General features: G+C 51.6%; 218 protein-coding genes, 2 tRNA genes and 1 other RNA gene (2 of these 221 only partly in view). 106 read left to right on the forward strand and 115 right to left on the reverse strand.

Features of this window, described 5'->3' with window-relative positions; all coding sequences use genetic code 11:
- From EDD53_RS09590 to EDD53_RS09610, 5 genes are all read left to right on the forward strand, one after another.
- On the forward strand, positions 1-214 hold the 3' portion of the coding sequence (locus EDD53_RS09590; protein ID WP_123793041.1) for an aspartate carbamoyltransferase catalytic subunit. 749 nt of this gene lie to the left of the window's left edge; the window shows 214 of its 963 coding nt (coding positions 750-963); the start codon falls outside the window, past its left edge; its stop codon occupies positions 212-214.
- The gene (locus EDD53_RS09595; RefSeq protein WP_123793042.1) at positions 211-759 is read left to right on the forward strand and encodes a hypothetical protein; all 549 of its coding nucleotides are present in this window, start codon (positions 211-213) and stop codon (positions 757-759) included. The genes EDD53_RS09590 and EDD53_RS09595 overlap by 4 nt, the downstream gene beginning before the upstream one ends.
- 64 nt (positions 760-823) lie before the next feature.
- Positions 824-2,122, forward strand: a complete 1,299-nt coding sequence (gene pyrC, locus EDD53_RS09600) for a dihydroorotase (RefSeq protein ID WP_123793043.1) — start codon at positions 824-826, stop codon at positions 2,120-2,122.
- Positions 2,119-2,709, forward strand: coding sequence for a glycerol-3-phosphate 1-O-acyltransferase PlsY (gene plsY / locus EDD53_RS09605; protein WP_123793044.1), 591 nt, complete (start codon positions 2,119-2,121; stop codon positions 2,707-2,709). Before pyrC ends, plsY begins: the two co-directional genes overlap by 4 nt.
- Before the next feature lie 10 nt (positions 2,710-2,719).
- Complete coding sequence (locus EDD53_RS09610; protein ID WP_123793045.1) at positions 2,720-3,079, forward strand: DUF805 domain-containing protein; 360 nt, start codon at positions 2,720-2,722, stop codon at positions 3,077-3,079.
- Between the two features lie 71 nt (positions 3,080-3,150).
- Here EDD53_RS09610 and EDD53_RS09615 read toward each other — a convergent pair whose 3' ends face one another.
- From EDD53_RS09615 to EDD53_RS09625, 3 genes are read right to left on the reverse strand one after another with little or no spacing between them, the layout of a single operon-like run.
- Complete coding sequence (locus EDD53_RS09615; RefSeq protein WP_123793046.1) at positions 3,151-4,521, reverse strand: glutamate--cysteine ligase; 1,371 nt, start codon at positions 4,519-4,521, stop codon at positions 3,151-3,153.
- Positions 4,522-4,580: 59 nt separating this feature from the next.
- Entirely contained in the window at positions 4,581-5,090 is a 510-nt protein-coding gene (locus tag EDD53_RS09620; protein ID WP_123793047.1) for a hypothetical protein, read from the reverse strand.
- Entirely contained in the window at positions 5,087-5,824 is a 738-nt protein-coding gene (locus tag EDD53_RS09625) for a 16S rRNA (uracil(1498)-N(3))-methyltransferase (protein WP_123793048.1), read from the reverse strand. The genes EDD53_RS09620 and EDD53_RS09625 overlap by 4 nt, the downstream gene beginning before the upstream one ends.
- A gap of 11 nt (positions 5,825-5,835) precedes the next feature.
- Here EDD53_RS09625 and ubiA point away from each other — a divergent pair, with 11 nt between their 5' ends.
- The 3 genes from ubiA (at position 5,836) to EDD53_RS09640 (ending at position 9,069) form a co-directional block, all read left to right on the forward strand.
- Positions 5,836-6,816: a 4-hydroxybenzoate octaprenyltransferase gene (gene ubiA, locus EDD53_RS09630; RefSeq protein ID WP_123793049.1), complete on the forward strand. Its 981-nt coding sequence runs from the start codon at positions 5,836-5,838 to the stop codon at positions 6,814-6,816.
- A gap of 65 nt (positions 6,817-6,881) precedes the next feature.
- On the forward strand, positions 6,882-8,750 hold the full coding sequence (locus EDD53_RS09635) for an OmpA family protein (RefSeq protein WP_123793050.1): 1,869 nt from the start codon (positions 6,882-6,884) through the stop codon (positions 8,748-8,750).
- The gene (locus tag EDD53_RS09640; protein ID WP_123793051.1) at positions 8,743-9,069 is read left to right on the forward strand and encodes a hypothetical protein; all 327 of its coding nucleotides are present in this window, start codon (positions 8,743-8,745) and stop codon (positions 9,067-9,069) included. The genes EDD53_RS09635 and EDD53_RS09640 overlap by 8 nt, the downstream gene beginning before the upstream one ends.
- Before the next feature lie 31 nt (positions 9,070-9,100).
- Here the strand turns inward: EDD53_RS09640 and EDD53_RS09645 are convergent, their stop codons facing one another.
- The 8 genes from EDD53_RS09645 to EDD53_RS09680 form a co-directional block, all read right to left on the reverse strand.
- Positions 9,101-9,544, reverse strand: coding sequence for a molybdenum cofactor biosynthesis protein MoaE (locus tag EDD53_RS09645; RefSeq protein ID WP_123793052.1), 444 nt, complete (start codon positions 9,542-9,544; stop codon positions 9,101-9,103).
- Positions 9,545-9,793, reverse strand: a complete 249-nt coding sequence (gene moaD, locus EDD53_RS09650; protein ID WP_211331609.1) for a molybdopterin converting factor subunit 1 — start codon at positions 9,791-9,793, stop codon at positions 9,545-9,547.
- Positions 9,793-10,458, reverse strand: coding sequence for a CDP-diacylglycerol--glycerol-3-phosphate 3-phosphatidyltransferase (gene pgsA / locus EDD53_RS09655; protein WP_123793053.1), 666 nt, complete (start codon positions 10,456-10,458; stop codon positions 9,793-9,795). Before pgsA ends, moaD begins: the two co-directional genes overlap by 1 nt.
- 18 nt (positions 10,459-10,476) lie before the next feature.
- On the reverse strand, positions 10,477-12,369 hold the full coding sequence (uvrC, locus tag EDD53_RS09660; RefSeq protein WP_123793054.1) for an excinuclease ABC subunit UvrC: 1,893 nt from the start codon (positions 12,367-12,369) through the stop codon (positions 10,477-10,479).
- A 332-nt stretch (positions 12,370-12,701) separates the two neighbouring features.
- Positions 12,702-13,457, reverse strand: a complete 756-nt coding sequence (locus EDD53_RS09665; RefSeq protein WP_123793055.1) for an SDR family oxidoreductase — start codon at positions 13,455-13,457, stop codon at positions 12,702-12,704.
- Between the two features lie 9 nt (positions 13,458-13,466).
- Positions 13,467-14,435: a calcium/sodium antiporter gene (locus EDD53_RS09670; protein WP_123793056.1), complete on the reverse strand. Its 969-nt coding sequence runs from the start codon at positions 14,433-14,435 to the stop codon at positions 13,467-13,469.
- A gap of 168 nt (positions 14,436-14,603) precedes the next feature.
- Positions 14,604-15,398: a S49 family peptidase gene (locus tag EDD53_RS09675; protein WP_123793057.1), complete on the reverse strand. Its 795-nt coding sequence runs from the start codon at positions 15,396-15,398 to the stop codon at positions 14,604-14,606.
- Between the two features lie 60 nt (positions 15,399-15,458).
- A complete protein-coding gene (locus EDD53_RS09680; RefSeq protein WP_123793058.1) occupies positions 15,459-16,538 on the reverse strand; it encodes a zinc ABC transporter substrate-binding protein in 1,080 nt (359 codons plus the stop codon).
- A 91-nt stretch (positions 16,539-16,629) separates the two neighbouring features.
- Between EDD53_RS09680 and EDD53_RS09685 the strand changes: the two genes are divergently transcribed.
- Genes EDD53_RS09685 through EDD53_RS09695 form a run of 3 tightly spaced genes read left to right on the forward strand, consistent with a single transcriptional unit; the run spans position 16,630 to position 18,701 of the window.
- Positions 16,630-17,115: a Fur family transcriptional regulator gene (locus tag EDD53_RS09685; RefSeq protein WP_123793059.1), complete on the forward strand. Its 486-nt coding sequence runs from the start codon at positions 16,630-16,632 to the stop codon at positions 17,113-17,115.
- A 3-nt stretch (positions 17,116-17,118) separates the two neighbouring features.
- The gene (locus tag EDD53_RS09690) at positions 17,119-17,904 is read left to right on the forward strand and encodes an ATP-binding cassette domain-containing protein (RefSeq protein WP_123793060.1); all 786 of its coding nucleotides are present in this window, start codon (positions 17,119-17,121) and stop codon (positions 17,902-17,904) included.
- Positions 17,901-18,701 (forward strand): metal ABC transporter permease, encoded by an 801-nt coding sequence (locus EDD53_RS09695; RefSeq protein WP_123793061.1) that lies wholly within the window; start codon positions 17,901-17,903, stop codon positions 18,699-18,701. The genes EDD53_RS09690 and EDD53_RS09695 overlap by 4 nt, the downstream gene beginning before the upstream one ends.
- Positions 18,702-18,716: 15 nt before the next feature.
- Here EDD53_RS09695 and modC read toward each other — a convergent pair whose 3' ends face one another.
- The 4 genes from modC to EDD53_RS09715 form a co-directional block, all read right to left on the reverse strand.
- Positions 18,717-19,817, reverse strand: coding sequence for a molybdenum ABC transporter ATP-binding protein (gene modC / locus EDD53_RS09700; protein WP_123793062.1), 1,101 nt, complete (start codon positions 19,815-19,817; stop codon positions 18,717-18,719).
- The gene (modB, locus tag EDD53_RS09705) at positions 19,814-20,533 is read right to left on the reverse strand and encodes a molybdate ABC transporter permease subunit (protein WP_123793063.1); all 720 of its coding nucleotides are present in this window, start codon (positions 20,531-20,533) and stop codon (positions 19,814-19,816) included. The genes modC and modB overlap by 4 nt, the downstream gene beginning before the upstream one ends.
- Positions 20,530-21,339, reverse strand: coding sequence for a molybdate ABC transporter substrate-binding protein (modA, locus tag EDD53_RS09710; protein WP_123793064.1), 810 nt, complete (start codon positions 21,337-21,339; stop codon positions 20,530-20,532). Before modA ends, modB begins: the two co-directional genes overlap by 4 nt.
- An 88-nt stretch (positions 21,340-21,427) precedes the next feature.
- Positions 21,428-21,901 (reverse strand): Lrp/AsnC family transcriptional regulator, encoded by a 474-nt coding sequence (locus tag EDD53_RS09715; protein WP_123793065.1) that lies wholly within the window; start codon positions 21,899-21,901, stop codon positions 21,428-21,430.
- A gap of 121 nt (positions 21,902-22,022) precedes the next feature.
- Between EDD53_RS09715 and putA the strand changes: the two genes are divergently transcribed.
- Both putA and EDD53_RS09725 read left to right on the forward strand, forming a co-directional pair.
- On the forward strand, positions 22,023-25,475 hold the full coding sequence (putA, locus tag EDD53_RS09720) for a bifunctional proline dehydrogenase/L-glutamate gamma-semialdehyde dehydrogenase PutA (RefSeq protein WP_123793066.1): 3,453 nt from the start codon (positions 22,023-22,025) through the stop codon (positions 25,473-25,475).
- 138 nt (positions 25,476-25,613) lie between these two features.
- Positions 25,614-25,811, forward strand: a complete 198-nt coding sequence (locus EDD53_RS09725; RefSeq protein ID WP_123793067.1) for a hypothetical protein — start codon at positions 25,614-25,616, stop codon at positions 25,809-25,811.
- A gap of 79 nt (positions 25,812-25,890) precedes the next feature.
- Here EDD53_RS09725 and EDD53_RS09730 read toward each other — a convergent pair whose 3' ends face one another.
- Positions 25,891-27,084 (reverse strand): winged helix-turn-helix domain-containing protein, encoded by a 1,194-nt coding sequence (locus EDD53_RS09730; protein WP_123793068.1) that lies wholly within the window; start codon positions 27,082-27,084, stop codon positions 25,891-25,893.
- A 167-nt stretch (positions 27,085-27,251) separates the two neighbouring features.
- Between EDD53_RS09730 and EDD53_RS09735 the strand changes: the two genes are divergently transcribed.
- The 8 genes from EDD53_RS09735 (at position 27,252) to EDD53_RS09770 (ending at position 35,158) form a co-directional block, all read left to right on the forward strand.
- A complete protein-coding gene (locus EDD53_RS09735) occupies positions 27,252-27,980 on the forward strand; it encodes a hypothetical protein (protein ID WP_123793069.1) in 729 nt (242 codons plus the stop codon).
- Between the two features lie 9 nt (positions 27,981-27,989).
- Entirely contained in the window at positions 27,990-29,153 is a 1,164-nt protein-coding gene (locus EDD53_RS09740; protein ID WP_123793070.1) for a surface lipoprotein assembly modifier, read from the forward strand.
- Between the two features lie 355 nt (positions 29,154-29,508).
- Entirely contained in the window at positions 29,509-30,591 is a 1,083-nt protein-coding gene (locus EDD53_RS09745; RefSeq protein ID WP_123793071.1) for an ABC transporter ATP-binding protein, read from the forward strand.
- A gap of 108 nt (positions 30,592-30,699) precedes the next feature.
- Positions 30,700-32,010, forward strand: a complete 1,311-nt coding sequence (locus EDD53_RS09750) for an extracellular solute-binding protein (protein WP_123793072.1) — start codon at positions 30,700-30,702, stop codon at positions 32,008-32,010.
- On the forward strand, positions 32,007-32,963 hold the full coding sequence (locus EDD53_RS09755; RefSeq protein WP_123793073.1) for a carbohydrate ABC transporter permease: 957 nt from the start codon (positions 32,007-32,009) through the stop codon (positions 32,961-32,963). The genes EDD53_RS09750 and EDD53_RS09755 overlap by 4 nt, the downstream gene beginning before the upstream one ends.
- A 1-nt stretch (position 32,964) precedes the next feature.
- A complete protein-coding gene (locus EDD53_RS09760) occupies positions 32,965-33,882 on the forward strand; it encodes a carbohydrate ABC transporter permease (protein WP_123793074.1) in 918 nt (305 codons plus the stop codon).
- 79 nt (positions 33,883-33,961) lie between these two features.
- Positions 33,962-34,765 carry a sugar phosphate isomerase/epimerase family protein gene (locus tag EDD53_RS09765; protein WP_123793075.1) on the forward strand — a complete coding sequence of 268 codons (804 nt, stop codon included), beginning with the start codon at positions 33,962-33,964 and terminating at the stop codon, positions 34,763-34,765.
- A 123-nt stretch (positions 34,766-34,888) separates the two neighbouring features.
- Positions 34,889-35,158 carry a hypothetical protein gene (locus EDD53_RS09770; protein ID WP_123793076.1) on the forward strand — a complete coding sequence of 90 codons (270 nt, stop codon included), beginning with the start codon at positions 34,889-34,891 and terminating at the stop codon, positions 35,156-35,158.
- Positions 35,159-35,208: 50 nt separating this feature from the next.
- Here the strand turns inward: EDD53_RS09770 and EDD53_RS09775 are convergent, their stop codons facing one another.
- Together EDD53_RS09775 and EDD53_RS09780 are read right to left on the reverse strand one after the other, a co-directional pair.
- Positions 35,209-36,039 carry a sterol desaturase family protein gene (locus EDD53_RS09775; RefSeq protein ID WP_123793077.1) on the reverse strand — a complete coding sequence of 277 codons (831 nt, stop codon included), beginning with the start codon at positions 36,037-36,039 and terminating at the stop codon, positions 35,209-35,211.
- Positions 36,040-36,202: 163 nt separating this feature from the next.
- Positions 36,203-38,542: a Tex family protein gene (locus tag EDD53_RS09780; RefSeq protein ID WP_123793078.1), complete on the reverse strand. Its 2,340-nt coding sequence runs from the start codon at positions 38,540-38,542 to the stop codon at positions 36,203-36,205.
- Between the two features lie 235 nt (positions 38,543-38,777).
- Here EDD53_RS09780 and EDD53_RS09785 point away from each other — a divergent pair, with 235 nt between their 5' ends.
- Complete coding sequence (locus EDD53_RS09785) at positions 38,778-40,229, forward strand: UbiA family prenyltransferase (RefSeq protein ID WP_246002351.1); 1,452 nt, start codon at positions 38,778-38,780, stop codon at positions 40,227-40,229.
- 91 nt (positions 40,230-40,320) lie between these two features.
- A tRNA-Gly gene (locus EDD53_RS09790) sits at positions 40,321-40,394 on the forward strand.
- A 72-nt stretch (positions 40,395-40,466) separates the two neighbouring features.
- Here the strand turns inward: EDD53_RS09790 and EDD53_RS09795 are convergent.
- On the reverse strand, positions 40,467-40,775 hold the full coding sequence (locus EDD53_RS09795) for a DnaJ family domain-containing protein (RefSeq protein ID WP_123793079.1): 309 nt from the start codon (positions 40,773-40,775) through the stop codon (positions 40,467-40,469).
- Between the two features lie 471 nt (positions 40,776-41,246).
- Positions 41,247-42,824 carry a bifunctional metallophosphatase/5'-nucleotidase gene (locus EDD53_RS09800; protein WP_123793080.1) on the reverse strand — a complete coding sequence of 526 codons (1,578 nt, stop codon included), beginning with the start codon at positions 42,822-42,824 and terminating at the stop codon, positions 41,247-41,249.
- 197 nt (positions 42,825-43,021) lie between these two features.
- Between EDD53_RS09800 and EDD53_RS09805 the strand changes: the two genes are divergently transcribed.
- Together EDD53_RS09805 and EDD53_RS09810 are read left to right on the forward strand one after the other, a co-directional pair.
- A complete protein-coding gene (locus EDD53_RS09805; protein ID WP_123793392.1) occupies positions 43,022-43,360 on the forward strand; it encodes a DUF952 domain-containing protein in 339 nt (112 codons plus the stop codon).
- Complete coding sequence (locus tag EDD53_RS09810; RefSeq protein WP_123793081.1) at positions 43,357-44,430, forward strand: quinone-dependent dihydroorotate dehydrogenase; 1,074 nt, start codon at positions 43,357-43,359, stop codon at positions 44,428-44,430. The genes EDD53_RS09805 and EDD53_RS09810 overlap by 4 nt, the downstream gene beginning before the upstream one ends.
- On the opposite strand, the gene EDD53_RS09815 is transcribed toward EDD53_RS09810, so the two are convergent.
- Complete coding sequence (locus tag EDD53_RS09815) at positions 44,427-45,782, reverse strand: MATE family efflux transporter (RefSeq protein ID WP_123793082.1); 1,356 nt, start codon at positions 45,780-45,782, stop codon at positions 44,427-44,429. The two genes, EDD53_RS09810 and EDD53_RS09815, sit on opposite strands and share 4 nt — an antisense overlap.
- Before the next feature lie 277 nt (positions 45,783-46,059).
- On the opposite strand from EDD53_RS09815, the gene EDD53_RS09820 reads away from it, so the two are divergent.
- The 8 genes from EDD53_RS09820 (at position 46,060) to EDD53_RS09855 (ending at position 53,999) form a co-directional block, all read left to right on the forward strand.
- Positions 46,060-46,422: a MerR family transcriptional regulator gene (locus EDD53_RS09820; protein ID WP_123793083.1), complete on the forward strand. Its 363-nt coding sequence runs from the start codon at positions 46,060-46,062 to the stop codon at positions 46,420-46,422.
- Between the two features lie 383 nt (positions 46,423-46,805).
- Positions 46,806-47,204, forward strand: coding sequence for a MerR family transcriptional regulator (locus EDD53_RS09825; protein WP_123793084.1), 399 nt, complete (start codon positions 46,806-46,808; stop codon positions 47,202-47,204).
- A gap of 32 nt (positions 47,205-47,236) precedes the next feature.
- A complete protein-coding gene (locus EDD53_RS09830) occupies positions 47,237-49,009 on the forward strand; it encodes an acyl-CoA dehydrogenase C-terminal domain-containing protein (RefSeq protein ID WP_123793085.1) in 1,773 nt (590 codons plus the stop codon).
- Positions 49,010-49,105: 96 nt separating this feature from the next.
- Complete coding sequence (locus EDD53_RS09835; protein WP_123793086.1) at positions 49,106-49,318, forward strand: hypothetical protein; 213 nt, start codon at positions 49,106-49,108, stop codon at positions 49,316-49,318.
- Positions 49,319-49,435: 117 nt separating this feature from the next.
- Positions 49,436-50,071 (forward strand): glutathione S-transferase family protein, encoded by a 636-nt coding sequence (locus EDD53_RS09840; protein WP_123793087.1) that lies wholly within the window; start codon positions 49,436-49,438, stop codon positions 50,069-50,071.
- Positions 50,072-50,081: 10 nt separating this feature from the next.
- A complete protein-coding gene (locus EDD53_RS09845; protein WP_123793088.1) occupies positions 50,082-51,293 on the forward strand; it encodes an acetyl-CoA C-acetyltransferase in 1,212 nt (403 codons plus the stop codon).
- Between the two features lie 19 nt (positions 51,294-51,312).
- A complete protein-coding gene (locus EDD53_RS09850) occupies positions 51,313-51,783 on the forward strand; it encodes a hypothetical protein (protein ID WP_123793089.1) in 471 nt (156 codons plus the stop codon).
- Positions 51,780-53,999, forward strand: a complete 2,220-nt coding sequence (locus EDD53_RS09855; protein WP_123793090.1) for a 3-hydroxyacyl-CoA dehydrogenase NAD-binding domain-containing protein — start codon at positions 51,780-51,782, stop codon at positions 53,997-53,999. The genes EDD53_RS09850 and EDD53_RS09855 overlap by 4 nt, the downstream gene beginning before the upstream one ends.
- 258 nt (positions 54,000-54,257) lie before the next feature.
- Here EDD53_RS09855 and EDD53_RS09860 read toward each other — a convergent pair whose 3' ends face one another.
- Positions 54,258-54,920 carry a sulfotransferase family 2 domain-containing protein gene (locus EDD53_RS09860; protein ID WP_123793393.1) on the reverse strand — a complete coding sequence of 221 codons (663 nt, stop codon included), beginning with the start codon at positions 54,918-54,920 and terminating at the stop codon, positions 54,258-54,260.
- 137 nt (positions 54,921-55,057) lie between these two features.
- On the opposite strand from EDD53_RS09860, the gene EDD53_RS09865 reads away from it, so the two are divergent.
- The gene (locus tag EDD53_RS09865) at positions 55,058-56,077 is read left to right on the forward strand and encodes a hypothetical protein (RefSeq protein ID WP_123793091.1); all 1,020 of its coding nucleotides are present in this window, start codon (positions 55,058-55,060) and stop codon (positions 56,075-56,077) included.
- 61 nt (positions 56,078-56,138) lie between these two features.
- Here the strand turns inward: EDD53_RS09865 and EDD53_RS09870 are convergent, their stop codons facing one another.
- The 6 genes from EDD53_RS09870 to cdd all read right to left on the reverse strand — a co-directional run bounded on the left by EDD53_RS09870 (position 56,139) and on the right by cdd (position 62,322).
- Positions 56,139-57,728 (reverse strand): SPOR domain-containing protein, encoded by a 1,590-nt coding sequence (locus EDD53_RS09870; protein WP_123793092.1) that lies wholly within the window; start codon positions 57,726-57,728, stop codon positions 56,139-56,141.
- 69 nt (positions 57,729-57,797) lie between these two features.
- Positions 57,798-58,430: a uracil phosphoribosyltransferase gene (gene upp, locus EDD53_RS09875; RefSeq protein WP_123793093.1), complete on the reverse strand. Its 633-nt coding sequence runs from the start codon at positions 58,428-58,430 to the stop codon at positions 57,798-57,800.
- Positions 58,423-59,415 (reverse strand): adenosine deaminase, encoded by a 993-nt coding sequence (locus EDD53_RS09880; protein WP_123793094.1) that lies wholly within the window; start codon positions 59,413-59,415, stop codon positions 58,423-58,425. Before EDD53_RS09880 ends, upp begins: the two co-directional genes overlap by 8 nt.
- Complete coding sequence (locus tag EDD53_RS09885; protein WP_123793095.1) at positions 59,412-60,623, reverse strand: phosphopentomutase; 1,212 nt, start codon at positions 60,621-60,623, stop codon at positions 59,412-59,414. Before EDD53_RS09885 ends, EDD53_RS09880 begins: the two co-directional genes overlap by 4 nt.
- Positions 60,620-61,930: a thymidine phosphorylase gene (locus EDD53_RS09890; RefSeq protein ID WP_123793096.1), complete on the reverse strand. Its 1,311-nt coding sequence runs from the start codon at positions 61,928-61,930 to the stop codon at positions 60,620-60,622. Before EDD53_RS09890 ends, EDD53_RS09885 begins: the two co-directional genes overlap by 4 nt.
- Positions 61,931-61,932: 2 nt before the next feature.
- Positions 61,933-62,322: a cytidine deaminase gene (cdd, locus tag EDD53_RS09895; protein WP_123793097.1), complete on the reverse strand. Its 390-nt coding sequence runs from the start codon at positions 62,320-62,322 to the stop codon at positions 61,933-61,935.
- 265 nt (positions 62,323-62,587) lie between these two features.
- Between cdd and EDD53_RS09900 the strand changes: the two genes are divergently transcribed.
- The 4 genes from EDD53_RS09900 to EDD53_RS09915 all read left to right on the forward strand — a co-directional run bounded on the left by EDD53_RS09900 (position 62,588) and on the right by EDD53_RS09915 (position 70,189).
- A complete protein-coding gene (locus tag EDD53_RS09900; RefSeq protein ID WP_123793098.1) occupies positions 62,588-64,870 on the forward strand; it encodes an NADP-dependent malic enzyme in 2,283 nt (760 codons plus the stop codon).
- Positions 64,871-65,211: 341 nt separating this feature from the next.
- The gene (locus tag EDD53_RS09905) at positions 65,212-67,116 is read left to right on the forward strand and encodes a propionyl-CoA synthetase (protein WP_123793099.1); all 1,905 of its coding nucleotides are present in this window, start codon (positions 65,212-65,214) and stop codon (positions 67,114-67,116) included.
- A 262-nt stretch (positions 67,117-67,378) separates the two neighbouring features.
- Positions 67,379-68,794 (forward strand): response regulator, encoded by a 1,416-nt coding sequence (locus EDD53_RS09910; RefSeq protein ID WP_170162737.1) that lies wholly within the window; start codon positions 67,379-67,381, stop codon positions 68,792-68,794.
- Between the two features lie 6 nt (positions 68,795-68,800).
- Complete coding sequence (locus EDD53_RS09915; RefSeq protein WP_123793101.1) at positions 68,801-70,189, forward strand: sigma-54-dependent transcriptional regulator; 1,389 nt, start codon at positions 68,801-68,803, stop codon at positions 70,187-70,189.
- A 49-nt stretch (positions 70,190-70,238) separates the two neighbouring features.
- On the opposite strand, the gene EDD53_RS09920 is transcribed toward EDD53_RS09915, so the two are convergent.
- On the reverse strand, positions 70,239-70,997 hold the full coding sequence (locus tag EDD53_RS09920) for an NAD kinase (RefSeq protein WP_123793102.1): 759 nt from the start codon (positions 70,995-70,997) through the stop codon (positions 70,239-70,241).
- 287 nt (positions 70,998-71,284) lie between these two features.
- Between EDD53_RS09920 and glyA the strand changes: the two genes are divergently transcribed.
- Together glyA and EDD53_RS09930 are read left to right on the forward strand one after the other, a co-directional pair.
- Complete coding sequence (gene glyA, locus EDD53_RS09925) at positions 71,285-72,580, forward strand: serine hydroxymethyltransferase (protein WP_123793103.1); 1,296 nt, start codon at positions 71,285-71,287, stop codon at positions 72,578-72,580.
- Between the two features lie 297 nt (positions 72,581-72,877).
- Complete coding sequence (locus EDD53_RS09930) at positions 72,878-73,702, forward strand: DUF481 domain-containing protein (RefSeq protein ID WP_123793104.1); 825 nt, start codon at positions 72,878-72,880, stop codon at positions 73,700-73,702.
- Positions 73,703-73,754: 52 nt separating this feature from the next.
- Here the strand turns inward: EDD53_RS09930 and EDD53_RS09935 are convergent, their stop codons facing one another.
- Positions 73,755-74,126 (reverse strand): hypothetical protein, encoded by a 372-nt coding sequence (locus EDD53_RS09935; protein ID WP_123793105.1) that lies wholly within the window; start codon positions 74,124-74,126, stop codon positions 73,755-73,757.
- Positions 74,127-74,178: 52 nt separating this feature from the next.
- Here EDD53_RS09935 and EDD53_RS09940 point away from each other — a divergent pair, with 52 nt between their 5' ends.
- The 3 genes from EDD53_RS09940 (at position 74,179) to EDD53_RS09950 (ending at position 76,761) form a co-directional block, all read left to right on the forward strand.
- Positions 74,179-74,964: an alpha/beta fold hydrolase gene (locus EDD53_RS09940; RefSeq protein WP_123793394.1), complete on the forward strand. Its 786-nt coding sequence runs from the start codon at positions 74,179-74,181 to the stop codon at positions 74,962-74,964.
- 150 nt (positions 74,965-75,114) lie between these two features.
- Positions 75,115-75,459, forward strand: coding sequence for a type II toxin-antitoxin system Phd/YefM family antitoxin (locus EDD53_RS09945; RefSeq protein WP_123793106.1), 345 nt, complete (start codon positions 75,115-75,117; stop codon positions 75,457-75,459).
- Positions 75,460-75,873: 414 nt separating this feature from the next.
- Complete coding sequence (locus EDD53_RS09950; RefSeq protein ID WP_123793107.1) at positions 75,874-76,761, forward strand: FRG domain-containing protein; 888 nt, start codon at positions 75,874-75,876, stop codon at positions 76,759-76,761.
- Between the two features lie 206 nt (positions 76,762-76,967).
- On the opposite strand, the gene lepA is transcribed toward EDD53_RS09950, so the two are convergent.
- Entirely contained in the window at positions 76,968-78,767 is a 1,800-nt protein-coding gene (gene lepA / locus EDD53_RS09955; protein ID WP_123793108.1) for a translation elongation factor 4, read from the reverse strand.
- A 145-nt stretch (positions 78,768-78,912) separates the two neighbouring features.
- Between lepA and EDD53_RS09960 the strand changes: the two genes are divergently transcribed.
- The 4 genes from EDD53_RS09960 (at position 78,913) to EDD53_RS09975 (ending at position 81,322) form a co-directional block, all read left to right on the forward strand.
- Positions 78,913-79,116 (forward strand): hypothetical protein, encoded by a 204-nt coding sequence (locus EDD53_RS09960; protein WP_123793109.1) that lies wholly within the window; start codon positions 78,913-78,915, stop codon positions 79,114-79,116.
- Positions 79,117-79,556: 440 nt separating this feature from the next.
- Positions 79,557-79,874 (forward strand): hypothetical protein, encoded by a 318-nt coding sequence (locus EDD53_RS09965; RefSeq protein ID WP_123793110.1) that lies wholly within the window; start codon positions 79,557-79,559, stop codon positions 79,872-79,874.
- A complete protein-coding gene (locus EDD53_RS09970) occupies positions 79,875-80,630 on the forward strand; it encodes a DUF4336 domain-containing protein (RefSeq protein WP_123793111.1) in 756 nt (251 codons plus the stop codon).
- Positions 80,627-81,322, forward strand: a complete 696-nt coding sequence (locus EDD53_RS09975; RefSeq protein ID WP_123793112.1) for an NAD-dependent deacylase — start codon at positions 80,627-80,629, stop codon at positions 81,320-81,322. Before EDD53_RS09970 ends, EDD53_RS09975 begins: the two co-directional genes overlap by 4 nt.
- A gap of 55 nt (positions 81,323-81,377) precedes the next feature.
- Here the strand turns inward: EDD53_RS09975 and EDD53_RS09980 are convergent, their stop codons facing one another.
- The 5 genes from EDD53_RS09980 to meaB form a co-directional block, all read right to left on the reverse strand.
- Positions 81,378-81,872: a copper chaperone PCu(A)C gene (locus tag EDD53_RS09980; RefSeq protein ID WP_123793113.1), complete on the reverse strand. Its 495-nt coding sequence runs from the start codon at positions 81,870-81,872 to the stop codon at positions 81,378-81,380.
- Between the two features lie 49 nt (positions 81,873-81,921).
- Positions 81,922-82,269: a hypothetical protein gene (locus EDD53_RS09985; RefSeq protein ID WP_123793114.1), complete on the reverse strand. Its 348-nt coding sequence runs from the start codon at positions 82,267-82,269 to the stop codon at positions 81,922-81,924.
- A gap of 76 nt (positions 82,270-82,345) precedes the next feature.
- On the reverse strand, positions 82,346-83,611 hold the full coding sequence (locus EDD53_RS09990; RefSeq protein ID WP_123793115.1) for a hypothetical protein: 1,266 nt from the start codon (positions 83,609-83,611) through the stop codon (positions 82,346-82,348).
- Between the two features lie 161 nt (positions 83,612-83,772).
- The gene (rpmB, locus tag EDD53_RS09995) at positions 83,773-84,060 is read right to left on the reverse strand and encodes a 50S ribosomal protein L28 (protein ID WP_123793116.1); all 288 of its coding nucleotides are present in this window, start codon (positions 84,058-84,060) and stop codon (positions 83,773-83,775) included.
- Positions 84,061-84,480: 420 nt separating this feature from the next.
- Positions 84,481-85,491, reverse strand: coding sequence for a methylmalonyl Co-A mutase-associated GTPase MeaB (gene meaB, locus EDD53_RS10000; RefSeq protein ID WP_123793117.1), 1,011 nt, complete (start codon positions 85,489-85,491; stop codon positions 84,481-84,483).
- Between the two features lie 120 nt (positions 85,492-85,611).
- Here meaB and hrpB point away from each other — a divergent pair, with 120 nt between their 5' ends.
- Positions 85,612-88,041 carry an ATP-dependent helicase HrpB gene (gene hrpB / locus EDD53_RS10005; protein ID WP_123793118.1) on the forward strand — a complete coding sequence of 810 codons (2,430 nt, stop codon included), beginning with the start codon at positions 85,612-85,614 and terminating at the stop codon, positions 88,039-88,041.
- Positions 88,042-88,202: 161 nt separating this feature from the next.
- On the opposite strand, the gene gndA is transcribed toward hrpB, so the two are convergent.
- The gene (gene gndA / locus EDD53_RS10010; protein ID WP_123793119.1) at positions 88,203-89,630 is read right to left on the reverse strand and encodes an NADP-dependent phosphogluconate dehydrogenase; all 1,428 of its coding nucleotides are present in this window, start codon (positions 89,628-89,630) and stop codon (positions 88,203-88,205) included.
- A 300-nt stretch (positions 89,631-89,930) separates the two neighbouring features.
- Between gndA and EDD53_RS10015 the strand changes: the two genes are divergently transcribed.
- Together EDD53_RS10015 and EDD53_RS10020 are read left to right on the forward strand one after the other, a co-directional pair.
- Complete coding sequence (locus tag EDD53_RS10015) at positions 89,931-90,344, forward strand: NUDIX hydrolase (protein ID WP_342772312.1); 414 nt, start codon at positions 89,931-89,933, stop codon at positions 90,342-90,344.
- Positions 90,345-90,614: 270 nt separating this feature from the next.
- Complete coding sequence (locus tag EDD53_RS10020) at positions 90,615-92,093, forward strand: inorganic phosphate transporter (protein ID WP_123793121.1); 1,479 nt, start codon at positions 90,615-90,617, stop codon at positions 92,091-92,093.
- 78 nt (positions 92,094-92,171) lie between these two features.
- Here the strand turns inward: EDD53_RS10020 and argF are convergent, their stop codons facing one another.
- From argF to EDD53_RS10045, 5 genes are all read right to left on the reverse strand, one after another.
- Complete coding sequence (argF, locus tag EDD53_RS10025) at positions 92,172-93,095, reverse strand: ornithine carbamoyltransferase (protein WP_123793122.1); 924 nt, start codon at positions 93,093-93,095, stop codon at positions 92,172-92,174.
- A gap of 43 nt (positions 93,096-93,138) precedes the next feature.
- The gene (locus EDD53_RS10030) at positions 93,139-93,624 is read right to left on the reverse strand and encodes a GNAT family N-acetyltransferase (protein ID WP_170162738.1); all 486 of its coding nucleotides are present in this window, start codon (positions 93,622-93,624) and stop codon (positions 93,139-93,141) included.
- Entirely contained in the window at positions 93,617-94,795 is a 1,179-nt protein-coding gene (locus EDD53_RS10035) for an aspartate aminotransferase family protein (RefSeq protein ID WP_123793124.1), read from the reverse strand. Before EDD53_RS10035 ends, EDD53_RS10030 begins: the two co-directional genes overlap by 8 nt.
- 297 nt (positions 94,796-95,092) lie before the next feature.
- Positions 95,093-95,953, reverse strand: coding sequence for a trypsin-like serine peptidase (locus EDD53_RS10040; protein WP_123793125.1), 861 nt, complete (start codon positions 95,951-95,953; stop codon positions 95,093-95,095).
- Positions 95,954-96,076: 123 nt separating this feature from the next.
- The gene (locus EDD53_RS10045) at positions 96,077-96,922 is read right to left on the reverse strand and encodes an ABC transporter permease (RefSeq protein WP_425464059.1); all 846 of its coding nucleotides are present in this window, start codon (positions 96,920-96,922) and stop codon (positions 96,077-96,079) included.
- Positions 96,923-97,218: 296 nt separating this feature from the next.
- On the opposite strand from EDD53_RS10045, the gene EDD53_RS10050 reads away from it, so the two are divergent.
- The 4 genes from EDD53_RS10050 to EDD53_RS10065 all read left to right on the forward strand — a co-directional run bounded on the left by EDD53_RS10050 (position 97,219) and on the right by EDD53_RS10065 (position 100,485).
- Positions 97,219-97,800 carry a GcrA family cell cycle regulator gene (locus EDD53_RS10050; RefSeq protein WP_123793126.1) on the forward strand — a complete coding sequence of 194 codons (582 nt, stop codon included), beginning with the start codon at positions 97,219-97,221 and terminating at the stop codon, positions 97,798-97,800.
- Positions 97,801-97,982: 182 nt separating this feature from the next.
- Complete coding sequence (locus EDD53_RS10055; RefSeq protein WP_123793127.1) at positions 97,983-98,909, forward strand: ABC transporter ATP-binding protein; 927 nt, start codon at positions 97,983-97,985, stop codon at positions 98,907-98,909.
- Positions 98,906-99,667, forward strand: a complete 762-nt coding sequence (locus EDD53_RS10060; protein WP_123793128.1) for an ABC transporter permease — start codon at positions 98,906-98,908, stop codon at positions 99,665-99,667. The genes EDD53_RS10055 and EDD53_RS10060 overlap by 4 nt, the downstream gene beginning before the upstream one ends.
- Positions 99,668-99,909: 242 nt before the next feature.
- Positions 99,910-100,485, forward strand: a complete 576-nt coding sequence (locus tag EDD53_RS10065; RefSeq protein ID WP_123793129.1) for a YceI family protein — start codon at positions 99,910-99,912, stop codon at positions 100,483-100,485.
- Between the two features lie 224 nt (positions 100,486-100,709).
- Here EDD53_RS10065 and EDD53_RS10070 read toward each other — a convergent pair whose 3' ends face one another.
- Positions 100,710-101,927 (reverse strand): cytochrome b/b6 domain-containing protein, encoded by a 1,218-nt coding sequence (locus EDD53_RS10070; protein ID WP_123793130.1) that lies wholly within the window; start codon positions 101,925-101,927, stop codon positions 100,710-100,712.
- A gap of 212 nt (positions 101,928-102,139) precedes the next feature.
- Here EDD53_RS10070 and rimO point away from each other — a divergent pair, with 212 nt between their 5' ends.
- The 3 genes from rimO to EDD53_RS10085 all read left to right on the forward strand — a co-directional run bounded on the left by rimO (position 102,140) and on the right by EDD53_RS10085 (position 105,551).
- On the forward strand, positions 102,140-103,555 hold the full coding sequence (gene rimO, locus EDD53_RS10075; protein WP_123793131.1) for a 30S ribosomal protein S12 methylthiotransferase RimO: 1,416 nt from the start codon (positions 102,140-102,142) through the stop codon (positions 103,553-103,555).
- Positions 103,556-104,129: 574 nt separating this feature from the next.
- Positions 104,130-104,513 (forward strand): thiol-disulfide oxidoreductase DCC family protein, encoded by a 384-nt coding sequence (locus tag EDD53_RS10080; RefSeq protein ID WP_123793132.1) that lies wholly within the window; start codon positions 104,130-104,132, stop codon positions 104,511-104,513.
- A gap of 105 nt (positions 104,514-104,618) precedes the next feature.
- Entirely contained in the window at positions 104,619-105,551 is a 933-nt protein-coding gene (locus EDD53_RS10085; protein WP_123793133.1) for a tripartite tricarboxylate transporter substrate-binding protein, read from the forward strand.
- A gap of 54 nt (positions 105,552-105,605) precedes the next feature.
- On the opposite strand, the gene EDD53_RS10090 is transcribed toward EDD53_RS10085, so the two are convergent.
- The 3 genes from EDD53_RS10090 to EDD53_RS10100 all read right to left on the reverse strand — a co-directional run bounded on the left by EDD53_RS10090 (position 105,606) and on the right by EDD53_RS10100 (position 107,209).
- Positions 105,606-105,956: a YigZ family protein gene (locus tag EDD53_RS10090; protein WP_123793134.1), complete on the reverse strand. Its 351-nt coding sequence runs from the start codon at positions 105,954-105,956 to the stop codon at positions 105,606-105,608.
- 57 nt (positions 105,957-106,013) lie between these two features.
- Entirely contained in the window at positions 106,014-106,496 is a 483-nt protein-coding gene (locus EDD53_RS10095; RefSeq protein ID WP_123793135.1) for a hypothetical protein, read from the reverse strand.
- 164 nt (positions 106,497-106,660) lie between these two features.
- Positions 106,661-107,209 (reverse strand): M48 family metalloprotease, encoded by a 549-nt coding sequence (locus EDD53_RS10100; RefSeq protein WP_342772315.1) that lies wholly within the window; start codon positions 107,207-107,209, stop codon positions 106,661-106,663.
- Here EDD53_RS10100 and EDD53_RS14990 point away from each other — a divergent pair.
- From EDD53_RS14990 to EDD53_RS10115, 4 genes are all read left to right on the forward strand, one after another.
- Positions 107,199-107,444, forward strand: a complete 246-nt coding sequence (locus EDD53_RS14990; protein WP_246002373.1) for a hypothetical protein — start codon at positions 107,199-107,201, stop codon at positions 107,442-107,444. The genes EDD53_RS10100 and EDD53_RS14990 overlap by 11 nt on opposite strands.
- 104 nt (positions 107,445-107,548) lie before the next feature.
- On the forward strand, positions 107,549-107,800 hold the full coding sequence (locus EDD53_RS10105; protein ID WP_123793136.1) for a hypothetical protein: 252 nt from the start codon (positions 107,549-107,551) through the stop codon (positions 107,798-107,800).
- Between the two features lie 171 nt (positions 107,801-107,971).
- Positions 107,972-108,550 carry a nitroreductase family protein gene (locus EDD53_RS10110; protein WP_123793137.1) on the forward strand — a complete coding sequence of 193 codons (579 nt, stop codon included), beginning with the start codon at positions 107,972-107,974 and terminating at the stop codon, positions 108,548-108,550.
- A complete protein-coding gene (locus EDD53_RS10115; RefSeq protein WP_123793397.1) occupies positions 108,550-109,284 on the forward strand; it encodes an EI24 domain-containing protein in 735 nt (244 codons plus the stop codon). Before EDD53_RS10110 ends, EDD53_RS10115 begins: the two co-directional genes overlap by 1 nt.
- Positions 109,285-109,295: 11 nt before the next feature.
- On the opposite strand, the gene EDD53_RS10120 is transcribed toward EDD53_RS10115, so the two are convergent.
- Positions 109,296-109,574 (reverse strand): DUF1467 family protein, encoded by a 279-nt coding sequence (locus EDD53_RS10120; protein WP_123793138.1) that lies wholly within the window; start codon positions 109,572-109,574, stop codon positions 109,296-109,298.
- Between the two features lie 47 nt (positions 109,575-109,621).
- Positions 109,622-110,026 (reverse strand): methylmalonyl-CoA epimerase, encoded by a 405-nt coding sequence (mce, locus tag EDD53_RS10125; protein WP_123793139.1) that lies wholly within the window; start codon positions 110,024-110,026, stop codon positions 109,622-109,624.
- A gap of 184 nt (positions 110,027-110,210) precedes the next feature.
- Between mce and EDD53_RS10130 the strand changes: the two genes are divergently transcribed.
- The gene (locus EDD53_RS10130) at positions 110,211-110,930 is read left to right on the forward strand and encodes a response regulator (protein ID WP_123793140.1); all 720 of its coding nucleotides are present in this window, start codon (positions 110,211-110,213) and stop codon (positions 110,928-110,930) included.
- A gap of 92 nt (positions 110,931-111,022) precedes the next feature.
- Here the strand turns inward: EDD53_RS10130 and aspS are convergent, their stop codons facing one another.
- Entirely contained in the window at positions 111,023-112,801 is a 1,779-nt protein-coding gene (gene aspS, locus EDD53_RS10135; protein WP_123793141.1) for an aspartate--tRNA ligase, read from the reverse strand.
- 248 nt (positions 112,802-113,049) lie between these two features.
- Here aspS and EDD53_RS10140 point away from each other — a divergent pair, with 248 nt between their 5' ends.
- The 3 genes from EDD53_RS10140 to EDD53_RS10150 all read left to right on the forward strand — a co-directional run bounded on the left by EDD53_RS10140 (position 113,050) and on the right by EDD53_RS10150 (position 119,486).
- Positions 113,050-114,351: a glycosyltransferase 87 family protein gene (locus EDD53_RS10140; protein ID WP_123793142.1), complete on the forward strand. Its 1,302-nt coding sequence runs from the start codon at positions 113,050-113,052 to the stop codon at positions 114,349-114,351.
- Positions 114,352-114,537: 186 nt separating this feature from the next.
- Positions 114,538-117,816 (forward strand): carbamoyl-phosphate synthase large subunit, encoded by a 3,279-nt coding sequence (gene carB / locus EDD53_RS10145; protein ID WP_123793143.1) that lies wholly within the window; start codon positions 114,538-114,540, stop codon positions 117,814-117,816.
- Positions 117,817-118,166: 350 nt separating this feature from the next.
- Positions 118,167-119,486, forward strand: a complete 1,320-nt coding sequence (locus tag EDD53_RS10150) for a DEAD/DEAH box helicase (protein ID WP_123793144.1) — start codon at positions 118,167-118,169, stop codon at positions 119,484-119,486.
- A 60-nt stretch (positions 119,487-119,546) separates the two neighbouring features.
- Here EDD53_RS10150 and EDD53_RS10155 read toward each other — a convergent pair whose 3' ends face one another.
- Positions 119,547-120,008 carry a hypothetical protein gene (locus tag EDD53_RS10155; protein ID WP_123793145.1) on the reverse strand — a complete coding sequence of 154 codons (462 nt, stop codon included), beginning with the start codon at positions 120,006-120,008 and terminating at the stop codon, positions 119,547-119,549.
- Between the two features lie 345 nt (positions 120,009-120,353).
- Between EDD53_RS10155 and EDD53_RS10160 the strand changes: the two genes are divergently transcribed.
- Complete coding sequence (locus tag EDD53_RS10160; protein ID WP_123793398.1) at positions 120,354-120,956, forward strand: thymidine kinase; 603 nt, start codon at positions 120,354-120,356, stop codon at positions 120,954-120,956.
- A 54-nt stretch (positions 120,957-121,010) separates the two neighbouring features.
- Here the strand turns inward: EDD53_RS10160 and EDD53_RS10165 are convergent, their stop codons facing one another.
- From EDD53_RS10165 to EDD53_RS10185, 5 genes are all read right to left on the reverse strand, one after another.
- Positions 121,011-121,955, reverse strand: a complete 945-nt coding sequence (locus EDD53_RS10165) for a 2-hydroxyacid dehydrogenase (RefSeq protein WP_123793146.1) — start codon at positions 121,953-121,955, stop codon at positions 121,011-121,013.
- Entirely contained in the window at positions 121,952-122,293 is a 342-nt protein-coding gene (locus EDD53_RS10170) for a tRNA-binding protein (protein ID WP_123793147.1), read from the reverse strand. Before EDD53_RS10170 ends, EDD53_RS10165 begins: the two co-directional genes overlap by 4 nt.
- A complete protein-coding gene (gene proC / locus EDD53_RS10175; protein WP_123793148.1) occupies positions 122,293-123,096 on the reverse strand; it encodes a pyrroline-5-carboxylate reductase in 804 nt (267 codons plus the stop codon). The genes EDD53_RS10170 and proC overlap by 1 nt, the downstream gene beginning before the upstream one ends.
- A gap of 122 nt (positions 123,097-123,218) precedes the next feature.
- The gene (locus tag EDD53_RS10180; protein WP_123793149.1) at positions 123,219-123,719 is read right to left on the reverse strand and encodes a type III secretion system chaperone family protein; all 501 of its coding nucleotides are present in this window, start codon (positions 123,717-123,719) and stop codon (positions 123,219-123,221) included.
- 296 nt (positions 123,720-124,015) lie between these two features.
- Complete coding sequence (locus EDD53_RS10185; RefSeq protein ID WP_123793150.1) at positions 124,016-124,285, reverse strand: accessory factor UbiK family protein; 270 nt, start codon at positions 124,283-124,285, stop codon at positions 124,016-124,018.
- Positions 124,286-124,425: 140 nt separating this feature from the next.
- Here EDD53_RS10185 and lgt point away from each other — a divergent pair, with 140 nt between their 5' ends.
- From lgt to EDD53_RS10205, 5 genes are all read left to right on the forward strand, one after another.
- The gene (gene lgt, locus EDD53_RS10190; protein WP_246002353.1) at positions 124,426-125,304 is read left to right on the forward strand and encodes a prolipoprotein diacylglyceryl transferase; all 879 of its coding nucleotides are present in this window, start codon (positions 124,426-124,428) and stop codon (positions 125,302-125,304) included.
- The gene (locus EDD53_RS10195; protein ID WP_123793151.1) at positions 125,301-126,386 is read left to right on the forward strand and encodes a class I SAM-dependent methyltransferase; all 1,086 of its coding nucleotides are present in this window, start codon (positions 125,301-125,303) and stop codon (positions 126,384-126,386) included. Before lgt ends, EDD53_RS10195 begins: the two co-directional genes overlap by 4 nt.
- A gap of 26 nt (positions 126,387-126,412) precedes the next feature.
- Complete coding sequence (gene pgeF, locus EDD53_RS10200) at positions 126,413-127,171, forward strand: peptidoglycan editing factor PgeF (protein ID WP_123793400.1); 759 nt, start codon at positions 126,413-126,415, stop codon at positions 127,169-127,171.
- Positions 127,172-127,442: 271 nt separating this feature from the next.
- Positions 127,443-127,595 carry a hypothetical protein gene (locus EDD53_RS14855; protein ID WP_170162739.1) on the forward strand — a complete coding sequence of 51 codons (153 nt, stop codon included), beginning with the start codon at positions 127,443-127,445 and terminating at the stop codon, positions 127,593-127,595.
- 294 nt (positions 127,596-127,889) lie between these two features.
- Positions 127,890-128,714 carry a Hint domain-containing protein gene (locus EDD53_RS10205; protein WP_123793152.1) on the forward strand — a complete coding sequence of 275 codons (825 nt, stop codon included), beginning with the start codon at positions 127,890-127,892 and terminating at the stop codon, positions 128,712-128,714.
- Between the two features lie 43 nt (positions 128,715-128,757).
- Here EDD53_RS10205 and EDD53_RS10210 read toward each other — a convergent pair whose 3' ends face one another.
- Complete coding sequence (locus tag EDD53_RS10210) at positions 128,758-129,258, reverse strand: Lrp/AsnC family transcriptional regulator (protein WP_123793153.1); 501 nt, start codon at positions 129,256-129,258, stop codon at positions 128,758-128,760.
- 255 nt (positions 129,259-129,513) lie between these two features.
- On the opposite strand from EDD53_RS10210, the gene trxB reads away from it, so the two are divergent.
- Positions 129,514-130,464 (forward strand): thioredoxin-disulfide reductase, encoded by a 951-nt coding sequence (gene trxB, locus EDD53_RS10215; RefSeq protein WP_123793154.1) that lies wholly within the window; start codon positions 129,514-129,516, stop codon positions 130,462-130,464.
- A gap of 158 nt (positions 130,465-130,622) precedes the next feature.
- On the opposite strand, the gene EDD53_RS10220 is transcribed toward trxB, so the two are convergent.
- Positions 130,623-130,850: a DUF1150 family protein gene (locus tag EDD53_RS10220; protein ID WP_123793155.1), complete on the reverse strand. Its 228-nt coding sequence runs from the start codon at positions 130,848-130,850 to the stop codon at positions 130,623-130,625.
- 5 nt (positions 130,851-130,855) lie between these two features.
- A complete protein-coding gene (locus tag EDD53_RS10225; RefSeq protein WP_123793156.1) occupies positions 130,856-131,269 on the reverse strand; it encodes an Hsp20 family protein in 414 nt (137 codons plus the stop codon).
- 172 nt (positions 131,270-131,441) lie between these two features.
- On the opposite strand from EDD53_RS10225, the gene EDD53_RS10230 reads away from it, so the two are divergent.
- From EDD53_RS10230 to EDD53_RS10240, 3 genes are all read left to right on the forward strand, one after another.
- Positions 131,442-131,660, forward strand: a complete 219-nt coding sequence (locus tag EDD53_RS10230) for a YdcH family protein (protein ID WP_123793157.1) — start codon at positions 131,442-131,444, stop codon at positions 131,658-131,660.
- A gap of 95 nt (positions 131,661-131,755) precedes the next feature.
- Entirely contained in the window at positions 131,756-132,244 is a 489-nt protein-coding gene (gene purE, locus EDD53_RS10235) for a 5-(carboxyamino)imidazole ribonucleotide mutase (RefSeq protein ID WP_123793158.1), read from the forward strand.
- Positions 132,237-133,310: a 5-(carboxyamino)imidazole ribonucleotide synthase gene (locus EDD53_RS10240; RefSeq protein WP_123793159.1), complete on the forward strand. Its 1,074-nt coding sequence runs from the start codon at positions 132,237-132,239 to the stop codon at positions 133,308-133,310. The genes purE and EDD53_RS10240 overlap by 8 nt, the downstream gene beginning before the upstream one ends.
- Here the strand turns inward: EDD53_RS10240 and EDD53_RS10245 are convergent.
- Entirely contained in the window at positions 133,307-134,143 is an 837-nt protein-coding gene (locus tag EDD53_RS10245) for a DMT family transporter (RefSeq protein WP_123793160.1), read from the reverse strand. The genes EDD53_RS10240 and EDD53_RS10245 overlap by 4 nt on opposite strands.
- A 229-nt stretch (positions 134,144-134,372) precedes the next feature.
- On the opposite strand from EDD53_RS10245, the gene EDD53_RS10250 reads away from it, so the two are divergent.
- Complete coding sequence (locus tag EDD53_RS10250) at positions 134,373-134,831, forward strand: NUDIX domain-containing protein (protein ID WP_123793161.1); 459 nt, start codon at positions 134,373-134,375, stop codon at positions 134,829-134,831.
- Here the strand turns inward: EDD53_RS10250 and EDD53_RS10255 are convergent.
- The 5 genes from EDD53_RS10255 to EDD53_RS10275 form a co-directional block, all read right to left on the reverse strand.
- Positions 134,824-135,339, reverse strand: a complete 516-nt coding sequence (locus EDD53_RS10255) for a GNAT family N-acetyltransferase (RefSeq protein WP_123793162.1) — start codon at positions 135,337-135,339, stop codon at positions 134,824-134,826. The genes EDD53_RS10250 and EDD53_RS10255 overlap by 8 nt on opposite strands.
- A gap of 198 nt (positions 135,340-135,537) precedes the next feature.
- The gene (groL, locus tag EDD53_RS10260; RefSeq protein WP_123793163.1) at positions 135,538-137,187 is read right to left on the reverse strand and encodes a chaperonin GroEL; all 1,650 of its coding nucleotides are present in this window, start codon (positions 137,185-137,187) and stop codon (positions 135,538-135,540) included.
- An 82-nt stretch (positions 137,188-137,269) separates the two neighbouring features.
- On the reverse strand, positions 137,270-137,557 hold the full coding sequence (locus EDD53_RS10265; protein ID WP_123793164.1) for a co-chaperone GroES: 288 nt from the start codon (positions 137,555-137,557) through the stop codon (positions 137,270-137,272).
- Between the two features lie 335 nt (positions 137,558-137,892).
- Entirely contained in the window at positions 137,893-138,771 is an 879-nt protein-coding gene (locus tag EDD53_RS10270; RefSeq protein WP_123793165.1) for a hypothetical protein, read from the reverse strand.
- Positions 138,768-139,418 carry a DUF2161 domain-containing phosphodiesterase gene (locus tag EDD53_RS10275; RefSeq protein ID WP_211331610.1) on the reverse strand — a complete coding sequence of 217 codons (651 nt, stop codon included), beginning with the start codon at positions 139,416-139,418 and terminating at the stop codon, positions 138,768-138,770. Before EDD53_RS10275 ends, EDD53_RS10270 begins: the two co-directional genes overlap by 4 nt.
- Before the next feature lie 127 nt (positions 139,419-139,545).
- On the opposite strand from EDD53_RS10275, the gene EDD53_RS10280 reads away from it, so the two are divergent.
- The 5 genes from EDD53_RS10280 (at position 139,546) to EDD53_RS10300 (ending at position 144,000) form a co-directional block, all read left to right on the forward strand.
- On the forward strand, positions 139,546-140,466 hold the full coding sequence (locus tag EDD53_RS10280) for a manganese-dependent inorganic pyrophosphatase (RefSeq protein ID WP_123793166.1): 921 nt from the start codon (positions 139,546-139,548) through the stop codon (positions 140,464-140,466).
- Positions 140,467-140,626: 160 nt separating this feature from the next.
- Positions 140,627-141,502, forward strand: a complete 876-nt coding sequence (locus EDD53_RS10285; RefSeq protein ID WP_123793167.1) for a TIGR01459 family HAD-type hydrolase — start codon at positions 140,627-140,629, stop codon at positions 141,500-141,502.
- Between the two features lie 88 nt (positions 141,503-141,590).
- Positions 141,591-142,517 (forward strand): bifunctional riboflavin kinase/FAD synthetase, encoded by a 927-nt coding sequence (locus EDD53_RS10290; RefSeq protein WP_123793168.1) that lies wholly within the window; start codon positions 141,591-141,593, stop codon positions 142,515-142,517.
- Entirely contained in the window at positions 142,514-142,963 is a 450-nt protein-coding gene (locus EDD53_RS10295; RefSeq protein ID WP_123793169.1) for a YcgN family cysteine cluster protein, read from the forward strand. Before EDD53_RS10290 ends, EDD53_RS10295 begins: the two co-directional genes overlap by 4 nt.
- Positions 142,963-144,000 (forward strand): threonine aldolase family protein, encoded by a 1,038-nt coding sequence (locus EDD53_RS10300; protein WP_123793170.1) that lies wholly within the window; start codon positions 142,963-142,965, stop codon positions 143,998-144,000. Before EDD53_RS10295 ends, EDD53_RS10300 begins: the two co-directional genes overlap by 1 nt.
- On the opposite strand, the gene EDD53_RS10305 is transcribed toward EDD53_RS10300, so the two are convergent.
- Positions 143,997-144,611: a 2-hydroxychromene-2-carboxylate isomerase gene (locus EDD53_RS10305; protein WP_123793171.1), complete on the reverse strand. Its 615-nt coding sequence runs from the start codon at positions 144,609-144,611 to the stop codon at positions 143,997-143,999. The two genes, EDD53_RS10300 and EDD53_RS10305, sit on opposite strands and share 4 nt — an antisense overlap.
- A 109-nt stretch (positions 144,612-144,720) precedes the next feature.
- Between EDD53_RS10305 and EDD53_RS10310 the strand changes: the two genes are divergently transcribed.
- Complete coding sequence (locus EDD53_RS10310) at positions 144,721-145,737, forward strand: ribose-phosphate pyrophosphokinase (protein WP_123793172.1); 1,017 nt, start codon at positions 144,721-144,723, stop codon at positions 145,735-145,737.
- Between the two features lie 72 nt (positions 145,738-145,809).
- Here EDD53_RS10310 and EDD53_RS10315 read toward each other — a convergent pair whose 3' ends face one another.
- Positions 145,810-146,157, reverse strand: a complete 348-nt coding sequence (locus EDD53_RS10315) for an H-type lectin domain-containing protein (RefSeq protein WP_123793173.1) — start codon at positions 146,155-146,157, stop codon at positions 145,810-145,812.
- Positions 146,158-146,584: 427 nt separating this feature from the next.
- On the opposite strand from EDD53_RS10315, the gene EDD53_RS10320 reads away from it, so the two are divergent.
- The 4 genes from EDD53_RS10320 (at position 146,585) to EDD53_RS10335 (ending at position 151,425) form a co-directional block, all read left to right on the forward strand.
- Complete coding sequence (locus EDD53_RS10320) at positions 146,585-148,486, forward strand: DUF4422 domain-containing protein (protein ID WP_123793174.1); 1,902 nt, start codon at positions 146,585-146,587, stop codon at positions 148,484-148,486.
- Between the two features lie 9 nt (positions 148,487-148,495).
- Complete coding sequence (gene glf / locus EDD53_RS10325) at positions 148,496-149,677, forward strand: UDP-galactopyranose mutase (RefSeq protein WP_123793175.1); 1,182 nt, start codon at positions 148,496-148,498, stop codon at positions 149,675-149,677.
- A 29-nt stretch (positions 149,678-149,706) separates the two neighbouring features.
- Positions 149,707-150,639 carry an NAD-dependent epimerase/dehydratase family protein gene (locus EDD53_RS10330; protein ID WP_123793176.1) on the forward strand — a complete coding sequence of 311 codons (933 nt, stop codon included), beginning with the start codon at positions 149,707-149,709 and terminating at the stop codon, positions 150,637-150,639.
- An 87-nt stretch (positions 150,640-150,726) separates the two neighbouring features.
- The gene (locus tag EDD53_RS10335; RefSeq protein WP_123793177.1) at positions 150,727-151,425 is read left to right on the forward strand and encodes a sulfotransferase family 2 domain-containing protein; all 699 of its coding nucleotides are present in this window, start codon (positions 150,727-150,729) and stop codon (positions 151,423-151,425) included.
- Positions 151,426-151,753: 328 nt separating this feature from the next.
- Here the strand turns inward: EDD53_RS10335 and EDD53_RS10340 are convergent, their stop codons facing one another.
- Both EDD53_RS10340 and EDD53_RS10345 read right to left on the reverse strand, forming a co-directional pair.
- Entirely contained in the window at positions 151,754-152,503 is a 750-nt protein-coding gene (locus EDD53_RS10340; protein ID WP_123793178.1) for a hypothetical protein, read from the reverse strand.
- Positions 152,504-152,777: 274 nt separating this feature from the next.
- Positions 152,778-153,434, reverse strand: coding sequence for a sensor histidine kinase (locus tag EDD53_RS10345; RefSeq protein WP_170162740.1), 657 nt, complete (start codon positions 153,432-153,434; stop codon positions 152,778-152,780).
- Between the two features lie 201 nt (positions 153,435-153,635).
- On the opposite strand from EDD53_RS10345, the gene EDD53_RS10350 reads away from it, so the two are divergent.
- The 3 genes from EDD53_RS10350 to EDD53_RS10360 are packed head-to-tail and all read left to right on the forward strand — an operon-like array spanning position 153,636 to position 156,620.
- On the forward strand, positions 153,636-154,319 hold the full coding sequence (locus tag EDD53_RS10350) for a response regulator (RefSeq protein ID WP_170162741.1): 684 nt from the start codon (positions 153,636-153,638) through the stop codon (positions 154,317-154,319).
- Between the two features lie 7 nt (positions 154,320-154,326).
- Positions 154,327-156,144, forward strand: coding sequence for a CHASE domain-containing protein (locus EDD53_RS10355; protein WP_123793181.1), 1,818 nt, complete (start codon positions 154,327-154,329; stop codon positions 156,142-156,144).
- A gap of 26 nt (positions 156,145-156,170) precedes the next feature.
- On the forward strand, positions 156,171-156,620 hold the full coding sequence (locus EDD53_RS10360; RefSeq protein WP_123793182.1) for a response regulator: 450 nt from the start codon (positions 156,171-156,173) through the stop codon (positions 156,618-156,620).
- 54 nt (positions 156,621-156,674) lie between these two features.
- On the opposite strand, the gene EDD53_RS10365 is transcribed toward EDD53_RS10360, so the two are convergent.
- From EDD53_RS10365 to EDD53_RS10425, 13 genes are all read right to left on the reverse strand, one after another.
- A complete protein-coding gene (locus tag EDD53_RS10365) occupies positions 156,675-157,040 on the reverse strand; it encodes a DoxX family protein (protein ID WP_123793183.1) in 366 nt (121 codons plus the stop codon).
- A 28-nt stretch (positions 157,041-157,068) separates the two neighbouring features.
- Entirely contained in the window at positions 157,069-157,533 is a 465-nt protein-coding gene (msrB, locus tag EDD53_RS10370) for a peptide-methionine (R)-S-oxide reductase MsrB (protein ID WP_123793184.1), read from the reverse strand.
- An 85-nt stretch (positions 157,534-157,618) separates the two neighbouring features.
- Positions 157,619-158,188 carry a fasciclin domain-containing protein gene (locus EDD53_RS10375; RefSeq protein WP_123793185.1) on the reverse strand — a complete coding sequence of 190 codons (570 nt, stop codon included), beginning with the start codon at positions 158,186-158,188 and terminating at the stop codon, positions 157,619-157,621.
- Between the two features lie 191 nt (positions 158,189-158,379).
- The gene (locus EDD53_RS10380) at positions 158,380-158,937 is read right to left on the reverse strand and encodes a fasciclin domain-containing protein (RefSeq protein ID WP_123793186.1); all 558 of its coding nucleotides are present in this window, start codon (positions 158,935-158,937) and stop codon (positions 158,380-158,382) included.
- Between the two features lie 132 nt (positions 158,938-159,069).
- Positions 159,070-159,762 carry an anti-sigma factor gene (locus tag EDD53_RS10385; RefSeq protein ID WP_123793187.1) on the reverse strand — a complete coding sequence of 231 codons (693 nt, stop codon included), beginning with the start codon at positions 159,760-159,762 and terminating at the stop codon, positions 159,070-159,072.
- Positions 159,759-160,301, reverse strand: a complete 543-nt coding sequence (locus tag EDD53_RS10390) for a sigma-70 family RNA polymerase sigma factor (RefSeq protein WP_123793188.1) — start codon at positions 160,299-160,301, stop codon at positions 159,759-159,761. Before EDD53_RS10390 ends, EDD53_RS10385 begins: the two co-directional genes overlap by 4 nt.
- Positions 160,302-160,395: 94 nt before the next feature.
- Positions 160,396-161,316: an MYG1 family protein gene (locus EDD53_RS10395; protein ID WP_123793189.1), complete on the reverse strand. Its 921-nt coding sequence runs from the start codon at positions 161,314-161,316 to the stop codon at positions 160,396-160,398.
- Positions 161,317-161,452: 136 nt separating this feature from the next.
- Positions 161,453-163,078 (reverse strand): alpha-D-glucose phosphate-specific phosphoglucomutase, encoded by a 1,626-nt coding sequence (locus EDD53_RS10400; protein ID WP_123793190.1) that lies wholly within the window; start codon positions 163,076-163,078, stop codon positions 161,453-161,455.
- Between the two features lie 28 nt (positions 163,079-163,106).
- Positions 163,107-165,236, reverse strand: coding sequence for a glycogen debranching protein GlgX (gene glgX, locus EDD53_RS10405; protein WP_425464060.1), 2,130 nt, complete (start codon positions 165,234-165,236; stop codon positions 163,107-163,109).
- A complete protein-coding gene (glgA, locus tag EDD53_RS10410; protein WP_123793191.1) occupies positions 165,233-166,663 on the reverse strand; it encodes a glycogen synthase GlgA in 1,431 nt (476 codons plus the stop codon). The genes glgX and glgA overlap by 4 nt, the downstream gene beginning before the upstream one ends.
- Before the next feature lie 4 nt (positions 166,664-166,667).
- Positions 166,668-167,939, reverse strand: coding sequence for a glucose-1-phosphate adenylyltransferase (gene glgC, locus EDD53_RS10415; RefSeq protein WP_123793192.1), 1,272 nt, complete (start codon positions 167,937-167,939; stop codon positions 166,668-166,670).
- Positions 167,936-170,143 carry a 1,4-alpha-glucan branching protein GlgB gene (gene glgB, locus EDD53_RS10420; RefSeq protein WP_123793193.1) on the reverse strand — a complete coding sequence of 736 codons (2,208 nt, stop codon included), beginning with the start codon at positions 170,141-170,143 and terminating at the stop codon, positions 167,936-167,938. The genes glgC and glgB overlap by 4 nt, the downstream gene beginning before the upstream one ends.
- Positions 170,144-170,278: 135 nt before the next feature.
- Positions 170,279-171,892, reverse strand: a complete 1,614-nt coding sequence (locus EDD53_RS10425) for an alpha-amylase family glycosyl hydrolase (protein WP_123793194.1) — start codon at positions 171,890-171,892, stop codon at positions 170,279-170,281.
- Positions 171,893-172,135: 243 nt separating this feature from the next.
- On the opposite strand from EDD53_RS10425, the gene EDD53_RS10430 reads away from it, so the two are divergent.
- Positions 172,136-172,981, forward strand: coding sequence for a 3-oxoadipate:acetyl-CoA acetyltransferase (locus EDD53_RS10430; protein WP_123793195.1), 846 nt, complete (start codon positions 172,136-172,138; stop codon positions 172,979-172,981).
- 14 nt (positions 172,982-172,995) lie between these two features.
- On the opposite strand, the gene EDD53_RS10435 is transcribed toward EDD53_RS10430, so the two are convergent.
- From EDD53_RS10435 to EDD53_RS10455, 5 genes are all read right to left on the reverse strand, one after another.
- Positions 172,996-173,619, reverse strand: a complete 624-nt coding sequence (locus tag EDD53_RS10435; RefSeq protein ID WP_123793196.1) for an NUDIX hydrolase — start codon at positions 173,617-173,619, stop codon at positions 172,996-172,998.
- Positions 173,620-173,639: 20 nt separating this feature from the next.
- Positions 173,640-174,776, reverse strand: a complete 1,137-nt coding sequence (locus EDD53_RS10440; RefSeq protein WP_123793403.1) for a beta-barrel domain-containing protein — start codon at positions 174,774-174,776, stop codon at positions 173,640-173,642.
- 32 nt (positions 174,777-174,808) lie between these two features.
- Complete coding sequence (locus EDD53_RS10445) at positions 174,809-177,217, reverse strand: ATP-binding cassette domain-containing protein (protein ID WP_425464063.1); 2,409 nt, start codon at positions 177,215-177,217, stop codon at positions 174,809-174,811.
- 401 nt (positions 177,218-177,618) lie between these two features.
- The gene (locus tag EDD53_RS10450; RefSeq protein WP_170162742.1) at positions 177,619-178,977 is read right to left on the reverse strand and encodes a TolC family protein; all 1,359 of its coding nucleotides are present in this window, start codon (positions 178,975-178,977) and stop codon (positions 177,619-177,621) included.
- A gap of 64 nt (positions 178,978-179,041) precedes the next feature.
- Positions 179,042-182,191 carry an Ig-like domain-containing protein gene (locus EDD53_RS10455; protein WP_123793198.1) on the reverse strand — a complete coding sequence of 1,050 codons (3,150 nt, stop codon included), beginning with the start codon at positions 182,189-182,191 and terminating at the stop codon, positions 179,042-179,044.
- Positions 182,192-182,669: 478 nt separating this feature from the next.
- On the opposite strand from EDD53_RS10455, the gene EDD53_RS10460 reads away from it, so the two are divergent.
- The 5 genes from EDD53_RS10460 (at position 182,670) to EDD53_RS10480 (ending at position 189,114) form a co-directional block, all read left to right on the forward strand.
- Positions 182,670-183,545, forward strand: a complete 876-nt coding sequence (locus EDD53_RS10460) for a 2-dehydro-3-deoxygalactonokinase (protein ID WP_123793199.1) — start codon at positions 182,670-182,672, stop codon at positions 183,543-183,545.
- A 14-nt stretch (positions 183,546-183,559) separates the two neighbouring features.
- Complete coding sequence (locus EDD53_RS10465) at positions 183,560-184,411, forward strand: SMP-30/gluconolactonase/LRE family protein (protein WP_123793200.1); 852 nt, start codon at positions 183,560-183,562, stop codon at positions 184,409-184,411.
- A 129-nt stretch (positions 184,412-184,540) separates the two neighbouring features.
- Positions 184,541-184,617: transfer RNA gene (locus EDD53_RS10470), tRNA-Met, on the forward strand.
- Between the two features lie 1,225 nt (positions 184,618-185,842).
- The gene (locus EDD53_RS10475; protein WP_123793201.1) at positions 185,843-188,035 is read left to right on the forward strand and encodes a sensor histidine kinase; all 2,193 of its coding nucleotides are present in this window, start codon (positions 185,843-185,845) and stop codon (positions 188,033-188,035) included.
- On the forward strand, positions 188,032-189,114 hold the full coding sequence (locus EDD53_RS10480; protein WP_123793202.1) for a response regulator: 1,083 nt from the start codon (positions 188,032-188,034) through the stop codon (positions 189,112-189,114). Before EDD53_RS10475 ends, EDD53_RS10480 begins: the two co-directional genes overlap by 4 nt.
- A 122-nt stretch (positions 189,115-189,236) precedes the next feature.
- On the opposite strand, the gene EDD53_RS10485 is transcribed toward EDD53_RS10480, so the two are convergent.
- The 8 genes from EDD53_RS10485 to EDD53_RS10520 form a co-directional block, all read right to left on the reverse strand.
- Positions 189,237-190,025, reverse strand: a complete 789-nt coding sequence (locus tag EDD53_RS10485; RefSeq protein ID WP_123793203.1) for an HNH endonuclease — start codon at positions 190,023-190,025, stop codon at positions 189,237-189,239.
- A gap of 42 nt (positions 190,026-190,067) precedes the next feature.
- On the reverse strand, positions 190,068-191,609 hold the full coding sequence (locus EDD53_RS10490) for a DNA cytosine methyltransferase (RefSeq protein WP_246002355.1): 1,542 nt from the start codon (positions 191,607-191,609) through the stop codon (positions 190,068-190,070).
- Between the two features lie 493 nt (positions 191,610-192,102).
- Positions 192,103-192,639, reverse strand: coding sequence for a helix-turn-helix domain-containing protein (locus EDD53_RS10495; protein ID WP_123793204.1), 537 nt, complete (start codon positions 192,637-192,639; stop codon positions 192,103-192,105).
- A 356-nt stretch (positions 192,640-192,995) separates the two neighbouring features.
- Positions 192,996-193,361, reverse strand: coding sequence for a helix-turn-helix transcriptional regulator (locus EDD53_RS15135; RefSeq protein WP_425464061.1), 366 nt, complete (start codon positions 193,359-193,361; stop codon positions 192,996-192,998).
- A complete protein-coding gene (locus EDD53_RS10505; RefSeq protein ID WP_123793205.1) occupies positions 193,297-193,989 on the reverse strand; it encodes a hypothetical protein in 693 nt (230 codons plus the stop codon). The genes EDD53_RS15135 and EDD53_RS10505 overlap by 65 nt, the downstream gene beginning before the upstream one ends.
- Positions 193,986-195,161, reverse strand: coding sequence for a tyrosine-type recombinase/integrase (locus EDD53_RS10510; protein WP_123793206.1), 1,176 nt, complete (start codon positions 195,159-195,161; stop codon positions 193,986-193,988). Before EDD53_RS10510 ends, EDD53_RS10505 begins: the two co-directional genes overlap by 4 nt.
- Before the next feature lie 331 nt (positions 195,162-195,492).
- Complete coding sequence (locus EDD53_RS10515) at positions 195,493-198,015, reverse strand: ABC transporter permease (protein ID WP_123793207.1); 2,523 nt, start codon at positions 198,013-198,015, stop codon at positions 195,493-195,495.
- On the reverse strand, positions 198,012-198,716 hold the full coding sequence (locus EDD53_RS10520) for an ABC transporter ATP-binding protein (protein ID WP_123793208.1): 705 nt from the start codon (positions 198,714-198,716) through the stop codon (positions 198,012-198,014). Before EDD53_RS10520 ends, EDD53_RS10515 begins: the two co-directional genes overlap by 4 nt.
- On the opposite strand from EDD53_RS10520, the gene EDD53_RS10525 reads away from it, so the two are divergent.
- Positions 198,715-199,419, forward strand: coding sequence for an arylesterase (locus EDD53_RS10525; RefSeq protein ID WP_123793209.1), 705 nt, complete (start codon positions 198,715-198,717; stop codon positions 199,417-199,419). The two genes, EDD53_RS10520 and EDD53_RS10525, sit on opposite strands and share 2 nt — an antisense overlap.
- A 7-nt stretch (positions 199,420-199,426) precedes the next feature.
- Here the strand turns inward: EDD53_RS10525 and ccoS are convergent, their stop codons facing one another.
- From ccoS to ccoN, 8 genes are all read right to left on the reverse strand, one after another.
- Positions 199,427-199,588: a cbb3-type cytochrome oxidase assembly protein CcoS gene (gene ccoS / locus EDD53_RS10530; RefSeq protein ID WP_123793210.1), complete on the reverse strand. Its 162-nt coding sequence runs from the start codon at positions 199,586-199,588 to the stop codon at positions 199,427-199,429.
- The gene (locus tag EDD53_RS10535) at positions 199,585-201,762 is read right to left on the reverse strand and encodes a heavy metal translocating P-type ATPase (RefSeq protein WP_123793211.1); all 2,178 of its coding nucleotides are present in this window, start codon (positions 201,760-201,762) and stop codon (positions 199,585-199,587) included. The genes ccoS and EDD53_RS10535 overlap by 4 nt, the downstream gene beginning before the upstream one ends.
- 9 nt (positions 201,763-201,771) lie before the next feature.
- Positions 201,772-202,230: a FixH family protein gene (locus EDD53_RS10540; RefSeq protein WP_123793212.1), complete on the reverse strand. Its 459-nt coding sequence runs from the start codon at positions 202,228-202,230 to the stop codon at positions 201,772-201,774.
- Positions 202,231-203,661, reverse strand: coding sequence for a cytochrome c oxidase accessory protein CcoG (gene ccoG, locus EDD53_RS10545; RefSeq protein ID WP_123793213.1), 1,431 nt, complete (start codon positions 203,659-203,661; stop codon positions 202,231-202,233). It abuts the gene before it with no gap.
- Positions 203,662-203,820: 159 nt separating this feature from the next.
- Positions 203,821-204,702: a cytochrome-c oxidase, cbb3-type subunit III gene (gene ccoP / locus EDD53_RS10550; protein ID WP_123793214.1), complete on the reverse strand. Its 882-nt coding sequence runs from the start codon at positions 204,700-204,702 to the stop codon at positions 203,821-203,823.
- Positions 204,699-204,881, reverse strand: coding sequence for a cbb3-type cytochrome oxidase subunit 3 (locus EDD53_RS10555; protein WP_123793215.1), 183 nt, complete (start codon positions 204,879-204,881; stop codon positions 204,699-204,701). The genes ccoP and EDD53_RS10555 overlap by 4 nt, the downstream gene beginning before the upstream one ends.
- Before the next feature lie 12 nt (positions 204,882-204,893).
- A complete protein-coding gene (ccoO, locus tag EDD53_RS10560) occupies positions 204,894-205,619 on the reverse strand; it encodes a cytochrome-c oxidase, cbb3-type subunit II (RefSeq protein ID WP_123793216.1) in 726 nt (241 codons plus the stop codon).
- Positions 205,620-205,631: 12 nt separating this feature from the next.
- On the reverse strand, positions 205,632-207,227 hold the full coding sequence (ccoN, locus tag EDD53_RS10565) for a cytochrome-c oxidase, cbb3-type subunit I (RefSeq protein WP_123793217.1): 1,596 nt from the start codon (positions 207,225-207,227) through the stop codon (positions 205,632-205,634).
- Between the two features lie 255 nt (positions 207,228-207,482).
- Here ccoN and EDD53_RS10570 point away from each other — a divergent pair, with 255 nt between their 5' ends.
- Positions 207,483-208,322: a universal stress protein gene (locus EDD53_RS10570; RefSeq protein WP_123793218.1), complete on the forward strand. Its 840-nt coding sequence runs from the start codon at positions 207,483-207,485 to the stop codon at positions 208,320-208,322.
- A 19-nt stretch (positions 208,323-208,341) separates the two neighbouring features.
- On the opposite strand, the gene fnrL is transcribed toward EDD53_RS10570, so the two are convergent.
- Positions 208,342-209,073 carry a transcriptional regulator FnrL gene (fnrL, locus tag EDD53_RS10575; protein WP_123793219.1) on the reverse strand — a complete coding sequence of 244 codons (732 nt, stop codon included), beginning with the start codon at positions 209,071-209,073 and terminating at the stop codon, positions 208,342-208,344.
- 70 nt (positions 209,074-209,143) lie between these two features.
- Between fnrL and hemN the strand changes: the two genes are divergently transcribed.
- Positions 209,144-210,499: an oxygen-independent coproporphyrinogen III oxidase gene (hemN, locus tag EDD53_RS10580; protein WP_123793220.1), complete on the forward strand. Its 1,356-nt coding sequence runs from the start codon at positions 209,144-209,146 to the stop codon at positions 210,497-210,499.
- Positions 210,500-210,525: 26 nt separating this feature from the next.
- Here the strand turns inward: hemN and hemC are convergent, their stop codons facing one another.
- Positions 210,526-211,470, reverse strand: a complete 945-nt coding sequence (gene hemC / locus EDD53_RS10585; protein WP_123793221.1) for a hydroxymethylbilane synthase — start codon at positions 211,468-211,470, stop codon at positions 210,526-210,528.
- A 106-nt stretch (positions 211,471-211,576) separates the two neighbouring features.
- Between hemC and hemE the strand changes: the two genes are divergently transcribed.
- Positions 211,577-212,611, forward strand: a complete 1,035-nt coding sequence (gene hemE, locus EDD53_RS10590; protein ID WP_123793222.1) for a uroporphyrinogen decarboxylase — start codon at positions 211,577-211,579, stop codon at positions 212,609-212,611.
- Between the two features lie 80 nt (positions 212,612-212,691).
- Here hemE and hemF read toward each other — a convergent pair whose 3' ends face one another.
- On the reverse strand, positions 212,692-213,585 hold the full coding sequence (hemF, locus tag EDD53_RS10595) for an oxygen-dependent coproporphyrinogen oxidase (RefSeq protein ID WP_123793223.1): 894 nt from the start codon (positions 213,583-213,585) through the stop codon (positions 212,692-212,694).
- Positions 213,586-213,703: 118 nt separating this feature from the next.
- On the opposite strand from hemF, the gene EDD53_RS10600 reads away from it, so the two are divergent.
- The gene (locus EDD53_RS10600; RefSeq protein WP_123793224.1) at positions 213,704-214,081 is read left to right on the forward strand and encodes a hypothetical protein; all 378 of its coding nucleotides are present in this window, start codon (positions 213,704-213,706) and stop codon (positions 214,079-214,081) included.
- On the opposite strand, the gene EDD53_RS10605 is transcribed toward EDD53_RS10600, so the two are convergent.
- Genes EDD53_RS10605 through clpS form a run of 3 tightly spaced genes read right to left on the reverse strand, consistent with a single transcriptional unit; the run spans position 214,082 to position 216,274 of the window.
- Positions 214,082-214,894 carry an SDR family NAD(P)-dependent oxidoreductase gene (locus EDD53_RS10605; RefSeq protein WP_123793225.1) on the reverse strand — a complete coding sequence of 271 codons (813 nt, stop codon included), beginning with the start codon at positions 214,892-214,894 and terminating at the stop codon, positions 214,082-214,084.
- 30 nt (positions 214,895-214,924) lie between these two features.
- Positions 214,925-215,917, reverse strand: a complete 993-nt coding sequence (locus EDD53_RS10610) for a class I SAM-dependent methyltransferase (RefSeq protein WP_123793226.1) — start codon at positions 215,915-215,917, stop codon at positions 214,925-214,927.
- A gap of 21 nt (positions 215,918-215,938) precedes the next feature.
- Positions 215,939-216,274 (reverse strand): ATP-dependent Clp protease adapter ClpS, encoded by a 336-nt coding sequence (gene clpS, locus EDD53_RS10615; protein ID WP_425464064.1) that lies wholly within the window; start codon positions 216,272-216,274, stop codon positions 215,939-215,941.
- A 124-nt stretch (positions 216,275-216,398) separates the two neighbouring features.
- On the opposite strand from clpS, the gene EDD53_RS10620 reads away from it, so the two are divergent.
- Positions 216,399-217,103: an HAD family hydrolase gene (locus EDD53_RS10620; RefSeq protein ID WP_123793227.1), complete on the forward strand. Its 705-nt coding sequence runs from the start codon at positions 216,399-216,401 to the stop codon at positions 217,101-217,103.
- 227 nt (positions 217,104-217,330) lie between these two features.
- Entirely contained in the window at positions 217,331-218,929 is a 1,599-nt protein-coding gene (locus tag EDD53_RS10625; protein WP_123793228.1) for a D-alanyl-D-alanine carboxypeptidase family protein, read from the forward strand.
- Between the two features lie 59 nt (positions 218,930-218,988).
- On the opposite strand, the gene EDD53_RS10630 is transcribed toward EDD53_RS10625, so the two are convergent.
- From EDD53_RS10630 to EDD53_RS10650, 5 genes are all read right to left on the reverse strand, one after another.
- A complete protein-coding gene (locus tag EDD53_RS10630) occupies positions 218,989-220,596 on the reverse strand; it encodes an ABC transporter ATP-binding protein (RefSeq protein ID WP_123793229.1) in 1,608 nt (535 codons plus the stop codon).
- The gene (locus tag EDD53_RS10635; protein ID WP_123793230.1) at positions 220,593-221,699 is read right to left on the reverse strand and encodes an ABC transporter permease; all 1,107 of its coding nucleotides are present in this window, start codon (positions 221,697-221,699) and stop codon (positions 220,593-220,595) included. Before EDD53_RS10635 ends, EDD53_RS10630 begins: the two co-directional genes overlap by 4 nt.
- Complete coding sequence (locus EDD53_RS10640) at positions 221,696-222,787, reverse strand: microcin C ABC transporter permease YejB (protein WP_123793231.1); 1,092 nt, start codon at positions 222,785-222,787, stop codon at positions 221,696-221,698. Before EDD53_RS10640 ends, EDD53_RS10635 begins: the two co-directional genes overlap by 4 nt.
- A gap of 52 nt (positions 222,788-222,839) precedes the next feature.
- A complete protein-coding gene (locus tag EDD53_RS10645) occupies positions 222,840-224,708 on the reverse strand; it encodes an extracellular solute-binding protein (RefSeq protein WP_123793232.1) in 1,869 nt (622 codons plus the stop codon).
- A 216-nt stretch (positions 224,709-224,924) separates the two neighbouring features.
- Positions 224,925-225,437, reverse strand: a complete 513-nt coding sequence (locus EDD53_RS10650; RefSeq protein ID WP_123793233.1) for a c-type cytochrome — start codon at positions 225,435-225,437, stop codon at positions 224,925-224,927.
- A 119-nt stretch (positions 225,438-225,556) separates the two neighbouring features.
- Between EDD53_RS10650 and EDD53_RS10655 the strand changes: the two genes are divergently transcribed.
- Positions 225,557-226,387 (forward strand): prephenate dehydratase, encoded by an 831-nt coding sequence (locus EDD53_RS10655; protein WP_123793234.1) that lies wholly within the window; start codon positions 225,557-225,559, stop codon positions 226,385-226,387.
- A 39-nt stretch (positions 226,388-226,426) separates the two neighbouring features.
- Here EDD53_RS10655 and EDD53_RS10660 read toward each other — a convergent pair whose 3' ends face one another.
- Together EDD53_RS10660 and nudC are read right to left on the reverse strand one after the other, a co-directional pair.
- A complete protein-coding gene (locus EDD53_RS10660) occupies positions 226,427-226,900 on the reverse strand; it encodes an SRPBCC family protein (RefSeq protein WP_123793235.1) in 474 nt (157 codons plus the stop codon).
- 45 nt (positions 226,901-226,945) lie between these two features.
- Positions 226,946-227,884, reverse strand: a complete 939-nt coding sequence (nudC, locus tag EDD53_RS10665; RefSeq protein WP_170162743.1) for an NAD(+) diphosphatase — start codon at positions 227,882-227,884, stop codon at positions 226,946-226,948.
- A gap of 246 nt (positions 227,885-228,130) precedes the next feature.
- On the opposite strand from nudC, the gene EDD53_RS10670 reads away from it, so the two are divergent.
- From EDD53_RS10670 to rsgA, 3 genes are all read left to right on the forward strand, one after another.
- Positions 228,131-230,041: a bifunctional 2',3'-cyclic-nucleotide 2'-phosphodiesterase/3'-nucleotidase gene (locus EDD53_RS10670; RefSeq protein ID WP_281277952.1), complete on the forward strand. Its 1,911-nt coding sequence runs from the start codon at positions 228,131-228,133 to the stop codon at positions 230,039-230,041.
- A gap of 109 nt (positions 230,042-230,150) precedes the next feature.
- Positions 230,151-230,247, forward strand: an RNA gene (gene ffs / locus EDD53_RS10675) — signal recognition particle sRNA small type.
- Positions 230,248-230,392: 145 nt separating this feature from the next.
- On the forward strand, positions 230,393-230,686 hold the 5' portion of the coding sequence (gene rsgA / locus EDD53_RS10680) for a ribosome small subunit-dependent GTPase A (protein ID WP_123793238.1). It continues 753 nt past the right edge of the window; the window shows 294 of its 1,047 coding nt (coding positions 1-294); its start codon is at positions 230,393-230,395; the stop codon falls past the right edge of the window.

Below are 230,686 nucleotides of genomic sequence, written 5' to 3' on the forward strand. Positions count from 1 at the left end.
GCTGGCGCATGCCAAGCCTGATGCGATTGTTATGCATCCTGGCCCGATGAACCGCGGTGTCGAAATTGATGGCACGATTGCCGATGACATCAATCGTTCTGTGATCCAAGAACAGGTTGAAATGGGTGTGGCTGTGCGTATGGCCGCGATGGATTTGCTCGCGCGCAACCTGCGGGCCAGCAAGAACTCCGCGGATCAAGGCATTATGGTATGACTGCCGCGCTCGCCATAAAAAACGCGCCCTATCGGTCGGTTTGGATTTTCAAAATAGATTTGAACGACGACGAAATCGATACATTTTCTCATGAAGTCATTGAGGAAGATAATCACATTTGGCCGTTAGGCACAGCTTTAGGCATCAACCCGTTTCCAGACCACGATTTCGTTGAAGTGCTCGATTTAGACGCCTTGCGGTCCTATGGCTTTGCCAATTACTTGATCGAGGCCAATGGGTTAGACCTTGGCGAAGATGCTCAAAAACTAGATGATTTGTCGGGCCATATCTTGTTGGTCTTCTCGCAAGCCGTTGAAAGCGGCCAAACTGAATTTGCCCCCACAGCACCTTTGTCATTTGTCGGTCGGTATCACCAAGCCATCGATACGCGCCAAGTCGAACCCATGGTCAGCCTTGCCGCTAAAGGTCAATTGCCTCAAGGAAAGCCCGTGAAATCCGATGCGCGCATCGGCGGTATGGTCGCGACTTTCGTGCTGATTTTTTTGGCTATTTTTGTAACAGTTTTCGTGTGGATTGGCGGCTAATGCCCTACCAATTCTCAGCCCTTTCGACCTGCACGCCACGCAGCATTCCCCTAAGAGGCCGCCTATGACAGTCTTTATCAATGCCCGTTTGATTGACCCAGAAACATTGACCGATACCTTGGGGTGGTTGCGCATCGAACAGGGTGTGATCGCGCAACAGGGAACAGGTACGCCGCCTGCTGGCGACCAGATTGAGTGTCACGGCAAATGTTTGGCACCTGGCATTGTGGATCTGGGTGTGAAAGTTTCTGAACCTGGCGAGCGGCATAAAGAAAGCTTTGCTTCAGCTGGGCGCGCTGCGGCCGCAGGCGGCGTCACAACGATTGTCACCCGCCCTGACACATTGAATGCCATCGATACCCCAGAGGTGTTGGAATTTGTTGAACGGCGCGCGGCCATGGATTCCATCGTGAACGTCAAACATATGTCTGCCCTCACCAAAGATCGTGCTGGAAGTGAAATGGTTGAAATCGGTTTCATGAAAGATGCAGGCGCTGTTGCTTTTACCGATTGCGATCATGTCGTTGAAAACACCAAGGTTTTGCAGCGCTGTATGACCTATGCGCGCTCCTTGGGCGTTCTGGTCATTGGCCACCCACAAGAACCCACGCTCAGCAAAGGCGCTGCGGTTACATCGGGAAAATTTGCATCGCTCAGAGGTCTGCCCGCCGTGTCGCCAATGGCAGAACGCATGGGGGTTGATCGCGATATTGCTCTGATCGAAATGACGGGCGTGAAATACCACTTTGACCAACTGTCAACAGCGCGTGCCTTGCCTGCTTTGGAGCGCGCCAAAAAGAACGGCTTGGATGTTACTGCTGGCGTCTCCATTCATCACCTGACGTTGAACGAATATGATGTGGGCGATTACCGCACGTTTTTCAAAGTCAAACCGCCCCTTCGGTCCGAAGATGATCGTTTGGCCATGGTTGAAGCGGTTGCCAATGGCACCATCGATATCATCGCCTCGATGCACACGCCACAAGACGAAGAAAGCAAACGCCTCCCCTTTGAGGAAGCGGCATCAGGTTCTGTGGCATTGGAAACTTTGCTGCCTGCCGCGATGCGCTTGATCCATTCCGATCAGCTGACACTGCCTGAATTGTTTCGCGCTATGGCCCTTAACCCAGCCGATAGATTGGGATTGACCTGCGGCCGTTTAAGCATCGGCGCGCCTGCGGATCTTGTGCTGTTCGATCCTGACGCCCCTTTTGTGATGGATCGTTTCAAGCTGAAATCAAAATCTAAAAACACGCCCTTTGATGGTGCAAGAATGCAAGGCAAAGTGCTTGGAACATGGGTTTCTGGTCAGCAAGTCTTTGAGCAAGCCCAAAACGCGACCGCGACAGGATTAAACCAATGATGCTCTTTTTGATCGGCGCGACAGCCATATTTTCCTATTTGCTTGGCTCTATTCCTTTTGGGATCGTCATGGCGAAACTGTTTGGTTTGGGCGATTTGCGCAGCATCGGGTCTGGCAACATCGGCGCGACCAATGTTTTGCGCACGGGCAATAAACTGGCCGCTTTTTTGACGCTGATCGGCGATAGCGGCAAAGGCGCTGCGGCGGTCTTGATCGCGCGCGCATTGGTAGGCGAAGACGGTGCTGGGATTGCCGCATTATTCGCAATGCTCGGCCATCTCTACCCCGTGTTTTTGAAATTCAAAGGCGGCAAAGGCGTGGCGACATTCCTTGGCACATTGCTGGCCCTGTCGTTTCCTGTGGGCTTAGCAGCCTGCGCCACTTGGCTATTGGTCGCAGTTGTGTCCCGCTATTCCAGCCTGTCGGCTTTGGTGGCGGCCCTGTTGGCCCCAATCTACACTGTTTGGCTTTATCATCTACATGGTGCGATTTTAGTGGCCATTCTTTCAGCGCTCATATTTTATAAGCACCGCGACAACATCGCACGTCTTCGGGAAGGGTCCGAGACGAAAATTGGTAAAAAATAACGAGGGCACTATGGATTTTCAAACAGCGGTTAAAACTTGTTTTCAAAAATACGCCACTTTCACAGGACGCGCGCGTCGGTCTGAATTTTGGTGGTTTGTCTTGGCAATCACGATTGCAAGCGTTCTTATTTCAGCAATCAGCGACTTTGCATCAATCATTTTTAGCCTTGCGACGATTGTTCCGTCCATCGCGGTGGCTGCACGCCGTTTGCACGACATCGACAAATCGGGTTGGTGGCAATTGATCGGATTTATCCCCGTGGTCGGCTGGATCATCGTGATCATTTGGTACGCGAAAGAAGGCAGCACAGTTGCGAACCGCTTTGGCGCGCCAGAAAAAACAGTCAGCGAATTTATCACACCTGAATAATTTTAGGTCAGCTTAAATGCAAAAAGCCCCGCCAAAACAGCGGGGCTTTTTTATGTCGATCTTATCTCGGATCAATATGAGTATTGATCAAAGACTTTTGTAACATCTGCGCCCCAGTCACCGTTGAACTTTTCGATCAACTCGTCTGCGGGTGATTGGCCTGATGAAATACTGTCTTTGAGCGCGTTCAAGAAATGTGTTTCATTTGGCACCAAGCCGCCCGCGCCCTCGCGGCCACGCGCAGTCAAGCCATTTTCAGAAATCGCAATCGTTTCACGGGCAAGGTCCATCATTTTGACACCTTGAACTTCGGCTTGAAGACCATCGATTGAGGATGCGACACGCAGCTCCTCGCGGAATTCTGGTGTCCAATCTTTGGCGATATCCCATGCTGCATCCAGCGCAGTTTGATCGTACATCATGCCGACCCAATAAGCCGGCAAAGCGCATAGACGACGCCAAGGGCCACCATCCGCGCCGCGCATTTCCATGTATTGCTTGATGCGCGCCTCAGGGAAAATCGTGGTCAAGTGATCGGCCCAATCCGACAGGGTCGGTTTTTCGCCGGGCAAGGCTGGCAATTCGCCTTTTAGGAAATCGCGGAATGACATGCCAAGTGCATCAATATATTTGCCATCACGGTAGACAAAATACATCGGCACATCGAGAGCGTAATCAACATAGCGTTCAAAGCCCATGCCCTCTTCGAATACGAAAGGCAGCATCCCAGTGCGGCTGTCATCTAAATGACGCCAAATACGTGAGCGCCACGATTTATGGCCGTTCAATTTGCCGTCGAAGAAAGGTGAGTTGGCGAACAAAGCAGTGGCTACAGGTTGCAGAGCCAAAGCCACGCGGAATTTTTGCACCATATCGGATTCTGAGGCAAAATCCAAATTGACCTGAACCGTACAGGTACGGCGCATCATCTGGGTGCCCGAAGTACCAACGGTGCCCATATAGGCATCCATCAACTTGTAGCGACCCTTTGGCATCAATGGCATATCTTCATGCGACCAATGCGGCGCTGCGCCTAGGCCGATGAATTTCACACCGATCTCGTCCGCCACGCTTTGTACTTCACGCAAGTGAACATTCACTTCGTCACAGGTTTGGTGAATATTGTCCAAGGGCGCGCCTGACAGTTCAAGTTGGCCACCAGGTTCTAGCGAAACATTCGCCCCCTCTTTGGTCAATCCAATCAGGTATTCGCCCTCAAAGACGGGGTCCCATTTATATCGGTTTTGCAACCCTTCAAGGATAGACTTCACCGAACGCTCACCCTCGTAGGGGATGGGGTTTAGCGTATCTTTGCAATAGCCGAATTTTTCATGCTCTGTCCCGATTTTCCAGTCCTTTGCAGGCTTATTGCCTTTTGCAAAGTATTGGATCAAATCATCAAAGCTGTCGATCAGGCCGCCGCCGGATTGAGGAATGGACATGTCGGTTCTCCGGTGGAGTTAAATCAGGGGTTCACAGTTGTGCCAATGCGCTTGTGAAGTCAATGCAGAGCTAATGTGCGTTTTCGCCAAACCACCACTGGAGATTTGGGCATTTGTTTAATCTGTTTTAACATGCGTTCGGTTTCGATCCCATCTAAAGACACAAAAACATCGAACAACTTTTCGGCATCCACAGCATCAAGCGGGATGTTCAAAGTCGTCTGCCCCGCCGCTTCGAGTTGCCAATGGGCGGACCCTTTTGTGGCAGGCAATAAGATCACAGAAGTCAGGGTGTCGATTTCCACCTGCCCGCCCGTGAAAGCGGTAAAATAGCTCACGACCCCTTCATCAACTTCGACAACACCGACACCCTGCCCTGCTTTCGCAAATCTCGCGCGTTGGAATGCCGCGAAGGCGATAAAAAGGGATGCGCAGATTAAGGCAAGCGCGACCCAGCGCATGAAGCCATAGCTTGAAATAAAGAACCAAACAAAGAGAAAGGCCAGCGCCACCGCTCCGATAACTTCGCGAAAGTGCCAAATCTGGGCACGCACTTCAGGGCGGATCATGACCAATCCCCCAAATGCTGCTGCCAAACCGTCATCGCGGCGACGGCTGCCGTATCTGCGCGTAAAATACGCGGCCCCAATGAAACCGCATGCGCATAGGGTAAAGCCTGCAAGCGCGCGCGTTCTGCGGGCGAAAATCCGCCCTCAGGCCCGATTAAAATTGCCCATTTGTCGCCAGATGTTGCGCCTGAGGCCAATTTCAAGGTTTGTGCAGCGCCCACCAAAGATTCATCGCAAAACATGATTTGGCGGCTTTCATCCCAATCGGCCAAAAGCCGATCCAGTTTTTGCAAATCCGTAACCTCGGGGACATAGGTGCCGCCGCATTGTTCGGCCGCTTCCAAAGCATGCGCTTGCAAACGGTCTTGGCGAATACGATCGGAATTGGTGTAATCTGTATTCACAGGTAGAATTTTCGCCGCACCCATTTCAGCCGCTTTTTCAACGATAAAATCCGTACGCGCCTTTTTGATCGGCGCGAAAATCAGCCAAAGATCAGGCGGCAGTTGCAAAGGCTTGCTTTGCCCGTGACACAATAAAGCGCCACCGCGTTTGTTGGCGGTGGTGACTTCGGCTTGGAATTCACCATCCACACCATTGAAGAGCGCGACAAATGCGCCCTCTTTCAGCCGCATAACGGCAAAAAGGTAATTTGACTGGTCTTTATCAAGGGGAACAGTTTGCCCTTGGGCCAGTGGGTGATCTACAAAGAGTCTGACTTTAGCTTGAACCATGGACAATACATATGACCGACAAAGCCCAAGCGCCAGACCCTCATGGCGAAGAATTATCAGGTCAGGTCTCTGATGCTGTGATAGATAATTGGGTGGACACTAAAGCCCCTGCTTGGACGCGTCCCTATTTGCGCCTATCGCGCGCGGATCGCCCCATTGGCACATGGTTATTGTTGCTGCCCTGCTGGTGGGGCGCGTTGCTTGCCGCATCGGCGCAGGGCACGCTGAGCCTGCGCACGGTTTGGATCATGATTGGATGTGCTTTGGGCGCATGGTTGATGCGTGGCGCTGGTTGCACATGGAATGATATTACAGATCGCGATTTCGATGCAAAAGTCGCCCGCACCAAAAGCCGCCCTCTGCCGTCAGGGCAAGTGACCACCAAACAAGCGTTGGTCTGGATGGCAGTGCAATGCCTGATAGCGCTGGTTATTTTACTCAGCTTCGGCCCATTTGCGACCCTTTTGGGCGTGGCGTCTTTGGCGCTTGTTGCGATCTACCCCTTCGCCAAACGATTTACATGGTGGCCGCAGGTTTTCTTGGGTCTGGCGTTCAACTGGGGCGCTTTGCTGGCCTATGCAGCCGTGGCAGGCACACTGACGGCAGCCCCTGTGTTTTTGTATCTTTCAGGTATCGCATGGACGCTGTTTTACGATACGATTTATGCCCATCAAGACAAAGAAGACGATGCCCTGATCGGAATCAAATCCACCGCACGACTCTTTGGTACCAATACAGCACAATGGCTGAAGCGCTTTTTGATCGTCTGCGTGATTCTATTTGCGGCAGCCGTGATTGAAGCCCTGATCAATGGGTCGGTGTTATCGCTGATTGTGGCCATTGGTGGCGCTTGGGCGATGGGCTGGCATATGACTTGGCAACTCAGTCGCCTCGACATTGATGACCCGAAAATTTGCATGAAATTGTTCCGCGCCAATCGCGATACTGGCCTTTTGGCTGCGCTGTTTCTTGCCATTTCAATCTTCCTTTGATTGCAGCGCGCGCCAAGACCCCCTAAACATCACTGCACACGCGACAAAAGTTGGACATAAGCACGATGCGCTTTTCTTCGATACTGCCAGTCACCGGCGCTTTCGGTGCCGCTGCCATTCTATCCCTTGGGGCTGCCGCGATTGGTGCGAGCGCCATTCAAAACACATCCAAAAGCGCGGTTGCAGCGCAGTTGGAATTAGAGGGGTTTGATTGGGCCGAAGTTGAAGCAGACGGTCTGCAAGTGATCTTAACTGGCAATGCACCAAACGAAGCCGCACAGCTTGCAGCCCAACGTGCAGCGGGTCACGTTGTGGATGCCGCGCGTGTGATCAATGTCATGGCCATCGCAGAACAAGATGAAGTGCCAGCCCCACGTTTTTCCATTGAAATTCTGCGCAACGACCAAGGGATTTCCCTGATCGGTTTGGTGCCAAGCAATTGGGATCGGGAAAATTTTATCGCCACTTTGGAAAAGGCGACAAAGGTTTCTGTCACAGATTTGCTAGAACACGCTGATTACGACACCCCAGAAACATGGGGTGCTGTGATGGGTTTTGGTGCGGATGCGATAGAACAATTGCCCCGTTCTAAAATATCACTGTCTGCCGATAAAGTGACCATAACCGCGCTTGCTGACAGTAAAGAACAAAAAGCCAGATTGGAGCGCATCCTACAGTCTGACACGCCCTTGGGCGTCACGTCAGAGATCGATATTTCATCGCCTCGCCCTGTTATCACGCCCTTTACAGCCCGATTTTTGATCGACGAAGAGGGCGCGCGGTTTGACGCCTGTACAGCAGAAACACCACAAGGCCACGCGCGCTTGCTGGCCGCTGCCAAAGCCTTGGGCGAAGAAGACCCGACATGTGTTGTGGGCCTCGGCGCACCCTCGACATCATGGGCCAGTGCAGTTGAAGCTGGCATGCGTGCCGTAAAAGAATTGGGTGGCGGATCAGTGACATTTACAGATGCAGATGTATCTTTGATCGCACCCGAGGGCACGACAACATCCGTCATCGACCGCATTGCTGGCGATCTTGAAGCTTCGATGCCAGAAGAATTTTCTTTGCACACGTCTGTTCCAGCCAGCGCTGAGGCCACGGATGCAGAAGACGAACTTGAATTCATTGCGCTTCGATCCCCAGAAGGACAAGTACAGCTGCGCGGTCGCGTTGTCGACGAGCGCAATCGTAGCGCGACAGAAGCGCTGGCTGGCGCTGCCTTTGGCGCACAAGCAGTCTATTCTGCCGTGCGTGTTGATGAAAATCTACCGCGCAATTGGTCACTGCGGGTTTTGACATCTATCGATGTTTTAAGCCAATTGACCCAAGGCTCTGTGACCGTGACCAACGACAATATCGTGGTGCGCGGCCAAACGGGCGACCCTGCCGCGAAAACAGAAATAACGGGGTTGTTGTCATCACGTTTGGGGGAAACAGAGAACTTTGACATCGATGTCGAATATATGCGCAAGCTAGATCCAATTTTGAACCTGCCGACACCGCAAAAATGTGTCGATGCGGCAAATGCGGCAATTGATAGCGGGAAAATCATCTTTGCACCGGGGTCGACCGATCTGGATTCATCCGCAGATAATACCCTTGATCGCATTGCGAAAGCTTTGGAAAACTGTGAGAATATGGAAATCGAAGTTGGCGGGCACACAGACAGCCAAGGTGGCGAAGGCATGAACCAACAACTCAGCCAAGCGCGCGCCAATTCTGTTGTGAATGCATTGATTGCCAGACGCGTTTTGGGGGTTAAACTCAGCTCAAAAGGCTACGGTGAAAGCGAACCTATCGCGGACAATGGCAGCGAAGAAGGGCGTGAAGCCAATCGTCGCATTGCCTTCAAATTGATTGACACGGACGCCCCAGTCGACGAAGACCCTACGGCAAATACCCAAGACGAGAACGAGGAAGAAGATGAATAGAACCGAACTTATTATCGCAACTGCGATCGTTCTTTTCATCGCCTTTTTGATGGGCTGGTTCACACATTGGTTGATCCACCGTTTTGTCCGCGTCGGCGATGCCGACATGTCTGATTTAGATACAATGGCGCAGCAATTGCACGAAGCAGAAGAACAGCGCGATCAGGCCGTGACCTATTACCAGCAGCGCGAATCTGAAATGACAAACCAGCAAACGCAAACCGAAGCCGAATTGAATGCCGCCATGGAGGGGCTACGCGAAGCCCGTCACGAGGCCGAAGAATTGCGCGCCTATATCGAACGCCAAAGCGCCGAATAAAAGCGCCCGCGCCTTGGCTTTTGCGTCACGTTTACCAGCGCTTTAACGCATCTTCATCGCTGTTTTTGGCGCGCACCCAGTCGGTAGATTTACCATCCTTACTGACTTCTTTTTTCCAAAACGGTGCACGTGATTTCAGGTAGTCCATCAAAAATTCAGCTGCTTCAAAAGCCTCAACACGGTGACGCCCAGCCGTGGCCACCATCATGATCTGTTCGCCAACTTTCAACGCACCATAGCGGTGGATGACCAAGCAATCGGTCAAAGACCAACGCGCACAGGCATCCTCGGCGATCTTGGCAATCGCAGTTTCGCACATGCCTGGATAATGTTCGATTTCCATATGATCCAACTGGCCTGTGTCATCGCGCACAAGGCCCGTAAATGTCACAGTAGCACCTGTGTTGGTCGCGCGACCAAAGCCACGTAGTTCTGCGGCAAGATCGAAATCATCTGATTGTACAGAAACCCGCATTTACCCGCCTGTCATAGGTGGAAAAAACGCAACTTCGCCAACCCCAGCCAAAGGCGCATCGAAATAGGACAGTTCTTGATCCAATGCCACACGCAGACTGTCGAGATCGGAAAAGGCCAAAGCATATCGCGGGTCACGTGCCGTCAATTCAGACACAAGATCCATCACAGTCGCGGCCTTGGTGTCGATTTCTTCGCGGGGCACACCAATACGTTCACGCACCCAAGCAAAGTAAACGACAGTGATCATCACGCATCCTCACGCAAATAGGGCATGGCTTTCATCAAATAATCCCCGCCCGACAAGACCGTCAGGATCGCAGCGATCCATAGCAAAATCACGCCACCGCCATAGCTCAAAAACGCGCCGTAATAACTAACCTTTAGCCCTGTTTCATCGTCGATATCCCCAGCCAAGATGGCGTCCATCGTGGCCCCGTCCATACCGAATGTGCCCATACCAAGATAATGCGAAAACACCCCGTAAGAAAACAAAACGGCGATAGCGACCATTTGGGTCGTGGTTTTCCATTTCGCCAATTTGGTCACCTTCAACAGTCCAGCCGTTTCGCCCAAGAATTCGCGTAGGCCCGATACAAATGTTTCGCGCAGCAAGATAAAGGCCGAAGGTATGATAATCAGCGGCGCGGGGCCAAAGTTCATTGCCAAGACGGCAATCGCCGTAATCACCATCGCCTTATCTGCGATAGGATCAAGCATTGCGCCGAATTTGCTCATCTGTTGCCACTTGCGGGCCAGATAACCATCAAACCAATCGGTAAGCGATGCGCCCCCGAACAGAATGAGGGCCACCCAATCAGAGACAGGATGCGGTAAAAATAGAAAGGCGAGCGCGACTGCGGGCGCGCAAAGCAGCCTGAAGACGGTAAGTATATTTGGGATGTTCCATGTCATAAATCTACCTTTACCCGTTCAGTCGCCCGCATGGAAGAAGTCATAGATAGTTTGTGCCACACGATCCGAAATTCCTTCAACTGTTTTTAAGTCTGCCAAGTTGGCGCGGGCCACGGCTTTGGCCGACCCGAAATGTGCCAAAAGCGCGCGTTTGCGCGTTGCACCGACACCTGGCACGCCATCAAGCGGGCTAGACACAAAGGCTTTTGACCGCTTTGCACGGTGGGTGCCAATGGCAAATCTGTGCACCTCATCGCGGATGCGTTGAATGAAATAGAGCACAGGATCATTGCGCTGCAAAGCTATAGGGCGTTTGCCTGTGCGGTGGAATTCCTCTTTGCCGTGATCGCGAAACTCGCCTTTGGCCACACCCACCATCGGAATATCGGCCACGCCCAGTTCGTCCATGATTTCTTGCACAGCAGAGACCTGCCCTGCCCCGCCATCAATCAACAGCAAGCTGGGCCAAGTGTCGCCTTTGCGGTCGGGGTCGTCTTTAAGCAGGCGCTTGAAACGCCGTGTCATGACTTCTTTCATCATGCCAAAATCATCGCCCGGCGTCAGCTCTGTGTCTTTGATATTAAACTTGCGGTATTGGGATTTGATAAAGCCTTCAGGCCCTGCCACGATCATCGCACCCACAGCATGCGCGCCTTGGATATGCGAGTTGTCGTAGGCTTCAATCCGTGTGGGCATTTTGGGAAGGTCAAAGGCCTCAGCCACACCTTTGAGCAGTTTGGTTTGGGCGGCGCTTTCTGACATTTTACGCCCGAGACTTTCACGGGCATTGCGCAGAGCAAAGGTCACCAGTTCGGATTTTTCGCCCCTTTGTGGATGAATAATCTCAACTTTTTTACCGAGTTTGCCACTCAGCGCGTCTTGCATCAGGTCCATATCTTCGATGCCATGGGATAAGATCAATTGCTTTGGCGGTTGTTTTTGATCGTAAAACTGGCCGATAAAAGCGGTCAGAACTTCGCTGGCATTGTTATCTGCGGCGATGCGAGGATAAAAATCACGGTTGCCCCAGTTTTGATTGGCGCGAATGAAAAACACCTGAACGCAGGCCTGCCCGCCTTCCATATGCAAGCCGATTACATCAGCTTCGGTGACTGTTTGCGGGTTGATCCCTTGAGCGGTTTGCACTTGGGTCATCGCCTTGATGCGGTCACGCAGGGCTGCTGCGCGTTCAAATTCCATCGCCTCTGAGGCGGCATGCATCTGTGCGGCCAAACGTTGCTGCATGCCTTTGTCTTTGCCTTGCAAAAACTTTTCGGCGTCATTGACCATTTCCATATATTCAGCTTGCGAAATTTTACCAACACAGGGCGCAGTGCAGCGTTTGATTTGATACTGCAAACAGGGCCGTGTGCGCCCTTCAAATTCGCTGTTCGAACAGTTGCGCAACAAGAACACCCGCTCAAGATGATGCAAGGTGCGGTTCACCGCTCCGACAGATGCAAAGGGGCCGTAGTAGGATGCTTTGCGGGATTTTTTACCGCGATGTTTGCTGATCTGAGGAAAGTCATGGTCTTTTGAAACCATGATATTTGGAAAACTTTTGTCATCGCGTAACAACACATTGTATCGCGGCTTGAGCTGTTTGATGAGATTTTGTTCCAACAAAAGCGCTTCGGTCTCAGTGCTGGTGGTCAAGAACATCATCTGACTGGTTTCAGAGATCATCCGTGCAATCCGCGCCGAATGGCCACTGGGGCGCGCATAATTGGACACTCGATTTTTCAGATGGCGCGCTTTGCCGACATAGAGCACATTATGTTCAGGATCGAGCATCCGGTACACCCCGGGAGAACCATCGATAAGACGCAAATACCCTTCAATCACTTTGTGACCTTTGGGGATGTTTTTGGCCAAGGTGTTCGGCGACTGATCTTGTGTGTTTTCTGTCATAGGCTTTTGTCTGTGATTCCCATGTTGGCTGCAACCTTATGGCAGGGAGAACAAGAGGAAACAAATCCACTGTTTCTGTGGATAACCCTGAAGATAACTCTGGTGGAAGCTGAGTTTTCCCTTTGTTTTAAGCAATTTCGCCCATGTGCTCAAAAATTAAGCACCAAACTAAGGCGCTGTTTTAAAAGGATATTTTTTATCACCATACATCAAATCATTGATTTATTTACATTTTGTTTACATTCAAGGCAGCCAAGCCTGCGCGGTGCACAACTTTTGCGGTAAAACAAAACGGAAAGCACTCCGCGCCGCGGCGAGCACAAAAGGTGACGTTACGACAGGTGTTGTCCACCATCCGTGCACAATAGCTGCCCTGTGACCGATACTGCATCTATAAAATACCCCAAAGCAGCGGTGATATCGGCTGGATCAGCCCCCCGTCCCAACAGGGTTCCTGCACGTTCGGCTGCGAAGTCTTCTGGGCTTTGATGCGCCCCTTGCAAGGTTGGGCCTGGTCCGATTGCATTGACGCGAATATGGGGTGCCAAAGCCATTGCAGAAGTCTGGGTAAAGGCCCAAAGGCCCATTTTCGCAACTGTGTAACTTAGAAAATCAGCAGTCAAATTGCGCACGCGCTGATCGATCATATTGACCACCAGCCCCGTTGAAATGGGTTCCCCCGCCGCATCCGTAGCCCCTTTGGGCAGCTGCGCAGCAAAGAATTGGGTCAAAACCACGGGCGCGCGCAGATTGCTTTCGATGTGGCGGTCCCAACTGTCGCGGGTCGCCGTATCGAAGGTGTCGTTTTCAAAAATAGACGCATTGTTGACCAGCAGCGTCAAAGGCCCACCAAGAGCATTTGCAGCACGATCGATCAAGGACGTGGTTTCAGCTTCGACCAAGAGATCCGCTTGCAGGGCGCAGGCATTTACGCCAAGTGAACGCAACTCACCCACAACAGATTCAGCCTCGTCATGTGAGCTGGCATAGTGAACAGCCACATCATATCCGCGTTGCCCCAAATACAGGGCAATGGCGCGGCCAATCCGTTTTCCTGCGCCTGTCACAAGTGCTTTTTGATCGCCCATACCTACCTCTTATATCAAGACACTGACGACATAGACCACATAGAGCGCTGTGAAGATCGCCCCCCAAATGCGGGTGATGTTGATCCGCTTGAGAACAAACACCCCCAAAAGTAATGAGGAAGCGAGCATGATCCAAATATCAAAGTGCATTAATTCAGGTTCAACAGGCAGATTGCCCACAAGGCTGGAAACGCCGATAATGCCCAAAAGGTTGAACATATTGGACCCGATGACATTGCCGAAAGCGACATCAGCCTGTTTGCGCAAAGCGGCCATAACCGTGGTCGCAAGCTCAGGCAAGGACGTACCGATTGCGACCAATGTGAGCCCAATTACAGTTTCAGAAACCCCAAAATCACGGGCGATATTGGTCGAAGCATTGACCAAAAGTTCTGCACCGATTGGCAAGCCAATGAGACCAGCAATGAGGAAAGCGATGATTTTCCACCACGGCAAATCAGGATCAGCACCTTCTAGGTCCTCGATATCGACATCCTCAAGCGGTGCGTTTTGAAGGGCGTTCGCATCGCGCTTATGGCAACGCGCAGCATAAACGGCATGGCCCAGCATGGCAGCCAAGGCCGCCAATAAGATCAATCCTGATACCCATGTGAAGCTGCCAAAGAAAGCCAAGCCAATGAACAGGGCTGTGGCCGCAATCATTTGCAAATAGCTGGCACGGGTCGAATTATCGACAACATGCAAGGCCGTGATCATCGCAGGGATCCCCATAACCAATAACACATTGGCGGTGTTGGACCCGATCACATTGCCCAAAGCAAGGCCAGGCACGCCTTCATGAATCGCAGATAGCGAGATCAACAATTCAGGCGCAGATGTCCCAAACGCAACGATGGTCAAGCTCACGAAGAGAGCGGGTATACCCACCCGCAGCGAAAGATTCACGGCGCCACGCACCAATGCATCGCCAGCCAACAACAACAAAACTAAGCCTACAGCGGCCAGAAGAAGATCCATTACATTTTGCCTTTTTCGCAGGCACAGGGGCCTTTGCCAATTTTATAACGACTGCATTTTTTGCAGGTCAATGCAGAGAGTTTTTTTTGCCCAGGAAACCGCATTTTTCCGAACACCGCCAAGACCATCATGGCCACAAGAAACAGGGTGATGATTTTGAAAATCATTTTACAATCCGAACCGCGCCCAAAGCGCGTGTTCTTCAACAGATGCAGTTAAACCAGAGGTCAGTTGCGCGCCAAATCGTTGGAATAACGGCTTTTTAGGCCCGTAAATGGCGAATTGCACATCTGGCCCAAAGATGTCTTTCATGACAGGTACAAGATGCCCGACCTCATCGGCCAAGCCTAAAGAAACGCCCGTGGCCCCTGTCCAAAATGACCCATCGAAGAGTTCTGTTTCGCTGCTCAAGCGATCTTTGCGCGCAGATTTTACATGCTCAACAAAGGCATCATGAATATCAATTTGCAGCGCTTTGATGCGTTTCACATCGGTGGCTTTTTCGGGTTGAAAGGGGTCCATCTGGCTTTTGGATTTACCAGCGGTGTAGACACGGCGTTCGATACCGTGTTTTTCGATCAACTTGTCAAACCCGAAGCCCGCAGAAATGACACCGATAGAGCCAACGATAGAACTTTGATCGACATAAATTTTATCGGCGGCACAGGCCAACCAATATCCACCAGAGGCGGCGACATCTTCGACAAAAGCATAAACAGGGAGGTCTTTTTCATCGGCCAAACGGCGAATACGGGCCGCAATCAGCGATGATTGCACAGGCGACCCACCTGGAGAATTGATCGACAAGGCCACAGCATCAGGTTTTCCGCGCCTAAACGCACGTTGAATTGCTGAGGCCAAGGATTGATCGTTTAATCCACCTTGGCGGGTCATGATGGCACCATTTAAGCGTATAACACTGACACGCGGTGCCGATTTAACAAAAGGGATCCATTTTTTCATACTGAGGATGTAAAGCTGCCGCGCCCTACAAACAAGGGCACGGCAAGTAGATGGTACGAATTATCTGCACACATCGAAGCTATCGGCGACCCCTTGGATCAAATCGCCGTAAAATGCAGCGCCTACTGCAATGTTGCGCCCCAACGGATCGATCACACCTTTAAAGGCGGATGTGCCCTCAAGAACCGTATCGACAAGGCCCATGTTAAATTGCGGTTCGCTCATGACGCAATCGATACCTGCTTCTTTGATGTGGTTACGCAGTTCGACAATTCGCTTCGGGCTGGGCGGCGTGGCATCTGACAGGGAAATAGCGCCCATTGCGGACAGCCCAAAGCGGGCTTCGAAATAGTGGTACGCATCATGGAAAACGACGAATTTCATATCGCGTTCGCCTTCCAATTGATTTTGCAGGTCCGTAATGAGATCTGCCAAATCAGCTTGGCTGGAGACGGCATTTTGCGCATAGGTAGCTGCATTTTCAGGATCAAGATCAGATAGTGTTTGTGAAATCACTCCCAACCAAGTGATCGCGTTTTGAGGGTCCAACCAAGCATGTGGATCAACTCCGCTGTGGTCGTGGCCATCTGAGGACTCATCATCGTTGTGGTGTTCATGGTCGTCATGGTCATCCTGCGCATGCCCGTCATGATCGTCATGATCGTGATGATCGTGATGATCCGCATGTTCGTGATGATCATCCTGTGCAAGTTCGTCATGGTCATGTTTTTCATGATCGTGATCAACTTGCCCCTCGCCATCCCCATGCACATGGTGTTCAAACAGCGCTCCTTCGCGGAACTCCAAGGTCAGGCTATCCTGTGTTTCGATCAACTCAACAGACACAGCTTTCGATGCAAGTTTCCCGATGCTCTCATCCAACCAAGGCGTCAACTCAGAGCCAACCCAAAACACAGCATCCGCCTGTTGCAAATTGCGTGCATCCGACGGGCGCAGCGCGTAATCATGCGGCGATGCATTTTGCTCCATCAACAAGCTGGGCGCACCCAAGTCCCCCATAACCTGAGACACCAACGAATGGATCGGGGCGATATCGGTCACGACCTTGGGCACATCCGCCATGACGGGAGACACAGAAACGGCCAGCGCTGCGGCTGCGCAAGAGAAACGACGGGACATGTGATTATTTCCTGTTACATTATAACACCACACCTTGATATATGTCATAGTATAACATATCAACCCCTAAAAGCCCCTGAAAGGACAGCCAATGGCCCCCATCGGATTCGCATCACATGACCACAACTCCTGTATTGCTGATGCTGTAAAGTCAGTGGATGCGGCCTGTGCTGCATCGGGCTTGCAATTCACGCCTGTACGCAAACGTGTGTTCGAAATCTTGTTGGAAGAACACCGTGCTTTAGGCGCTTATGAGGTGCTGGACCGTTTGCGCAGCGAAGGGCTTGGATCGCAACCGCCTGTGGCCTATCGCGCATTGGACTTTCTGACAAAACACGGATTTGTCCATAAAATCGAGCGTTTAAATGCCTTTATCGCCTGCGCTCATCCGACTGAGAAACACACGCCTGCCTTTCTAATCTGTCGCAAATGCAGCGCCGTAGCAGAAGCCGAAACAGATATCGCCCAAGGCCGATTGGCAGGGATTGCAGCCGACACAGGCTTTGCAATCGAACGCGCGATTTTGGAAGCCGAAGGGCTGTGCCCCAATTGTCGCCCGTCTGACGAAAAGGCCTGATCCATGTCAAAGCCATTGATAGCGCTGAAAAATGTCTGCGTTCACATCGGTGCAAAGGTCGCCTTACACGATGTGAGCCTCAGCCTGACATCTGGGGAAATTGTGACGGTTGTTGGCCCGAACGGCTCGGGCAAATCCACATTGCTGCGCACGTTGATTGGCGCGTTAAAACCAACAGGCGGCACGCTCACGCATAGACCCAATTTGCGCATTGGCTATGTGCCGCAAAAACTGCACATCGATCCGACCTTGCCGTTGACTGTGCGCAGATTTTTGAGCCTGCCTCAACGTGTCAGTGATGACGTGGCGCAAAAGGCACTGCAAGATGCAGGCGCAGAAGCCTTGGAACATCAACAGATGACAAGCCTATCAGGCGGACAATTTCAGCGGGTGCTTTTGGCGCGCGCACTTTTGAACAGGCCCCATATTTTAATCTTAGACGAAGCAACACAAGGCTTGGATCAACCTGGTTCGGCTGATTTTTACGCCCAGATCGAACGTGTCCGCCAACAGTTTGGTTGCGCAGTCTTGATGGTCAGTCACGAATTGCATGTGGTAATGGCCGCATCAGATCGGGTGATTTGTCTCAACGGGCATATTTGTTGCGAAGGCGCGCCTGAAACGGTCGCCTCTGCCCCAGAATACCGCGCGTTGTTTGGGTCTGGCACCCACGGCGCCTTGGCTTTGTATCGCCATGAGCACAGCCATACCCATGACGAAAATTGCGCCCATGATCACAACCATCACCACGCAGACGACCAGACCCACGCACATGGAGATCACACATGAGCCTATTAGACGATTTCATGGTGCGCGCTGTTTTGGCGGGTTTAGGCGTGGTTCTGGCAGCAGCACCTTTAGGGTGTTTCGTGGTCTGGCGCCGCATGGCCTATTTTGGTGATGCGACGGCCCATGCCTCGATTTTGGGCGTCGCTTTAGCGCTGGCGTTTAACCTGTCTATTTTTGGTGGCGTCTTATCGGTCGCTTTAATCATGGCGCTCACAGTGTCATCCTTGGGCGGGCGCGGCTATGCAATGGACACGCTTTTGGGCGTAATGGCGCATAGTTCATTGGCCTTTGGCATCGTGGCGGTGTCCTTGATCGACAGCGTGCGCATTGATTTGATGGCCTATCTCTTTGGCGACATTTTGGCAGTTGGGCGTATGGATTTGCTGGTGATTTGGATGGGGGCTGCTGCGGTTTTGATATTGTTGATCGCGCGGTGGTCTGCGCTTTTGACCGCCACGCTCAACCCCGATTTGGCGAGTGCGGCAGGCATTTCACCCAAGCAAGAACAATTGATTTTATCCTTGGCCTTGGCCGTGGTTGTCGCTGTGGCGATTAAAGTGGTCGGTGTTTTATTGATTGCTGCGATGCTCTTGATACCTGCGGCAGCTGCGCGCCCGTTTGCGCGTACGCCTGAACGTATGGCTGCAATCGCGGTCGGCATCGGGATTGTATCTGTGGGCGGCGGCATTCAATTGGCCTTTCAGTTTGACACACCGACTGGTCCCACCATTGTCTGTGTTTGTGCTGTTCTATTTTGCGCTGCAAGCCTGTCAGAGCTGATACGCAAAAATACCTGAGCAGGCACTTCGCTGTTATGTGAAATCCGCGGTATCATCGGCCGCAATTGCCACGGTTTTGGCGATTGCGTAACACGTCACGCCGACCGAAAGACCCAAGGCTGCAACTGACCGCCGCGTAACCCGTGCAAGCACTGGCCCTGCCTGCGTCTTTAGCGTGACAAGAACTGCAAAGTCAGAGATCGCTTGAATGTCTTGTACCTGCCCCTGAAGAGTATTGAGAGCCGAAATATCTTTAGGTGCACAGGTTGCCAATAATACATCCGAAGCAGGCAGGCGTACCCGCACCACTGCGCCTAAGCTTTGGGGCAATCGCGGCAGATACAAAGTAACGCCACCAGCCGACAATTCAGTCAAACCATCGCCGTGATGCGCATGGACTCTCGCTTCGATCACGGCCCCGACAGATCCAACACCAACGGGCATAACAGATGGATCGGCCAAAACATCAAGCGCGGGCCCCATGCGCAACACCTGCCCCGCTTTGAGCGCAACGACAGTCGTCGCCAAACGCGCAACTTCGCTTGCGGCATGGCTGACGTAGATGATCGGACAGTCTGTTTCATCACGGATACGTTCGAAATACGGCAAGATTTCTGCTTTGCGAGCAGCGTCCAACGCCGCCAGAGGTTCATCCGCAAGGATCAATTGAGGCGATGCCAAAAGGGCACGCCCGATGGCAACGCGCTGTTTTTCGCCCCCTGACAAGGTGGCGGGTCGACGTTTTAAAATGTCGCCAATATCCAACATATCAATTACATAGCTGCGCTGCTGCACCGATGATTTGCGCGCTGCCATGCCCCCAGTCACGCGACCAGCATAGTCTAGGTTTTGCCCCACATTAAGATGTGGAAACAGGCGACTATCTTGGAAAATATACCCCAATGCACGCTTGTGCGGCGGCACCCAGATCCCCTGATCTGTGTCCTGCAATAGGGTATCCCCAACTTTGATCTGCGCGTGATTTGGCTGCAGCAGACCTGCTATTGCATTGATAATCGTAGTCTTACCCGACCCCGAGGCGCCAAAGAGAACGGTCAATCCTTTGGGGGCTTCAAAGCTCACGTTCAAATCAAATTGCTCAAAGCGGTGTTTTAGCGACAGATTTACAGTCATCGAGCTGACCTCGCGCTGTCATTCTGGGCGATGCGTCGTTCAAAGCGTTTGGCCAACACTTCGGATACGATCAGGGCCGCCAAAGCCAAGATGACGGAAATCACCACAAGCCGCAGGGCCGATGCTTCTTGGTTGGGCACCTGTAAGAGCGCGTAAATCGCGGATGGGATTGTTTGTGTTTGACCAGGAATACTGGCGACAAAGGTGATCGTGGCACCAAATTCACCCAAAGCCTTGGCAAAGGCCAAGACAGCGCCCGCAAACACACCAGGAAACATCAAAGGCAAAGTTATCGTGAAAAACACCTGTATTTTTGACGCCCCCAAAGTGCTCGCGGCCTGTTCCAGTTTCGGATCAACCGCTTCGATCGAAAGTCGAATAGCGCGCACCATCAAAGGAAAGGCCATAACTGCTGCCGCCAAAACTGCGCCAGTCCATTGAAAGGCGAAGACCACTCCGAACTGCTTTAGAAAACCACCAATCGGGCCATGCACACCAAAGACGATCAGCAAGACATAGCCCGTGACCACAGGCGGTAGCACCAATGGCAAAAGGACCAGCGCATTCAAAATCTGTTTGCCCCAAAACTGACGCCGCGCCAGAACATAGGCGATATAGATGCCCAAAGGCAGACTAACACAGGTGGCAACCAGCGCGACTTTGAGCGATAAAAGAATGGCCTGCCATTCCGCTGGGGAAAACCCGAATAGCATCATGGAATGGCCTGTTCGGATATGACTTGCCCAAACCCATGTGCCGCAAAAATCGACATCGCCGCTTGCGAGGCCAAAAATGCAGCAAAATCTCCTGCGCCCTCGGGCGCAGGAGCAATCAAGGCGGCGGGATATAAAATAGGCGCATGGGTGTCATTGGGGAAAACGGCCACGATGGCAACACGCGGTTCACTCAGGGCATCGGTCTCATAGACCACACCAAAAGGAACTTCTGCGCGCGCAACCAAAGCAAGTGCTGCGCGCACGCTATTGCCCTGCACAACACGGCCTTTAATCTGATCCCAGATCCCCAAATTGACCAAGGCGGATTTGCCATAGATTCCCGCGGGAACGGCGTCAACAAACCCCATGGAAATAAGACCATCGCCCAGCCGCGATTGAAAGGCTGCAGGCTGAGTAATATCCACGGGCGCCGCCGAAATACTGGGCGCAACCATCACCAAACGGTTGGTTACGAGATCAAAACGTGTGTCGTGTTGCACCAAATCTTGGGTCTCTAACACATCCATCCACTGCGGGCTTGCACTGATGAATACGTGAGCGGGCGCTCCTTGGGTGATCTGGCGCGCCAAGGTGGATGACCCACCATATGACAGGGTGATACTATGGGGGCTCTGCGCCTCATAGATCTCTTTGACCTCATCAAGGGCCTCTTTCAAACTGGCAGCTGCAAAGACGGTGATCGCATCAGCGCTTGCGGCAATCGGGTTTGCGGCAAAGACGGTAAGTGCGCCTGCGGCAGCCAAAGAAAACTGACGCAGCGTCTGGAAAAATTTCAGATTGATCATGACGTCCAAATTGAAAGCGGTGCAAAATGCATGGGACAACATCGCAAGTTGCCCCCCCGCAAAGCAAGGCCTTTCTTTCAGGTCATACTCACGCCAAAGACAACGGCGGATTGGTTTGTTCAACGACCGTTTCCATTGAAATGAAAGTAGATGTGGACTGCACATGCGGTAGGGCTGAGATACTTTGCCCCATCACCTTTCTATAGGCTTCAATATCCGTTGTACGCACCTTCAGCAAATAGTCGTATCCCCCCGCAATCATGTGGCACTCGGCAACCTCAGGCACTTTCTTTACGGCCATATTGAATTCCAACAGCGTTTTTTCCCGCGTGTCAGACAAGTTGACCTGCAAGAACGCGACATAACACAGCCCCAACCGATTGGTTGACAGAATGGCACGATAGCCCGTGATCAGCCCTGCATCTTCAAGATTTTTGACCCTTGCTGCAACGGGCGTTTTTGACAGGCCGACCTGCGCACTAAGCTGCGTTAACGAAATCCGCGCATCTGCAGTCAAGATGTTTAGGATCTTTCTGTCGTAGCCATCAATATCTTTTACCATTTGGACCACCTATTTGTGAAATAATGGTCATTTCTACCTCATTTTTGCCACAGAACAAGACACATAAATTATCTTTTAGAAATATATTGGCCACATAGACACCCTCCTAGGAATCACCGATATGACTGCCATTCCCATTGCACCCGCTTTGCCAACTTCCCTATCGCGCCATAAATTTAGGGCCGAAAGTGATGTGTTGGCTGATTTAGTTGCTCAATCAGCGCTGACCGAAGCCCAGCGCAGTCGGGTTTCAGCCGATGCAGCGGGTTTGATCCGCAAAATTCGCAAGGAAGACAAACCATCATTAATGGAAAGCTTCTTGGCTGAATACGGTCTATCGACCACCGAAGGCGTGGCCTTGATGTGTTTGGCTGAGGCCATGTTGCGTGTGCCAGACCGCGAAACCATCGACGATCTGATCGAAGATAAAATCGTACCGTCAGATTGGGGAAAACACTTGGGCGAAGCATCGTCTTCACTGGTCAATGCATCAACTTGGGCTTTGATGCTGACTGGGCGAGTCTTGAACGACAAAAAGCAAGGCATCGCGAAAACCATGCGCGGGGCGATCAAGCGACTAGGCGAACCCGTGATCCGCACAGCCGTCACGCGCGCGATGAAAGAGATGGGGCGTCAGTTTGTGCTGGGCGAATCCATTGCATCAGCGCTCAAGCGTGGGCGAGATTTTGAAAAGCAGGGCTACACATATAGCTATGATATGCTGGGCGAAGCGGCCATGACAGCCAGCGAAGCCAAACGATATGCCCAATCCTACGCCAAAGCGATAGACGAAATCGCAGGACGGTGCTCCAAAGGATCTGTGCAGTCCAATCCCGGCATCTCGGTAAAACTATCCGCATTGCACCCGCGCTATGAAGTGGCCAATGCAGATCGCGTCATGGCGGAACTTGTGCCTGTGTTGCGTGATCTTGCCCGCAAAGCGCGTGCAGCCGATATGGGATTCAACATCGACGCAGAAGAACAAGACCGCTTGGTCCTGTCCTTGCAAGTGATCCGCGAAGTTTTGCAAGACCCTGAACTTGCTGGCTGGGATGGTTTTGGCGTGGTGGTTCAAGCCTATGGAAAACGCGCTACCCATGTGTTGGATTGGCTCTATGAGACAGCCAAAACACTGGACCGCAAAATCATGGTGCGCTTGGTGAAAGGCGCCTATTGGGACACGGAAATGAAACATGCCCAAGTCGAGGGCTTGCAAGATTTCACTTTGTTCACCACGAAATCCGCGACCGATGTCAGCTATATTGCCTGCGCAAAAAAGCTGATGACTTATGGGGATTGGATCTATCCGCAATTCGCCACACATAACGCTCATAGTGTTGCCGCCATTCTGGATATCGCAAAACACATGGACACCCCTGTGGCCTATGAATTCCAACGCTTGCACGGCATGGGCGAAGGGTTGCATGACATCGTTTTGCGCGACCACAAAACCCATTGCCGTATCTACGCGCCTGTCGGGGCGCACCAAGATCTGTTGGCCTATTTGGTGCGTAGATTGCTGGAAAATGGTGCGAACTCGTCCTTTGTAAATCAAATTATTGATGAAGATGTCTCGCCCGAAACCATCGCGGCCGATCCATTTGCGCAGCTTGCGGCAGCACAAGCGCCCGCAGGTTTGCTGGCGCCAAATGCATTGTTCACCCCCAAGCGCCTCAATTCGCGCGGCTTTGATTTAACTGACCATGACAGCTTGACCAAGATCAATGAGGCCCGCAATGCTGCGCAATTTGGCAACGCTTATCCCATCACAGTTGGCCCCGCGACGGGCAAAGCTGTGGATGTGAAAGACCCAAACACAGGTCAGGTTATTGGCACGATTCTAGAAGCAGATGCAGCCACATGTGCAGCCGCCTTGGATGCGGCAAAACCATGGGATGCTCCCGTGGCGGAACGCGCGCGCATTTTGCGCCAAGCAGCAGATGATTTGGAAGAAAACTACGGCATGATCTTTGCGGTCTTGTCCCGTGAGGCTGGCAAAATTCAACCCGACGCTGTGGGCGAATTGCGCGAAGCCGTTGATTTCATGCGCTACTACGCGGATCAAGCCGAAGCCCTGCCCCCATCTCAGCCCTTGGGATTGATGGTCGCAATTTCACCTTGGAACTTCCCTCTCGCGATTTTCGCAGGTCAAATCTGTGCGGCTTTGGCAGCAGGAAACGGCGTTTTGGCCAAACCAGCCGAACAGACCTCGATTGTCGCCACGCGCACCGTCGAACTGTTGCACGCAGCAGGCGTCCCCGTATCAGCACTGCAATTGTTAACAGGCACAGGCAACACAGTGGGCGCGGCTCTGACCCGTGACCCGCGCATCAACGGCGTTGTTTTCACAGGCTCGACCCAAACAGCACAACGCATTCGACGCAGCATGGCAGATTTCATGCAGCCCAATGCGCCCCTCATCGCTGAAACAGGCGGTCTAAATGCAATGATTGTGGATTCCACTGCCCTGCCACAACAGGCAACCCGCGACATCGTGGCCTCGGCTTTTCAATCCGCAGGGCAGCGCTGTTCAGCGTTGCGCTGTCTCTATGTCCAAGAAGACATCGCCCCAATGCTGACCGCTATGATCACAGGCGCGATGGATGAATTGACCATCGGAAACTCATGGAACTTGGCCACAGATGTCGGACCTGTGATTGACACAACGGCGCAAAAAGCCATCGCAGACTATATCGCGCAGGCCCGCGCTGAAGGCCGAGAAGTTCATAGCCTCGCCTTGCCTGAATCTGGTGGCACATTCATAGCTCCAACGCTGATTTCAGTAGACAGCATTCAAGACATGGACCGCGAGGTTTTCGGACCCGTGCTGCATATCGCGACCTATAAAGCCCACCAGATTGACCAAGTCATCGACGACATCAACGCCATGGGCTATGGGCTGACATTCGGCTTACACACCCGCATTGACGGGCGCGTTCAGACTGTTTGCGAACGCATCAAAGCAGGGAATGTCTATGTGAACCGCAACCAAATTGGGGCCATCGTTGAATCGCAACCCTTTGGCGGCGAAGGCCTGTCTGGCACAGGGCCAAAAGCAGGCGGGCCGTTGTACTTGACGCGGATGGTCACAGGCGTTGCAGTGACACCTTCGCCAGACTGGGCCACTGCCCAAGACGCGTCAAAGCTGCAACAACAGATCAATGCGCTGCGCCCCAAAATTAGCCGCGACCCGCTGACTGTATTACACATGCCTGGCCCAACAGGGGAAGCCAATACGCTAACACTGCACCAACGCGATCCTATTTTGTGCCTTGGTCCAACGGCTGAAACTGTGACGGAACAAGTCAAAGCGGTTGAAGCACTGGGCGGGCTGGCTGTCGGCACGGATGGCGCGTTGAGCACGGATGAATTGATCGCACTGACAGGTATTTCAGGTGTCTTGTATTGGGGCGCAGATGCGCGGCCGATCACGCAAGCCATGGCCCAGCGTCAAGGGGCGATCCTGCCTGTGATTTGCACACAGCCAGAGATGATGCATGTCGCGGTCGAACGACATCTTTGTGTGGATACAACTGCGGCAGGGGGCAACGCGGCACTTTTGTCAGGCGATTAAGCCCTACGATGAGATTGAAAGACTTGGGTCTGGAGTTCGTATGCTTGACCAGCTACAGTCAAGGGGCTTTTCGACTTTCGGCAAAGACTCTCGTCTTTCAATCCATCGGCTTTACTGACGTTCAGGACGTATGCGACTATGAAACAAGTACCCAAGGAAACAACCGACGATGCTTTGATCCAAGCATTTTTGGACAAAGGCGGCAGCATCAACAAAGGCAAAACCAAGCCCATGCCAAATGAACTGCGCATCAGTAACAATGCGTGGAACAGCAAGTTGACAAAAGGAGAAAAAGAAGCAGCAACAGGCCCATTGGCTAAGATGCCAAAGAAATAAAGTGCATCTGTTTTTGATCTGGTTACCCCATGAGTGCTGAGCAGTCATGGGGTTTTTAATGTGCAGATATTTCCCTCTTTTAGGGACGCAGGCAAAGCCAAATCACATCACGCACACCTGCCAGCCCGGTCAAACGCCTGAGTTCTGTATCTAGTTTTTTCAGGCGGGCTTGCGTGGGGCTAACATCAGGTTCGAACCATAGATTTACCACGTTCAGGCTGTTTTTGGCGCGTTCTGCTTTGACTTCGATACGACCGACAAAGCGATCGCCCTCTAAGATCGGATAAACGTAATACCCCCATACACGTTTGGCGGCAGGCACAAACATTTCCACCGTATAGTCATAGCCAAACAAGCGTTTTAGTCGTTTGCGATCGCGAATGGCGGGATCAAACGGGTTCAATATACGCAATCTGGATGTCACAGAGGGCAGGTTTTCTACGCGGCTTTCGATATCCGCTGGCGCAAAGGCTTTGGTCCATGACCCATCCCAAGATTCGACCTCTATTGGGATTATACCCTGCCCCTGCCCCCGCCTTTGACCTTGGCCTTTGATCCAGTCGGTCACTTCGCGTGGCTCTGTCGCATCCCAAAATTTGCGTATTTCGACGGCGCTGGCCACCCCGAGGCGATCCATAGCATGCGAGCAAAGCTGATCGATTTGCATAGGATCCTCAAGTCGCTGCGCATGTAAATCGGCGGGGAACACCCGTTCAGCCAAATCATAGAACTTGGTGAACCCAACGCGGTGACTGGTGGCCAGCTCGCCTGCGTACCATAAATAATCAAGCGCTTGTTTATGCGGCGGGCGTTTCCACATCGCTTTATCCCCTGTGATCTTGGTGTCAAAATCGCGGGTAGACAGGGGACCTTCATCAGAAATACGCCGTAATATGTGGTCTAAAAGCTGTGGCGTAATTGAATTGCCAAACCATTTTGCGCTGCCAACTTTATCTTTCATCCGCTGGAATTGACGCGCCCAGATGGGCAAAAACTCCATCGGCAAGATAGAAGCATCATGGGTGAAATGTTCGAAAACCTGCCTTTTGGGCCCCAACAGATCATTCATATCCGGTTCGCGATAGCTGTGATCGCGGGTCCATAGGATATGGTGATGCGCGCGGGAAACCACCTGAATGCTATCCAGCTGCACAAACCCCAAGGCTTTGACCAGCGCCAAGCTGTCGCCCTGCGTGGCTGGGGACGCCATGAGGTGATTGACCGTCAACCAAAGCCTGCGTGCGGCGCGATTGTCTAGCTTAAATGTCGCCATGGGTCTCGCTTGGTTCATCTGAAGGTGCTGCGCAATTGCAACGCAAATGAAAGCTTACAGATTTCAGCGCAGGAGCCTAGTCAAAATCAAAGTGCAACGATATGAATAGATTAAACTTACAAAAAACACATTAAACGCACCCGTGCGAACATCTTTTGGGGACTATTATGAACGCAAGTTTACTGACTTCACTCACTCTTTTATCGGTCGTTTTAAGTGCATGCACGATGGTCCCCGCGGAAGAAGCTATTGATGAGAGCGCATTCGATCAAGTCAAATACAACCGCTACGTTGATGCGCGCAACGATGCTATCTCTGTGGATGCACGCGTAACGGCTGCTGATCGTTTAAGTGCAACGCCCACTGATGAAACAGCAACGTTGAACGGCGCATACGCGATTTCGACATACAATGGCACAGAAAGCGGGCCCACACCTGATCTTACTGGCGAAATGCGAATGGACGTCGATTTTGGCGCGGGAACTGTTTCTGGCACCCTTCATAACAGCTATACTGATTATGACTATTCAGGTGAGACACACGTGAATGAACTTGATGGGTCTGTTGGGTTTAGCGGATCTATTGATATGGACCCAGAGGGTGGCTTTTACGATAGCTTAAATTCGACACAGTGGCAGATCGAAGCCGATGGCGCTGGAACCTTTGTGGATAGCCCACCCAACAGCGACGAAGCGATCACCTATCGCTTGGACTTCGACATTAACGGTGACTTTTTTGACAGTTCCTCGGTGGGAACAGTCAATGGTGTGGGTGAGGTCGGCGACTTGGCCTCGGGTGGTATGATCGAGGGCAACCTCGACGTGACATCCGATAACGACTCGCTAATTTACGACATTACTAGCGGCGAATACTTTGTCTATGAGCTGGCGGATTAAAGGCGCGTGATGCCACTTCAGGCAAACGGCGAAAGGGCGAAACCCTGCCTTAAGCGCGCTATATCAAAGATCTGTTCTGCGATCTTCGCTGGGCTGATCTTGGCGCCCCTGCCGCTTGCCGCAGTTGAGCCGCAGATCGCCTTGCAGCATTTGAAAGTCGTCCAAGCTGATGCCCACTCAGGGGCTATTGGCAAAGCAATCGGGCGTTTGGAATGGCTGTTGCTGAATGACATTGGCAACGAAAGTCGCACCCAAACCTATCAAACTGCGCTGCGCCAATTGGTGCGTCAGGCGCCGTTCTCTTATGGGTTGTCAGGCAATCTGTTGCGTTCGTCCAATATCAAAAGAACCGCGTCACAAGACCTGTTTCACACTGATGTCGGTACTTTTGTGATTGGTGATCCTGATGTATCAAAACAGGGGTTTGGTCTGCAATTACAGGCGCAAACGGAACTGCGCCACGCCTATGCTGCGGGCCGCGAGATCACAGCAACCTTGGCTTTGACCCGCGCATTTTATCAAGACAGCCGTCAGACTTACACATCGCCGTCTGTGACGGTGTCCCATGTTTGGCGTGATCGCGGTGCGATCCATCAGATCACGGGCTTTGCCAACACAACGCAGTATAACTTCCCCCAAAGCGCGACATCGCCAGACAATCACGCCTATGGAATAAGTGCCTCAACCACCCAAAACATTGGCAAGGGCCGCAGGTTTTCACTGACAGGCACAGTATTAAAGCGCGTCTATGATGAAAAAGACTATTCGACAGGTAACACGGGATCGATAAAAGCGCGGTATACATTCGCACTGGGCGAACGTGCGGACGTAAGCCTGAGTGCTGCTGGCAGCAGAGCGCAGGTGAAGGCAGACCATCTTTCATATTTGGGCAAGACTGTTGGTATTGATTTGCACCGCAGGGAAACATTTGGCCTATCTTGGTCCGTGGGTCTGCACAAAACATGGCGCGCCTATGATGAGATCTTCACAGCCCTATCTTATGCGCGTGCAGATACTGATACATCGCTTGCTCTGCGTTTGAGCCACAGTGACTTAAAGCTGGGGAATATGACGCCGCAACTGGGCTGTGAAGGACGCGCTCACCAATCAAACGTGGCGCTGTATAGCTATGAGACCTTCGACTGCGACATAACGTTTAAAATTGATTTCTGAGCCAATTCTATCAAGCGGCTTCACTTTTGAACGCTTGGTCACTCTGGAATGCGCGTTACGATTGGCAGCGACAAAATTGGCTTTGCCGCAGCCTGACTTTGGATGAATCGAATTTTGCAATTGCAGCCTAAGACGCGTTTCGCGTGGAAGATCAAGCAAAATCCGCAGATTGCGCGGCAGCGCAGCATTCCGCACATCATTGTAAATAAACAATAAAATCCAATAAACCGCATATCATCGCGACTCCCAATGGTATAATCACGATAAGCTATGCATTTTTTTCTTGGCGTGGTGCTAACGTCTTATCAATCAAATAAATACGTATATTCCACTAACACCATAGGTTGTAGGTAGCATGGCTGAACTCAGCATTTCGAAAATTCGTAAATCTTATGGCGATCTTGAAGTTATAAAAGGCGTCGATTTAGAAGTCGAGAAAGGCGAGTTTGTGGTTTTCGTCGGCCCCTCTGGCTGTGGCAAATCGACCTTATTGCGCATGATTGCAGGACTAGAAGACATCACCGAAGGCGAATTGCGCATTGGCGATGAGCTGTGCAACAACGTCCATCCTGGCGACCGCGGCATCGCGATGGTGTTTCAATCCTACGCTTTGTATCCACACATGAATGTTGCTGATAACATCGGGTTCAATCTGAAAATCTCAGGATATCCCGCCGATGTCCGCCAAGAGAAAATTCAAAAAGCCGCTCAGGTTTTGCAGATCCAACATCTCCTAGACCGCAAGCCGTCGCAACTGTCAGGCGGTCAGCGTCAGCGCGTTGCCATCGGGCGCGCAATTGTACGCGAACCACAGGTGTTTTTGTTCGATGAACCGCTGTCTAATCTGGATGCCGCTTTGCGCGTTGAAATGCGGATGGAACTTTCTGCACTGCATCGCAAGCTGGGCGCAACGATCATCTATGTGACCCACGACCAAATCGAAGCCATGACCTTGGCAGATAAAATTGTCGTGCTGGACGGCGGCGTTGTTCAGCAAGTGGGCAGCCCGATTGAATTGTACCAACGCCCCAACAACATCTTTGTGGCAGGCTTCATTGGCAGCCCGAAAATGAATTTCTTTGAAGTTGATGTGATTGCCCTGCATGACAATGCGGTCGAGGTCAAAGGCACAAGCATCGAACCTGTCAAAGTTCCTGCCGATACAACAGGTATTGTTGTAGGCGACAAGATGACTTTGGGTATTCGCCCACAAAACTTGGATTTCGACCCAAATGGCCCTGTGCATGGCACAATCGAAATGGCCGAACGGCTGGGCAGTGAAACGATTTTAAACTGTAAAACCGCAGACAACACACCACTTTTGGCAGTGCTGGACCGTGATGAAAGCTTTGCCCACGGGGCGGCGGTTCGGTTTTCCTTTGCACCTGTACATTCGATCTTATTTGCCGCTGACGGCTCGTCAAAACTGACGGCCTAAGCCGCGCCTAAAAGCGACCATATCCTGCACAAATGGCCGTATAAAATATAATATTTGCAGGCATTTGCGACCGCGCAAAGATCTTGAAATCACCAACGGGAGAGACCCATGGAATCTGGAACTGAGACGTCAAAGCACTCCTCTAAAGCCTATAAAACCACAGCCATTGCGCTGGGGGCCCTAATGTCATCCACCTTTGCAGTACAGGCCCAAGATGCATTGGAGGTCTGGTCACGCAGCGGCCCGCAAGCTGCCGCGACATATGAAGCCGTTTTTGCTGCTTTCACCGAAAAAACAGGCATTCCCGTTGAATATCTGACCGCCTTGCAATTTGACACGCAGTTGCAGGCCCGCGTTGCGGCGCGTGATTTGCCTGATGTGTTGATTTATGACCAATCCAGCATGGCCGCCTATGCCACAAGCGGTTGGATCGTGCCAATCGAACCTGAAACTTTGGCAGGGTATGAAGAAGTGTCAGACATTTCATGGGACTCTGTGAAAATGGCAAATGGATCAACCTACGGCGTACCGTTCAGCCAACACGCGCAGATCACATTTGTGCGCAAAGATTGGCGCGAAAAACTGGGCTTTGATGTGCCAAAAACCCATGATGATCTAATCGCTTTGGCAACGGCCTTTGCCACGGGTGATCCTGATGGCAATGGCGTTGATGGCGATACATTTGGTATGGCGGTTCCTGGCACCACAAGTCGCGGATTTTTTGCATGGTGGATGTTCTCATACCTCGCGCAACAAGGCGCGTCCTATGTGGAAGGTGGGGATGGCAAATACGAAGTCACCATCAATAATCCCGCAGGCGTGAAAGCGGTTGAATGGCTTTACGATGCCTTCTGCAAAGACCCAAATCTTGCACAACCAGGCGCGATGACAAATGCCAGCGCCACGCCATTTTTCGCAGAAGGCCAAGCAGGTATTTATCAAACGGGCCCCTACGCGATCACAAGCTTCACCGATAAAATCGGTGCTGAGAACCTTGAAATCATCCTAGCGCCCGCAGGCTCAGCAGGCAGCACCACTTTGACAGAACGCACCAGCATTTACTTTGGCGCGACCTCGACATTGCCTGATGAACAAAAGGCCTTGGCAGAATTCCTTATCAGCCAAGAGGGTCAAACCTTGGGCATGACAGCGCCGGGTCAACCCGTTGTACGCTTGCCTGTGAACACCAATCTTGTTGCCGCAGATATCTATGAAGACCCTCGGTTTATCACTGTGGCCAAGCAATTGGAAATGTCTGAACTGATGCCCTCTGACATTGATTTCACGGCCGCTCGTTTGGAAATTGCTGAGACATTCCAAACGCTATTTTCCCAGTGCAACGATGACATCGTGCCGCAGCTTGATCGGCTTGCGGGTCGCATCTCTGAAGAACTTGAAGCTGTGAATGCACTAAAATGACCGATATCAGCAGCGCTTCACAACCGTCTGCGACATCAGCTGCGGGTGGCACACCACCCGCAGCACCCCGTCGCGGTCGCGTTCGATCTCAATCTCGTTGGTGGTCAGCTTGGATGTTTTTAGCGCCCGCGCTGCTGCTGTTCATCTACTTCAAATTCGTTCCAATGGGCGAAGGCATTCGGATGAGTTTTCAGGATGTTAGCCCATTTTTGGGCAACTCATGGGTAGGCTGGGACAATTACACCACCGTTCTCACCAATGCGCGTTTTCACCAAGCCGTCTGGAACACATTGGTCCTAGGGGCGGGGCAGTCAATTGGCGCTGTTGTCATCGGCTTTATCTTGGCACTCTTGCTTGAAGGCCCTTCTCGCACACTTTGGTTTGTACGCACGGCGGTCTTTTTGCCCGTTGTGACGGCCTCTGCTGTTGTGGGTGAAATCTGGCGCATCATTTATTTCCCTTCGCCTGATGGGTTTATGAATAAACTGATTGGTTTGGTTGGCATTGATCCGATCCGCTATCTCGAAGACACATCCGTGGCGCTTTACGCGGTGATGACTGTCGGAATTTGGTCAAGCGCGCCCTACTATATGGTTATTTTTCTTGCAGGTTTGGCTGGCGTAGATCGGTCTTTATATGAGGCTGCGGCCATCGATGGTGCGCGCTTGCGTCACCGTATTATCAACGTCACGATCCCTGCCCTTCGTCCTGCTATTATGATCGTTTCCATTTTGGCGGCAGTGCGTGCGTTACGCATTTTTACCGATGTTTGGGTGCTGACAGGCGGCGGGCCAGCAGGATCAACGCAAGTCTGGATGACGCAAATTTACACTCAAGGCTTTGAACGCAACAATTTGGGTGTGGCCTCTGCGGCCTCGATATTATTGCTCATCGCCTCCGTGCTTTTAACCGTTGTTGCTGTCTATTTCACCCGTAACAAAGAGGGCGCGTAATATGTCTCAATCATTCTCACCGCCCGCAGCGCGCAAGCGCAGGCAGCAAAAAAGCGTCGAAGGCACACTTGATACCGCCTTTGGTTGGGCGATAGGCGATCCGAAATCTATGATTGTTCGCGCTGTATTTTGTGCCTTGCTGCTCTTCGTCTTTGCGGGGCCGATTATGACAATCATCGTGGGCGCATTTGATTTGAATCCAGATCCAACAGCCCTGACACTTTGGCCACACAACCCCAGTTTGGAAAATTTTCGCGTCGCCACAGGGCGTGGGATTTGGGGCTATTTCGCCAATTCGCTTTTCATAGCGGGCTTTGGATTGTTGTTGCAGATCATCGTCGCAGTGATGGCGGGATATGCTTTGGCACGCCGCAAATTCTATGGCCAAACCGTGGTGCTTGGCATCTTTTTGGCAACCATGATGCTGCCCGAAGAAGTCGTGGCAGTGCCTTTGGCAGTCGTCTTGGGCGACCTGCCCCTATTGGGTATCAGTATTCGCGGCACGATATTTGCAATCATCTTGCCTGTCGCCGCCTCTGCTTTTTCCATCCTCGTTATGGCGGCCTTTATGCGTGATATTCCCGAAGAAATCATCGAAGCAGCGCGCATTGATGGTGCCAGCGAGTTTCGCATTTTGCTTCAGGTCATTTTACCCATGAGCCTGCCCGCTCTGGGCGTGGTTGCGATCTTTGGGTTCAACGGCATTTGGGATCAATATCTGCTGCCTCTGGTCGCGGCAAACCGAACTGATGACTACACTATTACGGTCATTTTGCGCAGCCTGCGCGCCGATATCGAAGTGGGCACAGGCGCGCTTTTGGCTGGAGCATTTTTGGCCTTGATCCCCAGCTTGATCGTCTACCTTTTGCTACAAAAATCACTGGTGCGCGGCATGACTTCTGGCGCGATCAAAGGATAAAATTCACGGCTGCCCAGACCTTTGGGCAGCTATTCACGCTGCAACTTTTCAGCGCTCACACCAACAAGAGAACCGACACATGAAACTGGCGACAGTCACCGATGAAGTTTTACCCGACAGATCTGAGGAGTGTTTTCCGCATATCTTTGAAACCGCACTGGCCCAAGGGGTGAATACCTTTGAAATTCGCATGGTCGAAGCCAAGCGCTATCCAATCGTCGAAGCCAGCGCATGGACAAGAATGCGCAAATACGGTGAGGACTACGGGATCAATTTCACCACTGTTTCACCGGGCTTGTTTAAAACAGGCCTGACCCATGATCTGATGCAGGTGCACCGCGGCCAATTGGCCAAGATGAGCATGGATTTAGCTGAAACGATCAACGTGAATACCTTGGTCACATTTGGCGTCTTGCGTGAGGCCACGGATGGGCCAGACAGCTTTGCAAAAGTGGTCGAAATCATGCGTGAAACCGCTGAAATGGCTGCAGCACGTGGCTTTACGGTTCAGCTTGAAAACTTTCCCGACACATGGGCGGATACAGCCGAAAATTGTTTGGCGCTTTTGGAAGCCGTAGACCACCCTGCCTTTGGGTATGTCTGGGATGTGGGCAATCTGTACGACGTTGATCAAAAGCACTTTTTAGACGGCTATAAGATGCTGAAACCCTACATTCGCAATGTGCATTTGAAAGACGGCCAATACATGAATGGCCATATGGTTTGGCAACATTTCGGCAAGGGAAAAACCGATATAAAAGGCCAAATCGAAGCGCTTAAAGCAGATGATTACAAAGGCACATTGACGGTCGAAGCCAAATGCGAACCGCAGATGGATGAAGATTTCCCGACCTCGTTGGAATACCTACGCGCCTTGCTGTAAGCGATATACGACGATCACCTTGAACGCGTGGGGACCGATCACAATTGGTCCTCGCGCGTTTTTTATTGGCACTCTCTTAGATCCGCTTTGTCTCTCAACGCAATCAGCACATAAGGGGGTGGGTTGCTGGACGATCTTGGGTTTGCAAGAACACTCGCCGAGCTGCAAGATATGGGGCTTATTGATGCGGCAAAACGGTTGCAAACGACCGACCCTGATTTGGTTCAATTGAATGATAACGCGATTGGCTCAGCGCATCGGTTAATGTCGAAGTTTGGCCTACAGGGCGTCCCTGCCATCATCGCACAAGTCGGGTCCGACCAAGTGGCGATAGACGCAAACACGTTGTATGCGGGCCCTGCTGCGGTGCTTGCCTCGCTCGGATTAGCGTGACTTGACGCATCCGTACGGGGCATAGATTGCCTTTCGCGGATGCGGTCTGGCTATTTTTTAGATCTTTTGTTTTGCGCGGTGTCGCGGCGAAAGGGTTGCAGGATCATGCGATCAAGCCAAAGGTCACGCTGCGTGCGAAACTGGTGAAGTCCGATATCCATTTCATCATGCCCCGCGCGAGGTTGCGCAATATATGTGCCCAACAAACGATCCCACCACGGCACATTGAATCCATAATTACTATTGGTTTCAACGGGGTCCACAGAATGATGCACGCGGTGCATGTCAGGCGTCACGATCACCAGCCGCAAAAAGGCATCGACCCGTTTTGGCAAAGAGATGTTAGAATGATTGAACATAGCGCTTGCGTTCAACACCACTTCAAAGATCAAGACGGCTATCGCAGCTGGCCCCAAGATCACCACCAAGATCAATTTGAATGCCATAGACAAAAGGATTTCCAACGGATGAAAGCGCAACCCTGTGGTGACATCGATTTCGGTATCTGTGTGATGCATCCGGTGCAAACGCCACAAGAAAGGCACGTGATGAAAGGTCACATGTTGCAGATAGATTGCGAAATCCAACACGACCACCCCGATGGTTATTTCAAGCCAAAGCGGCCAGTTCAATAAATTGAATAGCCCCCACCCCCGTTCTTGCACCACCACAGCAAGACCGACAGCAACCACAGGAAACACGAGGCGCAGCGCGATCGCGTCAACCACCACCAAGGCGAGGTTGTTCGACCAGCGCAAAACGCGTGGGACTTCAATACGGCGGCGCGGTGTCCAGATTTCCCATAGGGCCATCAGGCCAAGAACAGCCAAAAACACGCTAAGCCGCGTTACGGGTTCATGAAGCAATAAAAATTCGACCATGTTCGATCCTGCGCTAAGTGTCGCGCGTAAGTCTAGCGCGCTCTGTCGCAGGGACCTAGGCAAAGCACAAAAATGTGACAGATCGCCCTGCGCCCCCATAAGGCCAACAAGTACCAAGCGCATGGGGCGCAAGACATCTATCTTTGCACTAAACTGATGCGCACTATTGCTTTTTCATCGCATCCAGCAAGGCTGCGCCAAAGGCACCCGTGCTTGCGCTGTTTGATTGAGATTTCGGCGCAGCGGTTGCTTTGCCTTTATATCCACGCGCATCGCCTTTGCCACGATCACGCTGAGCGGGCTTTGCCCCGCCAGTGTTTGCGTCATCACGTCCCCCCCCGTCTTTGCGCATAGACATTGCAATGCGTTTGCGCGCCACATCCACTTCGGTGATGCGCACCTTCACCACATCGCCAGCTTTCACCACCTCATGGGGGTCTTTGACAAAACGGTCAGCCAGTTGACTGACATGCACCAACCCGTCTTGGTGTACGCCCACATCAACAAATGCGCCAAAGGCCGCGACATTGGTGACCGTGCCTTCCAGCATCATGCCAGATTTCAAATCTTTAATGTCATTGATCCCTTCGGCGAAGGTGGCGGTGACAAAACTTGGCCGTGGATCACGGCCCGGTTTTTCCAATTCGCCGAAAATATCGCGCACCGTAGGCAGACCAAATGTATCGTCAACAAAGTCTGCGGCATTCAGGCCTTTTAGGGTTTCAGGGCTGCCCATGATTGCACGAATATCACGCCCACATGCGGAAATGATTTTACGCGCAACACCATAAGCTTCTGGATGAACCGATGAGGCATCAAGCGGTTCGGTTCCGCCCGTGACGCGCAAAAAACCAGCCGCTTGTTCAAAAGCTTTCGGGCCAAGACCTGCAACTTTCAACAGCTCTTTACGCGATAAAAATGCCCCGTTGGTATCGCGATGATCTACGATATTTTGCGCAATTGTAGCACTTAAACCCGCCACATGAGACAAAAGCGCAGAGGAGGCCATGTTCAAATCAACGCCCACGCCGTTCACCGCATCTTCGACCACGGCCTCTAAGGATTGCGCCAATTTACGCTGGTCCACGTCATGCTGATATTGGCCCACGCCTATGGCTTCGGGTGAAATTTTCACCAGCTCTGCCAGCGGATCTTGCAAACGCCGCGCAATAGAAACAGCGCCACGCAAAGACACATCCAAATCGGGGAATTCTTTGGCCGCAAGTTCAGATGCGGAATAGACTGACGCGCCCGCTTCGGACACGATGACCTTGGTTGGGGCTTTGACACCGCGGGGCAATAGTTTCAACGTATCGGCGACCAGTTTGTCGGTCTCGCGACTTGCCGTGCCATTGCCGATGGCGATCAGTTCAACCCTATGGTCTTGCACCAAGCGCAAGATCGTGGCCTGTGATCCGCGGATGTCGTTTTTAGGTTGGAACGGATAGATGGTTTCAGTGGCAAGCACCTTGCCTGTCGCATCGACAACGGCAGCTTTACAGCCTGTACGAATACCAGGATCAAGCCCAAGGGTTGCACGCGGTCCAGCGGGCGCCGCCAAAAGCAAGTCTTTCAAATTGCGGGCAAAAACATCGATTGCATCCGTATGTGCGCGGCGCATCAGATCGCCTAAAAGTTCAGTATACATCGACATGCCCAGCTTCAGACGCCATGTCCATGAAGCGACTGTGCGCAGCCAAGCATCGCCCTTGCCTTGCCCGTTGATGCCAATTTCAGCTTCGATCAAAGCGATAATACGCGGCAGGCCCACCTCGGGATCGGGAGCGATATCGACGGTAAGAATGTCTTCTTTTGAGGCGCGCAAAATCGCCAAAGCGCGGTGCGATGCGATGTCAGCCCACTTTTCGCTATGGTCGAAATAATCTGAAAACTTAGCACCCTTTTCTTGCATACCATCTTTGACCCGCGCTGAAATCACCGCTTGGCTGCGCATGACCTCACGCAGGCGCCCGATGAGTTGTGCATTTTCTGCCAGTTCTTCGGTGCAAATATCACGCGCCCCCCCAAGCGCATCCTTCGTGGTTTCAACTACTTCGGTGAGATAGGCCTGCGCCAAAATTTCAGGGTCTGCCGTGCGATCCGCCAAGATGGCGTGCAGCAAGCCATCTAAACCGTTTTCGCGCGCAATCATCGCACGGGTGCGGCGCTTGGGTTTGAACGGCAGATAGATGTCTTCGAGCGCTGCTTTTGTATCAGCATTGGCAATGGATTTTGCCAGATCGGGGGTTAATTTATCTTGGTCTTTGATCGATGCAACGATGGCCTCGCGGCGTTTTTCCAATTCGCGCAGATAGGTCAGACGTTCGGATAGGTTGCGCAGTTGCGTGTCGTCCAAGCCGCCCGTGACTTCCTTGCGGTAACGCGCAATAAAGGGGACTGTTGCACCTTCGTCTAACAGGCCTACAGCAGAGGTCACCTGCGATGCTGCGGCTCCGATTTCTGTGGCGATTGTGCGGGCGATGCGCTGCGCTGTCTGGTCCAAGCTTCGTCTCCTCATGGCTTCGGAGGCCTGTGATACCCCTAGTGACGCCTTGGGCCAAGGGGATTTTACAGGCTATCCACAGGCAATTGCGGGTGGCTGAAAAGATGCGATTGCCACAAAGGTTTCGACATAAGCAGCTTAAGCTTTGCCCAAAGTGAAAAACTGGGGCAAGGTGGCATCAATAGCGCCTAAAAGAGCGCGTCACTTGAGTTCGAACAGATAGGGACACAAAACCGTGGCCGAAGACACCGATAAAAACCTCCCCAATGACATGATCCTTGCTGTCGATCTGGACGGCACTTTATTGCATTCAGACATGCTGTACGAAACCTTTTGGAATGCGGCCGCACAAGACTGGGGATCAGCGATGGGGGCGGTTTGGGCGTTGAGTAAAGGCAAGGCTGAACTCAAACGCGAGCTTGCCAAGGTCAGCGCCGTGGATGTGACCAGCCTGCCCTATAATCGCGACGTATTAGACTATATCGCGCAGTGGAAATCGGATGGCGGTACCGTGGCTTTGGTCACGGCGACGGACCAAGATGTTGCTGATAAAATCGCCGCACATCTGGGCGTATTTGATCATGTGCATGGCAGTGGCGATGGGGTGAACCTAAAAGGGTCAAACAAAGCCACGTTTTTGGAAAACACATATGGCGAGGTAGGCTTTGCATATATGGGTGACACCGATGCGGATTTGCCAGTCTGGACAAAAGCGCAAAAGATTATCACCGTCAATGCGCCTCAGGCTTTGCGCGACAAAGCTGACGCCTTGGGCCAAACGACCACGCATTTGGGCGCATCGAAACGTGATTTAAAACCCTATTTGAAAGCCTTACGTCCCCATCAATGGGTCAAGAACGTATTGATTTTCGTGCCCATCTTTTTGGCCCATCAGTTGGACATGGCGACACTTGCAACGGGTGCTATGGCCTTTATCGCTTTCAGTCTGATCGCCTCATCGGTTTATGTTCTCAATGACTTACTGGATTTGGACGCAGATCGCGCCCATCCGCGCAAATGCAAACGCCCTTTTGCGGCGGGCACAGTTGCGATCCAACACGGCACAGGCATGGCAGCGGGGCTTTTGGGGCTTGGCGCCTTGATATCCGTCTTTGTCGGGCCTGTTTTCTTACTCGTGCTGGCGCTCTATTTTGCCGCCACCACGGGCTATTCGTTTTACTTTAAACGCCGCATGGTGATCGACATTTGCGTTTTAGCGGGGCTTTACACCATGCGCATCATCGCAGGGGGCGTCGCCACGGGCGTGTCGATTTCGGTCTGGCTGTTGGCGTTTTCAGTGTTCTTTTTCTTTGCCTTGGCCGCGATCAAGCGCCAAGCCGAGTTGGTGGACAACGCAAAAGAAGGGAAACTTGCCCCATCAGGGCGTGGCTACCGCGTAGCGGATTTACCGATTGTATCGCAAATGTCCATCGCCTCAGGCTATGTGTCGGTTTTAGTTTTGGCACTCTATATGAACGCCCCTGTAGTCACCGATCTCTACGCAAACCCGCCTGCGCTTTGGGGGATTTGTCTGGTTTTGCTGTTCTGGGTTTCATGGTTGGCGATGGTCACACACCGTGGCGAAATGCACGACGATCCGATTGTCTATGCTGTAAAAGACAGGATCAGCCGTGTGTGCGGTTTCTTGATTTTGGGCTTTGCGCTTTTGGGATCAATTCCAATTTAGGACTTAGAGACAAGACAAAGGCGGTGGGATGAAAAATGTAGGACATCCTGCTTGACGCCCCCCCGCCTTTGAAATAATCACATCATACACAGCGGGCGTTGTGTAATGGTAAGACCTCAGCCTTCCAAGCTGATGACACGGGTTCGATTCCCGTCGCCCGCTCCAAAATTCCCCACAGTTTATGATGCGCCTTTGATCAGATGGCGATGCTTGTTTGTCATCCTGTGTGCAGGCGAGTCAGCGGTTAAACTGTTTGCGTGCGATATCTATTTTGGCTTCCATCATAGACATGTCTTTCATGATTTCCATGCGGCGCGTACGATCGCCTGTTTCAGCCAATTCACTGCGCATATCCGCCAACTCGCGTGCCAGAACAACAAATTCAGGTGCGCCGCCGTGGTCGCGCACGACTTTGGAAAACAGGATATTTTCAGGATCATCACAAGGCGCAAGCGGTTTGCCCATGCCCTCAAGATTGTCAAAAGCGCCGTCGGCTTGGGCGGCTGCGATTTTCGCGTCAATAAGGTCTTCGAGTGGGTGTTTCATAAGTTTATCCGCTCATCACAGTCGTTCTTAGAAGTTAGAGCCTGCGGCCCACGCGCCTAACACCAACCACGCCAATGTCAGCACAAATATTGCACTGCGCAACCATAAGCCCCTTAAGAAAAAATCCGCAACAAAGACTAGAAGGACTACAAGAAGGCACCAATTGCGAAAGCTGTGATCGAGGTCAGTGCCAATTGGAACCCAAAATACTGGCGCAATCCCAAAAAGCAAAATGAAAAAAATCGGCGAAAAGAATGCTTCCACGAGGCCCAGCCCATTATACAAGCCCAGACAAAACATGGCGACAGCTGCGAACACCAGAGCAGTTCCAATGCCTATCCCGACCTCCACCGAACGGGACCGCGGGACAAGATAGGCCCGCCAAATCGATTTAAACGACATACACAATCCAAAATAAAAAGCCCCCACAGTCTAGCGGGGGCTTTCGATCGTTTCTAGCGTCAATCGCGCTTATTTAATGGTGATACGACCATCAAGGTAGGGCGTGTATGGCGCGTTTTCAGCCAGATATTCAGCCGTGACATCGGCCAAATCAGGGCCAAAGTCATAGACGTTCATCGCATCGATGAACATTTTATAGCCATCGCCGCCACCGCGCACAAAGTTGTTGGATACAACGCCGTATGTTTTCGTCATATCCAGCGCTTCCCATGTGCCATCCATATCAACCATGATCTCTGTCACGCGCTCGCCTGTGGCATTGCCGCTTTCGATCACATATTTAATTCCCGCAACTTGTGGGAAACGGCCATCATCCGCTGGGTCATCAAACTGTCCCATGCCGTTTTCAAGCGCGGCTTTCAAAGTTTCGCCCGTGACTTGGAAGGTGGATAATGTGTTTTGAAATGGCAAGACGGTCAGAACTTCGCCTTGGGTCACTTCGCCTGCATCGATAGAGGCGCGCAGCCCGCCACCATTGGCCAAGGCCACTTGGATGCCTTGATCTTTGACCCGCGCTAACATCGCATCCGCAACCAGATTGCCCATCTGACATTCCATGTAGCGGCAGCTTTCACGCGCGCCATCAATCGCCTCAGCGGCTTCAGCCACAACTTTGTTACGGATTTCGTCAAGCGGCACAGCAGCTTCGGCGATGCGTGCCACAGTCGCCTCATCTTCGGCAACGGCTGCATCCAATGAAATAGGTTCGCCAGTAGCAGAAACAACAACACCTGCATCATCAAATGTGACGTTAAGTTCGCCCAAGAATTTGCCGTAAGCATAGGCTGACAAAATCTGAGTGCCGTTCACAACGGTAGGATATGCGCCTTCGGCCTGCTCGTTGATGTTAGACAAAAGCGTATTTGTGTGACCACCGACGATCACGTCAATACCGTCAACCGCCGCAGCGACGGCTTGGTCGCGGGCATAGCCCATGTGGGACAAAACGATAATTTTGTTCACGCCCATTTCAGTCAATTTGGTAACTTCGCCTTGGATCGCTTCAATCGGGTCTGTGAATTTTACATAAGGGCCTGGCGAAGAAAGATCCGCCGTATTGGGTGGGGTCGCACCAATCAGGCCCAGTTTTTCCCCGCCGCGTTCAATCACTGTCGATTTGGCAAGTTTATCGTGTAAAAGTGGCTCTTGTGACACATCCGCGTTGGACATAAGCACTGGAAAATCAACAGCATCCATGAAGCCAGCCAAGACTTCTGGGCCGTCATCGAATTCGTGGTTTCCGACAGTCATGCCATCGTAACCCATTTTATTCATCATTTCGGCGGCCAGTTTGCCTTTGTAATAGGTGTAAAACAAAGTGCCTTGGAACTGGTCCCCACCGTCAAACAACACCGAATTATTTGACCGTGCGCGCGCCTCAGCAATAGCTGTGACCAAACGTGCAGAGCCTCCAAAACACTTGCCTTCCGCATTGTCTTCTGCGGAACAGCCGGAATCGTATTTTGAAACAGGCTCGAAACGCGCATGGAAATCATTGGTGTGCAAAATCGTGAGCGAATAATCCGCAGAAGCAGCGCCCGCAGATAGGGCCAAAGCAGCCGATGTTGTGAGTATACGTTTGAGCATGAGTGCCCCCCAGTTTAATGTTGTATTCGATCCTCTCATCGGATCTTAGGCTTAGCCTGCGACATCTCTGACCGTTGAGTCAAAGATTCCATTGCGCGAAGTATCACATATCAACACAACGCCTATATGACAGGCACAGTCAGGATCATGCACAAACGCCATTGACCGTTTGCACCCATGCTGGCATCACGCTGGCTATGTTGATTTACAAAATATTTCGTGCCGATGAATGGGCGTTGTTGCAATCCGCTGGCGAAACAGACGGTGCGCCTGTCGATGTGGCCGATGGCTATGTGCATTTTTCCACCGCTGAACAAGCCCCCGAGACCGCAGCCAAATGGTTTGCAAATGTTGACGGGCTTGTCTTGCTGGCTTGCGATACAGATGTGATGGCCGATGATATAAAATGGGAACCATCGCGCGGAGGTGCTTTGTTTCCGCATCTCTACCGCAAACTCCGTGTAAGCGATGTGATATGGTCAAAGCCCCTACCCTATATCGATGATACACATGTTTTTCCAAAGGAAATGCAATGAGCCTAGCTGAACAATTGGGGCTAAAAGTCCTACGCAAGATTGACCCTGAAAAAGCGCATAGCCTTGCTCTTGTGGCACTGCGCGCGGGGCTTGCCCCTTTGCCCGGCCCAGTTACATCGCCGCGCCTAAAGACCACATTCGCAGGGCTTGAAATGCCCAATCCCATCGGTTTGGCGGCAGGGTTTGATAAAAACGCTGAAGCTATCCCACAATTGTCGCGATCAGGTTTTGGCTTTGTCGAAGTGGGGGCCGCGACCCCGCGTCCGCAAGCAGGCAATGACAAACCGCGCCTGTTTAGGCTGACCGAAGACCGCGCTGTCATCAATCGTTTCGGATTTAACAACGAAGGGATGGAAGCCATCGCAGCGCGTTTGAAGGCGTCTATGCCCAGCACGGGCGCACGCGCGGTGCCTGTTGGGCTAAACCTTGGAGCCAATAAGGATTCGGATGACCGCGCCACAGATTTTGCCCGCGTCTTAGAACACTGCGGCAATTATGTTGATTTTGCCACCGTCAACGTATCTTCGCCCAACACCGAAAGGCTGCGCGATCTGCAAGGCCCCGAAGCGCTACAAGCTCTATTGGCAGGCGTTTTGGATGCGCGCAAAGGCTTAGATCATGCAGTGCCTATCTTGTTGAAAATTGCACCTGATCTGGACCCGACAGAGATCGCAGAAATTGCTGAAGTTGCAAAGACTTCTGGCATTGACGGCGTGATCACGACCAACACCACTCTATCGCGTGACGGTTTGAAAAGTGCAGAAAAATCGGAAATGGGGGGGCTTTCTGGCGCGCCATTGTTCGAAAAGTCCACTAAGGTGCTTGCGCAATTGTCGAATATCTTGCGTGACGATGTGCCTTTGATAGGGGTTGGCGGCGTATCATCAGCACTTGATGCCTATACGAAAATCCGTGCAGGCGCTTCTGTCGTGCAACTGTATTCCGCTATGGTTTACTCTGGACTGTCGCTCGCACCAAAGATTGCACAGGGCTTAGACGATCTGTTGAAAGCTGACGGATATGACACAGTAGCGGAAGCGGTCGGCAGCGGGCGTGATGCTTGGCTCTAGTCGAAACGCGAAGGAACTGGATAAGTTGCTGCTTGCTGTTCAAGCGCGGGGTATTTCCACCCCAGCGCCACAGCGCGCACCACATAGCTGATCACAAGCGACGCCCAAAGACCGTGATTGCCGAAAATCGGGATGAGTGAATAGACGCAGGCGATATAAACAGCAAGGCTGACAAAGCTCATGTTGCGCATATCTCGGGTCCGCGTTGCGCCGATAAACACGCCATCCAGCATCCAAGCGGCCAAGCCAAGGATTGGAACTGAGACCATCCAAGGTAGATAGCGACGCGCTTCTGCCTGTACGGCTTCAGCTGTGGTCATCGTGTCGATGATACCCGCCCCAAAAAGCGCAAAACTGGCGGCCAAAATGAGTGCAGCGCCGCCGCCCCAAAGGGATGCCATGATGGCACCACGGCGCAAGACCTGCCGCGACTTTGCGCCCAGCGCCTGCCCCACAATCACTTCGGCGGTAAAGGCAAACCCGTCCAGCGCATAGGCCGTAATTTCGATAAATTGCATCAAAATATGATTTGCTGCCAAGGTTACATCCCCGAAACCCGCCCCGAAAAATGCAAAGCTTACCATGATGCTCAACAGCAATATGGATCGGATCATGATGTCGGTATTGACGCGCGCCATATTGACCAAGCGCTTTGGATCAAAGACTTTGGCCCATGATTTCCAATCAGGGTGCTTCATAGCGGAACGTGCAAGAAACAGTCCAAAGGCCGCCCCAGTGACTTCGGAAATGACAGTTGCCAAGGCCACGCCTTCAACGCCCCAACCAAGCCCCAGAACGAACCAAATGTCCAAGATGATATTCAGTCCGTTCATCCACAATTGCAGGATCAAGACAGCTTTCGTGCGTTCGCTTGCAATCAACCAGCCTGTGAGACCGAAGATAGAAATGGCAAAGGGCGCGGAGAAAATGCGGATCTGTATGTAACTGCGCGCAAGGGTTTCGACCTCTTCAGAAGCTGGCGCAAGCCTGAACGCTCCCCACAAAATGGGTACCTGCAAGACGATCAAGGCTATGCCAGCCATAAATCCGATCAAGATCGCACGCATCAATAAGGCCGACACTTCGCCGTGCTCGTTTGCACCGCGTGCTTGGGCCACCAGACCTGTCGTGCCCATGCGTAAAAATCCGAAAAGCCAATAGACAGAGGCCAAAATCACCGTGCCGATCCCCACAGCACCAATCGGTGCTGCCTGCCCCATTTGCCCCACCACACCTGTATCTACGGCCCCTAAGATAGGCACCGTCGCATTGGCCAAAACAATCGGCACAGCGATGGACAAAATGCGTTTGTGGGTCAGTGGCGCAGCGGCCTGTGCGGGAAATTCAGTCATCGCAATCTTTCTACACAAACATGCACGAACAGATCTATCTTACGCAGAAGTGAGATTAAGTAAGTTATATTTCACTTTTAATTCAATATATTGACGGGGATAGACGCAAATCTGTGCATTGCTTTTCCTTATGGCAATGGGATAGGTTATCAAGAACAGATAGCAAGTGTTTTTTTCGCTCTGCCAGCTGCGTTGTTGCGCGGATTTTGCAGGTGAAATCAGATAGAACATGAAGCGGGCTATTTCTATAACGGCCCAGCCGCAGGGAGTTAACAAAATGCCGAACACGCGCCTTACATTCAAAGAAATGTGTGCAACCTTCGATGTGACTCCGCGGACGTTGCGATACTATGAATATATCGAACTTTTGACACCTGAAAAAGTTGGCCGTACGCGGTTTTACTCAGGACGTGAAGTTGCACGTATGAAATTGGTAATGCGAGGTCGAAAATTCGGATTTTCCCTTGAAGATATCCGCCGTTTCCTATCGATCTACGACGAAAAAGGCCAAATGGTTCAAGCAAAAGCGTTTATCGAATTGGCTGACCGCCAACTGGACACGTTGACCCAACAGCGCGCTGATCTGGATGAGGCAATCGCAGAACTCACACAACTTCGCGATGATATGGCCGCGCTCTAATCTCAAATGTTCTACCTTTTGGATGGTTTGATCTGTGCCGAGCGCACAGATTTGACACCCCTATGCCACGAGCAGACCCTTGTCATTGCGCAGGCCTCATGTTGATACAAACAGTGTCACCGACCGCTTAGGTCGACCTTTTTTGTAAGCTTTATGCGCATAAGAACACCGCCGAAATCGCTCCCACTTTCATCCATAGCGCTTTGGAAATAAAATTTCGCGCTTAGCAGGGCTAAAAGGCATTTTATTATCATGAAGCTAAAATGACGTGACGTTACACCGCAGGGTCACGTAGTCACGCTTGCCAATCAGCGACTTCGATCTAGTTAGCGGTCTCTCTACTAAAAGTTGAACATGTAAGGTTTAAACGGAGCGACTGTTAAATGGTTAACGATGTTATGACGATTCGCGAGATGTGTGAGATGTACGATGTGACACCACGCACATTGCGTTTTTACGAGGCGAAGGAATTGTTGTTCCCAAAACGTGAAGGGCAAAAACGGCTTTTCACGCGCCGCGACCGCGCGCGTCTGAAACTCATTCTACGCGGCAAGCGTTTTGGCTTTGATTTAGAAAAAATCCGCCAACTTCTTGATCTCTACAGCGTGAAAGACGCAGGCAGAGCACAAATGAAGGATACACTTGAAGCCTACCAACACCGCCGCGTTGAGTTGATCGAACAAGTCAAAACCTTGCAACAAGTTATTGTTGAACTCGACACGGAAATAGATTGGGTTCAAACTGAACTTACAAAAGACACCGTAGAGGAGCAAATATACTAGGCTCTGAACGGCGCATATGAAAGGTCGTCCTTATGCCGCAGTACACCGCGCCCATCAAAGACATTCAATATATCTTGCATGATGTTCTGAAGGTCTCACAGCAAGGCTTTAATGGATACGGCGATTTAGATGCCGATTTCACCAGCGCCATTTTGGACGCAGCGGGATCCTTAGCCAGTGATGTTCTAGCGCCACTGAATCGCGTGGGCGACACACAAGGATGCCAGCTAAAAGAGGGTATCGTACAGACGCCCACAGGTTTTAAAGACGCATTCAACCAGATTAAAGACGGCGGATGGCCTGGGCTTGATTTGCCAGAAGAGTTTGGCGGCCAAGGTCTGCCCTATGTGATGGGAACCGCCGTTGGCGAATTATTTTCAGCCGCCAATCAAGCTTTTACAATGTACCACGGCCTAACCCATGGCGCGGCATCAGCAATTTTGGCGCATGGTACTGATGACCAAAAATCCACCTATCTGCCGAAAATGATTTCCTGCGACTGGACAGGCACCATGAACCTGACCGAACCGCATTGCGGCACGGATTTGGGGTTGATGCGTACCAAAGCCGTCCCACAAGATGACGGCAGCTATCGAATTTCAGGCCAAAAGATCTTTATCTCTGCGGGTGATCACGATCTATCAGACAACGTGATCCATTTGGTTTTGGCCAAAGTGCCAGGCGGCCCCGAAGGCATCAAAGGCGTTTCATTGTTCATCGTCCCCAAGATACAAATCAAAGACGATGGAAGTCTTGGCGCGTCCAACGGGGTGTCAGTCGGGTCATTAGAAGACAAGATGGGCATTCATGGCAATTCCACTTGCGTGATGAATTACGACGGCGCGACGGGCTATCTTTTGGGCGATCTCAACAAAGGTATGCGCGCCATGTTCACAATGATGAACGAAGCCCGCATTGGCGTAGCGATGCAAGGTTTGGCACAGGCCGAATCGGCCTATCAAAACGCTGTATTATACGCTAAAGACCGCCTGCAAGGGCGCGCTGTCACAGGGGCTGAAAACCCAGACGGCCCTGCAGACCCTTTGATTGTTCACCCAGATATTCGTCGCAACTTGATGGACCAAAAATCCTTTATCGAAGGGGCGCGGGCCTTCATGCTTTGGGGCGCGTCGCTCATTGATGCCAGCCACGATGGGGCCGATCCTGATGCCGAAGGTTTGATTTCACTGATGACGCCAGTCCTAAAAGGCTTTCTGACCGACAAAGGCTATGAGGCGACAGTCAACGCGCAGCAAATCTTAGGCGGACATGGTTACATCGAAGAATGGGGCATGTCGCAGTACACGCGCGATGCACGGATCGCGATGATCTATGAGGGCGCGAATGGGGTGCAAGCGCTTGATCTTGTCGGGCGAAAGCTCGCCTTGGACAGCGGCAAGCATGTTCTGGGCTATTTCGAAATGGTGAAAAACTTTTGCAAAGACACAGCAACACCACAGATGGATGAATTTACCACGCCGCTGAAAGCCGCATCGAAAGATCTGCAAGCTGCGGCCATGTATTTCATGCAAAACGGCATGAAAAACCCCAACGCGGCTTTGGCTGGATCATATGATTTTATGCATTTGTTCGGTTATGTATCTTTGGGTTTGATGTGGGCGCGTATGGCAAACACATCATTGAAAGCCCTTGCAGATGGCACAGATGATCCTGAATTTCACGAAAACAAGCTGACGACGGCGCGATATTTCATGGCGCGTCAATTGCCAATTTCAGCGACGCTTTTGAAACGCATTGAAAGCGGTGCCGATCCTGTAATGACATTACCTTCGGATGCGTTTTAAACTGGCTCTCAGACACAGCTTTTGCCCCCGCCTTGCTGATGGTCGGGGGCTTTTTCATTAAAAGGCGCGGGATGCGGCCGCGAAACGGAGCCAAATATGCCAAAACGATTTCGAATGACGCGGCGTTTTCCTGTTTCTATGACGGAAGATGGGTATCGTAAACTTAGATCATTTGCGCGCGATGCAAATCTATCCGAAGGTGAGCTACTCTCATTTCTCTTCGAGAATTTTTCATCTGTGACGCATCAAGAGAAACTGGATCACAGGCTTCGTTTGTTCACGGCAGAATTGGAAAACAGCAAGAAATGAAACACGTCAGACCGCAGACCCCACACATAGCCCCCTGCGGTCGGTTGATTTTTAATGCGCTCATACCCTTAAATTTTGCGCATAAACCCTTACGTCATTCCCAAAGGAGGCCGCGATATGACTGCGAAACTCTATTGCTTTGGTGAAAGTGGCAATGCCTATAAGGCAGCGCTCACCTTGACGTTTTGCGGCGTAGAGTGGCAGCCGATCTATGTCGATTTCTTCAACGGAGAAGCGCGCAGTGATGCATATCGCGCCCTCAATCTCATGGGGGAAGTGCCCTACTTTATCGACGGCGATGTGCAGCTTAGCCAGTCTGGCGTGATCCAACAGTATGCAGCCGAACAATCGCAAAAACTATGCGGCGCAGATGTCACCGAGGCGCGTGAAATCATGCGTTGGGTCTTGTGGGACAACCAAAAAATGTCTGGCCTTGCGGGACCGACGCGTTTCTTAAATAACTTTCTGCCCGAAGCAAAACGTCCCCAAGAGGTGATCTCATTTCAAATCGCGCGGCTCAAAGGGTCGCTCGCGATATTGGAACAGGCGTTGGCAGGTCGGGCTTGGCTTGTGGGCAATCAAATGACCATCGCCGATACGGCTTGCTGCGGATATTTGTTTTACGATGAACCCTTTGGATTTACCCGCAAAGACTATCCAAATATCGACCGCTGGCTCAGCGCCATTTCAGCGCAAGACGGCTGGGCGCATCCCTATGATATGATGCCCGGATCCCCCGCGGATCGGGCCTGAGGAGGACACCATGACACAAGCCTACATTTACGATGCGATACGCAGCCCACGCGGTAAGGGCCGCAAAGATGGCAGCCTGCACGAAGTGACTGCCTCAAGCCTTTCGGTGCAAATGCTGAATGCGCTTCAGTCCCGAAACGGTCTATCGGGTCATGCCGTCGAAGATGTGATTTGGGGAAATGTCACGCAGGTTGGCGAACAGGGTGGGTGCTTGGCGCGCACGGCTGTTTTAGCCTCAGACCTAGACGACAGCATTCCAGGTTTGTCGATCAATCGCTTTTGCGCCTCAGGCATGGAAGCGGTCAATCTAGCGGCCAACCAAATTCAAGGCGGTGCAGGCATGGCCTATATCGCAGGTGGCGTTGAAATGATGAGCCGCGTGCCCATGGGGTCAGACGGGGCTGCAATTGCTGTCGATCCAAGCATCGCCATGTCGACCTATTTTGTCCCCCAAGGGATTTCAGCCGATATCATCGCCACCGAATTTGGCTTTACGCGCGATGAGGCCGATGCATTGGCCGTTATGTCACAAGAACGCGCGGCGCGGGCTTGGGCTGAAAACCGTTTTGCCAAATCGATTGTGCCTGTCTTGGATCAAAACGGCCTGACGATTTTAGACCATGATGAATACATGCGCCCAAGTACAGATATGGCAGCTCTGAGCGCGCTAAAACCAGCTTTTAAAGATATGGGCGAAGCTATGCCCGGCTTTGATAAAGTTGCTTTGATGAAATATCCGCATTTGGAAAAGATCAACCACATACACCACGCGGGAAATTCATCAGGCATTGTTGATGGGGCTGCGGGTATATTGATTGGCAATAAAGAATTCGGCGAAAAATACGGCATCAAGCCGCGCGCTCGTATTCGCGCCACAGCCAAGATCGGCACTGATCCCACGATTATGCTGACTGGCCCCGTGCCCGCCACACGCAAGATCTTGTCAGGCAGCGGCATGAGTATTGCCGATATAGATTTGTTCGAAGTGAACGAAGCCTTTTCGTCAGTGGTCTTGCGGTTCATGCAGGCCTTTGATGTCGATAACTCAAAGATAAACGTCAATGGCGGGTCGATTGCCATGGGCCATCCTTTGGGGGCGACGGGCGCGATCATCATCGGCACGCTGTTGGACGAATTGGAACGCACAGGCAAAGGCACGGGACTTGCCACATTGTGCATCGCTTCAGGTATGGGGGCAGCCACCATTATTGAGCGCCTATAATCTTAGGTTAGGATTTTAGATGACAGAAAATATAAACTCAGACGCAGCACGCGCGATTGCAGAGCATTTTCTGAATGAAACGGGGCGTGCGATGATGGAACGTGACTTCGCAACATTCATGGACCACGTTGCATTGCCACATCGCATATCCCATTTTGACTCATCTTTTGAAATGACCGACGTCGATGCCGTTCGCGAGAGCTTTCATTTGATCTGTGATGAGTTTGTGAAAATGGCACTAACAGACATCGTGCGAACCTGTCTGTCTGCCACTTTGGTTGATCCGCATCGTGTACATTTTTCACATATGACCCACCTGATGATTGGCAACATACATGCCAAGCCGCCCTACCCCTGTTTCACACAAGGTATTTACCGCGATAATCGCTGGCAAATGATCGCGAGCGATTACGCATTCGATCCCGAGTCGAACCAAGCTAAATTTATGAAGCTCTCTGCTCATAATGGTCCTGAAGGAGCCTCAGAATGACACAAACGAAACCTGATTTCACGATGGCCACCGACACAGATGGCGTTGCAACTATCACTTGGAATGTGCCCAGCAAAAGCATGAATGTGCTGTCCCTCGAAGGGTTAGCGCAATTGGATGCCTTGATCGACACGGCCTTGGCAGATGCCGCAATCAAAGGCGTGATTATAACATCGGGCAAAGACAGTTTCGCCGGTGGGATGGATCTAAACATCATTGCGTCGATGAAAGACAGTGCGGGCGACGCCCCCGCGCAAGGGCTGTTTGATGGCATCATGAGACTGCATGCGAGCCTGCGCAAAATTGAACGTGCGGGTATGGATCCCAAAACCAATAAGGGTGGCAAACCGATTGTTGCCGCCTTGACGGGCACAGCCTTGGGAATCGGTCTGGAGCTGCCTCTGGCCTGCCACCGCATATTTGCAGCCGATACGCCTAAGGCCAAAATTGGGTTGCCAGAAATCAAGGTCGGCATATTTCCTGGCGCAGGTGGCACAACACGCATTTCGCGTAAACTTGGTGCAATGGCCGCCTCGCCTATTTTGCTGCAAGGTCAAATGCTGCCTCCCCAAAAGGCCAAAGCGAATGGTGTGATCGACGAAGTGGTTCCAGCAGGCGACTTAATGTCCAGCGCGAAAGCATGGGTTTTATCAGCTAAAGATGCAGATCTTGTGAAACCTTGGGACACAAAGGGATGGAAAATGCCTGGCGGTGCGCCCTATCACCCAGCGGGGTTCATGACCTTTGTGGGCGCCTCTGCTATGGTCAACGGCCAAACTCAAGGGGTCTACCCCGCAGCCAAGGCAATGCTGTCAGCCATTTATGAAGGCGCACAGGTGCCCTTTGACACAGCGCTCAAAATCGAAGCGCGTTGGTTTGTAAACGTGCTGATGAACCCATCTTCAAGCGCTATGATCCGATCATTGTTCATCAATAAAGAAGCCTTGGAAAAAGGTGCCAACCGCCCCGAACAGCCCGATCAAAACGTCAAAAAACTAGGCGTCATCGGCGCAGGCATGATGGGCGCGGGTATTGCCTATGTCGCGGCCAATGCTGGACTAGACGTTATTTTGATCGACGCGACCCAAGACAGCGCTGACACTGGCAAAGCCTATTCCGAAGGCATTCTAGACAAGGGGATAGCGCGCAAAAAAGTCACGCCAGAAAAGAAAGACCAAGTGCTAGACCGCATCACCGCGACCACGGATTACGACCAGCTTGCAGGCTGTGATCTTGTCATAGAAGCGGTATTCGAAGATCCGAAAGTGAAGGCGAATGTGACGCAAAAGGTCGAAAGTATTGTTGGCCCAGATTGTGTATTCGCCACCAATACATCGACCCTGCCCATCACAGATTTGGCCCAAGCCTCACAGCGTGCGGAAAACTTTATCGGCATCCATTTCTTCAGCCCTGTCGATAAAATGTTGCTGGTCGAAATCATCAAGGGGCAGAAAACAGGCGCAAAAGCGGTGGCAAAAGCGCTTGATTTTGTGAGACAAATTCGCAAAACGCCGATTGTGGTCAATGATGCGCGGTTCTTTTATGCCAATCGCTGCATTATCCCCTATATCAACGAAGGGGTCCGCATGGCATCAGAAGGTGTCACTTTGCCTTTGATCGAAAATGCAGCAAAATTGCTGGGCATGCCTCTTGGTCCCTTGCAACTTATTGATGAAACATCTGTGGATCTTGGCGTCAAAATCGCAAAGGCAACGAAAGCCGCAATGGGGGATGACTACCCTGATGAAGCCGTAGATGAAGTTGTCTTTTGGTTGGCAGATCAAGGTCGTTTAGGACGCAAAGCCAAAGCTGGGTTCTACGAATATGATGACAAAGGCAAGCGCGGCGATTTGTGGTCAGGGTTTGGCGATGAATTTCCCGTAGCTGAGGTGCAGCCCGAATTGGATGAGGTGCAACACCGCATGATTATGGCGCAGGTGCTCGAAGCCGTTCGTGCGCTGCAAGCAGGTGTTTTAACCGACATTCGCGAAGGCGATGTTGGCGCGATTTTGGGCTGGGGCTTTATGCCTTGGTCTGGCGGTCCCTTTAGCTGGCTCGACATCATCGGCGCAGCGCAAGCCGTCAATATCTGTGACCAATTGTCTGCCACCCATGGGCCACGATTTGAGGCACCTGACCTGCTTCGTGAAATGGCCAAAGCTGGCGATACATTTTATGAGCGCTTTGGCAAAGGCACAGACAGCAAGGCCGCGTAGGCCAACAAGAAAAGCCCCGAACACATCTGTGTTTGGGACTTTTTACGACACTGACAAACTTTCTTGTCGCTTATGATAAATCATCGTAGCCACAAAACGTGACGCCTGCGTTCTAGATAACACTATGTAACTCGCGCCAAAGTGATCGTTTCGCAAACCCAATCCAAGATCGCGGCAGGCAGGCTATGAGCCCAAAAGTCATGCGTTCAAGTACTAAACATGCCACCTTCAGATACATTTTCACTACATATCAATACCTTAAGAAAATCCATCTTGCGTAAACCCGTAACCAAAGCGCGCAATATCAACTGCGCAGATATCAGCCACTAAATCCCGATCAGCATCAGAATAATACACTCTAAAATCACCTGCGCGCTGCGATGTGTTTTCGGGTTGGATCGGGCTAAGCGAAAATCCTAAATGATCCCAGAGCGAATGAAGGTCTTGGTCAAGCTTTTCCAAACGCATGTAATGTGTTGCACGCTCAACCCCCGCACCGTCTTGCATATAAGAAGCATAGGACAACGACAGAGAACCGATGGTCTGTCTGTCATTCAAAAACGTCGTGAAATCGGCTGACTTGGCCAATGTCACCGCAGGATGATCCCACGATTGCGCCTGTAACCAGTGATAGTAACTTACAATGCGATCCCAAGGATTACGCACCAAAGTGAAGATCATGAAATCGTCAAAGCGTGACCGATCCATCACGCCCTCAAGATCCACAAACCTTGAATGCTTAGACAGGGATTTATAGCTTTGATCCCGTTTCAATCTATTGCGGCGCTTCACAGCCTTAGGCGTATCCCCAACCAAAAGATCATCAGCCATGGCGCGGCCTTCAAGCGCCAGCGTCAAAGCCGTTCCACCTGTTTTAGGAATATGTATGAAGATATATTTGCGCCCATGCGATACAATCATAGGCCAAAGATAGGCGAGCTTGGCAGGCTTCGAAAGAGACAATCCATGATTTACGGGTGCAAAAGTGTGGTTAAGATTGTGAACCTGTGCAATCCAAGGTAGCCTAGCCCAAAGAAACAACAACGAGCAGCACGCGCATGACAGCGCTCAAAGAATTTGATCGCCTAGAAGCCACAGCACTTTGGCGTCCTGAGGGGGAAACCCAAAGGATAGAAGTCGTCATGTCTATGGGTGAGGCCACGTTGATTATTTCAGACCTCAACGACAAAACCCTATCCCATTGGTCGCTGCCTGCCGTAGAGCGGATCAACAGCGCAACCGAAAGCATAGCGATTTTTGCCCCAAGCCCCGATACTGACGAACGTCTAGAGACCGACGACGAAACTATGATTGCCGCCATTACACGCATTCAGCGCGCGATCGAACGCGGCACACCACGCTCAGGTCGCTTGCGCAGCCTATTCGTCGCCAGCGCAATTGCAGGGGCCGTCGCCTTGTCTGTTTTCTGGTTGCCTGATGCCTTAGTGCGCCAAGCCGTTAGCATTGTTCCCGAAGTCACCCGCGCCCAAATCGGCACCAAATTGCTGGGGCAAGTAAAGCGCTTGGCAGGCCAAGAATGTACCTCTGTGCATGGGGCGCAAGCTTTGCATGCATTGAAATCGCAACTCATGCGCCCAAGTGCTGGCGGAGTTGTGGTGTTTCGCAGTGGCGTGCAATTGGCGCAGCACTTGCCAGGCGGATATATCTTGCTGAACCGCAGTGTTATCGAAGACTACGAAGATCCCGATGTGGTTGCAGGCTTCATCTTGGCCGAACAGCAACGCATCGCCCAAGCTGATCCACTTGAAGACCTGTTGCGCAGCGCGGGCCTGATGGCCTCGCTCAAATTGCTAACCAGCGGCTCCATTCCAGACAAAACCCTAGAAACCTACGCCGAAGATTTGCTGCGTTTGGACATGGCTCCCGTTGACATTAATCAACTGGCTGAGCGGTTTACCCAAGCCAAAGTGCGCCCCCAGCCCTATGCCTATGCTATTGATATCACGGGCATCAGCACCCTACCCCTGATCGAAGCGGGTGATTTGAACAGTGAAACGACTGACACAGTTCTGGAAGATGGCGAATGGGTGGCCTTACAAGATATCTGCTCCAGCTAGCTCCAAAATGACAAAAGCCCCCGAGCTGGGGGCTTTGCCAATCTTTACTATGAAACCAAGATCATTTGCGCGCAAATGCGTCGTTATATCCAGCCGCACGCGCTGTATTGAGCGCTGTGACAATCTGTGATGGGGCGAAAGGCCCAGCCAGAACCATTTTCATCCGCTGACCACCATGGGTCATCATTTGAGACGCAACAGGCATCCCCATCGCAGACAGACGCGCCATAGAACGATCCGCATTTTCCGCCACGGCGAACGTGCCAACTTGAATGTAGCGCGCGCCCGACGCAACGGATGCTGGGGCTGATGTCACCGCCTGAGGCGTACGGTTGGGCGCTACCGATTTGGTTGACAATCTTGGGACAGACACCTGAGAGGCACGTGTGTTTGCCTCTGTATATTGAACGGGCGCTTGCGCAACGGGACGCGCCTTTGCGGGCAGGCCAAACAATTGCTGCCAGAAAGTGCGTTTAACGACAGTCCCTACAGGGTAGGCAGGCACTGTATTGCTCCAAACTTGCGCTTGCTGATAGTCACCCGCCAAAGTCCGTGGGCCGCGCTGGGTGTTCAAACGCCCATCGGTAAATGCGCGCGCATACCCGTCTGGCGTTCTCACCTGCTTGGGGGCAGCAAAAACGACGCCAAGCTCGCGCGCCTGACGCGATACTTGGGCGACAGCCACATTAGCCTGTGCAACTCTCTGGTTTTGCTTCGTAATATAGCTAGACGGATGAACCGCCTGAGGGCCACAGCGCACAGCCAAACGGGTCGATGTCTGTAGATATTGAGCCGCATTGCCACTCAGGCCATTGCAACTCGACGTCGTGGCCCCTTGTGATGCAGAGGCGTAAACGGGCGCTGCCGCTATGGCCTGTGCAGGTGGATTCACCGCAGGGGTTGGCGTTGCGGCAGGGGCTGATTTTATCGCCACACGTACCAAAGTCGGTTCAGTTGTTGTCAATGTCCCGCCATCTGCACGGCGCACAGTCACGCCCGCAGGCAGGCGCTTGATGATATAATCTGGGGCTTGGGTCGACCGCTCTGTACAGCGCAAAGATTGCCCCGCTGCATTGGTGCCGCATGTTTGCCCAACGATTTCGGCATCCGCCAAACGCCCCCGCGGTACGGGCTGAGCTTTGGCTGCAGGCTTGGGAGCATACTTGCCTGTAATTGGCGCAGCTGGGGCCTTTGCCAATTTAACTGGGGCCGCTGCGTCGAACTTTGGCGTTTGCGCCGCGGTCGCCTTTCTGGCGGGAATTGTGGTGGTCGTCGCAACTGTCGCCAAAGGCGCGCCTGCACCTTGACGCTTGACCTTGGTCGTCGCCTTGGGTGTTGTAGGCGCCGCCTGAACCGTTTCAACAGGATCAGGGATCACAGGCAGTTTCACCTGCGCAGCATCAAGCGACGGCTTAAAGCCACATAAAACGGTCCGACTGCGACTGACGCGCGGCACCCAACTCACCGCATCTCCGCGCCCTGCCCGCACAAAAGCACAGCCAGAGCTATCCACATATTGCGTGCCTTTGTAGCTTGCTGGCGGAAATTCCGCTGGCTCGCCCGCATTGCGCAAAGATGTTTTCGCATAGACCGCGGATACACCGAGAGCCGCAACCATCGCGGCAAGAGAAATCGTTCTAATAGTCTTCATCATGTGCCCCCACACAAAATATTGTGTAGAGTCTAACTGACTTGAAGAATCTTGCCTAGTGTAAATCGCCTATTTAGTGCCAAACATACGGTCACCCGCATCCCCTAGGCCTGGAACAATATATCCTTTGTCATCAAGCTTTTCATCCACAGATGCAGTAATGATTGGCACATCTGGATGCGCTTCTTTCATGCGAGCCACCCCTTCAGGAGATGCCAAAAGGCACAAGAACCTGATATTGGTCGCGCCTGCTTTCTTCAACAAATCAAGGGCTGCGACAGATGAATTGCCCGTTGCAAGCATAGGATCTACTGCAATCACAAGACGATCGCCTAGGGCATCAGGGGCCTTAAAATAGTATTGCACGGGCTCCAAAGTCACCTCGTCACGGTACAGGCCAACAAAGCCAACACGCGCTGAAGGGATCAATTCTAAAACGCCATCCAGCAAGCCATTGCCTGCGCGTAAAATCGAAATCAATGCCAGTTTTTTTCCCGCCAAAACAGGGGCTTGCATGGTTTGCATTGGTGTTTCGATGGTTTCAGTTGTCATTTCCAACCCCCGCGTGACCTCATAGGCCAAGAGTTGAGAAATCTCGCGCAGCAATTGGCGAAATTCCGCCGTTGAGGCAGACACTTTACGCATCAAAGTCAGTTTATGTTGCACCAAAGGGTGCGTTACGATGGTCAGGTGGTCATTCATCAATGGTCTCCAATTGTTTTGCGACGGCTTTTCGGGTCTCATCGTCACAAAACGCGGCCTCCAAAGCTGTTTGATTGAGGGCTTTGAAATCTGCGCCATCCCAGCCGAACGTCTGGGCTAAATCGCCGAATTCTTTGCGCATTGTGGTGTGAAAGAAAGGCGGATCATCGGTCGAAACCGTCACTTTCACGCCGCGTTTCCGCAGGCGCGCAATAGGATGGTCTTTCAGATCGTCGTAAACGCCCAGCGCGATATTTGAACCAGGACAGACCTCAAGCACGACGTCTTTTTCAATGATCTCTTCGATCAAAGCATCGTCTTCAATCGCGCGCACGCCGTGACCGATACGGGTGACGCCAAGATCATGGATCGCATCACGGACACTTTCAGCCCCGCCCCATTCACCTGCGTGGGAGGTCAGCTGCAACTGCGCCTCACGCGCCATATCGTAGGCGTAGGCAAAATCGCCCTGCGTTCCAAATGTTTCGTCGCCCCCCATGCCAAAGCCTGTCACAAAACGGCCTGCGGTTTCGGATGCACAAAGCGCGGTTTTCTTGGCTTGATCTGGCCCAAAATGGCGCACGCAGGTGGGGATCGCTTTTAGGATGACCCCTGCTTCGGATTGCATTTCTTGTGCTGCCTGTTCGATGGCAGCCAAATAGTCTTTCCACGCACTCACATCACCGCCACCGCAAAAATCAGGGGCCAAGAATGTTTCCGCATAGATCACCTGATTGGCGGCACATTCTGCCAGCACCGCGCGGGTCAATCGATAGAAATCTTGTGGTGTTTTAAGCACCGTTGTAGCCGCTTCATAGACCTTTAGAAAGTCCCAGAAGTCTTTGTATTTATAGGCACCATTTTCGTCAAAAATCCCGCCGATATCGACCTTTTTCTCGCGCGCGAGGCTGCGGATGAAATCAGGGGGAGCGGCACCTTCAAGATGCAGGTGCAGCTCAATTTTTGGCATATCAATCAATGTCATAGAAAACTCCTTGCACGCCCTTGCGCGGGTATATTTAAGTGGTCAGCAATAGAGGCAGCGACATCAACGAAGTTCACCTCACCGATGGGTTTCAGGCCAGTCCCAAGCCCCAAAACGGGCACCATTTCACGCGTGTGATCGGTGCCAACCCAAGTTGGGTCATTGCCGTGATCCGCTGTAAATATAACCAAATCCCCGTCTTTCAATAACGGGATAAGCCGTGGGATTTGCGCATCAAACCATTCCAAATGCCGCGCATATCCGCTGACATCCCGCCTGTGACCATATAAACTATCGAACTCAACGAAATTGGCAAAAACAAACGACCCATCGGGGGCCTCAACAGCCACATCGCACAGATGATCAAACAAGGTCGCATCATCGCCTTTACGCAGGTCATCAATACCGCGCATGGAAAAAATATCACCAATTTTGCCAATCGCGTAAGTTTTGCGCCCCGCCTCATGCGCCCAGTCCAGTAGGGTCGGACTTGGGGGAGCTATAGCGTAATCCTTGCGGTTTTGAGTGCGGGCATAGCCTGTCTCAGATGTCCCCAAAAACGGACGCGCGATCACACGACCAATTTTCATTTCATGCAAAACGGGGGCAAGATCCGCACAAAGCTTAAGCAAGCGATCCAAGCCAAAATGGTCTTCATGGGCTGCGATTTGCAACACACTATCGACCGAAGTGTATAAAATCGGCCAACCTGTCTTCACATGCTCATCGCCGAACTCTTCAATCACTGCCGTGCCAGAGGCATGGCAATTGGCCAAAGTGCCCCCCGCCCCGCATAGGCTTGCGGCCATTTCCATGAGATCTTCAGGGAAAGCGGGCTGCGTATTGGGAAATCCGCCCCAGTCCCAAGGCACAGGAACGCCGGCCAATTCCCAATGGCCCGATGGTGTGTCTTTGCCGCGCGAAATTTCTTTGGCAACGCCGTATAGCCCTGTGGGCGGCACCAAAAAACCCGGCATCGGATCAGAGGTCGCATGGGCCATCGCAGCGCCAAGCCCCATGGCTTCAAGGTGGGGCAATTTTAAGGGGCCCAAGCGACCCTCATCCGCACGGCCTTCTGCGCAGGCTTGAGCGATATGCGCCAAAGTATTTGCCCCTGTGTCAGGAACATCTCCATTAAAAAACGTATCTGCATCGGGCGCGCCGCCCAGACCAACAGAATCCATTACAATGAGGAATGCACGTGTCATTCACGAACCTTTTCTATAATTAATTCAGGCAATTTGGGCACTGTGTCGCCAATTGTGATGGCCTGTAATATGGCCGCTTCGGCGCGATCTGCTGCCTCTGGGCTTCGCGCATGCAAGGTCGCAATTAAAGTGTCTGGCGTCATGTGATCACCCAGTCGACAAATGTTGGACAGGCCAACAGCGGGATCAATTTTATCCGCCGCCTGCGCGCGCCCTCCCCCCAAATCGACGACAACATTGCCCAAGGCGCGCCCATCGAACTGCGAAATAAAGCCCGATGACTGCGCAGTGATATCGCGGACAACAGGGGCAGACGGCAAGCGATCGCGCCAATGGTCAACGAAGTCCGCAGGCCCCCCTAATTCGGTGATCATACATCCGAAACGTTCCGCAGCAGATCCATCAACCAAGGTATCGCGCACAGCCATTTGTGCGACCTCGATAGTGTCAGATAAGCCGCTTAACACCAGCAACTCCGCGCCCAACGCGCAGGTGAGATCACATAGATCATTATCAACTTCGCCAGAGGTCAATGCCTGCATGACTTCGTTAATTTCCAATGCATTGCCCATCGCAGCGCAGCAAGGTTGATTCATATCTGTGATCAATGCTGTGGTTTTGCAGCCTGCTCCATTGGCCGTGCGCACAAGACTTTGGGCGAGAGTTTTGGCCGCGTCATGTGTCGCCATGAACGCGCCTGAGCCACATTTGACATCCAGCACCAACCCTTCCAACCCTGCCGCCAGTTTTTTGGACAGGATCGAAGCTGTAATCAGATCAATGCTTTCAACGGTTCCCGTCACATCACGAATTGCGTAAAGCCGTTTATCAGCTGGCGCTATTTGCGCAGAAGACGACACAATCGCGCAACCGACTTTGCTGACGATATCGCGAAATTTCGTTTCGGACACATCAGTTTTGACCCCCACGATGGAATCTAACTTGTCCAAGGTGCCGCCAGTGTGCCCCAAGCCTCGCCCTGAGATCATCGGAACATAAGCACCTAAGGCTGCCAATGCGGGCGCAAGCAAAAGGGACACACAATCGCCTATCCCGCCCGTGGAATGTTTATCGATCACTGGGGCGGGGCAATCCCATTGCATCACATCACCGCTGTCGCGCATTGCTAAAGTCAAGGCTACACGTTCGGGATCGGACATACCATTGAGCAAAGCGGCCATAGCAAAAGCACCAGCTTGGGCATCGCTTACAGCCCCCGAAGCCAGCCCTGTGGCGACAAACCGAAGTTCATCATCGTGCAGCATCTCGCGCCTGCGCAGCTTAGAAATGATCGTGGCCACGCGCATGATTACATATCCAATTGATCTTGCGTGAAGGCGCCAGGCAAGAGTTCGGCGACGGTCATCTGTAATTCGGTTCCTGCCAAATTGGTCATGGTCACGACCACATCGGGCCCTGCAAATTCACGTAACTTTTGGCGGCACCCACCGCAGGGCTGTACGGGTGTTGGGGCATCCGCGATCACAGCAACTTCTATGATCTGCGTTTCGCCTGCTGCAATCATCGCGGCAATGGCCCCTGCTTCGGCGCAGGTGCCTTCGGGATAGGCCGCGTTTTCTACGTTAACGCCGACGAATACATCCCCAGAGGCGCTGCGCACTGCCGCGCCCACTTTGAAATTTGAATAGGGAGCATAGGCTTTTTCGCGAATATCGCGGGCTGCTGCGAGAAGGGACATACTGTGCCTCGTAAATTTGACTATTTGGTCTAGAGTGCGCTGCAGGTCGCGCGGATGCAAGTCCGTTACAAGTATCTGCTACGCTTTCTTGGCCGATTGCGCGAGATTTCGTAAATTGCGCATAACGTTTGCGCTAACATGGATCAAAACCAACCGTAAGGGCTTGATTGACCGCCCATCACGGGCGTAAGGGCTTGTCAACGACGTGAGCAGATTGCTCGGTGTCAAATTTAGTTTAACGCTAAACTACCTAGTGGAGGTCACGATGACAGAAGACGCACGCAAAGAAGCCCTACGCAAAGCGGCACTGGATTATCATGAATTTCCGAAACCAGGAAAGCTGGAAATTCGCGCAACCAAGCCTTTAGCGAATGGCCGCGATTTATCACGCGCTTACAGTCCGGGCGTGGCCGAAGCTTGCCTTGAAATCAAGGCCGATCCCAGCACGGCAAGTCGTTATACATCGCGTGGCAACTTGGTTGCTGTGGTGTCAAACGGCACGGCTGTTTTGGGCCTCGGCAATATTGGTGCAGCAGCGTCAAAACCTGTGATGGAAGGTAAGGCGGTTCTGTTTAAAAAGTTCGCCAATATCGACTGTTTCGATATTGAAGTCGACGAAACGGACCCTGAAAAGCTGGCTGATATCGTCTGCGCGCTTGAACCGACCTTTGGCGCCATCAATCTGGAAGACATAAAAGCACCTGACTGCTTTATCGTTGAACAATTGTGCCGCGAGCGCATGAACATCCCCGTATTTCATGACGACCAGCATGGCACAGCGATTGTTGTGGGCGCTGCGGCGACCAATGCGCTGAAAGTTCAAAACAAAAAATTCGAAGACATCAAAGTGGTGTCGACAGGCGGCGGCGCTGCAGGCATTGCCTGTTTGAACATGCTATTGAAACTGGGCGTCAAACGCGAAAACGTTTGGCTATGCGACATTGAGGGACTGGTCTACGAAGGCCGCACATCTGAAATGACGCCACAAAAAGCCGAATATGCGCAAAAAAGCGACCTACGCACTTTGGATGACGTTATTGGCGATGCGGATTTATTCTTAGGTCTCTCAGGTCCGGGTGTTTTGAAACCCGAAATGGTCAAGAAAATGGCGAAAGCGCCGATCATCTTTGCTTTGGCCAATCCAAATCCCGAAATTGATCCTACAGATTTGGCCAAAGTGGCGCCAGACGCGATTATCGCCACGGGCCGTTCGGATTACCCGAACCAAGTGAACAATGTTTTGTGTTTCCCGTTCATTTTCCGCGGCGCACTTGATGTCGGTGCGACAGAAATCAACGACGACATGAAAATCGCCTGTATCGAAGGGATCGCGGCGCTCGCGCGCGCCACAACATCGGCAGAAGCGGCTGAGGCTTATCGCGATGAGCGCATGACATTTGGGCCAGAATATTTAATTCCAAAACCTTTCGATCCGCGCTTGATGGGGGTTGTCGCCACCGCTGTTGCGCGTGCCGCGATGGAAAGCGGCGTGGCCACAAAACCACTCGCCGATATTGATGCTTATAAAGCTGGCTTGGATCATTCCGTTTTCAAATCATCCATGATCATGCGTCCTGTTTTTGCGGCCGCATCCCAAGCAGAACGCCGCATCGTTTTGACCGAAGGCGAAGACGAACGCGTGCTGCGCGCTGCCAGTGCGATGATCGAAGAAACCACCGACAAACCGATCTTGATTGGTCGCCCCGAAGTCGTTGCCATGCGCGCAGAGCGTGCAGGGTTGAAAATTCGTCCTGGGGTCGATTTTGAAATCGTAAACCCTGAAAGTGACACGCGCTACAAGCAATACTGGCAAGCCTATCACAACATCATGCAGCGCCGAGGTGTGACACCTGATTTGGCAAAGGCCATTTTGCGCACCAACACCACAGCCATTGGCGCCATCATGGTCCAGCAGGATCACGCAGATAGCATGATCTGCGGCACATTCGGCCAGTACCTGTGGCACCTCAAATACATCAACGAAATATTGGGAACGAAAGACCTGCATTCCGTTGGCGCTTTGTCTTTGATGATTTTGGAAGACGGGCCTTTGTTTATCGCCGACACGCATGTGCACCCAGAACCGACACCTCAGCAGATCGCGGAAACTGTGATCGCAACTGCACGACACGTGCGCCGTTTTGGGACGCAGCCGAATATCGCGCTGTGTTCGCATTCTCAGTTCGGCAATCTAGACTGCGACACGGGGCGTAAAATGCGCGCGGCGTTAGAGATTTTGGACTCTGAGCCACGTGATTTTGCCTATGAGGGCGAAATGCACATTGATGCGGCGCTCGATCCAGAATTGCGCAGTCGCATTTTCCCTGCCTCCCGCATGACCGAGCCTGCGAATGCGCTGGTCTTTGCCAATGCAGATGCGGCATCGGGGGTGCGCAACATCTTGAAAGCCAAAGGCGGCGGTCTTGAAGTTGGGCCGATCTTGATGGGTATGGGCAACCGTGCGCATGTTGTGACATCGTCGATAACTGCACGCGGGCTGCTGAACATGTCAGCGATCGCAGGCACACCTGTGTCACATTACGGATAGACATCCGACTGCTGAAATCGGCTGTGCTGCGCGCGAAAACTGCGCAGCACAGCAAGACCTGCTTGAACAGTCTGCCCAGCAGCATCTGATGATGCGCAAGCCAATCCCGAAAATTGCAGCATCTTGCAAATTTTGCAAACGGCGCCCTTTCACAAGTTTGCAAAATATTTATCGCAGTGCACTTTGTTTTTGCTAGGCTTGATCAGGAATTTTGCGCAGATCTGAGATTTGGTCCCTGAGGAGGCCTGTGATGCCCGTTTCATCCAGAGTGATGAAGTTTGGTATCCTTGTAGCCAATCTGATGAGCGCGCAAAATTTGCGCCACAGGGAGGAATCAAGAGATGGCCAAAACGGGCGATTACGCAAAGACCTATGCCGAATGGCAAGCGGACCCTGAAAAATTTTGGATGGCCGCATCAGACCAAATCCACTGGTATAAAAAGCCTTCCAAAGCTCTGTTTGATGATAAGGCCCCCTTTTATGAATGGTTCTCCGATGGGCTCACCAACACCTGCTACAATGCTGTAGATCGCCATGTCGACAATGGGCGAGGCGCACAGGCTGCATTGATCTATGACAGCCCAATGACCCAATCCTGCGAGACAGTTACTTATAGCGAATTGCAAAGCCGCGTGGCCAGTTTAGCTGGCGCATTGCGCAGCAAGGGCGTCACAAAAGGCGATCGGGTCATCATCTACATGCCAATGATACCACAAGCCCTAGAAGCAATGCTGGCTTGTGCGCGTCTTGGCGCTGTGCATTCCGTGGTCTTCGGTGGGTTCGCTGCAAATGAACTGGCGGTCCGCATAGATGACGCTGCCCCCAAGGCAATCATAGCGGCCTCTTGCGGGTTGGAACCCAATCGTGTGATCGCCTATAAACCCCTTGTGGATGAAGCCATCGCACTGGCACAGCACAAACCAGAATTTACCATAATGTTTCAACGCGACACGCTGAAAGCCGATCTGCGTCAAGGTTACGACTTTGATTGGCAATTGCTTAAAGATGAAACCCCAGACGCAGAATGTGTCCCCGTTGAGGGCAACCACCCCGCTTACATTCTATACACCTCAGGCACCACAGGCGCTCCAAAAGGCGTGATTCGTCATACGGGCGGTCAGCTTGTTGCGCTGAATTGGACCATGAAAAACATCTACAATGTTGATGCAGGCGATGTGTTTTGGGCCGCTTCCGATGTGGGTTGGGTCGTTGGCCATTCCTATATTTGTTACGGGCCCTTGATTCACGGCAACACATCCATCGTCTTTGAAGGCAAGCCCATCGGCACGCCTGATGCGGGCACATTCTGGCGCGTTGTGCGGGATCACAAGGTGAAAGTCTTGTTCACAGCCCCCACCGCATTCAGAGCGATCAAACGCGAAGACCCCAAAGGCGCGCTGATAAAAGATTATGATATCAGCAGCCTCAAAGCCCTATTTTTGGCGGGCGAACGCGCTGACCCTGACACAATTGAATGGGCGCAAGATCGTTTGAACATTCCAGTGATCGACCATTGGTGGCAGACGGAAACAGGCTGGGGGATCGCTGCAAACCCGCTTGGCATTGAACCCTTGCCCGTTAAGATAGGATCGCCTTCTGTCGCGATGCCAGGGTATGACATCCGCATATTAGACGAAGCAGGTCATGAAGTGCCTGCCGGAGAATTGGGCGCCATCGCGATAAAGCTCCCTTTGCCGCCGGGTACATTTCCAAATTTATGGAAGTCGGAAAATCGCTTTAAATCAAGCTACTTAGATCACTTTCCAGGCTACTATGAAACGGGTGATGCGGGGATCAAAGATGCCGATGGCTATCTCTACATCATGGCGCGTACGGATGATGTGATCAACGTCGCAGGCCACAGATTGTCAACGGGCGCCATGGAAGAGGTGCTCAGCGCGCACCCTGATGTTGCCGAATGCGCAGTCATCGGCGTCAGCGATCCTATCAAAGGCCAAGTGCCCCTCGGATTGATGTGTTTGAATGCAGGCACCACGCGCGCGCATGAGGATATCGTACAAGATGTTATTCGCGATGTGCGCACCAAAATCGGCCCCGTTGCCGCATTCAAATGCGCATGTATCGTAAAACGCTTGCCCAAAACGCGTTCGGGTAAAATCTTGCGCGCAACCATGGTTAAAATCGCTGATTGTTCTGATTTCAAAGTGCCTGCCACCATAGATGATCCCGCCGTCTTGGATCAAATTGCACAAGCCTTGGGCGACCTTGGATACGCAAAAAACTAAATTTTTATCTACTAAAGCCTTTTTTGCCATCACATAATGGTTAAAAAAGTCTTAATAGTATGCAGTCCAAAGCGATTGTTAGTAGTGTAGAATTTTACCAAGGGCGGCTGAGTGCCTGCAAGATATGCAGCGCACGGCTGGATGTGGAACAGTGAAAAAAAGGGGGAAGCAGAGTGCAACATCAAACACTGTTACCTCACAGGAGGCAGCGGCAGTTTCGTTTCTAGCCCATGATATACGCGAAGTTTTCGCAGAATTGTCAGTGGGTATCGAAACAATCGCATATGGCTCTGTCGACCCGGCATCCCGTACAGACGCTCGAAGACTGACGGCTGCAACAAGCCACTTAGGGCGACTTATTAACGAAGCTTTGTCCATGGCGGCTGGGCATGATGCCGCGCTTGCTGGGATTACGGCTGATACTAACGTGCGTACATTCTTGCAGCTTTTGACACAACGATGGGCCTATTTGGTTGCGGCCTCTGGGGTGGAATTAGACTATATCGCAGATCCAAGTCTGCCTGCATCACTTGAGATTGACATCTTGTCAGTGGAACGAATTTTATCAAACCTTGTGTCAAACGCATTGCGTCATTCCCAAACCGACAGGATCGAAATTTCAGCCACTTATGACACAGGTCAAGAACTCCGCATCGCAGTGCGTGACTGGGGCATCGGTCTCACCGAACCCCAGCTCGAAACACTTTTCGATTTTACCCTTCCCCAATCCACAGACCTTGGCAAAGCTGAATCAGGCTACGGTTTGCGGATCGCGCATGACCTCACCCGCCGTTTGGGCGGCGAAATTGCAGTCTCGAACGCAGCGCCACAGGGGGCTTGCTTTTCAGTCAGTCTGCCCGCGCGCGTGCCCCCCCCTGAGACGCAGCTGGATCGTTTCACAGACATAAAGTCGATGCTGAATGGTCTAAGCGCATTGATCGTCGATGATGCGACATCCCATCGTTTAGCCTTGCGTTTGCAACTGGAAGCCGCAGGAATGATCGTAGACGAAGCAGACAGCGCCTTTTCAGCACTCGCGTTGCTTGAGCGGACCACATTTGACGTGATTCTTTTGGACATCGAAATGCCCGTTTTTTCTGGCTTGGACTTGCTGCGCGAACTGCATAAAAAATCCTCTCCCACACCGCCCGTTATTGGCGTCACCGCCCATGCTTTTGAAGCCAATCATCTTGCCATCACACAAGCTGGAGCAAAGGCGGTTTTAAACAAGCCCGCAACGAACCAACAGGTATTGTATCCAAAGCTTTTGAAGGCTTTAGGCCTGAATTTGATGCAGCCCGTCGAGCAACCTGATATCGCAAATGGAAAAACAGTCCTGCATAATTTTGAGCGAATGATCGACAGTCTTCCGCGTGATGCAAGGATGCGTTACCTTGATCATCTTGCGCAAGACTTTAAGGCATTTCTAGATCGGGCGGATCAGCTGGCACACGGTGACTTATCGCCCACAGATCGCGACAATTTGGGCCATGCTTCCCATGCGCTTGCAGGCCTATTTGCCACCTCTTACGCGCAAGCTGCACATCGTCGCGCTTTGGAATTGGAACAAATTTCCAACACAGCGGATGGCACACAGGTTCTTGCCCTTTTGCAAGAGCTACGCCAAGATGTTGCTCACATTATTTCAACAATCAATTTACTCAAACTTAAGAAATAGGCTTGGATGACTCACACTCCAATTTTAATTATTGATGACAACCAGAGCCATCTCACGCTCTATAGCGCCATCCTAAATGATGCAGGGTTTTCTACAGTTACAGCAGCAACAGTCAAAGAAGCGCTGGAGGTGAACCGCCAAACATCTCCACAAATTGCCTTGGTCGATTTGATGCTACCTGACGGGTCTGGACATGACCTTATATCGCAATTGTACGAAACAAACCCCAACCTAAAACCTATCGTGACCACGGCCTATGCTTCGATTGATCGGGCAGTTGAGGCGATGCGCATGGGCGTTTCCGATTTTTTAGTTAAACCTATTAATCCACAAATTTTAGTAGATGCGATTATCAATGCGCGATCAGGAGGATCACAAACCCTCCGTCCAAACCTTGGCCCTTTGGACGCGCCCCCATTGGGCGGGTTACTTGGGTCATCAGCTGAGATGAAACAAATCTACGCAACCATGCGCGCCGTGTCGGGATCTGATGCAAGCGTTTTCATAACAGGCGAAAATGGCACGGGAAAGACCATGTGCGCCAAAGCAATACACGCGCTATCCCCTGACACTGACGGTCCTTTTGTTGCGGTGCATTGCGGGTCACGCTCTGCTGCTGCACTTGGAGCGGAACTCTTTGGTCGTGGCTCTGCGGTCGAACCACATGTGCAAAAATCCAACATCGGGGCCTTGCAAAAAGCTGACGGCGGCACATTGTTTTTGGATGAAATCTGCGACTTGGATGCCGTGAGCCAGGCTCAACTGTTAGAGTTTTTAAAAACCTCCAACGTGACGCCAAATGATTCAGCGGAACCGATCCCTGTAAAGACGCGCATTATCTGTGCCTCGTCGAAATCGCCATTGGACTGTATATCAGCAGGAAAACTGCGAGCTGATTTATATTACAGGCTGTTTGTTGTCCCGATCCACCTACCCCCTCTGCGAGACCGTGGATTGGATGTCATCGAAATCGCAGAAGCCATGGTGGCGCGCTATGCTGCAAAAGAAAACAAACCAACCCCAGCCTTGTCGAAGGATACCAAGGCTTTGCTGTTAAGTTACGCTTGGCCAGGCAATATCCACGAATTGATGAATGTTTTGTGGAACTGCGTCGTGGTCAACACTGGCCCAATGATCGAAGAGCATCATTTACCAAAATCCTTACTGGACACGTTTCCACGCCCCCAAGAGACAACCACACCATCGTTCTCTTTGGGCGATGTGGTAGCCTCAAAATCACTATTGGAAATCGAACGCGAAATCATCGAGTTTGCGATCAACCGCGCAGGCGGATCTATTCCGAAAGCGTCAAAAGCTTTGGACGTATCCCCCTCAACCATTTACCGCAAATTGGAAACATGGGGGCGCCCCGCGCGCGGTCCGCGCAGGCAGTAATTATATAGCTGACAGGTTATGGCGCATAGGTCACAGCGATTGCCGAGAGCTAGACGAATTGTTCGCTGAGCAGCCTTTCTTCTAATCCATGGCCTGGATCGAACAAAATGCGGTGCTTGACGGTTGGATCAGACATGATTTCAACCCATTCAACATTGCGCACAGACCGATTATCGGAATCAGCCATCACAGGGCGCTTGCTGCGCTCCAAGATATCAAAGCGAACTTTAGCGGTTTTGGGCAACAACGCCCCACGCCACCGACGCGGTCGAAAAGCCGCCAAAGCGGTGAGCGCCAAAACATCCGACCCGATGGGTAATATAGGCCCGCGCGCCGAATAGTTATAGGCGGTTGATCCCGCGGGCGTGGCGACCAGTGCGCCGTCGCAAACCAATTCATCCATGCGCACCTTGCCATCAACAGAAACGCGCAATTTTGCGGCCTGAGGCCCAGCACGCAGCAGTGAAACCTCGTTGATTGCCAATGCTTTATGTTGCCTGCCATCCGAATCTTGCGCCACCATGGACAACGGATTTATCACTTCTTCTTCCGCAACGGTCAGACGCATCGGCAGATCATCTTCGTGATAGGCATTCATCAAGAATCCGACTGTTCCGCAATTCATTCCATACACAGGGGTATCCAAGTGCATGCTGCTATGCAGGGTGTTCAACATAAACCCGTCACCGCCCAAGGCGACGATTATATCTGCCTCATCGATTGCCACATGCGCATAGCGCGCTGTTAAGCGTTCTAGAGCGCGCTGTGCAATCTGAGCATCACTGGCGATAAAGGCAATTTTGACCATAGGTTTTGGGTCCAATTCCGACGTGTTTACCCCAAGACATAGGTTTGAAGCGTAAAACACAATCGAAAAAGGCGCGGTTTTTAAAAATCTTCATGAAATCGCCATAGCCTTACGCCAGCTTGAAAGATCGCAAAAGCCGCGCGCAACGCCTTGCGGCGCATGATTTAGCTGCGATAAATCCACGCATAGCCCAAGTTCATCATCATTATGCGCAAGTCGAGGGTTTCCCAAACCCTTTGATTTGGGTAAACACGCGGCAATATCATAAAGCTGCCAAGGAACACACCATGACGTCAAATGTACGCGATGCAGGTTTTTTCACAGAAACACTGTCCTCCCGCGACCCTGAGCTCTTCGGATCAATGCAAAAAGAACTCGGTCGTCAACGCGGCGAGATCGAATTGATTGCCTCTGAAAACATCGTTTCAGCTGCCGTTATGGAAGCCCAAGGCTCTGTTCTCACGAACAAATACGCCGAAGGTTACCCTGGTCGTCGTTACTATGGTGGCTGCCAATATGTAGACATCGCAGAAAACCTTGCACGCGATCGCGCGAAAGAACTTTTTGGCGCTAAGTACGTGAATGTACAGCCAAATTCTGGATCGCAAGCCAACCAAGGTGTCTTTACAGCCCTCTTGCAGCCTGGTGATACAATCCTTGGCATGTCTTTGGACGCAGGTGGTCACTTGACCCACGGCGCCAAGCCAAACCAATCTGGCAAATGGTTCAACGCCATTCAATACGGCGTGCGCATGCAAGACCAGCGTATTGACTACGATCAGATCCAAGAGCTTGCGAATGAGCACAAACCCAAGATGTTGATCGCAGGCGGTTCCGCGATCCCGCGTCAGGTCGATTTCAAGAAAATGCGCGAAATCGCTGATTCTGTCGGCGCGATCTTGATGGTTGATATGGCGCACTTTGCGGGCCTCGTCGCAGGCGGCCAGCACCCAAGCCCATTCCCCTACGCCGATGTGGCCACAACAACCACGCATAAGACTTTGCGCGGTCCACGTGGCGGTATGATCCTGACCAACGATGTTGAGATCGCCAAGAAAGTGAACTCCGCGATCTTCCCTGGTATCCAGGGTGGCCCTTTGATGCACGTGATCGCAGCAAAAGCCGTTGCATTCGGCGAAGCCCTGCGCCCAGAGTTCAAAGAATACGCCAAGCAAGTGATCCTCAACGCGCAAGCCTTGTCTGATCAGTTGATGAAAGGTGGCTTGGACATCGTCACTGGCGGCACAGACACACACGTGTTGCTGGTTGATCTGCGCCCCAAGGGTGTAAACGGTAAAATCACCGAGGCCGCTCTAGAGCGCGCGCACATCACCTGTAACAAAAACGGTATCCCCTTTGACCCAGAGCCACCGATGATCACATCTGGTGTGCGCCTTGGTACGCCTGCAGGTACAACCCGCGGCTTTGGCGAAGCTGAGTTCCGCCAAATCGGTGACTGGATTGTCGAAGTGGTCGATGGTTTGGCTGCAAATGGCGAAGACGGTAACGCGGAAGTCGAAGCCGCAGTTCGCGCCAAGGTCGAAGTCCTAGCCAACAAGTTCCCACTCTACCCTAACTTGTAATCAAGTCTAAGGGACTGAAACGACAAAGGGGCCTTCGGGCCCCTTTTTTATGGCCTTTGAACAGGCCTAAAAAAGCGGGCCCATATGTAGGTTGCTCAGACTGAGCGACAAGGGTGACTGCGATCACATTCTTGTATTTTCAAAACCTTAGCTGCATTCCGCTTACGCCCTAGGGGCAATCAGCCAGTATCAGCCGACCTCACCACAGCCACACAACCTTTTGACTTACACAGATGATTGCCCCCCTTTAAACAGCAATCAGACTCTCAACTTGAAGATGTCAGAAAAGGAACAGACATGAAATTTACAACAGTTGGTGCAGCCACAGTTGCAGCCTTGCTTTTAGGCTCCTCCGCATACGCCCAAAATGCTTTCAATGGTGTGGATCAAGCATCGGAACGCAACGAAGATCTACGCGATGCCATCGCAGACGACCTAGAAGTCGAGCAAAATACTTTTGGCAACTCAGGCCGTAAGCTTGGCTTTTCTGGCTCTGTAGCCCTGCGCGGTAGCGTATCTAACGGCAACACAGACACAGCAGATTTGGGCATCGGCTCAGACATGACGTACTTTGATGGTACAAACGGTTACTCCCTTGAACTAAGCTACGATTACAGCGAAGACGACGGCTCAAAAACCGAAGAAAGCCTTTTCTTCGATGCTGAATACACCCGTGATTTCACACCTAACTTCTACGGTTTCGCCAAAGTTCAAGGCTCCGTCGATGAATTCTCTTCATACGACAGCGACTACTTTGTAGGCTTCGGTGCAGGTTACCGTGTTTACGACACAGCTGACGTTTCTTGGGCTGTTCAAGGTGGTCCAGGTTACCGCGTTGCCTCACTGCGTGACATCGTTGATGGCGAAACTGAAGAAGCTGCATTTTCAGCCTCATCAAACTTCTCATACCGCTTGTCAGACACTGCATATTTGACAAACGACACAGACATCTTGGCCTCTGAAAGCGACACAAGTGTTGTGAACGAATTGGGTGTGACTGTCGCAATGTCTGAAATGTTGGCCCTACGCACAACATTGCAAACAAAATACCACACCGATCCACAGCCTGGCTTTGAAGAAACAGACAACACATTTGGCGTGTCTTTGGTCTTCAACTACTAAGTTGATTTAAAACACTAAATAGCGCGCTGCAGGGCAACCTGTGGCGCGTTTTTTATAGAATACCACGCCAGACCAAAATCGTGATGACGGCGGCAAAAATCACAATCGCGATCACACTCACTAAGGCGAGAAAATCCAAAAACCGCCCCATGCGACGCTTCACGGGATCAATGCCTTCCAAGTATTTCGTCAGGTTTCGCGCGGCACGACGTGCCGCTGGTTTACGCATCTGCTGTGCAAGCTTTGGGTGCGATTCCATTGTGATAGCGGAAACAACCACCTGACCATCCCGACGCGCCCAGCGTGGCAAACTGCGCCCAGCCTTGGCCAGTTTCTCTTCAAATCCACGTCCTGACCGAATGCCTAAACGGTCCGTCAAAAGCGCGGCAAGGTGTTCGGCCTGTTGCGTGATACTGTTTTCCATAAATGCATTTTAGGGGGTTTTCGTGACGCCGCCAAGCTTGTATCACAGAGCTATGCTGAACACTGTATTTTCGGGGCAACCCACTGATAAAACACCGCTTTTAATCGTGCACGGTCTCTTTGGCTCTGCGCGCAACTGGGGTGTGATCGCCAAGCGCATGTCCGCAGATCGACAAGTCATTGCGGTCGATATGCGCAATCACGGCGCAAGCTTTCGTGACAATTCAATGGCTTACCAAGATTTAGCCGATGATTTGGCTGAGGTTTTACAAGCCCACGGCGCCCCAGAATCTGAGGGCGGCACACATGTCTTGGGCCATTCCATGGGCGGCAAGGCGACGATGATGCTGGCTTTAACCCACCCTGAATTGGTTAAGTCATTGATTGTGGCTGACATTTCTCCGGTCGCCTATGAGCACACCAACAAACCGTTGATTGATGCAATGCAAGCTTTGGACCTGTCCAAAGTTGAAAAACGATCCGACGCGGATGCGCTTTTGGCCGAGGATATTTTCGACGATGGCGTGCGGGCGTTTTTGCTGCAAAGCCTTGTTGTTAAAGATAAAAAATGGCTTTTAAACCTGCAAGTTTTAGAAGATGAAATGCCCAAAATTGTTGGATGGCCTGACGATGTCACGGGCACTTATGACAAAGACACGCTGTTTTTGTCAGGCGAAGAAAGCTCATATGTCTCGCGCGATCATCGAAAAGCAACTAAAGGCCTGTTTCCAAAGGCAAAATTCGCATCCTTACCCGACACAGGCCATTGGCTTCACGCGGAAAAACCACGCGAATTTGAAGCGGCCCTGACCGTTTGGTTGTCGCGTTACGACGATTGAATTCTAGCCTCTCGGCTCTCCCCGAAGCGTACGCTGAGGTGGGGAATGTTTTAAAGTTTTGCACGACATTAAGGCGCAGGCTGGCAATAGTTTAACGCTTTGGCCCCTGCCCACTTTACATGTTTGCAAGATTTTTGAGGGGCTTTTGCCATGGACTACATCACCGTCAAAACCACCGACTTTCGCCCGCGCCTGACAGAGCTGTTGGATCGGGTCGAAAAAGGCGAAGCGCAAGTGATCCTAAAACGCTACGGCCGCGCGCGGGCGGCGCTGATCAGCTTTGACGATCTGTTTCGAATTTGGGACGCCGTGGCCGAAGAAGTGGATGGACCTGTCGACCCCAAAACCGGCCGCAACTTGGGCCAAGATCACCCCGAAGTGAAACAACAACTGGCCCAAGAGCAAGCCGACCGCGAGGCCTATCGGGCCTTGGGGCTGGATGAGAGGTGGAATTCTTTTTGGGCTTGGGTGCGGTCTTTGCATAGCAAAGACTAAACGACGTGGGGCGTCGTTTAGAGCACCCAAGCGCGTTCGCACACCTGCGAACGCTGGTTTAGGCACGCACCGCTGATGCCAAACGCTACGGTGATACCGTAGTCTAACGCCATATGACCTTGGCGGGCGGTTCATTAGGGATGAGCGTCGTTAAAAAACGCTGCGGGGCAGCGTTTTAGAAGCGAACGGGTTTGTGCAAACAAACACGATACGCAGGTCTCAAAGGTTTCGCATGTGCGACCTAGGCGCACGGTCAATTAGGAAATGCAAGGACAGCGCGCGACCCTGGGTGGGTGCTTTAGCGCCCTCCCGTGGAGAGGGTCGGGCGCTGGCCGACTTTCGGCCAAGGGCTTGCTTATCACAACATCCGACGATTAACTCACGAGAAGCCCTTTTCCAAAGTGAGACTATTTTATGCCGCGTCATATCACCAGCCTTGAAGGTTTTTTTCGAAAACTATCAAAAATTACTGAAGAGCAACCAAATCAGACCTTTGTATTTAGGGGCCACGGCAAGAAAACATTTGAGGCGAGACCATCCGTGCTAAGGGTAAAAAACCACAAGAAAAACGAACATCTACTTTTCCGTCAATTACTTGCGCGACATCCTCAAGAGTTTATAACAGACACTTCGACTTTTGATAGGTTGGTTCGGGCTCAACACTATGGGATTCCCACCAGACTGTTAGATGTAACAAATAATCCTCTGGTGGCGTTGTTTTTTGCTGTTTCGAGCCATTCATCAGATGTTGGGTCAGTTCTTGCCATGCGTCCTAACCTGAGTAAACAGAAATACTTTGATAGTGACGCAGTTTCAATTTTAGCGAGCTTAAGTCTATTAAACACAGCGGAAAAAGAAACAATTAGAGAACATCTAATGCGTTGCAAGAGCGAAGAAACAGAGAGACGTGACTTTCAAGATACCCTGTCAACAACGGATAAGGAGTGCATAGAGAAGTTCAACGAGCACGAAGCAGTTAAAAAATTAATTCAGTTTGTCAGACACGAAAAATCAGATTTCAGGCCAATTATTGACCCATTAGACTTAGTAAGAACCATTTCGGTTATTCCAAAACGCCTACATCAGCGGATCGAAGCGCAAGATGGAGCTTTTCTCGTTTTTGGAATTGATGTTCCTCCGTCAGCGAAAATTGCAAATGACATTCCCTATGACAAAATTGCAATTGCCCCAACTTCAAAAAACAGAATTTTGAAGGAGTTAGCGCTCTTGGGCATATCCGAACAAGACCTTTTTCCAGACATCGAAAGGTCAGCCAAGGCAATCACTAAAAGGTATTCCTAAAAACCGCCCCAGTTCCCAAAGCCCCCACCGCTCTCGCCCATTTTTCTTTGAAAAATAGGCTGCCACGGCAGGGTCTTGCGCGGTTGTGCGGGCCTGAGATGGATCCGTTCCTTAAAAGCGCCGCGCGTTCTCGCGTATTTTTCTTTGAAAAATAAGCTGCCACGCGCAGCACTTTCGTTCATCTTTGAGCAGGCTCAACGTTGAACTTAATCATCCATTTTCAAGGCGTTAATAAACGCCTGCTGCGGGATCTCCACGCGGCCGAACTGGCGCATTTTCTTTTTACCTTTTTTCTGCTTCTCCAGCAGTTTCTTCTTACGCGTTGCATCGCCGCCGTAACATTTGGCGGTCACGTCTTTGCGCAGGGCGGCGAGGGTCTCGCGGGCGATGACTTTGCCGCCGATGGCCGCTTGGATCGGGATTTTGAACATGTGACGCGGGATGAGGTCTTTGAGCTTTTCACACATGCCACGGCCGCGGGCTTCGGCGCGGTGACGGTGGACCATTGTGGAAAGCGCATCGACGGGTTCTTCGTTGACGAGGATCGACATTTTGACCAATTCGTCTTGCTGGTAATCGGTCATCACATAATCGAAAGAGGCGTAACCCTTTGTTACCGATTTTAGGCGATCATAGAAATCGAACACCACTTCGTTGAGCGGCAGATCGTAGACGACCATGGCACGGGAGCCGGCATATGTCAGGTCGATTTGCACGCCGCGACGGTCTTGGCAAAGCTTCAGGACGTCACCGAGGTATTCGTCGGGCACCATGATGGTGGCCTTGATACGCGGTTCTTGGATGTGATCGACATAGGTCATGTCGGGCATGTCAGCGGGGTTGTGCAGCTCGACCATCGTACCGTCTTTCATATGTACGTGGTAGATCACGGAAGGCGCTGTGGTGATCAGATCGATGTCGTATTCGCGCTCTAGGCGGTCGCGGATCACTTCGAGGTGCAAGAGGCCGAGGAAGCCACAGCGAAAGCCAAAGCCAAGCGCGGCAGAGGTTTCCATTTCCGAACTAAAGGACGCGTCATTGAGCGCCAGTTTTTCGATGGCATTGCGCAGGTCTTCGAATTCGGCGCTATCAACGGGGAACAAGCCACAGAACACCACAGGCTGGGCAGGTTTAAAGCCTGGCAAAGGTTCTGCGGTTTGCTTTTTGTCATGAGTGATCGTGTCGCCCACACGCGTGTCGCGCACCTGTTTGATCGAGGCGGTGAAAATACCGATTTCACCCGGCCCAAGTTCAGCGATATCCACCATCTGGGGTTTGAGAACCGAAAGCTTATCAATGCCATAGGTGGCGCCTGCGCGCATCATGCGGATCTTGTCGCCTTTTTTGATCGTGCCATCAATGACGCGGATCATGACGACAACGCCCAAATAGGCATCGTACCAACTGTCCACCAGCATCGCTTTGAGCGGCGCATCGCGGTCGCCTTTTGGGGCAGGCAGGCGCGTGACAATGGCTTCCAAAACGTCAGGAATGCCCAAGCCGGTTTTGGCCGAAATTTCCACCGCGTCAGAGGCGTCGATGCCAATCACGTCTTCGATATTCTTGCGCACGCGTTCGGGTTCTGCTGCGGGCAGATCGATTTTGTTGAGCACAGGCACGATTTCATGATCCGCGTCCAAGGCGTGATAGACATTGGCCAAGGTTTGCGCCTCAACCCCTTGCGAGGCATCCACAACCAACAACGATCCCTCGACCGCCTGCATAGAGCGCGAGACCTCGTAGGCGAAATCCACGTGACCGGGGGTGTCGATGAGGTTCAAAATATAGGTCTCGCCGTCCTGCGCCTTGTATTCGATGCGCACAGAGTTGGCCTTGATCGTGATCCCACGCTCGCGCTCGATATCCATTGAATCAAGCATTTGCGCCTTCATATCGCGGTCGGCCACTGTGTTTGTGGATTGGATCAACCGATCCGCCAAGGTCGATTTCCCATGGTCGATATGCGCCACGATAGAGAAGTTACGGATCAGATTTAAATCGGTCATTTTTACAAGGCCCAGATGCGAGATTTAGCCTGTGTCTATGGGGGGAAATGATGGATTTGTAAAGACGGGAAGCACTCCAACAGACTCTTTGCAAGCCTGCAACTAACATGCGTATCGTTCAGAAATTTGAAAAGCCGAAAAATCAATGCATGAAGCAGCAGGTCAATTGAATACAGCTGAAAATATTGAAAATTTTCTGGATCAAGAAAGGGACAAAACAGATCTCCTTCCTGCGGGAAAACTTGCCATTTCATATGAAAGCGCACAGGCAGAATCCCAGTCTAATCTCTCAGACAAGCGCAGATATGATTTTGGAAAATTTATCGAAGATCGAAGCCAGATTGCGTGACATTTCATGCGAGAAGTTGTGCGAGGGCACAATAAGACTGATCGCAATGGGATTAGGTCTTCGTTGGCAAACCGAACATTCTCGTCTTCAACTGCGACAGGTCCCTAAATAGGTATTTGGAACAATGGATTAAATTTCGGCGAAAAGCGGAACGCCTTCCAAGAAGGTCGGGGCAATAATTGCATTACTCAGCTATCCGATGTCTCTGTGAGCTGCCGCTGAATTGTTCAACGAATATTCCCTGTCCCCCACATCCGAGTCGGGAAGGATCCAACCATTTAGGCACCGCGTCGAGCGAATAGGCAATCCTCGGCCAGTTGTCTGATTTTTGCGAACAGTCGAAATTGAAATCCAAAAACAAATCTGGCATAGTTCTCCACAGGTTCAACCAAAACACGACCCCGCACAAAGACGGGGCGGTTTGGCGTAAAGGCAGAGATATGAAAAAGACAGTTTTGATTTTGGCGGCCTCCATGGCGCTTACAGGCCCAGTGATGATCCCAACGACGGCTTCAGCAGGCGTGATTGAGCGGGCGTGCAACGCCTCTGACCGCAAGGCGGCGACGCGTGCGCTATGTGGCTGCATCCAGCAAGCCGCTGATATGACATTGAAAAATCGTGATCAGCGCCGTGCGGCAAAGTTCTTTAAAGACCCGCATAAGGCGCAAGAAACCCGCCAAGCGGATGGATCAGCCAATGAAGCCTTTTGGAAGCGTTACAAAAATTTCGGTTCAACGGCCACGCAGTATTGCAGCTAAATGAATGCGTTATACGAACCTCTGGGCACTTTAAAGCAAATCGGCCCAGAGATTTGGATCGCAGATGGCCCGCCGGTACAGCTTTACGGTGTGGGCTTTCCCACACGTATGACGGTGATCCGTATCGGCAAGGGCACGCGTGACTGTGGGCTTTGGGTGCATTCGCCCATAGCGATTGATGCGGAATTGCAAACTGAGCTTGAGGCCCTTGGCCCTGTGCGCTGGCTGATCGGGCCAAATCCGTTGCATTACGTATCGCTAAACGCGTGGAAAAAGCGCTTTCCTGAAGCGGATGTTTTTGCAGCCCCTGGCGTGCTTAAACGTGCGAAAAAGAACAACATTACAGTGCCGCCCCATGAGGTTTTGACCGATGACGCCCCGCGGGGTTGGCGCGTTTCTATCCGTCAGCGCATTGTCCACGGGCATCGTTTTTTGCATGAGGCAGTGTTTTATCACGAATTGTCGAACACTTTGATTTTGACCGATTTGATAGAAAACTTTGAGCCGCATAAGGTGGGAAAATTTAAGGCATTTTTGTTCAAACTGGCTGGCACTGCGGACCCTGATGGCAAAGCGCCGATCGACATGCGGATGACCTTTAAAGATCCCAAAGCCGCAAAACTTGTGATTGATGAGTTGATATCATGGGCGCCAAAGCAGATCATCATATCGCATGGGCGGTGGTACCGCGAAAATGGGGCCACGGAATTGAAACGGGCCTTTCGTTGGCTTGAACCAAAGGTCAAAAAATCATGACTGGCGCAATATTTATATTATCAGGTGCGGGGCTGTCTGCAGAAAGTGGTTTGCGCACCTTTCGTGCCGCAGATGGTTTGTGGGAGGATCACCGCGTCGAAGACGTGGCCACGCCTGAAGCCTTTGAGCGCGATCCAGACTTGGTGCAGCGGTTTTATAATGAACGGCGCAAGCAAGCAGGCAAGGCTGCGCCGAATGCGGCCCATAAAGCTCTGGCAAGATTGCAAAAAAACCATTCAGATCCCGTATACTTGGTGACGCAAAATGTGGATGATCTACTCGAACGCGGCGGTGCCGATCAGGTTATTCACATGCATGGCGGCGTGATGGATGCGCTTTGTGCGGCCTGCGCCCATCGTTGGCCGGCGCCTGATGTCATGCAGGTCAGCGACCCCTGCCCCTCTTGCGGCGCGCCCAAAACGCGCCCTGACATCGTGTGGTTTGGCGAAATTCCATACCACATGGATATCATTCAAGATGCGTTAGAAGACAGTGATCTGTTTGTGTCGATCGGCACGTCTGGCACGGTTTATCCAGCGGCTGGCTTTGGCCAAATGGCGCGGCAATTGGGAATCCGCACGCTAGAGCTGAACTTAGAGGCATCGAACGCGCCATTTGACGAGGTCATTGAAGGCCGCGCCAGCGAAATTGTACCCGCTTGGGTGGAGAAGATTCTCGCGCCTTCAAAATAGAAAACGCCCCCCGCGAAACGGAAGGCGCTGTGCACAGATCAAAGAGGCGAAACCTCTAATGATCCATTTTGGAATGATCGACAGAGCCCGCATCTGATTTCATCGCGCCGTGATCATCGCTGCGCGCCAAATCAACGGGAATGGTCACCGTGACCTCGCCTGCCTGTTCAAAAGTCAGCGTCACATCAAATGTTTCGCCCTGCACCATCGGCGTGTTGAGCCCCATGAACATCACGTGATCGGCACCGCGCTGCAAGGCATGCACGCCCATGGCTGGCACTTCAATACCGTCTTTGACTTCGCGCATTTTCATCACGCCGTCGTCTTCGATATGGGTGTGCAATTCGACAAGTTTCGCCATATCAGAGCTGGCCGACAGCAAACGATCCGCAGTATCGCCCGTATTTTCGATCACGAAAAACGCTGCACCTGATTTGGCCGAAGGACCAGAGGAACGCGCATATGCGTCTGAAATGGTGATATCTGCAAAGGCTGGAACTGCAAGAGAGAGAGCCGCGAGGCCGCCCAAAAGGGTAGATTTAAGAAACATGGTCTAATCCTGAAAATGAAGTGAGAGTCGTTTGAGAAAGGTTGAATTCTCAGACAGCGGGCGGCCCACGGGCCACGTTTATCACTTTATTTACAATAGCTTGTGCAGAAAATTGGCGGGGGAATTCCAAGTCTTGAGCACGGTAAGACGCTTTGGGTACAACTGCATCACCATCGACAAATGCCAAAGTCCCGAGCGCACAGTCAGGGCAATAATGCGCTTTGCCGATCGGTTGGCCCTGTGTGTCCATCAAGACCGTCACAGGCCCCATGCCAGTACATAAAACCATCTGCCCTGCAGCGTCGCGCGCCACACCGCGCGCGGTTGCCATCGCGCCAGATGTCGCAATCATGAGCGCGGCAAGAACAAAGGCCAATATGGGTGATTTAAAACGCATAGGCGTCTTCATACTGCAAAACGTCAGTGATGGAAAAGCGACAATTTGAACCTATGCACCCAAAGGCAAAAACGCGCTAAAAGTCGCGCAAATAGAATGCAAAATCAGCGGGCTGACTGTCAGAGGTCAAGGCGCCCGCGTGGCACCCCAAACAGGTGCCTTGGCCCTCGGTTTGCAAAAAACTTTCCATGGTCACGTTGGAAACATAGCGGGGCAATTCTCCGTGCTCGAATAACGGGTTTTTTTGCGCGCCGCGCCACTGAGCCGAGATCAATTGATAGTTTTCCAGCACAGTTCCAGCCAATTTTTGTTGCCATTTGGCATTGGTGTTCTGCGTGGGTTCAAAGATTTCCCAACACCGCGTCACTTGGCTTGCGGGTAATTTAGCACCTTTCGGGCCACGCGCATGGGGCCAATTTTCATGCCAGATCAACACATCGGAATAGGGCATATTCAGCACACAATCGGGACAATCAGGATCATATAAAAGCGGCTGTGACCTGCGCGATACGACGGTATTATCGACGGGGCAGCCCTCGGCAAACAGCGTTTTAGAGAAGACAGAATTGATTTTGCGCGCAGCACTTGATGTGGGGGCGGTGTTCTTGTGTTCGAAAGTAGACCAAATCCATTCATCGCCATTGCCCGAGGCGACTTTGGCGACAATATGCAAGCCAATCAGACCAAAAAGGCCCTCAATACAAAGCGCCTCACCTGTGGCGGAACCACTTGGCGCAATATAAATCGCCCCGCGCGCGGTGATAAAATTGGGATCATCGTCTTGCAACATGATCCACGCGCTTTTGAGATGCACAGAGGGGCGCATATCGGGCGTGCCTCCGCGTGGAAAGTTGATATCGAGTGTGCTGGCCCTTGCCAAATAGTCGGCAGCGGTTGCATTGATCCGAGTTTCATAGACAACGGGCTGACCATTTTGTGCAATTAAAACAGTGCCATCGGCCTGCCGAATATCAGTGAACCGCAATGGTCCAGGCGCGTTCGCACATTGCGCGCCAGCCGGATCGCGCCCCACCACTTTGTCAGCGCGCATGAAATCTTGCCACTGATCAGGGCCCGCTTTGCCGCTGTAATCTTGCCAATTTAGGGCTGTGAAGGCTTTCCAACCGAAAGCGTCAAAGGGCGACTGCACCCCTTTGGCGACGATCATATATTCAAAATTGCGCGCAAACTCTGGCTGATCATAGGGAAACTCAGGACAAAGCGCGTCGAATGGCGCGACAGCGCAAAACCGGTCGGCGTCCGCGTCTTGGGCTTCACCGCCCATGCTCATAAGGGCCAAGCAAACCGCAAAGCTCGCTAAATATGATAGGATCACTTTCATGTTCTTATCAGACCCATTGCCTGCGTTTCTGTCAACGTTTGTACAGGGGCAGATCCTTGGGACGGATATGATGAAACGCGGAGTAGGCAAAAGAAAAACCCCCGCTCAGCTTAGGCTGGCGAGGGTTTAATCTGTAAAGACGTCCGAAAGGATCGGAAAGCTTAAGCGGCTGCTTGTGCTTTCGCGATGTCTTTTTTGATTTTCAATGCGTTTGCAGAGAGCTCTTCGTCTTTGGCTTTCGCCAAGAACGCGTCAAAACCACCACGGTGATCGACAGAGCGCAGCGCAGCTGCAGAGATTTTCAATTTAAATGTGCGACCGAGAGCTTCCGACATCAGCGACACGTCGTTGAGGTTCGGAAGAAAACGGCGGCGTGTACGGTTTTTAGCGTGGCTGACATTGTTGCCAGTCATTGGGCCTTTACCAGTCAATTCGCAGCGGCGTGCCATGGGCTTATCCTCGTTTGGTACCAAGACGCGGCGCGCCCCAGCTATTGCTCTAATCTATATTATTCGCGCCCGTATGACGGTTTAACAACAAAGGTGCAAGACCCAAGCAGGCAAACCAGATCAAAAAGGCTGAATTCTACAGAGAAAGGCACCCCAAAAGAGTGGCGCCCGAAATTCAGTTTCGCGTGGATAGGAGGAATCGAAAGAGTCGTCAAGTCTGGACATCCCAGTGAGGGCGCTTTTGCGGTGAATTCCTGTTTTTTTGGCGCAACTGGGCATGTTACCCCGTTCATGCCCCCCCTCGCCGGCTCTGTTTGCTGCGTTGATATGCGCCTTAAGCAGAATCGATTCTATGGCATAGGGCTGTCACTGTGGCTTGAGCGGCAGCGAAGCTTATCACGCCGCACGCAATGCGCAGCGTCACGTGTTGGCATCATTTATAGGTGCGCTTCGCAAACTGGCCAAGGCCAATTGCGCGGCACGGCTTGGGCTCATATCCCCTTGGCCCACCTTTTCAGCCAAATCGATAATTTTTTGCTTATAAGGATCGCGCTCCAATTGCGCCAAAAACCCATTGCGAATGTCTTGCGCAAACCAATAGCGCGCTTGATCTGCACGGGTTTTGACAAACAAGCCCTGCGATTTGCGCCAAGTGACAAGGTGCTGGATGTCCTCCCAAGCCTCGGGCAGACCTGTGTCTTGAAGCGCTGAGACACAGGCGGCTTTGGGGAACCCATCGGGGTCTTGGGCGCGTTTGCGCAACAGGTGCAAAGCCCCAGCATAATCAGCGCACGTGCGTTGCGCAGCCGCCGCAAGATCGCCATCGGCTTTATTGATCAAAATCAGATCAGCCATTTCCATGATGCCCCGTTTGACCCCCTGCAATTCATCGCCCCCCGCAGGCGCAAGAAGCAGGGTGAAGACATCACACATCTGCGCCACAACAGTTTCTGATTGGCCGACCCCAACGGTTTCGATCAATATAATGTCGTAGCCTGCTGCTTCGCATAGCATTGCCGCCTCACGCGTGCGCCGCGCCACCCCGCCCAGTTCAGTTTGCGAAGGTGAGGGTCTGATATAGGCATTTGGTTCACGGGTCAGGCGCTCCATTCGGGTTTTATCGCCCAAGATGGATCCGCCTGTGCGCGCAGAAGACGGATCAATCGCAAGCACGGCCACTTTCAGGCCCTGCGCAACTAACATCATCCCGAAGCTTTCGATAAAAGTGGATTTGCCAACGCCCGGCGTGCCTGAAAGCCCTAAACGTAGAGCTTCACGATTTGAATTTTGCAGCAAATCAAGCAAAGCCAAGGCTTTGATGCGATGATCGTCGCGCCCGCTTTCGATCAAAGTAATGGCCTGCGCCAAGGCACGTCTATCGCCTGCAAGCACCTTATCAGCCATGGCTTGGATCACAGTTTGCGTCGTCATTCTCGTTGCTCACATATTTTAAAGTCGCTCAAAGACTTTGCGCCGAGCAACAAGGCTCTGTCCAGTCGCAAGCCCACAAACGCCTCTTTTCGTCCTGTCCAGCTTAGACCATAAAGAGCTATGACCCAAAAGACACCCCAGCTAGAATTGCCCATCGATGATGTGATGCCCGACCTTTTCAGCGCTGTTACGGCCCATGGCCAAGCTGTTCTGATGGCCCCACCTGGTGCGGGGAAGACAACGCGCGTGCCTTTGGCTTTGCTGCCTGTGATTTCTGGCAAAATCATCATGCTGGAACCCCGCCGATTGGCAACACGCTCTGCGGCTGAACGGATGGCTGATACATTGGGCGAACCCGTGGGACAGACTGTTGGCTATAGAATGCGTGGAGCGCACAAATCCAACAAAAACACACGTATCGAGGTTGTGACAGAAGGCATACTTACACGAATGCTACAAAATGACCCCGAACTGACGGGCATCGGCGCGGTGATTTTTGATGAATTTCACGAACGCTCTTTGGCTGCTGATTTGGGGTTGGCCTTGATCTGTGAAGTCAGGTCTGCATTGCGCGAAGATCTGGCTTTGATCGTCATGTCAGCCACATTGGATGCAACCCCTGTCGCAGAGCTTTTGGGCGGCGCACCGATTGTGCGCTCCGAAGGGCGCGCCTTTCCCGTTGAAACCCGTTGGCTCGACACGCCCGTGAAAAAAACACAGCGTTTTGAACAGGCCATAGCAGATCTGATCATCGATGCTGTCACCAAAGAAAGCGGGTCGGCCTTGGCATTTCTGCCAGGCGAAGGCGAAATCCGACGCGTTGAACAAGCCTTGGCTGGGCGTGTTCCAAAAGACTGTGCGATCCGTCCCTTATATGGCGCGATGAAATTCGACGCCCAGCGCGCGGCCATCGCGCCTTGCGCCACAGGACGCAAAATCGTGTTGGCCACATCCATCGCCGAAACATCGCTTACGATCGAAGATGTGCGCATCGTCGTTGATGGTGGCAAAGCCCGCCGTGCACGATTTGATGCGGCCTCAGGCATGTCACGTTTGGTCACCGAACGCGCCTCAAAGGCGGAATGCGAACAACGCAAAGGTCGCGCAGGTCGCGTGGCCGAAGGGGTGTGTTTCAGACTTTGGACCAAAGGCGAAGAAGGCGCTTTGCCGCAATTTGCCCCTGCCGAAATCGAAGCCGCTGACCTGAGCGGGCTGGCTTTGGAACTGGCTCTTTGGGGGGCCTCCGAAGAAGATTTGAATTTTCTCACACCGCCCCCACAAGGCCAATTGGCTGAAGCCCGCAACCTGTTGCGCGGCTTAGGCGCTTTGGACTCTATGGGGCGCATAACCGACCACGGGCGTAAGATTTCCGACATGCCAGTGCATCCCAGACTTGCACATATGCTACAGATATCTGGGGAAAATGGCGCAAATTTAGCCGCAATCTTGAACGAACGCGATCCTATGCGTGGCGCGGGCGTTGATCTGTCATTGCGCATAAAAGCCCTAAGCAAGCCAGACAACCGCGCGGATCGCGGCGCCATAGAGCGCATCAAAACCGAAGCAAAGCGTTTGCGCAAAGGCTTACCCCAAGGCGCGCAAATGTCCTTGGGCGAACTTGCGGCGCAAGCCTACCCTGACCGCATCGGCATGCGCCGCAAGGGGGATCAGGCACGCTATATTCTATCGGGCGGCAAAGGGGCTGTCATGGATGATGGCGATGCTTTGGCGGGCGAAGCATTGATCGTTGTGACCGATACAGATGGGGCCGCGCGCGATGCAAAAATCAGACAAGCCGTGCGCATCACGCAAAGCGAGTTGCGGGGCTTATACGACGACCAAATAGCTTGGCATGACATATGTCACTGGGACAAACGCAGCCGCCGCGTGGCGACCTATAATCGCGAAATGTTTGGCGCTTTGGTCTTGGATGAACGCCCGTGGCACGATGCGCCCGACGATGCGATTGCCAAAGCGGCGTTGGATGGGCTGCGCCAGATCGGCCTGCCTTGGACAGATGCTGCCAAACGCTTTGCTGCCCGCGTGGCATTGATGTCGGATGACTATCCAGACATGACCGAACCCGCTTTGATGGCCCATTTGGAAGACTGGCTTTTGCCCTATCTTCGCGGGGCGAAAACCGAAAGCGCATTGCGCGGCTTGGATATCACCGAAGCCTTGCGCAATATGTTGGACTGGTCGCAGATGCAGCGTTTAGACCATGCAGTGCCCGCAACATTTAAAAGCCCTATGGGACGCAATCTTGCGATTGATTATTCGGGTGAGCATCCGCAAGTGACCGCGCGCATTCAAGAAATGTTTGGCACCACCGTGCACCCAACGGTTGGACCGCATCATGTGCCTTTAAAGGTCACGTTGACATCGCCAGCCCATCGCCCCTTGCAGGTCACGATGGATATCCCGAATTTTTGGAAAACGTCTTATGCGGATGTGAGAAAAGACATGCGCGGGCAATATCCACGTCACCCTTGGCCAGAAGACCCCACGGTTGCGGATCCGACCTTGCGCGCGAAGCGGCGCGGCACGTGAGTTTAAGGATTTGTAAAAGACTGTGACACCTCGCCGACCCGAATGTGACACAGCGTTTACCTTTTACTGGGATATATGACAGGGCTTTAACCACATTTTCATATAAAAAAAGACGCGCAGATTTGCCCTGCGCGCCTTTAAATTATGCCGTGATGGTGCGCTTAGCTATGCGCGATGTCTGAGGCCCATGGGCCGTGCTGATCGGTCTCGCCTGTATCAATACGCACGAAGCCATGTGCGCCAAAGAAGTCACGTTGACCTTGAACCAAATCCGTTGTGCCGCGACCTTGGCGCATCGTGTCGAAATAGGCCAAAGCCGCCGCAAATGCAGGCACAGGCAAGCCTTGCAAAGCAGCAGAGGCAACAACACGGCGCAAAGCTGAGGAACCTTCGACCAGACGTTGCGCAAAACGTGGTGAGAAGATCAAATTGCCTTGGGGCAAGCCTTCGCGAACGGCTGATGCCATTTCATCGAGCATCGTGGATCTGATGATGCAGCCCTCGCGCCACACTTCGGCACAGCTGGCCAAATCCAGATTCCAGTCATATTCATCAGAGGCCGCAGACAGCAAGTTAAGACCCTGATCATAAGCGATAATTTTTGCGGCCAAGAGCGCTTTTTCCAGATCGTCATCGGAAATTTTAGCGGCGCCTTTTTCAGGCTCAAGCTCAGCAAACAGGGCTTCGCCCGCGATCCGCGTATCCTTAACCGATGACCAAGACCGCGCGGCAACAGCAGCCTCAATGGTAGATGGCGATTGACCCAAGGAAAGCGCTTCGATTGCGGTCCAACGGCCTGTGCCTTTTTGACCCGCTTTGTCGACGATGATATCGACAATGGGTTGGCCTGATTTTTCATCAATGGTCTGCAAAACCTTACCTGATATTTCAACCAGATAGGATTGCAGCTGGCCTTTGTCCCATGTTTCAAACAATTTGCCGATATCGGCAGCAGAGCGGCCAGCCCCATCGCGCAACACACCGTAAACTTCGGCGATCATCTGCATATCTGCGTATTCGATACCGTTGTGCACGGTCTTTACAAAATGGCCTGCGCCATCGGGACCAAAGTGATCAGCACAGGGCGTGCCATGGTGTTTGGCTGAAATCGCTTCAAGAATGTCACGAATAACTTCGAATGATTTTTTGTCACCGCCAACCATAATGCTTGGACCGTGGCGCGCGCCTTCTTCTCCACCAGAAACGCCCATGCCAATAAAATTAAGGCCCAGTTTAGAAAGCTCGGCTTCGCGGCGGCGCGTGTCGTGGAAATTCGCATTGCCAGCGTCAATGATCATATCGCCTTTGTCCAACAAGGGCGTCAAGCTGTCGATCACGGAATCCACCGCAGCGCCTGCTTGTACCATGATAATAATTGCACGCGGTGTGCTGAGCGAGGCAACGAGGTCTTCTAGGGTTTTGGCTGGGAAAAGCTGCTGTGCCAAATCGCCTGCAGACGCAACATAGTCATCGGTGACGGAGCCTGTGCGGTTATATACGGCAATAGGAAATCCTTTTTCCGCGATGTTTAGCGATAGGTTCGCCCCCATTACACCCAAACCGATCAGGCCGATGCGCGCTTGTGCCATCTGTATCTCACTTTCCTAGTTGGATTTGTGACGCGCTCAGGGCGCGCCACCTAAATTGCGGGCATTGTTATCCTATGGAATTTGGGAATGCCATGCTCAGACAATCACGAATTGTGGATAAAACCGCCAATTCACATGGCCCGAAGCCCCCCAATAGGTGGCGTGACTTGGATAAAATGGCACAAAACATTGATTCTTTTGATCAAGACCGCTATATTTAACGAAATAATAAGACGTCAGGCATAATAATTTCCTATGGTTAACTTTTTAAAAAACGCTTGGTCAAGCGTCATACACCCCATGATCCGCCGCCCCAATCGGGTGCAATCCGCAGCTTTGTGTTACCGTAAAGGGGCGCAGGGCAAAGAAGTGTTGTTGATTACATCACGCGAACGCGGGCGCTGGATTTTACCAAAAGGCTGGCCCATCAACGGGCTCGACGGCGCAGGCACAGCCGCGCAAGAAGCATGGGAAGAAGCAGGTGTTAAGCCCGCGAAAGTAAACAAGAAATCAGTAGGTCAGTTTCATTACGAAAAAACCTTGGGCAACGGTGCATCCGCCCCTGTCGAGGCAAATGTATATTCGATAGAGGTTGATAAACTGGAAAAAGCCTATCCTGAGGTAAGCGAACGCAAGCGTAACTGGATGCCTGCCGCCAAAGCGGCTGAACTTGTGGAAGAACCAGAGTTGAAAGCCATTTTACGCGATTTCTAGCGTCAAGACTTTTCCCTATTCTGAACACCAATCTGGCATAAGATCCGCAGGCATATCTGCGACCAGCGGGTCTTTTTTGCGGTGCGACCAGCCAGTGTCACATTGACGAAAAAGCGTTGCATTTTCCGAAAATCGATGTGCCCTTGCGTCAGTTGACGGCGATAAATCCGTATATAAGCGTGCTCCCCCTGCAAAAAGGTTGATCCAAGGCCTACAATTCGATAGCGCTGCGCGAAATGTAACAGATTTGCAAACATCAAGGACGGTCTCATGAGTGAGCCTAAAGGCAACCAGTGGAAAACACTGGACAAAGACCTCAACCGCATCAGTCAATTTGAATATGCACAAAACTATGTCGCGCGCCCCATGGTGGGACTGGGCGTCGCTTTGGCCTTTATCGTCATCGCAGCTTTGGTCGCGGGACTGGTTTTTGGCAGCCAACCTGGCTCAATGATCATCGTGGCCGCTGCCGCATTGGGCGCTTATATGGCGATCAATATCGGCGCAAATGACGTGGCCAACAACATGGGGCCCGCGGTGGGCGCGAAAGCCCTGACCATGGGCGGAGCGATTGTAATCGCAGCACTATGTGAAAGTGCGGGCGCGCTTTTGGCTGGTGGCGATGTGGTATCGACCATTTCCAAGGGAATTATCGATCCCTCAGCTATGGCTGAAACGCGGATTTTCATCTGGGCAATGATGGCAGCTTTGTTATCTTCAGCGCTTTGGGTCAACTTGGCCACATGGATCGGCGCGCCTGTTTCGACAACCCATTCGGTGGTTGGCGGCGTCATGGGGGCTGGGATCGCAGCCGCTGGATTTGGCGCGGTGAACTGGGCCTCCATGAGCGCGATTGCTGCATCATGGGTGATTTCCCCGCTCTTGGGGGGATTAATCGCAGCGGGCTTTTTGGCTTTGATCAAAGCGAAAATCATCTACCAAGACGATAAAATCGCAGCCGCACGAAAATGGGTGCCCATTCTTGTGGGCATTATGATGGGCGCATTCGCAGCTTATTTGGCAGTCAAAGGCCTAAAGCGCATCGTGAAAATCGACATTCCAACAGCGCTGTTGATCGGCGCGGGCGTGGGCGCGCTGGCATATGTGGCTTCTGCGCCTTTAATCCGCAAGCAATCCGAAGGCTTGGAAAACCGCAACAAATCGTTGAAAACCCTGTTTGGCCTCCCCTTGGTGATTTCTGCCGCGTTACTGTCTTTCGCCCATGGTGCCAATGATGTGGCCAATGCCGTCGGACCATTAGCGGCGATTGTACATGCGAATGAATTTGGTGAATTCGCGGGTAAAGTGAACATTCCCCAATGGGTGATGATCATCGGTGCCTTTGGGATTTCCTTTGGTCTGCTGTTGTTTGGGCCGAAGCTTATCCGCATGGTGGGCAGTCAGATCACAAAATTGAACCCGATGCGCGCCTATTGTGTGGCGCTGTCGGCGGCGATTACTGTGATTATTGCAAGCTGGCTGGGGTTGCCTGTTTCCTCCACGCATATCGCTGTCGGGGGTGTGTTTGGGGTTGGATTCTTTCGCGAATGGCATCTTGAGCGCCGCGCGCGTGCGTCAAACGCCAAAAAGCCGCCAGAAAAACGCATCGCCAAAGAAGAACGCCGTCGTCGCAAATTGGTGCGCAGATCGCATTTCATGACCATCATTGCGGCATGGGTCATCACGGTACCTGCGGCGGCGCTTTTGTCGGCAGTGGTCTTCTTTATGCTGACGGGCCTGTTTCACTAAGGCCTAGCGAATTGATAAAGAAGGGCGCTTAGAGATGAACTAAGCGCCCTTTTTTCTGCAACATACGACTGTTGATCCTTACGACACGCACCAGCCCATGATGGCTTTTTGCGCGTGCAGACGGTTTTCTGCTTCGTCGAAAATCACAGATTGCGGCCCATCCATCACTGCATTGGTCACTTCTTCACCGCGATGCGCAGGCAAGCAGTGCATGAACAGAGCATCAGAATTGGCTAGCCCCATCAGTTTGCGATCCACGCGGTAAGGGCGCAACATCGCATGGCGGCGTTCACGGGCAGATTGGCTGTCATGCATAGACATCCAAGTGTCTGCAACGATCAAATCAGCGCCTGCGACAGCTTTTTCCGCATTGCGTTCGATATCAATTTTCACGCCTTTTTTGCGCGCTTCATTGATAAAAACAGCTTCGGGATCAAGTTGGCTTGGCCCCGCAAAAGTCAGATCAAATCCGAACTGCCCTGCTGCGTGAATGAAAGAGGCCGCAACATTATTGCCATCGCCACACCACACAACTTTTTTGCCCGCGATAGGGCCGCGATGCTCTTCGAACGTCAAGATATCCGCCATGATTTGGCAAGGATGCGTCCGGTTGGTAAGCCCGTTGATAACAGGCACAGTGGCATATTCGGCCATTTCCAACAGGGTGGATTCTTCGAAGGTCCGGATCATGATCATATCAACATAGCGCGACAAAACGCGCGCCGTGTCAGCGATGCTTTCACCGTGACCAAGCTGCATATCCGCGCCTGACAGCACCATCGTTTGCCCGCCCATTTGGCGCACGCCCACGTCGAAAGACACGCGCGTGCGGGTCGATGGTTTTTCAAAGATCAGCGCGACCATTTTGCCATCAAGGGGCAGTTCCGCATCAAGCGCAGCTTTAGGTTTGCCCGAACGGGCCTCTTTGGTGGCGCGCGCCGTATCAATGATTTTGCGCAGGTCAGCTGCATCGGTGGTGTGTATATCAAGAAAGTGGTTCATAAACGTATCTTCTAATCTGTGTGTATGGCCAAAGGGCGCAGGATCAATGATGACGGGTTAGGACAAGAACGGGATCGCCGTCTTCACAAGCACAAAGTCGTCGCTCACCAAACCCAGCAGCCGCATAAGCGCGAATGGCACGGGTGTTCTTCGGGTCGGGGTCGACCGCCACCATAGGATAGTGGTCGAGCAAAATATCGCAGCGTGCTCTGAGATAGGCTTTGGCATGACCTTGCCCCAAAAAGGCAGGGTCCCCCAAAAACGTATCCACAGCCCGCGTGTCTTTGGGCAAGTCCGCGTATTGCGGTGCGTCAAAGGCATGGGCGTTATAGTCTTGGATATAGGCAATAGGCGTGCCGCCGTGTTCGACGATCCGCATATCAACGACGCCCTTGCCCATGTCTTCTTGCACAAGGCGCGCCTCGGTGCCGCTGTCGCCCCACCAGCCGCCCATATGAGGCTGATCGACCCAAGCTTTAAACATGGGTAGATCGTCCCGCGTGATGGGTCTGAAACTATAGTCAGCCATCGCCCGACACCTGTTGTGCAGCCGCATCAAGGCGTGCAACGGCCTCGGCGATGTCCTCGTCGCAGATATTCAAAGGCGGCAGCAAGCGCAGCACATTATCGGCGGCAGGCACGGTCAGCAATTCTTGCGCATAGGCGGCGTTGACCACATCGATGGGCGCGACCTTGCATTTGAGGCCCGCCATAAGCCCCTGCCCGCGCACGCTTTCAAACACGTCAGGATGCGCCGCAATCAGCCCCTCGAGCTTTTGCGACAAGAGTGCTGCTTTGCGGTTCACCTCATCCATAAAAGCAGACTCGGACACGATTTCCATGACTTTCAGGCCGACAGCGCAGCCCAAAGGATTGCCACCGTAAGTGGAGCCATGGGTGCCTGCAACCATGCCGCGGGCGGCGTCTTCAGTGGCCAAAAGTGCGCCTAAAGGAAAGCCCCCGCCCAAGCCTTTCGCCACCATCATGATATCAGGCGTGATGCCTGACCATTCATGGGCAAAAAGTTTGCCCGTGCGCGCGACACCGCATTGGACTTCATCGAAGATCAACAAGATGCCGTGCTCGTCGCACAGATCGCGCAAGCCTTTGAGGCATTGATCTGGCACAGGGCGAATGCCGCCTTCGCCTTGGATCGGCTCGATCATAACCGCCGCCGTTTTATCGTTGATCGCAGCTTTCACTGCGTTGTGATCGGCGAAAGGCACAGTGACAAATCCGGGCATCAACGGTCCAAAGCCAGCGGTCATCTTTTCAGAGCCAGAGGCCGCGATAGCGCCTGTGGAGCGCCCGTGAAAACAGCCCTCAAAGGTGATGATTTCGATGCGTTCTGCCTGACCTTTGGCGCTAAAATATTTTCGCGCCATTTTAATCGCCAACTCCGCAGTCTCTGTGCCTGAGTTGGTGAAAAAGCAGGTATCGGCGAAGGTTTCGACCACCAATTTGTCAGCCAATTTCTGTTGCGCTGGAATTTGATATAGGTTCGAGACATGCCACAAAGTATCGGCTTGATCTTTGAGCACCTGCGCCAATTCTGGGTTGGCATGGCCCAAGGTGTTCACAGCAATGCCCGCACCAAAGTCTAAAAAGCGTCGCCCGTCGGCCTCTATCAGCCAAGAGCCTTGACCCTGAACAAATGAAAGTGGCGCCCTGTTGTAGGTCGGGAGTACGGACGAAATCATACTATGGTCCTTAATGGTGTGATGCACGAATTGCGAAGTCCAATGGGTGGCCTGCACAGCTGTGTCTGTCAACGATTTCAGTTAAGATTTAGGGGATGCACGGCAATTTCGTGCGACATGTGCCGCAATCGGCACGGATAAACTAAGACGAAAGCGCTTGCGCGGCGTCCAATATCAGCGTCGTCGGGACTGAAAGTGATATTTGTGGTCTGAGTTCATAGGCGCTTCATAGACTTGGCTTGGCATGCTGTCAAAAGAATTATCAGGCGCCAGATTGGGGTAAATCTGGGCCGTGATTTACTTTGCCGAGACAAATTTCGACTTGCCGACAGATTTCGTGCTGCCCACTTGAATGCGGCGCGCAACAACAGGAACATCGCGCCGCATCGGTGCACCATTTGCAATTTCACGTTTCAGATCGGTGACCACATCAAGCAAACTCATGCCATGCCCAACAATGCGCCCGTTATGCGAAGACATGGACGAGACCACGGACACAATGCGCTTGCGCCCCCCGTCGAGCGCGAAAACAGGTGCGCCAGAGGACCCGAAAGTAATGTCGCAATCAAATGAATACAGTCCCTTTTGAGCCTCTAAAATATTGCAGGCCCGCTGCACTGACAAAGCATCATTGCGCCCGCGTCCATAAGAGGCGACAGCCAATTCCCCTTTGGAAATCAGAGACCTGTGCAGCAAAAACGGCTTTGCCAATGCATTGGGAATGGGCGTTGCCAGTTTGATCACTGCCACATCGCTGCGGATCATGGCACCTGTGATCTTCGCAGCATGGCGGTAGTCGGAATGCACTGCGATGCGCAAGCCTTTTGAGGAGGCGATAAAATCGCCATTGCGCAGACCTGCACGAAACATCACATCACTTGGGTCAATTTTGGTATTGTCGCTTTTGACCACACAATGCGCGGCTGTCAGCACCAAATCCGCTGCGATCAAAGCCCCTGAACAGGTGCCTTTGCCGCGCATATCAAGGCGCCCGACACCTTCCCAGCCGATCAGTTCGGCGCGCCGATCCAGACGATCCAGATCCTTGGCCAGACTGTCTGCTGCCCCTGCCATTTGTGGCCAAGAGAGGCCTAACAGGAACAAGACTGTGGTCAAAAACACCCCAAGCAAGGGCTTTGATTTACGATATTCAAACATAACGCGCAGAGAACCTTCATCACTTTAAAGGCCAGTCTGCGCGTGAAATCAGGCGAAAATGCGAAAGCAAACAGGTTTTTGTAAGGGGCAACGCCTTAAGGCACGTATAGCACCACTCTCCCCTTAGGACTTTAATTTGGTGCCCCGTTTGAACATCACCCAGCAGGAAAACAAGACGGCAAAGGCACAGCCGCCGACAACGCAAAGGCCTAAGATAGGCGACGAATCAGAGCGCCCGATAATGCCATAGCGCACCCCGTCAATTAGATAGAACACGGGATTAAAATGGGTCAGCGTGCGAAACCAAACAGGCAGGCTGTCCACGGAATAAAACGTGCCTGACAGAAAGGACAAAGGCGTAATGATAAAGTTGGTAATCGCAGCCATTTGATCGAATTTTTGCGCCACGATACCAGCCAAAACGCCGACCCCGCCCATGAACAAAGCGCCCAAAGTTAGGAACAACAGCGCATATAGCGGGTGGGAGACACCCAAGCCTACGCTCAGCGCCATGCCCAGCCAAATCGCAAAGGCCACGAACAGACCACGCGCCAAAGCGCCTGCCATATAGCCCAAAACCAGTTCTAACGGCGATAGGGGTGGCATGAGTGTGTCAACGATATTGCCTTGCACTTTCGAAACCAGCAAAGACGAAGACGTATTGGTGAACGCGTTCTGGATCACGGTCATAGATAAAATACCAGGGGCCAAAAAGTGTATAAATGGCACGCCCATCACATCGCCACGGTTTGCGCCAATGGCCAATGTGAAAACTGCCAAGAACAACCCAGCGGTAATCAAAGGCGCCAATAAGGTCTGTGTCCAAACCGTCGTAAAGCGTAAAATTTCACGCAGCGCCAATGTGTACAGACCCATCCAATTGATCACACCAAAACGGCGCACCCCCATGCTGGCATCGGTTTGGCCCAGACTTGCGTCAGATTGACTTGAATTAATTGCCTGTGTCATCAGATATTCCCCAATTGAGTCGCTGCACGCGCTTGTAACCTGTCTCAGGCTGTTTAAAATAGGGTGTGTTAGGAATTCTCAAAGCACTTCCTGCGCAAAAGGGCTTTGCACAAAGGCCCAAGGGACCACTCGATGGTGGAGACCTGTGCAGTAGCGCTTGCTCGCCTGCCCTACGCCGTGTAGGGATACAGGCCAGTAGAGATTTGCCAAATGAGCGAGGCCCCTCTCGCACGATGAAGATGCTATACCAACGGCCATCTGGGCCGTTTTGGTTTTGCGAAGTACAAGGAACGATCATGTCCTGGACCGATGAGCGCGTCGAGCTGTTGAAAAAAATGTGGGGCGAGGGTCAATCAGCCTCGCAGATCGCAAAAGAGCTTGGCGGTGTAACCCGCAATGCCGTGATTGGCAAAGTGCACCGCCTTGGCTTGTCCAATCGCGCGGGCAGCACAGCACCTGCAAAACCCGCGGCCGCGAAAGCGAAAGCCACAGCCAAGCCCAAGGTCGAAGCAGCACCAGCGCCCAAGCCGAAGGCAAAGCCAGCGCCGAAAGCGGCTGAACCCGCCGCCCCTGCGCCAAAGCCGTCTTTGCCAGCGCGCCGTGCAATCATCCCTGCGGGTCAACCTTTGCCGCCCCAGCCTTCTGCCAACGAAATTCCAGCCGAAGCTTTGGCAAAGGTCTCTGAGGTCGAAAAGAAGGCCAAAAAGATTTCCGTTATGGAACTCACCGAGAAAACCTGCAAATGGCCGATTGGTGACCCTGCGACGGATGATTTTTGGTTCTGCGGCCTGCCAAGCAAGCAAGGCAAACCTTACTGCGAAGCGCATGTGGGCGTGGCTTTCCAGCCGATGTCATCACGCCGAGATCGTCGACGCTAAAGGCGAATTAGATTTGTATTTTACAAAAGCCGCTCTTTTAGGGCGGCTTTTTATATCGACGCGCGCTTTCGTGTGCGCCAGTGGCGCAGGGTCTGTGCGGACGACAAGGGTTCTCAAAATCGCTTAGCAGAGCTAAATGACGTACCAAGAGTGACACTATTTCAATTTGAAAGGCCCTGACTATGGCGCCCATTATCGAAATCAAGAACCTGACCAAGACCTATGGATCGGGCACACATGCGCTTGATCACGTCAATTTAAACATCGAAAAGGGCGAAATTATTGCACTGCTCGGACCAAATGGTGCAGGCAAAACAACTTTGATCAGTGCCATTTGCGGCATGATCAAAATCAGTTCTGGTACAGTGACCGTTGGCGGGTTTGATGTGGAAAAAGAGCCCCGCAAAGCGCGTGCGCAAATCGGGCTTGTTCCACAGGAAATAGCGCTCGATATCTTTGAAACCGTCTGGAATTCCGTGCGCCTAACGCGGGGCCTTTTTGGGCGAAAGCCTGATGATGCCTATTTGGAAGAGGTTTTGAAATCCTTGTCCTTATGGGACAAAAAGGATGCCAAAAACATGGCTCTGTCGGGTGGTATGAAACGCCGTGTCATGATCGCTAAGGCATTGTCGCATCAGCCAAAAGTCCTGTTTTTGGATGAACCGACCGCGGGGGTTGATGTGGCCTTGCGCCGCGATATGTGGGATGTGGTGCGCAAACTGCGTGACAGTGGCGTCACCATTATTTTGACCACCCATTATATCGAAGAAGCCGAAGAAATGGCCGACCGCATTGGCGTGATCAACGGCGGAAAAATCCTGTTGGTCGAAAACACTGCCACTTTGATGCAAAGCTTTGGGCGCAAGACCCTAAAGTTGTCTCTTGTTGAACCACTCGCTGAGCTGCCTGCAAGCCTGTCTGACTATGATTTACAGCGTTCTCAAGACGGTCTGACCCTGACCTACACCTATGACACGCGCGCCGAGCGATCTGGTATCACACGCATGATTGCGGATTTGGCTGCAGCAAGCATTTCAGTGCGCGATTTGGAAAGTCATCAAAGCTCATTGGAAGATGTATTTTTGACCCTTGTGGAGGAAACAGCATGAATTGGCTGGCCATAAAATCTATATATATATCGGAAATGAAAAGATTTTTTCGAACCTTAAGTCAGTCCATCTTGTCGCCAGTTCTATCGACTGTCTTGTATTTTGTCGTCTTCGGTGCGGCCATCGGCGGGCGCATTCAAGAGGTCGGAGGGATTTCTTACGGTGCATTCATCGTCCCTGGTTTGATCATGTTAACGGTCTTGCAACAGTCGCTATCAAATGCCTCATTCGGGATTTATTTCCCCAAGTTTACAGGCACGATTTTTGAATTGTTTACAGCCCCGATTTCCTTTGTTGAAATTCTGATCGGCTATGTGGGATCAGCTGCGAGCAAGGCGATGATCATCGCTTTTGTCACTTTGATCACCGCGACCTTCTTTGTGGATCTACAAATCGCCCACCCGTTTTGGGCCCTTGGTTTTCTGGTTTTAACGGCTGTCAGTTTTTCATTGCTGGGCTTTATCATCGGGATTTGGGCCAGCAATTTTGAACAGCTGCAAATCATTCCACTTTTGGTGGTCACACCTTTGGTGTTTTTGGGCGGCGCGTTTTATTCAGCGGATATGTTGCCTGGCTTTTGGGAAACTGTGGTCAAATTTAACCCTGTGCTTTACCTGATCTCGGGCTTTCGCTGGGCGTTTTTCGAAGTCTCAGATGTGCCTGTCGGCGTGTCACTGGCGGCGATTTCGATCTTTTTACTTCTGTGCATTTCTGCGGTGGCATGGATTTTCAAAACAGGTTGGCGCTTAAAAGAGTAATTTAGGTCAAATCATCGTTATCTAAAGGGGGGGGCTTTGCCCCCCTTCTCATGAGAAAATCACGTAAAACCCAAGCCAGTATGGCTTTAAATCGGATCACAATTGTTACGTTCGATTTTGCACAGAAACTGTTTGAGCGCAGTGAGTTGTTCCAATGAAAAAGACACCCCATATTATGGCCAACGTTTCTGATCGGGACTGATCGGGAGCCGAAACATATTTTTGAGAGAGTGACCCAACCTATGAAAAACCTTCTTCTTTCCTCCGTCATCGGCCTTGGTTTCGCAACGGCAGCTGTTGCAGACACAACCGAATACGCGCTTGACGCATCCCACAGCCAAATCGAATTTTCTTACAACCACCTTGGTTACTCAACAACCAAAGGTATTTTTTCAGGTTTCGAAGGCACGATCCAATTCGACGCTGAAGATGCAGCAAATTCATCTGTAGAAGTGTCTTTCCCAGCAGACAGCCTGTACACAGGTTGGGCTGAACGCACAGCGCATCTCTTGGGCGAAGATTTCTTTGGCGCAGAAGCCAACCCAACAATCACATTCAAATCCACAAGCATCGAAGTGACAGGCGAAAACACAGGTTTGATCACTGGCGATTTGACTTTGAACGGCATCACGAAGCCAGCTGTTTTGGACGCGACGATGAACCAAATGGGCGATCACCCAATGGCAAAAACGCCTTGGGCAGGCTTTGACGCGACAACAACAATTTTGCGTTCAGACTACGACATGGGCATGTTCGCACCTTACATTTCTGACGAAGTTGAAGTGAACATTTCAATCGAAGCTATGCAAGCGATGTAAGCTGACTGGCTTACGACATCTTTGAAGGCCGCTGAAGCAGTGCTCAGCGGCCTTTTTTTATGGGCTTATGTATGAGGATAGGTGTGAAGTCTGCCTGTTACCGCGTGGCTCTAGTGGGGGCCTAGTGGGCGCATTTTGCACGCCATAGGTTTGCATTAAAAAAGGGGCACCAAAGCGCCCCCTTTTTTTTGGTTTCATAAATGGATATGGCCTACTGCTGCCGTCTATTCAGCGCGCTGTGCAGTGAGCTCCACGGTTATATCAACGGCAAAACCAACAGTGCTTTCATCGGCGTAGCCCTGCCCCATGCCGAAATCACGGCGGTCCAATAGAGCTTGGCCAGTCATCTTTGCCGCAGTGCCATCAACTTGCAGATCAAATTCCAACAAGACAGGCACAGTTTGCCCGATCAAGGTCACATCCCCCGTGGCCACATGTGCGGGGCCATTCTCGATGCGGGCGATCTCGGCTTCGAAGATGGATGTGGTATAGGCATCTGTGTTGAAAAACTCCGGCCCTTTGGCTGTTGAGGTCACAGACCCAAGCGTCAGAGAGGTCGTGTCGATGTTCACGGATACTGTGCCCAAACCTGTGTCGACGTCATATGTGATCTGCGCATTCCAAGTGTCAAAGACACCTTCGATCGGTGCACCAGATTGTGCGACCTTAAAGCTCAAGCGGCCATCTGTAACGGTCCATTCAGGCGCATCGGTCACAGGCATGATCCCAGAAGGTTCATCTTGTGTTGCCTCAACTTCAGCGGGGGCAGCCGCAGTTTCAACCGCCATCGCATTTCCCGCCAGCGCGCCGCCAATAACAATCACCCATAGCCCAAGACCCGCAAGCGGGGCAATCAGGCTATGACTGCTGGTTGAAGCATCGCCTGCTGACACGCCTTTGGTCATACGCGCCATCGTGTCGTCTTTGTCGATCACCACATGTTTTACTGCGCCAGCAATATGGGCCACAACCGCACCCAACAGGACGAAAACGGCCACCCCGTGCACAGCCCCCGCTGCGTGGGAAACGGCTTCGGATTTTGGTACAAAGGGCAGTCCTTGGCCGAAGGGCCACCAAATATTGGCAAAGCCCACTTCGGCGGCATGCATCACCCAACCAGACAAAGGCACAACCACAAGGGCACCGTAAAGCGCCCAGTGCATGACCTCAGCCGCCAAAGTTTCAAGCTTCTTTTCAGGGTGCAACGGCACAGGGCGGGGCTGGACAATCGCCCAAATGATGCGCAAAACCGCCAGAATAAACACCGTCACACCAACCGTTTTATGCACGGAATACAGCGTCTTGAGTGTGTCTACGGTTTCGGCATTGCGGGGCATGTTGTCACCAATGATGCCCAGCGCAAAGGCCGTCAGGATCAGCAGGGCAATCGCCCAGTGGAAAAAGCGGGCCAAGCCGCCGTAGCTGTTTTTCGTATTTGTCATTTGGCTCACTCGTTGAAGAGGGTTAAACTGTTTTCACCTGTTTAGCGGCATTTTTGCCCCTGTGTGAGGGGCGTTAACGCACATATTGCAACATCTCACGCACATGTGTGCATTCGTGCCGCATCAACTTGCGTCACGGGCTGCGATGTATCGCGGTCCCACAGAGTAACGACAGACTTCACCCGTGCGTTAAACCCGTGTATGGCAGGGCTATGAGCACAAATCCACCGAATCTCCGCCCCGATCTGGCCCCTCGGCCAGTTGTTGATGTCGCCAATGGCAAAGCCCGCACAGACCAGCCAACGATTGGCATGGTTTCACTTGGCTGTCCAAAAGCTTTGGTGGACAGTGAACGGATTTTGACGCGCCTGCGCGCCGAAGGCTATGCGATTTCAAACGATTACACGGGCGCTGATGCGGTTGTGGTCAATACCTGCGGCTTTTTGGACAGTGCCAAAGCCGAAAGTCTTGAGGCCATCGGCGAGGCGCTGCAAGAAAACGGTAAGGTTATTGTCACGGGCTGTTTGGGCGCGGAGCCCGAATATATCACTGGCGTGCATCCCAAAGTTCTGGCCGTCACTGGCCCGCATCAATATGAACAAGTTTTGGATGCCGTGCACGGTGCTGTGCCGCCCAAACCGAACCCTTATGTTGATCTGCTGCCTGCGCAATCCGTGTCTTTGACTCCGCGCCATTTCAGCTATCTCAAAATCTCTGAGGGCTGTAATCACGCCTGCAAATTCTGCATCATTCCCGACATGCGCGGCAAACTGCAATCGCGCCCTGTGCATGCGATCTTGCGCGAGGCTGAAAAGCTGGTGGAGGCTGGCGTTAAAGAATTGCTCGTGATCTCACAAGACACATCCGCTTACGGGCTTGATCGTCGCTATTCGACGCATCCTTGGAAAGATCGTGATGTACGTTCACACATCACTGATCTGACACGCGAGCTCGGCCAACTGGGCGCGGCGGATGATCTGTGGGTGCGCTTGCATTATGTTTACCCCTACCCTCATGTGCGCGATTTGATCCCACTGATGGCGGATACATCGAATGCGGTTTTGCCCTATCTTGATATCCCCTTCCAACATGGCCACCCAGATGTTTTGAAACGCATGGCGCGCCCTGCGGCTTCAGCCAAAGTGCTGGATGAAATCGCCGCATGGCGCAGCGATTGTCCTGATATCACCCTGCGGTCCACGTTCATTGTCGGCTACCCAGGTGAGACCGAGGCCGAATTCCAATATATGCTCGATTGGCTGGATGAAGCGCAGCTCGACCGCGTGGGCTGCTTCAAATACGAAAACGTCGCTGGCGCGCGCTCGAATGCGCTGCCCGATCACGTGGCTGAAGAGGTCAAACAAGAGCGCTGGGAACGGTTCATGGAAAAATCCCAAGCCATTTCCGAGGCCAAGCTAGCACGTAAAGTCGGTCAGACGATGCAGGTTATCGTGGACGACATCGACGAAGACGGCATCGCCACCTGCCGCACCAAAAGCGACGCGCCCGAGATTGATGGGAACTTGTTTATTGATGAGGGCACGTCTGGTTTGAGTGTCGGGGATTTGGTGACAGTCGAGGTAGATGAGGCTGGGGAGTATGATTTGTGGGGGTGCATTTCGAAATAGAAAACAGTCTGGGAGACTGTTTTCAGAAATGCACGAAATCGGAACGTTGGGGATCATTTTTCGGAGGCAACGCGCGTAAGACCCGACAGGGTCGGAGCGCTGGAGAGTTTCAAAATCTAAAGCTCTCGATCGAAAGTGGGAATGGCGACGCGGTTAAAGTCCTCCAAGCGCTCCTCAGGGCATATCAGTCAGCGTATGCTTTGCACGATGAATTTGATTCTGAAAAAATACAAGTAAGCCCCACAAAACAAACTGGGTATGGGAAGTTATCAATCGTCACTCGATGGGCAACGGTTTACGTATTGTCAGAATGCCTATTTGATTATGCTCGCAATCAAACTGATACAATACCGCCAAAGTTCCCAACTCTGCGTTTGTTGAGTGCGGTCCGACATTCCGGATTTGAGCCACAGCGATACGATGATTTAGAACGCTTTCTGACAAATGCAGTAAAACAAGACTTTATGGAAATCTGACCCTTGGTCGGGCGCTCAGCAATGCTTGCATCGCTCAGGTCAAAGCATAAACCCAAATGCCTCATTGGCCTGCGCAAATTCTGTTCTATATATATCCTATGACGCAAAATGATCCCTCCGAAACCGAAGTTCTATTCAACGCGGACTGTCCTGTGTGCAATTTCGAGATTTCGCATTACGCGGGTTATGCGGCGCAACATGCGCTTTCAATCCGTTTTGATGATCTCAATTCATGCAATTTGCAGCGCTGGGGCCTGACTGAGGATCAGGCGGCACGGCGGTTGTATGTGGCCCACAAAGGCCAGCTTGTGTCTGGCATCCCTGCGTTTCGGGTACTGTGGCGCGAAATGCCGAAATACAGGTGGCTTGCGCGCGTCACGGGCTGGCCCATAGTTTTACCGCTGAGTGAATGGGCTTACGACAGGGTTCTGGCCCCCATGATTTACAGGTGGCACCTAAGGCGCAAAGCAGGGCGCGGCTGAAAATTGGCTGCAAAAACGCAAAAAGATTTGTAACATTCATCTGCCGTTAGTTTTTTTGGCAGACAAAGGTCAGGTTCGTAGAAACCGACTAAGGATCTGTGCTCGATGACTTCTTTAATAAAACGCACAATTTTGAGCGCAGCATTGTTCTGCGCCGCGCCAATAATTGCCGCAGCTGAAACAATTAACCTCGTGGTTCCATTTCCAGGCGGCGAAGATGGTTTCATTGAGGTGATATCCCGATATATTGCGGAAGATATCGATAAGAATACTGAATTGACGGTCAATTTTATCGAAGAAGCCGGCGCAGAACGCGGCCCCTTTGACATCATGGCCAAGGTTTCCACCGGTCAATATGAGGGGCCAACCGTGCTAACGTTGGTCAATGATATGTTTCTCGCAGGCCCTTTCGTCGCGCCTGAGACCAAAGCTAACCCGTTTCAGCCATTGGGATCCATTCTAACGTTTCCCGTGGTTTTAGTGGCACCAAGTTCATCCCCCTATCTAAACTTTGAAACCATGGCAGATGTGCATTTTGATCAGACGCTCAAATTAGGGTACCTGATGGCTGAGGCGGGATCTACAAGTCAAACCAGAGCGGCAGCACGCTATTTTGATTTCGGTTTTGACCTAGCAACACCACATGAAACACCCACCTGTGATCTACTCCAATCAGGGCGGGTTGACGTTATGGTCACAATGCCAGAATTGGTGCAAGACTGTGAAGATGACGTAAGAATGATCCTTGCCTTGACGTCAGAACCTCACCCCTTGCTACCCGATGTTGAAACAGTTGCAGATATAATTCCGCCGCTCGCGATGTCAGTGCGTTTGGGTTACTATGTCACCGATGACTTTCCGGAGCACCTGCGCCCGATCATAAAAGCATCGATTGAAAAAACGCTTCAATCTGAGCGAGCTCAAGCTTTGGCCAAAGAGAAGGCGAATGAACTAGACTGGACCGACCAGCAAGGAGAGTTAGAAAAGCTTCGTTTAGATGCTGCAGCGATGGGAAAAATTCAAACTTACCTGAATTAGAATGGTATTGCGGCGCTTAGCGCCTAAATCCCCCCAAAAAACTGCACCTGTTCTCTAAGACCGATGATCCAAATAGTATCGTACCGCATCTTGCACATGGCGAAAGCGGTCGCCGCCCAAATGTTTACCGCCATACCAACGTGTGACGACGATGATGTGATCGCGCAGGTCCTCGCGCTCTAACATGCGCAAAATCACCATGCCCGCACCGCTTTCCCCGTCATCGTTTTTGATCGGGGTGTCGCCCGCCAAAAGCCCCCAAGTGTTGTGAGTGGCTTTCGCGAATTTCTTGGATTTGCACAGGGTTTTAATGAAAGCCTTGGCCTCATCAGCCGAGTCACATCCCCCGCCTGAGACGGCATATTTTGACCCGCGGTCGGATATGATATTTTCGAAAGTGATCACACGGGTTTTATAAACAAATCTCTGGGCAATAAAAGCGCCACTGAGCAAAAGTATGAGTCAGGCCGCTCGGCCAAATATAGCTGCAACAGATCCGCGATTTTCTGCGCCCGCCATCTCCGCAAGCGATCCGTCGCAAAACAGATGCGAATGCGGTCGTTTTTGTAGCAAAGCGTGGTGTTTGTCAGCAGGCAGATGGTTTTGCGGTTCACCTTTTGCCGTATAGCTGCGTTGACTGCTGTAGAAACCTGACAGATCGACGATAAAACCGCCTTTGAAAATGATATGATTATCCCCGCCGCCAAGCCCGTTATAGCTTTGCGTATCAGGGACCAAGCCGCCTTGCACCACATCCCCTGCATCATCAAGAATGCACCAAAGCCTGATGGAACTGTGATCGCTATAGCAGTCCAATGTGAAACATTCATCGGCTGATCCAAAGGGTTCGATCCCATCCACTGTCAAACTGCGGTTCAAACAGGGGCCCGTCAGATGAGCACAGGCATAGGTGGCGATCATATGTCCTGAAAGTCTATGTCCCATGGGCGTTGCTCCTGATGTGATAACGATATTACGATATCAGTTAGGCTGCCAATCAGGGCAAAACCGCGACACAGCCGCGGCTTTGTTAAGATTTACGCCACAATCCGGAATGTTCTGGGAATTGTCAGACACCGCATAAGGCACGGTGACACCACAGTCAGGCTTTACAGGGTCGCCATCGTGCGGCGCACAGTTTCAATCCGTTGCGCATTGGGAGGGTGCGACCCTAAGAAACGGTCCCCTGGATCAGGTATGCGGGTGAAAAACGCCGCGCCGCGAATGGGGTTATAGCCCGCACGATAGGCAATGATGGTCCCCAGCTGATCGGCTTCCAATTCGTAGGCTTTTGAATACCGCCGCGCGCCCACGGTTGCGCCAAGGTTTTGCACGGTTTCCACAGTGGCAGCATCGGCGCCGACGGCTGCGGCCAAAACACCGCCCAAAAGCCCACCGACTGCTGCACTTTCTTGGGCGCGATTTATGTGACCCGAAATGTGATGCGCCGCCTCATGCCCTAAAATGAACGCCAACTCATCGGAATTGCGCACATCCGCAAGCAAGGCCACAGAGAACGTCAAGACAGGGCGTCCATTGGCATCCAAAGATTGCGAAGCATTTGACGGCGCGCGGGGGTTACTTTCGACAACGATCTTGAAATCGCAATTCGCCCCAGAGGTGCGCTGGCGACATTCGGATTCAGCAATGGGTTCCATGCTGCGCACGATTGCCGCAAAGGTTTCGACCGTCACAGGCCCGTCTGTTTTCACAGGGCTGACAGAGCTGACAGGCGCTTGCGGTTGTGGCGCGGAAGTTATCGGCGTTGTCGCATCGACACAGGCCGTCAAAGCGGCAACACAAGCAATAGACGTGACGGCGCGGGGCGCTTTGCGGATCAGAGATATCGGCACTTTAGACCTCAAAGGTTATCTTGCATGGCTTAAAATCTAAGCCAATTCGCGCTATTTTATGCTGATCGGATCAATCATACCAGAGCGGAGTTACAACCGATCAAAGCACTTGCAAATCCACACGACAGCGATAGCATTGATGTCATGTTTACCATCGAACACGAATTTGACGCGACGGTGATTACACTGGTCGATGACGAAGGCGCCCCTTTGCAAGAGGATGTGATTGTATCGGCATTTTCCGAATGTATCACGGTTGAACAATATGACCCCCGCGAAGGCAAAAACCATAAGATAACGCTTTCTATGGCCCAGTTGCGCGATATCGGTGCGGCTTTGGATCTGCCCGAGGGGGCCTATACAATCGTCAACGCCACCGCGAAAACTGCCTTGTGAGTTAGCTCTATTGCTTGATGGAGCGCGGATTACCACTTTGAAGTGCTTCACATTGAACCTTGGGCAGGCGCAATGTAAGTCTTTGTTACATTTATCAGGGAAAATCGGTTGATTGTTGCGCGAAGAATGCCGACATAGCTGACAGTTAGGTTCAACAGAAAGCACTTTAATATGCCCACGCCAAACCAATCGGCCCTTGATTTTTTGCTGTCTCGGCGCTCACGCCCCGCGAAAACGCTGACAGGCCCCGCGCCCAGCCGCGCAGACCTGCTGCCACTTTTGACCGCAGCTGCGCGCACACCAGATCACGGCAAGCTTGAGCCATGGCGCTTTATTGTGTTGGAAAAACCAGCCCTGACACGCCTGTCGCATTTGGTAGCAGAATTGGCACAAGGGCGCGATTTGGATGACGCGCAAGTGGCAAAATCAATCAATCAATATGGTACCGCTGATTTGGCCATCGCTGTGATTTTCAGCCCGAAAGCGTCGGAAAAAGTCCCCGAGATTGAACAACTTTATTCTGCTGGAGCCGCTTGTTTGGCGCTGCTCAACGCGGCTTTGGCCGCTGGGTGGGGTGCAAACTGGCTATCGGGCTGGGCTTCGCACGATCCGACTTTCCGCACCCAAGGCCTAGGTTTGGCGGACCACGAATCCATCGCAGGCTTCATTCATATCGGCACCGAAAAATCAGCGCCACCAGAACGCCCACGCCCTGATTTGAACGCGATCACAACATGGGTAACCGATTGATGCTTGATGATTTTTTCAAAGCGATAGGCCAATTGGGCGACACAAGATTTCAATCTGTTTTGGCCAAAGGCATTGGCCTGACACTTGCCTTGTTGGTCGGGATGTACATCGTCTTTGTTTGGGCATTAGGCCTGTTTTTGCCAGACACCATTTCACTGCCCTTGATAGGCGACATAGGTCTGGGATTGGCCATCAGCATCGGGTCGTTTTTTGTGATGATAGGTCTGTCCGTCTTCTTGATGGTGCCCGTGGCATCCGCCTTTACAGGGTTCTTTTTGGATGAGGTCGCAGAAGCGGTCGAAGCCAAACATTATCCCCAGTTGCCCCCAGCGCCGCGCCAAAGTTTTAGCGACATGATGCGCGATACGGTCGGATTTTTGGGAATTTTGATTTTGGCCAATGTGATTGCCTTGGTGATTTACCTGATCCTAAATATCGCAGCTCCAATAATCTTTTGGGCCTTGAACGGCTTTTTACTGGGACGGGAATATTTTCAGATGGTTGCTGTGCGCAGATTGGGGCGCGAAGGGGCAAAAGCCGCAAGGGCGCGTCACGGGGCGAAAATATGGCTATCTGGCGCTTTGATGGCCGTGCCCCTATCGATCCCCTTCGTAAACCTGTTGATCCCAGTTTTGGGCGCGGCCACATTCACCCATATGTTTATGCGCCTTGAGGGCAGCCGCTTGCCACAACTGGACCAAGCGCCGCAGGACCAAAGCTTAACCTTAGACTAAAACGCTTGCGCCTAGTTGCTTGGCGTAAGCGGACCTTGAGTCCAATCCAGATCTTGCCATGTGATCACCTCAGCATAAATCACGCCAACAATAGCAGCCCAAATCACCAAGGCGACCAAGCTGACGATGATTGCCTTGCGCCTTGGGTTATAATTGGCTGGCGCGCCGGCATGTGTGCCTTCAACAATATCGCCCTCATCCCCTTGGGTGCGCAGACCTATTGGCAGGGCGACGAACATCGTCATAAACCAAATGACGGCATAAAGAACGATGGCAGAAACGATAGACATATAGAATTCCTTTGATTGCATGAGTTGCCCCACGCCAATGCAGAGACCTAGACCTGCTCTAATTCAATAAGGCAGCCTTGGAAATCCTTGGGGTGTAAAAACAACACAGGGTTCCCATGCGCGCCAATTTTTGCAGAACCATCCCCCAAAACCCGCGCCCCATCGCTGATCAATTGATCACGTGCTTTTAGAATATCTGGGACTTCATAGCAGATGTGATGCATGCCCCCCGCTGGAGATTTTTCCAGAAAGCTGGCAATCGGCGAGGCATCCCCCAAAGGATAAAGCAGTTCGATTTTGGTGTTGGGCAATTCGATGAACACCACAGTCACCCCGTGCTCAGGCAAATCTTGAGGCGCGCCGACCTTGGCGCCAAGCGGCCCCGCATATTGCGCGCAGGCTGCCTCTAGGTCAGGCACGGCAATCGCTACATGGTTTAACCGACCAATCATCAAATGCTCCTGTTTTAACTCGACCCATATGGCCTGTTTTGAAAAGTTTACACAAGTGGCGCGACGTCGCAGGGGCAGCACGGCCCACCGCTTGTTTGGAGAAATACCGCGAAGCAGCGCAAGGTTAACGCCCTATTCACCAATTTCAGGGTTAATGGAGGCCAGAAAACTTGGGAGCTGCCTTATGTCCAATGACCTTGAAAGCCTAATACCAGTCCAATCACCAACGGCTGAACGCCCTCTTTTAGGGCTAAACGTACTGATCGTCGAAGATAGTCGATTTGCCTCAGAGGCGCTGCGCCTTTTGTGCCTGCGCTCAGGTGCACGCATCCGCCGCGCTGATAATTTAATGCATGCACGCAAACACTTACGGGTTTATCGACCCAATGTTGTGATTGTCGATCTTGGCCTGCCTGACGGATCTGGTGCTGACCTTATTGATGAATTGGCCCATGCCAGCGCCCGAGTGGATGTGGTTTTAGGAATGTCTGGGGACACTGGCACAGAGATTTTTGCAATGGCGGCAGGGGCTGATGCATTCATCGAAAAGCCCATCGCGAATCTCGGCGTTTTTCAGGAAATTATTTTGAATGCGCTGCCCGAATCTGTGCGCCCCATGGGCATTCGACCCGTTTCAAATGAAGACATTTCCCCTGATCCAATCGCCTTGCAGGACGATTTTATCCATATTTCAGACCTGATGACACTCAATCGTGGCGAAGATATGCTGGATTACATTGCCCAATTTTTATCTGGGATTGCCCGCACATCAGGGGATACAGAACTTGATGACGCCGCCAAGACTTTGGCCACACACCGCGAACAAGGCAAACCCTTTGGGTCGGACGTGGCGCGGGTTGCAGGGCTGGTGCATGAGAGAATCGATCAAGCGCGCGTGGTGTAAATTTCACGCACCCCCCTCAATTAAAAAAGGCGCGAAGTTTCCCACGCGCCCTTTTACATTTCGATTTTGACCGCTTTGGCCCTTATTTGATCTTAGTCTTCGGCTGGGATCGCACGCAGGTGCAATTCACGTAGCTGTTCGTTCATCGGCTCGTTTGGCGCGCCCATCATCAAGTCTTCTGCACGTTGGTTCATCGGGAACATGATAACTTCGCGGATGTTGGCCTCGTCCGCCAAAAGCATCACAGCGCGGTCGATGCCCATTGCACAACCACCGTGGGGCGGAGCACCGTATTGGAATGCGTTGACCATCCCGCCAAAGCGTTTGTTGACTTCTTCTTTTCCGTAGCCCGCTATCTCGAAGGCTTTGTACATGATTTCTGGTGAGTGGTTGCGCACGGCACCTGATACCAATTCATAACCGTTACAGGCCAAGTCATACTGATACCCAAGCACTTTCAACGGATCTCCGTTCAGCGCTTCCATGCCGCCTTGTGGCATAGAGAAGGGGTTATGTTCGAAGTCGATTTTGCCAGTTTCTTCGTCTTTTTCATAGATCGGGAAATCCACAATCCAAGCGAATTGGAAGCTGTCTTTATCTGTCAAACCTAGCTCTTCGCCGATCACATTGCGCGCACGGCCCGCAACAGATTCAAAGGCTTTCGGCTTGCCGCCCAAGAAGAAGGCCGCATCACCAAGGCCAAGGCCGAGTTGCTGACGGATGGCTTCAGTGCGCTCTGGGCCGATGTTTTTCGCCAATGGACCAGCCGCCTCTAAACCTTCGCCTTGGTCACGCCAGAAGATGTAACCCATGCCAGGCAGGCCTTCTTGTTGCGCGAATTTGTTCATACGGTCACAGAATTTACGTGAGCCGCCTTTGGGCGCAGGAATAGCCCGAATTTCTGTGCCCTCTGTTTCGAGCAATTTCGCAAAGATGGCGAAACCTGATCCAGCGAAATGTTCGGACACGACTTGCATTTTAATCGGGTTGCGCAGGTCTGGTTTGTCAGAGCCGTACCAAAGAGCGGCGTCTTTGTAGGAAATCTGCGGCCAGTCTTTGTTGACTTTGCGACCTTTGCCGAATTTTTCGAACATGCCGCCGATCACAGGTTCGACAGTGTCGAAAATGTCTTGCTGTGTGACGTAGCTCATCTCGATGTCCAACTGGTAGAAGTCGGTGGGAGAGCGGTCAGCGCGCGGGTCTTCGTCGCGGAAACATGGCGCGATTTGGAAGTATTTGTCATAGCCAGAGACCATGATCAGCTGTTTGAACTGCTGAGGGGCCTGCGGCAAAGCGTAGAATTTACCGGGGTGCAAACGCGATGGCACCAAAAAGTCACGCGCGCCTTCGGGGGAAGACGCTGTGATGATAGGCGTTTGGAATTCGTTGAAATCTTTCGCCCACATACGTTCGCGCAGGTCTTTCACCACGTTTGAGCGCAGCTTCATATTCTCTTGCAGCTTTTCGCGGCGCAGATCGAGGTAGCGGTATTTCAAACGCGTTTCCTCGGGGTATTCTTGATCGCCAAAAACCATCAAAGGCAGCTCATCAGAGGCGCCGAGAACCTCCAAATCGCGCACGAAGACTTCGATTTCGCCTGTTGGCAATTTTTCATTCACAAGGCTTTCATCGCGCGCCATGACATTGCCATCGATGCGGATACACCATTCGGCGCGCACTTTTTCCATGTCCTTGAACACAGGGCTATCAGGGTCGCAAAGCACTTGGGTGATGCCATAATGATCACGCAAATCGATAAACAAAATACCGCCGTGGTCACGGATACGATGAACCCAACCCGACAGACGAACGGTTTCGCCGACATTGGCCTTGGTCAATTCAGTGCAGGTATGGCTACGATAGGCGTGCATAATTCGGAATCCTCAGGTCTTGGACTAATATTAGTCGTCGCGCTGATACACCTTTCTGGGGCCTAAAAGTCAAGGGCAGCTGACGTTTTTGCAGTCCATTATAATGTGTTTGGTGTTGCCCAAGCGCATGGGTTGCGGTGAAAGACGTAGATCTGAGCCTGTTTGGCTTGATTGTGCCCTTTGAAATCCGCACACCGTTAATAATTTATTGCGCTTATTTGGCGCGCATTTAAACCAAAGATCACCATATGCCACGTTTTTATCAACGACCCGCTTTTCAAGCATTCCTGTTAATTGCCGTGATGGCGATCCTATCTTACACGAGCTATGCGGGGGAACCTGCGCCAGATTTATATGCCTCATGGCTGGCAGGGCTTGCTTGGGCAAATGGCACAGTGGGGGATATCTACCCGCAAAACACGGGCGTTTTTGATCTATTGGCGCCGGCGGCATGGTATGAACAGCTGCGCGGCACAGACTATAGCGATGCGCTATATCCCTTTATCTACCCCCCGATTTGGGCGGTCCTTACAGGTGCTTTGACAAAGATCACAACCTATTCGACATTTAGTGCGATTGCGTCTTTTGTGAATCCGATCATCTTGTCACTCTGCGTGCTGTTAGCTGGACGGATTGTGGGCCTAAAGCAGGTCAATGTTATCTTGTTGGTTGCAGGCCAAGTGTTGCTGTTTACCACATGGGTCGGCCAGTTGGCGTTGGTGCAGAACCAACCACAGATCTTGGTCGCCTTTTTAACGCTTTTGGCCATAGAACGCGCCCGCGCGCAGCACAATTTCTCAGCGGGGGCTGCTTTGGCATTGGCCGCATCGATCAAGCTTTATCCTGCGGTGTTCATTTTTTTCTTTATCGCCAGCGGTCATAAAAAAATGGTCTTGCCTTTCATTTTATTCGGCGCGGCCTTGGGCGGGCTTTCGGTGGCCCTTGCGGGGTGGCCTTTGCACGTTGTTTTCTTGGATCAGGTTAAAACCATCGCACAAACAGTGTTGATCACACCGATTTCGTTTTCCATCGATCCCTTGGTAGGGCAACTGTTTTTCGTAGACGACTTGCCCCAAATGGAAAGACCCGATTGGGCAAAATTAGGCACAGCAAATGAAGGCACGCACTTGGCGTATCTCTTCGCGGCAAAATCCGATCTATGGAAACAGGTGAATTCGGGCATTGCACTGATCTTGCTCGCAGGCGGCTGCTGGGCGATGCATAAGGCGCGCAACACTGCCAAAAGTGGGTGGCTTTGGGCGATTTTCATGGGGCTTTATGCTTTGGCAAGCCCGCTGTCATGGAGCTATCACTACATCGCGATTGTCGCGTTTGCCCCTTATATTGCCCGCCACATTAGTCCACGAAAAACACTTTTAGCACTGGCTTGTGTCTTTTTACCGATCAGCATTCCCGCACCGGTGCTCTATCTTGGGATATCAATCGTACCGATGCCATTTCAAGTCTTCGGTACAGTGAGCCTAATTGCATTCGTTGGGCTTGTGACATGGGTCGCAATTTTTCGCAGTCAGATCGCACCAAAGGTGTAAATACCGCCTAAGGGGAAACCCTGCGCCATCAACCGGCGCCGCCAACAAGGTAATCGGTCAAATATAGCTGCAAAATGCGTCAGACTCCTCTTGCGTATGCACGCCTCATGCCTATAACTCACGACAATTTGCTATCCCCTGCCCCGCGCGGAGGGATTGCGCCTGCAAAAAACACTGGGGTCTGCCATGCCTAAAAGAACCGATATCTCATCCATCATGATCATTGGCGCGGGACCGATTGTTATCGGCCAAGCCTGTGAGTTTGACTATTCTGGTGCACAAGCCTGTAAAGCGCTGCGCGAAGAAGGCTACCGTGTCATTCTGGTGAACTCGAACCCTGCGACGATCATGACCGATCCGGGCCTTGCAGATGCGACTTACATCGAACCTATCACGGCCGAAGTTGTCGCCAAGATTATCGAAAAAGAGCGCCCCGACGCATTGCTGCCCACCATGGGCGGTCAAACTGGCCTCAACACAGCGCTTGAGCTGGATGACTTGGGCGTTTTGGAAAAATTCAACGTGGAACTGATTGGCGCGAAACGTGCCGCGATCGAAATGGCAGAAGATCGCAAACTGTTCCGCGAAGCGATGGATCGTTTGGGCATCGAAAACCCGAAAGCTGAAATCGTGGCCGCGCCAAAAGGCGAAGATGGCAAATACGACATTGCAGCTGGTATGAAAGACGCCTTCGCAGTGCTTGAAGAAATCGGTCTGCCAGCGATCATTCGTCCGGCCTTCACTTTGGGTGGTACAGGCGGCGGTGTTGCATATAACCGCGACGACTACGAACATTTCTGTCGCTCTGGCTTGGAAGCCTCGCCAATGGCACAGATCCTTGTGGACGAAAGCCTGCTGGGGTGGAAAGAATACGAAATGGAAGTGGTCCGCGACACAGCAGACAACGCCATCATCGTGTGTTCGATTGAGAACGTCGACCCAATGGGCGTGCACACAGGCGACTCTGTGACTGTGGCCCCTGCGCTCACTTTGACCGACAAAGAATACCAATTGATGCGCACCCATTCGATCAATGTGTTGCGCGAAATTGGCGTGGAAACGGGCGGATCAAACGTGCAGTGGTCTGTGAACCCAGCTGACGGCCGCATGGTTGTCATCGAGATGAACCCACGCGTGTCACGTTCTTCTGCCTTGGCGTCCAAAGCGACCGGTTTCCCGATTGCGAAAATTGCAGCCAAACTTGCAGTTGGCTACACTTTGGATGAACTCGACAACGACATCACCAAAGTGACTCCAGCATCCTTTGAGCCGACAATCGACTATGTTGTCACCAAAATCCCGCGCTTTGCTTTTGAAAAATTCGCAGGCTCTGAGCCAAACTTGTCGACCGCGATGAAATCCGTGGGCGAAGTCATGGCGATTGGCCGCACCTTCCACGAATCCATGCAAAAAGCATTGGCGTCGATGGAAACGGGCCTCACAGGGTTTGACGAGATCGAAATCGAAGGCGCGCCTGAGAAATCCGCAGTCATCAAAGCATTGTCCAAAGCCACACCAGATCGTTTGCGCGTGATCGCCCAAGCCATCCGTTTTGGCCTGACCAACGACGAAATCCATGCAGCGAACTCATACGACCCTTGGTTCCTTGAGCGCATCCGCGAAATCGTTGACGCTGAGACAACGATCCGCAAAGAAGGCTTGCCTGTTTCCGAAGACGGATTGCGCCGCGTGAAAATGCTCGGCTTTACAGACGCGCGTTTGGCCACACTCACAGGCCGCGACGAGGCCAACATTCGCCGTGCACGCCGCAACTTGGGCGTCAATGCCGTATTCAAACGCATCGACACCTGTGCAGCGGAATTTGAAGCGCAAACACCTTACATGTACTCCACCTACGAAGCGCCGATGATGGGCGAAGTCGAATGTGAAGCGCGCCCTTCTGATCGCAAAAAAGTGGTGATCTTGGGCGGCGGTCCGAACCGTATCGGCCAAGGCATCGAGTTTGACTACTGCTGTTGTCACGCCTGTTTCTCGCTGACCGAACAGGGTTACGAGACCATCATGATCAACTGTAACCCTGAAACAGTGTCCACAGATTACGACACGTCTGATCGTTTGTACTTCGAACCGCTGACATTCGAACACGTGATGGAAATTCTGCGCGTTGAACAAGACAAGGGCACATTGCACGGCGTTATCGTACAATTCGGCGGTCAGACACCTCTGAAATTGGCCAACGCTTTGGAAGCTGAGGGCATTCCAATCTTGGGCACCTCCCCTGACGCTATTGATTTGGCCGAAGATCGCGAGCGCTTCCAAGATCTTGTGAACCGTCTTGAATTGAAGCAGCCGAAAAACGGTATCGCATCGACAGATGCCGAAGCGATCGAAATTGCGGCTGAAATCGGCTTTCCGTTGGTGATCCGCCCTTCCTATGTTTTGGGTGGTCGTGCGATGGAAATCGTCCGCGATATGGACCAGCTGAAACGCTATATTTCTTCTGCGGTTGTGGTTTCTGGCGACAGCCCTGTGTTGCTCGACAGCTACCTGTCTGGCGCAGTTGAGATCGACGTTGATGCGTTATGTGACGGCACAGACGTGCATGTCGCGGGCATCATGCAGCACATTGAGGAAGCGGGCGTGCACTCAGGCGATTCCGCTTGTTCTTTGCCGCCATATTCTTTGTCAGATGACATCATCGCAGAGCTGCACCGCCAGACCCGCGCCTTGGCTTTGGCGCTGAACGTGGTCGGTTTGATGAATATCCAGTTCGCGGTCAAAGACAATGAGATCTACCTGATCGAAGTCAACCCGCGCGCCTCACGCACTGTGCCTTTCGTGGCCAAGGCCGTGAATTCACCCATCGCATCCATCGCAGCCCGCGTGATGGCAGGTGAACCTTTGGCCAGCTTTGATCTGGTCGACAGCTCTAAAACAGGTCGTTTCGCGGTGAAAGAAGCGGTCTTGCCGTTTGCGCGCTTCCCTGGTGTCGACACAATCCTCGGGCCAGAAATGCGCTCTACAGGTGAGGTCATGGGCTCTGACAAAACCTTTGCTCGTGCTTTCTTGAAAGCTCAGCTTGGCGCTGGCACGGTTCTACCAGAGACTGGCAAAGTCTTCTTGTCGATCAAAGACATGGATAAAACCGACGCCACGATTGAAGCTGCGACAACACTTGTGGATCTCGGGTTCGAAATCGTCGCCACCCGTGGCACAGCTGCATTTTTGACTGAAAAAGGCGTGGCCAGCACGGTTGTGAACAAAGTCTATGAGGGCCGCCCAAATATTGTGGACATGCTGAAAAACGACGACATCGCGCTGGTGCTCAACACCACCGAGGGCGCACAAGCCGTTGAAGACAGCCGCGAAATCCGTAAAGTGGCACTTTATGACAAGATCCCCTACTTCACCACTGCCGCAGGCGCTCATGCCGCTGCTATGGCGATGAAGTCACGCGGCGAAGGCGAGATCGAAGTCGAAAGCTTGCAAGAGCAGGCTATGTAAAACGTCAGCCAATCCAAAGAAAAGGGCGTCCCAAGTGGGCGCCTTTTTTCGTTTCATATGCTTGCGGCTTGCAAATACCCTTGACTTATCACGCGCCCTGCCCCATGTGCCACATATCCACCGCCCATGCTGCCGCGTGAGCAGCCACGCACTTGTGCGTCTCAGCGCTGGATATAGGGCGATTTGATCGCCCATAGGTTCCCACATTCACGCGAGGGGTCCGGCGGGATAACAGGTTTGGCGTGATGCCAATCACTGGTGACCTTTCCCGCGACCATTGATCCGCATGGCCCCATTGGGCGTATGTGGTGTTCCGCGTGTGGGAATTTTATTCTCACAGAAAGAGATACATGACTGATTTTACAATGCTCGGCCTCAAGCCGCGCCTTTTGACTATGCTCAACGACATGGGCCTAAAAGAACCAACGCCAATCCAAGCGCGTGCTATTCCAGAAGTGATGAATGGTCGCGATGTTATGGGCTTGGCCCAAACGGGTACAGGCAAAACGCTGGCCTTTGGTCTGCCATTGATGGATCAACTTTTGGGCGCAGGCACCAAACCGAACGCGAAAACAACCCGCGCTTTGATCTTGGCCCCGACCCGCGAGTTGGTGAACCAGATCGCAGACAGCCTGTTTCCGTTCATGAAAGACACACACCTGAAAATCAACCGTGTGGTTGGTGGTGTATCTATCAACGCACAGGTCAAACGCCTTGAGCGCGGCACCGACGTTTTGGTGGCCACACCGGGTCGCTTGATGGACCTTATTGATCGCCGCGCCATTCGTTTGGATGAAACATCCTTTTTGGTGCTCGATGAAGCGGACCAGATGCTTGATATGGGCTTTATTCACGCGTTGCGTAAACTGGTGCCAATGCTGGCCAAAGAGCGTCAAACAATGCTGTTTTCAGCCACAATGAACAAGCACATGAACGAGATGGCGCAAAGCTATTTGACCTCTCCTGTACGCATCGAAGTGTCCCCTGCTGGGCGTGCTGCCGATAAGATCGAACAGGAAGTTCACTATGTTGGCCAGTCCGACAAGCCTGATCTGTTGAAAAAACACCTGAGCACTCACAAAGGTGAGTTGGCACTCGTTTTCGCACGCACCAAACACGGTGCGGAACGCATGTCGAAACAGTTGGAAGCCGCAGGGTATAAATCCGGGTCCATCCACGGCAACAAATCCCAAGGTCAACGTGAGCGCACGTTGAAAATGGCCCGTGATGGTCAGTTGGATGTGCTGGTGGCGACAGATGTTGCTGCACGTGGCATCGACATTCCATTGGTGCGCTACGTGTACAATTATGAGCTCCCAAACGTGCCTGAAAACTATGTGCACCGTATTGGTCGAACCGCTCGCGCGGGTCGTGATGGCAAGGCTGTGGCATTTTGTTCGCCAGCTGAATTGGGCGAATTCCGTGCGATTGAGAAAGTGATGAAAATCTCGATCCCTGTCGCAACACCTGCGTCTTGGTCCGATGATGCGGCCATGCCTGGTCCGAAACGTGGCGGCGGTGGCGGTGGTGGTCGTCGCGGCGGCGGTGGCGGCGGTGGTCGTCGTGGTGGCGGTGGATTTAAATCCGGCGGCGGACGTCCAGGCGGCAATGGCGTCAAATCGGGCAAGCCAAGTGGCGGTCGCCCACGTCGCAGCAAAACATCTGCATAAGATAAAAACGGCGCCTCATCGGGCGCCGTTTTCAATTCAAGATCGCTGTAAGCAAATGGCTTAGGTCGCTTCGTCTTCCAGATGCATTTTCATCGACACAAGCACCTGCTGCAATTCCAATGTTTCGCGCAATAGGCGCTTGGCTTCATTGATCGTAATGACGCCATCTTCCATCGAAGCGGTGTATTCCCCCATCAACATGGCAAAGCGTTGGGACAGTGCGATCACATCGGCATTTACGCCTCCGACTTTTTCAGGCGTGTTCTTATGAGACTGGTCGTAAGACAGGGTGATGCCACGCAATTCAGCCAAGGCGGATGTCACATGCGGATAGCTGGCAGCGGCTTCGAGCTGCGCCACAGCATCCACAGGCATAAAGCGATCGGCATGTTCATCTGATGTGGAATAATACCGCCCCAAGGTGGCCTTTGATTTGCCCGTCAAAGCGCAAGCTGCTTCTAAACCGACATCTTTCACAAGCGCTTCAGCGTGTTTTTTCAAATAGCTACCAGAGGCGTTCATCGTTCATCCCATTTAAAATCAGCCCCCGACTTAGGGGGAATTCTCAATCTGGTTTCCCATTATCAAACTTCATAGCACATGCAAAACTTTAATCTACCTGCTGTTGCTAGGGTTTATGAGTTTAGCGCGCCTTGCGCCAAAACGCGATAGTCGGGGGAAGGTGTTTTTTGTGGCTTCGGTCACAGGTGTTTAAATGTGTTTTTGTCTTGCGTCTCTCATCCCAAATGTTTGCGCAACTGTGTTTCCAGTATTTAACATTCGCCCCCCGACTTGAGCGCCTTTTTTACGGGACAAAGGGTTCAGTTTCTCTTGATCAATGGCCTTTCATTGGGCAAACCCTGTGCCATGGCAAAACTGTATTTTCAATATTCGACCATGAACGCTGGCAAATCGACGTTATTGTTGCAGGCTGCACATAACTATCGTGAACGCGGAATGGAAACCTATCTGATCACCGCGCAATTCGATAATCGTGCAGGCGAAGGTCGCATTGCATCGCGCATTGGCATTGGTGAGCGGGCTGATACCTTTGGCGAAAACGAAGATTTATTCGCGAAGACCCAAGCCCGCTTGGAAAAATCACAGGTCGCTTGCATCTTTATAGACGAAGCTCAGTTTCTATCCAAAGCGCAGGTCTGGCAGTTGGCGCGGGTGGTTGATGATTTGGGCGTGCCCGTAATGGCATACGGATTACGCTTGGATTTTCAGGGCAACCTGTTTGAAGGTTCGGCCGCGCTGCTGGCCTTGGCCGACGAAATGCGCGAGGTGCGCACCATCTGCCACTGCGGGCGCAAAGCAACGATGGTCGTGCGCAAGGCCGAAGATGGCACCGTCTTGACGGATGGTGCACAGGTCGAAATCGGGGGCAATGAACGTTATGTTTCCTTGTGCCGCCGTCACTGGCGCGAGGAAACAGGTGACCTAAGGTCACCCGCACCAAGACCATAACGCACAATCAAACAAAGCCATCTCGATACTCACGCTTTGATCACGAAAAAGTGATCAAAGCGCATTGGGAAGTGACTTTTGCGCCACAAAAGCGTGCAGATTTTCGATCACCATAGCCCCCATTGACCTGCGCACTTCCAACGCTGCGGTGCCCAAATGCGGTAAAAGACTGCAGTTGGGCAGATCAATCAGCGCTTGCGGCACATGTGGTTCGTGTTCGTAAACATCCAAACCAGCCCCAGCGATAACGCCGTTTTGCAGCGCATCAATCAAAGCGCTTTCATCAATGATGTCTCCACGGGCAATATTGACCAAAACCGCGTGCTTCTGCATCGCCGACAATTGTGCGGCACCAATAATGTGATGCGTCGCAGGGGTCGCAGGCAGGGCCAAGACGACAATATCAGCGTGTTCCATCACCTCTTCGATGCTGTCCAATTGATGACAGGGCACGTCAAATTCTTGCACTTCAGAGCGGTTGTAGCAGACGACATTCATATCGAACCCAAAGTGGCAGCGCTTGGCAATTGCCTTGCCGATCCGCCCCATACCAATCACGCCCAAAGTTTTGCCCGTTACATGCAACCCCAAAAGCTGGGTCGGTGCCCAGCCCGTCCAATCGCCACTGCGCAGCAAAGCTTCACCTTCTGAGGCGCGTCTGGCAGTCATCAAGATCAACATCATGGCAATATCGGCTGTGGCATCGGTCACCGCACCTGGCGTATTGCTGACCTGCATGCCAGCAGCCTTGGCCGCAGCGACATCGATGTGATTGAACCCCACACCAAAATTGACCAAAGCCTTGCACCGCAGATTTCCCTCAAACGCTTCGGTCGAAAACTGATCGCCCAAGGTCAGCAAAATCGCGTCATAGTCCTTCATAGCTTGGCGCGCTTCGTCGAGGCGCATAGCACCGCCTGCACGAAAGGTTGTGTCGAAGTGAGCGCTCAGTTCGGCTTCAACAGTTTCGGGCATGGATTGTGTGACCAGCAGCTTCAATGCAAACGCCCCCCTATTGGCACATCTTGATCGGGGCGCGCCAAAACAACATTGCCCACCTCATCAGGAAAGCCCAAAACCAAGACTTCGGACATGAATTTGCCGATTTGTCGCGGTGGAAAATTGACGACAGCCATCACTTGAGTGCCGATCAGATCTTTGGGTTTATAATGCGCTGTGATTTGGGCTGATGATTTCTTTTCGCCGATATCACCGCCAAAATCGATCCAAAGCTTAATCGCGGGTTGGCGTGCTTCGGGGTAAGGTTCAGCGCGGGTGATCACACCTGCGCGCACATCCACCTTTAGAAAGTCGTCGTAACTGATTTCGCTATCCATTATGCAAGCTCCGCATCGCGTTTCATGGCCGCTTTGATCGCGCGGTCCAAAAGGGGTGGAAAACCGTTTTCTTCATCCATCAAGACCCGCAGGGCTTCGGCTGTGACCCCATTGGGAGAGGTCACGTTGACGCGCAGTTGCGTTGGGGTTTCATCGGTTTCTTCTGCCAAGACCCCTGCCCCCGCAACAGTCGCTTTCGCCAATTGCAAAGCCATATCTTCAGGCAGGCCTGCCGCAGTGCCCGCCGCGGCCATGGTTTCGATCAGGTGGAACACATAGGCGGGGCCGCATCCAGACACAGCCGTTAAGGCACGAATTTGCCCTTCATTTTCCAGTTGCACAACCTGACCTACGGCCTGCAACAATTCATCCGCCAATTGAATTTGATCGGCAGTAACACGGGCATTGCCCACAATCCCCGTCACCCCGCGCCCGATGGCAGAGGGCGTATTTGGCATAGCGCGGATGATGGGGGTCTTATCCCCCAACATTTCTTCATAGCTGGCCAAACTGATACCAGCAGCCACAGACAGGAACACAGTCGATCCATTGCCTAACGCCTTTAGGCTCGGCAGAGCTTCGGCCATTTTTTGAGGTTTCACAGCCAGCAAAACAATTGCGGGATCTTCAGGCAGATCTGTATTGATATTAACGCCTGTTGACTTCACCCAATCCGATGGGCGCGGCGCAATCACAGTCACTGAGCTGGGCGGCAGGCCGCCATCTAGCCAGCCTTTCAGCATCGCAGAGCCCATTTTACCACAGCCCAAAAGAACCAAACCGCGTTTTTTAAGATCATCCATGCCACACTCCATTTGCAAATAAATAGACCCCCTGAGGGTTCAGGGGGCAGTGTAGACAGTCTCGATAGAGGTGCAACACGAAGCCTGCGCACACGCTTATTTTCGCGCAAGCATGGATGCGACTAGGCGCGTCCGTAAGCTTCGCGGATCGCGATATCCATGGCACTTTTCGGGTCACGTTCGGCCCAAGCCACCAATTGAAACGCGGGATAAAACCGTTCGGAGGCCGCAACAGCTGAATTGATCATACGATCCACTTGCTCAGACACGGCGACCTGCCCACCATCAAGTGACAAGCCGTAGCGAAAGACCATCAAACGCTGATCTTGCCAATACGTGAAAGAGCCTGTCCAACATTCGTCATTCGCGTGATTGAGCACTTCGAACATCTGCGGCAGGCGTTCTGCGGGAGGATCCATGTCAAAGGTCGAAATCAAGCGCAGGGTTTCATCATAGTCGGACCATGCCAAAGTGATAGAATAGGTACGCCACTGCCCTTCGACAGCCATTGAAATTTGATCATCCCCGACACGATCAAATTCCCATTCATGGGTCAGGGCAAGGTGTTCGACTAAATCGATCGGGTGTAGGTCTTCAGAAAAAGATGGCTCGTTCAGCGACATGTGCAGCCTCGCTTTATTGTTTTGGCCTTTGGCTTTGCGATGTATCCCATCACCACCACCAAGACTTGGTGCCTAATCTAGGGGCGGCAGGAACGCTTGCGCCCTATACAATATATGGTGTGCCAAAAGCGCCCCGTCTGTAAAGCGAAACTTTTGGGTTATCCCCAGCTAATGCAGTTACCCACAGATAGACTGTGGTCACATGCGCAAAACTGGGGCAAAGACTGCCATGCCTCAGACACAAAAAAGGGGGCACCTGATGCCCCCTTTTCAAATATATCTGCCTTTGGTGTCGCTTAGGACTTGGAAGATTTCTTGGCGGGTTTTGCCGCTGCTTCCAAAGCCTCAAGGCGCGCTGTGAGGGCAATGTTTTCTTCGCGGGCTTTTTGCGCCATCAAACGCACGGCCTCAAATTCATCACGGGTGACAAAATCACGATCCGCCAACCAACGGTCCACCAAGCTTTTCAGCGCGGTATCCGCTTCGTCTTTGGCCCCTTGGGCCACGCCCATCGCGTTGGTCATAAGCTGGGAAAAATCATCAAGAATTTTATTGCGCGTTTGCATGGGCTCTCCAGTGCAGCTTTGAAGCGCGCAAGGGGCCAAGAGCCGCAGACACGCTGATTTGATTGTCCTGACTGTATATGGGGCGATAGAGTGCAAATCGCAAGCTTGACTCTTGCCCTTTCGCTACGACAGATGCGCACATGATGAATTTACCCGCTGTGATCCAATTCCCCGATATCTCGCCTGTACTCTTTTCCATTGAGCTTGGGCCGATCAATTTTGCCCTGCATTGGTATGCGCTGGCCTATATTGTAGGCGTTGCGATTGCATGGTTTTTAATGATGCGCGCCATCAGCACGGCACGTCTTTGGTCACATGAAACACCACCGATGACCCGCCCTCAGCTTGACGACCTGTTGTCATGGCTGGTTCTGGGGATCATTCTGGGCGGGCGTTTGGGATATGTATTGTTTTACAAACCTGAATATTACCTCGCGAACCCTCTGGAAATCCCGATGGTTTGGCAAGGCGGCATGGCCTTTCACGGTGGATTTTTAGGGGTCGTTGTCGCAGCTTACCTGTATGGGCGCGCGCATCAGATTTCGCTTTTGTCTTTGGCTGATATCTTAGGGATGGCCACGCCTGCGGGGCTTTTGCTGGGGCGTATGGCGAATTTCATCAATGCCGAACTTTGGGGGCGCCCCTCCGATGCGCCTTGGGCTGTTGTCTTTCCCGGCGATGCAGCACAGGCCTGCGCGACCGCAACGGAGCTTTGCGCCCGTCACCCATCGCAACTTTATGAAGGTTTGTTGGAAGGCTTGATTTTAGGCACGCTGTTGCTGGTATTGGTCTGGCGTTTTGGCGCGTTGAAAAAACCAGGCTTAATTGCAGGGATTTTCATCGCAGGTTACGGCATATCACGGTTCATCGTTGAATTTTTCCGCCAAGCTGATGCGCAGTTTATTACGCCTGACAATCCGATGGGCCATGTGTTTCTTGGGCTTTCAATGGGGCAAATTCTATCACTGCCCATGATTTTGATCGGTCTCTTTCTCGCCGCGCGAGCCAAGCAAAAATGAGCGCGCCGACACCCCTAGCTGACCTTTTGGCGCGCCGCATTGCCAAGACAGGACCGATTTCTTTGGCGCAATATATGGCCGATTGTCTGCTGCATCCCGACCACGGCTATTACACAACACGCGACCCATTGGGACGTGATGGCGACTTCACGACAGCGCCTGAAATCAGTCAGATGTTTGGCGAAGTTTTGGGGCTCTGTCTTGCACAATCTTGGGTCGATCAAGGCTGTCCCGCGCCTTTTACACTGGCTGAACTTGGACCAGGCCGTGGGACTTTGATGGCCGATATTTTACGTGCGACGAAGGCTGTGCCGAATATGCACACAGCGATGAACGTGACCTTGGTCGAAGCCTCACCAACACTGCGCGACAAACAGCGCGAAAAGTTGTCAGGCTATGATGTGACTTGGGTTGATACAGTCGCAAAACTTCCGCAACAGCCGCTGTTTTTGATCGCAAATGAATTTTTCGACGCCCTGCCCATCCGCCAATTCATGCGCGACGAAAAAGGCTGGCGTGAAGCGCAAGTCGGCTTGATCGACGAAACACTCACATTGGGGCTGTCACAACCTGCACCGATTGCCTTGTTGGATCATAGGCTGAACGACACGCAGTCGGGGGATGTGGTGGAAATCTGTCCGACCTTTGCCTCGATTATAGACGAGATCGCACAACGCATTACAACTTATGGCGGCAGCGGTATTGTGATTGACTACGGCGATTGGCACGCGATCGGCGATACATTTCAAGCCGTGGAAAATCACGAAATGGTTGATCCTTTGGCACGCCCCGGCTGCGCTGATCTGACCGCGCATGTAGATTTTGAAGCCTTGGCGCTTTGTGCCACGGATGCAGGCTGCGCCGTGTCGCAGATGATCGCACAGGGACCGCTCTTGGCCCGTTTGGGCATTGCCCAGCGCGCGCAGGCACTCGCCACAAAAATGAGCGGAACAGACCTTGATCTTCATTTTGAAGCATTTGACAGGTTGACCAACACCGATAAAATGGGCTTGCTTTTCAAAGCGATTGCCATTGCGCCGCGTGAAACTTTATTGCCCCCTGGATTTGACGCCCCAACCTAAGGGCACAGTTGAAAGCCAACCTTGATATGAACCTAGAAGTCATCACCGCAGACGCCTTAGAAGGCATTGAGCACGGTTTTTTCACCCGCAAAGGCGGCGCGTCTTCAGGTGTTTATGCGGGGCTGAACTGCGGGCATGGATCAACAGACCAATCTGATATCGTCACCATTAATCGGTCACGTGTGGCGCGCGCGATGGATGTGGCCCCTGAAAACCTATGTGGCGTACATCAAGTGCATTCCGCTGATGTGTTGCGGGTGACAGGCCCGCAAACTGGCGAAGCAGTGCGTGCGGATGCTTTAGTGACGGATCAAGCGGGATTGGCTTTGGTTATTCTAACGGCTGATTGTCAGCCCGTTTTGTTTGCCGATAAAACGGCGCATGTCATCGGAGCGGCCCATGCGGGGTGGCGCGGGGCTGTTGATGGGATTTTGGATCGTACTTTGGACGAAATGGAAGCCCTTGGTGCCAAGCGCGAAAACATCACCGCCATCATCGGTCCCAGCATTTCGCAAAGCGCTTATGAAGTTGGGCCTGAGTTTCTGGATCGTTTCATGGATGAAGACCCTGAAAACGTGCAATTCTTCGCCAATGGTCAGGAAGACCGCTATATGTTCAACCTGCCCGCCTTTGGTTTGCACAAATTGCGCAGCGCTGGTGTTGGACATGCCGAATGGACAGGCCATTGCACCTATGCCGATGCAGACCGATTCTTTTCCTACCGCAGATCTGTCCATAAGAAAGAAGCTGACTATGGTCGGCTTTTGTCGACCATCCGTTTGTAACGGAAATTGGGCCCAATAGAGGCAGGTGAACGCCCTATTTCCGCCAGAAACAATAGGATCCACCGCGACTTATTGTTTCCGCCACGTAGAATTAGTATTTAATTTCATGCGCTTAAATGAAACCGCCTCCATTTCACTACTGAACGAGCAGGTTTCACAAAAAGACCACGATTGAAACGCATATCGCCAAATTCTCGCCCGAGACCACCGTCATATTAGCTCTAACAAACAGCAACCCCGCATCAGACGGGCCAACTGAAAGAGAGCAGACATGACAAAGAACCGCCGTTGGTTGAACTCCGCAATCGCCGAATCCAAGAAATCAGATGTTAAGCTTCCATGGGCCCGCGGAGCGCGGCGCGCGGAATGGAAAGCCAAGGTTGCTGCTCGCACCTGTGGCACCAAATTGGCAGCCTCTGCATAAGGCGCTGCGCGGATCTGCTTCGCTTTGATCTGCGCAGGACTCTCCGTCAAGATCGCGACAGATTCGCGTTTTTAGTAGAATGATTCTCAGTCACATGGGGCATAAAGGTGACACAATCGGACTGCCTACCCCGTGTAATCGTATTGATTTTGGAAACAAAGCCACCTTTACGCCGCGGACTATTTACCGCCGAGAGAACAATACAATTATAATTTTGACAATGAACACAATCACCTGCGATTGTTAACCTGCTGATATCGGTGGGGGCCGACACAGTGACCACAGGAGTGTTCAATGTCGCACCCTCATACTGACGCCCTTTCGGCGTCCCAATTTCGCAGTTCCGCTGGACTGGTACAGGCAGATAAAACTGCATCGCAGACAGCTTGGACGGTGCGCCGCGTACAGCCAGCACCACGACCGCGCCTTGCTCAACGACATTACGACATGATGTGGCTTGCGCCCAATGGCGACATTATGGATCACCATACACAAGCGCCTGCTTTGCCTGTTTTTGAGAATGCCTTTAGCAGCTTTGCGCGCGGCGCACTTATCCCCACGCAGCATGGGCCGATCGCCATCGAAGACCTTTTGCCTGGTGATCACGTTGAAACCGCTGATGGGGATTTCATGCCCGTTCAGTGGATTGGGTCAATGCAGCTCGACGCCAAAGGTGCCCCCGCGCGCGGCAAAGCGCCAGAAACCCTGTATCGTATCGTGTCGGACAGCTTTGGGTGGGGCAGCCCTGCCCCTGACCTGATGCTGGGCAAAGGGGCGCGCTACGTGCATCGCGCGCAGGCATTGAAATCCTATCTCGGCACTTCCGAAGCGCTTGCTCCTGTGGCCAGCTTGGCGGATGGGCACAGAGTGATCGAAGTCACACCCGCCACATCTGTGCGCACTTACCATATCTGCTTGGCGCAACACCGCTTAATCCGCGTGAATGGTTTTGAGTTGGAAACCTATCATCCAGGCACAGCGGCATCGGGTCAGTTGATTGGCACATTGCGAGCAACATTTATGACCTTGTTCCCACATCTCACAGAGCTGGGCGATTTTGGCGCTATGGTACACCCGCGCCTGTCTGCTGGGGATCTTGCAGCTTTAACATCAGCTTAACCCAGCCGCGGCCCCGTCAAAGATGGGGCCGTTACGGGTATATTTAGCTATTTTTGGCCAAGCGTTTTTCGAGCACATCAAAGGGAACGCCAGGCAGATCCTTAGCGCCGCGAATAACCAAAGATGTTTTGACACTGGCTACATTTGCCGCTGTTAAAAGTTCAGATGTCAGAAAGCTTTGAAAGCTGGACAGATCTGGCGCGACGCATTTCAAAATGAAATCCACTTCGCCGTTCAACATGTGGCATTCCCGCACTAACGGCCAATTGAGACAAAGGGTTTCAAAAGCCTGTAAATCGGATTCCGCTTGGCTGGACAGGCCGACCATCGCATAGACTTGCACTTCGAAATGTAAAGCGCGCGCATTAACCACGGCGTGATAGCCCGTAATATAGCCGACCTCTTCCAAGGTCCGCACGCGTCGCAAACAGGGCGGCGCAGAAATACCGACACGTTTGGCCAATTCCACATTGGTCATCCGCCCGTCGGCCTGCAATTCGGCCAAAATCTTGCGATCGATTTCATCAAGCTTATGGCCAGACATTTTTATCTCCATGCGAGGGGTTGAGCGTCAGAATTTTATAAAAACGTCAAAATTACAACCTTAGACGCAAGTATCTGTCTCATTTATACCATGAAAACACAAGAACATTCCACACAGCGCCTCATCGAACAGTGCCGAGATATGTGCCGAAATTGATAAAATACGGTGCTGGCACTTATTTTCAACCATAGCGTTTGCGTGTACGCGACGGGGTGCTTATATCAATCGCAACACTGCATTTGACAAGAGGCCGATATGTCTGAGACCAAACACACAAAAGTTCTGATCATTGGGTCTGGCCCTGCGGGCTATACGGCTGGCGTTTATGCTTCGCGCGCGATGCTGGAACCGCTACTGGTTCAAGGTATCGAACCAGGCGGTCAATTGACCACCACGACTGAAGTTGAAAATTGGCCAGGTGAAAAAGAAATCCAAGGGCCTGAGTTGATGGTCAACATGCAAGAACACGCGGCTGCAATGGGCTGTGAGATCAAGCAAGATATCATCACCAGCCTTGATACAACCGTGCGCCCCTTTGTGGCCATGGGCGACAGCGGCACGACTTACACAGCCGACGCTGTGATTTTGGCGACGGGCGCGCGCGCGAAATGGTTGGGATTGCCCTCTGAAGAAGCCTTCAAAGGCTTTGGTGTGTCAGCCTGTGCGACCTGTGACGGCTTCTTTTACCGAGGCATGGAAATCGTTGTGATCGGTGGCGGCAACACAGCAGTTGAAGAAGCGCTGTTTTTGACCAACTTTGCCTCAAAGGTGACCTTGATCCACCGCCGCGATTCATTGCGTTGCGAAAAGATCCTTGAGAACCGTTTGTTCAAAAATGAAAAAATTGAAGTGCTCTGGGACCACGAATTGGTGGAAGTTTACGGTGACGAAGCGCCCATGAAGGGCGTCAACGGTGTGCGTGCCAAACATGTCAAAACGGGCGAGATCAAAGACATCCCAGCCAAAGGTGTTTTCGTGGCCATTGGTCACGCCCCTGCCAGCGAATTGGTGTCGGACGTTTTGGAAACGCATAATGGCGGCTATGTAAAAGTCACACCAGGCACATCTATGACATCTATTCCTGGCATATTTGCTGCGGGCGATTTGACTGATCACACCTATCGCCAAGCTGTGACATCAGCGGGCATGGGCTGTATGGCGGCTTTGGATGCGGAACGCTTCTTGGCGGAACAAGACGACGCGTAAACGCGACAGGCTTTTATCAGCTTAGATTTCTAGGGGGCGCGCCTTGCAAAACTGGCGCGCCCTCGTTGTTTTCGTCAGCCTGTTTTAACATAGCAAAAACGCCCCAACCATGTGATCGGGGCGCTTGAATCTGCATCAGAATATCGCGGTATAGAAGACTAGTGCACATTCACAGGCGAAAAGTCATGCTCGCGCGCCAACTCAAATGCAAGCTTGCGATCCGCAACCAAGGCCATGCGATCCCCATCGGAATTGTGAACCGCAAACAGGGTTTCAAAATCGCCAGCTTTGGCGCGCACATCGTCAGGTAAATCAGCGACAAGCACTGAACGCACGTAGACGATTTTGTCAGGTGCGCCTGGGATGTCTTTGTAATTCGCTTCCATTGGATTTACCCCTTTTTGATTTCAATTGTTTCAACAACAGTGTCTGGCGTCGAGCGGACAAGATCGACATGCAGCAAACCATTTTCCATGGTCGCACCACGCACATCAACGCCGTCTGCCAGTACGAAACTCCGTTGGAACTGACGTGCCGCAATGCCGCGATGCAAGAAAGCACGCGCTTCGCTGTCTTCGGCTTGTCTACCTCGGATCACCAATTGACGGTTCTCTAACGTGATAGACAGATCGCTTTGCGAAAACCCTGCAGCAGCGATGGTAATTCTGTAAGCATTCTCTTGAGTCTGCTCGATGTTATAGGGGGGGTACCCCCCTGAATCCGCTTTGGCCGTACGTTCGACCAATCTTTCCAACTGATCAAACCCCAATAAAAATGGATGTGACCCAAAACTCATTTTCGTCATAAACACGCCCTTCCAAAACAAGCGACAGTGTAGATATGGCCCCGTGGTTGGCGGCCTTCTTTAACAATATGGGGTTTTTGGCGCTCGCTTCAAGTCATGTACCACAAGGCTTTGAGAAAAGAGGATTTCAGCGTAAGATACAGATAACATAAAACTTCGAGTCGCATACATTATGAACAGCACGACACGCATGGACCAAAAAGAAGTACTGCGCATTAAGCTTGCAGTGCTAAAACGCGAGCATGGCGATCTAAAAGACGCGATTGATGCAATTCAAACGCAAACGATGCCCGATGCCCTGCGACTACAGCGCTTGAAGCGACAGAAACTTTCACTGAAAGATCGCATCGCGCAACTCGAGGATCAATTGACCCCTGATATCACGGCTTAATCCCCGATCAGGGCCTTATTCTTCACCCCCTTCATTGCGCATAGCCAGCAGACCGCTATACTGCGCCCCTGAAAATCCCCACCAACGAGGACAGCATCGTGAGCGTCAAAGTCGGCATTATTATGGGCAGCCAATCGGATTGGCCCACAATGAAACTTGCAGCGAATATTTTGGATGAATTGGGCGTGGCCTATGAAACCAAAATTGTCTCAGCGCATCGCACCCCTGACCGCTTGTGGGCTTACGGCAAAACCGCTGCTGAGCGCGGCCTAAAAGTGATCATCGCTGGCGCAGGTGGCGCGGCACATTTACCGGGCATGATGGCATCTAAAACCCGCGTGCCTGTGGTTGGTGTTCCTGTGCAAACCCGCGCTTTGTCTGGTGTGGATAGCTTGTATTCCATCGTGCAAATGCCCAAAGGTTTCCCCGTGGCAACCATGGCCATCGGCGAAGCAGGTGCTGCAAATGCAGGCCTGATGGCGGCTGGCATTTTGGCCACCGCAGATGATGCATTGGCCGAGCGTTTGGATGCATGGCGCGACGCCTTGGCAGCCTCTATTCCTGATGAGCCCACCGATGGTTGATGTGCTTGCTCCCAACGCCACGATCGGCATTCTAGGTGGCGGCCAACTTGGCCGAATGCTTTCAGTTGCCGCCTCTCGTCTGGGCTTTAAAACCCATGTTTTTGAACCCTCTGCACAGCCGCCCGCGGGTCACGTGGCCGATAAGGTGACCACCGCGTCCTATGAAAATGCTGAAGCCTTAAAAGCTTTCGCTGCCTCTGTGGATGTGATCACCTATGAGTTCGAAAATGTGCCAACATCTGCACTGGACTTACTGGAATCGATCAAACCGATCCGCCCTAACCGTCGCGCTTTGGCCGTGTCGCAAGACCGCATTTCGGAAAAAGAATTCTTGGTAGACCTTGGCCTGAAAGTTGCGCCTTTCGCAGCCGTTGATACAGCCGAAGATCTGGACAAAGCCATCGCAGAAATCGGCACACCAGCCATTTTGAAAACGCGGCGCTTTGGCTATGACGGCAAAGGTCAGTCCCGCATTATGGCCCCCGTTGATGCCGCAAAAGCATTGGAAGATGTTGCGGGCGCGCCCAGCGTTTTGGAAGGTTTCATCGACTTTACGCATGAAGTGTCGGTGATTGCCGCGCGCGGTCAGGCCGGTGATGTTTCTTGCTTTGATCCCGGCGAAAACGTGCATATCAATGGCATCTTGCACACGACCACCGTGCCTGCAACTTTGACCTCATCGCAGCGTATGGATGCTGTTCTTTTGGCCGCTAAAGTATTGAACGCGCTAGATTACGTGGGCGTCATGGGGGTTGAAATCTTTGTCACCAAACAGGGTCTTGTGGTCAATGAAATCGCGCCACGAGTGCATAATTCAGGTCACTGGACCCAAAACGGCTGCGTGATTGACCAGTTCGAACAGCATATTCGCGCGGTGGCTGGTTGGCCTTTAGGAGATGGAAAACGTCATTCAAATGTCGAGATGCTCAACCTGATTGGGGATGACGTGGATAAGATCGCTGACTACGCCAAAGATGGATCGGTCGCGATTCATATGTATGGGAAGTCCGATGTAAAAGCAGGCCGTAAAATGGGCCATGTGAATAAAATCACAGGCGCGGCCTAACGTTTTTTAGGCCCGCCAACCATCGATAAAGCGATCCCACCCAAAACCAAAAGGCTCGCGATTTTGAACTTGGGCGTGATCTGTTCGCCCAAGATCACATAGCCGCCTATGCTGGCAAAAAGCGGCACAGTAAGCTGTGCAACCCCTGCCCGACTGGCCCCCAAGTGCTGCAAAATTGCATACCACAGCGCATAGCCAAGCCCAGATGTCAGCCCGCCTGATATCACAGCGAGGCCTGCGCCAGTTGCGGAGATTTCGCCTTGCAACACAGCCCAAACAAGCACTGTTGGCACCGTCGCGATGGCAAAATTCACAGCTGTATCGGCCAAGGGGTTTTCTGCGCTGCGCCCAATCAGGGAATACATCCCCCAACCGATCCCAGCCACGATCATGGCGAAGGCGCCCAGTCCCGTCAAAGCAATCTCACCGCTGGGCCACAGTAGATAAACCAAGCCAGCGAGGGCCAGCGCCCCTCCGATCCAGCGCTGCGCAGGCATCGGATCGCGCGAAACAATCGCCCCGACAGTCATCGATATTTGCACTGTTGCAAATAAAATCAGCGCTCCTATTCCAGAAGACACTGATAGATAAGATATTGAGAAACCAAGCATATAGGCCAGTAACGTCAAGGAAGACCCTGCATAGTTTCGCCATGACACTTTTGGTAAACCGCCGCGAAAGACAACAAGGCTCATCAACACGACTGCGCCTGAAAACACGCGAATTGCGGTAAAAGCAAACGGATCAGCCCCGTCGGACAGCGCCATGCGCGTCAGCACAGAATTGGCCGCGAAAGCGATCATCGCGAGGGCCGTTAGCCAAAACAGTTTCATATGCAGCCCAGCTCGATTGAGTATTTCGGGGTATCATAGACCTGTATCGTCGGTGTTTTCAGTACCAAAAGAAGGGTCTCGCAAAAACGTGAGCAGGCGCGTCAAACGGTCCGACCAACATCATAGCTCCGCGCCAACACAAATTTAAAGACCATCCCAGCCAATTGACCTAGGGGAGCATAAGTCTCAATGAGCTTGCAAGCAGCACGCTGGCCCGTCATGCTAAGATATGTCTGTATCTATTCCATCACCTCGCCTCGCGGTTCGCGCCATAATTGTTCATGAAAACAAGCTGTTGTTGGTTAATGCCTACCCCAAGCACTATCTTGGTTTATGGTGTGCGCCTGGAGGTGGTGTCGAAAGAGGCGCCTCTCTTAGTGAAAATCTGATCCGAGAAGTCCATGAAGAAACGGGTCTGATGATTGATGTAGGCCCGCTGGTTTTGGTCAACGAATTTCACGACCCCAAAAGCGATTTTCATCAAGTTGATTTGATGTTCCGATGTAACATCACAGCTGGAAAAGTCGATCCAAATTGGTCAGATGTTGCGGGAGTGGTGAACAAACGCAAATGGGTCACTCAAAACGAAATCAGTCAGATGACGGTCAAGCCCGACAGCCTAAAAACCATTGCCTTTAATGAAGCAGATCAGGTGATATACGACCCGTTGGAAGCTATCTTTAACTAAGCTCAGCCTGACTCTCTGTGCCTTGGTCAAACGGAACAAAAGCAGTCGGATAGATCAGTTCATGTGCTGACAGGCCCGTTCCTGGCGCGATAGGATGCAACGATGTGTAGTCTTTGGCGAAAGGCAGTTGCAGATTGCGTGCCGCACTCGTGGAAAACCCGACCTGTGCAAAATAATCTGGATCACCGACCACCACCACAGCAGGGCATTTTGCGCGCCGCGCATGGTGCATTCCACGGTAAACCAACTCGCGACCGATGCCTTTTTTGCGCTCATGGGATGACACCACCAAGACGGCTAAAACCCACCAGTCTGCTGGCTGAACCATTTTAGCAAAACACACATAACCGACGATCTTATCGCCCTCAAAGGCCAATCGATCCATGGCTAACATATTAGAATCACGAAGATTTTTGACCGTTTGGTACATTTGCGAATGACCGCATTCACTGTCTAAAAAGATAGACAGTGCGAGTTCATCATCGCGGGTCAGCTCACGTAGTTCCATGAATTTACTTTCAGATCAGCCTGTCTTGACAGTTTCATGCTGCAGGCGCGAAGCGCAAGTTCAAAGTGACGAAATCTATGACCGCGGTTCAAAAATTAACCAATTGATGCTTTCGCAAGCAACAGGTGATCCATAAAAAACGGGGGGCGCTATTTTGCACCCCCCGTTTCAAATTTTATCAGTCAGCTGACTGGACGATTACATCATGCCGCCCATGCCGCCCATGCCGCCCATGTCAGGCATGCCGCCGCCAGCAGCGCCGCCGTCTTTAGATGGCTTTTCAGCAACCATAGCTTCGGTTGTGATAAGCAGACCTGCGATTGATGCTGCGTCTTCCAAAGCAGTACGTGTCACTTTTGCAGGGTCGATCACGCCGAATGCAAACATGTCACCGTATTCTTCGGTTTGTGCGTTAAAGCCGAAAGCAAGGTCAGTAGATTCACGAACTTTGCCCGCAACAACTGCACCGTCAACACCAGCGTTTTCAGCGATCTGACGCAGTGGCGCTTCGATTGCGCGACGCACGATTGCGATACCAGCGTTTTGGTCGGCATTTTCGCCTTCCAAGCCTTCAAGGCCTTTACCAGCCTGAACCAAAGCAACACCACCACCAACAACGATGCCTTCTTGAACCGCAGCGCGTGTCGCGTTCAAAGCGTCGTCAACGCGGTCTTTGCGTTCTTTCACTTCAACTTCAGTCATGCCGCCAACGCGGATAACAGCAACACCGCCTGCGAGTTTCGCAACACGTTCTTGCAGTTTTTCACGGTCGTAGTCAGATGTTGTTTCTTCGATTTGCGCGCGAATTTGGCTCACACGTGCTTCGATTTCTGCTTTTGCGCCAGCGCCTTCGACGATTGTTGTTTCGTCTTTGGTGATGGAGACTTTTTTCGCAGTACCGAGCATGTCCATCGTGACGTTTTCAAGCTTCATGCCGAGGTCTTCGGAAATCACTTGGCCGCCAGTAAGGATCGCGATGTCTTGCAACATAGCTTTGCGACGATCGCCGAAACCTGGTGCTTTAACAGCTGCGATTTTGAGGCCGCCGCGCAATTTGTTCACAACGAGTGTTGCCAATGCTTCACCTTCAACATCTTCAGCGATGATGAGAAGTGGTTTTTGTGATTGGATCACGGACTCGAGGAGTGGCACCATCGCTTGCAAAGAAGAAAGTTTCTTTTCGTGCAAGAGGATGACACAGTCTTCCATCTCAGCAACCATTTTGTCTGGGTTGGTCACGAAGTAAGGAGACAAGAAACCACGATCGAACTGCATGCCTTCGACAACAGTTGTTTCAGTTTCCATGCCTTTGTTTTCTTCAACAGTGATCACACCGTCGTTGCCAACTTTTTGCATCGCGTCCGCGATTTGACGACCGATTTCAGCTTCGCCGTTGGCAGAGATAGTACCAACTTGCGCAACTTCAGCAGAGTCGTTTACAGGACGTGAGGCCGCTTTGATCGCTTCAACAACATTGGATGTTGCAAGGTCGATCCCGCGCTTAAGATCCATTGGGTTGAGGCCAGCCGCAACTTGCTTGAGACCTTCTTTGATGATCGCTTGAGCAAGAACAGTCGCAGTGGTTGTACCGTCGCCAGCTTCGTCATTGGTGCGTGAGGCCACTTCTTTGACCATCTGCGCGCCCATGTTTTCGAACTTATCTTCGAGATCGATTTCTTTGGCAACAGATACACCGTCTTTCGTGATGCGTGGTGCGCCGAAAGATTTGTCCAAAACAACGTTACGACCTTTAGGGCCGAGTGTTACTTTGACAGCATTTGCAAGAATGTTAACACCGCGCAGCATTGCATTGCGGGCGTCTGTATCGAACTTGACTTCTTTAGCCATGAGTTCTCTCCTGAGTTCAGGTTAATAGGATGGATGAAAAATCTGAGTGCCGCGCTGATGCGCGCAGCCGCTTGAAGGTCGCTTAAGCGATCACGCCAAGAATGTCAGATTCTTTCATGATGAGAAGATCTTCACCGTCTACAGTGATTTCTGTACCGGACCATTTGCCGAACAGAACTTTATCACCAGCCGCAACAGAAGGTGCGATTAATTCGCCGCTGTCTTTGCGCGCGCCTTCGCCAACAGAAACAACGATCGCTTCGGATGGTTTTTCTTTTGCGGAATCAGGGATGATAAGACCACCAGCTGTTTTTTCGTCGCTCTCAACGCGGCGAACAACCACGCGGTCATGAAGAGGTTTAAAGGCCATCTTACAAGGCTCCTTGAACAAAGTTTCAATTTCGGTCTCTGCCTAGAAGGCAAAGGTAAATGCATCGTTAGCACTCAACTGCATCGAGTGATAACGATGCATAGTTAGGAACGGATCAGAGGTGAGTCAACCGAATTAGGTGAAAATCTTGGATAAACAAAATGCACTACTATTGGGTGGGCCAACCATTGAACGGCTCAAGGACTTATCAGGATGCTTAGGTCCATTTCTTCGGCCGGCCCTGGCGTAGTCTGAACAGGGCTGCGAGGGCATGTCACCAAACTTGATGCATGCCTAACGATTTTCAACACAGCCAAGCGCCTTTAAAAATCTGGCTAGCTGAGCAGCGCAAAAATGATAGCCGCGTTGAACAACGACATAACAATGCCGATAAAACCATACCATACTGAAGTGACAACGCGCAGAGGCTTGCTGTTCAAAACTTTGATAACGTTTTCGACGGCAATATCGCCTCGGCTTTTTTCCACCTCAGGAAAGAGCATATAAATTCGGTCTTCTGGATCTGTGCTGTTCAATACATCTGCTTCATTTATGACAGATGGGCTTTTAAGTCGTCCTACGAGTTCTACAAGCGTTGCGACATCTTCTGCTGCGGCAGCCTTATTTCTCACGTCTTGATTATCGCGCTGAAACTTGCGCCGAGACTTCACAATATACATCGTCTGGCGATACCACTTTTGCAGCTCGGCCATTTTAGCAGGCGTGCTATACCCGACAAAGGTAATAAGCTGACGCTCTCCCTCTTCAAAGTGGTTGCCAATGCGGTAGGCGATCAGCATGCGTATAGGTCGCTTGCGTTTCGCCGCAAAGCCTTTGACATGTTCAAAGTCTTCTTGCCAGAGCATGAGGTCGAGCATACCGAAATTGAAGCGACGTTCCCCAACAGACACCGTCACTGTGTTTTCATCGACAATCAACGCGACTTTTTTTTTGCGTCTAGAGATGACGTGAACACCGAGAAAGACCAGCGCCGTGAGGCCTGCAAGAAAGCTTCCTAAGAAAATCCCATATACCGAAAATGGCTCGCCATCGGTCAGCGATATGAATAAGGCAAATCCCCCAAATCCCGCGAACATAATGATCCCATTTACCCACAGCAAATACATTTCCCAGCCTATACGCTCGGCATAGGGCGGGATGGCAAATTTTGCGCCACGTTTGGCCGCCTCAAAACGCTCGTATGGATTTGTCATTTTATTTGTGCTTTCGATGCGTAGACACCAACACTCACTTTTTCAAACCACCCATAGTGATTGGACCGCATGATCAAGGTCGCGCGTTCAACACCAGTCTTTTTGGCAACGACTAAGCCTTTGCTAGGACCATGTTCGTCTAGATAAGCTCGACATTTCTCTGCGTCTTGACGGTAGGCCGTGTGGCGCCCGCCCCCCGGCGTTCCGCCAATATTGCGATCTCCATCGCGGCCATTGAATTCTTTCAGCGTGGCCTCTTTGCGTTTTGGATTTTTGCGCGGCTTGAACGGCTTGGGTTCATTGTGCACCTGCACAATCCCTTCGGCAACATTCACGGAAATCACCCCCAACCCCAAGCGTTTGCAGATCGAAATATTGCCCTTGAAGGTCTTCCACCCTGCGCGACCTTTCCAGCGCGGCACGGCGACATAGACCTGATCGGTGATGCTTTGCCGCGCGATGGCTTGATGTAACAAGATCAACGAAAACCCTGTTTTCAACTCGATAATCACAGGCGGCTCGTCAGGCGCATCGGGGCGCATAGCCATCACATCTGCGTCTTTGACTTCGGCTTTCACCTCATATCCGAGCCCTTCGAAATGGGCTTTCACGGGCGGATAAAGATCAGTTTCAAGAATGCGAACCATGTGGGCAATCTTACACGTAAATTTTGCCACAACCAAGTGCTACGATAGCCAGAAAGACAAAGTGGTGACAAGCCATGCTGCACTGCCTATAAGGGCGCAAAATCACTCTTTTGACGGATAGACACACATGACAACGCTCGTATTTGGCCACAAATCCCCCGATACAGATTCAACAGGGTCCCCCATCATTTGGGCCTGGTACCTTAACGAAATCAAAGGCGAAAAATCCGAAGCTGTGTTGCTGGGTGAGCCAAACACAGAAGCCGCTTTTGTGATCAAGAAATGGGATTGCCCAAAGCCAGAAATCAAAACTGAATTTGACGCGGGCACCAAAGTCGTCATCGTTGACACAAACAACCCCGCCGAATTGCCCGACAATATCAACGATCTCGATATTTCAGCGATCATTGACCACCACAAATTGGTGGGCGGTTTGGAAACCAAAGGTCCAATCGACATCACCATCCGTCCGCTCGCCTGCACTGCGACAATCATGTTTGATTTGATGGGCGATGATGCAGCGAAAATGCCCGACTGGGTCAAGGGTCTAATGTTATCATGCATCCTGTCCGATACGCTTGAGTTCCGTTCGCCAACCACCACAGCCAAAGACAAAGCTTTAGCCGAAAAGCTGGCGGCTGAATTGAACATCGATATCGCGGCCTATGCTGCCGAATTGTTTGAAGCAAAGTCAGACGTATCAGCTTTTTCTGACGCTGAATTGATCCGCATGGATTCAAAAGAATTCACAGTCGACACCACGAAATTCCGCGTATCTGTTTTGGAAACGACTGCGCCTAAAATCGTGCTGGACCGCAAAGCAAGCCTGCTGAACTCAATGGTTGATGTGGCCGCCGCAGATGGCGTGGATCATGTGCTTTTGTTTGTTGTCGATATTTTGGCCGAAGAAGCCACATTGTTTGTGCAAAATGACACTGTGAAAACAGTGGCGGAAAAATCATTTGGCGCCACTGTGACTGGCGATGCAGTTGTTTTGCCAGGCATCATGTCACGCAAAAAACAAATCATTCCGAACCTCAAGGTGTAAACCGCCACAAAACTGGTTTCGCTGGGCGCTCCAATTGGGGCGCCCATTTTCATGGTACGGCAAGAAATTGATGTGGGGGACCGCCCAAAGGCGCGCTTCTCTTTTCATTTGCCGCACAAAACGATACGACTAGCCACATATCACAACCCTTGAGGCCACTATGACCCGTCTGATCCAATCCCTGTCTGATATTTCTACCAATTATGATGCTTTGTTTGTCGATCTTTGGGGCTGTGTCCACAACGGGATCGAGGCGTTTCCTGAGGCTGTGAAAGCCTTGCAAGACTACCGCAAAGCTGGTGGCATTGTGATCTTGGTCACAAACTCCCCCCGCCCGTGGCGTTCGGTGGCAACGCAGATGCTGGGCTTTGGGGTGCCCGAAGATGCTTATGACGCGATTGCGACATCTGGCGATTCCGCGCGCACAGCAATGCATATGGGCGCAGTGGGGGAAAAGGTTTTCCACATAGGCACCCCCGAAGAAGTCGAGGTGTTCTTTGCCCCAAGCGACATTTTGACGGATGCAATTGATGTGACCACAGTGCCACTTGAAGAGGCCGAAGGCATCGTATGCACGGGTGCGCGTGCCACAGATGGATCGCTTGATATCTATCGCCCAGAATTTCTATACGCCAAGCAAAAGGGCCTAAAACTGCTCTGCGCCAACCCCGATATCGTGGTGGATCGCGGTGAGACCCGCGAATGGTGCGCTGGCGCTTTGGCTCAACTTTACACTGAAATGGGGGGCGAAAGCCTGTATTTCGGTAAACCACATCCGCCCATCTATGATCTTGCGCGCCGTCATTTGGTCAAAATCGCGCATATCGATGACGCGAAAATTCTATGTATCGGCGATGGTATTGGTACGGATGTCAAAGGCGCGATTGGTGAAGGTTTGGATGTCTTGTTTATCACGGGCGGCTTGGCGGCGGATGAATTCGGCCCCGATCACGTCAATCCCGATCCAGAACGCCTGACATCTTGGCTGATCGAACAACAGATGGCACCAGCTGCCGCGATTTCATTTTTGCGCTAACAGAGTTGGCCTCGACTTGATCGCAGGCCCGCCCTAACTGATACCCATATTGCGGCACTTTTAACGGGCCGTTCGCGAGGATCCCCTTATGCAAACGCACACGCATTGGACCAAAGTTCCAAAATCCGCTCATGGCGCCAGCGCCGCGATTGGCAATTTCGACGGTGTCCATCTTGGTCATTGCGCTGTGATCGATATTGCGCGCCAACATGGTCCGCTGGGCATCGTCACCTTCGAGCCGCATCCCCGCGACTATTTTGCCCCTCACAGCAAGCCCTTTCGTATTATGAATGTGGAATCCAAAAAGAACCGTTTGGAAAAGATCGGGGTGGAACAGCTGTTTCAACTGCCTTTTGATGGCCAGCTTGCATCAAAAACCCCCGAAGAATTCGCCCGAGAAATTATCGTTGAAGGATTGGGTCTAAGCCATGTTGTTGTCGGTGCAGACTTTTGCTTTGGCAAAGGGCGCACAGGCACGGCGCAAGATTTGGTGCGTTTTGGTGAAGATATGGGATTTGGCGTGACCATCGCGCCTTTGCTGAAAACCGAAACAGGAATTTCATCATCATCGGCCATCCGCGAGGCTTTAACAGATGGGCGCATGTCGCACGCCAAGGAAATGCTGGGCCATTGGCATCGCATCGAAGGCGCGGTGAACCACGGCGACAAGCGCGGGCGTGACCTTGGGTTTCCCACAGCCAATATGTCTATCGATGGATTGCACGCGCCAAAATTTGGTGTTTATGCCGTCTTCGTGGATGTGCTGACAGGCTCGCATCAAGGCAGCTATCAAGGGGCCGCGTCTCTTGGCGTAAAACCAACCTTTGGGGCCAATGTGCCTTGCTTGGAAAGTTACATCTTTGATTTCGAAGGTGATTTATACGGCGAACACCTATCTGTTGCTTTCGTTGAATTTTTACGTGGCGAAGAAAAGTTCAACGACTTGGATGATCTGATCACACAAATGCATGCCGATTGCGACAAAGCGCGGCGCATTTTGAGCAATGAAATATGACCCTGCGCGACAGGTTTTGGGAAACCGTCCCTTTAGGCAAAATGAACGATGCTGAATGGGAAGCCCTGTGTGACGGCTGCGGCAAATGTTGCTTGAACAAAATCGAAGACGAAGATTCAGGCGAGGTATTTTTGACCCGCGTGGCCTGCCGTTTGCTGGATGATGAAACCTGTCAATGTGGGCAATACGAGACTCGCAAAAGCATCGTGCCAGAATGTATCGTTCTGCGCCCCAGCACCATAGACAAACACCTCTATTGGATGCCCAAAACCTGCGCATACCGCCTATTGCATCTCGGTCAACCTTTGCCCGAATGGCATCCTTTGAAAACAGGAGATCCGCAAAGCGTGCATGATGCTGGCGTGTCAGTTCAAGGGTTTACAGTATCAGAAGCAACAGTGGATGATGACGATTGGGAAAGCCATATTATTGAGGAGCCACAGTAATGTTTTTCGCCTCTGACAACACATCCGGCGTACACCCTAAAATCATGGAAGCGCTGGTCAAAGCCAACGAAGGTTTCGCGCCAGCTTATGGTGCCGATAAAATCACTGATGCCCTACAAGAACGCCTGCGCGATCTATTCGATGCCCCTGATGCGCGGATCTACCCGATGACGTCAGGCACGGGCGCAAATGCTGCTCTTTTGGCGGCGATGACCCCGCCTTGGGGCGTGATCTACTGCCATGAGACCGCGCATATCGAAGTGGATGAACGCGGTGCGGCCACGTTTTTTGCAGGGGGCGCGAAACTCAAGGCATTACCGAGCACAGACAGTCGTTTGGATGCAGTGACTTTGGCCAAAATAACGACACAAGACCGTGGCAACACCGATGTGCATGGCATGCCGCCCGTGGCCGTTTCCATGACCAACCTCACCGAATTTGGCGAAACTTATAGCCCTGCTCAGATCGCAGAAATTGCCAGCGCATCAGCTCTGCCAATCCACATGGATGGGGCGCGTTTTGCCAATGCGATGGCAAAGACGGGTGCCACAGCTTGGGAAATGACCCGCGAACTCAGCACGCTTTCGCTTGGCGCGACCAAAACGGGCGCTATGGCGGCAGAAGCCGCAGTGATTTTCGATCCCGCACTGATCCCTGCTTTCGAAAGTCATCGCATGCGCGGCGGGCACAACCTGTCGAAAGCGCGCTTTGTGTCCGCACAAATTTTAGCATGGCTTGAAGATGATCTCTGGCTAGAACTGGCCACGCGCGCCAATGAAATGGCACAACTTTTGGCCCAAGGCATCACTGAGCGTGGCGGCGTTTTGAACTATAGCGTTGATGGCAATATGATCTTTGCCAGCCTGCCCCGCGCCACACATGCGCGCGCTAAGTCCAAAGGCGCAGCCTATCATTTATGGGGCGCAGATACTGCGCTGGCGGGGGCGCCAGACACATCATTGATGGCGCGCTTTGTCACCAGTTGGTCCACAACCCAAGCGGATGTGGATGCGCTTTTGAAAGCTTTTGATCCTTAGAGCTCACCTGCTAAATAAAGATCTAAATCCTCTAGGCTGCTTTGGCCCCAAAAGCGTTCGTCGGTGTCAGTGACGATATAGAAAGGCGATCCGAACACCCCTGCCGCAAAGGCGTCTTCAAGGTTGCGCGCATAGGTTTCTGCGCCCTCCAACAGTCCTGTCATAGACAACATCGGATCAAAGCCTGCCTCTTTTAGGGCCTGCGTGATCACCGCATCATCCGCGATATCTTTATCTTCGACCCAAATGGCGCGGTTGAGCTGCGCGATGAGCGCGGCGACATCGCCAGATCCAGTTTTCGTTTGCGCTTTTGCCGCAGCAATGACCGCGTATGACGCAGGCGCAGGATTGGTCGGCCAAAAGGCAGCATCCAATTTGAACGGCAGCCCTGTCTTTTTCGCGGCCCGCGTCAACTCTTGGGTGCGGTAGACTTTGCGGCCTTCGGGGCGATCTGCGGGTTTCGGCGCGCCTAAGCGGTCGAAGAGCGCCATGATGTCATAGGGTTTATAGGTGATGCTGGCATTATGTTGTGCTGCGATGCGTTCAAGGCGAGACCCTGCAAGATAAGCAAAGCCTGAAAGTAGGGAAAAATAGTAATCAATCTGGGCCATTTCGCATCTCATTCGTTGCATACTGTTTTCAAGACCGTAGTGGGATGGTAAGGCGTGTCAACATCACGATTCCATGACATTTGGCAAATAACTCATCAGGAATGCTGCAATGGCGAATGCTACCGAACCTAAATTGATCTCTGGCAATGCGAACAAACCGCTGGCCGCTAGCGTGGCACGGCGTTTGTCGATGCATCGCGGCATGAGCGTGCAACTATGCGACGCACGCGTTGAACGCTTTAACGATGGTGAGATTTTCGTAGAAGTCTACGAAAATGTACGCGGCGAAGATATGTTTATCATTCAGTCGACATCGAACCCAGCCAATGACAATTTGATGGAATTGTTGATTATGGCCGATGCTTTGCGCCGTTCCTCTGCGGGGCGTATCACGGCTGTGATCCCTTACTTTGGCTACGCGCGCCAAGATCGTCGCACCAAAGCGCGCACGCCGATTTCTGCGAAACTTGTCGCGAACATGATGGTCGAAGCGGGTATCGAACGTATCCTCACCATGGATTTGCACGCAACACAGATCCAAGGGTTTTTTGATATCCCTGTCGACAACCTTTACGCATCCCCTGTTTTTGCTTTGGACATCAAGCACCATTTCAAAGGCAACATGGATGATATCATGGTTGTATCGCCTGATGTAGGTGGGGTGGCACGTGCGCGTGAGCTGGCCAAACGCATCGAAGCACCTTTGTCGATCGTTGATAAACGTCGCGAAAAAGCGGGTGAAATCGCTGAGATGACCGTTATCGGTGACGTGAAGGGCAAGAAATGTATCATCGTGGATGACATCTGTGACACCGCAGGCACGCTTTGCAAAGCGGCAGAAAACCTGATGGATCATGGCGCAGCAGAAGTGCACGCCTATATCACCCACGGCGTTTTGTCTGGCCCTGCAGTTGAGCGTGTGACCAATTCAGTGATGAAATCTTTGGTGATCACAGATTCAATTCAAGCCACTGACGAAGTCAAGAATTGCCCAAACATTCGCATCGTTCCGACGGCGCCCCTGTTTGCCCAAGGGATCATCAACACATGGAATGGTACGTCTGTTTCATCCTTGTTTGAAAATGAAACATTGGGCCCCCTTTACGAAGGCCTATACCAAATCTAAGGCTAGGGCATGGTATAGCCAAAAGGCGCGATGGAGGCTCCCATCGCGCCTTTTGTTATTGTTATCAGTGCCTTACACATCCCAGTCGTCGTCATGACGCACAGGACCAAGGGCCATCCAATCAGCGCGCACACGGGCGACACGCGTGTCTCCCCACGTCCGAAAAACAATCACAAAACCTTCTTCGTTCACCATCTCAGCGCAGATATCAACGCGGTGGTTCGAAGCTTGATCAATGTCCAGCATAGATAGCCCAACGGTGACCGCAGGCGCGCGTAAAAATGGTTCATCAAATTCGATCACGCGGCGCAGCTCGCGTGGGCCTTTGCCCGTCCACATAGCGCCACCGTCTTGGAAATCAGAAAACAACAAAAGTGAATCTTGCTCGATCCCCAATCGGTGTGTATCAATTTTTTGCATATCGTCGTATTTCTCTAGCGTTATCAATAAGCGTCTTTACGACCAAGCGCCAATAACGCTTACGCCACAATCCTAAGATGTTCAGGCGACCTTGTCCACGCGTGCTTTAACTTTACCATCCAGACGGGGTTGGCCAACAAATCAGGCAACTCACTGAGCCCATGATTTTGCGTGACCAGCGTGGCCGTTTCGTTGAAAGGCCAGCTGGTTTTGATGCCAGATCCTTTAGATCAGATGATAAAAAAATGCGCCCCATGGATCGGCATCAAACCGCTGATGAAGCCATCACATTGGCGCACAAAAAACAAGCATAACTCATTGAAAACATGAATACACCTAAGACTTAGCACATTCAGGTTCAGACGATTGCAATCAAGTCTCTATCCCGATATGTACCTTCAAACGAGTGAATGGCCTGACAGACCCCATGGGAACCAATGAGATGATTTCGATCTATATTAATTACTTCGCGAAAGCTGGCATACTTAACAGCGACGTACTTAAGCCTATTCAAGTTGGTGCAGCGCTATCAGATGCCAAATTAGGTATTCAACGGGACGATGAAGGCGACAACATTTCGGATCGGAACCCTGCTTATTGCGAGATGACGGGGATTTACTGGGCTTGGAAAAATGATCTTGAATCAGACGTCCTAGGATTCATGCATTACCGCCGATACTTTGACTTTTTGCCCAACCCGTCACGCGAGGTAGACCGGCATGGGCTTATTCAATACCCAAGCCTTGATGCAAAACTGGTGAACGAATTTGGCTTGACGCATGACGTGATGGAAGAGGCGATGGACGGGGTTGATATGATCATTCCTGTGCCGTTTGACGTGCGTCAAACAGGCTCTAAAGATATCTATTCGCATTACAAAAATGCGCCACATCATCATATCGAAGATTTGGAAACAGCGCGCCGTATCGTGGAAGACCTGTCACCGTCTTATACGCAACACTTTGATGATCTTCTGAAAAGTCCGTTGCTATACCCCAACAACATGTTTTTGTTCACGCGCCCTGTGTTCGAAGAATACTGCGAATGGCTGTTCCCGATTTTGGATAGACTTCATAACGAAATCGATACAACGGAATATTCATGGCAAGAAGCACGTGCAGTTGGATATCTCGCTGAGCGCCTTTTCTCGGTCTTTATTCGGGGGCAAATTGCGCAGAAACCCGACCTGAAATTCAAGCAGCTTGAGCGCGTTTTTGTGGCCAACACGGCCCCCGCACCCGTCGAGCCAGAATTGCCGCAAACTGACAAAAAAGTACTAACGGTCGTTGCGGCTTGCGATGCCGCATATGTCCCACATTTGGGCACATTGATACGTTCTATTTTTACAACGACATCGCCCGATTACTTTATCGATATGATCGTCCTTGATGGCGGGCTACACCCAACCCAGCGTCGTCTACTTGACGGGCTACGCATGGATCGCGCTGACAGCAGCATTTCGTTTATAAACATGGAACATCAGCATCTTGATCTGAAAACCCATAGCTATTTCACCAAGGCGACGTTTTTCCGCCTTGGCCTGCCAGACTTATTGGCGCAGCGCGATAAAATTTTGTTCCTCGACACCGATATGGTGGTTGTTGATGACATTAGCCCATTGATTGAACTTGATCTTGATAACGCTCTCATAGCAGCGGCCCCTGATTTTGTGATGCGCGCCTTTGTCAATATGGGCGTCCCTTCGATTGCTGAAACGGGTTCCCTGAAATCTGCAGATTATATAACCGAACATCTTGAGATGAAACCTGACGGCAAATCTCCCGCAGACGCTTATTTTCAAGCGGGCACTATTGTGATGGATTTGGCGGGTCTGCGCGACGCTGGCGTGTTTGATAACGCCATCAAAGATCTGGCATCAAAGACATATTGGTTCCTGGATCAAGACGTTTTGAACAAACACCTGCAAGGCAAGGTTAAATTTCTTGCTGGTCGCTGGAACGTTTTATGGATGGACGAACACCACGCCTCATCGCTATCGCCTAAAGACCGCAGCGCATACAATAGCACATTCGAACACCCTGCGATCATTCACTACGCAGGCATTGGTAAGCCGTGGCTAAATTCGTTCAACCCGCTTTCGCATTACTATTGGGACGCTTTGCGCAAAACCCCTTGGTACGAAACCATTTTATTTAGTTTCCTAGATAAAAGATACGCCGTCCATCAGGCTCCCGTGCCCCCATCATTCGCGCGCAAAGCCAAGACATCAGCAGATAAAGCTGGAGCCAAAATTTGGCATGCGCTGCCACATGCGCTTAAAGTCAAACTCTGGCCAATCGCCAATCGCGTGAAAAAAGCATTGAATTAAGGAGTGCCCATGGCCAACTCTCTCGCTCAGAAAGCCCCGCCCCGTGGTCGTGTCCTTGGGATCGGCGCAGGTTTGACCTGCTCCGTCATTGGACGTGAGCTTGCTGAAGCTGGTTATCAAGTGGATATCATTGAAAGCAGGCCTTACGTCGCTGGCAATTGCTATACCGAGGTAGATGACCAAACGGGCATCACTTTGCACAAACACGGCCCGCATATCTTTCACACTGACAATGATACGGTCTGGGATTATGTAAACCAATATGCCGATTTTCGCCCCTATACCTGTCAGGTTAAGGCCACGACGGGCGGCAGGGTTTTCTCATTGCCGATCAATTTGCTGACGATCAATCAGTTCTTTAATCAAACCTTTTCACCTACTGAAGCTGAAGCATTTATTGCTGAAAAAAGCCGGCAGGATATTACCGATGTCAAAAGCTTCGAAGATCAAGCCCTGCGCTTTTTGGGACAAGAGTTGTATGAGGCATTCTTCAAGGGTTACCCGATCAAGCAATGGGGCATGCACCCAAGTGAATTGCCGGCATCTGTCCTAAAACGTCTGCCTGTGCGCTTTAACTACAATGACAATTACTTCAATCATCGTCACCAAGGCATTCCAGCCGAGGGCTATACCACGATGGTTGATAAGATCCTTGACCATGAAAACATCTCGGTCACGCTGGGACGCAAAGTCACACAAGCTGATTGCGATGGCTATGATCACGTCTTTTGTTCAGGTCCGATCGATGCTTGGTTCAATTATGAATTGGGTCAACTTGGCTATCGGACTTTGGATTTTGAAATCACCCGCCACAAAGGTGACTACCAAGGCTGCGCTGTGATGAGTTACCCTGATGAAAGCGTTCCATTCACGCGCATCACAGAACACAAACACTTCACCCCTTGGGAAACGCATGACGACACAGTGATCTTCCATGAGTTCAGCAGGGTTTGTGGCAAAGAGGATATCCCCTATTATCCAATTCGTCTCGTGAACGAAACAAATATGCTGCGCAACTATGTTGAGCACGCTCAGTCACAAGAAAACTTGAGCTTTGTTGGTCGACTTGGGTCATATAAGTACATGGATATGGATGTTACCATTGCCGAAGCACTTGAGGCTGCGAAAATGTTTTTGTCATTGCGTGACCAAAATGCGCCCATTCCAACGTTCTTTGCACCACCTGTTTAAGAGTAAACTCGAAGTTTCTGGAGAAATACATGTCAACTGCATCGAATTTGCCATGCCTCGTCATTGGTGCATCAGGCTTTATTGGCCGGAACCTTGTTGAAACCCTCACGCAGCAGGGTATCGCAGTTCGAGCTATGACACGATCGGGCGAACCCTTTCTGGATCACCCGCTGGTCGAATTCGTCAAAGGCGACATGTCCGACATCAATTCATATGTCGATCATTTGCAAGGCATTGGGTCATGCGTACAACTGTGCACGACAACGAAACCAGGCAGTGCGAACAAAGATATTTCGTTTGATATTACATCTAACCTAATCGCGAATGTGCAACTGCTTGAAAAGCTGTCGGACCTTGGCAACATCAAGTTTGTTTTCATCTCATCGGGCGGCACTGTCTATGGCGATCCCGCTTACGTGCCGATTGATGAAAAGCACCCGACGGAACCGAAATCGTCCTATGGCATTACAAAACTGGCGATCGAAAAATACATTTCGATGTTTGTCGGCCAAAAGAAACTGGATGCAACGATTTTGCGGGTGTCCAATCCGTTTGGAAAGTTCCAGCCTTACAATGATGGGCAAGGCGTTATCGCGACATTCCTGTGGCGCATTATGAATGATGAGCCGATTGAAATTTGGGGGGATGGCACGGCGGTGCGCGACTATCTGCATGTGGATGATGTCTGTGCATCCATCATCCATGCGTTGCAATATCGCGGCGATCAGACTGTTTTCAACATCGGCCAAGGCCAGGGTCTAAGCTTAACTCAAATCATCGAAGGTATTGAAAAGACACTCGGGAAGTCTGCCAAGGTAAGTTATCGCCCAGGCCGAGCTACGGATGTGCGCACCAATGTGCTGGATTGTACCTTGGCCCATCAAGAAATGAACTGGGCGCCACAAACCGAGTTTCATGAGGGCCTAGAAAACACTGCGGCATGGATGGCAGAATTAAAGTGACAATTGGCGTCGCGTACTAAAATATGAACTTTACCACTGTGGGGTCCAGACGCTCATACAGTCTACGAATAAGAAATTGAGGATGAAATGCTGCTTTACTTTCCCGAGCATAAAATAAAATACGTCAAGATACCCAAAAACGCTTGTTCAACCGTTATTAATTCACTGGGTTGGTCACAGGTGCAAGACCGCAGCCCCCACCAATTCGATCATATTTTTAGATCCACATCCGAAGATACATCAGATTGGCACTGTCTGGCAGTCTTACGTGATCCTTATGAGCGTTTGGTTTCCGCTTATTTGAATAAGCTTGTGATCCCAAGCCCCAAAGAACCTTTCGCGGGCAAGCTGCTTGATACTGTGTGGCAAAACCGACGTGGGCAAACGCGCCCATCCGAAAGCAGCACGATCAGCTTTCGTGAGTTTGTTGAATTCGCTTGCGCACGTGAAGATGCCGTGTTGGATCAGCATTGGCAAAGCCAGACTTACCATTTGCATGGCGCCACCCCGACAGTGGTTATTGATATGGAAGCGCTCAGCACGGACTGGCAGGCAAATGAAGTTCTAAAAGATATTGAGCTCAAAAACTTTGCCCCGCATGCCACTCGGTCCAACATTGAAATAACCAAAGATCTTTCCCGAATAGACGGGTCAGAAATCGCGATTTTCCGCAAAATTGCCGACCAATTCCCTCCGCAAGCGGCGTTTAAAAATCCGAAACTCGAAGCGCTCGTGCGCAACAGGTATGCAGAGGATTACAAGTTACGGGAAACATTCGGCCTTTGATCGAATAAGCTGCCCTTGGATGCATCGCAAGACGCGCGCAAAGCATCAAACAACCCCACAAGCCCCAGTCGCAGTTCTGCGCTGGGGCTTTTCATACCGATCCCTCAATATGAAGCCGAGATACATGTCCTCATCGGGCTGGCCGCAGGTGCACAACAGATCTTCGCATTTGATCTGGGCGTAGCCCCTTCGTTCCGCCCCATGATCTGGATTAAGCCACCTTCCGTACAAATAAGACTGGAACGGCAACTCAAAGGTCTATGGAGGTTGCCAGCGGCAGGACGGTCATGTGAGACCATGGGAAAACAGTCGACCAAACCTAGTTTTTTTAGGGCAACGGGATACCACAGATGTTTTCGGCTTTCGCCATACAGTCACCGTTATGGCCACTGCGCCAGCATTGCGCTTCCTGCCCACTTGCCTGCCAGTAATGCTTGGGCAATCGAGGAGGATAAGAGGCGTTGTATTGTCGCAAATCATGATAGTCTTGATACGAAATTATCTCACTCAGAGGCACTTGCGTAGATCCGACAAAGGTAAGTCGCGAGACTTCTCCTTTGCTCGTGCGGGTCTTGCCGTCGAGAAAACAGGCGAGTGACTGATCATTCGCCACGATATCTGACTGATGGGGACTATCTGCTATCTCATGTGGAAGTTGCCATTTAGCCCCTTGCCTAAGGGCATAAGCGCATACGAATTGCAACGACGTGATGTGCGTCGCATCGGAACCAAAGGGAATGCTGAGAGTGTCAGGCCCATCAGACATGGTGGCGAGCACCGTATGGGGTGGGCCGTTCGCAGCGCTATGCGGGCTAGCAAATCGCTTGTCATAGCAGTCCAGCACAGTAACCGCCGTATTCCCTCCGAGCGCTTCATTTGAAGTTACCTGTACCGTCACGCGCGACGCAAAACCGGTTTCCCAGTTTTCCTGATTCCACGCAGTGACTTCCCCCTGAAGTCGTTCGTATTGTTTCGGGTACAAAATGGCCATTTCAAAGACGAACAATGCAACAAATGCAATGATCAAGATGATCGGCGTCACAATCACTACGAGCAATATTTTCGTCACACCCGACATTCGTTCAACCTACTCTTTGCGATATGCGCTGAAGTTTTCAGCCTAGCGGAGTCTGCACCAAACTCAATGGCTGCAGCCCTGCATCACAACCAACATTTTTGTATCAAACAAAAATTCAAAGCAGGCCCTTGAATAACTCAAGGTAAGCGTGACCTCGACTTTAAGTAACGTCAAATCACCCCATGTTTACCAAGTAAGAAGGTCCATTCAGTGATCAAAGGTGTACCTGCGGTCGAAGATTTCGGCCAGAAATCATCAGAATTCGGGGCACAGGTCAAAATGTGACACTCAACGTCGCTCCGCGGTAAGCTGCATTGGGAATAATGCATAAGCTCCCCCCCCAATTTTCCACACGTCGCCGTGCAATGGTTAGCCCAAATCCACTTCCCTCAACAACATCTCGCGGCTTGAGCGTTGTGAAAGGGGCGAAAACACTTTCACAATATGCTTCAGGAATGCCCTCACCATCATCGCAGATAAATAAGGCCCCATCTGTTTGAATGTTGGTCAAATGAACACTGCCCGTCTTATTCGTGTTATGCCGACAGGCGTTATCGATGAGCGCGACAATAACATGCTGCAACGCGCCCGCCGGTACATTACACACCTGCGGTTGCAATTCGGTCGTGATAGAAAATCCCTCAGGCGGCGAAAACGCAGCGACAACCGACGAAACCACTGTTTGCAGATCAAGCCTTTCGCAGGGCTCCGCCTCCCCCTCTAGACGGCAAAATTCGCGCACAGACAAAATGAGGTTATCGGCCCGTTTCGCATTCACCTTTACTTCAGACAAGAACCGAAAAACGTCTGCTGGAATCTGTTCGGAGATCGACGCCAAGTCCTCAACGATCCATTCTGGCAAAGTATCTGCCGCACGCAAACAAGCACGAACATCATGAATGAAATGCGATTCAAACTGGCTATGTGACATTTTCAGATCTTTTGCATTCATCATTGTCGTTAGCATTTTGGGGGCCTCATTGAGATATGAAGACGATGGTAATCCTTATTCTTTGCGAAATCCTTTACGCTTTCATTTTTCAATGTTCATCACCGCACATTGAATAAATCGCTTTAACCCAAACTTCACAGTCTTCCGCAATAGTTGCTCATATAAATGAGAGGCTTGGCGATGAAATCCATCAACCCAACACAGGTAGATCCAATCCCTGCGGCGTATTCCCCTGCTGCGCAGACCAAACGGGTTGAAATCCTAATCGTTGACGATTCTTCCTTTGATACCAAAAATATCGAACGCCAATGTCTGCGTACCAGCCTATATTGTGCGATAGATACAGCCACAGATGTCGAAACGATGCGTCAGGCGCTGGATACGAAAACATACGATGTCATATTCATAGACTATCACCTCGCAAGTGAAACTGGAATTGAAGCCCGCAAAGTCATATGCGAGCACCCCAAAAACGGGGACACAACAACCATCATGATCACTGGCGAAGTGTGCCATGAAGTTGCAGTATCTGCGATCAAGAACGGGTGCCAAGACTATGTTGCGAAAAGTGATCTAAACTCTACCGCCCTAGAAATGATGCTGAAGACCGCGACCAAACGGCTGGAAGACCATGCAACACAGGTTTTACAACGTGAAATGGATGCCATTCATGCCAGAACAATGGGCGCTGTGACCGAAGTTGTTCAGCAAGAACTGAGTGATGAGCGCATGGTATCTTTACTGCTCAAAGCACTGACACAAATAGGCTATGCCGATGGCCGCCCGTATATCAACGCTGCGCCAGAGGCACCAAACCTTCTTTCCGAAGACGATACAGACCCGAATTTTTTCATCTTTAAGTGAGTAATCATTGAACACTTCAGTCCAAGGTGCAAATGGATATGCGCCAATTTTTTCCAGTAAAGACAAACATCAAGAAGATGTTGAATCAAAACGGAAGCGAATAGTCCGTTCAGGACGGCTCCATTGGGTTCATTGGTCGGTCATTTGCTTGTCATTTATGATTACTTTAATCGCATGGGGCTTTTCAAGTAGCCAAGTCGAACGCAATGGCCTTGCGCAGTTTGATCATGCTGCCACACAAATCATAGAATCCGTAACGGAGCGAATGCAAAAATACGAAGGCGGTCTATGGGGCGGCGTCGCTGCAATTGCATCACACGATGGCGATATATCTCGAAGTGACTGGGAAAAATATGCAGCAACGCTGCACATTGCCCAAAAATATCCCGGCATCAATGGAATTGGCGTCATTCACAACATTCAACCTGATCAGTTGGAAACTTACCTTGCTCGCCAGCGTGAAACCTACCCCAGTTTTGATGTCTTTCCAAAACACGAGCACGCCGATCTTTTCCCAATTACTTACATTGAACCTGTAAGCATAAATGCACCTGCAATCGGTCTAGACATCGCCCATGAAACAAATCGCTATAAGGCAGCCACACTCGCGCGTGAAACGGGTCAGGCGCAAATTACGGGACCGATCATATTGGTGCAAGATTCCGCCAAGACACCTGGTTTTCTATTCTACACACCGTTCTATGCTTTGGGGCGCGAATTTGCTCCGAACGTCGGTGACAACGACTTTATCGGCCTCGTCTACGCACCTTTTATTTTCCATAAACTGATTGCGGGAACGCTCGAGAAAAGCAACCGCCAGCTATATTTTAGAGTTCGAGATGGAGATCAAACCCTGTACTCGGAAATGGATGACCACCACACTGACCTGCAAAAAGATGATATCTTCACCAAGTCTGTGGAGCTCAATCTGTACGGTAGAACTTGGGTCTTCGATATCTGGGCAGGACCCGAATTTCGTAAAAACATGTCGAGTAACAATCCACTTGTCATCTTGTTGAGTGGGATATTGATTGAGATAATTCTATTTATCCTCTTCATTTTATTGTCGCGCTCAAACATCCGTGCGCTTTCTTTTGCTGAAATGGTATCCGACGAACTGCGACAAAAAGCCAACGAGCTTGGGCGCTCCAATGCTGACTTAGAAAAGTTTGCCTATATTACATCTCATGATTTAAAGACGCCTCTAAGAGGCATGGCGGATTTGACAGAGTATGTTGAAGAAGACCTATCGACCTATCTCAATAGTCCGGATGCCAACCCTGATGTCGCTTTTAATCTGGACCGCATGCGCACCCAAATTCAGCGCATGGAAAACCTGATCAAAGGCATCCTAGCCTATTCAGGGGTCGATAAAAACAATACGACCAATGAAACCGTAGACCTTAACGTTCTTGTCCGGCGCATCCAAGTTGACCTGTCCTTAACCCCGCGCCAAGTACAGATAGTTAACCCTCTTCCAATCCTTGAAACCAACCAAACGCGCCTCACCCAAGTGATGACGAACCTCATCGGGAATGCCGCAAAATATCATTGCGACATTGAGAATGCAGAAATTTTAATATCTTCGCAAGACCTCGGAGATATGGTCCAAATCATTGTTTCGGATAATGGCCCTGGAATTGATCGTCGCTTTCACAGCAAGGTCTTTGAACCATTTCAGTCGCTTCAATCCAAAGACAAGATAGAGAGTACAGGAATCGGTCTATCCATTGTGAAGCGAACAGTCGAATTTTACGGAGGAAATCTGAGGATAGACTCTGATCTTGGGCGTGGAACTTCGATGATTTTTACTTGGCCAAAGTAGGCCCTGCAAACGGCGTGAGGGACCGCATGATCTTAGAGAACAACATTCAAGACAAAGCACACACAACCTTTCTAGTTGTGGATGACAATGATCTAGATTTTGAAAAAATCACCCGCAGTTTTGCGCGTTTAAAAATAGACAATGATGTCATACGTGCAACCGACGGTATAGAAGCACTTGATTTGCTACGCAGTTTGCATGCGCGTGGGGAGATCAGTCCACCGATTGTATTGCTTGACCTAAACATGCCGCGTATGGGGGGGATAGAGTTTCTATCAGAGTTACGCTCTGACGAAAAAATTGCGTCTACACCTGTGTTTATTCTTACGACCTCAGATCATCCAGAGGATATCTCAAAAGCGCATGAATTCAACGTATCGGGCTATATCATTAAGCCGCTTCAGCGTGATCAAATGCTCAATGCATTGAATACGTTAAATATGTTTTGGGCGCTGTGCGAGTACCAAAAACATTGAAGGCCTATAGCACAGGTCGAAGATAAGGTATTTTTAGAACCCTTTCCTACCGACCTAAAGTGACGGTTTGTGTGTAGTGACATCATAGGATGCCAGAGCCAATAACCCACCTGCTATCGCCCAATTTTTCACGAAAATTGTCATTTGCCACGGATCATTTGGGATAAAGTGAAAAGCGCTCGTCAGGATACAGTATAATGCCAAGGATCTAGCGACCCAAGCAACACCCCTGTTTAATACCAAAAGAGCAGCCGCCACGAAATTATAAATCAGTGCCGGCCACACAAGAAATTGTGGCAATCCAAACCCCGCCAATAGCGACTTTGCAGCTGACGGGTCGTTGAGTTTTTGCGCCGCGCCACCAAAGAAAAGGGATGCCAGCAAAAAACGCGCGAGTATCGTCTCAAATCGCAGCGGCATTTTGTCGATGCACTGCGATGAGTCGTTCTTATGCGGCTTTAAAAACAAGGCTCACCCCGTTCAAACAGTGACGCTTACCAGTTGGTGTCGGGCCATCATCAAAAACATGCCCCAAATGACTTCCACAACGGCGACAGTGAACTTCTGTACGGCGCGCAAACAAAGAGTTGTCATCCTTCGTACCGATTGCATTTGGAAGCGGAGCATAAAAGCTGGGCCAGCCTGTACCACTGTCAAACTTCGTTGACGCATCATAAAGCGGTAAGTCACAACCACGGCACGCGTATATACCACTGCGCTTTTCATCATTGAGTGCACTCGATCCTGCACGCTCGGTTTTTTCATCCCGCATGACAGCATACTCGGCATCAGACAGCATTGCGCGCCATTCTTCTTCGCTGCGCGTAACTTCAAAGGCCCCCTCTTGTGCTGCGCGTGCGGAACCGGCTGCGATAAGTGACGTTGCTGATAAGATAAAGGTACGGCGTTTCATGAGCGGCTCCTGCCAATAAGGTTTGCGCTCTGCCCTGATCCCCGAAAGGAGACCAAAGCAAAGCATTTTATACGGTTACTGCGCCTTATTTCGGCAACAACACTTTGTTGATGACGTGGATCACACCGTTTGACTGGTTCACGTCAGCGATGGTCACAAGGCTTGCGTTACCGCTTTCGTCATAGATGTAAACGTTTTTGCCTTTAACTTGTGCAGACAGGTTGTCGCCTGACACAGCTTCAAAATGGTAGAAGCCATCAGAACTGTTACGTGCGGCTTTCACGATATCGGCTGCGGACCATTTGCCAGCCACAACATGCGATGTCAAAATTTTGGTCAGCATGTCTTTGTTTTCTGGCTTCAAAAGTGTTTCCACTGTGCCTTCGGGCAGTGCTTCAAAGCCAGCATTCACAGGCGCGAACACGGTGAATGGGCCAGGGCTTGCCAGCGTGTCAACAAGACCTGCGGCCTGCACGGCGGCAACCAAAGTTGTGTGATCCGCAGAGTTTACAGCATTTTCAACGATGTTCTTTTCTTCAAACATGGCAGCGCCACCAACCATAGGGTTGTCTGCATGTGCAGCCGTTGCAAGCAAGCCTGCAAATGCTGCTGCGTTGAGTGTGTGAAGAACTGTTTTTGTGAATGTAAGTTTCATGTCTATACTTCCCTATTGGTTTCAGCCGTTTCTTGGTGGCTATGAAGAAGACACGCATCTGTGGCGGAATAGTTTCAGCCAACTCCAATAAAAGTGCACTTTTTTAAAAAAACATTTGTTTTCAATACGAAAACCCCCAACCAGAGGCTGGGGGTCAACGGTAAATCAATAAAACTTGGGAGAAGCGTGACTTACATTTTTGGCAATAGAACCGCGTCGATCACGTGGATCACACCGTTTGATTGCTTAACATCAGCGATGGTCACCATAGCAGTGCCGCCATTTTCATCTTCCAATGTGATCATGCCATCAGCGTATGATGCTTGCAAAGTACAGCCGCCAACGGTTGGAACAGGGTGCTTGCCGCCGTCATCTTCAATCATACCTTGCAAAGCGTCAGACATCACCGCTTTGCCAACAACGTGACACGTCAGGATTGTTGTAAGCATCTCTTTGTTTTCTGGCTTCAAAAGGTTTTCAACGGTGCCTTCGGGCAAAGCTGCGAAAGCATCATTGGTTGGTGCGAAAACTGTGAACGGGCCTTCGGATGCAAGTGTGTCAACCAGACCTGCGGCTTGAACAGCAGCAACAAGTGTTGTGTGATCAGCAGAATTTACCGCGTTTTCAACGATGTTTTTGTCTTCATACATAGCAGCACCACCAACCATTGGGTTGTCGTCTGCAAAGGCGGCACCAGCAGTCAAAGCGATTGCAGTTGCACCAGAAAGAAGAATTTTCGCGAAAGTCATAATGTAATTCCCTATTGGTTAGTCCGAGTTGTTTCGGAAGACATAAGGAACCACGTAAAGGGGGTGTGAAAAGTTTCACGGCTCAGAGATTATTTTTCACATCAACCCCAAGACTTTGAAGTTAAATAGATTTTAAGATGAAATAATTTCACCCGCAGCCAAGACTGCCCCCGTAGGCGCACCTGTTGGCGACCCGCCGATCGGTTCATCACTGATTGCCAAAGTTCCGCCAAGCATCAGGTCACGCAGATCCTCTGGAATGATCACTGTCGCAAGTTGAGCATCTGACAACACACCCAAAGACACGGGTGCGGTTGCACCCTCGGCAATCAACCACAATTCAAGCGAACGACCTGCAATTGCAGCGCCTGCTGTGCGATTGATCGACAGCTCAGCAGTCTCTTGATCGTAAGCGGCAGCGACCACCAAACTTCGATCTTCGCCTGCAATTTCAGCGACATATTCTGGTGCAGTTGCTGTGTTGAACACCACTGGCCCCGCGATAATGGCCAAAGCTGCAAGAGAGGCAAAGGCAAGATATGCGAACCGACGCCCAAACAGGCCCTGCAAAGAAAAGCCTGACTTTTCTGGACCAAACAGGCGTGCATCGATCTGGGATTTCATCCGCGCAGGTGGCGTCACGGGGGCAAAACCTTCGCTGAATGACACAAAATCTTCATCCCACTCACGTACAAGCTGTTGCAAAGCAGTGTCTTGCGCCAGACGTGTTTCAAACGCGAGACGGCTTTCGGCATCCAGTAAATGCAACGCATATTCACCCGCAAGGGCGATATCGTTTTCGCTATGGTCTCGGTCTTGGGTCACCGGCTTAAACAGTCCTTTAGTTTCACAAGGCTACGACGTAGCCACGTGCGCATTGTATTGATTGGCACCCCTGCACGATCGGCAAGATCCTGATAGGTTTCCCCATCAAGATAGGCACCACGAACGGCCATAGCATGACCTTGGTCAAGCTCGTCTAAACAGCCATCGATTTGCGCACGTTCGGATTTTTGCACCATAGCCATTTCTGGCGTTGGGCTGCTATCCGCAAGATCATGCGCCTCGTCTATAGTCTTAGCTGGCGCTTTGCGGGCGCGCAGCCTGTCGATTGAAAGATTGCGGGCAACCGTAATCAACCAAGTCATCGGGCTGTAACCATTGACCGCATATCCAGATGCTTTCTGCCAGATTTTGACAAAAACATCCTGCAATGCATCTTCTGCTTCAGCGCGATTATTTAAGACACGCAAACACACGCCAAATAGTTTCGCCGACGTCGCATTATATAGGTCAGAAAATGCTGCACGGTCCCCAAGGCCCGTGCGCACGATCATATTTTCGATGTCTGCAATTGATGTCATACGGCAGGCTACCTGTTTAAAATCACGGCGTAAACCGGTCACGAATTCCACGGTGTTGAAACATCTTAGTCAAAAAATCAGGTGCTCCAATTCCTTAAACCGTTGCTTCTTTTACCGCGATTTCTGCCATTTCTAAAATAGCATCGCGCGACGATGCGACGGCCAAAAAACGTGCGCTGTGACAGAATTTAGCACCCTTGACGCCGCTTGCCTCTTCCAATGCTGCATCGGTGAGGCCCGCCCAAGATGCGGGCAGATCCGCGCGTTGCTCGAATGTGTCATTTGACAGTTTGATGCCGCCAAGCGCCCAATCATCGCCGCGCGGGTTAACAACAAACAAGATGTGGTCGGCCTCGGATTTTTCCAAAGCTGAACGATATGGCATACCCATTGGCAATTCTAAAATCGCCGATGTCCCAGCCTTTTCGATGGCCTCAACAACCATGTTTTGCGCACGGGCTTTGGCAGCCATGTTGCGGATCATTGCCTCAACAAAGCTGCGCGCGATGGGCAAGGCGGTGTGAAACGCATCATCATCAGCTGTGGCGGAAGGATCATCAAACACAGGTTTCAAGCTGCCCAAAAGGGATGGCAAAGTCAGGATAGACAAAGGCCCCGCAACGGAAGGTTCGATCGCGCCATTGTCCAAGAGATCAATCGGCAAGACAAATTTGGCATCGAATGAACTGTGGATATGGTCGATATCAGTTTCTGGAACATCCATAGCCGCCAGATAGTCGCAGCCGTAATGAGCCCAAATCAGACCAAAAGAACTATAAGGCTGTTCGTCTTCGCGCAAAGGACCAGGGCGTTGATGATGGTCAAAAATTTGCGCCTCGGCGTCAAAGGCCCCGCCCACATCGTAGATGATTTTTTCAGGCGAAGGCGTCAAAACCTGACGGTCGCGGCTGCGTAAAAGTTGCGCATCGGGAAAGAGCTGCGTCAAGATAACAGAAGACAGCAATTCATCAGCATGAAAGCCGCCAGAATGCGTGATAAGATGGGTGATCGTCATGTACGAGGCTCCGAATTCAAAGGCAGGTGCAGCAGCTTTGCCGCAAATATATGTCGCCGCTGTCTTCACACCGCAGCCAAGTCAGATCAACCACTTTATGCGCAGGTAAAGCCCCTGCCCGCCTGCGCAGATTGGTTTAGGTGATCACATCTGGCGTACTACGCCCTGAAAACTGTTCAATCTGAACGATTTTATGTGCCACGGCGATGACATCTGCGAGTGCTGTTTGCGGATCTTGATCGAAGTTTTTCAGGTCCAATTTTTCAACATACAAACGTAATGTCGCGCCCGAGGTTCCCGTGCCAGACAGGCGCACGACGAAACGCGCGCCGCCTTTAAACACAACGCGTACACCTTGATGTGCGGAGGTGCTGCCATCCACAGGATCAAGATAGCTGTAGTCATCAGCTGTCTCGACAACCAAATCCTCGAAGCTTTGACCCGAGAGGTCTGACAATTTGCTTCTGAGGTTGGCAATCATAGCATCCGCTTTATCGCTTTCGATGGCTTCGAAATCATGGCGTGAGTAATAGTTGCGGCCAAATTTGGCCCAATGGTCTTGCATCAGCTCGGGCACAGATTTCCCTGTATGCGCCATGATGTTAAGCCACATCAAAACGGCCCAAACACCATCTTTTTCACGCACGTGATCTGAGCCTGTGCCAAAGCTTTCTTCGCCACACAGTGACACGCGCCCATCGTCCATGAGATTGCCAAAGAATTTCCATCCTGTTGGTGTCTCATAGCATTCCAAGCCCAGCGCATCGGCCACGCGGTCCACCGCTGCGGATGTTGGCATTGAGCGCGCCACGCCTTTCAAGCCCTGCGCATAACCAGGCGCCACAGTGGCATTGGCGGCAATCACGGCTAAGCTATCAGAAGGGCTGACATAGCACTTGGGGCCAACGATCATATTGCGGTCGCCGTCACCGTCTGAAGCGCAACCGAATGCGGGTGCTGCCTCGCCCATCATTTCGTCCATCAACTCATGAGCCCACGTGGGGTTGGGATCGGGGTGCATACCGCCGAAATCAGGTAACGGCGTGCCGTGAACAACACTGCCTTTTTGCGCGCCCAATAGGTCTTCGATAATGGCTGAAGCATAGGGCCCCGTGATCGCATTCATCGCGTCAAAGCGAATATCAGTGCCCTCGGAAATCATCTTTTTGATCGCTGCAAAATCAAACAAGCTTTGCATCAGATCCACATAGGCCGTGACGGGATCGACAATTTCAACCTGCATATCGCCCAAAGCACTATAGCCCACTGCGCCCAAATCGACTGTTCCGCCTTGATACATTTTGTAGGAAGTTATCGATTTTGTGACTTCGAAAATTGCATTTGTGACGTTTTCAGGCGCAGGGCCACCGTTGGGCATATTGAACTTGATACCAAAATCTTCATCAATGCCGCCGGGATTGTGGCTTGCAGATAGAATAATGCCGCCATCGGTCTTTAGGGATCTGATGAGATGCGAGGCCGCAGGCGTTGACAGCAATCCGTTTTGCCCCGCAACCACCTTGGCAGCACCATTTGCTGCGGCCATACGCACGATGATCTCGGTGGCCCGATCATTGTAAAACCGACCATCGCCACCAACCACCAAAGTTTTTCCTTTGACCCCGCCGATCCCTTCAAAGATCGCTTGCACGAAGTTTTCAAGGTAGTGATCTTCCATAAAGACCCGCGTTTTCTTGCGCAAACCTGATGTGCCTGGCTTTTGGTCCATAAAGGGTGCGGTTTGAACAGAGGTCAATGTCATATCTGAATTCCTTTGGTCTAATAGTACTTTAAGCAGCGGGCATAAGTGCGAAAACGCAAACAGAAGCCGCTTTGACGGGTGCGGTTTTTCCCGTGATGCATTGCGCACCAGCATCGGGGGTGGCTGTATCTAAGATTAATTCCCAAGTCTTATCAGGGACACATGGCGGCAAGGTGACATCCAAATCACCATCGTTGTTTATCACGATAAACAAAACATCATCAGAGGCACGGTATTCAGGCGTGCCATAGGATGTGCGCAGCTCAGTGCAGATGGTTTTGGTGTCTGGGCTTTCCCATTCTTCACGGGTCGGCGGCGTACCGTCAGGCATACGCCAAAACACATCAGGCTTACCGTCTTTTATTCTTGGGCGGGCATGTAGAAAACGCAACTGGCGCAGCACGTTATGATCGCGGCGCAGGGCGGTCAATTTTTGCACAAAGGCCAATAGCTCAGTATCCGCCTGTTCCCAATTGACCCAGCCAATTGGATTATCTTGACCAAACACGTTGTTGTTGCCGTGTTGCGTGTTGCCAATTTCATCACCCGCCAAAATCATCGGCGTGCCTTGAGATAAGAAAGAACAGGCCAACAAGTTGCGTTGTCGTTGTGCACGCGCCGCGTTGATTTCGGCGTCATCAGTGGGGCCTTCTACGCCCATGTTGCTTGAATAGTTGTCGTCTTTACCATCACGGTTATCTTCGCCATTGGCAGCATTGTGTTTGTGATCGTAGCTGACCAAATCCCGCAGTGTCATGCCATCATGGCAGGTCACAAAGTTGATGGATGACGTGGCAGCACGGCCTGAGTGATCAAAGGTCATAGCGCTGCCCAACAGGCGCTCGCCCAAATTCGCCACCATACCTTCATCGCCACGCCAAAACTTGCGCAGGTCATCGCGAAACTTGTCATTGTATTCCAAAAACGGATGCGGCCAATTGCCAAGCTGATACCCACCGGGACCTAGATCCCAAGGCTCTGCAATCAGTTTAACATTGCTTAAAACGGGATCTTGGCCAAGCGCATCCAGAAAACCGCCATAGCGGTTAAAGCCATCGACTTCGCGCCCCAGCACAGTGGCCAGATCAAAGCGAAACCCATCAACATGCATCACTTCGACCCAATAGCGCAGGCTATCCATAATCATGCGCAGCACCATCGGGTGCCTCACGTTCAGGGTATTTCCCGTCCCCGTGTCATTGATGTAGTGACGTTGATTGTCGGCCAAACGATAATAAGATTTATTGTCCAAACCCTTGAAACTAAGGGTAGGTCCGAATTCATTGCCCTCGCCCGAGTGATTATAGACCACGTCCAAGATCACTTCGATTCCAGCGGCATGAAAGCGGCGCACCATGGTTTGAAATTCCCAAATCCCGCGTTTTGTCATATAGCGCGGCTCGGGTGCGAAAAAGCCAATGGACTGATAGCCCCAATAGTTTGTCAGCCCCGCCTCAAGCAAAAACTTATCATCCAGAAATGCGTGAACAGGCAAAAGCTGAACCGTAGTCACGCCGAGTTTGTTCAGGTGATCCAGAACAGGCTCTGACGACATGCCCAGAAAATTGCCGCGCTGCAATGCATCTAGGCCTAGAAATTCAGCCGTCATTCCTTTGACATGGGCTTCATAAATAACGGTTTCAGAGGCAGGTATTTCTGGGCGCCGATCATTGCCCCAGCTAAATTGCGGATCGACCACGATACTGCGCGGCACATAGGGCGCGGAATCGCGTGTGTCGAAACTTAGGTCTTTATCCTTTGCGCCAATGGTATAGCCCATAATGGCATCATGCCAAAGCAAAGTACCAGACTGACGTTTGGCATAAGGATCAAGCAACAATTTGTTTGGATTGAACCTATGACCATTTTCTGGATCATATGCGCCGTGAACACGGTAGCCGTAACTGGTGCCCGGTGTCAGGCCTGCGACATGGATATGCCAAATATTGCCATTGCGTTCGAGCAAAGGAATACGCGCGATTTCGACCTTGCCATCCTCTGAAAACAGGCACAGTTCGATTTTCTCCGCATGTTCAGAAAACACTGCGAAATTCACACCCTCGCCATCGAATGTGGCCCCGATTGGGTCAGAGCGCCCTGCTGACAAAGAATGATTTGGCAATTTTGTCGGCAGGTCGTGTTTGAGATCAAAGATCACTTGGCAACTCGTTCATAAAGGGCGGCATAGGTCGCAGATGATGCGCCCCAGCCCAAGTCTTGGTTCATCCCGCGCTTTTGCAAGCGTGTCCAGCCCGATTTATTTGAATAGGCGGCAATCACACCTCGCAAGCAGTGAGAGAGTGAAATTTGGTCAATAGGATGAAATTGAAACCCCGTTGAGACCCCCATTTGCGCCGCTGCTAAATTGTGATCCACAACGGAATCGGCCAATCCGCCAGTTGCTGCCACCACAGGTACAGTCCCATAGCGCAAACCATAAAGCTGGGTCAGACCACAAGGTTCAAACCGTGACGGCACCAAAACAACATCCCCACCTGCAAACATGCGGTGCGAGAGCGCTTCGTCATATCCGATACGCAGACCGACTTTTCCCGCAAAATCACGCGCAAGCAGGCGCAGCGCATCTTCGATATCTGGATCACCACTGCCTAAAATGGCCAAAGCACCACCATTGGCGATAAATTCAGGGGCCGCCCCTGCAATGAGATCCATGCCCTTTTGAGACGTCAATCGGCTGACCACAATCGCCAAAGGGCCATCGGTTTTGGCAAGGCCAAAGTCAGCCAATAAAGCCTGTTTGTTTTTCTTTTTACCTGCTAAAGACTTTGCAGAATAGGACGTTATTTCAGGATCGGCTTCAGGCGACCAAACATCCATATCAATCCCGTTCAAAATGCCTGAAAGATCACCAGCGCGCGTCGCCAAAACGCCTTCCAACCCCATGCCAAATTCTGGGCGCATGAGTTCCGCCGCATAGGTTGGGCTGACGGTTGTGATGACGTCACTATGGACAAGACCCGCCTTGAGCGTGCTGATCTGCCCCCAGTATTCCAATTCATCAGGGGTAAAGCTTGAGAGCGGCAAATTCAAACTGCCCAAAAGTGCAGCCGGCGCAAGACCTTGAAAGGCAATATTATGCACAGTCATCACCGTGCCAACACCGTAAGGATTTTTCTGTTTTAGATAAGTGGCGGTCAAACCTGCTTGCCAGTCGTGGGCATGAACGACCTCAGGGCGCCAACCATCAGTCAAGACGCCCCGCGCAATTTCAGCGGCCATATAGGACAAGGCTGCAAACCGTTGTGGATTATCCGCAAAATCTGTTGGATTGCCATAGGCCCCGCCTGCGCGCTCATACAGATGCGGTGCATCGAGCAGCAACATCACATTGCCGCCACAAAGCCCCTGCAAAACCCGCGCAGAGCCGCCGAAAAGATCGTCTGATTGCCACAAGACTTTTTTCGCAGCCGCTTTTGCAATCAAACCAGAATAGGCTGGCATCAAGGTGCGCATGCCCCAACCGTGCTCAGCTAAAGCGGAAGGCAATGCGCCTGCCACATCAGCTAGCCCCCCCGTTTTAATCAAAGGCACACATTCGGACGTGACAGAAAGTACATTGCGCATGTTTTTACTCCAGCGCGGCGTTGCGTTTGTCGATCATGGGCTGGGTGATCAAAACCACACCATCTTCGGTTCTGCGGAACCATTTTTCATCTTCAATCGGGTCTTGGCCAACGACCAATCCATCAGGGATGACAACGCCGCGATCAACGACACATTTGCTCAAAGAGGCCTGCCGCCCAACCTGAACATAGGGCAAGGCAACCACTTGTTCCAGCGAGGAATACGAGTGGCTACGCACGCCTGTGAACAGCAAAGATTCACGAATTTCAGATCCCGAAACGATACACCCCCCCGAAATCAAAGAAGATATAGCCATGCCGCGCCTATCAACTTCGTCATGGATAAATTTAGCAGGCGGCACGCTTTCGGCATAGGTCCAGATCGGCCATGTGTTGTCGTATAAGTCCAAAGGCGGCGTGAATTGCGTCAGGTCGATATTGGCCTGCCAAAAGGCATCAATCGTTCCCACATCGCGCCAATAGGGTTCGACTTCAAGTCCGCTGGTCACACAACTATCTTCGAAACGGTGCGCAATCGCTTTACCACCTTTGACGATCTGCGGGATAATATCATTGCCAAAATCATGGCTAGAGTTGCTATCATTCATGTCTTGGATCAACAGATCGCGTAAGAAATCCCAACGGAAAACATAGATCCCCATCGAAGCCAGCGCGTGATCAGGATCACCTGGAATACAGGGCGGGTCGGCTGGTTTTTCCAAGAAATCCGTAATACGATCTTTGCTATCGCATTGCATCACACCAAAGGCCGTGGCCTCCATGCGGGGCACAGTCAGGCATCCGATGGTCACATCAGCGCCCTCATCAAGATGCTGTTGCAACATGATTTCATAGTCCATTTTATAAATATGGTCACCTGCCAGAACGACGATAAAATCGACACCGTAACTGTCTATGATATCAATATTTTGCGCAACGGCATCGGCTGTACCCAAGTACCACTTGTTTTCAGAAATGCGTTGAGATGCGGGTAAAATATCCAAATATTCATTCCGCTCTGCGCGCAAGAATCCCCATCCTCTTTGGCAATGACGGATCAAACTGTGGGCTTTATACTGTGTCGCAATCGCCATTTTGCGGATGCCTGAATTCAATGCGTTGGACAAAGCGAAATCGACAATGCGGGTCTTACCACCGAAGTAAACTGCGGGCTTTGCACGCGCGTCGGTGAGTTCCTTCAAGCGGCTGCCCCGCCCCCCCGCGAGCACAAATGCCATTGCGCGGTTTGATAGGCGCTGATTTGGTGTCGGCTTCATTTGGTATCCTCCCCTTCGATTAAAATCACTGCCGATAGCGGTGGCAATGTCAGTCGCGCAGAATTGGATTGCCCCATCCAGTCGACCTGTTCAGCGTGGCATCCTCCCAGATTTCCACGCCCTCCCCCTCCGTAAATTTCTGCATCCGTGTTCAGGACTTCGCGCCAAAATCCACCTGCGGGCAATCCGACACGGTGATCTGTGCGTGTGACTGGCGTCATGTTAAGCACTATGACCACACGCGGGTCATCTCCTGCGCCTTGACGCAGATAGACGTAGACAGAGTTTTCCACATCAGCCCCCTCTATCCAGCGAAATCCAGAGGCGCGCGTATCGTTGACATGTAAGGCAGGCGTCTTGCGGTACAGGTGGTTGAGATCACGCACCAATGTCTGAATCCCCGCATGAGCTGGCGCGTCTAAAAGGTGCCAGTCAAGGGATTGATCGTGGTTCCATTCACTGCGCTGCGCGAATTCCTGCCCCATGAACAAAAGCTTTTTGCCCGGGTGCGTCCACATAAAACCGTAATATGCGCGCAGGTTGGCGAATTGTTCCCAATCATTGCCTGGCATTTTGGTCAGCATGGATCCTTTGCCGTGCACCACCTCATCATGGCTAATGGGTAGGATGAAATTTTCTGTATAGGCATAGCTGATCGAATGGGTCAGAAGGTGGTGATGGTATTTGCGGTTAATCGGGTCTTCTTCCATGTAACGCAAAGTGTCGTTCATCCACCCCATATTCCACTTAAACCCAAAGCCAAGCCCGCCATGATCCACGGGTGTCGAAACAGCGGGAAAGGCAGTGCTTTCTTCGGCGACCGTCATAATACCCGCGACCTCGCCATAGGCCAAAGTGTTGACACCCTTGAGAAAATCGATGGCCTCATAGTTTTCGCGCCCGCCGTCTTTGTTGGGCACCCATTCACCATCATTGCGCGAATAATCGCGGTATAACATTGAGGCCACAGCATCAACACGCAACCCATCAAGGTGATATTCTTCCAGCCAATAAAGGGCGTTCGAACGCATATAATTGGCCACTTCCTTGCGGCCAAAATTATAGATCAGCGTGTTCCAATCTTGGTGAAACCCTTCGCGCGGGTCCGCATGTTCATACAGGGCTGTCCCGTCAAATTGGCCAAGACCATGTTCATCGGTCGGAAAATGCGCAGGCACCCAATCGAGCAAAACCCCAAGGCCCTTTTTGTGCGCAGCCGTCACCAGCGCGCGGAATTCATCAGGCGTGCCGTGGCGAATGGTGGGGGCAAACATCCCGATGGGTTGATAGCCCCAAGACCCATCAAAAGGGTGTTCGGTGATCGGCATCAATTCGATATGGGTAAAGCCCATGTCCGCTGCATAATCGACCAGTTCGGTTGCCAATTCCAGATAGGATAAGGGGCGATTTCCCGATGCCCGTTTCCAGCTTGCCAGATTGACTTCATAGATTGATATCGGGGCATTTATGTTTTGCAGCTCACCGCGGGACTGCATCCATGCCGTATCATGCCACTCAAACCCATCAATATCGCGTACAATCGATCCTGTTTTCGGCGGATGTTCTGAGCCATATCCAATAGGATCGGCCTTAAGGGGCAGATCATGTCCATCAGCGCTTTGAACGCAATATTTATAGACATCGCCAGCCGCGATAGCGGGAATGAAAATTTCCCAAACACCCGACGCGCCAAGTCTGCGCATCCCATGCCTGCGTCTGTCCCATGCGTTGAAATCACCGACAACGGCCACCCGCCGCGCGTTGGGGGCCCAAACGGCAAAGCGCACGCCTTGCACCCCGTTCATGCTCATCGGCGTAGCACCCAATACTTGCCAAATACGCTGCATCGAACCTTCACCGATGTAGTGCAGATCGTCTGCGCTGAGGCTGCTGTCGAACTGATAGGGATCATCGAATTCCCATATATTTTCGCCAAAATATGCGCGCAGTTTATAGGGCTGTTTCTTCGCCATGGCGGTGTAAAACAAGCCCTGCGCATCTGGTGCTTTGGTCAATTCAATCGGGTCAGCGCCAGTTAAAAGGCACAAGACCCGATCCGCATCTGGCACGAACACATTCAAGGCAAAGCCATCGGGACGCGCCTGCACCCCTAGATATTGGAACGCATCCGCCAACCGCCCGAGCAGCAAATCTTGAACTGCATGAGGTGGCATAGCTGCGGAACCGATATCATTTGATGACATTTTTTGCCTGCGTCCTTAACCGTATCCAGAGTGTACTGATCGAGAGTGCGTTATAAAATCCTGCAAAGAAAGAAAAAAATCGATAGGTAATGCGTCAGCAATCCTGTCCTAGCAACTGTCATTCACGCCCCGCCGTTAAGCAAAGGCTGACCCCTCATCTTGCGTTTCTACGAAAGCAAACCCAAAGGCAGGCAGCGTCAAGCGAGACTTATCCAGTGCGGCATGTTTTTCGCCAGCAAGGATCGCCCCACCGCTTAGATCAACAGCTTGCTCTGTGTCGGACAGGTTGAAAACACCTGTCAGGGTCTTGCCCTCGAAACGACGCGCCACGGCCAATAAAGGATCAGGCAGTTTGGGAAAGCTGGTCTCGCCATAGCGCAGCTCGTTGCGATCCTTGCGAAAGGTCAAGGCGGCACGATAGGCCTGCAAAACCGTATCAGATTTGCCCTCTTGCTCAGAAACCGACCGCGCGATCTGTGGCGCTTTTACAGGCAACCAAGGTTCACCTGTTGAAAATCCCGCATGGGTTTGATTTGCGTCCCAAACCATCGGCGTGCGGCATCCATCGCGGCCTTTATTATCAGGCCAAAAATCGATATAGCCAAGATCCCGAAGCTCATGAAATTCAATATCAGTTTCGATTTGTCCCAACTCTTCACCTTGATAAATGCCCAAGGCCCCCGGAAAGCTGACCAGCATATTGATGGCTTGGCGCGCAACTGTATTTTGCAAGGCAGGTGTCGTGGCCCAACGGGTGACATGGCGCTGAACATCGTGGTTCGAAAAGGACCAACAAGGCCAACCATCGGGGGCTTTATTCAGAAATTCTGAAATGCAATTGCGGAAATGGTCTGGGCTGTGATCATGGCTCAGCATAGCGAAAGAATACGCCATGTGCAGTTTATCGCCGCCAGAGGTATATTGCCCCATGACTTCGACTTGGCGCAGCCCGTCTTCGCCCACTTCCCCGATCAGCATGCGATCCTCAAAGTCATTCATCAAAGCGCGAATGCGTTTTAAGATCGCAATATTTTCAGGCTGTGTTTTGGAAAACAAATGAGTTTGAGCCTCATATGGATTGCCTGGAAATTCATCCCAGTTTGAAGCGGGGTTATCGCGCAGTTTCTTATCGTGCACATAGTAATTCACGGTGTCTAAACGGAATCCATCGACGCCACGCTCTAGCCAGAAACGCATAGCGTCAACCAAGGCATCAATCACTTCGGGGTTGTGAAAATTCAGATCTGGCTGAGATACAAGAAAGTTGTGCAAGTAATATTGGCGACGGCGCGCATCAAACATCCAAGCAGAGCCGCCAAAGACAGACGGCCAATTTGTGGGCGGCGTGCCATCTTTTTGCGGATCCGCCCAAACGTACCAATCTGCCTTTGGATTGGTTTTGTCTTTACGGCTTTCAATGAACCACGGGTGCTGATCTGAAGTGTGTGACAACACCTGATCTATAATGACTTTCAACCCCAAATCATGCGCCTTGGCCATAAGCGCATCGAAATCATCGATCGTACCAAAAATGGCATTCACGCTGGTATAATCTGAGACATCATAGCCCATATCTTTGTCGGGCGAGGTAAAGAATGGCGACAACCAGATCGCATCAACACCTAGCGATGCCACGTAATCCAGCCTGCGTGTAATGCCCTTAAGATCACCAATTCCGTCCCCGTTGTCATCTTGAAACGACCGTGGGTAGATTTGATAAATTACGGCATCACGCCACCATTCACGCATAAATTATATCCTTATGTTCGACCCCAAGCCCATGTCATTTAAGACAGGCCCCACCCCGCTCACATCAAAGGTGCCAAGCAGGTTGTTAAACTCAAGGGTATAATGCGCGCTTTGGCAACAAAGAATATCACAGGCGCCAAACAAGTTGGTTGGCACGGCTGCGCATGGTCGGTGCAAACACCTTTACGATTGTCCTGTGGGTGATACTGTCAAAAGCAACGAAAACAACCATGGACTTTGACGATGAGCAACGCGACCAAACCCTGTATTATCTGCTGTGCCATCACGGGGTCTTTGCCGAAGAAAGCCAATAACCCTGCGGTTCCAATCAGCGTGTCAGAACAGATCGAAAGCACGCATGAGGCTTTTGAAGCGGGTGCCACAATCGTGCATGCCCATGTGCGCAACGATGATGAAACCCCATCCAGTGATCCCGAGAAATTCGCCCTTTTGCAAGATGGCATTCGCAAACATTGTCCCGGTATGATCATCCAGTTCTCAACTGGTGGGCGCTCGGGCGCAGGGGAGACACGCGGCGCGATGCTGAACCTTGCCCCCGATATGGCGTCTTTATCAGTTGGGTCAAATAACTTTCCAACCCGCGTGTACGAAAACCCGCCAGCCTTGATCGATTGGTTGGCGCAAGAAATGCGCAGCTATGATGTAAAGCCTGAAGTCGAAGCTTTTGACCTCAGCCATATTCACCAAGCTGCAAGCATGGTCAAAGACGGGCGCATAGCGGGCAAGCTTTATATTCAATTCGTTATGGGCGTTCAAAACGCTATGCCTGTCGATCGCGATGTCTTTGATTACTATATCAAAACTGTGAAACGCCTCACGCCCGATGCCGAATGGTGCGCGGCAGGTATTGGTCGCCATCAGATCACCCTGAATGAATGGGCTGTGTCTGCGGGTGGGCATGCACGCACTGGTTTAGAAGACAATGTACGGATAGACAAAACGACCTTGGCCCCCTCCAACGCTGCCTTAGTGCGGCGTGTGACCGAACTATGCGAGACCTATGAGCGCCCAGTTGCCACCTGGCAGGAAGCGCGTGAAATGCTAGGGTTGAAAATGCCTGTCAGATAAAAAGATTGCGGTTGTTAAATCAGTGACCGCAAACGACCAACGATATTGTGGCAATCGTAAAAAGGCACCAATTTTGGGCCTGTGTCTTGGGCCAAAAGTGCGCGCACTTCGGCCAAAACAAGGCGTGTGACAAAAGGCAAATCCAATTCAAGCGCATCTTCTAAGCCGACCCATTGCAGGTATGATAATTCATCTTCTGCACGTGAGAAATCATCCAGATCGTCAACAACATCGCTGGCGTCACATAAGAAAAAGCGCGCATCAAAACGCCGCGGTCTATTGCGGGGGGTCACGGCACGAAAGATGAATTGCACAAGCGCGTTCGGGGTCAAAGACAGGCCCGTTTCTTCGCGCAATTCGCGCTGTGCGGCGACCAACAAAGCCTGCGCCACAGCACGCGAACTGTCTTGACCCAACCGCTTTTCACAGCTTTCTGTCACGCGCAATTGCGCCTGTTGATCATAGTCCTGCGGGTCAACGCGCCCACCTGGAAACACAAATTTTCCGGGCATAAACACCGCTTTATGCCCTCGTTGCCCCATCAAAACGCGTTCCCCCGATGGGGTTCGGCGCACTAAAATTGTTGTGGCCGCATCGTGAATTGGAACAACATCTGTATGGTTTGACCGATCAATCATCCGCTGATGATAGCCTGCGTCTAGGGTTCGCGAAAGGCTTCTCTTGATTTATACAACGGCTTTAGAAGGTATTTCAAAAACGTCTTTGATCCCGTGTGCAATTCAACCTGCGCCCGCATACCAGGGCGCATTTCGATCTGGCTTTGGCGCTGTGTCAGACTGCTTAAATCGACCGAGGCCGTTACGCTGTAATAGGGCTGCGCATTGGGATCACGTTCGTCTTTAAATGTATCAGCGGAAAGAACTTTTACCTTGCCCGAAAGCGTGCCGTAGATCGTGTAATCATAGGCGGTCAATTTGATCGTTGCGTCTTGGCCAGGCTCCACATGGGCGATATCTTCAGGGCGCACGCGTGCTTCGACAAACAGTTCCTCATCGACAGGAATAATCTGCACGATTTCTTCCCCTGGGCGCACAACTCCGCCGATGGTTGTCAGGCTTAATTTGTTCACAACACCACGCATGGGCGATGTGATGACAGTCCGATCCAGTTGATCTTCGGCCAAGGTCAAAGATTGTTTGACCGATGCGATTTCTTGCAAGGTCTCAGAAAATTCTTCGGCCTCGACCAAATTGGATTGGGTTACGATTTCATTGTATTTCAGCTGCGCATCAGAATGCGCTTTGCGCGTGCGCGTCACTTCGATCAGGGCCACGACATTGCGCGACAGCATGTCTTCCATCAGGGCGCGTTCACTTTCGACCTGTTTCAACACATTCAGAGCCCCTTCTGATCGGGCCAAATAGTCAGCACTGCGCGCTTTTAGCAATGCTTGTTCTGAGGCCACAACATCGGGCGCACGCGCGGCTAAATCTTCGGGTACAGTGAAGGTATCAAGGTCATTCAGCTCAGCCACTAAACGCAGTTTACGCACCTCAAGCGCGTCTAGCCGATCTTGTAAATCCTCAGCAGATGTCCGAAATTCTGTACCGCTGAGCGTCGCCAAAACATCGCCTTTGGAAACGATATCGCCCTCTTTCACTAACAATGTCGAAAGAATGCCGCCCTCAAGGTTTTGAATGATTTGTGGCCGCGAGGATGAAATCATCTCGCCATCTGCGCGCACAATTTCATCAACCGAAGCAAAAGAGGCCCAAACCAAAAACACCACGATGACCAACGCCACGATACGGATAATCCAGCCAGGGCGATCCATGTCTTTTTCGATAAGATGCTCAACGCTAGACACTAGGCTTTTCCGCCGCTTGATTTTGACAAATGCGCCAAGACTTGATCACGCGGACCATCAACAACCAAACGCCCGTCTTTTAGAACCATCGTGCGATCTGCCAAACCTACAATCGGCATGCGGTGGGTTGCGATCAAAGCGGTGCGCCCTTGCAACCATGCCCCCAAACGATCAACCAAACCCGTTTCGAGTGATTGATCCAGCGACGCTGTGGGTTCATCCAGCAAGCACACACTTGGGTTTTGCAACCACAGACGCGCCCAACCAATAGATTGGCGCTGCCCTACAGATAGGCCTTCGCCGCCGTCCCGAATTTCCAAATCCAGACCACGGTGATGTGCGCGAACAAATGGTCCAAGACCTGAGAAATCCAAGGCCGCCAGCAGACGATCATCATCGCGCTCAAGGCCACCCAAGTTCAAGTTGTCGCGCAACGTCCCTGCAAACAAACGCACGTCTTGGCCCAGATAACCAACATTGCGACGAATATCGCGTGGCTCAATCTGGTTCATCTCAGCACCGTCCAGCAGGACACGCCCACGTGTCGGCGTGTAAAGCCCAGCAAGCACTTTCAGCATCGACGACTTTCCAGAGCCGTTGGCCCCAAGGACTGCAACGATCTGTCCCGCTTTGATATCCAGCGCAGGCAAATCCAGCGTTGGCGCGCCTTCGTCATCGTAGCGAAACTGTAATTCGCGGATTGCATATTCGCCTTGAAGATGGTCACGGCGTAGAAAATTACGATCTTCGTCCGCATCTTGGGCAGACAATGCAATAGCATTGAGACCCTCAAGGGCTGTCTTCACATTGCTCCAACGCGCCATGGTTCCTGACAACTGCGTCAGTGGCGCTAAGGTTCGCGATGTCAAAATACCCGTGGCGATGATCGTACCGACGGTAAATTCACCCGCAAAAACCAAATATGTGCCCAAAACAACCGCAGATAAATAGGTGATCTGCTGGATGCCTTGGCTCCAAAACGTGAGAAACCCTGCAAGCTTGCGTTGCTCAGATGATTTCGCAGCACCCAGCACATTCAATTCATCCCAAATGCGGCGCACACGATCTTCGCCGCGTTGGGTTTTGATCGTGTCCAATTCAAACACCGCTTCATGTAGCAAACGCGATGCTTTCGCCGAAGCGCCTTGGGATTCCACAGTCAAACGCATCATTTTCTTTTGAAAGAAATATCCAGGCACGACCATGATCACCGCGCCAAGCATCAAGACCCAGACAACAGGCCCCGCGATGGTGGCAACGAGCGCAAAAAACAAAAAGATAAACGGAATATCCGCGACTGTCCCGATCGTGGAAGCCGTGAAAAATTCACGCACAGATGAAAATTCACGCATAGCCGAAAACAGTCCCGACGGCGACGTAGGTCGCGCATCCGAGCGCATGCCCAGCAGTTTTTCCATCAACATGGATTGCACGCGCATTTCGATCTGTCGCCCTGCGCCATCCATCAAACGTGAGCGCGCCAACTTTATAGCAGCTTCAAGCGCTACGGCCAAAACCGCGCCAAATGCCAAAACCCACAGCGTGGATTGCGATTGATGGGGAATCACGCGGTCGTAGACCTGCAAAGAAAATAATGCCACGGCGACAGCCAAGAGGTTTGCCACCAATGACCCCAAAGCAATTTCACCGATTTGTTTGCGAAATGCGCCAAACTGCCCCCAAAACCAATGCTGTGCAAAGGCGGCAGGCGCATAGCTTTTGGTCAGGCTCGCAAGTGATTTGCTGGCGCGCACAACAGTGCCCGAAAAGAACGGCGCAAATTCATACATCGGCACTTCTGCTGTTTGGTCAGGCGCGCTTTTATCGAAGATGGTCAGCACATCGCCTTTTTGCGACAAAACCAAGATCACGTGCCCCGATGTCATTTTAGCCAAAGCGGGCCAAGCTTTGGGGGTGATACTGGCCAAAACCGACACATCCGCATTCAAACCGCATGATTTCAAACCGCCGACTAAGGCGTTAACACTCACGTCTTCATCGGGTTCTGACGCGAACCTATCCAGTATATCTGAAACCAGTACTGTCATGCCAAGGCGTGACGCATAAGTGGCAACAAGTTCTGCCCGTGCTTGATGTTTTGATGACGCCTGCTTTACGGGAGCTTTTGCCGTTGGGGCGGGAATTTTAGCTGTTTGCGCCTGAACGGGAAGCGCCTGCGTGGCGGCTTTTGGCCTTGCTACAGGCTGCGGTTCTGCGGCCTTGGCAACAGGCACGGCACTATCTGGTTCCTGCGCGGGTTTTGAAGCTGGCGCGCTCTGCGCTTGTGGCGGTGTCGTGGTTTTAGGTTTACTGGGCGCTACGAATTTCTCACGCGGGCCATCGGTAATCCTTGGTTGCGGTTGAGCGTCAGTGTCACACGTATCAGATTTAGTTTTAGCATCACTCACACGTTTGCGCACGGCGTCTGCGGCCGCTTTTTTTAGCGCCGCTTTTGGATCAACGCTTGGTGACTCTGTGATGGGCTGGGCATCTGCGTCGCGGGGCGCTTTGAGCGCCTCATCAATAATATCCTCAACCTCTTTAGCGCTTGGCTCCGCACGTTTGGTTGCCTCAGTCAAAGAAAGTGGCAGAGCAACTTTTGCTTTTGGCTTTGCAAACATCCGCTTGGGTTTCGCGGCTGCATCACGTTGGTCGGCTGATGACTTCGGTTCTTTTTTTGGTTTTGCGATGCCACCCAAATGCACCGTCAATGGGCCAATCTTTTTGGCGCGCGGCGGCTTGGCTTCGTTGGACACATCCTTGGGCGCGGCCAAAGGCGTTGAGGTAAAAGTGAGTTTTGGCAAAAGGCTCAAATCTTCGCCCCCTCAGCCAAAGCACCTGCATCGCGTGCCATATCCAGCTGTGTCAGTGTGATTTCGTATTTCAAATCGATATGCTTTAATTCGCTGCGCACCATTTGTTCGTAAACGCTAACCACATCCATCACGGTTTTTTGGCCGCCTTCGAATTGTTCTTGGAACAAACGGAAATTGGTGCGGTTTTGCTGTACGAGTTCAGCCGCATCGCGTTCTTGTCGCAGCAGTGCTGTCAGTTCGGTTTGCAAACGTGCCGCTTTACGCGCAGCTGTTTCAGTCGCCAGTGCGATACGCGCATTTGCAGCACGTTCTTGGGCTTTGAGCGCTTCCATTTCAGCGCCAGTGCCCACGCCAAGATTTGCAGCGCCACCAAATTCGATGCCAGCACTGTTTTTCTGACCCAAAGTGCCGCCAGCGCTCAAGGCAGGCAAAAGACCTGCGCGCGCGGCTTGGCTTTCGGCAATGGCACGTCGACCTTCGGCCTGTGCCCGCAAGACTTCCAGCGGTGTCAAGGCGGGGTTTGGTGTCGCAATCGCATGTGCTTGGGTAAGTTGCGCCACGTCGCGCCCGTTTGTCATGGCTTTAAATTCTGCGATTGCAGCTAGATTTGCCTCGCGATGTGTGGCGGCTTCTTGATCCATATCCGCCAGTTTTGTGCGCACGACACGTTGATCTGACAGGCTCGACAATCCGCCGCTGACACGCACGGACACAACACGGTTGAATTCACGCATACGCCCAAGACCACTTTCGGCCATCGCCGCCTTTTCGCGAGCTGCAGCCGCTGTAATGAACAGGGTGAGGCCAGCATGGAGACGATCATTGACATCTTGCGACAAGGCGACAGCAGAGACTTCGACATCTGCCGCTGCAAAAGCCCGTTCGGCTTTGCGTTTTCCATTGTCGTAGAGTACTTGATCCACGATCAGCCCAGCGGCCAAATCGCCAAGTGCTGTCAGTGAAATTGTCGGTCCGATGGTGGGCAACCAGTTTTTATCGCGCGCGACAGATCGCATTTTAGCCGCACGCAATTCGGCCTGCGCTAAGCCAGATGAGGTTTCCAGCATCGTTTGGGCCACAGGCGCATAGGGCGAGGACACCGGTAGCACCGATTTGCGTGCAATAAGCCCATCTATGATATCGGATGATTTATCTAAGCGCGCCACATCCAAACTTGACCCATCAGCAGTCGCGATAGATTTGGCACTGTTGTCGCCACTTGTAAGATCGCGCATAAAAGCGACAGGTTTGACATCGGACAGTTTGGACAGCCCAGATGTACCCTGAACGCAGCCACATAAACATGCAGCTGCGCCGATCAATAGTGCCTGTTTTAACCCAATACGCGTCACCTTTACCCCACCCTTTTGGTCTCGCCTAAGCGAGGGCAGTGAACTGCCCCCGCAGTGGTTTGGTTTAAGGGAGTACCACATCGATATCGGCATCAACGAACAAGACGCTGTCATCGCCAAGTGTGTAGATGTCGTAGGATTGTCCATCAATATCAGTCGAACCAGCTTCGGTCGCTGCGTCTGTCAAGACCACACGATCATCACCACCACCATGCACAGTCAGCGTGTTGTCTTCGCCTGTGAGGCGCGCCAAATCGCTGGCGCTCAATGTCACTTCGCCACCATTGACGAACTGAAGATCAATCGCGCCCAGATCAAAGTCACCAAGCCCGATATTGTCAACATCCACATTAAAGTAGACACCTTCGGGGCGCGTAGACCCTGTATCAAGTACAAAGAGAGTTTCAGATGTGTTGCCTGCGTCGTCTTCGGAAGATACGACAATTTGCGATCCATTTGGCACGTTATCACCAAAGGACAGCAAGGTATTCGGCCCCATGTCCAGTTCAGATGTGAGCGCAACTTGGGTTGTCTGACCAGCACCGTCGATCGCAAAGACCGATACTGAATCGGGACTGTCTTGTACCGCAACAGAGCTGATACCATCCACCGAACGGAAGTAGCCCGTGATCATCGGCGCATCGCCAAGAGTGTCGATCTGGAACTGCGCTGTATCTGTCAGGGTGTTGCCTGCCAAATCGGTTGCAACGACTGTGGCTGTGGCTGTGTAGTCACCGCCAGCCAATTCGCCTGGTGCGAAGACCACAGTCCATGTGCCATCAGCGGCAACGGTTGCTTGGTGCTGGATGCCTTCGACTGTGACAAAGACTGTAGAGCCTGCTTCAACAGATCCTGTGAGCGTCACGCCAGATGTGCTCATTTCCTCAGAGTTGAACACGCCGTCGCCGCCGACTGTGACATCCATCGCCAAATCATTGACCAAAGTATCATAGGTAACTGTTTCGGTCAGTGTCGCAACGTTGCCTGCCGCATCGGTGGCCGCAACAGCCACATCTACGCTGCCTTCTCCGCGCGGCAAAGCGCCTGCGGGAACATCAAGGCTCCAACTCCCGTTTTCACTGAATACAGAATAGCTTGCACCACCGATAGACACACGCACGGTGGAATTGGGTTCCACTGTGCCCGACAAGGTCAGCCCATCGGCTGTTTCGGCAGCGCTCATCACCATATCATCTCCACCTGTGGTGGATGTCACTGCAAAGTTATCAACAAAGGTGTCGATCTGCACAGCAGTATTGACTGTCATAGTGTTGCCGGCAACATCGGTAATAGTCGCTGTCGCAGTTGAATCGTATTCGCCTGGGACCACTTCTGATGGCGCGAAGAGCACCGCAAAAGTACCTGCTGATGTCGCGGTGACGGTGTGCGATACACCCCCTAATGTCACATCAACCGATATTCCGGGCGTCGCTGTCCCTGTCACCCAAACACCGTCTGAGGCTTCGACCGCGTTGATAACATTATCGCCCTCAATCGGGTTAGACGACAAAGCAACTGTGCCTGCCACGGTATCAACAGTCACAGATGTGACAGATGTGGCTGTGTTGCCATATTCATCCGTTGCCACAGCGGTCAAAGTTGTATCGTATTCGCCAGCGGCCAAAGTGCCCGCTGGGTATGTCACAGTCCAAGCGCCATCAGCGCCCGCAACAGTTGTCAAAGTCGATGTGCCGAGTGTGACAACAACGGTAGACCCTGCGTCAGCAGAGCCAGAAAAGGTCATCGGCGCGCCACTTTCAGCGAAGTTGATGATTTCATCCCCGCCAGAATGGCCCGCATCAATCGCGACGCCTGCCTCCGTATCGATGTGGAATGTGCCTTGGGATTGGATAACATTGCCAGCCAAATCTGTCGAAATAGCCGTTACAGCAGCATCATATGTGCCGTGTGGCAGGCTGCCAGCTTCGTAAACAGCAGACCAAGATCCGTCAGTGCTTACTGTTACAGTGCGCGACACGCCTTCGACAGTTACGACAACTGTGGCCCCTGCTTCGCCTGTTCCAGAAATGCTGACATCACTTGCGATTTCAGACGCGTTAACAGTGCCATCGCCACCGACTGAGCCTGTGCTGATTGTCAAAGAACCTTCAAGATCCACATGAACATCATGCAAGTAGGTCGCAGCATTGCCCGCTTCATCCGTCACAGTCGCACGTACGATTGTATCGTAAGTGCCTGCTGGCAGAGCCTCGGCGTCGAATGAAACACTCCATGTACCGTCTTCAGCCACAACTGTTTCAACGACCTGCCCTTCCAGATCGACACTCACTGTTGCGCCCGCTTCTGACGTTCCAGTGATGGTCAAACCGTCGCTGGCCTCTTCGATATTTACGACATCGTCGCCTTCAACGGGATCAAACGTCAGGTTTTCCGCTTCGGTATCGACAACAACAGTGTCCGTCACCGTGGAACTATTGCCAGCATCGTCAGTTGTGGTGACCGTTACACCGGTTGTGTACTCACCTTCTTCAATAAGCTCGCTGTCAAATTCAGCAACCCAATCGCCGTTATCATCTACTACGGTCGATACAGTCACATCGTTGATCGTGACATCGACTGTCGCGCCAGGTTCGCCTGTGCCCGTAATTGGAACTGTGCCACTGTCATGATCTTCGCCATTGACGATATCGCCGACTGTTTCAACGCCGCCTGTCACGTCGACAGTAGGTGCTGTCGTATCAGGTGCGACAGCTTCGCCGCTCGCGCCAGATCCGCTCCCCAAAAGGGCAGCACCTGCAAGGCCAGCGCCAGCAAGCGCTGCACCACTGCCAAGACCAAACAAAGCTGGCGCCAAAGGTGCCACAACGGGCTCGACGCGCTCTAGATCCAAAAAGGCAATCTGGTCGTATTCACTCCACTTGCCCGACAAATCGATGTCAGAATAGGAGGCGATGATTTCGCCCTGCCCCATAGCATCCAGTTCGACATGGGTCATGAGGCCACGCTCTGACAGCAAAAGGTCTTTTTCAGCGCCGCTGAAATAGCCCTCAAGCACGATTGTTTTTCCGCCCACCAGCGTCAAAACCAAATCTGACCCACTGCGCGCGTAACCCGATATAGCAGCTGTCGATGTGTTCAACGACACATCTGACATCCCTACAACGGATAATGTTTCGGAGGATTCGGCCAAAGACAACGTGCCGTGTTCGATATTGCCCGCAGAATCGCGCAGCGAAAATTGAATGCCCAACATAATACTACTTTACTTTACCCCAGGAGAACGGCGGATTTTTGAACCCGCATCTTTTCATTAGTTGCTCAGAGTAAAGCTACATGATTTGCGAATCACTGACTAGCCTTTAAATGTATCGCGAACACGAAAAAGTCATATTTCACCACCAAATATCGACCATTTAATCAAATAAACGGCAAATATGGTGACCAGCACGATATATCGAGTTGCGTACAAAACAGCGATTACAACCGCAAGCTTTACCCCAAAACGGCGCAAAACACCGAAATGTTTAAAAACCATTAATTGGAACAAATAAAGAACAAAACAGGTCGATGCAAGTGCAGTCAAAGTCCCAACTTGATATTCTGACGCAGAACATCCCTCATCCTATGCGCATCACTCAAGGTATGGATCATGCGCCATTGCATCCCCTCACTCAGTTCGTAATACACGAGCAAACACATATGATGCATAATAGACAGCAGGAGAAACAGCGATGAAGGTTGATTGGATTGCGGTGAGCTGCAGCGACACAAGCCTGCAAGCATGGGTCTTTGGTTCTAGCGGCGAAATCTTGGATGAGCTGACAGAAAGCATATCATCCCCCGCCAAAGCGACAGATATCATCGACCGCGTCTCACCTTGGCTTGATAAAGCCACGACACCTCATCGCGTAAGCATCATTGCCTGCGGCAACATTGATCACATCCCAAACTATACCTGCGTCCCCTGCGCTCCACTTTCAGCACCTATTCTGGATGGAGGCATTAAAGATGATCGCGCAACTTTGCAGATCATTTCTGGAATTTCACAAGCCTCCCCTGCGGACGTTTTGCTGGGCGCGCAGGTGCAGATCGCAGGCTTTCAAGCTAAGTTTCCTAAATTTGATGGTGTTCTCTTGCTGCCTGGCCCGCATAGCGTCTGGGCGCATGTCAGCGCCGATGAAATTGTTTCATTCCAAAGCTTTATGACAGGCGAATTGATGGCGATCATATCACAGAGCAGCAGCTTGAAATCATGCCTTGGGGATGGTTTTTGGGACGACCGTATTTTTGATGACGCCTTAAGCGAAGCCCTGTCCAGACCTGAAAGACTGGCTGCAAAACTCTTATCTCTAAGGGCTGACCATCTGTTGGGGCAAGCAAAGGGCGGCAGCGCAAAAGCGCGACTTGCAGGCCTATTGGTTGGCGCTGAATTGGCTGCGGCCAAACCCTATTGGCTGGGGCAGATGGTGGGTGTGATCGGCGCAGATGCCTTAACTGAAATCTATATAAACGCTTTAAAATCGCAAGGCATCGCAGCGCAACACGCAGACCCCACAGAAATGACGAAAGCGGGCCTTGCTTTGGCACGCGTACAGCAGCTTTCCTAGAAAGGCGCGCAAAAATGATCAGTACAACTTACAGCGAAACAATATCCGAATTAGGCGAAGGCCCCCTGTGGCACCCAACACGCAACCAGTTGTTTTGGTTTGATGTTTTGGGAATGTGTTTGCACAGCAGTGTCAGTGGTGAACAGATCACGTGGCAATTTGACGAACATGTCTCCGCTGCGGGCTGGGTAGACCACGATACGCTTTTGATGGCCTCAGAAACATGTCTTTCGCTGTTTGATATTGAAACGGGTGAAACCGAATTTCTCTGCGCTTTAGAGGCAGAAAACGATAGCACGCGATCCAACGACGGGCGCGCGGATCCATTCGGTGGCTTTTGGATTGGCACAATGAGCAAAACAAGCGTTCCAAAAGCAGGCGCAATCTATCGTTATTTTGAAGGACAGCTGCGCAAACTTGTTGGTAATTTAACGGTGCCCAATTCGATCTGCTTTTCTCCAGACGGGCGATACGCTTACTATTGCGATACGCCATCTGGTAAAATCATGCGCCTTGATCTTGATGATGAGGGGTGGCCCTTGGGCAAGCCGACCCTTTTCATTGCACAAGCAGGTGCACCCGATGGATCAGTTGTTGATGCGGATGGAAACCTGTGGAATGCAGATTGGCACCTAAGACGCGTCAGCTGTTATGCGCCGACGAGTGAAAAACTGCGCCATATTGATATCGAAGCAACGCACGTAACTTGCCCCGCGTTTGGAGGCGAAAACGGCACCACATTATTCGTCACGACAGCGCGCCCGACATCGCAAGATCCCGCCTTGAAAGCCCTGCCCACAGACGGTCATGTTTTAGAAATTGCCACTGTCGCACAAGGCCGCCCAGAGCCGCAGGTCGCGTTGTAAACGCAGGATCTAAAATAGGGAAAAACCACGCCAAATCAGGGTAGAGGAAAAGAAATACATCAGACAGCAGAAAAGTCGCAAATTCTCTCTTGACCCTGCCAGCGTGACGGACTACCTACGCGGCACTTCGGCGGAGTAGCTCAGTTGGTTAGAGCAGCGGAATCATAATCCGCGTGTCGGGGGTTCAAGTCCCTCCTCCGCTACCATATCCCTACATCAATGCATTGAATTAGCAGGCCTTTTTAAGGGACCTTGATTCCTTCCCACCATTTTACCCACACTTAGGGAAATTGTTTTCAGCGCTTCATGCTCCGACCTCCCAAAAGAATCCGTACCCTCAACGAGCACTCGGCGGGCGAAGATTATAGAACCCATTGTTCATCACTCTTTCCAAGACAATCACCGACACAAAGAAATTGCCGCTGCCCACTATGAAAGTGGACGATTCCACTCATGGCGACACGGGTAACTTAGAATTGCAGCAAACAGGACTCTCTATCTAGATAACCGGACCATTTTGTCCTTTTAAGACAAAGATATAGAACACTTCTGGCCAACGATGATCGCCTTCCGCAAAGAGACACCTCCATTGCGTATTCTACTCACCCAACTCTAAAATGTGGGATGCCTAAATAGGTTTGAGACGGGACATTGGACGCGCGCAAGGCCTACAACGGTCGAAGCTCCCCCTACGCCCCTGAACCGCTTGAGAGAACCCCCCTAGAACCAATGCACCTCGCTCCGAGAAAGCTACATGAGTAACCGAGCGCACCCGCCATCTCTCTTTCATTTCGATCTTAAATCGAAGTTGGATCATTGAAGCATTGGCCCACGGCCTTACTAGCATTGGGATTGAGGAGTGCTACAGTGACCGTAACCGACGCCCCTACCCCCTTTTTTATACCGCCATCGCCCCCCGGCCCCCAAAAATGCCGTTCATGATTGCTCATCCAAGCCTCCGCTCTCGAGGGTTTCCATAAAGGGTTTGGCTTTCTCGCCTAGTGATGGGGGACCGTACCGTAGAGATTTCGGCACTGCAGATAAATGCGATGAATAAATGTTCCATGCTTTTCGTCCTGTGCAGCCATTCACCAGAAATTTCGAATTTAGCACCTCGCTCTCCGAAATGCCCCCAATTGCGGAAAAGTTTCATAAACCGCCGAAAAGCGGACACGAAATCATCATATTTTCACAACACTACGCCTAAATATTATCAGTCCCGCCTGCGGCTCTCCTCATCTCGAGATAATCTGTAACTCGCGATAGACTCGAATTATTAGCCATGGGTCAAAGGCGATGGACCCGCCATCATTCTTCCAATAGGCTTAACATATTGGAAGGCAAAAAGGGATTCAGCATATCGAATTCCCGCCCATTTTAACAGGTTCGCCTTTGCTTCGGTGGGGCGACCCAAAACGGAAATTGTGTACGATGCTGAGCGAGGCAAGAAAGCTTACTTTTCAACCGAGAGCGAAAATCATTCGAACAATCGGTGATCAGCTTATTAGCGGTCCAGAGGCCGCGATAATTGAACTCGTCAAAAACTCTTATGATGCAGATGCAAGCTATGTTTCAGTTAAGTTTTTTCCACCTCTGGACGAAGGTGAGTGCCGCATTGAAGTATCGGATGACGGGCATGGAATGACTTTGGATGACATCCGACAGAAGTGGATGGAACCTGCCACAGCTTCAAAGGCCAAGCAAAGGCTGACTAGGTCGAAGAACCGGAAGGTCATGGGTTCAAAAGGGATTGGGCGTTTTGCCTCAGCAAAGCTTGGTGACATAATGTCACTTGTTTCGACGGCAGAAGATGATGGGCGATTGCAAACAATCCTCATTCCAGAACTGGATTGGTCGATTTTCACTGATGATGTCTACTTGCATGACATCGAAATTGACTACATTTCCCAACCTGCATTTGACAACACTGGCACACTAATTGAGATCAGAAATGCAAAACAGACTTGGAATGAAGCACGCCTGAAACAACTGCACTTGGAACTCAGAAAACTAGTGTCCCCACGAGAATTTCTTGATGATAAGGACCCAGATTTTAAAATTTTTCTTGACCTATCATTGTGCACGAAGAGCACCTGCGGCTTTGCAGGTGATCAAATTGTTACCGCAAGCGATGATCAAAAACCGGATGACAAGCATCGTGTCTTAGCGTTTCCGGTGCTAACGGCCTGTGACTATGAGCTCATCGGAAGCTTTGACAAAGTTGGTAAGTTCGAAGGAACATTCCAAATAAAACGTGCGGGCCGTGCCCCCGAAACAATATCAATTGAAGCACCAAAAAGTGATGAAGTGCTCTCACCTGGAGCATTCCATGTTCAAATCTCAATCTTTGATCGTGAGCCTGAGACAATAAAGAAAAATATGGAGGCTGCAGGTATGAGTAAAACGACTGCAGCCGAAGCGAAGAAGATGCTGGATAGCATTGCCGGGGTTTCGATATTCCGAAATGGCTTTCGTATTAGACCTTACGGGGACAGCCAAAATGACTGGCTAACCTTAGATTCTCGCCGAGTTCAGAACCCGTCCATGAAAATCGGACGCAATCAAATCTCCGGAATCATTTCAGTTGGAGATCAACATGACACAGATCTTCTCGAACGTAGCAGCCGGGAAGGATTTGAGGATAACGCAGCATTTCAACGACTTACAGCTCTCGTTTTGCTCTTGTTGGATCAATTTGCAGAACCGAAGAGGTACGCTTTTCGAAGTGATACCGGGATTGCCCGGAAAAGAGATGTCACCTTCGACGAGACGCGTGAGCTAGCAGAACTGGCAAAAATTCGAAAGTTGGTTTCAACGCTCGAACCCAAGGAACGGGCGCAAGCAGAACATGTTATTTCTGAGCAATCTGCGAAACTTCAGGATCGCATCGACCAGCTCCAAGAGAGGCATAGGATACTGGAGGCTACGTCTTCTTTGGGAGCAATTGTTGGCGAGGTTTTGCATGAAGGTAGCCCGGCTGCGCGCTACATAGCTGAAGCTTCAGACCAACTATTACTGAGGTACAAATCGCTCCTTGAAGGCAAAGGCCCAGGGTTTGAGGCTAGTAAAAAGGCTTTTTCACGGAAGTTGCCGTTCATCAAAGACTACGGTTTCAAACTCAACAGCCTTTTTGTGAACTTGGAGCCCTTGGCCGGTGGCAAACGGGGAAAACCGCAATTTTTCTACCCAGGCAGGACGATTGACAGCGCTAGAGAGCTCTTTGCTAGCCACAACATCCCAATCGAAACTATTTCAGAGACGACCAATCTTGAACTTCTGGGATACCCTTCTGATCTTTCTACTGCAGTTTTGAACATCATTGGGAACTCGATTTATTGGTTAACCGAACATAAGATCCCGATGCCATGCGTCAAAGTGAAAATCAGTCGCGATGGCGACAATGCCATCATCTTGATTGAAGATAATGGACCAGGAGTACCTGCAGAATTCGCTGAGCAAATATTTGAGGTTGGGTTTTCGCTAAAAAACGGTGGTACCGGTTTGGGCCTCAATATAGCGAGGGAAACCCTTGCTCGATCTGGGGCGAAGCTATTCTTCCACGAAGGATTCGTGGGGGGAACACAATTTGAGATTAGATTTCCAGCCAAGAAGATAAGCACATGAATTATTTAGATATTTTGATCCTAGACGATGACCTAGCGATGATTGATTTGTTCGAAACATCCGTTGAGACATGGAACGCAGACAACAATGAAAACGGAAAACACCTCAATGTAATACATGCCGAAAGTTTGCTTCGAGCCCATCAAAGTAGATTTGATGCAGCGATCGTAGATTTGAGGCTACCTGACAAGAACAATAAGGGCAGCTCCGCTGACAATGGCAATGAATTTGCTGCTTCAATGGTGAATTCACGGGGCATCCCTGTTGCGGTGGTATCGGGGCACGTAGTTGAGCTATCGGCAGAGCTGGAAGAACTGGAGCATTTCCAAAAATTTTCCAAAAATTACGGATATGGCCCAGTCGTAGACTGGCTGTCAGAACAATGGGACTTGATGGCAACTTTACGGAAATCTAGAGAACAAATCGAAGTTGCCAGCGCTGAGGTTTTTTCGAAAAGGCTGTGGCCGCAATGGCAAGATAACCCTGCCTTGTCCGGCAATAGTCCAGACCGTCAAGCAAAAATAGTGACCCGGCAGTTTGCCAGCCATATTTCTGATCTACTTGGCCTCGACAACGATCAAAACCCTGACTGGCACCCTTATGAGAACTACATTGTTCCTGCATTGACGTCTGAAAGAACTCACACAGGTGACCTGTTCAATCTGGACGATGAAATATGGATTGTGCTTAGCCCGCAGTGTGACATGGCAAACGCAAGTGTGCCGAACGTACTTTTGGCTAAATGCACACAAGGTAATGATCAATGGACAACTCACATTGATAGACTAAAAGCTACGCCAGAAAATGAAAAGTCGAGGAAACAAATCAAGAGATTCGTTGACCAAGATTATTCGAAGTCCAAACACTTCTTGCCTCCACTACCCGGTAAAGACGCACCCTTGTTGGTTGATTTCTCCGTTATTCAAACCATACCCCTTACTGAGCTGAATGAGATTCTTGATCATCGACTTGGCTCTGTTTCCACCCCCTTTTTAAGCAACCTAATACAAAGGTTTGGAGCGTTCGTCAGTAGAACTGGCCAGCCCAACATTGATATCGTGCACTTTTTTGAAATCTAGCCCGTTCGATGACAAAATTCTGACAGTCATGCAGTGTTCTACGTGCTATGAAGCGGGCTATTAAAGTCTCGAAAGGGCATGTCTACCTTTATAGATCATTTGCTAAATTATAGCCAAATCGATCACGATCTAAGTGCATCCCGCTTCAAAATAGCATGAACGAGCCTGTGGCAGTTGGCACAGAGGCACTCCAAGTCCTCCAACTGTGTCATGTGGCCTTCGAGCATGTTTGCCACTTCTGTCACACTGTGGTGAACTTCGATACAGGCTTCGGCAACTGGATCACTGTAATGGGCTACGGGATCAAGTTTGCAGCGTTCGCAAAATAGTTTTCCATTTTCGCGGATAAATGCTTCTTTTTTCGCCCGAGCTAGCCCTCTGGAACGCTCCCGCCGCAGATGCGAAACTAGGACTGGCTTCCCTTCCGTCCAAATCTGCTCGGTAGAGGAGAGATGGGACCGTCGTCTTATTCCATGGTCACCGGGTCTTCTCTTCGTAAGTTCTAGCAGGTCTTCAACTGTTGCTTCAAAAAAGCTGAACTTAAGCCTTTTGTTAGCGTTCCCCGTATGCAGCTTAGTTTTATCAACTTTTCCAACCGCCTGCATTCGTTTGCTAACGAGAGTAAAAAGCTGTTCTGTTGGGGTATTGTCAATTTCCTCAACAGACAATACTCGCCGATCATCTAGGGATAACCCTTGCACCCGACTGCTATCCACAAAAGCCTCGAGGAAGTCACAATCTTGCTCGTGAAGGCGTTTCAAAAGTAGCCTCAAACCGCGTGAGTAGTCTGTATTTTTGGCTCGGTCAGTTCCCTTTGTTCCACCGCGACTTTGAAGTGTTAGTGAGTTTTCCTCAATCTCTACAAACGCATCGATGGATCGCTCGTCATCTTCACAAATTTGAGTTTCCAAGCCAAATCCTCCTATATCGCCGAGCCAGCACAGCCAAGCCTTTTACTCATTCCGATGAATCCATTCGAAAACCGGCCAGATTGCTTTTGCGACTTGCTTTGCCAAATACGGAGGAACAGCATTGCCTACCTGCACAAACTGCTCGGTCCGATTGCCCAAGAAATGATAGTTATCAGGGAACGTTTGCAGTCTAGCCGCCTCGCGCACTGTCAAGCTTCGGCATTGCGATGCGTCCGGGTGAATATAGTAGTGCCCATCTTTAGAAATATGGCTTGTTACGGTCGTCCCTGGCGAATTCCAACTTTGGACGCGAAAACGATCGCTAAACTTACCGCTTTCCCAATTTGCATGGTTGGGAGCGAGGCTTGCTGGGAACTCTTTGGCTTTAGGGCTCCTTTTCTCAGCATGCGTGAAACAGCTCGCATACAAGTAGCGAGCAAGGTCAGATCTCATGTGACCACGCGTTTCGTTACATGAGAGCCCTATTATTGCCTCATCGTGCAGGAAGGATTTTAGATCTTCACTGATACTCTTGGGATATTTTCCATGCTTAGTGGATTTACGTGATTTGTTTTGTTTCAAGTTGGCGGATGCAACTCGGTTGAGCTCTTTTAGAAACTTTCCCTTGTTTGCCCCCGCGTACTCATGTGTTCCTTCGCCAACCGCCGTGAGAGCTTCAGATAGCGCCGAGAACCAACTTGTTCTATCATCATTACGGCTAAGGCCGCTTCGGAGTTTCGGCATACACTGCAGAACGTCCTTAACCTTTGATTTACTCGCATGCTTTGGGATTGTGGGCAAAACATCAGCAGGAAGCTTTTCAGAGATCGAACGTTTTATCCCAACTATAATTACCCTGTGACGAGCTTGAGGCACTCCAAACTCTTCTGACTTTAGAACAAAATCTCTTGGGTCAGGCCGACCAAAGCGAGGCTCTTTGCCAGATAACGCAAACAGCTGATAGCCTTCTCCTGCCATTTCAAGGTCATTTAGAACAGCGTCAAAAATTCCGGCACCCTCGATGGAAGAAGAGAGCATGCCTTTCACATTCTCCATTACGAAAACACTTGGCGAAAACTCGGAAAGCACGCGACAGTACTCTTTATACAGGAAATGCCGTTGGTCTTTGCTCGGAGTATAGTCCTTAACACCCAAATTACGCGACCTCCCGACCAAGGAGTACGCTTGGCAAGGTGGGCCACCAATGAGTAGCGTTTGCCGTTGAGATGTTTCCTTTATTGTTTGAATCTTTGCTGCCAACGCAACAGCAGTTTCGGGTGTACCGAGCTCAGCGTGCCAAGTTTCTTCGACCGCAGCATTCCACTCAGCTGGGTACAATGCTGGCCAATCCGGAAATTCAACATTGCCAGCCAAAAACTCATAGTAAACGTCCGGAATTTTTTCAAACTGCCTTAAGAATGCACGCAGACGTAGGGTCTTATGAGCCGCAGCATCCTTTTCAATAGAAACCCCTAAGTGATACTTCAGTATGTGTTGCTCAGCCGTGTAGGCGCAAAAACCTTCACCTAGACCTCCAGGACCTGAGAACAAATCAACAATATGAATTTTGGAACTCACCGCCACGTACCCAGTCTTCCTAACAGGATCCCCCTTAGCATCATTTTCTTTTCCTTGTTCACTTAGGTCATGAAATCGAGCATCAACCGCTTACCATACACTTTTCGGTTCGACGTCAAACTAGATGACGAGTAAAAGTATCACTATGACAATTCGGATTTAGACACAGCCATAAAGATTTCGCCCGCCCGTCCCAATCGCTTCAGTAATATAAACAAACTCGAAGACTCCTATCTTGTATTCGCATTCTCAAATTTTGCCTCGACACGAATAGCTGCTACTCGCCCCACAGTCGACTGCCTCTTGTCTTACTTCGACGGAATAAGAGCGACATAATCCGAAAGCTCAAAGGGACTATGAACTTTCTTACCGGCTCAATAATACAAAGGACACGCCAATCATTCATACTGGTAGATTAAGGATGTCCTCATTTTGATGACAGCAAAAGCCCCAGAATCGACCTGAATGTCATCAATTGGATGACGTCCTGTCACTAGTTCTATGACGTGTTTATCTTGTTTGTCATGAAATTGACGACGTTTCTGTCTCCGTCATGATGACAGGGTTTTGTTTTCCCGTTCGAGCCGACAGGGTTATTCGCCCGAGCCTTGCGAACAGGGAATTCGTTGCCTTCCTTCCATGCTTGATAAAGCTGCCGCCCTACATTGCCAGATCCATACGGCAGCGCTATTTCGGTCAATTCGTACGCTGGCCCTTTTGCATCTCCAAACGAACCTAGGCACCCCGGCTCCGTAACAACCAAGAATCCTTTCGCTTGCAGACAGTGAAAAGCTTTGGCCGCAGTATTTCTCGAAACTCCGATCATTTCTGCTGCTTGGCGAGTGCTCAAACGGATCTTTCCATTATTGTTAGCATTCGGTCCACGCCATTCTAGTTTGAGCCATGGGTAAAGCGCCTGTGCAACCGGCGAAAGCGCACGCCACGCTTCGGTTTGCATCATTCTACGAATTAATTTCGCAAAGTGTTCCGTTTCTGGTCCGCGCCCAAGATTTGTTCGTGTGTTCTTTCTAGTCATGGCACCACCCAAATCGCTTTTTTTCGATTGGCCTAGATCGAGTGGCGGACGGGAAACAGGCCTTGAGTCGAAGTTTCGTTTCACTCCGCCAGCGGCCAATCAAAGGGGACCTCTCAGTAAGTCTCTGGCACCTCAAAATCCACTGGTGAAAACCGATACAGTCGATCAAGCGCCAGATACCATCCTGCACCATCACCCAAAGGCAATTGCCAGTTTTTTCTAGAAGGATATTGGTTGACGGCGGATTTGCGAATAGATCTGAGGTTGGCAACAGCCCATCAAACTGTATTTTTAACCCAGAACAGGTTTCACATTTCCCTACAGGGAGATTGTCGTTCAAATACATTTCTCCGCCCTCAATCTTGGTTTTGCAGGAGAGAATGAACGCTTGGGTCAGCGACATCGTCGCCCACCAGTCGCTCGATATCAGACGCGCGCCAGCGCTTCATTCCACAAATCGCAATGGGTTCAGGAAAAGTGCCCAGTTTTGAGTTTCGCCAGATTGTTGAAACGCCGAGTCCCGTGATCTTGGCAACTTCTTTCACTGAAAGTAGTCTGCGAGAGATCTTCTGGATTGTGAACTGGTTCAAGGAAGCAGGTTGATACATGTCGCACCTTCTGATTGCTAAAGAAAACGTACGAGAAGTATCGGGGACATTATTGACCCAACAAAGTCGAGTTCGACAAAAGATCACCATGTTTAATCCAACCAAAATCGCCATTCCCTTTTTTCAAGACCGATGTAATCAGGTCGGGAGAAGGCACACTGTCGGCACTCTCTAAAAGTGTCGGATGATTGTTCAACTCGTCAGAAAGGCACCTCGCAAACAGTGCCGCCGAATAGTTAAACCCAAGTGATTCATAATTAACAGTATTTTCAAAAGCGTTGTATCCGGATGCGACCGCCGCAAAACATTTTTCAGACCATTTTCCAACGTCCTCAGCGCCGCGAAATATTTCCCAAATTAAGATATCTCTCGCCAAGCGATCACCAAATCGCCCTCGCTTCGACGGAACATCTGTTTGAATAAATCTCTTAGAAAATGTCCATGCCTCTTGAGGAATATCGCACGGCTCAACCTGACCAGTAGCAAGATCTGAAAATAATTTAGACAATTGGAGGCGCGCTATTTGGAATATCCGAGGATCTTTATGAGCAAGATTGGAAAGGTACGAATCCTGCCAGACGCGCAACTCGTTTGGCCAGCCTGAAGCGTCAATCTCAGCAATATCATTGCCGTTTTGGCCGCACTCCCAAGCCAATAAATTTATCAGCGTTTCAAGTCGCCAATTTTCGAAGACGTAGCTCCAGTCAGCCAACAGTTGCTCTTCATGTTCCCAAATCGTCATACCCGCATCAACTCTACAACCGAGCCGGCCTGACCTGTCACGAACCTACCCCAAGCATTCATTAAGCTACGCCTGCGTTCAAAAAGATCACTACGCGCATACGCTTGTTCTACTTTGTTCCCGAAGGCATGAGCGAGCGCTGCTTCGGCAACTTCTCGATCGGCATTGGCACTTTCGCTACACCAGTCCCGGAAGGAAGAACGGAAGCCATGCGTCGTAAACCCATCTCGCTCCATCCTGCCCTGAAGGCGCTTGAATACAGTATCTGACATTTGACGTGCGGGGTTTCTTGGATCTCGCTGGGGACTCGGGAAAATCAATTCAGAATCCAAACCGCGAACACGATCTAGGACCTCTAGCGCACCGGAACAAAGCGGGACGCGGTGGATGGTGTTCGCTTTCATCCTATCGGCGGGGATTTCCCATACATCCCCTTGGATCTCCTCCCAGCGCGCTCCACGCGCCTCGTTGGAGCGAACGCAGGTCAGAATGAGGAATGAGAGACAACCCGCTGAAACTCCATCGCGAGCGCCTAAGTCCGCGAAAAAGGACGGAACCGCAGCCCACGGCATGGCTGGCATATGCTCAGTACGTTTCTTCACGGGCGGCAAAACACGGTCGACCCCGTTAACTGGGTTCTCGCTAGTGTAGTGCCCTTTCCCTTTCGCCCAATCGAAGATCACCGACATGCGCTGCTTAACTCTGCGCGCAGTATCATTCTTAGACACCCAGATGGGAGATAACGCAGTCAATACGTCCGCAGTGCCAAGCGTCTGAATTTGACGGTCTCCGATGAAGGGAAAGACATAAGCTTCAAGAGACGATATCCAGCGCTTCCCATGGCCCACGCTCCTCCAAGTCGGCTCGAGTTCTTTGAGCTTGGCGCGCGCTGCATCCTCGAAGGTCAACATCCGAGCTTTGTCGCGACTTGCCTTCGGATCGCCGCCAGATCGTGCTATCTTTCTAAGCTCTTGCGATTTCTCCCGTGCCTCCGCCAAAGAAACCAACGAGGCCGAGCCTAGACCCAATTCCTGACGTCGCCCGTGAACCAGGGTTCGAAGCACCCAGGACTTCGAACCACCTGCCCCGACTCGTAGATAGAGCCCCTGCCCATCGCAATACATTCCAAGCTTATCAAGCTTTGAGACCGACTTAACTGTTAAGCGGGGCATCAGGTGAATCTCCAAATCTCTTCCCACCAATTTTCCCACACTTTGGATTGAAAATTGATGGCTTTAGGTGAGAAGGAACGATAACATGAATCTACTAAACATCAATATTTATTAGACATTTAGAATACAACTGAGAAGTAGAGAGAAGCGGGTGCGGTAGCCTCCTCCGCTACCATTACACCTTATCATCATCGAATAGGCAAAGCGCATCCCAGCCATGGATATAGCTTGTTTGCCATAGATCTGCTTTTCAATGATGCGCCTGCGCGTTTCTTTAATTTGAAAGGCAGAGTTCATGGCGCGCCGCACCAGTGCCGCGCAGGCCTATCTGTTAGTCTTTAGATCGCAACACAACCGCTGGACGCACGCCCATGGCGCGCCAAGAAAACCAAAGCGATGTGAGCAACGTCAAAGCGACCCCACCCAGAACGATGATTAAAGACGCTCCCCAATTAAAGGTGAAAGAAGATTTCATCACAAAATGGGTAACGGCCCAAGCAGCCACACCGCCGGCAAAAATCGCCACGCCAGCAGTGGCAGCCCCCATGTAAAGAGATCGCAATGCGAAGCTCCACAACACACGTGCCCTTGTCGCTCCGAGCGTCTTCAGAATCGCAGCCTCATAACGACGTTTTTCTTCGCCAGCCGCAGCCGCACCAACCAACACAACCGCCCCTGTGATCAACGTTGCCATAGCGCCCAAAGTCGTGGCCGCCGCAATGCTTTTCATCACCTCAACCACGCGATCAATCGCATCGCGCACGCGGATGGTTGTGATATTCGGATAGGCTTTAGACAGCGACCGAATAAGCGGTGCTTCTGCCTCGGCCGTGGCATAGATTGTCGCGATGTGAGTATGCGGCGCAGCTGAAATCGAGGCTGGGTTCATCGACAAAACGAATCCCATTCCAGCACTGGAAAAATCCACCTCGCGAAATGATGTAATTGTGCTCGTGATATCGCGACCAAGGATGTTCAAGGTGATCGTATCTCCCAAAGATAGCCCCATCTCTTTGGCTTCCTCATCGGCAAAACTGACTTGCGGATCACCCGAATAATCTTCGGGCCACCAAGTGCCTTGCGTGATCTTGGCGTTGTCAGGTTTTGCCGCAGAATAGGTCACACCGCGATCGCCACGAACGACCCAGTGATTGCCCGAAACCTCTTTCGCGTCCTGCCCGTTAATTTTGGTGATAACACCGCGCAACATCGGCGCGGTTTCATAGTCGGTCACGCCAGTGGTGTTCTCGAGTTCAGTCAAAATACCGTCGATTTGATCCTTTTGAATATCGATCACAAAATAGGATGGGGCAACACTAGGCAGTTCGTTGGCAATGGCGCCGCGTAGATTGGTATCGATTTGTCCAACCGCAGACAGCACGGTTAATCCTAACCCTAAAGATAAAACCACTGACAAGGTATCACCACTTGGGCCACCGATAGACCCAAGCGCTAGGCGTAAAGCGGGCCGCCCTTTCGTGATGCGTTTTGCAGCCATCCATTTGGCAGCATAGCGCAAGCCGCTTGCTGCAAGCACCAGAATAACAAAGGCCGCTGCCAGTCCTCCAAAGGACCAAAGCACCAAAGCGGCGCTGTTTGAGAACAAGACTGCACTAAAGATCAAAGCTCCAACCAAAGATGCAAGCGCCACCAAATATGGTGCGCGTGGCAAGCCTTGCAGGCCCGTGTGCGAGCCACGATACAAAGCCGCTGGGCGGATAGATTCAGTGCGTGCGAGTGGCCATAGCACAAAAATCGCAGCTGAAATGATGCCGTACAGAGCCGCTTCAAACAAAGACGACGGATAGACTCCGATCTGTGCGGGCAGCGGTAACATCGCTTCGATCACAGGCCCCAACAGCACGGGCACAGCCCCACCAATAAGCAATCCAATTGCAATGGCGCAAAGGGTCAAGACACCAATTTGAAACATGTATACCATAAAGATCGTTTGGCGATCTGCACCAAGCGTTTTCAGCGTCGCAATGGTTGCTGTTTTGCGATCCAAGTAAGCGCGCACCGCAGAAGAAACGCCAACGCCGCCGACAGCCAGTCCAGCAAGCCCAACCAGCACCAAAAATGACCCAAGTCGATCAACGAAGCGCGACATGCCCGGTGCACCATTACGCGCATCGCGCCAGCGATATGCAGCGTCGCTAAGGGCGGTTTGTGTGATTTGTTTTTGTGCCTCCAAATCAGTGTTTTCGGGTAATTTCAAACGATAGGCAGATTCAAATAATGTACCTGGAGACAGCAGGTTAGAACCGCGTAAATCCTCGGTGCGCACCATGGAACGTGGTCCAAGTGAAAACCCAACAGAGGCGTTGTCAGGTTCACGGGTTAAAGCCGCCATAACAATAAACGGCACTTCGCCCACCAAAATATCATCACCGATTTCAAGCCCAAGGCGTTCTATCAACATCGGATCAAGCACCGCGCCAGAGATGCCGTTTTTCCCATCGAAGGCCTGCTCAAGCGTCATGGGCGGCGTCAATTCAACTGTTCCAATCAAAGGGTAAGCCGCATCAACAGATTTCACTTGAGTCAAAGCGCGTTCATCGCCCTTTGTGATCATAGATCGAAAATCGGTGATTTCTGACAGTGCTAGACTGTTGTCTTCTAGCCAAGCACGTTCTTCTGGGGTGGCAAATCGGTAGGTGAATTCAAGTTCTGCATCCCCTCCCAACAGCGCTGCACCTTCGTTTTCGAGGCCCGAAAAAATGCTTTCGCGCACCGATGTGACGGCCGCGATGGCAGCTACACTCAAGGCCAAACACACAATGAGAACGCGAAAGCCACGCAGGCCACCGCGCAATTCTCGACGAGCGATTTTCCATGCGAGTGCGATATTCATGACGCGTCCTGCGCCTCATCTAGATCAAGCGCTCCATCGCGCAAACGGATCACGCGGTCACAACGCTGAGCAAGTTCGGGCGCATGTGTAACCAGTATCATCGTTGCCCCGTGGCGATCGCGTAGACCCATCAAAAGATCCATAATCGCTTCGCCTGTCGCGCCGTCCAGATTGCCTGTTGGTTCATCTGCGAGAAAGATTTGCGGACGCGGGGCCGCAGCACGCGCCAAAGCCACACGTTGTTGTTCACCACCCGACATTTGCGATGGGAAATGATCCAAGCGCGCGCCAAGACCAACGGCCTGCAATTCTTCGCGAGCGCGATCAAAGGCATCCGCGTGCCCCGCCAACTCCAAAGGGGTTGCGACATTTTCAAGCGCAGTCATTGTGGGAATGAGGTGGAAAGATTGAAAGACAACCCCCATATGATCTCTACGAAAGCGCGCAAGCGCATCTTCATTCATATCGGTCAAGTTCCGCCCTAAGACATTGACAGTGCCTGCGGTCGCCAATTCTAAGCCGCCGAGCAACATCAGGAGAGACGATTTGCCAGATCCAGATGGCCCGACCAATCCAATGGTTTCGCCCCGCATAACATTCAATGAAATACCGCGCAAAATATCCACGCGCCCCGCATTACCATCAAGCGAAAGCCCGAGATCTGTTAGAGAAATCACGGTCTCGGGGGGCAGGTCTGTCATGGGGTCTATCCTAAATTGGGTCTTATACCGATATGGGATTTTATTCGCACGTGGCAAGGCTTTGTCGCAGGTTTTGGTTGTAGCCTCGTTAATTGGTGCAGGAACCGCGGTTGTAGCGCAAGACGGTGTGACCATCGCGGCATTAGGTGACAGCCTAACTCAGGGGTACGGGTTACCCCAAAGCGACGGATTTACCGCGCAATTGCAAGCTTGGTTGACCGCCCAAGGGCAGGACATCACCATCCTAAATGCAGGCGTTTCTGGCGACACGACCACGGGCGGTCTGGCCCGCATAGAGTGGACTTTGACGCCTGATGTTGATGCGATGATCGTGGCACTTGGTGGCAATGATGTGTTGCGAGGAACGGCACCTGAGCTGGCACGCGCAAATTTGGATGCAATTTTATCCATCGCGCAGACCCGTGACATTCCCGTTCTATTGGTTGGGATTGCTGTGCCAGAAAACTATGGTGTCTCTTATAAAGCTGAGTTTAGTGCCATTTATCCAGAGCTTTCTCAAGCCTATGATACGCTATATTTCGAGGACTTTTTACAACCCATTTCCAAAGACCGCGACATGGCAGATGCGCTTTCAAACTATATGCAAAATGATGGCGTTCACCCCAACGCCCAAGGTGTGGCATTAATTGTCGAAGACCTTGGCCCAAAGGTTATCGAACTTGGGGCACGCGTGAGCGATTGATATCGGATCATTCCGAACGCGGGTGGTCATCGAAATCTTTGGCCAAAATGCGTTCTGCGTCCCCTTGTGGGTCGTCAAACTGCTGCGACTTGATAAACCAGAAAAAGGCAACCAACCCCAGCCCTCCCAGAAAGAGTGAGATCGGAATTAAAAAGACCAAAACATTCATTTCAACCCCCTGAGACGCAGCGCATTTAGCGATACTGTTATGGATGACAAAGACATAGCCAATGCGGCCGCAAATGGTGTGGCAAACCCTGCTAAAGCGACTGGAATGGCGATCATGTTATAACCTGCGGCAACCGCAAAGTTTTCTTTGATACGGCGGGTGGCAGATACAGACACCTGTGTTGCCTCACTGATCGGGGCCAACGATTTGCCCAACAACACAATGTCAGACAGAACACGGGTCGCATCCAAAGCTGAAGCGGGTGAAATTGATACATGTGCTGCGGCCAGCGCCGCGGTATCATTTAGGCCATCCCCGACCATCAACACCTTGCGCCCTGCCCGCGACAGTTCCCCAACGCGCAAGGCTTTTTCCATTGGCAAACAGGACGCTTTCCATGCTTCAATACCGACGCGCCCAGCGATATCAGCAACTGCTGCGGGGGCATCGCCTGACAGCAAAACCACATGTTTTCCTTGGGCTTTCAAGGCAGTGACTGCCGCTTGCGCGCCTGCACGAAGCTGATCAACAAAGGTAAAGGCGACGGGGGGCTGATCCCCGACTTTCAAATAGGTTGCAGTCTGCGGCAAGGCCTCCGCGCCAATCCAAGATGCCCGCCCAAGGCGCACGACCTGCCCGTTCCAACGCGCCTCGACACCTTGGCCTGGTACTTCAGTTACATCCCTCAACGGTGCAGTTTTACCGCCAAGTTTTTTAGCCTCATCTGCAATTGCCACGGATAAAGGATGCGCAGACCCGACGGCGAGCGCTGCGGCAATTTCACGATTTTCAACACTGATATCATGCCAATTTGAGAGTGCTGGGCAGCCTTCTGTAAGCGTGCCTGTTTTGTCGAAGACAACAGTGTCGATTTCGGCCAAACGCTCAAGTGCTGTAGACGATTTGATCAACATGCCCGCCCGAAACAGCCGACCAGAGGCGGCTGTTGTTACCGCTGGAACAGCCAAGCCTAGCGCACAGGGGCAGGTGATAATCAAGACAGCGACAGCAACATTCAAGGCATGCCGAATGTCGCCAGACATCCAAACCCAACCGATAAAAGCCACAAAAGACAGCAGATGAACCGCTGGCGCATAGATCTGCGCTGCGCGGTCTGCCAAAGATGTATAGCGGTTACGTGATGTTTCAGCCATGGCGACCAGATCTGCAAGACGGTGCAACGAACTGTCTTGGCCTGCCGCAGTCACTTGCACCAATAACGGCCCAGTCAAATTTATCTCGCCCGCATTCAAAACCGCGCCAACATCCACCCCAACAGGGAGGGTTTCCCCCGTCAACAAAGACCGATCCAATTCAGATGCCCCTTGGGTGACAATACCATCGACAGGCACCCTTGCGCCGGGAACGACGCGCAGGATATCACCTTTGCTTACTGTGTTGATCGGAACAATTGCGCCACTTTCCAATGTGGCGCGTGGAACTTCTAATGCGGTCAATTCTTGTGCTGCGGATCGTGCGACAGATCGCGTGCGATAGTCCAAATACCGACCTGCAAGCAAAAAGAATGTAAGTGACAGCGCCGCATCAAAATATGCGTGACTGCCAGATTGAAAGGTTTCGAATAAAGACATACCTGCGGCCAGAATGATGGCCAAAGAAATCGGCACATCCATATTCAGCCGCCGTGCGCTCAAAGCATTCGACGCTGATATAAAAAACGGTTGTGCTGAAAATGCGATCGCAGGAACAGCAATAACAGCCGAAATCAGATGAAACATATCGCGGGTCGCATCGGACGCGCCAGACCAAACAGCGACAGACAAAAGCATGACATTCATCATCGCAAACCCCGCCACGGCCAAGCGGGTCAAAATCGCACGCCCCTGCCGATCGGTTTGGGTCGCACTCAAAGCACCAGCGTCAAGTTCATAGGATTCATACCCAGCATCTGTCAGCGCTTTAAGCAAGGTTTCGGTATCGGTCGTGTGATCGGTTTCAATCTGTGCACGCTTCAAAGTTAGATTAACCCGCGCGGCCTTAACGCCTGCTTGCCCCATAAGCGTGCGCTCCACGCCTGAAATACACGCGGCGCAATGAATAGCTGGCAGGGACAACACGATATGGGTGTCTTTCACATCCCGTGCGCGGGCTGTTGTTTCAGCAGCAGGTGCGGCAGAACAGGCAGGGCAAGCTGACATTTGTGCGTATGACATGTCTATCCCCTAACGCTTAACGTGAATGATCACGCGCTGTTTGAAAAGGGTTCCGTCTTGGGCCACAGCCTGCATACGATAGTTCCAATTGCCCGCGTCCAACGGGCCTGTCTTGGCCACATAGGACGTGCCATCAAAGATGAAATCAGGGGTTTGATCTTGTGATACATTGGTCGCACGCCCCAAAGTTCCTGTGATGGATTTGACCCGCACGGGCTGGCCCGCATCATCTCGGATCGTCACATAGAGTTTTTCGTTGCGGTCCAACGCATCGACAGTCCAGCCCAAAGCGAGTTGCGCGGCTTTATCGTCATCAAAGGATTGCGAAGCCACATATGAGTTTTTCACTTCAAGGCCTGGAAAGGTTTTTACCGCGCTAAAGGCCATAAACAGATTGACTGCGATGATCACAGTGAATGCAGAGACTGTGCCGATCAAAACGTGTTTTCCAGTAATTTCGCGCGTCATTTAATTGGCCTTTCCGTTAAACACTGTCGCGACAAAAGCGCGATCATCATTGGTTCTATCTGTGACCCAAAGCGTGATGGGGGTTCTATCTGTTGTCGCAAGGGAAGACTTGGGACCTGCTATCACATAAACACGCTGCAACTTGGTGCCGTCAGCGGGAACGATCACAGTTTGATCTGACACCCCTTCAACGACAACTTGCAGGGTATCATCTCCAGTTACAGACATCTCGAAGGGGCGATCATCGCCATGTTTGTTGCGCAAGCGCACATCATAAATGTTGCGGATTGACCCATCAGACAGCGTGACAAACGTCGGGTTGCGCACCGGCGCCACGGTCATATCGATGTCAGAGCGAATGAACAAAGCGAACACCAAAGCAAAGCCGACCGCCGCCCAAAGCGCGCTATACATGATTGTACGCGGGCGCAGAATATGTTTCCAAACAGGCTTTGGTGATTGGCCCGCAATCTCTGCTGGCTCGTCTTTTAAGGCCATGTAATCGATCAACCCACGCGGCTTTCCGATCTTGTCCATCACGTCATCGCAGGCATCAATACACAGAGCGCAGGTGATACATTCAAGCTGTTGCCCATCGCGAATATCGATCCCAACAGGACAAACATTCACGCAGGCCATGCAGTCGATACAATCGCCCAGCGCCGAAGTATCAACAGCTTTTCGGTGCTTTTCACGCGGCTCTCCGCGCCAATGACGATACCCAACCACAAGGGTGTCTTCATCCATCATCGCGGCCTGAATGCGCGGCCAAGGGCAGGCATAGATGCAAATCTGTTCGCGTGCAAAACCGCCAAAGAAAAACGTGGTCGCGGTCAAAACTGCCATGGTCAGATAGGCCACAGGATGTGCCTGCCCTGTCAACAATTCGCGCAGCAGAGTTGGCGCATCTGTGAAGTAAAACACCCAAGCGCCGCCTGTGGCCAAACCGATCAGTAGCCAGACAAGCCACTTGGTAAGCCGCAAGCGCGCTTTTCGAAAATCAAGTTTTTTCTGACGATGCAAACGCAGGCGCGCGTTGCGATCACCTTCGATCCAGCGTTCAACAAGAATGTATAAATCGGTCCAAACCGTTTGCGGGCAGGCATAACCGCACCACACGCGCCCCGCCGCAGAGGTGAACAAGAACAACCCCAGACCTGCCATGATCAAGAGGCCCGCGATAAAATAAAATTCGTGGGGCCAGATTTCGATCCAAAAGAAAAAGAAACGTCGATGGGCCATATCCACCAAAATCGCTTGATCTGGAAGATTTGGCCCCCGATCAAAACGCAACCATGGTGAGATGTAGTACACCCCCAAGGTCAGAATCATAATGATCCATTTCAAATTGCGGAATTGACCTGACACGCGGCGCGGGAAAATAGGTTCGCGTGCTTTGTAAAGCTTGGAAGGAATGTCTTTAGAGCTCATGAGAGCCGCCTTTTGACTGTGCGGAATATGGCTTTATCAATCATTGTTGATTTGCCAGCTTTGATGTGGATCAATAAATAAGAAAAGATGCCTTTAAGTTTTTGGATCTAAGACACCAAATTGATCTGGCTGACCGCAGCTACCGCCAGCCAGATCGGTTTACTCCCCGCCACCGCGTGTGTGCACATAGATAGCTGCGGCGTTGACTTCGGCTTGGGTTAAGCGTTGTCCCCAAGCAGGCATCACGCCGAAGCGCGCTTCTGAAACTGTTTCATGCAAAGTTTCGCGGTCACCGCCATAAAGCCAGATCGCATCGGCTAAATTTGGCGCGCCTTGATCGCGATCGCCTAAACCTTTTGCGCCGTGACAGGCTGAACAGTTATCAGCGAAGACTTGAGCGCCAGCGATGGACAATCCTGCATCAAACTCTGATCCTGACAGTTGCAAAACAAATTCGACAACCTGATCGATCTGTTCGGGTTCCAGCAATTCATCCACCCCAAAGCGCGGCATTTCTGAATAACGCGCATCATCGGTCTCGTTGCGAATACCGTGCTGAATGGAATAGGCGATCTCATCTACTGTGCCGCCCCAAAGCCAATCGTTATCCAAAAGGTTTGGATAGCCCTTGGCACCCGCAGCCCCCGATCCGTGACACTGCAAACATTGCGCACGAAACACAGCCGCGCCGGCATTGGTCGCATAGTCATGCAGCGGCGTATTTGGCGCGATTTGGGTCACGTCGGCGGCAGCAAGTTCTGCATTAATTTCAGCATTCATCGCATCGAAGCTTTTGATATCTTCAGCCACTTCACCGCGTGTGGAATAGCCAAGCAAACCTGTTGTTGCGCCCTTTAGCATCGGCCAAGCAGGATAGGCGATTGAATAGCCTACGCCCCAAATGATGCACAGATAAAAGGTCCAGAGCCACCAGCGCGGCAGGGGGTTGTTATATTCCTCAATTCCGTCCCAAGAGTGTCCTGTGGTTTCGACTTGGTCTTTTGTTTTTTGTGGGTCTTTGGCTTTGCCTTGGTTGCTCATGACTGAGACTCCTCGCTGTCTGCTGGCCCGTCTTCATGGCGAAAGGGAATGTTGGCGATGTCTTGATGACGCTTGCGACTGCCGGGGCGAAAAGACCACAGCACAGCAGATACAAAGAATACGAACATGGCCAAAAGCACCCAAGAGTCGGCTATCTCACGGAAAATATGATAGTTCATCGGTGATCCTCCTTAGCGGGACGCATCTGGGGTAAAGGTTGAAAAGTCGACCAAAGTGCCAAGCATTTGCATGTAAGCGATCAAAGCATCCATTTCTGAAATGCCCGGCTCATTATCAAAATTACGCACCTGCGCGCCTGGATAGCGTTCCAGCATGTCGTCGTAATCGCTGTCAGGGTCGGCTTGGGCTTTGAAATCTGCCTGCGCCACTTCTATCATTTCAGTGGTGTAAGGCACGCCAACCCGTTTATGGGTTTTCAATAGATCCTCCACATATTCGCCTTCGATCTTGGTTTCGGTCAGATACCCGTATTTCGGCATAACGGATTCAGGGACGACAGATTGCGGATCTGTAAGGTGATCCACATGCCATTCATCTGAATACCGCCCGCCAACGCGGGCCAAGTCTGGCCCCGTGCGTTTTGACCCCCATTGAAACGGGTGGTCGTATTGCGATTCTGCGGCCAGACTGTAGTGCCCGTAGCGTTCCACTTCGTCGCGCATTGGGCGGATCATTTGGCTGTGGCACACATAGCACCCCTCACGCACATAGATGTCACGCCCTGTGAGTTCCAAAGGCGAATAGGGTCGCATGCCCTCCACATCCTCAATGGTATTTTCAAGGTAGAACAAAGGTGCGATTTCAACGATGCCGCCCACTGTGACCACCAAAAGAGAGCCGACCAAAAGCAAGGTCGCGTTGGTTTCGATAAACTTGTGTTTGTCTAGAAGTCCCATATCCGAGCGCCCCTATTCTGCAGGAGCCATGGCAACGTCACCTGCAATCGCAGGTGCGCGGCGCACAGTCATCCAAAGGTTGTAGACCATGATGAGAGAGCCAACGAGGTACATAGCCCCGCCCAAAGATCGCACCACATACATCGGGAATTTCGCGGCAACCGTGTCTGCGAATGCATTGACCAAGAACCCTTGGCTATCCACTTCGCGCCACATCAGGCCTTCCATAATGCCGGTGACCCACATAGAGGCTGCGTATAAAACGATGCCGATGGTGGCCAACCAGAAGTGCCAAGACACAAGGCCAAGGCTGTATAGGCGTTCTTTGTTCCACAGTTTCGGCACAAGGAAATACAGCACACCAAATGTGATCATGCCGTTCCAGCCCAAAGCGCCAGAATGCACGTGGCCGATGGTCCAGTCTGTGTAATGTGACAATGAATTCACCGCGCGGATCGACATCATAGGCCCTTCAAATGTGGACATGCCGTAAAAGCCGATAGAGATCACCATCATGCGGATCACAGGATCGGTGCGCAGCTTGTCCCAAGCGCCAGAGAGCGTCATCAAACCGTTGATCATGCCGCCCCATGAAGGCATCCAAAGCACGATGGAAAACACCATGCCCAGCGTCGACGCCCAATCGGGCAAAGCGGTGTAATGCAAGTGATGCGGACCGGCCCAGATGTACAAAAAGATCAGCGCCCAAAAGTGGATGATAGACAGTTTGTACGAGAACACAGGGCGCTCAGCTTGCTTGGGCACAAAGTAGTACATCATCCCCAAAAAGCCCGCAGTCAGGAAGAACCCAACAGCATTATGCCCATACCACCACTGCGTCATCGCGTCTTGCACGCCTGAGAACAGCTGCACCGATTTTGACCCAAAAATCGACACAGGCAAAGACAGGTTGTTGACGATATGCAGCATCGCGATGGTCACGATGAACGACAGGTAAAACCAGTTCGCAACATAGATGTGCTTTTCTTTGCGGGTCATCAACGTGCCCAAGAATACCAACAGATAAGCAACCCAAACAAAGGTCAGCCAAATATCAACATACCATTCAGGTTCTGCGTATTCCTTCGACTGAGTGACGCCAAACAAATACCCTGTTGCCGCCAAAACGATGAACAGGTTGTAGCCCCAAAATACAAACCACGCCAAATTGCCGCCCCATAGGCGTACCGCAGATGTGCGTTGCACCACATAAAATGAAGACGCGATCAAAGCATTACCCCCAAAGGCGAAAATCACCGCGGACGTATGCAAAGGCCGCAGGCGACCGAAGTTTCCGATACCTTGTAGAACCTCGAAATTAAGCTGTGGAAAGGCCAGTTGCAGCGCGATGAAAGTCCCGACAAGGAACCCGACAACACCCCAGCCTGCTGTGGCGATCACGCCGTAGCGCACTGGACCATCCATATATCCAACAGGCGTGACGCGCGGCTCTCCTGCTTGGCGCAGAGTATAGATAAACATCACAGCAGCGGCGGCCATGAAAATAAGTGCGTGAATCTGGTACCCCAAATCCCGCCCATAGTTTGAGGCGATTCCTGCGAGGACAATGACGACCCCCAGTACAGCCAGCTTAATATAGTTCCACATTTTGCGTCCCTTCGATCGAATACCTTATGGCGTGGGCATAAAGGGCCCATGCGAAAAGCTGGGCCTTGATCGCTGAGATTTGCCTCATGAAATCGCAATGCGCTTTGATCTAGGTCAAAGGCTGCTCATTGATGTGGAATTGATTGAGGGCGCAGCAAGCCGTCATATCTTGCGCGGGTTGATCTTGATCAAAGACGCATACCTCAGGCTGCGGCAAGGTGAACATCACAAACAACCCAACCTTGGAGGTGCTCTATGTCTTACAAATCTATTTCGACACTCCTATGCGATGCCAAACAAGACCTGCACATATTGGATGCCGCAATTGCATTGGCGCGCCAACATGACGCCCACCTTGATATCATATGTTTGGGTTTGGATCGCACTCAGCCTGGCTTTTACTATTCAGGTGCGAATGCAATCATCTTGCAAGACAAAATGAACCTTGCCCAAGATGAAAGTCAGGCTATCGAAACCGCCGTTTTGGCACATATGGAACCTCAAGATATCCGGTGGTCAACGCGCCCGATGGTTGCGCAAATGGCAGGTCTGGCTGTTCAAATCGCGCAGGTCATGCGCTTTTCCGATCTTGTTATCCTGCCGCGCCCATACGGAAAGGGCCGCGAAATTGAACATGAACGCATCATCGAAGCGGCCTTGTTTTCGGCGCGCAGGCCTGTGCTGGTCATGCCTGCGAATGCGGCTTTACCCGCAAGCCTCAACACTGCAGTGACCGCATGGAATGAAAGCACCGAAGCCTTGAACGCAATCCGCGCAGCCTTGCCGATGCTGCAAGACGCAAAGCAGGTTGATATTACCATCATTGATCCGCCGAAACACGGGCCTGATCGGTCAGATCCAGGTGGTGCCTTGTGCCAGATGCTTGCGCGCCATTCAGTGGATGTCGAAGTTTCGGTGCTAGCCAAAACCATGCCACGTGTCGCAGATGTTTTGATGCGCCATGTTCAAGATAAAAGCGCGGATATATTGGTTATGGGCGCTTACGGTCACTCAAGACTGCGCGAATCCATTCTTGGCGGCGCGACCCGTCACATTTTGGAAAACGTAGAAATTCCAGTATTTATGGCGCATTAGTTCAATAACCTATACGCTTCTAGGACATGATCGCGCCATCGCAATCATCCCCAGTTTGTGCCAATAATGCGGCATAATCGGGGATGATCACTTGCCGCTTGCCTTCAAGTTGGATGAGCCCCTCGCGTTTCAGAGCAGATATCTGGCGTGACACCGTTTCCAAGGTCAGACCCAAATAATCGGCCATGGCTTCGCGTGTCAAAGGCAATTCAAACACCGTGTCTTTTGCTTGCGGCCGCAAGCCAAGCGAAGCCTCGCGGCGGGCCAAAATCGCCAAAAGCGACGCAATCTTTTCACGAGCCGTCTTGCGCCCCAAAATCAGCATCCATTCCCGCGCAGAATCCAATTCATCAAGTGTCATTTCTAACAAACGGTGGCCGATATGCGGGGTTTGCGACATCAGTTTTTCAAACGGTTTACGACGAAAGCAACACAGCGTCAGGTTGCTGACTGCAACGACATCATAGGCCGCAAATTCACGCCCAGGACGCCCTAGAAAATCAGACGGCAAAAGTAGACCGACCATCTGCGTCCGCCCGTCTTCCATTGCTTGACTTAATGAGGCCACTCCAGACACGACTGAAGCTACGAAATCCATCGTATCGCCCGACCAAATAACGGGCTGACCCGCTTCGAAAGAGCGATAGAATTTCACCGCCTCGAGTTGTTCCAGTTCATCGTTTTCGCAGCGCGCACAAACGGCCCGATGGCGAATAGGGCATGTGCCACAATCTTTTGGATCAAATGTCATATTGGCCAATTCAATTCATGTTTGATCTAAGTCAAAGCGCGTGAAATCTTTCTAGCTAAATTCTAGCCCCATGACGCTTCACACACAACTCCGCAATTTGGGCCTTTTTGATTCGCGTGTCCCGCGCTACACAAGCTACCCAACCGCACCGCATTTTTCCGCAGACTTCAGCGCGCAGATCCCTGAAAATTGGATGAGCACGCTTGATCCTGCTATACCAATTTCGCTATATGTCCATGTGCCATTTTGCAGGCATTTGTGCTGGTTTTGCGCCTGTCGCACCCAAGGCACAAGCACGCTTAGCCCTGTTGCGAGCTATGTCGAGACGCTCAAACTAGAACTTGAATTGCTTAAATCACGGCTGCCCGATGGCATCAAGATTGGTCACTTGCATTGGGGCGGAGGCACGCCCACACTGCTTGATGCGGCGATGATCACAGACCTATCAGATGCGATTGCGAGACTGGCCCCCTTTACTTCGGATTACGAATTTTCGGTCGAAATCGACCCCAATGAAATTGATGATTTACGCCTTGATGCTTTGGCATTGGCTGGCATGAATCGCGCCTCAATCGGTGTGCAGGATTTCGATCCGAGCATACAAACAAAAATTGGCCGTATTCAGTCATATGAGGTGACGAAAACGGCAGTAGATGGCTTGCGCTTGCGCGGCATCCAATCGCTCAACGCCGATATTTTATATGGCCTGCCTGCACAAAATATATCGGGCATCCAAGACAGTGTGCTAAAACTACTTTCGCTGGCACCTGATCGTGTTGCCCTATTCGGCTATGCCCATGTGCCATGGGTTGCGCGACGCCAGACTATGATTCCCGCCAATGAATTGCCATCCCCCCAAGATCGTCTTGAGCTGTTCAACGCGGCGCGCGACCTATTTGTCGATGCCGGTTATCAAGAGATCGGCATAGATCATTTCGCTCTTAAAACAGACGGATTGGCGCAAGCGGTGCAAAGCGGACATTTGCGGCGCAATTTTCAAGGCTATACCAACGATAAGTTTCAAACCATGGTTGGCGTTGGAGCCTCGTCGATTGCGCAATACAGTCAGGGCTATGCTCAAAACACGCCTGCAACATCCGCCTATCAAAAACAGGTCCGCGCGGGAAAGTTACCAATCGCCAAGGGGCATGTCTTTTCACCAGATGACAAATTACGTGGCAGAATAATCGAAGCATTGATGTGCAATTTTGAAGTTACATATGACGAGTTGGCCGCAAAATTCGATTTGCCTCATAGGACGTTCAACGCCTTTGGCGCCTCAGTCGATGCGTCCTTTCCTGTTATGATGTTCGTGACACCAGATGCGATTAAAATACGAGACCACGCGCGCGCATTAACACGCATGATTGCGCAGCATTTTGATGCCTATGCCTTTGATGGCGCACAGCATTCTTCAGCTGTTTAAGGCTGATAGGATGCTGCGCCAAATGGTTACTTCCAATCGAAAAAACCTTCGCCTGCGCGCTCTAGTAAACGTTGCGCAAGTCTGCGACCGATTTCAGCACCTTGATCAATCGGGCCCGTAATTTCGTCAGACAGTGCTTCGGATCCATCCGTGCGCAGTATTTCTCCGCGCAGCGTGATGCTATCGCCCTGCAACATGGCAAGCCCCGCAATCGGGGTTTCGCATGAGCCATCAAGTGCGGCCAGAAAAGCACGCTCAGCGGCGAGGCGTTGGCCTGTCGGGACATGATGCAAGGCCTGCAAAAGGCTGGCTGTGTTTTCATCCGTCAAACGCCGCTCGATCCCGATTGCACCTTGTGCGATGGCTGGCAGCATATCTTCAGGTGCGATTTCTGTGCGTGGCACATCCTTGGCATCAAGTCGGTTCAGCCCAGCCATGGCCAAAAATGTCGCCTCGGCGACGCCTTCGCCCAATTTGCGCAAACGGGTTTGCACATTGCCGCGAAATTCCACCACTGTAAGATCTGGACGGCGGTGTAAGAGCTGCGCTTTGCGGCGGAGCGATGAAGTGCCGACAACAGAGCCAGAGGGCAGGTCTTGCAATGTGCCGCCGCTGAGTTGCACAAAAGCATCGCAAGGGTTCTCACGTGGCAGATAGCAATCCAAAATCAAGCCATCGGGCTGATCGACAGGCATATCCTTCATTGAATGGACCGCGATATCGATATCACCCGCCAAAAGCTGATCTTCGATTTCGCGCGTAAACAGCCCCTTGCCGCCGATTTCTTTCAAAGCGCGATCTTGCACACGATCGCCCTGCGTTGAAATCACGACGATCTCAAAGGCATCCATCGGCAAATCATATGCCTGCATCAAGCGCGCACGCGTTTCATGCGCTTGTGCCAGTGCCAAAGGCGAGCCTCGAGTGCCAATTTTTAATGTGCGGGCGGGTGTGGGGAATGTGACTGTCATAGTGTTGAAATACCTGCGACACATGCGTCTTGCAAGCCATGGAATGCTTGACAAAACACCGCAGGCAAGGGACCAACGGTCGAGATATTTTAAAAGGGCAGATCACATGGCAGACAAAACGATCCTCAAAGCGCTGCGTGGCGAAACGCAGGCTGTGCCACCGATTTGGATGATGCGCCAAGCTGGGCGGTACCTGCCCGAATACCGCGCAACACGTGCACAGGCAGGCGATTTTTTAAAGCTGTGCTACAATCCTGAATTGGCCGCCGAAGTCACGTTGCAGCCTATCCGTCGCTTTGGATTTGATGCCGCAATTCTATTTGCAGATATTTTACTCGTGCCCCAAGCTTTGGGCGCGGATTTGTGGTTTGTCACTGGCGAGGGCCCTCGCCTGTCCACCATCACCACCGATGCTGATTTTGCCAAAATGAAAACCAAAGACGATATTCATAAGGTGTTGAATCCCGTCTATGAAACCGTGAAAATTCTGTCATCAGAATTGCCGTCTGAAACCACTTTAATCGGCTTTGCAGGTGCACCTTGGACGGTTGCGACCTATATGATTGCGGGCCGTGGCACGCCAGATCAAGGTCCAGCCCATGCCCTGCGCGAAGGCAATAACGCGCTGTTTGAGCAGCTTATCGATTTGATAACGGTCGCAACGATTGAATATTTGGATATGCAAATCCAAGCGGGTGCAGAAGTGGTCAAAATCTTTGATAGCTGGGCAGGATCGCTGAAAGACGAGGCCTTTGAAAAATACGCGGTGGCCCCTGCTCGCATCATTACGCAAGAATTAAAAAGGCGTCATCCATCCGTGCCGATCATCGGTTTCCCGCGTGAAGCGGGCGATGGGTATATCGGCTTTGCCGAGAAAACAGGTGTGGATTGTGTGGCACTAGACAATTCGATCACGCCCGAATGGGGCGCAAAATATGTGCAAGTTGACGGCTGTGTGCAAGGCAATTTGAAATCATCGCATATGGTTACAGGCGGTCAGGATTTGATCGACGAAGTGCGCCATGTCCGCGATGCTTTTTCCAAAGGTCCGCATATTTTCAACCTTGGGCATGGGATTACGCCCGATGCTGATCCGGACAATGTTGCGCTGATGATCGAAACTCTACGTGAGACGGCCTAAGGCGTAGATTACAACGAATTCAAATATTTAAGGGGACCACAGGGTCCCCTTTTTCGTGACATATGCGCTAAGTTGCGCTGCTAAACCCACTTTGCCATAGGCGGCAAGCTCATCAACACCGCATTGGCGTCATGGCCTGTTTCCAAACCAAATTTTGTACCACGATCATAGACCAAATTATATTCGGCATAGAGCCCACGGTGCACCAGTTGCGCATCTTTATCGGCTTCAGTCCAAGGCATGTTACGCCGTTTTTCAACGCGCCCCACAAAGGCAGGTAAAAATGCGCGGCCCACATCTTGGGTAAAGGCAAAATCAGCCTCCCAATCACCTGTGCAATGATCATCGTAGAAGATGCCGCCAACGCCGCGGGCACGATGACGATGCGGGATATAAAAATACTCATCCGCCCAGTCTTTGAACTTGGGATAATAGTTTGGATCATGACGATCGCAGTGTTCTTTTTGCACAGCGTGAAAGGCCCGCGTGTCTTCTTCATATTCAATGCAAGGATTCAAATCAGACCCACCGCCGAACCACCACGCATGGGGCGTCCAGAACATGCGTGTGTTCATGTGAACCGCTGGCGCATGGGGGTTTTGCATATGCGCCACCAATGAAATGCCTGCCGCCCAAAAGCGTGGATCATCTTTCATGCCAGGCAAGCCCTTGCGCGCAGCCATAGCATTTTGCGCCCGTTCCCCAAGAGTGCCATAGACCGTGGAAATATTGACGCCGACCTTTTCAAACACACGGCCCCCACGCATCACAGACATCAAACCGCCGCCCGCATCGGATCCATCGTCAGAACTGCGTTTGGTTTCAGTGACCTCAAACCGCCCAGCGGGCTGATCGGCAAACGGCCCCGTGGTTTGCGTGTCTTCCAAACGCTCAAACGCGGCGACGATGTCATCACGCAATGTCCGAAACCATGCAGAGGCCCGTGCTTTTTCATCTGTCAAACTTGCCGTCATGACCTATCCTTAATGCGATTAATTCGTGGTGTTTTAGCAGGTTTACGCCGATGGTGCCAAGGCCGCTTATCCTGCGGTAAATTGGCGCTATGCTAGGTTAAATGTCAGGAGTTTCCCCATGCGTTTCATTTATGCACTGCCCGCGGTTTTGGTTTTATCAGCCTGTTCTCAACAACAGATGTGTATTTCGCGCGCCAATCAGGATCTGCGCGTGGTCCGAGGTTTTATCACAGAAGCTGAGGGCAATCTGAACCGCGGATATGCTTTGCAGGACAAGCAAATCGTCAGGTACAAAATGGTGCCTTGTGGCTCACGCCCCGATGGCAGCGAAAAACGCTGTCGGCGCCCGTTTGAGGAAACAGTGACAGAACGCAAAGCCATTGATTTGGACGCGGAGGCCGCAAAGCTGGCTGTCCTGCGTGACAAAGAAGCGATCTTTGAACGCAAGGCCGCCGCTGATATTTTGACCTGCAAAGCAACCTACCCCGAAGGGTAATTAATGCGCAGGCATGGTCACTGTATCAACCAAAGTACGCCCACCATCAACGGTGAGAATTTGTCCTGTGACAAACCCTGCCCCGTCTGAGGCCAGATATTGTACAGTTTCCGCCACTTCGGTCGCAGATGCAATGCGCCCCAATGGCGTTTTCTCGACGATCTCATCACGGTACTCTGAGTTGCCATCCAAGACATCCTTCAAACTGGCACTCATAACAGATCCAAAAGCGACAGCATTGATGCGGATACCATGCGGGGCCAAGGCCACCGCCATCGACCGCGTCATTTGATCAACCGCAGCACTTGAAATCGAAAAGGCCATCAAAGAAGGGTGCGTGCGCCGCGCTGCAATAGATGACAAATTTACGATAGAGCCAACGGGTGCCTCTGGATCATCGTCACGTTTTGCATTGGCGCGCATCCATTTAGACACTTGCTGTGTCATCCGCAGGCTGGTCATCAAGTTTTGTTCAAGCAGATATTCGACCATATCTTCCTTGGCCAACAAAGGGTCGCAGGGACAGACCTGACGCGATGCGTTGACCAAAATATCGACACCGTCGAAGGCATCAATGGTTGCTGACAATAGATTGGCGATGGTCAATTTTTGACGCAGATCCCCCGCAAAATACCGAATACGCGATGCGTCATCTTCCGCAGCATCACCGATTTCCGCGCTCAATCGTTCTTCATCTATATCCGCGCACATAACATTTGCGCCCTGCGCCAAGAAGTGGCGTGCGATCGCAAGCCCGACTCCATTTGCAGCGCCCGTTACGATGGCCGTCTTTCCAGCGATAGAAAAGCTCATGTCGCGATCTCCGATTCTCTAGGTTCCACGCTACGCAGGTCTTTTGCGAGCGCGAAGGGGATTTGAGGCCTGTAGGATTTTAAAAGCAGGCGTGCCGCCAATTTCAACAACTTTGCCAAACATTTCGGCGAGCTTTGCTTCGTAGGGCAAATGTCTGTTCGCCACCATCCATAACTGTCCATGCGGGGCCAGACAGCGCGCTGCCGCCGCAATAAACGCTTGACCCAACGCGGGATCCGCCGCGCGGGTGGTGTGAAATGGCGGATTCATAATGATGCCATCCAAATCGGGCTTAATGCTAAACTCTGTCGCATCAGCCCAGTGGAAAACTGCGCGCGGATCGTCAACGTTCAAACGCGCGCAATCAAGTGCTGCGGCCTCTGCTTCGACGATGTGCAGTTTTTTGACACCCTCACGTTCCAAAATATGGCGCGACAGATAGCCCCATCCAGCGCCAAAATCCGCGAGATTGGCGGGCAATTTTTCAGGCAAAGCCGCAACCAAAGCAGCCGATGCTTTATCGACGCGATCTGAAGAAAACACACCAAGGCGGGTCTTAAAGCCGTCAATGACGCTCAGCACACCTGGGTCTGCCCAATCGGAAAAATCGTCACTGCCCTGACTGGCATCAAACAAAAAGGCTTTGCCATGCGCTTTGGACACCACGCCTGAAATCTCTTTACGTTTGCGCACTTCTTTGAGCAAGCTGTCGATCCCATCGGTCTTTTGCCCATCGACAATCACACGCTGGCTGCGCTGCGCGGCGTCCGCAATCAGGGCACGGGCTTCGGCCTTGGCTCGGGGCACGGCCACAACGGCCAGATCAAATGCGCCATCTGCAACTGTTTGAGGCGCAAAACCTGCGCGTTCAAATGCATCAAAATCTGGTTTAAACCCTTGGACGATTTGAACATCACAGCCCTTTAGGGCGTCAAGATTTGCATCCATACGGGGGCGATAGACCACGGCCCGATCGGGCTGGTCTTGTCCATCAAGGACGAGAGAAAGTCTGGGGGATACCATTGGCAGGGCTGGCCCGAAGGCCTATTCCTTTTCCATTGTGCATTGCAAAGGATGCTGGTGACGCCGCGCAAAATCCATCACTTGCGCGACTTTGGTTTCTGCGATTTCAAAGGCAAACACGCCAACAACTGCCAAACCTTTTTTGTGAACGGTCAACATAATCTCAGTGGCTTGCGAACTGCTGATTCCAAAAAATCGCTCAAGCACCAAAATAACGAATTCCATCGGCGTGTAGTCATCGTTCAACAACATCACCTTGTACAATGGGGGACGCTGGGTTTTAGGCCGTGTTTTCAGGGCCAAACCAAGGTCACCGTCGTCAAACGGGTCATCTTTATCTGACAGTGTAAAAGGCAAACGGGTCACGTGCGGCGCTCCAAATCGGTGGCTGTAGAATAATCACGTCTCGGGCGCTCTATATATAGCCTTTTTCGGACGAATAAAGAGGGTTATGTCGATGGCGGTTAAGGAGAGCTGTTAAATGCCGCATAAATTTTCGACAATTGCATTCGATGCCGACGATACGCTTTGGGAAAACGAAGCTTTTTTTCGCCTCACCCAAGATCGCTTTGCGCAGCTCTTGGTGGATTACACCGACCCCGACACCTTGGCCGCACGTCTGCTTGCGGCCGAGCGCCGCAACTTGGGACACTACGGGTTTGGCATCAAAGGGTTCGTTTTGTCGATGATAGAAACGGCAATTGAAGTCACCGATGAAAAGGTTCCTGCCACAGTCATCAAAGAGTTGATTGATGCGGGCCAAGACATGTTGCGACACCCCATCCATTTGCTAGACGGCGTGACTGAAACCATCGAAAAACTTGCATCTGACTATGATATTTTAATGATCACCAAGGGCGACCTATTGGATCAAGAACGCAAACTCGCCCAATCTGGCTTGGGCGATAAGTTTGACGGAATCGAAATTGTATCCGCGAAGGATTGCGCCACATATCGCAACATTTTCACGCACCGCCAGATTGATCCCAACAGCGCGATGATGGTGGGTAACTCGATGAAATCCGATGTGATCGCCCCTATTCAAGCGGGCGCATGGGGCGTTTTCGTGCCGCACAATCTCACTTGGGCCATTGAACATGCCGCCCCGCCCGTGGGTCACGCAAGGTTTCACGAGCTAGAAAATTTATTTGGCTTACCCGATCTTATTCACACCCTTTCGACATAATCGATCATTTAGCAGGCGGAAAAAAAGTTTATCGCCAACGCAGCCCGAATTTCTGGGTTTAGAATCTTGATCTAGAGTCAGCGAAAAGCACAGCCACTACATATAGCGTTGCCGCGATACAGCCCCGCACAACCCCTTAAAATTCATAGTTTTCTCAGCACAACCCTTGTGCTAGGGTGGTGAAATAAGTTGGGCGAAATGATCCGACACACAGAGGCAGATATATTATGGTAAGCAACGTGCAAGCACGCTTGAAAGCGTGTGCCGTACCCAAGAGCATTTTCTCGATCTTGCTCTGCGCAGTGTTCATGGTGGCGTCTTCCATGAGTCAAACCTTTGCTGCGGAATATGCAGCGCTGGTGATGGATGCGCGCAACGGAAAAGTTTTACACGCCAGTAACGCCGACACGCGGCTACACCCTGCCTCTTTGACCAAAATGATGACGCTGTATATTGCCTTTGAGGCGATTGAAAATGGTGAAATTTCGCTGGATACTGAAGTCACAATTTCACGCACTGCTGCGGCAGAGCCGCCCTCACGTTTGGGGCTGAAGTCTGGACAAAAGATTAAGCTTAGGTATTTGATACGCGCCGCTGCTGTAAAATCTGCAAATGATGCAGCCACAGCGATTGGAGAGGCTATTGAAGGATCAGAAGCGGGTTTTGCACGCCGTATGAACCGCACAGCCAAAGCCATGGGCATGTCCCGTACAACTTTCAAAAACGCCCATGGCCTAACTGAAGCTGGCCACCTCTCCACAGCACGGGATATGAGCGTGCTTGGGCGTCACGTCTTTTATGACTATCCTGAATATTATAACCTGTTTTCACGCAAAACCGCTGATGCGGGCGTGCGCACGGTGACGCATACCAATTCGCGTTTCTTGAACAGCTACCAAGGCGCCGATGGAATCAAGACTGGCTATACATCGGCGGCGGGTTTCAACCTTGTGGCTTCGGCACAAAAGGGCCAAGAGCGTATTATCACGACTGTATTCGGCGGGCGTTCTACAGTGACACGCAACGCGAAGGTCACTGAATTGATGGATCTTGGGTTTAAGCGCGCAGGCACGCGCGTTGCTGTGCACAAACCGCAACGCCCGCCCTATATGGGCAAAGCGTCGACGGGGGCTGTCATGGTGGCCGATTCGGGGCGCACACCGCGCACCGCGTCAAAGATTGTCCGTGCGCAAATTACGATGAATTCAAGCCCACTGCCGCAAACACGCCCCCTTTTGGCGCTTGCCCCAGAGCAGGAAAGTATGTTGGTCGCAATGTCTGACGACATTTTCAATGTGATCACGGAATCAAACCAAGATGATGCTGTGTTTGTCGCAGCAGAAACCGCAGCTGAGCAAGCTGTGGAATTGCTTGAAACAGCCGCAGCTGTTGCGCCTGAGCCCTCTCCTGTGGCGGACTTACAGCCAGAAACACAGACCGCAGTTGCAGCTGTTGCAGCGGTGCCAAGCATTCGCCCGATCCCACGTCCTGAACAGATGCAATTGACAGATATCGAGCCTACAGTGGCCAGTATCGACCCTGCTTTGGAACAAGGCCCAGAAATCGTGACCCGCATGTCCACATCTGGCAATCGCCATTGGGGCATCAATATCGGCACCTACGGATCTGAATATGAAGCGCGCAAAGTTCTTTTGAAAACAGCCTTATCAGAACTGGACAGCTTGGATGGAGCCTTGCGCAAAGTGGCCCGCAGCAGTCGCGGATTTGACGCGAATTTCCTAGGACTATCGCAAGATGTTGCGGCATTAACCTGCCGCAAGTTGGAAGCGCGCGGAAGTGATTGCAAAACGATTGGTCCCTCCTAAGGGGTAATCGTTGCGACGCGGCGCCATATCAATGCTTTGAAATTATGTGAGGGCGCGGGTCAAACCCCAGCGCCCTCTTTCACATCAAGATCGAAAGCCGCCGCGATCAAAGCCTGTGTATAGGCTTCTTGCGGATGATCGAAAACTTGATCTGCCGTGCCCATTTCAACAACATCACCGCGCTTCATAACAACAACCTTATGACTAACGGCACGCACGACTTTCAGATCGTGTGAAATAAACAGATACGCCAATTTATACTTGGTCTGTAGGTCGCGTAAAAGTTTTACGATCTGCACCTGCACGGTCTTATCCAAGGCGGACGTCGGTTCATCCAAGACCAAAAGTTTAGGGCGTAAAACCATCGCGCGCGCGATGGCAATCCGTTGACGTTGTCCGCCAGAAAATTCATGCGGATAGCGGTGACGCGCCTCGGGGTCGATGCCCACTTCGGTCATGATTTCCACGACCGCCGCTTCAACTGACGGATAATCGCCAAGCCCATGCACCCGCAGACCCTCTGCAATGATTTCAGCCACAGTCATGCGCGGCGACAAAGACCCGAAAGGATCTTGGAAAACGATCTGCATATCAGCGCGCAAAGGGCGAATTTGTTTTGGTCCCCAACCTTGGATATCTTGCCCCATAAAGACGACAGGCCCTTCGGAGGCGATCAAGCGCATCATCGCCAAGGCAAGCGTTGTTTTACCCGATCCACTTTCGCCGACAACACCCAAAGTTTCGCCTGCGCGGACGGTAAACTGCGCGTCATTCACAGCTTTGACGTGACCCACCGTGCGACGCATAAGACCACGCTGGATGGGGAACCAAACCCGCAAGCCGTCGGTTTTGGCGATCACTTCGGCCGTATCAGGCACGGCTGGTGGCAGCCCTGTTGTTTCGGCATCCAATAGCATTTTGGTATAGGGATGCGTAGGATGATCAAAGATGTCTTTGGTCACCCCTGCTTCAACAATTTCGCCATCTTTCATCACACAAACGCGGTCTGCCAATTTGCGCACGATGCCAAGGTCGTGGGTGATAAACAGCATCGACATGCCCATTGAGGCCTGCAAATCGCGCAAAAGCGTTAGGATCTGCGCTTGGATTGTCACATCAAGGGCTGTTGTCGGTTCATCCGCAATCAAAAGATCAGGGCCATTTGCCAAAGCCATGGCGATCATCACGCGCTGGCGTTGGCCGCCTGACAATTGATGCGGGTAATCTTTTAGGCGGGTTTCTGGCGCATGGATGCCAACCTGCGTCAGCAATTCGATCACACGATCCCGCGCAGCGGTGCCGCGCAATCCTTGGTGTACCAGCAAAATTTCAGACAGTTGTTTTTCGATCGTATGCAACGGATTGAGCGATGTCATTGGCTCTTGAAAGATAAAACTAATGTCATTGCCACGCAATTTGCGCAGCTCTTTTTCACTTGCTCCACGAATCTCTTGGCCTTGATACTTGATCGATCCTTCGATCTTGGCGCTATCGGGTAAGAGGCTGACAGAGGACAGGGCAGTGACCGATTTTCCCGAACCGGATTCACCCACCAAAGCCACCGTTTCCCCCTTTTTCACATCAAAGGAAACGCCCTTTACGGCAGGGGAAAATCCCCCACCTTGCGCAAACGACACTTTGAGATTTTCGAAGGTCAGCAAACTCATTGGAATGTCTTTCTGGGGTCAAATGCATCGCGGATTCCTTCAAAGATGAAGACCAAGAGGGACAACATAATCGCGTAGACGAAAAAGGCGGTAAAACCCAACCACGGCGCTTGTAAGTTTTGTTTGGCTTGTGCTGTCAATTCACCCAAAGACGGTGATGAGGTCGGCAGGCCGAAGCCCAAGAAATCCAAGCTGGCCAATGTACCAATCGCGCCAGTCATGATGAAGGGCAACATGGTGACCGTGGCGACCATTGCATTGGGTAACATATGGCGGAACATGATGGTCCAGTTGGACACGCCAAGGGCGCGCGCCGCACGGATATATTCGAAATTGCGTGCGCGTAAAAACTCTGCGCGTACCACACCTGTCAGCGCGGGCCAGCCGAATAGAATGGTCACAAAGACAAGCAACCAAAAGGATCGACCTAGAATGGCGAATAGGATGATGATGACATAAAGCGATGGCATCGAACTCCAGATTTCCAAAACACGTTGAAAAATCAAATCGGTGCGCCCGCCAAAGAACCCTTGGATCGCACCTGCTATAATTCCGATAACCGAAGACACGCCCGTGACAATCAGGGCAAACAGGATCGACAGCCGAAAGCCGTAGATCACCCGCGCGGTCACATCGCGTTTTGTGTCATCTGTGCCCAGCCAGTTTTGCTTGGTGGGTGGTGATGGGGCGGCACCCGGTCCTTCGACTTGAGTGTTGTAGGAATAGCGAATAGGCGGCCAGATCATCCAGCCTTTTTCAATCGCTTCACCGTTGATTTCCCCGTCTTTGGCGTCTTCGATATAGGATTCTGGGTCATCAAAGCAGTCGATCAAACCGCCTGTTTTGATCAGGCATTCGACCTCAGAATAGCGGTAAACTGCTTCGGTTCGAAAATCGCCACCAAATTCGGTTTCGGGATAGAAGTTGAAAATCGGCGTATAATAGCTGCCACGATATTGCACCAAGATCGGTTTATCATTGGCCAGAAATTCAGCAAATAAGGATAAAACGAACAGCACCGTAAAGATCATCAAAGACCAAGTGGCGCGTTTGTTTGCCTTGAAATTGCTCAAGCGGCGTTGGTTGAGGGGGGAAAGTATCATGCGTCCCTCTTTTCAAAATCGATCCGTGGATCGACAAAAATATACATCAGATCAGACAGAATGCCGACCACAAGTCCGATCAGCCCGAAAAAGAACATCGTGCCAAAGATCACAGGATAGTCGCGCTGCAAGGCCGCTTGGAACCCAAGGCGCCCTAACCCATCCAACGAAAACAAAGTTTCGATGATCAGCGACCCTGAAAAGAACACCGACAAGAACAAAGATGGAAAGCCTGCGATCACAATCAACATGGCATTACGAAAAACATGACCGTAAAGCACGCGATGCTCTGACAGCCCCTTAGCGCGGGCCGTCACAACGTATTGTTTGCGGATCTCATCCAAAAAAGAATTTTTGGTCAGCAAGGTCAGCGTAGCAAAGGATGAAATGGTCATGGCCAAAACAGGCAGGGCGATATGCCATGCGTAATCCGCGATCTTACCCAAAAGGCTAAGCTCGTCAAAATTGGCAGAGGTTAAGCCACGCAACGGGAAAATTTGCCAATAAGATCCGCCCGCAAAAAGCACCAGCAGCATGATGGCGAATAGAAAACTTGGGATCGCATAGGCCACGATAATCACGCCAGAGGTCCAAGTGTCAAAGCGCGATCCATCACGCACAGCCTTGCGAATGCCCAAGGGGATCGAGACCATGTAAGAAATCAAAGTGGCCCAAAGCCCCAGAGAAATCGACACAGGCATTCGTTCCCAAACCAGATCCAATACACCTTCGGATTTGAAATAGCTCTCGCCAAAATCAAACCGCACGTAGTTCCACATCATGTGCAAGAATTGTTCTAAGGGCGGTTTATCCAAACCGAACTGACGTTCTAAGTCAGCAATAAATTCAGGCGGCAAACCGCGCGCGCCGATATATTCAGAATTACCACCCGCACTGTCGAGTTCGGCTGCAACATCGCCTGCCCCGCCCGAGATCGAGGCAAAAGCATCGCCTTCGCCTTTCATATCAGCCAAAACCTGTTCGATCGGCCCGCCGGGCACAAATTGTGTCAGCGCGAAGTTGATGATCATGATCCCAAGCAATGTGGGAATGATCAACAACAATCGACGAATTATATAGGCTCCCATTTCGGGATGTCCTCCACCTGTTTAACGGGATTTACCCCTTGTTATTAAATGCTTACTTGATCGCGCCCACGGATTTCAATTGGGCAGCCTTATCAGCATCATACCACCAAAAATCCAAGTAACCGAGATCAAGTGGCGGCATTTTATCAGCCTCTGGGTGCGCATACATATCATAGTAGGCAACCCAATAGTCACTGCCGTACCATGCAGGCACAACAAAGTAATCATAGCGCATAATTCGATCAGCAGCACGCACAACGGCTGCCATGTCTTCATAGGTTTCGGCTTGCAATATTTCGACGGCCAAAGCGTCAATCGCGGGTGAAGAATAGCCAGCGGGGTTAAATACGTCATCGACACCTTCAGAACCGAACTTTTGTTCGAAGCCCGCCCCTTCTTCAAAGCCATTCACATAGCCATCATAGATAATATCGTAATCAAAGCTTTGCGTGCGCGCTTGGTATTGGTTTGGGTCAACGCGGTTGTAGACGGCATTCACACCCAGCGCTTGCAGGTTTTCCACATAGGGTACGATGATGCGGTCAAAATTTGGCGCGTTTTGCAGGAACTCGAGATCAAGTGTTTCCCCCTGAGCATTCACCAGTTTGCCATCCTGCCCTGGCGTGTAGCCTGCACGTTCCATAAAGGCCAAGGCTTTGCGCATATTGCCCCGATCCAAAGACCGCGCGCCAGAGGTATGCGCCATTGTAACAGGCTCTGTGAGAATCTCGGCGGGAATCAGATCTTTGACACCTTCGAGGTATTCCAGTTCCTTGCCAGTGGCGACACCTGTTGCGGCGAGATCACCAGCATTCCAAAAGCTTTCGCGTTGTTCAAATAGCCCGTATTGCAGGGTCTCATTGGTCCATGTGAAGTTGAACATCAATCCCAAGGCACGGCGTAGATCACGGTTTTGCAGCTTTTCGCGACGCAGGTTGAACAAAATCCCGTAAGCAGGCGGCATCGCGCCTTTGTCCAAGGTCTTTTTCACCACATGCCCTTCTTGTAAGGCAGGAAAGTCATAGGCCGTGGCCCATTGGAGGGACGATGTTTCTTGACGGAATGTGATATCACCCGTTTTGAAGGCTTCGAAAACACCGATATTATCGCCGAAATACTGAACGCGGATGGTGTCAAAGTTATCGCGCCCCACTTTGAGCGGGTGGTCGATCCCCCAGTAATCAGGATTACGCTGATATTCGATCCAGTCGCCCGCTTTGAAACCCGAGATTTGATAGGGCGCTGTGCCAGGAGAAACGACGACACGAGATTTATTTAGGCCTTCACCAGTTTCTTCAAACCACTTCTTTTGAAAGACCAGTGTTGACCCAGCCTGCCCAACTAAACCAGAGCGTGGGATATCAGGCATAAAGGTGTATTTCACCGTGTACGGATCAATGACTTCGGCTTTTTCGATCATCTGCGAAACGCCCGCGCGCCATGACGGCGTGCCTTGTTCCATCATCAAGTTGAACGAAAACACGACATCTTCGGCGGTCATAGGGCTGCCATCCGAAAAGGTTACATCCTTACGCAGATGGAAAATCGCCCAGTCTTGGCTTTCAGGATATTCAACAGTCTCGCACAACAAGCAGTAATACGATGCGGTATATTCATCAGACGTGCCCGCCATAAGGCGTTCGTACATTGAGGATGACAGGGCAGCTGGCGTACCGGACCCCGTGGCAAACGGGTTCAGACTGTCAAAAGTTCCCACTGTGCCAATCACGATCTTGCCGCCCTTGGGGGCATCAGGGTTTACATAGTCAAGGTGGTCAAAGGGTTCTGAATACTTCGCCGCGCCCCAATCAGAAAACCATGCGGTTTTGATTGTGTCCCCCTCAGCCGCGAAGGCATTGGATGACACCAAAGCACAGGCAAATGCGAGAGGGGAGAAAACAAGGCGGGATAGGTGACGCATACAAAACCTCCAAAGGGAATTGGGTTGTTAAAACCATTCAACACAATCTGAATCGTTTTTGCACGTCTTCCAACAGCGAAATTGCGAAACTGTGAAGATTGCGTGACGTTCTGTGATCAATCCAGAGGGGCGGAATATGATTTTGAACATCATCCAAAAGAAAACCCCACCGGAAAACCGATGGGGTCATAAATTAAGCTAAAAAAGGCTTCAGCGTTACCCACCGATTGACTGAAGGTAAGCAATCACATCTGCGCGGTCGTCGATCTTTTTGAAACCTGCAAAAGTCATTTTTGTCCCTGGTGCGAAACCTTTTGGCTTTTCCAAGAAAGCGTTGAGCGCATCAGCGGTCCATGTTCCTTCAAGTTCGGTCAAGATCGCGGAATAGCCGAATCCATCCACAGCGCCGATGTCGCGGTCAAATGTACCATCCAAGTGGGGGCCTGTTGCGTTTGATCCATCAACCTTGTGGCAAGACGCGCATTTTTTGCCAAAGATGCTTTCACCACTTGCAGGGTCAGCCGCAGCAAGGATGGGGCCAAAGTCAATAACTTCAACCACTTCATCGGCTGCATCAGTGTCTTCGACCTCAATCACATAGGCCTGTTGGCCACCGTGACCACCGCCTGTGTGGTACAAAGCTTCCGCAGCCCAAGAGCCGAAAAGCAAGATCAAGAGAGTGCCGCAGATTGCTGCTACAGCTTTAGTCAGTGTCATAGTATCGAACATGTCGCGTTCCGTGTATGTAAACAGTTGAGGCTATCTACCCGTTTCCATCACCACTTTTCAAGGTATAAGACCGCGACCAAACGACATACTGCAAAAACTTAAGCAAAATGAGGGCACAGATGGCCAAACGTATCGCATTTCAAGGAGAACTCGGAGCTTATTCGCACCAAGCTTGTGTTGAGACTCGGCCTGATTTTGACCCTTTGCCATGTGAAACCTTTGATGATGCGCTTGAAGCGGTACGTTCAGGCGCCGCGGATCTTGGTATGATTGCGGTCGAAAACTCTACCTACGGCCGCGTTCAGGACGTCTATCATCTTTTGCCGGAATCAGGGTTGCATATCATAGATGAAACGTTTGTGCGGGTTCACGTGAATCTGCTGGGTGTGCCTGGGGCGACGTTAAATGACATTAAAGTCGCGCATGGGCATCCGGTGATTCTTCCCCAATGTGGTGGCTTCTTGAGCCAAAACAAAATCAAAGGCGAACGCAGTTCCGATAATGCCCGTGCGGCGCGGGATGTGGCTGACTGGGGGGATAAATCCCAAGCCGCCCTCGCATCGGAATTGGCAGCAAAACTGTATGGCCTAGAAGTCATCGCGCCACAGATCGAAGACCACAAGCTAAACACAACACGTTTCTTGGTCATGTCACGCGAAGCGGATCATTCACGCCGTTCCGATAAGATGGTCACCGCATTCATGTTCCGCGTGCGCAACATTCCTGCTGCACTTTATAAAGCAATGGGGGGCTTTGCCACCAATGGCGTGAACATGACCAAGCTTGAAAGCTACATGGTCGATGGCGTTTTCACGGCGACACAGTTTTATGCGGATATCGAAGGCCACCCTGATGATGCCAATGTAAAATTGGCCTTGGATGAGCTAGGGTATTTTACAGAAATGCTTGAGATTATCGGTGTATATCCTGCAGATCCAAGACGATCATAGCGCAAAAACGTGAATTATAGTGGTTAGTCACAGCGGGCCTCAAGCCCGTTGTTTCTCTTCAAACTTCGCATCAATCGTGCTACAAAATTTGCCGATACGTTTTTCAAAGCGACGCTGCAATGAGGCTTTGGCAAATTTCACCGACTGCACCATGATACGCGCTGAAATCGTCTGCGGGCGCACTTCGTAGCCAAAACTAACGCGGGTGCGCTGCGGTGACAAAGGTACCAGATCGATACTAACCGTCATATCAAGACCGCCTGATTTGGCTTCGGCCTCAATGGCATTTGGTTCATCAAATTCGGTCAAATGCGCATCAATTTCACGCCACTTGCCCCGAAACGGCGCGCGCAAAGCCCAAGCCGCACCCACGCCGCGGGGTTGATCCGCAGTTTTGCGGCGGACTTCCACACCACGGCGCATGGCCTGACGTTCTAATCCGTCGAAATCTGAAAACTGTTCAAAAACAAAGGCAGCAGGTGCTTCGATATCATGTCTGGTCGAAAATTTCATTGCGCCTTACCTGTTGTGTACGTCGCAACAGTTATCGGTCCAAATTTAACAATCTGCAAGCCACTTGGTTATTAAAAACTGTGCAATTGTGCCCTCTTTTGGTGCACGCATATTGGGATGTTCGCCTGCGACCATTGCAACGCAGTCTTCTTTACTCAACCACAAGGCATCCTGCAGTTCATTTTCATCAATCACGATGTCTTGGCTCAATGCCTGCGCCGCGCAGCCGATCATCAATGATCCGGGAAACGGCCAAGGCTGGCTGGTCACATAAGACACATCCCCGACCTGCACCCCCGCCTCTTCCATCACCTCACGACGCACTGCGCCTTCGATGGGCTCTCCTGGCTCGACGAACCCCGCCAAAAGCGAATACATGCCCTCAGGAAAATGCGCGCTGCGTCCCAGCAAAACGGAATTTCCGCGGGTCACTAACATGATCACACAAGGATCAGTGCGTGGAAAATGCTGGGCACTACAGGACGGACATTCGCGTTTCCATCCGCCCAAGGAGATCTGACTGGCCGCGCCACAAGTTGAACAAAACCCATGAGAAAGGTGCCACCCCAAGACAGCACGCGCCGTCGATGCAATTTCAGCATCTTTGGGCGAAAGCTGTGACATAACCTGCCGCAGATCAGCAAAGCCTGCATTGGGAATTTCGCGATGGCGCTGAACGATCAAATCAAGAAAGCCCGAGCCTTCATGCTCATCTTCATCCATCTCAACGATCGAGACATCACAGGCAAAAACAGGCATGCCTTGATCGTTCAAGCCCATGAAAATCGTTGGGAAGTCTTGCGATAAAAAGGCGTGATCCACTGGTAAAAACGCAAGATCGCCTGTGTCATGGATCAAAGGTTTGAGTTTCCAAATCGGAACAAACAGGGCGTCACTGCGGGTTTTCAAATCCTCGGACGTGCCCCGCAAGTCATCTCGACGCGCCAAAAGACCTGCTGCAAATGCGACCGAATTCAGTGTCATAAACCTAAACCTCTTCTTTTCCACGCCCTTCATGACGTGGCGCTACCCGTTGCGCAAGTGCGACACTTGTTCGACAACTCAACCAAAAGTTGCAAACTTTTATCATCCAGTATGGAATGTGTTTGCAAGCAATTGAATTTGGTGAATGTTTTATAAACGTCGCTTTCGGTTCAAATCCAAGCGAGCACCGCAACACGCAGCGATGTCATGCATCGCTTTAAAGACCCGTAGATTTAAGGCAAAACAGTGATTTTACGTCATCCATTTTCGACAAAAGCAAGGGCCAACCAAGCCCATTTGCGCGTAATGGAAACGACAGATCTGCATGTTCATATTTTTCCCTATGATTATTTCGCTGATCGCCCATCTGATGCTGTAGGCCTTGTCCGCGCGGCCACCCACATAAATACAGCGCGTGATGAGTGTCAAAATTCAATTCTGGTGGACAATGGCGATCTGCTGCAAGGCAACCCCATGGGCGACTACATCGCCTATGAACGCGGCATCAATGCAGGCGACATTCACCCCATCATCGCGGCTATGAATGTTTTGAAATATGATGCCTCGACCTTGGGAAACCATGAATTCAACTATGGATTGGACTTTCTTTTAGCGGCGCTGGATGGTGCAACATTTCCTGTCGTCTGCGCAAATGTCGTCAAAAAAATGGCCCGCTCTGCGCGTGATGATACGACTTTGATCAAACCATATACAATTTTAAAACGCTCTGTGACCGATGGGGCAGGCATAGCGCATGACATCAATATCGGCATCATCGGCTTTGTTCCGCCCCAAGTTATGACATGGGATCATCGCCATCTTGAAGGCAAAGTGCATCTGCGTGACATTGTGAATACTGCGCGGGATTACATCCCTGAAATGAAAGAAAAAGGCGCAGACATCATCATCGCGCTCAACCATTCTGGGATCGGCCCAGCGCAGCACATCGAGGGCATGGAGAATGCAACCATTCCGCTCGCAGCGTTAGACGGCATTGATGCCATCGTCGCGGGTCACTCGCATCAGGTCTTTCCGTCACCTATGTTTGAAGGGATCCAATTTGTAGACGCTCAAAAGGGGTTAGTCCACGGCAAACCCACGACGATGGCGGGGTTTTGGGGATCACATTTGGGCTTAATCGATCTTTTGATCGAACGGGATGGATCGCAGTGGCGGGTCATAGCAACGGATGTAGAAACACGGCCAATTGCAATGCGTGATACTTCGGGAAAACTTGAACCCAAGGTCGCAAGCGATAAACACTTGCTTGAAACCGCGTCAAAAGCGCATGCGGAAACATTGACATATATTCGCCGCGCGGTCGGTAAAACCACAACCCCGCTGCATTCGTATTTTGCTCAAGTCACTTCTGATCCAAGTCTTCAGGTCGTTGCCGATGCGCAGCTGTCTTATGTCAAGGATATGCTCAAAGATACAGAATATGCGGATTTTCCGACCCTGTCGGCAACAGCCCCTTTCAAAGCGGGCGGACGTGCAGGCCCAGATTATTTCACAGATGTCGCGCCAGGTAATTTAGCGATCAAAAGTATCGCCGATCTTTACCTCTACCCCAATATTTTTCGCGCCATTCGGATCAGTGGCGCTCAGGTCAAATCATGGCTGGAACGATCCGCAGGGATGTTTTTTCAAATCAAAGCAGGGGCGCATGATCAACCTTTGCTCAATCCAGATTTTCCATCCTATCATTTTGATGTCTTGCATGGGGTGACGTATAAAATCGATCTCAGCCAACCATCGCGCTTTACTGCGGGGGGCGCATTGGCAGACAAAAATGCGAACCGCATTGTCGACTTGGCCTATAACGGGAGACCCGTGACAGACGACATGGAATTTATCGTCGCCACCAATAATTATCGCGCGAGTGGTGGGGGCGGTTTTATTGACCCCAATGAGATTGAGGTCATTTTTGAGGCCCCTGATACCAATCGCGATATTGTTGTCCGCTATGTTCTTGAACATGGGACTCTTACGCCGAAAATCGAAAACAATTGGTCATTTACCCCCCTAAAGGGCACCACTGTGACCTTTGAGACGGGCCCCAAAGCCGTGCATCATTTAAAGAGTTTGCGCGGCATAGCGGTTGAACATCTAGGCGACGGTACGGGCGGCTTTGCGCGGTTTCGCATTGCTTTGTAAGGCACTTCAGCCACAAGGCAAAAGCTGTTTAAAGTCAGCGGTACGAAGCCGAAACAGATTTTAGATACCCCTCTTGCGAATCCAGCCTGTGTCACTTATGTGATGTATCGAGAGGTTGGCGCGGGCGAGCGCCTCGCCAACCCGGTCAGATCCGGAAGGAAGCAGCCGCAACGAGTCCCGTTTGGGTCGCTGTCCAGCCTCTCACCTTTACCCATACATTTATCGATTGTCGCTTGATATGTCTGTGATCATAGATCGACACAGCTCTATCGCAATCGTCCCACTGCTTGATTGCACTTGCGGTACCGCGCCCCATGGGCATTATGTCGATATGTTCAAAGGCCATGCACAATGACACCGTTTTTCAAAGCCCTCGGCTGGTCCGACTATTTTTCTGATCAAATCACTTCAGAAGACACCGTAAAGCTTGCGCCCCTGCGCCTGACGGAAGTGCGACGAAACAGGGTTATTGGCCTGACGCCTGAGAACACGCGGGTTGAACTGGCACTGTCTGGCGATATGGTCGCAACGGATTTGGCAGTGGGTGACTTTGCTTTGTATTCAGGTGAGCGACTAGAACAAGTGCTTGAACGCAAATCCGTGATTTCACGCAAAGCGGCTGGCCATAGCGCGCAGGCGCAATTG

Source organism: Pacificibacter maritimus (assembly GCF_003814915.1).
GTDB lineage: Bacteria > Pseudomonadota > Alphaproteobacteria > Rhodobacterales > Rhodobacteraceae > Celeribacter > Celeribacter maritimus.

What these genes read in the sequence shown, in the direction of transcription:
- EDD53_RS09595 (WP_123793042.1), top strand. Translation starts at nt 211, where the DNA reads ATGACTGCCGCGCTCGCCATAAAAAACGCGCCCTATCGGTCGGTTTGG.
- pyrC (WP_123793043.1), top strand. Translation starts at nt 824, where the DNA reads ATGACAGTCTTTATCAATGCCCGTTTGATTGACCCAGAAACATTGACC.
- plsY (WP_123793044.1), top strand. Translation starts at nt 2,119, where the DNA reads ATGATGCTCTTTTTGATCGGCGCGACAGCCATATTTTCCTATTTGCTT.
- EDD53_RS09610 (WP_123793045.1), top strand. Translation starts at nt 2,720, where the DNA reads ATGGATTTTCAAACAGCGGTTAAAACTTGTTTTCAAAAATACGCCACT.
- EDD53_RS09615 (WP_123793046.1), bottom strand. Translation starts at nt 4,521, where the DNA reads ATGTCCATTCCTCAATCCGGCGGCGGCCTGATCGACAGCTTTGATGAT.
- EDD53_RS09620 (WP_123793047.1), bottom strand. Translation starts at nt 5,090, where the DNA reads ATGATCCGCCCTGAAGTGCGTGCCCAGATTTGGCACTTTCGCGAAGTT.
- EDD53_RS09625 (WP_123793048.1), bottom strand. Translation starts at nt 5,824, where the DNA reads ATGGTTCAAGCTAAAGTCAGACTCTTTGTAGATCACCCACTGGCCCAA.
- ubiA (WP_123793049.1), top strand. Translation starts at nt 5,836, where the DNA reads ATGACCGACAAAGCCCAAGCGCCAGACCCTCATGGCGAAGAATTATCA.
- EDD53_RS09635 (WP_123793050.1), top strand. Translation starts at nt 6,882, where the DNA reads ATGCGCTTTTCTTCGATACTGCCAGTCACCGGCGCTTTCGGTGCCGCT.
- EDD53_RS09640 (WP_123793051.1), top strand. Translation starts at nt 8,743, where the DNA reads ATGAATAGAACCGAACTTATTATCGCAACTGCGATCGTTCTTTTCATC.
- EDD53_RS09645 (WP_123793052.1), bottom strand. Translation starts at nt 9,544, where the DNA reads ATGCGGGTTTCTGTACAATCAGATGATTTCGATCTTGCCGCAGAACTA.
- moaD (WP_211331609.1), bottom strand. Translation starts at nt 9,793, where the DNA reads ATGATCACTGTCGTTTACTTTGCTTGGGTGCGTGAACGTATTGGTGTG.
- pgsA (WP_123793053.1), bottom strand. Translation starts at nt 10,458, where the DNA reads ATGACATGGAACATCCCAAATATACTTACCGTCTTCAGGCTGCTTTGC.
- uvrC (WP_123793054.1), bottom strand. Translation starts at nt 12,369, where the DNA reads ATGACAGAAAACACACAAGATCAGTCGCCGAACACCTTGGCCAAAAAC.
- EDD53_RS09665 (WP_123793055.1), bottom strand. Translation starts at nt 13,457, where the DNA reads ATGGGCGATCAAAAAGCACTTGTGACAGGCGCAGGAAAACGGATTGGC.
- EDD53_RS09670 (WP_123793056.1), bottom strand. Translation starts at nt 14,435, where the DNA reads ATGGATCTTCTTCTGGCCGCTGTAGGCTTAGTTTTGTTGTTGTTGGCT.
- EDD53_RS09675 (WP_123793057.1), bottom strand. Translation starts at nt 15,398, where the DNA reads ATGAAAAAATGGATCCCTTTTGTTAAATCGGCACCGCGTGTCAGTGTT.
- EDD53_RS09680 (WP_123793058.1), bottom strand. Translation starts at nt 16,538, where the DNA reads ATGTCCCGTCGTTTCTCTTGCGCAGCCGCAGCGCTGGCCGTTTCTGTG.
- EDD53_RS09685 (WP_123793059.1), top strand. Translation starts at nt 16,630, where the DNA reads ATGGCCCCCATCGGATTCGCATCACATGACCACAACTCCTGTATTGCT.
- EDD53_RS09690 (WP_123793060.1), top strand. Translation starts at nt 17,119, where the DNA reads ATGTCAAAGCCATTGATAGCGCTGAAAAATGTCTGCGTTCACATCGGT.
- EDD53_RS09695 (WP_123793061.1), top strand. Translation starts at nt 17,901, where the DNA reads ATGAGCCTATTAGACGATTTCATGGTGCGCGCTGTTTTGGCGGGTTTA.
- modC (WP_123793062.1), bottom strand. Translation starts at nt 19,817, where the DNA reads ATGACTGTAAATCTGTCGCTAAAACACCGCTTTGAGCAATTTGATTTG.
- modB (WP_123793063.1), bottom strand. Translation starts at nt 20,533, where the DNA reads ATGATGCTATTCGGGTTTTCCCCAGCGGAATGGCAGGCCATTCTTTTA.
- modA (WP_123793064.1), bottom strand. Translation starts at nt 21,339, where the DNA reads ATGATCAATCTGAAATTTTTCCAGACGCTGCGTCAGTTTTCTTTGGCT.
- EDD53_RS09715 (WP_123793065.1), bottom strand. Translation starts at nt 21,901, where the DNA reads ATGGTAAAAGATATTGATGGCTACGACAGAAAGATCCTAAACATCTTG.
- putA (WP_123793066.1), top strand. Translation starts at nt 22,023, where the DNA reads ATGACTGCCATTCCCATTGCACCCGCTTTGCCAACTTCCCTATCGCGC.
- EDD53_RS09725 (WP_123793067.1), top strand. Translation starts at nt 25,614, where the DNA reads ATGAAACAAGTACCCAAGGAAACAACCGACGATGCTTTGATCCAAGCA.
- EDD53_RS09730 (WP_123793068.1), bottom strand. Translation starts at nt 27,084, where the DNA reads ATGGCGACATTTAAGCTAGACAATCGCGCCGCACGCAGGCTTTGGTTG.
- EDD53_RS09735 (WP_123793069.1), top strand. Translation starts at nt 27,252, where the DNA reads ATGAACGCAAGTTTACTGACTTCACTCACTCTTTTATCGGTCGTTTTA.
- EDD53_RS09740 (WP_123793070.1), top strand. Translation starts at nt 27,990, where the DNA reads ATGCCACTTCAGGCAAACGGCGAAAGGGCGAAACCCTGCCTTAAGCGC.
- EDD53_RS09745 (WP_123793071.1), top strand. Translation starts at nt 29,509, where the DNA reads ATGGCTGAACTCAGCATTTCGAAAATTCGTAAATCTTATGGCGATCTT.
- EDD53_RS09750 (WP_123793072.1), top strand. Translation starts at nt 30,700, where the DNA reads ATGGAATCTGGAACTGAGACGTCAAAGCACTCCTCTAAAGCCTATAAA.
- EDD53_RS09755 (WP_123793073.1), top strand. Translation starts at nt 32,007, where the DNA reads ATGACCGATATCAGCAGCGCTTCACAACCGTCTGCGACATCAGCTGCG.
- EDD53_RS09760 (WP_123793074.1), top strand. Translation starts at nt 32,965, where the DNA reads ATGTCTCAATCATTCTCACCGCCCGCAGCGCGCAAGCGCAGGCAGCAA.
- EDD53_RS09765 (WP_123793075.1), top strand. Translation starts at nt 33,962, where the DNA reads ATGAAACTGGCGACAGTCACCGATGAAGTTTTACCCGACAGATCTGAG.
- EDD53_RS09775 (WP_123793077.1), bottom strand. Translation starts at nt 36,039, where the DNA reads ATGGTCGAATTTTTATTGCTTCATGAACCCGTAACGCGGCTTAGCGTG.
- EDD53_RS09795 (WP_123793079.1), bottom strand. Translation starts at nt 40,775, where the DNA reads ATGAAACACCCACTCGAAGACCTTATTGACGCGAAAATCGCAGCCGCC.
- EDD53_RS09800 (WP_123793080.1), bottom strand. Translation starts at nt 42,824, where the DNA reads ATGCTCAAACGTATACTCACAACATCGGCTGCTTTGGCCCTATCTGCG.
- EDD53_RS09805 (WP_123793392.1), top strand. Translation starts at nt 43,022, where the DNA reads ATGTTGATTTACAAAATATTTCGTGCCGATGAATGGGCGTTGTTGCAA.
- EDD53_RS09810 (WP_123793081.1), top strand. Translation starts at nt 43,357, where the DNA reads ATGAGCCTAGCTGAACAATTGGGGCTAAAAGTCCTACGCAAGATTGAC.
- EDD53_RS09815 (WP_123793082.1), bottom strand. Translation starts at nt 45,782, where the DNA reads ATGACTGAATTTCCCGCACAGGCCGCTGCGCCACTGACCCACAAACGC.
- EDD53_RS09820 (WP_123793083.1), top strand. Translation starts at nt 46,060, where the DNA reads ATGCCGAACACGCGCCTTACATTCAAAGAAATGTGTGCAACCTTCGAT.
- EDD53_RS09825 (WP_123793084.1), top strand. Translation starts at nt 46,806, where the DNA reads ATGGTTAACGATGTTATGACGATTCGCGAGATGTGTGAGATGTACGAT.
- EDD53_RS09830 (WP_123793085.1), top strand. Translation starts at nt 47,237, where the DNA reads ATGCCGCAGTACACCGCGCCCATCAAAGACATTCAATATATCTTGCAT.
- EDD53_RS09835 (WP_123793086.1), top strand. Translation starts at nt 49,106, where the DNA reads ATGCCAAAACGATTTCGAATGACGCGGCGTTTTCCTGTTTCTATGACG.
- EDD53_RS09840 (WP_123793087.1), top strand. Translation starts at nt 49,436, where the DNA reads ATGACTGCGAAACTCTATTGCTTTGGTGAAAGTGGCAATGCCTATAAG.
- EDD53_RS09845 (WP_123793088.1), top strand. Translation starts at nt 50,082, where the DNA reads ATGACACAAGCCTACATTTACGATGCGATACGCAGCCCACGCGGTAAG.
- EDD53_RS09850 (WP_123793089.1), top strand. Translation starts at nt 51,313, where the DNA reads ATGACAGAAAATATAAACTCAGACGCAGCACGCGCGATTGCAGAGCAT.
- EDD53_RS09855 (WP_123793090.1), top strand. Translation starts at nt 51,780, where the DNA reads ATGACACAAACGAAACCTGATTTCACGATGGCCACCGACACAGATGGC.
- EDD53_RS09860 (WP_123793393.1), bottom strand. Translation starts at nt 54,920, where the DNA reads ATGATTGTATCGCATGGGCGCAAATATATCTTCATACATATTCCTAAA.
- EDD53_RS09865 (WP_123793091.1), top strand. Translation starts at nt 55,058, where the DNA reads ATGACAGCGCTCAAAGAATTTGATCGCCTAGAAGCCACAGCACTTTGG.
- EDD53_RS09870 (WP_123793092.1), bottom strand. Translation starts at nt 57,728, where the DNA reads ATGAAGACTATTAGAACGATTTCTCTTGCCGCGATGGTTGCGGCTCTC.
- upp (WP_123793093.1), bottom strand. Translation starts at nt 58,430, where the DNA reads ATGAATGACCACCTGACCATCGTAACGCACCCTTTGGTGCAACATAAA.
- EDD53_RS09880 (WP_123793094.1), bottom strand. Translation starts at nt 59,415, where the DNA reads ATGACATTGATTGATATGCCAAAAATTGAGCTGCACCTGCATCTTGAA.
- EDD53_RS09885 (WP_123793095.1), bottom strand. Translation starts at nt 60,623, where the DNA reads ATGACACGTGCATTCCTCATTGTAATGGATTCTGTTGGTCTGGGCGGC.
- EDD53_RS09890 (WP_123793096.1), bottom strand. Translation starts at nt 61,930, where the DNA reads ATGCGCGTGGCCACGATCATTTCTAAGCTGCGCAGGCGCGAGATGCTG.
- cdd (WP_123793097.1), bottom strand. Translation starts at nt 62,322, where the DNA reads ATGTCCCTTCTCGCAGCAGCCCGCGATATTCGCGAAAAAGCCTATGCT.
- EDD53_RS09900 (WP_123793098.1), top strand. Translation starts at nt 62,588, where the DNA reads ATGACAGAAGACGCACGCAAAGAAGCCCTACGCAAAGCGGCACTGGAT.
- EDD53_RS09905 (WP_123793099.1), top strand. Translation starts at nt 65,212, where the DNA reads ATGGCCAAAACGGGCGATTACGCAAAGACCTATGCCGAATGGCAAGCG.
- EDD53_RS09915 (WP_123793101.1), top strand. Translation starts at nt 68,801, where the DNA reads ATGACTCACACTCCAATTTTAATTATTGATGACAACCAGAGCCATCTC.
- EDD53_RS09920 (WP_123793102.1), bottom strand. Translation starts at nt 70,997, where the DNA reads ATGGTCAAAATTGCCTTTATCGCCAGTGATGCTCAGATTGCACAGCGC.
- glyA (WP_123793103.1), top strand. Translation starts at nt 71,285, where the DNA reads ATGACGTCAAATGTACGCGATGCAGGTTTTTTCACAGAAACACTGTCC.
- EDD53_RS09930 (WP_123793104.1), top strand. Translation starts at nt 72,878, where the DNA reads ATGAAATTTACAACAGTTGGTGCAGCCACAGTTGCAGCCTTGCTTTTA.
- EDD53_RS09935 (WP_123793105.1), bottom strand. Translation starts at nt 74,126, where the DNA reads ATGGAAAACAGTATCACGCAACAGGCCGAACACCTTGCCGCGCTTTTG.
- EDD53_RS09940 (WP_123793394.1), top strand. Translation starts at nt 74,179, where the DNA reads ATGCTGAACACTGTATTTTCGGGGCAACCCACTGATAAAACACCGCTT.
- EDD53_RS09945 (WP_123793106.1), top strand. Translation starts at nt 75,115, where the DNA reads ATGGACTACATCACCGTCAAAACCACCGACTTTCGCCCGCGCCTGACA.
- EDD53_RS09950 (WP_123793107.1), top strand. Translation starts at nt 75,874, where the DNA reads ATGCCGCGTCATATCACCAGCCTTGAAGGTTTTTTTCGAAAACTATCA.
- lepA (WP_123793108.1), bottom strand. Translation starts at nt 78,767, where the DNA reads ATGACCGATTTAAATCTGATCCGTAACTTCTCTATCGTGGCGCATATC.
- EDD53_RS09960 (WP_123793109.1), top strand. Translation starts at nt 78,913, where the DNA reads ATGCATGAAGCAGCAGGTCAATTGAATACAGCTGAAAATATTGAAAAT.
- EDD53_RS09965 (WP_123793110.1), top strand. Translation starts at nt 79,557, where the DNA reads ATGAAAAAGACAGTTTTGATTTTGGCGGCCTCCATGGCGCTTACAGGC.
- EDD53_RS09970 (WP_123793111.1), top strand. Translation starts at nt 79,875, where the DNA reads ATGAATGCGTTATACGAACCTCTGGGCACTTTAAAGCAAATCGGCCCA.
- EDD53_RS09975 (WP_123793112.1), top strand. Translation starts at nt 80,627, where the DNA reads ATGACTGGCGCAATATTTATATTATCAGGTGCGGGGCTGTCTGCAGAA.
- EDD53_RS09980 (WP_123793113.1), bottom strand. Translation starts at nt 81,872, where the DNA reads ATGTTTCTTAAATCTACCCTTTTGGGCGGCCTCGCGGCTCTCTCTCTT.
- EDD53_RS09985 (WP_123793114.1), bottom strand. Translation starts at nt 82,269, where the DNA reads ATGCGTTTTAAATCACCCATATTGGCCTTTGTTCTTGCCGCGCTCATG.
- EDD53_RS09990 (WP_123793115.1), bottom strand. Translation starts at nt 83,611, where the DNA reads ATGAAAGTGATCCTATCATATTTAGCGAGCTTTGCGGTTTGCTTGGCC.
- rpmB (WP_123793116.1), bottom strand. Translation starts at nt 84,060, where the DNA reads ATGGCACGCCGCTGCGAATTGACTGGTAAAGGCCCAATGACTGGCAAC.
- meaB (WP_123793117.1), bottom strand. Translation starts at nt 85,491, where the DNA reads ATGACGACGCAAACTGTGATCCAAGCCATGGCTGATAAGGTGCTTGCA.
- hrpB (WP_123793118.1), top strand. Translation starts at nt 85,612, where the DNA reads ATGACCCAAAAGACACCCCAGCTAGAATTGCCCATCGATGATGTGATG.
- gndA (WP_123793119.1), bottom strand. Translation starts at nt 89,630, where the DNA reads ATGGCACAAGCGCGCATCGGCCTGATCGGTTTGGGTGTAATGGGGGCG.
- EDD53_RS10015 (WP_342772312.1), top strand. Translation starts at nt 89,931, where the DNA reads ATGATCCGCCGCCCCAATCGGGTGCAATCCGCAGCTTTGTGTTACCGT.
- EDD53_RS10020 (WP_123793121.1), top strand. Translation starts at nt 90,615, where the DNA reads ATGAGTGAGCCTAAAGGCAACCAGTGGAAAACACTGGACAAAGACCTC.
- argF (WP_123793122.1), bottom strand. Translation starts at nt 93,095, where the DNA reads ATGAACCACTTTCTTGATATACACACCACCGATGCAGCTGACCTGCGC.
- EDD53_RS10030 (WP_170162738.1), bottom strand. Translation starts at nt 93,624, where the DNA reads ATGGCTGACTATAGTTTCAGACCCATCACGCGGGACGATCTACCCATG.
- EDD53_RS10035 (WP_123793124.1), bottom strand. Translation starts at nt 94,795, where the DNA reads ATGATTTCGTCCGTACTCCCGACCTACAACAGGGCGCCACTTTCATTT.
- EDD53_RS10040 (WP_123793125.1), bottom strand. Translation starts at nt 95,953, where the DNA reads ATGTTTGAATATCGTAAATCAAAGCCCTTGCTTGGGGTGTTTTTGACC.
- EDD53_RS10045 (WP_425464059.1), bottom strand. Translation starts at nt 96,922, where the DNA reads ATGACACAGGCAATTAATTCAAGTCAATCTGACGCAAGTCTGGGCCAA.
- EDD53_RS10050 (WP_123793126.1), top strand. Translation starts at nt 97,219, where the DNA reads ATGTCCTGGACCGATGAGCGCGTCGAGCTGTTGAAAAAAATGTGGGGC.
- EDD53_RS10055 (WP_123793127.1), top strand. Translation starts at nt 97,983, where the DNA reads ATGGCGCCCATTATCGAAATCAAGAACCTGACCAAGACCTATGGATCG.
- EDD53_RS10060 (WP_123793128.1), top strand. Translation starts at nt 98,906, where the DNA reads ATGAATTGGCTGGCCATAAAATCTATATATATATCGGAAATGAAAAGA.
- EDD53_RS10065 (WP_123793129.1), top strand. Translation starts at nt 99,910, where the DNA reads ATGAAAAACCTTCTTCTTTCCTCCGTCATCGGCCTTGGTTTCGCAACG.
- EDD53_RS10070 (WP_123793130.1), bottom strand. Translation starts at nt 101,927, where the DNA reads ATGACAAATACGAAAAACAGCTACGGCGGCTTGGCCCGCTTTTTCCAC.
- rimO (WP_123793131.1), top strand. Translation starts at nt 102,140, where the DNA reads ATGAGCACAAATCCACCGAATCTCCGCCCCGATCTGGCCCCTCGGCCA.
- EDD53_RS10080 (WP_123793132.1), top strand. Translation starts at nt 104,130, where the DNA reads ATGACGCAAAATGATCCCTCCGAAACCGAAGTTCTATTCAACGCGGAC.
- EDD53_RS10085 (WP_123793133.1), top strand. Translation starts at nt 104,619, where the DNA reads ATGACTTCTTTAATAAAACGCACAATTTTGAGCGCAGCATTGTTCTGC.
- EDD53_RS10095 (WP_123793135.1), bottom strand. Translation starts at nt 106,496, where the DNA reads ATGGGACATAGACTTTCAGGACATATGATCGCCACCTATGCCTGTGCT.
- EDD53_RS14990 (WP_246002373.1), top strand. Translation starts at nt 107,199, where the DNA reads ATGGGTTCCATGCTGCGCACGATTGCCGCAAAGGTTTCGACCGTCACA.
- EDD53_RS10100 (WP_342772315.1), bottom strand. Translation starts at nt 107,209, where the DNA reads ATGGAACCCATTGCTGAATCCGAATGTCGCCAGCGCACCTCTGGGGCG.
- EDD53_RS10105 (WP_123793136.1), top strand. Translation starts at nt 107,549, where the DNA reads ATGTTTACCATCGAACACGAATTTGACGCGACGGTGATTACACTGGTC.
- EDD53_RS10110 (WP_123793137.1), top strand. Translation starts at nt 107,972, where the DNA reads ATGCCCACGCCAAACCAATCGGCCCTTGATTTTTTGCTGTCTCGGCGC.
- EDD53_RS10115 (WP_123793397.1), top strand. Translation starts at nt 108,550, where the DNA reads ATGCTTGATGATTTTTTCAAAGCGATAGGCCAATTGGGCGACACAAGA.
- EDD53_RS10120 (WP_123793138.1), bottom strand. Translation starts at nt 109,574, where the DNA reads ATGTCTATCGTTTCTGCCATCGTTCTTTATGCCGTCATTTGGTTTATG.
- mce (WP_123793139.1), bottom strand. Translation starts at nt 110,026, where the DNA reads ATGATTGGTCGGTTAAACCATGTAGCGATTGCCGTGCCTGACCTAGAG.
- EDD53_RS10130 (WP_123793140.1), top strand. Translation starts at nt 110,211, where the DNA reads ATGTCCAATGACCTTGAAAGCCTAATACCAGTCCAATCACCAACGGCT.
- aspS (WP_123793141.1), bottom strand. Translation starts at nt 112,801, where the DNA reads ATGCACGCCTATCGTAGCCATACCTGCACTGAATTGACCAAGGCCAAT.
- EDD53_RS10140 (WP_123793142.1), top strand. Translation starts at nt 113,050, where the DNA reads ATGCCACGTTTTTATCAACGACCCGCTTTTCAAGCATTCCTGTTAATT.
- carB (WP_123793143.1), top strand. Translation starts at nt 114,538, where the DNA reads ATGCCTAAAAGAACCGATATCTCATCCATCATGATCATTGGCGCGGGA.
- EDD53_RS10150 (WP_123793144.1), top strand. Translation starts at nt 118,167, where the DNA reads ATGACTGATTTTACAATGCTCGGCCTCAAGCCGCGCCTTTTGACTATG.
- EDD53_RS10155 (WP_123793145.1), bottom strand. Translation starts at nt 120,008, where the DNA reads ATGAACGCCTCTGGTAGCTATTTGAAAAAACACGCTGAAGCGCTTGTG.
- EDD53_RS10160 (WP_123793398.1), top strand. Translation starts at nt 120,354, where the DNA reads ATGGCAAAACTGTATTTTCAATATTCGACCATGAACGCTGGCAAATCG.
- EDD53_RS10170 (WP_123793147.1), bottom strand. Translation starts at nt 122,293, where the DNA reads ATGGATAGCGAAATCAGTTACGACGACTTTCTAAAGGTGGATGTGCGC.
- proC (WP_123793148.1), bottom strand. Translation starts at nt 123,096, where the DNA reads ATGGATGATCTTAAAAAACGCGGTTTGGTTCTTTTGGGCTGTGGTAAA.
- EDD53_RS10180 (WP_123793149.1), bottom strand. Translation starts at nt 123,719, where the DNA reads ATGTCGCTGAACGAGCCATCTTTTTCTGAAGACCTACACCCGATCGAT.
- EDD53_RS10185 (WP_123793150.1), bottom strand. Translation starts at nt 124,285, where the DNA reads ATGCAAACGCGCAATAAAATTCTTGATGATTTTTCCCAGCTTATGACC.
- lgt (WP_246002353.1), top strand. Translation starts at nt 124,426, where the DNA reads ATGATGAATTTACCCGCTGTGATCCAATTCCCCGATATCTCGCCTGTA.
- EDD53_RS10195 (WP_123793151.1), top strand. Translation starts at nt 125,301, where the DNA reads ATGAGCGCGCCGACACCCCTAGCTGACCTTTTGGCGCGCCGCATTGCC.
- pgeF (WP_123793400.1), top strand. Translation starts at nt 126,413, where the DNA reads ATGAACCTAGAAGTCATCACCGCAGACGCCTTAGAAGGCATTGAGCAC.
- EDD53_RS14855 (WP_170162739.1), top strand. Translation starts at nt 127,443, where the DNA reads ATGACAAAGAACCGCCGTTGGTTGAACTCCGCAATCGCCGAATCCAAG.
- EDD53_RS10205 (WP_123793152.1), top strand. Translation starts at nt 127,890, where the DNA reads ATGTCGCACCCTCATACTGACGCCCTTTCGGCGTCCCAATTTCGCAGT.
- EDD53_RS10210 (WP_123793153.1), bottom strand. Translation starts at nt 129,258, where the DNA reads ATGTCTGGCCATAAGCTTGATGAAATCGATCGCAAGATTTTGGCCGAA.
- trxB (WP_123793154.1), top strand. Translation starts at nt 129,514, where the DNA reads ATGTCTGAGACCAAACACACAAAAGTTCTGATCATTGGGTCTGGCCCT.
- EDD53_RS10220 (WP_123793155.1), bottom strand. Translation starts at nt 130,850, where the DNA reads ATGGAAGCGAATTACAAAGACATCCCAGGCGCACCTGACAAAATCGTC.
- EDD53_RS10225 (WP_123793156.1), bottom strand. Translation starts at nt 131,269, where the DNA reads ATGACGAAAATGAGTTTTGGGTCACATCCATTTTTATTGGGGTTTGAT.
- EDD53_RS10230 (WP_123793157.1), top strand. Translation starts at nt 131,442, where the DNA reads ATGAACAGCACGACACGCATGGACCAAAAAGAAGTACTGCGCATTAAG.
- EDD53_RS10240 (WP_123793159.1), top strand. Translation starts at nt 132,237, where the DNA reads ATGGTTGATGTGCTTGCTCCCAACGCCACGATCGGCATTCTAGGTGGC.
- EDD53_RS10245 (WP_123793160.1), bottom strand. Translation starts at nt 134,143, where the DNA reads ATGAAACTGTTTTGGCTAACGGCCCTCGCGATGATCGCTTTCGCGGCC.
- EDD53_RS10250 (WP_123793161.1), top strand. Translation starts at nt 134,373, where the DNA reads ATGTCTGTATCTATTCCATCACCTCGCCTCGCGGTTCGCGCCATAATT.
- EDD53_RS10255 (WP_123793162.1), bottom strand. Translation starts at nt 135,339, where the DNA reads ATGGAACTACGTGAGCTGACCCGCGATGATGAACTCGCACTGTCTATC.
- groL (WP_123793163.1), bottom strand. Translation starts at nt 137,187, where the DNA reads ATGGCTAAAGAAGTCAAGTTCGATACAGACGCCCGCAATGCAATGCTG.
- EDD53_RS10265 (WP_123793164.1), bottom strand. Translation starts at nt 137,557, where the DNA reads ATGGCCTTTAAACCTCTTCATGACCGCGTGGTTGTTCGCCGCGTTGAG.
- EDD53_RS10270 (WP_123793165.1), bottom strand. Translation starts at nt 138,771, where the DNA reads ATGACAAATCCATACGAGCGTTTTGAGGCGGCCAAACGTGGCGCAAAA.
- EDD53_RS10275 (WP_211331610.1), bottom strand. Translation starts at nt 139,418, where the DNA reads ATGGTTCGCATTCTTGAAACTGATCTTTATCCGCCCGTGAAAGCCCAT.
- EDD53_RS10280 (WP_123793166.1), top strand. Translation starts at nt 139,546, where the DNA reads ATGACAACGCTCGTATTTGGCCACAAATCCCCCGATACAGATTCAACA.
- EDD53_RS10285 (WP_123793167.1), top strand. Translation starts at nt 140,627, where the DNA reads ATGACCCGTCTGATCCAATCCCTGTCTGATATTTCTACCAATTATGAT.
- EDD53_RS10290 (WP_123793168.1), top strand. Translation starts at nt 141,591, where the DNA reads ATGCAAACGCACACGCATTGGACCAAAGTTCCAAAATCCGCTCATGGC.
- EDD53_RS10295 (WP_123793169.1), top strand. Translation starts at nt 142,514, where the DNA reads ATGACCCTGCGCGACAGGTTTTGGGAAACCGTCCCTTTAGGCAAAATG.
- EDD53_RS10300 (WP_123793170.1), top strand. Translation starts at nt 142,963, where the DNA reads ATGTTTTTCGCCTCTGACAACACATCCGGCGTACACCCTAAAATCATG.
- EDD53_RS10305 (WP_123793171.1), bottom strand. Translation starts at nt 144,611, where the DNA reads ATGGCCCAGATTGATTACTATTTTTCCCTACTTTCAGGCTTTGCTTAT.
- EDD53_RS10310 (WP_123793172.1), top strand. Translation starts at nt 144,721, where the DNA reads ATGGCGAATGCTACCGAACCTAAATTGATCTCTGGCAATGCGAACAAA.
- EDD53_RS10315 (WP_123793173.1), bottom strand. Translation starts at nt 146,157, where the DNA reads ATGCAAAAAATTGATACACACCGATTGGGGATCGAGCAAGATTCACTT.
- EDD53_RS10320 (WP_123793174.1), top strand. Translation starts at nt 146,585, where the DNA reads ATGGGAACCAATGAGATGATTTCGATCTATATTAATTACTTCGCGAAA.
- glf (WP_123793175.1), top strand. Translation starts at nt 148,496, where the DNA reads ATGGCCAACTCTCTCGCTCAGAAAGCCCCGCCCCGTGGTCGTGTCCTT.
- EDD53_RS10330 (WP_123793176.1), top strand. Translation starts at nt 149,707, where the DNA reads ATGTCAACTGCATCGAATTTGCCATGCCTCGTCATTGGTGCATCAGGC.
- EDD53_RS10335 (WP_123793177.1), top strand. Translation starts at nt 150,727, where the DNA reads ATGCTGCTTTACTTTCCCGAGCATAAAATAAAATACGTCAAGATACCC.
- EDD53_RS10340 (WP_123793178.1), bottom strand. Translation starts at nt 152,503, where the DNA reads ATGTCGGGTGTGACGAAAATATTGCTCGTAGTGATTGTGACGCCGATC.
- EDD53_RS10345 (WP_170162740.1), bottom strand. Translation starts at nt 153,434, where the DNA reads ATGTCACATAGCCAGTTTGAATCGCATTTCATTCATGATGTTCGTGCT.
- EDD53_RS10350 (WP_170162741.1), top strand. Translation starts at nt 153,636, where the DNA reads ATGAAATCCATCAACCCAACACAGGTAGATCCAATCCCTGCGGCGTAT.
- EDD53_RS10360 (WP_123793182.1), top strand. Translation starts at nt 156,171, where the DNA reads ATGATCTTAGAGAACAACATTCAAGACAAAGCACACACAACCTTTCTA.
- EDD53_RS10365 (WP_123793183.1), bottom strand. Translation starts at nt 157,040, where the DNA reads ATGCCGCTGCGATTTGAGACGATACTCGCGCGTTTTTTGCTGGCATCC.
- msrB (WP_123793184.1), bottom strand. Translation starts at nt 157,533, where the DNA reads ATGAAACGCCGTACCTTTATCTTATCAGCAACGTCACTTATCGCAGCC.
- EDD53_RS10375 (WP_123793185.1), bottom strand. Translation starts at nt 158,188, where the DNA reads ATGAAACTTACATTCACAAAAACAGTTCTTCACACACTCAACGCAGCA.
- EDD53_RS10380 (WP_123793186.1), bottom strand. Translation starts at nt 158,937, where the DNA reads ATGACTTTCGCGAAAATTCTTCTTTCTGGTGCAACTGCAATCGCTTTG.
- EDD53_RS10390 (WP_123793188.1), bottom strand. Translation starts at nt 160,301, where the DNA reads ATGACATCAATTGCAGACATCGAAAATATGATCGTGCGCACGGGCCTT.
- EDD53_RS10395 (WP_123793189.1), bottom strand. Translation starts at nt 161,316, where the DNA reads ATGACGATCACCCATCTTATCACGCATTCTGGCGGCTTTCATGCTGAT.
- EDD53_RS10400 (WP_123793190.1), bottom strand. Translation starts at nt 163,078, where the DNA reads ATGACATTGACCTCTGTTCAAACCGCACCCTTTATGGACCAAAAGCCA.
- glgA (WP_123793191.1), bottom strand. Translation starts at nt 166,663, where the DNA reads ATGCGCAATGTACTTTCTGTCACGTCCGAATGTGTGCCTTTGATTAAA.
- glgC (WP_123793192.1), bottom strand. Translation starts at nt 167,939, where the DNA reads ATGAAGCCGACACCAAATCAGCGCCTATCAAACCGCGCAATGGCATTT.
- glgB (WP_123793193.1), bottom strand. Translation starts at nt 170,143, where the DNA reads ATGTCATCAAATGATATCGGTTCCGCAGCTATGCCACCTCATGCAGTT.
- EDD53_RS10425 (WP_123793194.1), bottom strand. Translation starts at nt 171,892, where the DNA reads ATGCGTGAATGGTGGCGTGATGCCGTAATTTATCAAATCTACCCACGG.
- EDD53_RS10430 (WP_123793195.1), top strand. Translation starts at nt 172,136, where the DNA reads ATGAGCAACGCGACCAAACCCTGTATTATCTGCTGTGCCATCACGGGG.
- EDD53_RS10435 (WP_123793196.1), bottom strand. Translation starts at nt 173,619, where the DNA reads ATGATTGATCGGTCAAACCATACAGATGTTGTTCCAATTCACGATGCG.
- EDD53_RS10440 (WP_123793403.1), bottom strand. Translation starts at nt 174,776, where the DNA reads ATGGATCGCCCTGGCTGGATTATCCGTATCGTGGCGTTGGTCATCGTG.
- EDD53_RS10455 (WP_123793198.1), bottom strand. Translation starts at nt 182,191, where the DNA reads ATGTTGGGCATTCAATTTTCGCTGCGCGATTCTGCGGGCAATATCGAA.
- EDD53_RS10460 (WP_123793199.1), top strand. Translation starts at nt 182,670, where the DNA reads ATGAAGGTTGATTGGATTGCGGTGAGCTGCAGCGACACAAGCCTGCAA.
- EDD53_RS10465 (WP_123793200.1), top strand. Translation starts at nt 183,560, where the DNA reads ATGATCAGTACAACTTACAGCGAAACAATATCCGAATTAGGCGAAGGC.
- EDD53_RS10475 (WP_123793201.1), top strand. Translation starts at nt 185,843, where the DNA reads ATGCTGAGCGAGGCAAGAAAGCTTACTTTTCAACCGAGAGCGAAAATC.
- EDD53_RS10480 (WP_123793202.1), top strand. Translation starts at nt 188,032, where the DNA reads ATGAATTATTTAGATATTTTGATCCTAGACGATGACCTAGCGATGATT.
- EDD53_RS10495 (WP_123793204.1), bottom strand. Translation starts at nt 192,639, where the DNA reads ATGACTAGAAAGAACACACGAACAAATCTTGGGCGCGGACCAGAAACG.
- EDD53_RS15135 (WP_425464061.1), bottom strand. Translation starts at nt 193,361, where the DNA reads ATGGCGATTTTGGTTGGATTAAACATGGTGATCTTTTGTCGAACTCGA.
- EDD53_RS10505 (WP_123793205.1), bottom strand. Translation starts at nt 193,989, where the DNA reads ATGACGATTTGGGAACATGAAGAGCAACTGTTGGCTGACTGGAGCTAC.
- EDD53_RS10510 (WP_123793206.1), bottom strand. Translation starts at nt 195,161, where the DNA reads ATGCCCCGCTTAACAGTTAAGTCGGTCTCAAAGCTTGATAAGCTTGGA.
- EDD53_RS10515 (WP_123793207.1), bottom strand. Translation starts at nt 198,015, where the DNA reads ATGAATATCGCACTCGCATGGAAAATCGCTCGTCGAGAATTGCGCGGT.
- EDD53_RS10525 (WP_123793209.1), top strand. Translation starts at nt 198,715, where the DNA reads ATGGGGTCTATCCTAAATTGGGTCTTATACCGATATGGGATTTTATTC.
- EDD53_RS10520 (WP_123793208.1), bottom strand. Translation starts at nt 198,716, where the DNA reads ATGACAGACCTGCCCCCCGAGACCGTGATTTCTCTAACAGATCTCGGG.
- ccoS (WP_123793210.1), bottom strand. Translation starts at nt 199,588, where the DNA reads ATGAATGTTTTGGTCTTTTTAATTCCGATCTCACTCTTTCTGGGAGGG.
- EDD53_RS10535 (WP_123793211.1), bottom strand. Translation starts at nt 201,762, where the DNA reads ATGTCATACGCACAAATGTCAGCTTGCCCTGCCTGTTCTGCCGCACCT.
- EDD53_RS10540 (WP_123793212.1), bottom strand. Translation starts at nt 202,230, where the DNA reads ATGACGCGCGAAATTACTGGAAAACACGTTTTGATCGGCACAGTCTCT.
- ccoG (WP_123793213.1), bottom strand. Translation starts at nt 203,661, where the DNA reads ATGAGCTCTAAAGACATTCCTTCCAAGCTTTACAAAGCACGCGAACCT.
- ccoP (WP_123793214.1), bottom strand. Translation starts at nt 204,702, where the DNA reads ATGAGCAACCAAGGCAAAGCCAAAGACCCACAAAAAACAAAAGACCAA.
- EDD53_RS10555 (WP_123793215.1), bottom strand. Translation starts at nt 204,881, where the DNA reads ATGAACTATCATATTTTCCGTGAGATAGCCGACTCTTGGGTGCTTTTG.
- ccoO (WP_123793216.1), bottom strand. Translation starts at nt 205,619, where the DNA reads ATGGGACTTCTAGACAAACACAAGTTTATCGAAACCAACGCGACCTTG.
- ccoN (WP_123793217.1), bottom strand. Translation starts at nt 207,227, where the DNA reads ATGTGGAACTATATTAAGCTGGCTGTACTGGGGGTCGTCATTGTCCTC.
- EDD53_RS10570 (WP_123793218.1), top strand. Translation starts at nt 207,483, where the DNA reads ATGTCTTACAAATCTATTTCGACACTCCTATGCGATGCCAAACAAGAC.
- fnrL (WP_123793219.1), bottom strand. Translation starts at nt 209,073, where the DNA reads ATGACATTTGATCCAAAAGATTGTGGCACATGCCCTATTCGCCATCGG.
- hemN (WP_123793220.1), top strand. Translation starts at nt 209,144, where the DNA reads ATGACGCTTCACACACAACTCCGCAATTTGGGCCTTTTTGATTCGCGT.
- hemC (WP_123793221.1), bottom strand. Translation starts at nt 211,470, where the DNA reads ATGACAGTCACATTCCCCACACCCGCCCGCACATTAAAAATTGGCACT.
- hemE (WP_123793222.1), top strand. Translation starts at nt 211,577, where the DNA reads ATGGCAGACAAAACGATCCTCAAAGCGCTGCGTGGCGAAACGCAGGCT.
- hemF (WP_123793223.1), bottom strand. Translation starts at nt 213,585, where the DNA reads ATGACGGCAAGTTTGACAGATGAAAAAGCACGGGCCTCTGCATGGTTT.
- EDD53_RS10600 (WP_123793224.1), top strand. Translation starts at nt 213,704, where the DNA reads ATGCGTTTCATTTATGCACTGCCCGCGGTTTTGGTTTTATCAGCCTGT.
- EDD53_RS10605 (WP_123793225.1), bottom strand. Translation starts at nt 214,894, where the DNA reads ATGAGCTTTTCTATCGCTGGAAAGACGGCCATCGTAACGGGCGCTGCA.
- EDD53_RS10610 (WP_123793226.1), bottom strand. Translation starts at nt 215,917, where the DNA reads ATGGTATCCCCCAGACTTTCTCTCGTCCTTGATGGACAAGACCAGCCC.
- EDD53_RS10620 (WP_123793227.1), top strand. Translation starts at nt 216,399, where the DNA reads ATGCCGCATAAATTTTCGACAATTGCATTCGATGCCGACGATACGCTT.
- EDD53_RS10625 (WP_123793228.1), top strand. Translation starts at nt 217,331, where the DNA reads ATGGTAAGCAACGTGCAAGCACGCTTGAAAGCGTGTGCCGTACCCAAG.
- EDD53_RS10630 (WP_123793229.1), bottom strand. Translation starts at nt 220,596, where the DNA reads ATGAGTTTGCTGACCTTCGAAAATCTCAAAGTGTCGTTTGCGCAAGGT.
- EDD53_RS10635 (WP_123793230.1), bottom strand. Translation starts at nt 221,699, where the DNA reads ATGATACTTTCCCCCCTCAACCAACGCCGCTTGAGCAATTTCAAGGCA.
- EDD53_RS10640 (WP_123793231.1), bottom strand. Translation starts at nt 222,787, where the DNA reads ATGGGAGCCTATATAATTCGTCGATTGTTGTTGATCATTCCCACATTG.
- EDD53_RS10645 (WP_123793232.1), bottom strand. Translation starts at nt 224,708, where the DNA reads ATGCGTCACCTATCCCGCCTTGTTTTCTCCCCTCTCGCATTTGCCTGT.
- EDD53_RS10650 (WP_123793233.1), bottom strand. Translation starts at nt 225,437, where the DNA reads ATGTTCGATACTATGACACTGACTAAAGCTGTAGCAGCAATCTGCGGC.
- EDD53_RS10655 (WP_123793234.1), top strand. Translation starts at nt 225,557, where the DNA reads ATGGCCAAACGTATCGCATTTCAAGGAGAACTCGGAGCTTATTCGCAC.
- EDD53_RS10660 (WP_123793235.1), bottom strand. Translation starts at nt 226,900, where the DNA reads ATGAAATTTTCGACCAGACATGATATCGAAGCACCTGCTGCCTTTGTT.
- nudC (WP_170162743.1), bottom strand. Translation starts at nt 227,884, where the DNA reads ATGACACTGAATTCGGTCGCATTTGCAGCAGGTCTTTTGGCGCGTCGA.